Source organism: Streptomyces sp. 63XJN7_1_ISO-PGPR-S23-121, from assembly GCF_056173025.1.
Map to the genome: position 1 here is coordinate 1,070,537 of NZ_CM149653.1, position 226,804 is coordinate 1,297,340.

At 72.3% G+C, this 226,804-nt stretch carries 203 protein-coding genes, 2 tRNA genes, 2 pseudogenes and 1 riboswitch (2 of these 208 cut by a window edge); of the genes and pseudogenes, 116 read left to right on the plus strand and 91 right to left on the minus strand.

From position 1 onward, the window contains the following. Positions 1 to 1,243, plus strand: the 3' portion of a protein-coding gene (locus tag AC0VYN_RS05035; RefSeq protein WP_475534955.1) for an MFS transporter. It extends 380 nt beyond the left edge of the window; only the last 1,243 of its 1,623 coding nucleotides appear in the window; the start codon falls outside the window, past its left edge; the stop codon is at positions 1,241 to 1,243. Between the two features lie 177 nt (positions 1,244 to 1,420). Here the strand turns inward: AC0VYN_RS05035 and AC0VYN_RS05040 are convergent, their stop codons facing one another. Beyond that, complete coding sequence (locus AC0VYN_RS05040) at positions 1,421 to 2,326, minus strand: LysR family transcriptional regulator (RefSeq protein ID WP_475534956.1); 906 nt, start codon at positions 2,324 to 2,326, stop codon at positions 1,421 to 1,423. A 93-nt stretch (positions 2,327 to 2,419) separates the two neighbouring features. Here AC0VYN_RS05040 and AC0VYN_RS05045 point away from each other — a divergent pair, with 93 nt between their 5' ends. From AC0VYN_RS05045 to AC0VYN_RS05080, 8 genes are all read left to right on the plus strand, one after another. After that, complete coding sequence (locus AC0VYN_RS05045; protein WP_475534957.1) at positions 2,420 to 3,250, plus strand: oxidoreductase; 831 nt, start codon at positions 2,420 to 2,422, stop codon at positions 3,248 to 3,250. A 171-nt stretch (positions 3,251 to 3,421) separates the two neighbouring features. Continuing rightward, complete coding sequence (locus AC0VYN_RS05050; protein ID WP_475534958.1) at positions 3,422 to 4,585, plus strand: DUF4190 domain-containing protein; 1,164 nt, start codon at positions 3,422 to 3,424, stop codon at positions 4,583 to 4,585. Between the two features lie 147 nt (positions 4,586 to 4,732). Continuing rightward, positions 4,733 to 5,485 (plus strand): GntR family transcriptional regulator, encoded by a 753-nt coding sequence (locus AC0VYN_RS05055; RefSeq protein WP_475534959.1) that lies wholly within the window; start codon positions 4,733 to 4,735, stop codon positions 5,483 to 5,485. 388 nt (positions 5,486 to 5,873) lie between these two features. After that, positions 5,874 to 6,065 carry an SPOR domain-containing protein gene (locus AC0VYN_RS05060; protein ID WP_475534960.1) on the plus strand — a complete coding sequence of 64 codons (192 nt, stop codon included), beginning with the start codon at positions 5,874 to 5,876 and terminating at the stop codon, positions 6,063 to 6,065. A gap of 74 nt (positions 6,066 to 6,139) precedes the next feature. Beyond that, on the plus strand, positions 6,140 to 6,562 hold the full coding sequence (locus AC0VYN_RS05065; protein ID WP_385470254.1) for a (deoxy)nucleoside triphosphate pyrophosphohydrolase: 423 nt from the start codon (positions 6,140 to 6,142) through the stop codon (positions 6,560 to 6,562). A gap of 132 nt (positions 6,563 to 6,694) precedes the next feature. Beyond that, a complete protein-coding gene (locus AC0VYN_RS05070; protein ID WP_385470256.1) occupies positions 6,695 to 7,126 on the plus strand; it encodes an ATP-binding protein in 432 nt (143 codons plus the stop codon). Between the two features lie 269 nt (positions 7,127 to 7,395). Then, positions 7,396 to 10,056, plus strand: coding sequence for a SpoIIE family protein phosphatase (locus tag AC0VYN_RS05075; protein WP_475534961.1), 2,661 nt, complete (start codon positions 7,396 to 7,398; stop codon positions 10,054 to 10,056). 241 nt (positions 10,057 to 10,297) lie between these two features. Continuing rightward, entirely contained in the window at positions 10,298 to 11,485 is a 1,188-nt protein-coding gene (locus AC0VYN_RS05080) for a glycoside hydrolase family 18 protein (RefSeq protein WP_475534962.1), read from the plus strand. A 15-nt stretch (positions 11,486 to 11,500) separates the two neighbouring features. Here AC0VYN_RS05080 and AC0VYN_RS05085 read toward each other — a convergent pair whose 3' ends face one another. The 4 genes from AC0VYN_RS05085 to AC0VYN_RS05100 are packed head-to-tail and all read right to left on the minus strand — an operon-like array spanning position 11,501 to position 15,373. Next, a complete protein-coding gene (locus tag AC0VYN_RS05085; RefSeq protein WP_475534963.1) occupies positions 11,501 to 12,268 on the minus strand; it encodes a succinate dehydrogenase/fumarate reductase iron-sulfur subunit in 768 nt (255 codons plus the stop codon). Next, positions 12,265 to 14,202, minus strand: a complete 1,938-nt coding sequence (locus AC0VYN_RS05090) for a fumarate reductase/succinate dehydrogenase flavoprotein subunit (RefSeq protein WP_475534964.1) — start codon at positions 14,200 to 14,202, stop codon at positions 12,265 to 12,267. The genes AC0VYN_RS05085 and AC0VYN_RS05090 overlap by 4 nt, the downstream gene beginning before the upstream one ends. Before the next feature lie 26 nt (positions 14,203 to 14,228). Then, positions 14,229 to 15,062: a hypothetical protein gene (locus AC0VYN_RS05095; protein ID WP_475534965.1), complete on the minus strand. Its 834-nt coding sequence runs from the start codon at positions 15,060 to 15,062 to the stop codon at positions 14,229 to 14,231. A 20-nt stretch (positions 15,063 to 15,082) separates the two neighbouring features. After that, positions 15,083 to 15,373, minus strand: coding sequence for a hypothetical protein (locus AC0VYN_RS05100; protein WP_385470267.1), 291 nt, complete (start codon positions 15,371 to 15,373; stop codon positions 15,083 to 15,085). A 322-nt stretch (positions 15,374 to 15,695) separates the two neighbouring features. Between AC0VYN_RS05100 and AC0VYN_RS05105 the strand changes: the two genes are divergently transcribed. The 12 genes from AC0VYN_RS05105 (at position 15,696) to AC0VYN_RS05160 (ending at position 33,182) form a co-directional block, all read left to right on the plus strand. Continuing rightward, on the plus strand, positions 15,696 to 17,960 hold the full coding sequence (locus AC0VYN_RS05105) for an ABC transporter family substrate-binding protein (protein WP_475534966.1): 2,265 nt from the start codon (positions 15,696 to 15,698) through the stop codon (positions 17,958 to 17,960). A gap of 154 nt (positions 17,961 to 18,114) precedes the next feature. Beyond that, a complete protein-coding gene (gene typA, locus AC0VYN_RS05110) occupies positions 18,115 to 20,031 on the plus strand; it encodes a translational GTPase TypA (RefSeq protein ID WP_475534967.1) in 1,917 nt (638 codons plus the stop codon). A 942-nt stretch (positions 20,032 to 20,973) separates the two neighbouring features. Continuing rightward, positions 20,974 to 22,008, plus strand: a complete 1,035-nt coding sequence (locus AC0VYN_RS05115) for an ABC transporter permease (protein WP_475534968.1) — start codon at positions 20,974 to 20,976, stop codon at positions 22,006 to 22,008. 111 nt (positions 22,009 to 22,119) lie between these two features. After that, complete coding sequence (locus AC0VYN_RS05120; protein WP_475534969.1) at positions 22,120 to 23,922, plus strand: ABC transporter substrate-binding protein; 1,803 nt, start codon at positions 22,120 to 22,122, stop codon at positions 23,920 to 23,922. Positions 23,923 to 24,035: 113 nt separating this feature from the next. Then, a complete protein-coding gene (locus AC0VYN_RS05125) occupies positions 24,036 to 25,013 on the plus strand; it encodes an ABC transporter permease (RefSeq protein WP_385472980.1) in 978 nt (325 codons plus the stop codon). Positions 25,014 to 25,023: 10 nt separating this feature from the next. After that, entirely contained in the window at positions 25,024 to 26,085 is a 1,062-nt protein-coding gene (locus tag AC0VYN_RS05130) for an ABC transporter ATP-binding protein (RefSeq protein WP_475534970.1), read from the plus strand. 27 nt (positions 26,086 to 26,112) lie between these two features. After that, positions 26,113 to 27,258: an ABC transporter ATP-binding protein gene (locus tag AC0VYN_RS05135; protein WP_475534971.1), complete on the plus strand. Its 1,146-nt coding sequence runs from the start codon at positions 26,113 to 26,115 to the stop codon at positions 27,256 to 27,258. Between the two features lie 267 nt (positions 27,259 to 27,525). Continuing rightward, entirely contained in the window at positions 27,526 to 29,163 is a 1,638-nt protein-coding gene (locus AC0VYN_RS05140) for a peptide ABC transporter substrate-binding protein (protein ID WP_475534972.1), read from the plus strand. A gap of 9 nt (positions 29,164 to 29,172) precedes the next feature. Continuing rightward, positions 29,173 to 30,096, plus strand: coding sequence for an ABC transporter permease (locus tag AC0VYN_RS05145; protein WP_475534973.1), 924 nt, complete (start codon positions 29,173 to 29,175; stop codon positions 30,094 to 30,096). After that, on the plus strand, positions 30,089 to 31,072 hold the full coding sequence (locus AC0VYN_RS05150) for an ABC transporter permease (protein WP_475534974.1): 984 nt from the start codon (positions 30,089 to 30,091) through the stop codon (positions 31,070 to 31,072). Before AC0VYN_RS05145 ends, AC0VYN_RS05150 begins: the two co-directional genes overlap by 8 nt. A 9-nt stretch (positions 31,073 to 31,081) precedes the next feature. Beyond that, positions 31,082 to 32,074 (plus strand): ABC transporter ATP-binding protein, encoded by a 993-nt coding sequence (locus AC0VYN_RS05155; protein ID WP_475534975.1) that lies wholly within the window; start codon positions 31,082 to 31,084, stop codon positions 32,072 to 32,074. Further along, a complete protein-coding gene (locus AC0VYN_RS05160) occupies positions 32,067 to 33,182 on the plus strand; it encodes an ABC transporter ATP-binding protein (RefSeq protein ID WP_475534976.1) in 1,116 nt (371 codons plus the stop codon). The genes AC0VYN_RS05155 and AC0VYN_RS05160 overlap by 8 nt, the downstream gene beginning before the upstream one ends. 133 nt (positions 33,183 to 33,315) lie before the next feature. Here the strand turns inward: AC0VYN_RS05160 and AC0VYN_RS05165 are convergent, their stop codons facing one another. Then, positions 33,316 to 35,430 (minus strand): prolyl oligopeptidase family serine peptidase, encoded by a 2,115-nt coding sequence (locus AC0VYN_RS05165; protein ID WP_475534977.1) that lies wholly within the window; start codon positions 35,428 to 35,430, stop codon positions 33,316 to 33,318. Positions 35,431 to 35,636: 206 nt separating this feature from the next. Here AC0VYN_RS05165 and AC0VYN_RS05170 point away from each other — a divergent pair, with 206 nt between their 5' ends. After that, positions 35,637 to 35,831 carry a hypothetical protein gene (locus tag AC0VYN_RS05170; protein WP_475534978.1) on the plus strand — a complete coding sequence of 65 codons (195 nt, stop codon included), beginning with the start codon at positions 35,637 to 35,639 and terminating at the stop codon, positions 35,829 to 35,831. 194 nt (positions 35,832 to 36,025) lie between these two features. Continuing rightward, positions 36,026 to 37,459, plus strand: coding sequence for an amidase (locus tag AC0VYN_RS05175; RefSeq protein ID WP_475534979.1), 1,434 nt, complete (start codon positions 36,026 to 36,028; stop codon positions 37,457 to 37,459). 11 nt (positions 37,460 to 37,470) lie between these two features. Here the strand turns inward: AC0VYN_RS05175 and AC0VYN_RS05180 are convergent, their stop codons facing one another. Together AC0VYN_RS05180 and AC0VYN_RS05185 are read right to left on the minus strand one after the other, a co-directional pair. Then, positions 37,471 to 37,680 carry a DUF397 domain-containing protein gene (locus AC0VYN_RS05180; protein ID WP_475534980.1) on the minus strand — a complete coding sequence of 70 codons (210 nt, stop codon included), beginning with the start codon at positions 37,678 to 37,680 and terminating at the stop codon, positions 37,471 to 37,473. Then, positions 37,677 to 38,561, minus strand: a complete 885-nt coding sequence (locus tag AC0VYN_RS05185; protein ID WP_475534981.1) for a helix-turn-helix domain-containing protein — start codon at positions 38,559 to 38,561, stop codon at positions 37,677 to 37,679. The genes AC0VYN_RS05180 and AC0VYN_RS05185 overlap by 4 nt, the downstream gene beginning before the upstream one ends. A gap of 330 nt (positions 38,562 to 38,891) precedes the next feature. Between AC0VYN_RS05185 and mshB the strand changes: the two genes are divergently transcribed. From mshB to AC0VYN_RS05220, 7 genes are all read left to right on the plus strand, one after another. Continuing rightward, entirely contained in the window at positions 38,892 to 39,767 is an 876-nt protein-coding gene (gene mshB, locus AC0VYN_RS05190) for an N-acetyl-1-D-myo-inositol-2-amino-2-deoxy-alpha-D-glucopyranoside deacetylase (RefSeq protein ID WP_475534982.1), read from the plus strand. Next, positions 39,764 to 40,186: a DUF6113 family protein gene (locus AC0VYN_RS05195; RefSeq protein ID WP_385470823.1), complete on the plus strand. Its 423-nt coding sequence runs from the start codon at positions 39,764 to 39,766 to the stop codon at positions 40,184 to 40,186. Before mshB ends, AC0VYN_RS05195 begins: the two co-directional genes overlap by 4 nt. A 156-nt stretch (positions 40,187 to 40,342) precedes the next feature. Beyond that, a complete protein-coding gene (locus tag AC0VYN_RS05200; RefSeq protein ID WP_475534983.1) occupies positions 40,343 to 42,601 on the plus strand; it encodes a hypothetical protein in 2,259 nt (752 codons plus the stop codon). A 158-nt stretch (positions 42,602 to 42,759) separates the two neighbouring features. Further along, positions 42,760 to 43,668: an ABC transporter ATP-binding protein gene (locus AC0VYN_RS05205; RefSeq protein ID WP_475534984.1), complete on the plus strand. Its 909-nt coding sequence runs from the start codon at positions 42,760 to 42,762 to the stop codon at positions 43,666 to 43,668. Beyond that, on the plus strand, positions 43,665 to 44,405 hold the full coding sequence (locus tag AC0VYN_RS05210) for an ABC transporter permease (RefSeq protein WP_475534985.1): 741 nt from the start codon (positions 43,665 to 43,667) through the stop codon (positions 44,403 to 44,405). The genes AC0VYN_RS05205 and AC0VYN_RS05210 overlap by 4 nt, the downstream gene beginning before the upstream one ends. Further along, on the plus strand, positions 44,402 to 45,568 hold the full coding sequence (locus tag AC0VYN_RS05215; RefSeq protein ID WP_475534986.1) for a sensor histidine kinase: 1,167 nt from the start codon (positions 44,402 to 44,404) through the stop codon (positions 45,566 to 45,568). The genes AC0VYN_RS05210 and AC0VYN_RS05215 overlap by 4 nt, the downstream gene beginning before the upstream one ends. Beyond that, positions 45,565 to 46,179, plus strand: coding sequence for a response regulator (locus AC0VYN_RS05220; protein ID WP_475534987.1), 615 nt, complete (start codon positions 45,565 to 45,567; stop codon positions 46,177 to 46,179). Before AC0VYN_RS05215 ends, AC0VYN_RS05220 begins: the two co-directional genes overlap by 4 nt. A gap of 151 nt (positions 46,180 to 46,330) precedes the next feature. Here AC0VYN_RS05220 and AC0VYN_RS05225 read toward each other — a convergent pair whose 3' ends face one another. Together AC0VYN_RS05225 and AC0VYN_RS05230 are read right to left on the minus strand one after the other, a co-directional pair. Continuing rightward, positions 46,331 to 47,185 carry a transglutaminase-like and tetratricopeptide repeat-containing protein gene (locus AC0VYN_RS05225; protein ID WP_475534988.1) on the minus strand — a complete coding sequence of 285 codons (855 nt, stop codon included), beginning with the start codon at positions 47,183 to 47,185 and terminating at the stop codon, positions 46,331 to 46,333. 103 nt (positions 47,186 to 47,288) lie between these two features. Then, positions 47,289 to 48,302 (minus strand): GNAT family N-acetyltransferase, encoded by a 1,014-nt coding sequence (locus AC0VYN_RS05230; protein WP_475534989.1) that lies wholly within the window; start codon positions 48,300 to 48,302, stop codon positions 47,289 to 47,291. 140 nt (positions 48,303 to 48,442) lie between these two features. On the opposite strand from AC0VYN_RS05230, the gene fdxA reads away from it, so the two are divergent. Further along, positions 48,443 to 48,763 carry a ferredoxin gene (gene fdxA / locus AC0VYN_RS05235; RefSeq protein WP_003973842.1) on the plus strand — a complete coding sequence of 107 codons (321 nt, stop codon included), beginning with the start codon at positions 48,443 to 48,445 and terminating at the stop codon, positions 48,761 to 48,763. Between the two features lie 116 nt (positions 48,764 to 48,879). After that, on the plus strand, positions 48,880 to 49,995 hold the full coding sequence (locus AC0VYN_RS05240; protein ID WP_385472598.1) for a bifunctional succinyldiaminopimelate transaminase/glutamate-prephenate aminotransferase: 1,116 nt from the start codon (positions 48,880 to 48,882) through the stop codon (positions 49,993 to 49,995). Between the two features lie 314 nt (positions 49,996 to 50,309). Here AC0VYN_RS05240 and AC0VYN_RS05245 read toward each other — a convergent pair whose 3' ends face one another. Together AC0VYN_RS05245 and AC0VYN_RS05250 are read right to left on the minus strand one after the other, a co-directional pair. After that, entirely contained in the window at positions 50,310 to 50,696 is a 387-nt protein-coding gene (locus AC0VYN_RS05245) for an ATP-binding protein (protein ID WP_475534990.1), read from the minus strand. A 309-nt stretch (positions 50,697 to 51,005) separates the two neighbouring features. Next, positions 51,006 to 51,980 carry a heavy metal transporter gene (locus AC0VYN_RS05250; protein ID WP_475534991.1) on the minus strand — a complete coding sequence of 325 codons (975 nt, stop codon included), beginning with the start codon at positions 51,978 to 51,980 and terminating at the stop codon, positions 51,006 to 51,008. 94 nt (positions 51,981 to 52,074) lie between these two features. On the opposite strand from AC0VYN_RS05250, the gene dapE reads away from it, so the two are divergent. Both dapE and AC0VYN_RS05260 read left to right on the plus strand, forming a co-directional pair. Then, on the plus strand, positions 52,075 to 53,154 hold the full coding sequence (gene dapE / locus AC0VYN_RS05255) for a succinyl-diaminopimelate desuccinylase (protein ID WP_385469267.1): 1,080 nt from the start codon (positions 52,075 to 52,077) through the stop codon (positions 53,152 to 53,154). Between the two features lie 108 nt (positions 53,155 to 53,262). After that, complete coding sequence (locus AC0VYN_RS05260; RefSeq protein ID WP_475534992.1) at positions 53,263 to 54,021, plus strand: LOG family protein; 759 nt, start codon at positions 53,263 to 53,265, stop codon at positions 54,019 to 54,021. Between the two features lie 79 nt (positions 54,022 to 54,100). Here AC0VYN_RS05260 and folP read toward each other — a convergent pair whose 3' ends face one another. After that, positions 54,101 to 54,961, minus strand: coding sequence for a dihydropteroate synthase (gene folP, locus AC0VYN_RS05265; RefSeq protein ID WP_475536815.1), 861 nt, complete (start codon positions 54,959 to 54,961; stop codon positions 54,101 to 54,103). A 230-nt stretch (positions 54,962 to 55,191) separates the two neighbouring features. On the opposite strand from folP, the pseudogene AC0VYN_RS05270 reads away from it, so the two are divergent. Then, positions 55,192 to 55,540, plus strand: a pseudogene (locus tag AC0VYN_RS05270) (DivIVA domain-containing protein). Next, positions 55,537 to 56,121, plus strand: coding sequence for a DNA-3-methyladenine glycosylase I (locus tag AC0VYN_RS05275; protein WP_385469263.1), 585 nt, complete (start codon positions 55,537 to 55,539; stop codon positions 56,119 to 56,121). The pseudogene AC0VYN_RS05270 and the gene AC0VYN_RS05275 overlap by 4 nt, the downstream one beginning before the upstream one ends. Positions 56,122 to 56,161: 40 nt before the next feature. On the opposite strand, the gene chcB is transcribed toward AC0VYN_RS05275, so the two are convergent. Next, entirely contained in the window at positions 56,162 to 56,971 is an 810-nt protein-coding gene (chcB, locus tag AC0VYN_RS05280) for a 2-cyclohexenylcarbonyl CoA isomerase (RefSeq protein WP_475536816.1), read from the minus strand. A 341-nt stretch (positions 56,972 to 57,312) separates the two neighbouring features. Between chcB and AC0VYN_RS05285 the strand changes: the two genes are divergently transcribed. Further along, on the plus strand, positions 57,313 to 57,480 hold the full coding sequence (locus AC0VYN_RS05285) for a DUF3117 domain-containing protein (protein WP_003966491.1): 168 nt from the start codon (positions 57,313 to 57,315) through the stop codon (positions 57,478 to 57,480). Positions 57,481 to 57,626: 146 nt separating this feature from the next. Here the strand turns inward: AC0VYN_RS05285 and AC0VYN_RS05290 are convergent, their stop codons facing one another. Next, a complete protein-coding gene (locus tag AC0VYN_RS05290) occupies positions 57,627 to 58,325 on the minus strand; it encodes an O-methyltransferase (protein WP_308032459.1) in 699 nt (232 codons plus the stop codon). A 287-nt stretch (positions 58,326 to 58,612) separates the two neighbouring features. Here AC0VYN_RS05290 and sigE point away from each other — a divergent pair, with 287 nt between their 5' ends. The 5 genes from sigE (at position 58,613) to AC0VYN_RS05315 (ending at position 63,784) form a co-directional block, all read left to right on the plus strand. Then, entirely contained in the window at positions 58,613 to 59,284 is a 672-nt protein-coding gene (gene sigE / locus AC0VYN_RS05295) for an RNA polymerase sigma factor SigE (RefSeq protein ID WP_385469259.1), read from the plus strand. Beyond that, positions 59,281 to 60,258: an anti-sigma factor family protein gene (locus tag AC0VYN_RS05300; RefSeq protein WP_475534993.1), complete on the plus strand. Its 978-nt coding sequence runs from the start codon at positions 59,281 to 59,283 to the stop codon at positions 60,256 to 60,258. The genes sigE and AC0VYN_RS05300 overlap by 4 nt, the downstream gene beginning before the upstream one ends. A 94-nt stretch (positions 60,259 to 60,352) precedes the next feature. After that, positions 60,353 to 62,257, plus strand: coding sequence for a S1C family serine protease (locus tag AC0VYN_RS05305; RefSeq protein ID WP_475534994.1), 1,905 nt, complete (start codon positions 60,353 to 60,355; stop codon positions 62,255 to 62,257). Positions 62,258 to 62,412: 155 nt separating this feature from the next. Further along, entirely contained in the window at positions 62,413 to 62,862 is a 450-nt protein-coding gene (locus tag AC0VYN_RS05310; protein ID WP_475534995.1) for a sec-independent translocase, read from the plus strand. A gap of 247 nt (positions 62,863 to 63,109) precedes the next feature. Next, entirely contained in the window at positions 63,110 to 63,784 is a 675-nt protein-coding gene (locus AC0VYN_RS05315; protein ID WP_385469251.1) for a hypothetical protein, read from the plus strand. Positions 63,785 to 63,851: 67 nt separating this feature from the next. Here the strand turns inward: AC0VYN_RS05315 and AC0VYN_RS05320 are convergent, their stop codons facing one another. From AC0VYN_RS05320 to AC0VYN_RS05330, 3 genes are read right to left on the minus strand one after another with little or no spacing between them, the layout of a single operon-like run. After that, positions 63,852 to 64,985, minus strand: coding sequence for an Mrp/NBP35 family ATP-binding protein (locus AC0VYN_RS05320; RefSeq protein WP_385469249.1), 1,134 nt, complete (start codon positions 64,983 to 64,985; stop codon positions 63,852 to 63,854). Between the two features lie 44 nt (positions 64,986 to 65,029). Continuing rightward, positions 65,030 to 65,632 carry a DUF1003 domain-containing protein gene (locus AC0VYN_RS05325; RefSeq protein ID WP_475534996.1) on the minus strand — a complete coding sequence of 201 codons (603 nt, stop codon included), beginning with the start codon at positions 65,630 to 65,632 and terminating at the stop codon, positions 65,030 to 65,032. Then, on the minus strand, positions 65,622 to 66,920 hold the full coding sequence (locus AC0VYN_RS05330) for a magnesium transporter MgtE N-terminal domain-containing protein (RefSeq protein ID WP_475534997.1): 1,299 nt from the start codon (positions 66,918 to 66,920) through the stop codon (positions 65,622 to 65,624). Before AC0VYN_RS05330 ends, AC0VYN_RS05325 begins: the two co-directional genes overlap by 11 nt. A 212-nt stretch (positions 66,921 to 67,132) precedes the next feature. Here AC0VYN_RS05330 and AC0VYN_RS05335 point away from each other — a divergent pair, with 212 nt between their 5' ends. Further along, entirely contained in the window at positions 67,133 to 67,870 is a 738-nt protein-coding gene (locus AC0VYN_RS05335) for a hypothetical protein (RefSeq protein WP_386922815.1), read from the plus strand. Here the strand turns inward: AC0VYN_RS05335 and AC0VYN_RS05340 are convergent. Both AC0VYN_RS05340 and AC0VYN_RS05345 read right to left on the minus strand, forming a co-directional pair. Beyond that, on the minus strand, positions 67,867 to 68,388 hold the full coding sequence (locus tag AC0VYN_RS05340; protein WP_475534998.1) for a hypothetical protein: 522 nt from the start codon (positions 68,386 to 68,388) through the stop codon (positions 67,867 to 67,869). The genes AC0VYN_RS05335 and AC0VYN_RS05340 overlap by 4 nt on opposite strands. A 33-nt stretch (positions 68,389 to 68,421) precedes the next feature. Next, positions 68,422 to 69,537: a magnesium and cobalt transport protein CorA gene (locus AC0VYN_RS05345; protein WP_385469239.1), complete on the minus strand. Its 1,116-nt coding sequence runs from the start codon at positions 69,535 to 69,537 to the stop codon at positions 68,422 to 68,424. A 537-nt stretch (positions 69,538 to 70,074) separates the two neighbouring features. Here AC0VYN_RS05345 and AC0VYN_RS05350 point away from each other — a divergent pair. Further along, on the plus strand, positions 70,075 to 70,671 hold the full coding sequence (locus AC0VYN_RS05350) for a suppressor of fused domain protein (protein WP_475534999.1): 597 nt from the start codon (positions 70,075 to 70,077) through the stop codon (positions 70,669 to 70,671). A 30-nt stretch (positions 70,672 to 70,701) separates the two neighbouring features. Here AC0VYN_RS05350 and AC0VYN_RS05355 read toward each other — a convergent pair whose 3' ends face one another. After that, complete coding sequence (locus AC0VYN_RS05355) at positions 70,702 to 71,925, minus strand: MFS transporter (RefSeq protein ID WP_475535000.1); 1,224 nt, start codon at positions 71,923 to 71,925, stop codon at positions 70,702 to 70,704. 159 nt (positions 71,926 to 72,084) lie between these two features. Here AC0VYN_RS05355 and AC0VYN_RS05360 point away from each other — a divergent pair, with 159 nt between their 5' ends. From AC0VYN_RS05360 to AC0VYN_RS05370, 3 genes are all read left to right on the plus strand, one after another. Next, positions 72,085 to 72,726, plus strand: a complete 642-nt coding sequence (locus AC0VYN_RS05360; RefSeq protein ID WP_475535001.1) for a DUF6758 family protein — start codon at positions 72,085 to 72,087, stop codon at positions 72,724 to 72,726. A gap of 157 nt (positions 72,727 to 72,883) precedes the next feature. Next, on the plus strand, positions 72,884 to 73,741 hold the full coding sequence (locus AC0VYN_RS05365) for a PHP domain-containing protein (RefSeq protein WP_475535002.1): 858 nt from the start codon (positions 72,884 to 72,886) through the stop codon (positions 73,739 to 73,741). A gap of 71 nt (positions 73,742 to 73,812) precedes the next feature. Continuing rightward, complete coding sequence (locus AC0VYN_RS05370; RefSeq protein WP_475535003.1) at positions 73,813 to 74,418, plus strand: MarC family protein; 606 nt, start codon at positions 73,813 to 73,815, stop codon at positions 74,416 to 74,418. A 78-nt stretch (positions 74,419 to 74,496) separates the two neighbouring features. On the opposite strand, the gene AC0VYN_RS05375 is transcribed toward AC0VYN_RS05370, so the two are convergent. Beyond that, positions 74,497 to 74,649: a hypothetical protein gene (locus tag AC0VYN_RS05375; protein ID WP_385473596.1), complete on the minus strand. Its 153-nt coding sequence runs from the start codon at positions 74,647 to 74,649 to the stop codon at positions 74,497 to 74,499. A gap of 245 nt (positions 74,650 to 74,894) precedes the next feature. On the opposite strand from AC0VYN_RS05375, the gene AC0VYN_RS05380 reads away from it, so the two are divergent. Continuing rightward, positions 74,895 to 75,791 carry an NYN domain-containing protein gene (locus AC0VYN_RS05380; RefSeq protein WP_385473594.1) on the plus strand — a complete coding sequence of 299 codons (897 nt, stop codon included), beginning with the start codon at positions 74,895 to 74,897 and terminating at the stop codon, positions 75,789 to 75,791. Here AC0VYN_RS05380 and AC0VYN_RS05385 read toward each other — a convergent pair. Together AC0VYN_RS05385 and AC0VYN_RS05390 are read right to left on the minus strand one after the other, a co-directional pair. Continuing rightward, complete coding sequence (locus AC0VYN_RS05385; protein ID WP_475535004.1) at positions 75,788 to 76,705, minus strand: alpha/beta fold hydrolase; 918 nt, start codon at positions 76,703 to 76,705, stop codon at positions 75,788 to 75,790. The genes AC0VYN_RS05380 and AC0VYN_RS05385 overlap by 4 nt on opposite strands. 174 nt (positions 76,706 to 76,879) lie before the next feature. After that, positions 76,880 to 79,372, minus strand: coding sequence for a DEAD/DEAH box helicase (locus AC0VYN_RS05390; protein ID WP_475536817.1), 2,493 nt, complete (start codon positions 79,370 to 79,372; stop codon positions 76,880 to 76,882). A 498-nt stretch (positions 79,373 to 79,870) separates the two neighbouring features. Between AC0VYN_RS05390 and AC0VYN_RS05395 the strand changes: the two genes are divergently transcribed. After that, positions 79,871 to 80,635, plus strand: coding sequence for a ferritin-like domain-containing protein (locus AC0VYN_RS05395; protein WP_475535005.1), 765 nt, complete (start codon positions 79,871 to 79,873; stop codon positions 80,633 to 80,635). Between the two features lie 46 nt (positions 80,636 to 80,681). Here AC0VYN_RS05395 and AC0VYN_RS05400 read toward each other — a convergent pair whose 3' ends face one another. From AC0VYN_RS05400 to AC0VYN_RS05415, 4 genes are all read right to left on the minus strand, one after another. Beyond that, positions 80,682 to 80,951 carry a hypothetical protein gene (locus AC0VYN_RS05400; protein WP_385467411.1) on the minus strand — a complete coding sequence of 90 codons (270 nt, stop codon included), beginning with the start codon at positions 80,949 to 80,951 and terminating at the stop codon, positions 80,682 to 80,684. Positions 80,952 to 81,120: 169 nt separating this feature from the next. Further along, on the minus strand, positions 81,121 to 81,348 hold the full coding sequence (locus tag AC0VYN_RS05405; RefSeq protein ID WP_161168724.1) for a DUF3107 domain-containing protein: 228 nt from the start codon (positions 81,346 to 81,348) through the stop codon (positions 81,121 to 81,123). A gap of 154 nt (positions 81,349 to 81,502) precedes the next feature. After that, positions 81,503 to 82,144 carry a TetR/AcrR family transcriptional regulator gene (locus AC0VYN_RS05410; protein ID WP_475535006.1) on the minus strand — a complete coding sequence of 214 codons (642 nt, stop codon included), beginning with the start codon at positions 82,142 to 82,144 and terminating at the stop codon, positions 81,503 to 81,505. Between the two features lie 187 nt (positions 82,145 to 82,331). Continuing rightward, positions 82,332 to 82,553, minus strand: a complete 222-nt coding sequence (locus AC0VYN_RS05415) for a hypothetical protein (protein ID WP_386926623.1) — start codon at positions 82,551 to 82,553, stop codon at positions 82,332 to 82,334. A gap of 185 nt (positions 82,554 to 82,738) precedes the next feature. Between AC0VYN_RS05415 and AC0VYN_RS05420 the strand changes: the two genes are divergently transcribed. The 7 genes from AC0VYN_RS05420 to moeZ all read left to right on the plus strand — a co-directional run bounded on the left by AC0VYN_RS05420 (position 82,739) and on the right by moeZ (position 91,715). After that, the gene (locus tag AC0VYN_RS05420) at positions 82,739 to 83,761 is read left to right on the plus strand and encodes an alpha/beta fold hydrolase (RefSeq protein ID WP_475535007.1); all 1,023 of its coding nucleotides are present in this window, start codon (positions 82,739 to 82,741) and stop codon (positions 83,759 to 83,761) included. A 7-nt stretch (positions 83,762 to 83,768) separates the two neighbouring features. Beyond that, positions 83,769 to 85,325 (plus strand): DUF3152 domain-containing protein, encoded by a 1,557-nt coding sequence (locus AC0VYN_RS05425; protein WP_475535008.1) that lies wholly within the window; start codon positions 83,769 to 83,771, stop codon positions 85,323 to 85,325. A 215-nt stretch (positions 85,326 to 85,540) separates the two neighbouring features. Then, on the plus strand, positions 85,541 to 87,319 hold the full coding sequence (locus tag AC0VYN_RS05430; RefSeq protein ID WP_475535009.1) for a DUF3492 domain-containing protein: 1,779 nt from the start codon (positions 85,541 to 85,543) through the stop codon (positions 87,317 to 87,319). Then, positions 87,316 to 88,572, plus strand: coding sequence for a hypothetical protein (locus tag AC0VYN_RS05435; RefSeq protein WP_475535010.1), 1,257 nt, complete (start codon positions 87,316 to 87,318; stop codon positions 88,570 to 88,572). Before AC0VYN_RS05430 ends, AC0VYN_RS05435 begins: the two co-directional genes overlap by 4 nt. A gap of 105 nt (positions 88,573 to 88,677) precedes the next feature. Beyond that, on the plus strand, positions 88,678 to 89,736 hold the full coding sequence (locus tag AC0VYN_RS05440) for an NAD-dependent epimerase/dehydratase family protein (protein WP_475535011.1): 1,059 nt from the start codon (positions 88,678 to 88,680) through the stop codon (positions 89,734 to 89,736). Beyond that, the gene (locus tag AC0VYN_RS05445) at positions 89,724 to 90,473 is read left to right on the plus strand and encodes a spherulation-specific family 4 protein (RefSeq protein WP_475535012.1); all 750 of its coding nucleotides are present in this window, start codon (positions 89,724 to 89,726) and stop codon (positions 90,471 to 90,473) included. The genes AC0VYN_RS05440 and AC0VYN_RS05445 overlap by 13 nt, the downstream gene beginning before the upstream one ends. 63 nt (positions 90,474 to 90,536) lie before the next feature. Beyond that, positions 90,537 to 91,715 (plus strand): adenylyltransferase/sulfurtransferase MoeZ, encoded by a 1,179-nt coding sequence (gene moeZ, locus AC0VYN_RS05450; protein ID WP_386926634.1) that lies wholly within the window; start codon positions 90,537 to 90,539, stop codon positions 91,713 to 91,715. A gap of 95 nt (positions 91,716 to 91,810) precedes the next feature. On the opposite strand, the gene AC0VYN_RS05455 is transcribed toward moeZ, so the two are convergent. The 3 genes from AC0VYN_RS05455 to AC0VYN_RS05465 form a co-directional block, all read right to left on the minus strand. Next, the gene (locus AC0VYN_RS05455; RefSeq protein ID WP_475535013.1) at positions 91,811 to 93,352 is read right to left on the minus strand and encodes an alpha/beta hydrolase; all 1,542 of its coding nucleotides are present in this window, start codon (positions 93,350 to 93,352) and stop codon (positions 91,811 to 91,813) included. Positions 93,353 to 93,497: 145 nt separating this feature from the next. Further along, on the minus strand, positions 93,498 to 95,045 hold the full coding sequence (locus AC0VYN_RS05460) for an alpha/beta hydrolase (protein ID WP_475535014.1): 1,548 nt from the start codon (positions 95,043 to 95,045) through the stop codon (positions 93,498 to 93,500). An 87-nt stretch (positions 95,046 to 95,132) separates the two neighbouring features. After that, positions 95,133 to 97,919, minus strand: coding sequence for a lysylphosphatidylglycerol synthase domain-containing protein (locus AC0VYN_RS05465; RefSeq protein WP_475535015.1), 2,787 nt, complete (start codon positions 97,917 to 97,919; stop codon positions 95,133 to 95,135). 185 nt (positions 97,920 to 98,104) lie between these two features. Here AC0VYN_RS05465 and AC0VYN_RS05470 point away from each other — a divergent pair, with 185 nt between their 5' ends. The 5 genes from AC0VYN_RS05470 (at position 98,105) to nudC (ending at position 108,594) form a co-directional block, all read left to right on the plus strand. Further along, on the plus strand, positions 98,105 to 98,491 hold the full coding sequence (locus tag AC0VYN_RS05470; protein WP_475535016.1) for an MGMT family protein: 387 nt from the start codon (positions 98,105 to 98,107) through the stop codon (positions 98,489 to 98,491). Positions 98,492 to 98,757: 266 nt separating this feature from the next. Then, a complete protein-coding gene (locus AC0VYN_RS05475) occupies positions 98,758 to 102,390 on the plus strand; it encodes an ATP-dependent helicase (protein ID WP_475535017.1) in 3,633 nt (1,210 codons plus the stop codon). A gap of 135 nt (positions 102,391 to 102,525) precedes the next feature. Beyond that, the gene (locus AC0VYN_RS05480; RefSeq protein WP_475535018.1) at positions 102,526 to 106,062 is read left to right on the plus strand and encodes a UvrD-helicase domain-containing protein; all 3,537 of its coding nucleotides are present in this window, start codon (positions 102,526 to 102,528) and stop codon (positions 106,060 to 106,062) included. Between the two features lie 10 nt (positions 106,063 to 106,072). Further along, positions 106,073 to 107,485 (plus strand): dipeptidase, encoded by a 1,413-nt coding sequence (locus AC0VYN_RS05485; protein ID WP_475535019.1) that lies wholly within the window; start codon positions 106,073 to 106,075, stop codon positions 107,483 to 107,485. Between the two features lie 164 nt (positions 107,486 to 107,649). Continuing rightward, entirely contained in the window at positions 107,650 to 108,594 is a 945-nt protein-coding gene (gene nudC, locus AC0VYN_RS05490) for an NAD(+) diphosphatase (RefSeq protein WP_475535020.1), read from the plus strand. 456 nt (positions 108,595 to 109,050) lie between these two features. Here the strand turns inward: nudC and AC0VYN_RS05495 are convergent, their stop codons facing one another. After that, positions 109,051 to 109,308 (minus strand): mycoredoxin, encoded by a 258-nt coding sequence (locus AC0VYN_RS05495; RefSeq protein ID WP_109361253.1) that lies wholly within the window; start codon positions 109,306 to 109,308, stop codon positions 109,051 to 109,053. 166 nt (positions 109,309 to 109,474) lie between these two features. Here AC0VYN_RS05495 and AC0VYN_RS05500 point away from each other — a divergent pair, with 166 nt between their 5' ends. From AC0VYN_RS05500 to AC0VYN_RS05515, 4 genes are all read left to right on the plus strand, one after another. Next, positions 109,475 to 111,673 carry an ATP-dependent DNA helicase UvrD2 gene (locus AC0VYN_RS05500; RefSeq protein WP_475535021.1) on the plus strand — a complete coding sequence of 733 codons (2,199 nt, stop codon included), beginning with the start codon at positions 109,475 to 109,477 and terminating at the stop codon, positions 111,671 to 111,673. Positions 111,674 to 111,839: 166 nt separating this feature from the next. Then, complete coding sequence (locus AC0VYN_RS05505) at positions 111,840 to 112,172, plus strand: hypothetical protein (RefSeq protein WP_475535022.1); 333 nt, start codon at positions 111,840 to 111,842, stop codon at positions 112,170 to 112,172. A gap of 173 nt (positions 112,173 to 112,345) precedes the next feature. Further along, the gene (locus AC0VYN_RS05510; protein ID WP_385473134.1) at positions 112,346 to 112,714 is read left to right on the plus strand and encodes a WhiB family transcriptional regulator; all 369 of its coding nucleotides are present in this window, start codon (positions 112,346 to 112,348) and stop codon (positions 112,712 to 112,714) included. After that, the gene (locus AC0VYN_RS05515; protein ID WP_385473137.1) at positions 112,711 to 113,034 is read left to right on the plus strand and encodes a hypothetical protein; all 324 of its coding nucleotides are present in this window, start codon (positions 112,711 to 112,713) and stop codon (positions 113,032 to 113,034) included. Before AC0VYN_RS05510 ends, AC0VYN_RS05515 begins: the two co-directional genes overlap by 4 nt. Positions 113,035 to 113,131: 97 nt before the next feature. On the opposite strand, the gene AC0VYN_RS05520 is transcribed toward AC0VYN_RS05515, so the two are convergent. Together AC0VYN_RS05520 and AC0VYN_RS05525 are read right to left on the minus strand one after the other, a co-directional pair. Next, entirely contained in the window at positions 113,132 to 114,535 is a 1,404-nt protein-coding gene (locus AC0VYN_RS05520) for an ABC1 kinase family protein (protein WP_385473058.1), read from the minus strand. Continuing rightward, positions 114,528 to 115,742 carry a TOMM precursor leader peptide-binding protein gene (locus AC0VYN_RS05525; protein ID WP_475535023.1) on the minus strand — a complete coding sequence of 405 codons (1,215 nt, stop codon included), beginning with the start codon at positions 115,740 to 115,742 and terminating at the stop codon, positions 114,528 to 114,530. The genes AC0VYN_RS05520 and AC0VYN_RS05525 overlap by 8 nt, the downstream gene beginning before the upstream one ends. Before the next feature lie 234 nt (positions 115,743 to 115,976). Here AC0VYN_RS05525 and AC0VYN_RS05530 point away from each other — a divergent pair, with 234 nt between their 5' ends. From AC0VYN_RS05530 to AC0VYN_RS05545, 4 genes are all read left to right on the plus strand, one after another. Next, entirely contained in the window at positions 115,977 to 116,573 is a 597-nt protein-coding gene (locus AC0VYN_RS05530) for a M48 metallopeptidase family protein (protein ID WP_451690966.1), read from the plus strand. 133 nt (positions 116,574 to 116,706) lie between these two features. Then, positions 116,707 to 118,413, plus strand: a complete 1,707-nt coding sequence (locus tag AC0VYN_RS05535) for a TerD family protein (protein ID WP_475535024.1) — start codon at positions 116,707 to 116,709, stop codon at positions 118,411 to 118,413. 13 nt (positions 118,414 to 118,426) lie between these two features. Further along, entirely contained in the window at positions 118,427 to 119,107 is a 681-nt protein-coding gene (locus tag AC0VYN_RS05540; RefSeq protein WP_451690970.1) for an AIM24 family protein, read from the plus strand. A gap of 17 nt (positions 119,108 to 119,124) precedes the next feature. Continuing rightward, a complete protein-coding gene (locus tag AC0VYN_RS05545; protein ID WP_385473074.1) occupies positions 119,125 to 119,880 on the plus strand; it encodes an AIM24 family protein in 756 nt (251 codons plus the stop codon). A 73-nt stretch (positions 119,881 to 119,953) separates the two neighbouring features. Here AC0VYN_RS05545 and AC0VYN_RS05550 read toward each other — a convergent pair whose 3' ends face one another. Next, complete coding sequence (locus AC0VYN_RS05550) at positions 119,954 to 120,469, minus strand: NUDIX hydrolase (RefSeq protein ID WP_475535025.1); 516 nt, start codon at positions 120,467 to 120,469, stop codon at positions 119,954 to 119,956. Then, positions 120,466 to 121,911: a zinc-dependent metalloprotease gene (locus tag AC0VYN_RS05555; protein WP_475535026.1), complete on the minus strand. Its 1,446-nt coding sequence runs from the start codon at positions 121,909 to 121,911 to the stop codon at positions 120,466 to 120,468. The genes AC0VYN_RS05550 and AC0VYN_RS05555 overlap by 4 nt, the downstream gene beginning before the upstream one ends. Before the next feature lie 192 nt (positions 121,912 to 122,103). Between AC0VYN_RS05555 and AC0VYN_RS05560 the strand changes: the two genes are divergently transcribed. From AC0VYN_RS05560 to AC0VYN_RS05575, 4 genes are all read left to right on the plus strand, one after another. Beyond that, positions 122,104 to 123,225 (plus strand): SDR family oxidoreductase, encoded by a 1,122-nt coding sequence (locus AC0VYN_RS05560; RefSeq protein ID WP_385471945.1) that lies wholly within the window; start codon positions 122,104 to 122,106, stop codon positions 123,223 to 123,225. A gap of 98 nt (positions 123,226 to 123,323) precedes the next feature. Continuing rightward, positions 123,324 to 123,791: a molybdenum cofactor biosynthesis protein MoaE gene (locus AC0VYN_RS05565; RefSeq protein WP_475535027.1), complete on the plus strand. Its 468-nt coding sequence runs from the start codon at positions 123,324 to 123,326 to the stop codon at positions 123,789 to 123,791. A gap of 149 nt (positions 123,792 to 123,940) precedes the next feature. Next, positions 123,941 to 124,105, plus strand: a complete 165-nt coding sequence (locus AC0VYN_RS05570) for a hypothetical protein (RefSeq protein WP_385471940.1) — start codon at positions 123,941 to 123,943, stop codon at positions 124,103 to 124,105. A gap of 51 nt (positions 124,106 to 124,156) precedes the next feature. After that, positions 124,157 to 125,251, plus strand: coding sequence for a YlbL family protein (locus tag AC0VYN_RS05575; protein ID WP_475535028.1), 1,095 nt, complete (start codon positions 124,157 to 124,159; stop codon positions 125,249 to 125,251). 45 nt (positions 125,252 to 125,296) lie between these two features. Here the strand turns inward: AC0VYN_RS05575 and AC0VYN_RS05580 are convergent, their stop codons facing one another. Then, positions 125,297 to 125,839, minus strand: a complete 543-nt coding sequence (locus AC0VYN_RS05580) for a PPA1309 family protein (RefSeq protein ID WP_475535029.1) — start codon at positions 125,837 to 125,839, stop codon at positions 125,297 to 125,299. A 163-nt stretch (positions 125,840 to 126,002) separates the two neighbouring features. On the opposite strand from AC0VYN_RS05580, the gene AC0VYN_RS05585 reads away from it, so the two are divergent. The 4 genes and pseudogenes from AC0VYN_RS05585 (at position 126,003) to AC0VYN_RS05600 (ending at position 131,376) form a co-directional block, all read left to right on the plus strand. Beyond that, positions 126,003 to 128,966 (plus strand): UPF0182 family membrane protein, encoded by a 2,964-nt coding sequence (locus tag AC0VYN_RS05585; protein WP_475536818.1) that lies wholly within the window; start codon positions 126,003 to 126,005, stop codon positions 128,964 to 128,966. Positions 128,967 to 129,039: 73 nt separating this feature from the next. Next, positions 129,040 to 129,113, plus strand: a tRNA-Met gene (locus tag AC0VYN_RS05590). A 230-nt stretch (positions 129,114 to 129,343) separates the two neighbouring features. Next, positions 129,344 to 131,210: pseudogene (locus AC0VYN_RS05595) on the plus strand (tetratricopeptide repeat protein). Between the two features lie 92 nt (positions 131,211 to 131,302). Next, a tRNA-Met gene (locus AC0VYN_RS05600) sits at positions 131,303 to 131,376 on the plus strand. A gap of 126 nt (positions 131,377 to 131,502) precedes the next feature. Here AC0VYN_RS05600 and AC0VYN_RS05605 read toward each other — a convergent pair. Continuing rightward, positions 131,503 to 131,919: a Fur family transcriptional regulator gene (locus AC0VYN_RS05605; protein WP_385469474.1), complete on the minus strand. Its 417-nt coding sequence runs from the start codon at positions 131,917 to 131,919 to the stop codon at positions 131,503 to 131,505. A gap of 143 nt (positions 131,920 to 132,062) precedes the next feature. On the opposite strand from AC0VYN_RS05605, the gene AC0VYN_RS05610 reads away from it, so the two are divergent. After that, positions 132,063 to 133,514: a catalase gene (locus tag AC0VYN_RS05610; RefSeq protein WP_475535030.1), complete on the plus strand. Its 1,452-nt coding sequence runs from the start codon at positions 132,063 to 132,065 to the stop codon at positions 133,512 to 133,514. Between the two features lie 99 nt (positions 133,515 to 133,613). On the opposite strand, the gene AC0VYN_RS05615 is transcribed toward AC0VYN_RS05610, so the two are convergent. Both AC0VYN_RS05615 and hisN read right to left on the minus strand, forming a co-directional pair. Next, a complete protein-coding gene (locus AC0VYN_RS05615; protein ID WP_475535031.1) occupies positions 133,614 to 134,021 on the minus strand; it encodes a CBS domain-containing protein in 408 nt (135 codons plus the stop codon). A gap of 144 nt (positions 134,022 to 134,165) precedes the next feature. Next, positions 134,166 to 134,966, minus strand: a complete 801-nt coding sequence (gene hisN / locus AC0VYN_RS05620) for a histidinol-phosphatase (RefSeq protein WP_385469468.1) — start codon at positions 134,964 to 134,966, stop codon at positions 134,166 to 134,168. 248 nt (positions 134,967 to 135,214) lie between these two features. On the opposite strand from hisN, the gene AC0VYN_RS05625 reads away from it, so the two are divergent. Continuing rightward, entirely contained in the window at positions 135,215 to 135,823 is a 609-nt protein-coding gene (locus tag AC0VYN_RS05625; RefSeq protein ID WP_475535032.1) for a TetR/AcrR family transcriptional regulator, read from the plus strand. 12 nt (positions 135,824 to 135,835) lie between these two features. Here AC0VYN_RS05625 and AC0VYN_RS05630 read toward each other — a convergent pair whose 3' ends face one another. The 4 genes from AC0VYN_RS05630 to AC0VYN_RS05645 form a co-directional block, all read right to left on the minus strand. Further along, entirely contained in the window at positions 135,836 to 136,159 is a 324-nt protein-coding gene (locus AC0VYN_RS05630; RefSeq protein WP_087807323.1) for a DMT family transporter, read from the minus strand. A gap of 126 nt (positions 136,160 to 136,285) precedes the next feature. Further along, on the minus strand, positions 136,286 to 137,299 hold the full coding sequence (gene rsgA, locus AC0VYN_RS05635; RefSeq protein WP_475535033.1) for a ribosome small subunit-dependent GTPase A: 1,014 nt from the start codon (positions 137,297 to 137,299) through the stop codon (positions 136,286 to 136,288). Between the two features lie 12 nt (positions 137,300 to 137,311). Further along, positions 137,312 to 138,628: a 3-phosphoshikimate 1-carboxyvinyltransferase gene (aroA, locus tag AC0VYN_RS05640; protein WP_385469462.1), complete on the minus strand. Its 1,317-nt coding sequence runs from the start codon at positions 138,626 to 138,628 to the stop codon at positions 137,312 to 137,314. A gap of 141 nt (positions 138,629 to 138,769) precedes the next feature. After that, on the minus strand, positions 138,770 to 139,480 hold the full coding sequence (locus tag AC0VYN_RS05645; RefSeq protein ID WP_475535034.1) for a M50 family metallopeptidase: 711 nt from the start codon (positions 139,478 to 139,480) through the stop codon (positions 138,770 to 138,772). A 104-nt stretch (positions 139,481 to 139,584) separates the two neighbouring features. Between AC0VYN_RS05645 and AC0VYN_RS05650 the strand changes: the two genes are divergently transcribed. The 10 genes from AC0VYN_RS05650 to AC0VYN_RS05695 all read left to right on the plus strand — a co-directional run bounded on the left by AC0VYN_RS05650 (position 139,585) and on the right by AC0VYN_RS05695 (position 149,621). Further along, positions 139,585 to 140,400: an SOS response-associated peptidase gene (locus AC0VYN_RS05650; protein ID WP_475535035.1), complete on the plus strand. Its 816-nt coding sequence runs from the start codon at positions 139,585 to 139,587 to the stop codon at positions 140,398 to 140,400. A 1-nt stretch (position 140,401) separates the two neighbouring features. Beyond that, positions 140,402 to 141,031, plus strand: coding sequence for an alpha/beta hydrolase family protein (locus tag AC0VYN_RS05655; protein WP_475535036.1), 630 nt, complete (start codon positions 140,402 to 140,404; stop codon positions 141,029 to 141,031). A gap of 257 nt (positions 141,032 to 141,288) precedes the next feature. Continuing rightward, entirely contained in the window at positions 141,289 to 141,972 is a 684-nt protein-coding gene (gene sigR, locus AC0VYN_RS05660; protein WP_385469454.1) for an RNA polymerase sigma factor SigR, read from the plus strand. Continuing rightward, positions 141,969 to 142,280, plus strand: coding sequence for a mycothiol system anti-sigma-R factor (gene rsrA, locus AC0VYN_RS05665; RefSeq protein WP_385469452.1), 312 nt, complete (start codon positions 141,969 to 141,971; stop codon positions 142,278 to 142,280). The genes sigR and rsrA overlap by 4 nt, the downstream gene beginning before the upstream one ends. A 119-nt stretch (positions 142,281 to 142,399) precedes the next feature. Then, a complete protein-coding gene (locus AC0VYN_RS05670) occupies positions 142,400 to 143,725 on the plus strand; it encodes an HD-GYP domain-containing protein (protein WP_385469450.1) in 1,326 nt (441 codons plus the stop codon). Between the two features lie 125 nt (positions 143,726 to 143,850). After that, the gene (locus tag AC0VYN_RS05675) at positions 143,851 to 145,062 is read left to right on the plus strand and encodes an HD-GYP domain-containing protein (RefSeq protein ID WP_385469478.1); all 1,212 of its coding nucleotides are present in this window, start codon (positions 143,851 to 143,853) and stop codon (positions 145,060 to 145,062) included. Positions 145,063 to 145,176: 114 nt separating this feature from the next. Next, positions 145,177 to 146,157, plus strand: a complete 981-nt coding sequence (locus tag AC0VYN_RS05680; RefSeq protein WP_385469448.1) for a tetratricopeptide repeat protein — start codon at positions 145,177 to 145,179, stop codon at positions 146,155 to 146,157. A gap of 71 nt (positions 146,158 to 146,228) precedes the next feature. Beyond that, positions 146,229 to 146,879 (plus strand): peptide deformylase, encoded by a 651-nt coding sequence (gene def / locus AC0VYN_RS05685; RefSeq protein WP_451692012.1) that lies wholly within the window; start codon positions 146,229 to 146,231, stop codon positions 146,877 to 146,879. A 283-nt stretch (positions 146,880 to 147,162) separates the two neighbouring features. After that, positions 147,163 to 148,248 carry an epi-isozizaene synthase gene (gene cyc1 / locus AC0VYN_RS05690; RefSeq protein ID WP_475535037.1) on the plus strand — a complete coding sequence of 362 codons (1,086 nt, stop codon included), beginning with the start codon at positions 147,163 to 147,165 and terminating at the stop codon, positions 148,246 to 148,248. Then, the gene (locus AC0VYN_RS05695) at positions 148,245 to 149,621 is read left to right on the plus strand and encodes a bifunctional albaflavenone monooxygenase/terpene synthase (protein WP_475535038.1); all 1,377 of its coding nucleotides are present in this window, start codon (positions 148,245 to 148,247) and stop codon (positions 149,619 to 149,621) included. The genes cyc1 and AC0VYN_RS05695 overlap by 4 nt, the downstream gene beginning before the upstream one ends. 18 nt (positions 149,622 to 149,639) lie before the next feature. Here AC0VYN_RS05695 and AC0VYN_RS05700 read toward each other — a convergent pair whose 3' ends face one another. Then, positions 149,640 to 150,608 carry a helix-turn-helix domain-containing protein gene (locus AC0VYN_RS05700; protein WP_475535039.1) on the minus strand — a complete coding sequence of 323 codons (969 nt, stop codon included), beginning with the start codon at positions 150,606 to 150,608 and terminating at the stop codon, positions 149,640 to 149,642. A 92-nt stretch (positions 150,609 to 150,700) separates the two neighbouring features. Between AC0VYN_RS05700 and AC0VYN_RS05705 the strand changes: the two genes are divergently transcribed. Further along, positions 150,701 to 150,961 (plus strand): hypothetical protein, encoded by a 261-nt coding sequence (locus AC0VYN_RS05705; protein ID WP_475535040.1) that lies wholly within the window; start codon positions 150,701 to 150,703, stop codon positions 150,959 to 150,961. Here the strand turns inward: AC0VYN_RS05705 and AC0VYN_RS05710 are convergent. From AC0VYN_RS05710 to AC0VYN_RS05735, 6 genes are all read right to left on the minus strand, one after another. After that, positions 150,874 to 151,896, minus strand: a complete 1,023-nt coding sequence (locus tag AC0VYN_RS05710) for a ribonucleotide-diphosphate reductase subunit beta (RefSeq protein ID WP_385469438.1) — start codon at positions 151,894 to 151,896, stop codon at positions 150,874 to 150,876. The two genes, AC0VYN_RS05705 and AC0VYN_RS05710, sit on opposite strands and share 88 nt — an antisense overlap. After that, on the minus strand, positions 151,896 to 154,277 hold the full coding sequence (locus AC0VYN_RS05715; RefSeq protein WP_475535041.1) for a ribonucleoside-diphosphate reductase subunit alpha: 2,382 nt from the start codon (positions 154,275 to 154,277) through the stop codon (positions 151,896 to 151,898). The genes AC0VYN_RS05710 and AC0VYN_RS05715 overlap by 1 nt, the downstream gene beginning before the upstream one ends. Positions 154,278 to 154,401: 124 nt before the next feature. Beyond that, positions 154,402 to 154,541: riboswitch (cobalamin riboswitch) on the minus strand. Between the two features lie 52 nt (positions 154,542 to 154,593). Next, a complete protein-coding gene (locus AC0VYN_RS05720) occupies positions 154,594 to 155,100 on the minus strand; it encodes a GNAT family N-acetyltransferase (protein WP_475535042.1) in 507 nt (168 codons plus the stop codon). Positions 155,101 to 155,170: 70 nt separating this feature from the next. Beyond that, the gene (gene mctP, locus AC0VYN_RS05725; RefSeq protein ID WP_385473391.1) at positions 155,171 to 156,799 is read right to left on the minus strand and encodes a monocarboxylate uptake permease MctP; all 1,629 of its coding nucleotides are present in this window, start codon (positions 156,797 to 156,799) and stop codon (positions 155,171 to 155,173) included. Beyond that, positions 156,796 to 157,053, minus strand: a complete 258-nt coding sequence (locus AC0VYN_RS05730) for a DUF3311 domain-containing protein (protein ID WP_475535043.1) — start codon at positions 157,051 to 157,053, stop codon at positions 156,796 to 156,798. Before AC0VYN_RS05730 ends, mctP begins: the two co-directional genes overlap by 4 nt. 420 nt (positions 157,054 to 157,473) lie before the next feature. Further along, positions 157,474 to 158,238: a GntR family transcriptional regulator gene (locus tag AC0VYN_RS05735; protein ID WP_451692005.1), complete on the minus strand. Its 765-nt coding sequence runs from the start codon at positions 158,236 to 158,238 to the stop codon at positions 157,474 to 157,476. Positions 158,239 to 158,691: 453 nt separating this feature from the next. Between AC0VYN_RS05735 and AC0VYN_RS05740 the strand changes: the two genes are divergently transcribed. From AC0VYN_RS05740 to AC0VYN_RS05755, 4 genes are all read left to right on the plus strand, one after another. Beyond that, positions 158,692 to 159,972 (plus strand): extracellular solute-binding protein, encoded by a 1,281-nt coding sequence (locus AC0VYN_RS05740; protein WP_475535044.1) that lies wholly within the window; start codon positions 158,692 to 158,694, stop codon positions 159,970 to 159,972. Positions 159,973 to 160,060: 88 nt separating this feature from the next. After that, complete coding sequence (locus AC0VYN_RS05745; RefSeq protein ID WP_475535045.1) at positions 160,061 to 161,047, plus strand: carbohydrate ABC transporter permease; 987 nt, start codon at positions 160,061 to 160,063, stop codon at positions 161,045 to 161,047. Then, the gene (locus AC0VYN_RS05750; protein WP_451692001.1) at positions 161,044 to 161,874 is read left to right on the plus strand and encodes a carbohydrate ABC transporter permease; all 831 of its coding nucleotides are present in this window, start codon (positions 161,044 to 161,046) and stop codon (positions 161,872 to 161,874) included. Before AC0VYN_RS05745 ends, AC0VYN_RS05750 begins: the two co-directional genes overlap by 4 nt. A 9-nt stretch (positions 161,875 to 161,883) precedes the next feature. After that, positions 161,884 to 163,371 (plus strand): glycoside hydrolase family 3 protein, encoded by a 1,488-nt coding sequence (locus tag AC0VYN_RS05755; protein WP_475535046.1) that lies wholly within the window; start codon positions 161,884 to 161,886, stop codon positions 163,369 to 163,371. A 106-nt stretch (positions 163,372 to 163,477) separates the two neighbouring features. Here the strand turns inward: AC0VYN_RS05755 and nagB are convergent, their stop codons facing one another. After that, the gene (nagB, locus tag AC0VYN_RS05760; RefSeq protein ID WP_475535047.1) at positions 163,478 to 164,263 is read right to left on the minus strand and encodes a glucosamine-6-phosphate deaminase; all 786 of its coding nucleotides are present in this window, start codon (positions 164,261 to 164,263) and stop codon (positions 163,478 to 163,480) included. 576 nt (positions 164,264 to 164,839) lie between these two features. Between nagB and AC0VYN_RS05765 the strand changes: the two genes are divergently transcribed. Next, a complete protein-coding gene (locus AC0VYN_RS05765) occupies positions 164,840 to 166,315 on the plus strand; it encodes a sensor histidine kinase (protein WP_475535048.1) in 1,476 nt (491 codons plus the stop codon). A 201-nt stretch (positions 166,316 to 166,516) separates the two neighbouring features. Here the strand turns inward: AC0VYN_RS05765 and AC0VYN_RS05770 are convergent, their stop codons facing one another. Together AC0VYN_RS05770 and AC0VYN_RS05775 are read right to left on the minus strand one after the other, a co-directional pair. Continuing rightward, entirely contained in the window at positions 166,517 to 166,774 is a 258-nt protein-coding gene (locus AC0VYN_RS05770) for a WhiB family transcriptional regulator (RefSeq protein ID WP_003973730.1), read from the minus strand. 319 nt (positions 166,775 to 167,093) lie between these two features. After that, a complete protein-coding gene (locus tag AC0VYN_RS05775) occupies positions 167,094 to 168,062 on the minus strand; it encodes a diacylglycerol/lipid kinase family protein (protein ID WP_385459563.1) in 969 nt (322 codons plus the stop codon). Between the two features lie 115 nt (positions 168,063 to 168,177). Here AC0VYN_RS05775 and AC0VYN_RS05780 point away from each other — a divergent pair, with 115 nt between their 5' ends. After that, on the plus strand, positions 168,178 to 168,624 hold the full coding sequence (locus tag AC0VYN_RS05780) for a hypothetical protein (RefSeq protein WP_475535049.1): 447 nt from the start codon (positions 168,178 to 168,180) through the stop codon (positions 168,622 to 168,624). Positions 168,625 to 168,675: 51 nt separating this feature from the next. On the opposite strand, the gene AC0VYN_RS05785 is transcribed toward AC0VYN_RS05780, so the two are convergent. From AC0VYN_RS05785 to AC0VYN_RS05795, 3 genes are all read right to left on the minus strand, one after another. Beyond that, complete coding sequence (locus AC0VYN_RS05785) at positions 168,676 to 169,782, minus strand: RNA polymerase sigma factor SigF (RefSeq protein ID WP_475535050.1); 1,107 nt, start codon at positions 169,780 to 169,782, stop codon at positions 168,676 to 168,678. Further along, complete coding sequence (locus tag AC0VYN_RS05790) at positions 169,779 to 170,192, minus strand: ATP-binding protein (protein WP_003973726.1); 414 nt, start codon at positions 170,190 to 170,192, stop codon at positions 169,779 to 169,781. Before AC0VYN_RS05790 ends, AC0VYN_RS05785 begins: the two co-directional genes overlap by 4 nt. A gap of 260 nt (positions 170,193 to 170,452) precedes the next feature. Next, entirely contained in the window at positions 170,453 to 170,713 is a 261-nt protein-coding gene (locus AC0VYN_RS05795) for a UBP-type zinc finger domain-containing protein (RefSeq protein ID WP_385459559.1), read from the minus strand. Positions 170,714 to 170,774: 61 nt separating this feature from the next. Between AC0VYN_RS05795 and AC0VYN_RS05800 the strand changes: the two genes are divergently transcribed. After that, on the plus strand, positions 170,775 to 172,370 hold the full coding sequence (locus AC0VYN_RS05800; RefSeq protein ID WP_475535051.1) for a Na+/H+ antiporter: 1,596 nt from the start codon (positions 170,775 to 170,777) through the stop codon (positions 172,368 to 172,370). Between the two features lie 25 nt (positions 172,371 to 172,395). Here the strand turns inward: AC0VYN_RS05800 and AC0VYN_RS05805 are convergent, their stop codons facing one another. Together AC0VYN_RS05805 and AC0VYN_RS05810 are read right to left on the minus strand one after the other, a co-directional pair. Further along, on the minus strand, positions 172,396 to 173,304 hold the full coding sequence (locus tag AC0VYN_RS05805; protein WP_475535052.1) for a 1-aminocyclopropane-1-carboxylate deaminase/D-cysteine desulfhydrase: 909 nt from the start codon (positions 173,302 to 173,304) through the stop codon (positions 172,396 to 172,398). 39 nt (positions 173,305 to 173,343) lie between these two features. After that, positions 173,344 to 173,934, minus strand: a complete 591-nt coding sequence (locus AC0VYN_RS05810) for an N-acetylmuramoyl-L-alanine amidase (RefSeq protein WP_475535053.1) — start codon at positions 173,932 to 173,934, stop codon at positions 173,344 to 173,346. Positions 173,935 to 174,249: 315 nt separating this feature from the next. On the opposite strand from AC0VYN_RS05810, the gene AC0VYN_RS05815 reads away from it, so the two are divergent. From AC0VYN_RS05815 to AC0VYN_RS05825, 3 genes are all read left to right on the plus strand, one after another. Continuing rightward, positions 174,250 to 175,656, plus strand: coding sequence for a family 2B encapsulin nanocompartment shell protein (locus tag AC0VYN_RS05815; RefSeq protein ID WP_475535054.1), 1,407 nt, complete (start codon positions 174,250 to 174,252; stop codon positions 175,654 to 175,656). Positions 175,657 to 175,744: 88 nt separating this feature from the next. Continuing rightward, positions 175,745 to 176,887 carry a family 2 encapsulin nanocompartment cargo protein polyprenyl transferase gene (locus AC0VYN_RS05820; protein WP_475535055.1) on the plus strand — a complete coding sequence of 381 codons (1,143 nt, stop codon included), beginning with the start codon at positions 175,745 to 175,747 and terminating at the stop codon, positions 176,885 to 176,887. A gap of 234 nt (positions 176,888 to 177,121) precedes the next feature. Beyond that, positions 177,122 to 177,736 (plus strand): GNAT family N-acetyltransferase, encoded by a 615-nt coding sequence (locus tag AC0VYN_RS05825; RefSeq protein WP_475535056.1) that lies wholly within the window; start codon positions 177,122 to 177,124, stop codon positions 177,734 to 177,736. Here AC0VYN_RS05825 and AC0VYN_RS05830 read toward each other — a convergent pair. Continuing rightward, positions 177,733 to 178,323, minus strand: coding sequence for a TetR/AcrR family transcriptional regulator (locus tag AC0VYN_RS05830; RefSeq protein ID WP_451691983.1), 591 nt, complete (start codon positions 178,321 to 178,323; stop codon positions 177,733 to 177,735). The genes AC0VYN_RS05825 and AC0VYN_RS05830 overlap by 4 nt on opposite strands. Before the next feature lie 127 nt (positions 178,324 to 178,450). On the opposite strand from AC0VYN_RS05830, the gene AC0VYN_RS05835 reads away from it, so the two are divergent. Further along, entirely contained in the window at positions 178,451 to 179,035 is a 585-nt protein-coding gene (locus AC0VYN_RS05835) for a dihydrofolate reductase family protein (protein ID WP_475535057.1), read from the plus strand. A gap of 127 nt (positions 179,036 to 179,162) precedes the next feature. Here the strand turns inward: AC0VYN_RS05835 and sodN are convergent, their stop codons facing one another. Further along, positions 179,163 to 179,558, minus strand: coding sequence for a superoxide dismutase, Ni (gene sodN, locus AC0VYN_RS05840; RefSeq protein WP_385459541.1), 396 nt, complete (start codon positions 179,556 to 179,558; stop codon positions 179,163 to 179,165). 144 nt (positions 179,559 to 179,702) lie between these two features. On the opposite strand from sodN, the gene sodX reads away from it, so the two are divergent. Further along, positions 179,703 to 180,137: a nickel-type superoxide dismutase maturation protease gene (sodX, locus tag AC0VYN_RS05845; RefSeq protein ID WP_385459539.1), complete on the plus strand. Its 435-nt coding sequence runs from the start codon at positions 179,703 to 179,705 to the stop codon at positions 180,135 to 180,137. On the opposite strand, the gene AC0VYN_RS05850 is transcribed toward sodX, so the two are convergent. Next, positions 180,041 to 180,670, minus strand: coding sequence for a CGNR zinc finger domain-containing protein (locus AC0VYN_RS05850; protein WP_385459537.1), 630 nt, complete (start codon positions 180,668 to 180,670; stop codon positions 180,041 to 180,043). The two genes, sodX and AC0VYN_RS05850, sit on opposite strands and share 97 nt — an antisense overlap. Positions 180,671 to 180,769: 99 nt before the next feature. Here AC0VYN_RS05850 and AC0VYN_RS05855 point away from each other — a divergent pair, with 99 nt between their 5' ends. Continuing rightward, complete coding sequence (locus tag AC0VYN_RS05855; RefSeq protein ID WP_475535058.1) at positions 180,770 to 181,540, plus strand: class I SAM-dependent methyltransferase; 771 nt, start codon at positions 180,770 to 180,772, stop codon at positions 181,538 to 181,540. 59 nt (positions 181,541 to 181,599) lie between these two features. Here the strand turns inward: AC0VYN_RS05855 and AC0VYN_RS05860 are convergent, their stop codons facing one another. From AC0VYN_RS05860 to AC0VYN_RS05870, 3 genes are read right to left on the minus strand one after another with little or no spacing between them, the layout of a single operon-like run. Further along, positions 181,600 to 182,373 carry an amino acid ABC transporter ATP-binding protein gene (locus AC0VYN_RS05860; RefSeq protein WP_475535059.1) on the minus strand — a complete coding sequence of 258 codons (774 nt, stop codon included), beginning with the start codon at positions 182,371 to 182,373 and terminating at the stop codon, positions 181,600 to 181,602. Next, positions 182,370 to 183,308 carry an amino acid ABC transporter permease gene (locus tag AC0VYN_RS05865; protein ID WP_475535060.1) on the minus strand — a complete coding sequence of 313 codons (939 nt, stop codon included), beginning with the start codon at positions 183,306 to 183,308 and terminating at the stop codon, positions 182,370 to 182,372. Before AC0VYN_RS05865 ends, AC0VYN_RS05860 begins: the two co-directional genes overlap by 4 nt. Positions 183,309 to 183,345: 37 nt before the next feature. Next, positions 183,346 to 184,311: an ABC transporter substrate-binding protein gene (locus tag AC0VYN_RS05870; protein ID WP_475535061.1), complete on the minus strand. Its 966-nt coding sequence runs from the start codon at positions 184,309 to 184,311 to the stop codon at positions 183,346 to 183,348. A 621-nt stretch (positions 184,312 to 184,932) separates the two neighbouring features. Between AC0VYN_RS05870 and AC0VYN_RS05875 the strand changes: the two genes are divergently transcribed. From AC0VYN_RS05875 to AC0VYN_RS05890, 4 genes are all read left to right on the plus strand, one after another. Next, positions 184,933 to 186,162 carry an NAD(P)-dependent malic enzyme gene (locus AC0VYN_RS05875; RefSeq protein ID WP_475535062.1) on the plus strand — a complete coding sequence of 410 codons (1,230 nt, stop codon included), beginning with the start codon at positions 184,933 to 184,935 and terminating at the stop codon, positions 186,160 to 186,162. Between the two features lie 132 nt (positions 186,163 to 186,294). Then, positions 186,295 to 187,260 (plus strand): zinc-binding dehydrogenase, encoded by a 966-nt coding sequence (locus AC0VYN_RS05880; RefSeq protein ID WP_475535063.1) that lies wholly within the window; start codon positions 186,295 to 186,297, stop codon positions 187,258 to 187,260. Between the two features lie 129 nt (positions 187,261 to 187,389). Next, positions 187,390 to 187,599, plus strand: coding sequence for a helix-turn-helix domain-containing protein (locus tag AC0VYN_RS05885; RefSeq protein ID WP_055417899.1), 210 nt, complete (start codon positions 187,390 to 187,392; stop codon positions 187,597 to 187,599). Then, on the plus strand, positions 187,599 to 188,156 hold the full coding sequence (locus AC0VYN_RS05890) for a Clp protease N-terminal domain-containing protein (RefSeq protein ID WP_475535064.1): 558 nt from the start codon (positions 187,599 to 187,601) through the stop codon (positions 188,154 to 188,156). The genes AC0VYN_RS05885 and AC0VYN_RS05890 overlap by 1 nt, the downstream gene beginning before the upstream one ends. Positions 188,157 to 188,186: 30 nt before the next feature. On the opposite strand, the gene AC0VYN_RS05895 is transcribed toward AC0VYN_RS05890, so the two are convergent. From AC0VYN_RS05895 to AC0VYN_RS05925, 7 genes are all read right to left on the minus strand, one after another. After that, positions 188,187 to 189,254: a PadR family transcriptional regulator gene (locus tag AC0VYN_RS05895; protein ID WP_475535065.1), complete on the minus strand. Its 1,068-nt coding sequence runs from the start codon at positions 189,252 to 189,254 to the stop codon at positions 188,187 to 188,189. Position 189,255: 1 nt separating this feature from the next. Further along, entirely contained in the window at positions 189,256 to 190,203 is a 948-nt protein-coding gene (locus tag AC0VYN_RS05900; RefSeq protein ID WP_475535066.1) for a DUF4097 family beta strand repeat-containing protein, read from the minus strand. A 202-nt stretch (positions 190,204 to 190,405) separates the two neighbouring features. Next, positions 190,406 to 190,588 (minus strand): DUF6104 family protein, encoded by a 183-nt coding sequence (locus tag AC0VYN_RS05905; RefSeq protein WP_019075209.1) that lies wholly within the window; start codon positions 190,586 to 190,588, stop codon positions 190,406 to 190,408. Between the two features lie 150 nt (positions 190,589 to 190,738). Then, positions 190,739 to 194,563 carry a multifunctional oxoglutarate decarboxylase/oxoglutarate dehydrogenase thiamine pyrophosphate-binding subunit/dihydrolipoyllysine-residue succinyltransferase subunit gene (locus AC0VYN_RS05910; RefSeq protein ID WP_475535067.1) on the minus strand — a complete coding sequence of 1,275 codons (3,825 nt, stop codon included), beginning with the start codon at positions 194,561 to 194,563 and terminating at the stop codon, positions 190,739 to 190,741. A gap of 281 nt (positions 194,564 to 194,844) precedes the next feature. Next, positions 194,845 to 195,954 (minus strand): sensor histidine kinase, encoded by a 1,110-nt coding sequence (locus tag AC0VYN_RS05915; RefSeq protein WP_385459514.1) that lies wholly within the window; start codon positions 195,952 to 195,954, stop codon positions 194,845 to 194,847. Continuing rightward, positions 195,951 to 196,691, minus strand: coding sequence for a response regulator transcription factor (locus AC0VYN_RS05920; RefSeq protein WP_475535068.1), 741 nt, complete (start codon positions 196,689 to 196,691; stop codon positions 195,951 to 195,953). Before AC0VYN_RS05920 ends, AC0VYN_RS05915 begins: the two co-directional genes overlap by 4 nt. A 113-nt stretch (positions 196,692 to 196,804) precedes the next feature. Next, positions 196,805 to 197,494, minus strand: a complete 690-nt coding sequence (locus AC0VYN_RS05925) for a spermine/spermidine synthase domain-containing protein (RefSeq protein WP_475535069.1) — start codon at positions 197,492 to 197,494, stop codon at positions 196,805 to 196,807. Positions 197,495 to 197,677: 183 nt separating this feature from the next. Here AC0VYN_RS05925 and lon point away from each other — a divergent pair, with 183 nt between their 5' ends. Continuing rightward, positions 197,678 to 200,101 (plus strand): endopeptidase La, encoded by a 2,424-nt coding sequence (gene lon / locus AC0VYN_RS05930; protein WP_475535070.1) that lies wholly within the window; start codon positions 197,678 to 197,680, stop codon positions 200,099 to 200,101. Between the two features lie 401 nt (positions 200,102 to 200,502). Here lon and AC0VYN_RS05935 read toward each other — a convergent pair whose 3' ends face one another. After that, positions 200,503 to 201,321: a lysozyme gene (locus AC0VYN_RS05935; protein WP_385459506.1), complete on the minus strand. Its 819-nt coding sequence runs from the start codon at positions 201,319 to 201,321 to the stop codon at positions 200,503 to 200,505. Positions 201,322 to 201,561: 240 nt separating this feature from the next. On the opposite strand from AC0VYN_RS05935, the gene AC0VYN_RS05940 reads away from it, so the two are divergent. Further along, positions 201,562 to 202,056: a MarR family winged helix-turn-helix transcriptional regulator gene (locus AC0VYN_RS05940; RefSeq protein WP_475535071.1), complete on the plus strand. Its 495-nt coding sequence runs from the start codon at positions 201,562 to 201,564 to the stop codon at positions 202,054 to 202,056. An 88-nt stretch (positions 202,057 to 202,144) separates the two neighbouring features. On the opposite strand, the gene AC0VYN_RS05945 is transcribed toward AC0VYN_RS05940, so the two are convergent. Beyond that, complete coding sequence (locus tag AC0VYN_RS05945) at positions 202,145 to 202,936, minus strand: protein phosphatase 2C domain-containing protein (protein ID WP_475535072.1); 792 nt, start codon at positions 202,934 to 202,936, stop codon at positions 202,145 to 202,147. A 441-nt stretch (positions 202,937 to 203,377) separates the two neighbouring features. Here AC0VYN_RS05945 and AC0VYN_RS05950 point away from each other — a divergent pair, with 441 nt between their 5' ends. Genes AC0VYN_RS05950 through AC0VYN_RS05970 form a run of 5 tightly spaced genes read left to right on the plus strand, consistent with a single transcriptional unit; the run spans position 203,378 to position 209,523 of the window. Next, positions 203,378 to 206,659, plus strand: a complete 3,282-nt coding sequence (locus AC0VYN_RS05950) for a sensor histidine kinase (RefSeq protein ID WP_475535073.1) — start codon at positions 203,378 to 203,380, stop codon at positions 206,657 to 206,659. Further along, on the plus strand, positions 206,656 to 207,159 hold the full coding sequence (locus tag AC0VYN_RS05955; RefSeq protein WP_475535074.1) for a roadblock/LC7 domain-containing protein: 504 nt from the start codon (positions 206,656 to 206,658) through the stop codon (positions 207,157 to 207,159). Before AC0VYN_RS05950 ends, AC0VYN_RS05955 begins: the two co-directional genes overlap by 4 nt. Continuing rightward, positions 207,156 to 207,605 carry a DUF742 domain-containing protein gene (locus tag AC0VYN_RS05960; protein ID WP_451693530.1) on the plus strand — a complete coding sequence of 150 codons (450 nt, stop codon included), beginning with the start codon at positions 207,156 to 207,158 and terminating at the stop codon, positions 207,603 to 207,605. Before AC0VYN_RS05955 ends, AC0VYN_RS05960 begins: the two co-directional genes overlap by 4 nt. Continuing rightward, entirely contained in the window at positions 207,586 to 208,227 is a 642-nt protein-coding gene (locus tag AC0VYN_RS05965; RefSeq protein ID WP_385459494.1) for a GTP-binding protein, read from the plus strand. Before AC0VYN_RS05960 ends, AC0VYN_RS05965 begins: the two co-directional genes overlap by 20 nt. 33 nt (positions 208,228 to 208,260) lie before the next feature. Beyond that, complete coding sequence (locus tag AC0VYN_RS05970) at positions 208,261 to 209,523, plus strand: styrene monooxygenase/indole monooxygenase family protein (protein ID WP_475535075.1); 1,263 nt, start codon at positions 208,261 to 208,263, stop codon at positions 209,521 to 209,523. On the opposite strand, the gene AC0VYN_RS05975 is transcribed toward AC0VYN_RS05970, so the two are convergent. The 9 genes from AC0VYN_RS05975 to AC0VYN_RS06015 all read right to left on the minus strand — a co-directional run bounded on the left by AC0VYN_RS05975 (position 209,487) and on the right by AC0VYN_RS06015 (position 218,815). Next, positions 209,487 to 210,644: a C40 family peptidase gene (locus tag AC0VYN_RS05975; protein WP_475535076.1), complete on the minus strand. Its 1,158-nt coding sequence runs from the start codon at positions 210,642 to 210,644 to the stop codon at positions 209,487 to 209,489. The two genes, AC0VYN_RS05970 and AC0VYN_RS05975, sit on opposite strands and share 37 nt — an antisense overlap. A 105-nt stretch (positions 210,645 to 210,749) precedes the next feature. Beyond that, the gene (locus AC0VYN_RS05980) at positions 210,750 to 211,049 is read right to left on the minus strand and encodes a hypothetical protein (RefSeq protein ID WP_475535077.1); all 300 of its coding nucleotides are present in this window, start codon (positions 211,047 to 211,049) and stop codon (positions 210,750 to 210,752) included. Positions 211,050 to 211,059: 10 nt separating this feature from the next. Next, complete coding sequence (locus AC0VYN_RS05985; protein ID WP_475535078.1) at positions 211,060 to 211,713, minus strand: TetR/AcrR family transcriptional regulator; 654 nt, start codon at positions 211,711 to 211,713, stop codon at positions 211,060 to 211,062. A gap of 276 nt (positions 211,714 to 211,989) precedes the next feature. Next, complete coding sequence (locus tag AC0VYN_RS05990; protein ID WP_475535079.1) at positions 211,990 to 212,928, minus strand: AurF N-oxygenase family protein; 939 nt, start codon at positions 212,926 to 212,928, stop codon at positions 211,990 to 211,992. Between the two features lie 128 nt (positions 212,929 to 213,056). After that, the gene (locus AC0VYN_RS05995) at positions 213,057 to 214,514 is read right to left on the minus strand and encodes a penicillin-binding transpeptidase domain-containing protein (RefSeq protein ID WP_475535080.1); all 1,458 of its coding nucleotides are present in this window, start codon (positions 214,512 to 214,514) and stop codon (positions 213,057 to 213,059) included. A gap of 16 nt (positions 214,515 to 214,530) precedes the next feature. Further along, positions 214,531 to 215,904 carry an FtsW/RodA/SpoVE family cell cycle protein gene (locus AC0VYN_RS06000; RefSeq protein WP_386925562.1) on the minus strand — a complete coding sequence of 458 codons (1,374 nt, stop codon included), beginning with the start codon at positions 215,902 to 215,904 and terminating at the stop codon, positions 214,531 to 214,533. Between the two features lie 303 nt (positions 215,905 to 216,207). Continuing rightward, positions 216,208 to 217,452 (minus strand): ATP-binding protein, encoded by a 1,245-nt coding sequence (locus AC0VYN_RS06005; protein WP_475535081.1) that lies wholly within the window; start codon positions 217,450 to 217,452, stop codon positions 216,208 to 216,210. Beyond that, positions 217,449 to 218,204 carry a hypothetical protein gene (locus AC0VYN_RS06010; RefSeq protein WP_475535082.1) on the minus strand — a complete coding sequence of 252 codons (756 nt, stop codon included), beginning with the start codon at positions 218,202 to 218,204 and terminating at the stop codon, positions 217,449 to 217,451. Before AC0VYN_RS06010 ends, AC0VYN_RS06005 begins: the two co-directional genes overlap by 4 nt. 104 nt (positions 218,205 to 218,308) lie before the next feature. Continuing rightward, positions 218,309 to 218,815 carry a protein-tyrosine phosphatase family protein gene (locus AC0VYN_RS06015; protein ID WP_385459474.1) on the minus strand — a complete coding sequence of 169 codons (507 nt, stop codon included), beginning with the start codon at positions 218,813 to 218,815 and terminating at the stop codon, positions 218,309 to 218,311. Positions 218,816 to 218,921: 106 nt separating this feature from the next. On the opposite strand from AC0VYN_RS06015, the gene AC0VYN_RS06020 reads away from it, so the two are divergent. After that, complete coding sequence (locus AC0VYN_RS06020) at positions 218,922 to 219,725, plus strand: nuclease-related domain-containing protein (RefSeq protein ID WP_475535083.1); 804 nt, start codon at positions 218,922 to 218,924, stop codon at positions 219,723 to 219,725. Between the two features lie 94 nt (positions 219,726 to 219,819). On the opposite strand, the gene ligD is transcribed toward AC0VYN_RS06020, so the two are convergent. Further along, complete coding sequence (gene ligD / locus AC0VYN_RS06025; RefSeq protein ID WP_475535084.1) at positions 219,820 to 220,701, minus strand: non-homologous end-joining DNA ligase; 882 nt, start codon at positions 220,699 to 220,701, stop codon at positions 219,820 to 219,822. 67 nt (positions 220,702 to 220,768) lie between these two features. Between ligD and ku the strand changes: the two genes are divergently transcribed. Beyond that, positions 220,769 to 221,824 carry a non-homologous end joining protein Ku gene (gene ku / locus AC0VYN_RS06030; RefSeq protein WP_475535085.1) on the plus strand — a complete coding sequence of 352 codons (1,056 nt, stop codon included), beginning with the start codon at positions 220,769 to 220,771 and terminating at the stop codon, positions 221,822 to 221,824. Between the two features lie 172 nt (positions 221,825 to 221,996). Here ku and AC0VYN_RS06035 read toward each other — a convergent pair whose 3' ends face one another. The 7 genes from AC0VYN_RS06035 to AC0VYN_RS06065 all read right to left on the minus strand — a co-directional run. Next, on the minus strand, positions 221,997 to 222,743 hold the full coding sequence (locus AC0VYN_RS06035) for a DUF4142 domain-containing protein (protein WP_475535086.1): 747 nt from the start codon (positions 222,741 to 222,743) through the stop codon (positions 221,997 to 221,999). Positions 222,744 to 222,849: 106 nt separating this feature from the next. Beyond that, positions 222,850 to 223,290 carry a PPOX class F420-dependent oxidoreductase gene (locus AC0VYN_RS06040; RefSeq protein ID WP_475535087.1) on the minus strand — a complete coding sequence of 147 codons (441 nt, stop codon included), beginning with the start codon at positions 223,288 to 223,290 and terminating at the stop codon, positions 222,850 to 222,852. Positions 223,291 to 223,448: 158 nt separating this feature from the next. Continuing rightward, complete coding sequence (locus tag AC0VYN_RS06045; protein WP_475535088.1) at positions 223,449 to 223,784, minus strand: TcmI family type II polyketide cyclase; 336 nt, start codon at positions 223,782 to 223,784, stop codon at positions 223,449 to 223,451. Between the two features lie 48 nt (positions 223,785 to 223,832). Continuing rightward, a complete protein-coding gene (locus AC0VYN_RS06050; RefSeq protein WP_385459460.1) occupies positions 223,833 to 224,312 on the minus strand; it encodes an SRPBCC family protein in 480 nt (159 codons plus the stop codon). A 1-nt stretch (position 224,313) separates the two neighbouring features. After that, positions 224,314 to 224,583 carry an acyl carrier protein gene (locus tag AC0VYN_RS06055; RefSeq protein ID WP_475535089.1) on the minus strand — a complete coding sequence of 90 codons (270 nt, stop codon included), beginning with the start codon at positions 224,581 to 224,583 and terminating at the stop codon, positions 224,314 to 224,316. A gap of 98 nt (positions 224,584 to 224,681) precedes the next feature. Further along, positions 224,682 to 225,935, minus strand: coding sequence for a ketosynthase chain-length factor (locus AC0VYN_RS06060; RefSeq protein WP_475535090.1), 1,254 nt, complete (start codon positions 225,933 to 225,935; stop codon positions 224,682 to 224,684). Next, positions 225,932 to 226,804, minus strand: the 3' portion of a protein-coding gene (locus AC0VYN_RS06065; protein WP_475535091.1) for a beta-ketoacyl-[acyl-carrier-protein] synthase family protein. It continues 417 nt past the right edge of the window; the window shows 873 of its 1,290 coding nt (coding positions 418–1,290); the start codon falls outside the window, past its right edge; it ends in the stop codon at positions 225,932 to 225,934. The genes AC0VYN_RS06060 and AC0VYN_RS06065 overlap by 4 nt, the downstream gene beginning before the upstream one ends.

Sequence of the window (226,804 nt, forward strand, 5' to 3'; positions counted from 1 at the left end):
CCAGGGACTGTGCGGCGGCATCCTGATGCCCAACACCCTGGGCATCCTGCGTGCCGTTTTCCCGCCGAGGAAGTTCCCGCTCGCGGTGGGCATCTGGGGCATGGTCTCGGCCGTCTCGACATCGCTGGGGCCCATCATCGGCGGCCTGCTCGTCGAGCACGTCGACTGGACGTGGGTCTTCTACCTGAACGCGCCGATCGGCGTCGTCGCCCTGCTGTTCAGCATGTCGGTCCTCGCCGAGTCCAGAAACTCCACCGGCCGCCACCGCTTCGACGTCGCCGGTGTCGTCCTGCTCGCCGCGGGGCTGCTCGCGCTCGTCCTCGGCATCGTCAAGGCCGAGACGTGGGGCTGGACGTCCGCCGGCACCCTCGGCACCATCGCCCTCGGCCTGGTGCTCCTGGTCCTCTTCGGCTGGTACGAGACCCGTCAGGAGCACCCGCTGCTGCCGATGCGCCTGTTCCGCAACCGTTCGCTGACCACCGGCGCGGTGATGACCCTGCTGAACTTCTTCGTGATGCTCGGCGGCATCTTCTTCATCATGCTGTACCTGCAGAACGTGCGCGGCTACACGCCGGTCGAGGCCGGCATCAGCACGCTGCCGATGTCGATCGCCTCGCTGTTCGCCTCCCCGGTCGGCTCCCAGCTCACCACGCGCTTCGGGCCCCGTGTCACGATCCCGCTCGGTCTGGTCCTCTCGGCCGCGGCCATGTTCGGCATGCTCACCTGGACCGTCGACTCCTCCTACGCGACCATGTGGCCGCCGTTCATCGCGATGGGCCTCGGCGTCGGCATCGTGCTGCCCGCCACCGCCGCGGCGATCATCGGCAGCGCGCCGGTCCGGGACGGCGGTGTGGCCTCCGGCCTGCAGTCCACCATGCTGCAGATCGGCGGCGCCCTCGGCACCTCCGTGCTGGTCTCAGTGATCGCCGGCAAGGTCGGTTCCTCGCTGTTCGGCGAGCTCACCGGCGCGGGCGTCCCGGTACCCCTGGCCCACGGGCTCGAGAAGGCCGAGGACGCCGTCGCGATGGGCATCGCACCGGTCTCCTCCGACATGCCGGCGCAGATCAGGGCCGCGGTCGTCGAGGGCAGTGGCCAGGCGTTCGTCAACGGTCTGCACTCCGCCGTCACCGTGACCGGGATCCTGTGCCTGATCGGTGCGGTGGCCGCGGTCGCCGGCATCAGGAGCCGCGCCGAGGAGACGGCGGACGGCACCGAGGACGTGGGGGCCGTCGCCGCTCACTGAGGACACCGGCGCACGGGGGAGTGCCGCCGCCGGGCCGCGGGGGCCCCGGCGGCGCCGCTCCGTCCGGTGGGCCGCGGCCGGCCCGGCCGGCCCGCCGGGCTCAGCCCCGCAGTGCGCTCTTCCGCCGCGGTGACCTCGGCGACGGTGAGGCAGCGGTCCGGGATCTCCGCGTGCGTGTCACCCACGGGCGACCACCTGCCGGCACGCCTCCACGTATCCCCGCACCAGCGTCCGTTCCTCGTCCTCCTGCCGCCAGGCGAGCACGTAGCGGCTCGGGCTCAGCCCGCGCACCGGGCGGGTGGTGACGCCGCCCAGGGTGATCAGCGGGGCGTTGCCCAAGGCCACGAGACAGATGCCGAGGCCGGCCACGAGGGCCTCGTACGTCTCCTCCGTGCCGGCGATCTCCGCGCCGACGCGCGGCGGGCGGACGCCCAGGTCACGCCGTTCGTCCAGCGCCAGCCAGAAGTCGCGCAGGACGCCCGCCTCCGGCGGCAGGGCGAGGAACGGCTCGTCGGCCAGGTCCGCGAAGTCGACCTCGGGCACGGCCGCGAGCGGATGGGTGTCGGGGAGGGCGACCAGGCGCGGTTCCTCGGCGACCGTGGTCCACGCGTAGCGGCCCGCGTCGGGCAGCGGCAGCCACACGTGGGCGACGTCGGCCGTGCCGTCGGCCAGGCCCGCGGTCGGGTCGTGCCAGCTCGACTGCCGCAGCCGCGGCCGCACCTGAGGATGGGCCGCCGTGAAGCGGGAGCGGATCGCCGGCAGCAGACCACCGCGCCCGGGGCTGGTGCTCATGCCGACCACCAGGGTGCCGTGCCGCGCCGCCCGCACCGCCGCCGCGCCCTCGGCCCAGTCGGCCAGCACCCGCCGGGCGTACGGCAGCAGGGCCGTGCCTGCCTCGGTGAGCGTCACCCCGCTCGGCTCGCGCCGGAACAGCTCGGTGCCCAACTGCCGCTCCAGCGCCCGGATCTGTTTGCTCAGCGCCGGCTGGGACACATAGAGCCGTTCGGCCGCCCGCGTGAAGTGCAGTTCCTCGGCCACCGCCGCGAAGTAGCGCAGCTCCCGCACATGCACGTCCGTCGTCATGACCGTTGGCTATCACCGTGGGTCTTGGACGGGCAACCGGCTTTCCCGGCAGGGTGGTTGGCAGTTGCGGAGAACGAATGGCGAGGAGCCGGAATGAACAAGGTGTGGCTGATCACGGGTGCGAGCAGCGGCTTCGGGCGGGCGATCGCCGAGGCCGCCCTCGCCCAGGGCGATGTGGTCGTCGGCGCGGCACGGCGGCCCGAGGGGCTCGACGACCTGGTGGCCGCGCACCCCGACCAGATGGAGGCGCTGCGCCTGGACGTCGCCGACACGGCCGCCGCCGGGGCAGCCGTGCGGGACGTGGTCGAGCGGCACGGGCGGATCGACGTCCTGGTCAACAACGCGGGCCGCACGCACGTCGGCGCCTTCGAGGAGACCCGCGAGGACGAGCTGCGTGCCCTGTTCGACGTGCACGTCTTCGGGCCGGCCGCACTGACGCGGGCCGTGCTCCCGCACATGCGGGAACGGCGGACGGGCGCGATCGTGCAGATGAGCAGCATGGGCGGGCAGATGTCCTTCGCGGGCTTCTCGGCGTACAGCGCCACCAAGTTCGCCCTGGAGGGCATGAGCGAGGGGCTCGCCGACGAGGTGCGGGAGTTCGGCATCAAGGTGCTGATCGTGGAGCCGGGCGCCTTCCGCACCGGCCTGTTCGCGAGCGGCGCGGCCGGGCTCAGCGCGGACAGCGGTGTGTACGCCAAGGTGAGCGAGACCCGCGGGCTCGTCACCGGCGGCGACGGCGGCCAGCCCGGTGACCCGGCCAAGGCGGCGGCCCTCGTCCTCGACGCGCTGGCGGCCGACGACACCCCGCTGCGACTGCCGCTCGGCGACGACGGCGTCGGCGCGGTCCTCGGTCACCTGGAGCAGGTCCGGGCGGACGTGACGGCCTGGGAGAAGCGCACCCGGGCCACGGGCTTCGACGACTGAGGCGCACACCGGCCGGGGACCGTCCCTCCGGGCCGCCGTACCCGGTCCTCGCGTACCGCACCGCCCGGCGCGCGCATACCATGCGCTCAGTCACGCGGCCGTGCGTACCGGGCGGCCGCTCCCGCCCCGGCGGGCCTTCGCGCCGCCGCACGGATCAGGAGCAGGGCACCCGTGTCCATACCGCCGCCCCCTGGGCCCCAGGGACCGTACTCCCCGGGTCCGTACCCCCAGGGGCCGTACGCCCCGCAGCCGCCCCAGCCGGTCTGGGGCGGCCCCTACGGGCCGTACCCGCGGCAGGCGCCCGTCAACGGCGTCGCCATCGCGGCGTTCGTGCTCGGCGTGCTCTGCTTCGTACCGGCGGCCGGGCTCGTGCTGGGGCTGATCGCCCTGCGCCGGATCAGGAGGCGGGGCGAGCGGGGCAAGGGGTTCGCCGTGGCCGGTTCCGTGCTGTCCTCCGTGGGGCTCGCCCTGTGGGCGGTGTCGCTCTCCACGGGTGCCGCCGCCGACTTCTGGCACGGCTTCAGGGACGCCGCGCGGGGCGAGGGCACCGCGTACGCGCTCTCCGAGGGCCAGTGCTTCACCACGCCCAGCGGGTCCCTGCAGGGGGTCACCTACGACGTCGACGTGGTGCCCTGCGCCCAGGAGCACGACGGCGAGGTGTTCGCCGCCTTCGACCTGCCCGGCGGTGCCTACCCCGGTGACGACGAGGTCGCCCGCTCCGCCGACGACCGGTGCTACGCGCTGCGGGACACCTACGCCATGGACCGCTGGGCCCTGCCCGCGGACGTCGACGTGTACTACCTGACGCCGACCCGGCCGAGCTGGCGGGCGGGCGACCGGGAGATCACCTGCCTGTTCGGCAACACGGACGAGGAGGGAACGCTCACCGGCTCGCTGCGCAACGACGGCACGCGGCTCGACCCCGACCAGCACACGTATTTGTCGGCGGAGTTCCAGCTCAACCTGGCCATGGACGCGGTCCCGGAGGCGGAGACCGTCGAGGACGACCTCGCGGGCTACCGGTCCTGGGCGGTACGGATGTCGACGGCGCTCGACCGGGAGACCCGGATGCTGCGCGGGCACGGCTGGTCCGCGGGCGCCGAGCAGCCGGTCGCCGACCTGGTCCGCGACCTGGAGGCGGCGCAGGAGGAATGGGACCTGGCTTCCGAGGCCGCCGACGCCGACACGTACTACGAGCACCTCGACAAGGCCTTCGCGCTCGTCGAGGCCGACTCGACGGTCACGGCCCGCAAGGCTCTGGGCCTGGCGACGACGCCGCCGGCCTACGACGAGGACGGCGGCGACGGGGGAGCCGGCTCCGGTATCGAGGTGTGAGGGCGTCCACAGCGGGGAGAAAGTGCCTGCGTGAAGCCTCCCGGAGGCACACGTCATCACTTCGAGTGATTCTCTGGCCTTCGCTTGCCTGGCACAACGTACGGTTGCGACGCTGTTGCTGTCTGTACAAGCTGATGGGAGCGGCCAGTGACATTCGGTGAGCAGCCGGCGTACCTGCGTGTCGCGGGTGATCTCCGCAAGAAGATCGTCGACGGCCTGCTGGCCCCGCACACCCGCCTCCCCTCCCAGGCCAGGATCCGCGAGGAGTACGGCGTCTCGGACACCGTCGCCCTGGAGGCGCGCAAGGTGCTCATGGCGGAGGGACTGGTCGAGGGGCGCTCGGGCTCCGGCACCTATGTGCGCGAGCGGCCCGAGCCCCGGCGCATCGCCCGCTCCGGATACCGGCCGACGGGGGGTGCCACGCCCTTCCGGCAGGAGCAGGCCGATGTCGGGTCGCGCGGCACCTGGGAGTCCCGCAGCGAGCAGACCGAGGCGAGCGGTGCCGTCGCCGAGCGGCTCGGGATCAAGCCCGGGGACCGGGTGATGTGCACGCGGTACGTCTTCCGGGAGGGCGGCGAGGCGATGATGCTCTCCACCTCCTGGGAGCCGCTCGGCCTCACCGGGCGCACCCCCGTGATGCTGCCCGAGGAGGGCCCGCTCGGCGGCATGGGCGTCGTCGAGCGGATGGCCGCCATCGACGTCGTCGTGGACAACGTCACCGAGGAGGTCGGCGCCCGCCCCGGCCTCGCCGAGGAGCTGCTCGCCCTCGGCGGCGTCCCCGGGCACGTGGTGCTGGTCGTCCGGCGCACCTTCTACGCCTCGGGCCGCGCGGTCGAGACGGCCGACGTGGTCGTCCCGGCCGACCGGTACCAGGTGGCCTACCACCTGCCCGTGAAGTAGGGCCGCGGGCCCGTCGACGGCGGCCGTCCGCCGCCAACCGGGCCCGCCGCGCTGTGAGATGGCGCACGCCGCCGCGCGCCTCTCGCGCCCCTCGCCCGCGTCGGCGCCGCGCCGAAGCGTCCCGCATCCCTGCCCCGCACCGCGGTCTTCCGGTCGTTCTCGCAGGTCGCCTCCGTACCCCGCACATACCCCTGACCGGAAGCATCGGTGTCCCTGGACGGCGCGTTGGGTATCGTGCGCCCCCTGCGTTATGGCTGGTTGCGTACCTCTTCGTGAAAAGCCGTATTCGGTGCGTGAAGGTTAGGCGTAGGCTCGGGCATATGCGGAGTGCGGTTTCCTCGGCGGGCGGGGCGTCGCGAGGACCGCGGGTGGGAAGCGGAGGGGCGCGATGAACGACAGCACGGTCACTCTTCCCTGGCTGGTCTTCCGCCAGGACGACAACGGCAATCGCTATCGCGTGGGCAGGTACGCGACCCGGGCCGAGGCCCAGAAGATCGCGGACACCCTCGACGGGCGCGGTCACAAGCAGCTCTACTGGGTCGAGAAGCTCGGCCCGGACACCACCGGCCCGGCCGGCTGAACCGGCGCACGACCGCGCCACCGCACACCGCCCGGCTCCGCCGGGCAACCAGTGCCGGCACTAGGCTCCGTTCCATGACGGAACGGATCGTGGTGGCCGCCGCGCTGGTCGACGGCGGGCGTCTGCTCGCCGCGCGGCGCAGCGCGCCGGCCGAGCTGGCCGGACGCTGGGAGCTGCCCGGCGGCAAGGTCGAGGCGGGCGAGACGCCCGAGGCCGCCCTCGTGCGCGAACTGCGCGAGGAGCTCGGCGTGACGGCCGGGACCGGCGAGCGCGTTCCCGGCCAGTGGCCGCTCCGGCCCCCGTACGTCCTCCAGGTGTGGACCGCCCGCCTGCTGCCCGGCTCCGCCGCCCCCGAACCCCTCCAGGACCACGACGTCCTGCGCTGGCTCACCCCGGCCGAGATCTGGGACGTGCCCTGGCTCGACCAGGACGTGCCGGCCGTCGAACGGGCGCTCGCGCACCTGACCCCGGCGGACAGCGACGCGCGGGGCGCGTAGGGGAAGCGGACGCGACCGCCCCCGTACGCCGCCGGTGCTTCCATGCGCCCGTAGGGCCCCGGGTCTCTTTTCGGACGGTACCGGGCAGCGGATATCGGGTATGGGCCACTTAACCCCACGAAACCGGACAGGGTGGGGTGGCCGGCCGGGGAAGTGAGCGGCGTGACCGAGACCGAGGACGACTGCGTCGAGTGGGTCTTTCCGGGGGAGCCGGGTGCCGTGCGGACCGCGCGCTCCCTCGTCCGCGACCGGCTGCGCGGCTGGGGCCTCGACAGCGTCGGCGACATCGCCGCCCTGCTGGTCAGCGAGCTGGTCACCAACGCCCTGCGGCACGCCACCGGTCCCATAGGGGTCCGCCTCGTGCTCTGCCCCGACGGCCTGGACGGCGTCCTCCTCGTGGAGGTCTCCGACCCACTCCCGGATCCGCCCCGTGAACGTGCCGCCCGCCCCGAGGACGAGAGCGGCCGGGGCCTGCAACTGGTGGCCTCCTCCGCCCGCCGCTGGGGCACCCGCCCGGGAGGGGCCGGCAAGACGGTCTGGTTCGAGCTCGTGGTGCCCGAATGACGCGCGGGGGCCGTGCCGACATGTCCCGACATGCGGTACCGGCCCACCGGCCGACCGGTTCCGGCCAGTGGCAGTTGTCGACGTACGTGATTCGATGCCGTGTCCGCTGGTTAGAAGACTGGAAGTGTTGTCACGGTCCGGACCGAAAAGCGTCGGGACCGTGCTGTGATCGTGAACACCGTGTCGTGCGGCGCCGTAGTGCTGGATACTGCGGGCAGCCGCCCCCGGTGACCGGTGCCGGGTGCGGTGAGCTGGAGGGGACGGTTCGCGTGAGCGAGATACCAGCGAGGGCCACGGGGTCCGAGGGTCCGTCGGACGATGCCAGGAACGGCGCCGCGGGCGCCGCCGGCGCTGCGACGGGCACCGGATTCGGCGGCGGCCCGTCCGGTGACGTGCCGTCCGGTGACGCCGTGTGGCAGAGCAGCCCTCCCGGCTCCATGTACGACTACATCAAGGTCGCGTCCTTCTCCATCGGTGCCGACGGCCTCGTCGACCAGTGGAGCCTGCGCGCCGAGCAGCTGCTCGGCATCCCGGCCGAGCACGCCGTCGGCACCGACCCCATCGAGACCTTCATCGACCCCGACCTGCGGGAACGGGGTCAGCGCAAGATGGCCGAAATCCTCGACGGACGGGAGTGGACCGGCGTGGTCCCCTTCCGGGCACCGGCCGTCGGCACCGGGGAGGACGGGCGGGAGCGCCGCGGGCCGCGCGGGCTCGCCGAGGTCTACGTCATGCCTACTCGCACGGAGGAGGGCGAGAAGGCCGCCGTCTGCATCGTCGTCGACGTCCGCACCCTGCGCAGCATCGAGACCGACCTCGCCGCCTCACAGGCCATATTCGGCCAGTCGCCGTTCGGGTTCCTGCTGATCGACCCCGAGCTGAGGGTGCGCCGCGCCAACCAGCGGTTCGCCTCCATCTTCGGCGGCACGCCCGACACCCACCGGGGCAAGGGCGTCCACGACTACCTGCCGCGCGCCGAGGCCGACCGGGTCTCCGCCACCCTGCGCCGGGTGCTGGAGATCGGCGAGTCCATCACCGACATGCACGTCACGGGCTATGTGCCCGGCTCCGACGAGCGCCGCCACTGGTCCGTCAACCTGTACCGCGTCCACAGCGGTTCGGGCCGGCCCATCGGCATCGCCTGGCTCGGCACCGACATCACCGCCCGCCGCGCCGCCGCCCGCGAGGCCGCCGCCGCCCGGCGCAACCTCGCCCTCCTCAACGACGCCGGTGCCCGCATCGGCAACTCGCTCGACCTGGAGACCACCGCCCGCGAACTCCTCGACGTCGTCGTCCCCGGCTTCTGCGACCTGGCCACCGTCGACCTCTACCAGGGCCTCCTGGCCGGCGACGAGACCCCGCCCGGCCTCGCCGACGGCAGCGCCGAACTGCGCCGGGTCGCCTTCTCCAGCGCCGTCTCCGACGCTCCCTTCCACGGCGCCGGCGAGCGGGTCAAGCTCGGCGCCGTCCACCACTACCCGTTCAACTCGCCCTGCGCGGACGCCCTGCGCACGGCCCGCCCGCGCGCCGTGCCCGCCGAGGACGGCGGTCTCGTGCAGTCCACCCTCGCCGTCCCGATGGTCGCCCACGACACGGTCGTCGGACTCGCGCAGTTCGCGCGGACCAAGGGCAGCGAGCCGTTCGGGGACCGCGACCGCGACCTCGCCGTGGAACTGGCCGCGCGGGCCGCCGTCTGCATCGACAACGCCCGCCTGTACCGGCGCGAGCACGAACGCGCGCTGATCCTCCAGCGCTCCCTGCTCCCGCCCGGCGACCCGGAGGCGTCCGGCCTCGACATCGCCTGCCGCTATTTGCCCGGCAACGCGGCCACCGGCCGGCCCAGCGAGGTCGGCGGCGACTGGTTCGACGTCATCGAACTCCCCGGTCACCGCACCGCCCTGGTCGTCGGCGACGTCATGGGACGCGGACTGCGCGCCGCCGTCGCGATGGGCGAACTGCGCACCGCCGTACGGACGCTGGCGCAGCTCGACCTCGAACCGGCCGAGGTGCTCTCCCACCTGGACGAGATCGCCCGCGGACTCGGCGCCCCCGGAGGCGTGCAGCAGGCGACGCGGGCCGCCCGCCGGCCCCGCGAGGCCGACCTGTCCGAGGTCTATCTGGCGACCTGCGTGTACGCCGTGTACGACTCGGTGACCCGGCGCTGCACCTTCGCCAACGCGGGCCATCTGCCGCCCGTCCTGGTGGAGCCCGGCGAGTCCGCGCTGATGCTGGACGTGCCGCCGGGCCTGCCGCTCGGTGTCGGCGGGGAGCCTTTCGAGGAAGTGGAGGTCGAGCTGCCCGAGGGCGCCCTGCTCGCGCTGTACACGGACGGGCTGGTCGAGAGCCGCGACCACCCCCTCGACGAGGGTCTGCAGGCCTTCGTCGGCGCGCTCACCGACCCCACGCGTCCCCTGGAGGACGTGTGCGACCAGGTCCTCAACACCCTGGGCAGCCACCACGGCGAGGACGACATCGCGCTGCTGATGGCCCGCGTCCAGGGTCTGCCCGCCGAGTCCGTCGGCGACTGGACCCTGCCGCGCGAACCGCGCAGTGTGGGCCGGGCCCGAGAGTACGCCCGCGCGCAGCTCCTCAGCTGGGACATGGAGCCCCTGGTCGACACCGCGGAGCTGCTGGTCAGCGAGCTGGTCACCAACGCGCTGCGGTACGGCGAGGGCGAGATCAGGCTCCGTCTGCTGCTCGACCGCACCCTGGTCTGCGAGGTCTGGGACTCCGGCCTGGTCCAGCCCCGCCGGCGCCGCGCCCGCGACACCGACGAGGGCGGCCGCGGCCTGCAACTGGTCGGCCTGCTCAGCGCGGCCTGGGGCTCACGCCGTACGCCGCACGGGAAGACGGTGTGGTTCGAACTGCCGCTGCCGGGCGAGGACACCCGGCTGACCGACCCGGCGGAGGCTCTGCTGAGCCTCTTCTGACGCGCCCCGGTGTCGTACGGGTCCGGGCGCGCCGGGTGCGGCGTGCCCGGGCGCATCCGGCCAGCGCCAGGGCCGCCCCGGCCGCCACCAGGGGCGGCACCAGGTCCGCGGTGATCATCACGTGACACCCCTGACCGCAACCGGAACACCGGTTCGAGTCGTCCCCGCTGGCAACACGCTCGGAGCGTATGCGCCGGATCCGGCCACCGCGACCGGGGACGGCCACAGGGAGGGGAACGCCGTGGAGCGCACGGAGCCGCACACCGACCCGGGAAGCACGGCCCCGGGCAGCACGGACCCGAAATCCACCGACCCCGAACCCACCGCCCCCGCGGGCGCCGGCGGTGAGGACGGCACGCAGGGACCGCCCGGGGGCGGCGGCGAGGGTCGCGCGGCTGGCGCGGGGGCGCACCCGAAGAGGAGCCGGCGGCTGCGCCGCCTCCGCCGGACGGTCCTCGCCGTCCTCCTCGTCCTGATCGTCCCGCTCCTCACCGCCGGGACGGCCCTGCGGGTGAACTACATGGGCGACCCCGCCGACGGCACGTACACCCGGAACCGCGACGCGATCTGGCTCGGCCACGCCTGGGTCGACGGCCGCAAGGACGACGCGGACCTCACCGCCCTCGCCCGCCGGCTGAGGACGACCGGCATCCGCGACCTGTACGTCCACACCGGCCCGATGGAGCACGACGGCACCCTGCCGAAGTCGCTGTACCCCAGGGCACGCTGGCTGACCGACGCCGTGCACCGGGAGATGCCCGGCGTCCGCGTCCAGGCCTTCCTCGGCGACGTCCTCGCCACCGAGAGCCCCGACGGCATGCGGCTGGAGAAGCCCGCCACCCGGGCCGCGGTCGTCGGCTCGGCCCGGCAGGTCCTGGACGTGGGGTACGACGGCGTCCACCTCGACCTGGAGCCGCTCCACTCCGGAGACCGGAACTACCTGTCCCTCCTGGACGACCTGCGCGCCGTGACCCGGGCCGAGGGCGCACAGCTCTCGGTGGCCGCCCACCAGATCGACCCGCTCCCCGGCTTCCACTCCTTCTGGGGCACGGTCGCCGGGCACCCCAAGTGGTGGTCGCAGGAGTTCTTCGGCCAGGTCGCCCGCCGCGTCGACCAGATCGCCGTCATGTCGTACGACACCATGCAGCCCCTGGAGAGCCTCTACGGCGGCTACGTCGCCCAGCAGACCTCCCTCGCCCTGGAGGTCACGCCGCCGACCACCCACCTGCTGATGGGCCTGCCCTTCTACCACGAGAACCGCTTCGGCCACTGGGCTCACGCCGAGACCGTCAGCGCCGCCGTGCGCGGCGTCCGGCTGGGCCTGTCCCGCACGGATGCCGACCGAGCCCGCTTCGGTGTCGCCGCGTACATCGACTTCGCGGCGACGGAGGAGGACTGGACGGCGTACCGCGAGGGCTGGGTCCGCTGAGCGGGCCGCGGACCGCTACGAGCGGCGCCTGATCCTCGACCCCAGCCACACCAGCGGGTCGTACTTGCGGTCCACGGCCCGCTCCTTCAGCGGGATCAGCGCGTTGTCCGTGATCCTGATGCCCTCGGGGCAGACCTCCGTGCAGCACTTGGTGATGTTGCAGTAGCCGAGGCCGTGCTCGTCCTGGGCCGTGCGCCCGCGGTCCAGGCCGGCCTCCGGGGCCGCGTCCAGCGGGTGCATGTCCAGCTCGGCGACGCGCATCAGGAAACGCGGACCGGCGAAGGCCGGCTTGTTCTCCTCGTGGTCGCGGACGACGTGGCATGTGTCCTGGCACAGGAAGCACTCGATGCACTTGCGGAACTCCTGCGAGCGGTCCACGTCCTCCTGCGCCATCCGGTACTCGCCCGGCCCGAGATCGGCGGGCGGGACGAACGCCGGGATCTTCCGGGCCTTGGTGTAGTTGAAGCCGACGTCCGTCACCAGGTCGCGGACGACCGGGAAGGCCCGCAGCGGGGTGACGGTGACCGTCTCCTCGGGGCCGAAGACCGACATGCGGGTCATGCACATCAGCCGCGGGCGCCCGTTGATCTCCGCGGAGCACGAACCGCACTTGCCGGCCTTGCAGTTCCAGCGCACGGCCAGATCGGGGGCTTGGGTCGCCTGGATGCGGTGGATGATGTCCAGGACCACCTCGCCCTCGTTCACCTCGACGCGGAAGTCCTCGAGGCCACCGCCCTCCGCGTCGCCCCGCCACACCCTGAAGCCGGCCTCGTAGCCGCTCATTCGGACAACTCCTCCTCGGCGAGGTACTTGACCAGCTCCTCCTTCTCGAAGAGGGCCAGCAGGTCGGGGCGGACGGGCTCGGTGGGCTGCCGCTCCAGGCTGATCCGGCCGCGCTCCGGGTCCGTCGCCGCCAGGCCGCCCGTCGGGTCGGCCAGGGAACACAGCAGGTTGACCGGACGCCACCGGCGGTCCATCGACGGATGGTCCTCGCGGGTGTGCCCGCCTCGCGATTCGGTGCGTTCCAGCGCGGCCCGCGCCACGCACTCGCTGACCAGCAGCATGTTGCGCAGGTCCAGGGCGAGGTGCCAGCCCGGGTTGAACTGCCGGTGCCCCTCGACACCGGCCCGGCGGGCCCGTACCCGCAGCTCGGCCAGCTTCTCCAGGGCCTGCTTCATCTCCGGCTCCCGGCGGATGATGCCGACCAGGTCGTTCATCGTCTGCTGGAGTTCCTGGTGGAGGGTGTACGGGTTCTCCGGCGGCCCGTCGTCGGGCCCCTCCGTCTCGGCGGAGAACGGCCGCAGCGCCTCCGCGGCGGCGGCGTCGACCTGGCCGTCGTCCACCCGGGGCCGCGCACCGGCCTCCTGGCCCGCCGCGTACTCGGCTGCGTGCCGGCCCGCCCGGCGCCCGAACACCAGCAGGTCGGAAAGGGAGTTGCCGCCGAGCCGGTTGGAGCCGTGCATGCCGCCGGCCACCTCACCGGCCGCGTACAGTCCCGGCACCCCGCGCGCGGCGGCCGTGTCGGAGTCGACGGCGACACCGCCCATCACGTAGTGGCAGGTGGGCCCGACCTCCATCGGCTCGGCCGTGATGTCGACGTCGGCCAGCTCCTTGAACTGGTGGTACATCGACGGCAGCCGCCGCCTGATCACCTCGGCCGGCATCCGGGTCGACACGTCCAGGAAGACCCCGCCGTGCGGGGAGCCCCGGCCCTCCTTCACCTCGGCGTTGATCGCCCGCGCCACCTCGTCGCGGGGGAGGAGTTCGGGCGGGCGCCGGTTGTGGTCCGGGTCGTCGTACCAGCGGTCGCCCTCCTCCTCCGACTCGGCGTACTTCTCCTTGAACACGTCGGGGACGTAGTCGAACATGAAGCGCCTGCCGTCCGAGTTCCGGAGCACCCCGCCGTCGCCGCGCACCGACTCGGTGACGAGGATGCCCTTGACCGACGGCGGCCAGACCATGCCCGTCGGGTGGAACTGCACGAACTCCATGTTCAGCAGCGGCGCACCGGCGAGCAGCGCCAGGGCGTGCCCGTCGCCGGTGTACTCCCACGAGTTCGACGTCACCTTGAAGGACTTGCCGATGCCGCCCGTGGCGATCACCACCGAGGGCGCCTCCAGGACGAGGAAGCGTCCCGACTCGCGCTCGTAGCCGAAGACCCCGGAGACCCGGTTGCCGTCCTTGAGCACCCGCGTGACCGTGCACTCCTGGAAGACCCTCAGGTGGGACTCGTAGTCCCCGGTCTCCGCGAAGTCCTCCTGCTGGAGGGAGACGATCTTCTGCTGGAGCGTGCGGATCAGCTCCAGGCCGGTGCGGTCGCCGACGTGGGCGAGGCGCGGGTACTCGTGGCCGCCGAAGTTGCGCTGCGAGATCCGGCCGTCCCGGGTCCGGTCGAACAGCGCGCCCCAGGTCTCCAGCTCCCACACCCGCTGCGGGGCCTCCTGGGCGTGCAGCTCGGCCATCCGCCACTGGTTGAGGAACTTGCCGCCGCGCATGGTGTCGCGGAAGTGGACCTGCCAGTTGTCGCCGGAGTTGACGTTGCCCATGGCCGCGGCGATTCCGCCCTCGGCCATCACGGTGTGCGCCTTGCCGAACAGCGACTTGCAGATCACGGCCGTACGGGCGCCCCGCTCGCGGGCCTCGATCGCGGCGCGCAGTCCGGCGCCGCCCGCGCCCACCACGACGACGTCCCACTCCTGCCGGTCGACCACGGACATCAGAAGGCCTCACTCATCGGAACTCATCAGAAGAAGCGCGGATCGTCGAAGACGCCGGACGCGACGAGGTACACGTAGAAGTCGGCGAGCGCCACGCTCAGCAGCGACGCCCAGGCGAGGGCCATGTGGTGGGCGTTGAGCCGCCCCACCAGCCGCCACATCCGGTAGCGCACCGGGTGCCGGGAGAAGTGCCTGAGCTTGCCGCCGACGATGTGCCGGCACGAGTGGCAGGACAGGGTGTACGCCCAGATCAGCCCGATGTTCGCCAGGAACACCAGGGTGCCCAGGCCCATGTGGCCCCAGGCGTAGTGCTCGTCGCGGAAGGCGAGCACGGTGTCGTAGGTGAGGATGCCCGCGACCAGGAGCGCCGCGTAGAAGAAGTACCGGTGGGCGTTCTGCAGGACGAGCGGGAAGCGGGTCTCGCCGGTGTACTTCCTGTGCGGCTCGGCCACCGCGCAGGCCGGCGGGGACGCCCAGAAGCCCCGGTAGTAGGCCTTGCGGTAGTAGTAGCAGGTCAGGCGGAAGCCGAGCGGGAAGATCAGGATGATGACCGCGGGGGAGATGCCCCACCAGGTGCCGAGGAGCCCCCAGTTCGGGCCGGCCCGCATCGGCTCGCAGTTCTCCGCCAGGCAGGGCGAGTAGAAGGGCGAGACGTACGGGGCCGCGTAGTAGTCGGCGTTCGCGAAGGCCCGCCAGGTCGAGTAGACGACGAAGGCGAGCAGTCCCGCGGCGGTCGCGGCCGGCGCCAGCCACCAGCGGTCGGTGCGCAGGTGCGGGGCGCCGATGGCGGCGCGCGTCGGGGAGTGGACGCCGCCGCGGGGGCGGGGTTCCGTTCCGGGTGGTTCGGTTCCAGTGGCCACGGGTCGGCTCCGGGTCGGGGTCAGGGGGCGCGGCGGTCGCGGGCGCCGAGGCCCTCGTCGTCCGAGTCCGTCCACAGGGAGCCGTCGTACGGCGTGTCCGGGATCGGGACGAGGTCGGACCGCTCGGCCGCGACGGGGGAGGCGGCCGTCGCGCGCAGCAGCGCCACGCTCTCCCGCAGATGGTCGGCGTCGGTGCGGACCCGGCGCATCTCCAGGCCGTCGCCGCCGAGCTGCTGTGCCAGTCGGCTCACGGACCGGGACAGGTCGTCGAGGCAGCGCTGGAGGGATGACAGGTCGTCGTGCACGGACATGACGTGACCTCACTTCCGTTGGGCACGGCACCCGGCCGGCCCTGGACGGCGACGTTCATGCGCCTGAGAGTGTCGCGCGTCACACCCGCCGCTGGGAAGGGACGTGCACCGATTGGCCGGGGCGTACGGGTGCGCGAGGCGGTGCGTTGCGCCGCACGGGTGGGCTTGCGCACCGCCACCGCCGTGTCTCCCCGCGCAGCCGAACCGTTTCCTCTTCAGTGGCCGCATACCGCACGGATACAAATGATCAACCTCATATACCGCTAGAAGCGATCACTACGGACGTGATCACCATCCCCGCGGCCTTCCGGAGGTAGCACAGATGTCCCACGTCGGCGTCGGACCTCGCGCGGTCACGCGCTCGGTCGTCTTCCTCACCGCGGGTGTGCTCACGCTCCCCGCGCTGGCCGGCTGCAGCTCCGAGGACCCCTCCGGGAAGCCGCTCGCCGGGCAGGACATCGCCCGGGCGGACCGCGCCCGGATCGCCGACGGCGGCACCCTGCACTGGGCCGTGGACTCCGTGCCGGAGACCCTGAACACCTTCCAGTCGGACGCCGACGCCACCACGGCCCGCGTCGCGCAGGCCGTGCTGCCCTCGATGTACCGGACGGACGCGACCGGCCGCCCGGTGCGCAACGCCGACTACCTGGAGTCCGCGAAGGTCGTCGACACCGAGCCCAAGCAGGTCGTCCTGTACAAGCTCGACCAGCAGGCCGTCTGGAGCGACGGCCGGGAGATCGGCGCGGCCGACTTCGCCGCCCAGTGGCGCGCCCTGTCCGGCAGGGACAGCGCCTACTGGACCGCCCGCAACGCCGGCTACGACCGCATCCAGAAGATCGAGCGCGGTGCCGACGACCTGGAGGTCAAGGTCACCTTCAGTCGGCCCTACGCGGACTGGAAGTCGTTGTTCACCCCGCTGTACCCGAAGGACGTCATGGGCACCCCGGACTCCTTCAACGACGGAGCCCGGCGCAAGCTCAAGGTCACCGCCGGGCCCTTCGCCGTCAAGAAGGTCGACACCAAGGACGACGAGATCGTCCTCACCCGCAACCCCCGCTGGTGGGGCGACCAGCCCAAGCTCTCCGAGATCGTGCTGAGCGCCGTCCCGCGCGACGAGCGGGTCTCCGCACTGGCCGCCGGCGAGGTGGACCTGGCCGAGCTCGACCCGGACACCGCCGGTGAGGTCGCGCTGGCCGCCGGACCCCGGGACGCGGGCACCGGGAGCCCCGTCATGGGCGCGAGCGGCAGCCCCGCCGCGGGACCGGGCGGTACGCCGGCGTCCGGCCAGGACGGCAAGCGGTCCGCCGCGGACGACCTGCGCTCCTGGGCCGTCGCCAACGGCTCCGACGAGGAGGCCGCCGACGAGGAGACCGTCGCCCGCGAGGAGCGCCGCGAGGCGGCGGAGAAGTCCGAGCGCCGGCAGCAGGCCCTGCGCGGATTCGAGCTCCGCAAGTCGCTGGAGCCCGCCTACACCCAGCTCGCCCTCAACGGCGCCGACGGCCCCCTCGCCGACGAGCGCGTCCGCCGTGCCGTCGCCCGCGCCCTGGACCGCGGCGCACTGGCCAGGGCGGTCCTGGGCCCGCTGGGCCTGCCCGCCGAGCCCGTGGGCAGCCACCTCGCCCTGTCCGGCCAGCCCGTGTACGCCGACAACAGCGGAGCGCTCGGCGACCAGGACGCCAAGGAGGCCCGCGCCCTCCTCGCCGACGCCGGGTGGGTGCCCGGCGGGCCCGTGGACGAGGAGGAGAAGGGGGAGAAGGCGGCCGGCGCCGAGGGCGAGAAGTCGAAGAGCGACAAGAGCGACGAGAGCGACAAGGACGGCAAGGGCGACAAGGGCGAGGAGTCCGAGGGCGGCGACGACGGCACCTACATCGTCGGCGAGGACAACAAGAACGACGACACCGACGAGGAGAGCGGCGAGAAGCACCGGAACGAGAAGAACACCGCCCAGGGCGGCGCCCCCGGCGCCTACGCCCCCAAGGGCACCGCCGCCCCGGCGGGTCCGGCGGTGAAGCCGATGGCCAAGGACGGCAAGGCCCTCACCCTGCGCTTCGTGCTCCCCTCCGGCCCCGGCTCCGACGCGCTGCGCACGGTGGCCGACCGCATCTCCGGCATGCTGAAGAAGGTCGGCATCACCACCGACGTCACCAAGGTCTCCGACGAGAGCTACTTCAAGGACCACATCGCCTCCGGCGAGTACGACCTGGCCCTCTACTCCTGGCCGACCACCGCCTTCCCCGCCACCGACGCCCGCCCCATCTACGCCAAGCCCGTACCGGCCGCCGACGGCTCCCTGAACGTCGCGCAGAACTACACCCGGGTCGGCACCGACCAGGTCGACCAGCTCTTCGACCAGGCCCTGGCGACGCTGGACGAGAGCGAGGCCCGCGACCTGCTGCGCAAGGCGGACTCGCGGATCTGGGCGGCGGCGGGCTCCATTCCCCTCTACCAGCGGCCCCAGCTGACCGCCGCCCGCAGGAACCTCGTCAACGCGGGAGCCTTCGGTTTCGGGACCCCGGTGTACGAGGACATGGGCTTCCTGAAGAAGGGCGCCGAGGGCGCGCCGCGGTCGGCGGGCCCGTCGTCCTGAGCGGGCGGGGAGGCCCCCCGCACACGGCCCGGCAAGCTCCAGCCCTCGCGGCCCCGTACCATTGGGTGAGGCCGTGGCATGTATCGCCCGGCAGGCCCGCGTGACACGGACGTCCGCGAGGGCCGTCCTCACACCCTCCGGGAGTACGCCACACATGGCTGTGTCTGTTACGCGTCACAACATCCGCAACGTCGCCATCGTCGCCCACGTCGACCACGGCAAGACCACCATCGTCGACGGGATGCTCAAGCAGGCCGGTGCCTTCGCCGCGCACCAGCTCGACTCCGTCGACGACCGCATGATGGACTCGAACGACCTGGAGCGTGAGAAGGGCATCACGATCCTGGCCAAGAACACGGCGGTGAAGTACCACCCGAAGGATGGCGGCGACGTCATCACCATCAACATCATCGACACCCCGGGCCACGCCGACTTCGGCGGCGAGGTCGAGCGCGGTCTGTCGATGGTCGACGGCGTCGTCCTCCTCGTGGACGCCTCCGAGGGCCCGCTGCCGCAGACCCGCTTCGTGCTCCGCAAGGCGCTCCAGCAGCGCCTGCCGATCATCCTCTGCATCAACAAGACGGACCGCCCGGACTCCCGGATCGACGAGGTCGTCAACGAGACGTACGACCTCTTCCTCGACCTGGACGCCGACGAGGAGCAGATCGAGTTCCCGATCGTCTACGCCTGCGGCCGCGACGGCGTCGCCTCCCTCACCAAGCCCGAGGACGGCACCGTCCCGAGCGACTCCACGAGCCTGGAGCCGTTCTTCTCGACGATCCTGGAGTACATCCCGGCGCCCACCTACGAGGAGGAGGCCCCGCTCCAGGCCCACGTCACCAACCTGGACGCCGACAACTTCCTCGGCCGCATCGCGCTGCTGCGCGTGCACCAGGGCGAGCTGAAGAAGGGCCAGACCGTCGCCTGGATGAAGCGCGACGGTTCCGTGCAGAACGTGCGGATCTCCGAGCTGATGATGACCGAGGCGCTCACGCGCAAGCCCGCCGAGAAGGCCGGCCCCGGTGACATCTGCGCCGTCGCGGGCATCCCGGAGATCATGATCGGCGAGACGCTGGCCGACCCGGAGAACCCGGTCCCGCTGCCGCTGATCACGGTGGACGAGCCGGCGATCTCCATGACCATCGGCACCAACACCTCCCCGCTGGTCGGCCGCGGCGCCACCGGCAAGGGCGCGGACAACAAGGCGGTCGTCAAGGACCGCAAGGTCACCGCGCGCCAGGTCAAGGACCGTCTGGACCGCGAGCTGATCGGCAACGTCTCGCTGCGCGTCCTGGACACCGAGCGTCCGGACGCCTGGGAGGTGCAGGGCCGCGGTGAGCTGGCGCTGGCCATCCTGGTCGAGCAGATGCGCCGCGAGGGCTTCGAGCTGACCATCGGCAAGCCGCAGGTCGTCACCAAGGAGGTCGACGGCAAGACCTACGAGCCCGTCGAGCGCATGACGATCGACGTGCCCGAGGAGCACATGGGCGCGGTCACGCAGCTCATGGGCGTGCGCAAGGGCCGGATGGACAACATGTCCAACCACGGCTCGGGCTGGGTGCGCATGGAGTTCGTCGTGCCCTCCCGCGGTCTGATCGGCTTCCGTACCGAGTTCCTGACCCAGACCCGCGGCACCGGCATCGCCCACTCCATCCACGAGGGCCACGAGCCCTGGTTCGGCACCCTGACGACCCGCAACAACGGCTCGCTGGTCGCCGACCGCTCGGGTGCGGTCACCGCGTTCGCGATGACCAACCTCCAGGAGCGCGGCGTGCTCTTCACGGAGCCCGGCACCGAGGTGTACGAGGGCATGATCGTCGGCGAGAACTCCCGCGCCGACGACATGGACGTCAACATCACCAAGGAGAAGAAGCTCACCAACATGCGGTCGTCCTCGGCCGATTCGTTCGAGGCGATCGTCCCGCCGCGCAAGCTCTCGCTGGAGCAGTCGCTGGAGTTCTGCCGCGACGACGAGTGCGTCGAGGTGACCCCCGAGGCCGTCCGCATCCGCAAGGTGAACCTGGACGCCCGTGAGCGCGCCCGCGCCGCGAGCCGCGCCAAGCACGGCTGATCCCACCCCCCGGACGGCACCGGGCACCCCTCTCCGGGGGTGTCCGGTGCCGTTTTCGTGGCCGGGGTGCGATCCTCCGGAGAGGGGACCGCTCCGGAGAGGGGATCACGAGAGCGTAGGGAAAACCCTCGATTTCGTGCGGGAATGCCGTCCGGGGGGCCGGCTCGCACTACCCTGCCCGGAAGTCACGCGCCCGGAGGGGCCGGTGGCGCGGGGACCGGTGTCACCGTGGCCGACGTCCGTGCACACGGAGCGTGGCGGGCGCGGGGCACACCTGGGGCACCCTGCACGGCGGGCACGTTACTCGCAATCTCTTTTCCTGACACGGGCGTCCGCTATGCGGGCACCCGTTCCCGATAGATGTGTAACAAGTCCGTTTCGCAGTGATCTCTCACCAAACCCTTTGTCCGGATTTTGGAAGATCTAGCCCCTATCTGTGATCGAACCGAGACCTCGAGAGTGTGGTTCGGTCCCTGGCGGATGGCAGATAGTTAGGCGCGTAGAGCTCGTATGAACGGGTCACGCGCTGACGGCGCAGACTCGCGAGCGCGGGGGCACTTGGCGGATTCCAGGCACCGGTGACGGGGCCGGGAGTTGGCGTGTGCTCCTCTTTGCGGTGAACCAGCGGATTCATGAGGAGGAACCCATGCGAGGTGCCACAAGCGCCATATGGGTCGCGTCGTCCCCGGTGGCAGGTGCAGGTCCCGTGGGTGGGTTCAGTTCCGTTGCCGTCGCCGCCGTGGCGATCCGGTGGCGCGGACTTCCTTGACGGCTCGTTCCCGCGGCCGGTCGACGCCGGCCGCGAGCCAGGGTTCCCCAAGGGCGGGTTCGCCCGCCAGTCGTTGTTCCCCTCGCGCGCTTCGAATGACATACGCCGTGCGAAGGCCGTCGGACCACTCGTGCACCTCCGGCGGTCTCCAACACCTGTGAAATGGACGAATCATGACGAGTCCAATCGAGATTGAGGGTGCTGAAGCCTCTTCCGTCTTGGACAAAGAGAGCGCACCGCAGGGTGACGCCCAGGAGTCGAACAAGTCTTCCGAGGGGCGCAGCCCCGGGCAGTTGATGTGGAGTCGCTTCAAGCGCGACCGGGCCGGTGTCGTCTCCGCATTCGTCGTCCTGTTCTTCTTCGTGGTCGCGGCAGCGGCGCCACTGATCGCGAAGGTGTACGGCAAGAACCCGTATACGCTCTACGGCCAGGACAACCCCGACCTCCTGGACATGTTCACCATGCCGGCTAAGCCGGCCGGCGGCATCGACGGCGAGTTCTGGTTCGGCATCGAACCGGGTCTGGGCCGCGATGTCTTCACCCAGCTGCTGTACGGCATGCGGACCTCGATCGCCACAGCGCTGGCCGCGACGCTCATCATGACGATCGTGGGTGTGCTGATCGGCCTCGCCGGAGGCTACTTCGGCGGCAAGACCGACTACTGGCTCGGCCGGGTGACCGACTTCTTCATGGCCCTGCCCAGCCAGCTGTTCTTCGTCGCCGCGATGCCCGTGATCACCACGGTGTTCGTCGCCCCGGACGAGGAGACGCCCACCTACGTGCGCACCTGCGCCATCATCATCGTGATGGCCTTCCTGGGCTGGATGAGCATGGCGCGGATCGTCCGGGCCGCCACGCTGTCCCTGCGTGACCGGGAGTTCGTCGAGGCGGCGCGCATCTCCGGCGCCTCGTCCTGGCGGATCATCCGCAAGGAACTCCTTCCCAACATCGTCACGCCCACGCTCGTGCAGGCGACCCTCACGCTGCCGAGCACCATCCTGAGCATCGCCTTCCTCTCCTTCGTGGGTGTGGGATACGTCGAACCCACGCCGGACTGGGGCCGCATGTTCGCCATCGGCGCGAACATCGTGGAGCAGGACCCCTACTACATGCTCTTCCCCGGCATCGCCATGGTGATCTTCGTCGTGGCCTTCAACCTCCTCGGCGACTCGGTGCGGGACGCTTTCGATCCCAAGACGGGCCGCTGAGCCCCCACGGGGACTCCTCGCTCTGCCCCAGGTCGGGCTCGGTGCCACACAGCCCGTCTCCGGCCACGTACCAGCAGTGCTCACTACTCACAGGCAGGTGGATTCGACTCCATGAGCATCTTCCGAAACCGCACCGCTACGGCCGCGCTCGTCGCGGTGGCGGCGGGCGCCCTGACCCTCACCGCCTGCGGCGGCGGCGACAGCGGCAACTCGTCCAAGGACAACAGCAAGAGCAAGCAGGACGCCGCGTCGCAGTCCAAGCCGGTGCAGATCGGTGACGCCCAGGCGTCCACCGGTCCCGCGGCCGAGGTTCCCGGCGCCAAGCCCGGCGGTGTCGCGACCGTGTACCAGGAGGACGACTTCTCCCACCTGGACCCGGGCCAGATCTACGTCTCGGACGGCAAGCTGCTCAGCCGCCTCATCTACCGCGGCCTGACCCAGTACTCCGAGGACGACAAGGGCAACCTGACCGTCGTGGGCGACCTCGCCACCGACGCCGGCAAGGTGTCCGACGGGGGCAAGACCTGGACGTACACCCTCAAGGACAACCTCAAGGACGAGAACGGCAACCCGATCAACTCGGCGGACATCCGCCACACGGTCGAGCGCCTGTACGCCTCGTACATCACCGACGGTCCGGTCTACCTGCAGCAGTGGCTGTCCGGTGCCGGCACCACGTACCGCAAGGCCTACGAGGGTCCGGACAAGGGCAAGCACCTGCCCGACAACGTCCTGGCGACGCCGGACGACAAGACGATCGTCTTCCACTTCAAGGACGCGCAGCCCGACCTCCCGCAGATGCTGACCATGCCCGGTTACAGCGTCGTCCCGGAGGAGACGGACACCAAGGAGAAGTACGACACCGACCCGGTCGCCTCCGGTCCGTACAAGATCTCGGACTTCAAGCCGGGCAAGTCGATGACGCTGGTCAAGAACACCCAGTGGGACCCGAAGTCCGACTCGGTGCGCCACCAGTACGTGGACGGCTTCAACATCGAGATGAACCACGATGACGAAGACCAGACCAAGACCCTGCTCGCCGACCAGGGCGAGGCCAAGAACGCGATGATGTTCACGGGCCAGGTCGCCACCACGCAGCTGCAGAAGGTCGTCAGCGACAAGAACGCCATGGCCAACCGCACGATCCAGGGCTACGCGCCCTACGTGTGGCAGCTCAACTTCAACATGGACCGCGTCAAGGACAAGAAGCTCCGTGACGCCATCGCCCTGGCCCTGCCGGCCACCTCGGTCTTCAAGGCCGACGGCGGCGCCTACGGCGGTGAGGTCGCCAACTCGCTGATGTCGCCCACCACCCCGGGCTACGACGAGTCCTACGACCCGTTCAACCGCGCCAAGAAGCCCAACGGCGACATCGAGGCCGCCAAGAAGCTGATCAAGGAAGGCGGCTTCGAGGGCAAGAAGCTCGTCTACGCCTACGGCAACACGCCGACCCGTCAGCAGCAGGCCGTCCTGATCGCCGACGCCCTGGGCAAGATCGGCCTCGACATCCAGAAGAAGGAGATCGACGCCGCGACCTGGTACGAGCAGGTCGGCAAGGTCAAGAACGGTCTGGACCTGTACATGACCGGCTGGGGCCAGGACTGGCCGTCCGCGTCCACGGTCTTCCCGCCCGTGTACGACGGCACGCAGATCCAGGACGGCGCGTCGAACTACTCGCACATCAACGACCCGCACGTCAACTCGGAGATCGCCCGCATCCAGAAGATCACCGACACCGCCGAGGCCACCAAGGCGTGGGGTGAGCTGAGCACCTACATCACCGAGAAGATCAACCCGGCCGCGCCGATCTACTACACCAAGGTCTTCCAGATCTTCGGTTCGAACATCGGCGGCATCCGCTACAGCTCCGACTCGAGCTACGTGGACGTCACCCGGGTCTTCCTCAAGAAGTAACCCGCCCTGTCGGGAAACCGGTGGTGGGCGCGCGGCGGAGCGCCCACCACCGGGGCCCGGATCCCTTCAGACCTCCCAACCGATTGCCGCCGTCCTGAGAGCAGCTGCCTGCCATGCTTCAATTCCTCATTCGCCGGACGTTCGGCGCGGCGCTGATTCTGCTGTTGATCAGTGCGTTCACGTTCTTCATGTTCTTCGCGATCCCGCAGGACCCGGCCATGCTGGCCTGTGGCAAGAACTGCACCCCGGACGCGCTGGCGATCATCCACAAGAACCTCGGCCTCGACTCGCCGGTCCCCGTTCAGTACTGGAACTTCATCGTCGGCATCTTCGCCGGCCGTGACTTCGCCGTCGGTCACTGCGCCGCGCCTTGCTTCGGTGTCTCCTTCGCGAACAACCAGAACGTCTGGGACACGATCGTCGACCGCTTCCCGCTGACGCTCTCGCTGACCGTCGGCAGCCTCCTGGTCTTCCTCATCGTCGGTCTCGGCGCCGGCATGCTGGCCGCGAAGAACCGCGGTACCTGGCTGGACAAGACGTTCAGCTCGGGTTCCCTGGTGATCAGCTCCATGCAGATCTACTTCCTCGGCCCGCTGGTCCTGCTGCTCTTCGTCTACAACACCGGCTGGCTGGACAAGCCGAAGTACGTGCCGTTCTCCGACGACCTCGGCGGCTGGTTCATGGGGCTGCTGATCCCCTGGCTCGTCATGGCGACGATCTTCACCGCCAACTACACCCGTATGAGCCGGTCGTCGATGATCGAGCAGCTCCAGGAAGAGCATGTGAAGGCGGCCCGCGCCAAGGGCATGTCGGGCAACTACGTCTTCTTCCGCTACGCCTGGCGCGGCTCCCTCATCCCCATCGTCACCATCCTCGGTATCGACCTGTCCTCGCTGCTGTCCGGCGGCATGGTGACCGAGCTGACGTTCGGCCTGGCCGGTCTCGGCCGGCTGGCGCTCGACTCCGTCACCAACAAGGACCTGCCGATGCTGATGGGCGTCATGCTGGTCAGCGCCGCGCTCATCATCGTCTTCAACCTGATCGTGGACGCCCTGTACGCCGTCATCGACCCGCGCGTGCGCCTGTCCTAGGAGAACCACCGTGACCACTCAGACCAAGCCCGAAGAGGCCGCGGCCGCCGCCGCGGGGGACGCCTTCCTGTCGGTGCGCGACCTCAAGGTCCACTTCTCCACCGAGGGCGGCATCGTCAAGGCGGTGGACGGGCTCTCCTTCGATCTTGAGCGCGGCAGGACGCTCGGCATCGTGGGCGAGTCCGGCTCCGGCAAGTCGGTGACCAACCTGGCCGTCCTCGGCCTGCACAACCGCAAGAAGACCGCCATCGACGGGTCGATCACACTGGACGGTCAGGAGCTGACCGACGCCAGTGAGAAGCAGATGGAAAAGCTGCGCGGCAACAAGATGGCGATGATCTTCCAGGACGCCCTCACCGCGCTGTCGCCGTACTACACGATCGGCCGTCAGATCGGCGAGCCGTTCATGAAGCACACCGGCGCCTCCAAGAAGGACGCCCGGGTGCGCGCCATCGACCTGCTGGAGAAGGTGGGCATCCCGCACCCGCAGCAGCGGGTCGACGACTACCCCCACCAGTTCTCCGGCGGTATGCGGCAGCGCGCCATGATCGCCATGGCGCTCGCGTGCGACCCGGACCTGCTGATCGCCGACGAGCCGACCACCGCGCTCGACGTGACGGTGCAGGCGCAGATCCTCGACCTGCTCAAGGACCTGCAGCAGGAGTTCGGCTCCGCGATCATCATGATCACCCACGACCTGGGCGTGGTCGCCAACATGGCCGACGACATCATGGTGATGTACGCCGGGCGTGCCGTCGAGCGCGGCACGGTGCGCGAGGTGCTCAAGTCGCCTCAGCACCCGTACACCTGGGGCCTGCTGGGGTCGATGCCGAGGCTCGCCTCCGACGTCGACGAGCCGCTGATGCCGATCCCCGGATCGCCGCCCTCGCTGCTGAACCCGCCCTCGGGATGCGCGTTCCACCCGCGGTGCGCGTTCACCGACAAGGTGTCCGGCGAGCGCTGCTCGCTGGAGCGTCCGGAGCTCGGCGTGGGTCGCGCGGCCGCCTGTCACATGACGGGGGACCAGCGGCAGCAGGTGTTCATCGAGACGATTCAGCCCCGGCTGGGCTGAGCGGAAACCGGCGACTGGGGCATCACCATGAGCGACAACAGCAAGACGAACACGGCGGTCGCCGACTCGATCCCGCAGCAGCGGGACGGTGACGGCGCACCCCTCATGCGGGTCAAGGGCCTGAAGAAGCACTTCCCGATCAAGGGCGGCTTCCCGATCCGGCGCACCGTCGGCGCGGTCAAGGCCGTCGACGGCATCGACTTCGAGGTCTTCGCGGGGGAGAGCCTCGGCCTCGTCGGCGAGTCCGGCTGCGGCAAGTCGACGACCGGCCGGCTGATCACCCGTCTGTACGAGCCCACCGAGGGCACCATCGAGTACAACGGGCAGGACATCACCAAGGCGAGCCGGGCGCAGCTCGCGCCGATCAGGTCCGAGATCCAGATGATCTTCCAGGACCCGTACGCGTCGCTGAACCCGCGGCAGACCGTGGGCACGATCATCTCGGGCCCGATGGAGATCAACGGGATCAACCCGCCCGGCGGCCGCGAGAAGCGGGTCCGGGAGCTCCTGGAGATCGTGGGTCTCAACCCGGAGCACTACAACCGCTTCCCGCACGAGTTCTCCGGCGGTCAGCGCCAGCGCATCGGCGTCGCGCGCGCCGTCGCGCTCCAGCCGAAGCTGATCATCGCCGACGAGCCGGTCTCGGCCCTCGACGTGTCGATCCAGGCCCAGGTGGTGAACCTGCTGCAGGAGGTGCAGCGGGAGATGGGGATCGCGTTCGTCTTCATCGCCCACGACCTGTCGATCGTGCGGCACTTCTCACAGCGCGTCGCGGTGATGTACCTGGGCAAGATCGTGGAGATCGCGGACCGCGACTCCCTGTACGAGCGGCCCCGCCACCCGTACACGCACGCGCTGCTGTCGGCCGTGCCGGACGCGGACATCGACGCGGTGAAGAAGGAGCGCATCCGCCTCCAGGGCGACGTGCCCTCGCCGATCGCCCCGCCGTCCGGCTGCCGCTTCCGTACGCGGTGCTGGAAGGCGCAGGACAAGTGCGCGACCGAGGAGCCGCCGCTCGTCCGCATCGAGGGCAGCAAGGCCGGCCACCTGACGGCCTGCCACTTCCCGGAGGAGCCGACCGTCGAGGCGCGCGCCGAGGACATCGTCCTCGACCCGGCCCTCGCGGCCCTGGAGGACGGCCCCGCGGGCGAGGCCGACGTCTCGAAGAGCTGACCCGGCGGGGTCCGGCCCCGGCAGGGGCCGGCCACTCGACGGCCCGAGGACCGGGGGCGGGAGGACGACTCTCCCGCCCCCGGTCCTTCGCGTGCCGCCGGGCACGTCGGCCGGCCACCCGATCGCCGTGCCGGTGCCCCGTTCGCCGTACGTCCGTCCGGAGGACGCCCCGAACCCGTACGGACCGGACGAATGTGCGCCGGGTGTCCCGCCCCCCGATGCTGGCCGGAACGGACAGCGGACGAGTCGGGCACTGGGAGGCAGGCCATGCGCGGAGCCACGCACGCCAAAGGGGCCGCTTGTGCGGTGGCGGTCGCCCTAACGGTGACGGCCTGCGGGGGCGGGGGCGGGGGCGGGGGCGGCGGCTCGGACAGCGGAGCCGTGCTCAGTTCCTCCTGGGGCGACCCCCAGAACCCGCTGGAGCCGGCCAACACCAACGAGGTGCAGGGCGGCAAGGTCCTCGACATGATCTTCCGGGGGCTGAAGAAGTACGACCCGAAGACCGGCGAGGCGAAGGACATGCTCGCCGAGAAGATCGACACCTCCGACTCGCAGAACTACACCATCACGGTCAAGGACGGCTGGACCTTCAGCAACGGCGAGAAGGTGACCGCACAGTCCTTCGTGGACGCCTGGAACTACGGCGCGAGCCTGCGGAACAACCAGCGCAACGCCTACTTCTTCGCCTACATCGACGGCTACGACAAGGTGCACCCCGAGGACGGGAGCGGGCAGAGCGCCGACACGCTCTCCGGGCTGAAGGTCACCGGCCCCCGCACCTTCACGGTCAAGCTCAGCCAGAAGTTCTCGACCTTCCCCGACACCCTCGGCTACCCCGCCTTCGCCCCGCTGCCCACCGCGTTCTTCGACGACCACGACGCCTGGGTGAAGAAGCCGGTCGGGAACGGGCCCTACCAGGTCGACAACTACACCCGGGGCTCCCAGATGTCCCTGCGGACGTGGGACCGGTACCCCGGCCCGGACAAGGCCGTCAACGGCGGCGTCGACCTGAAGGTCTACACCGACAACAACACCGCCTACACCGACCTGATGGCAGGCAACCTCGACCTCGCCGACGACATCCCCGCCGCCCAGCTGAAGAACGTCAGGAGCGACCTCGGCGACCGCTACATCAACACCCCCGCCGGCATCATCCAGACCCTCGCCTTCCCGTACTACGACAAGAACTGGAACAAGCCCGGCTCGGACAAGGTCCGCACGGGCCTGTCCATGGCGATCGACCGCAAGCAGATCACCGACACGATCTTCCAGCAGACCCGCACCCCGGCCACCGACTGGACCTCGCCCGTCCTCGGCGCGGACGGCGGCTACAAGGCCGGCCTGTGCGGGGACGCCTGCTCGTACGACCCCGCCCAGGCCAAGAAGCTGATCAAGGAAGGCGGCGGTCTGCCCGGCGGCCAGGTCAAGATCACATACAACGCCGACACCGGTTCCCACGGGCAGTGGGTCGACGCCGTCTGCAACTCCATCAACAACGCCCTGGACAACGACCGCGCCTGTGTCGGGAACCCGGTCGGCACCTTCGCCGACTTCCGCAACCAGATCACCGACCGGAAGATGAGCGGTCCCTTCCGCGCCGGCTGGCAGATGGACTACCCGCTCATCCAGAACTTCCTCCAGCCGCTCTACTACACCAACGCCTCCTCCAACGACGGCAAGTGGTCGGACAAGAAGTTCGACGGCCTCGTCGACCGGGCGAACGGCGAGTCCGACACCGCCAAGGCCGTCCAGACCTTCCAGCAGGCCGAGGAGGTCGTCCGGGACAACATGGCCGCCATCCCGCTCTGGTACCAGAACGGCAGCGCCGGCTACTCGCAGCGGCTGTCCAACGTCGAGCTCAACCCCTTCAGCGTCCCCGTCTACAACGAGATCAAGGTCGGCTGAGGAGGCGCCATGGGACGGTACGTCGTCCGGCGGCTGCTCCAGATGATCCCGGTATTCATCGGGGCCACGCTGCTGATCTTCCTGATGGTCAACGTGATGGGCGACCCCATCGCGGGCCTGTGCGGGGACCGGGAGTGCGACCCGGCGACCGCGGCCCGGCTGAGGAAGGAGTTCGGCCTCGACAAGCCCGTGTGGCAGCAATACCTCACCTACATGGGCAACGTCTTCACCGGCGACTTCGGCACCGCCTTCAACGGCCAGCCGGTGACCGAGCTGATGGGCACCGCGTTCCCGGTGACCATCCGGCTGACCATCGTCGCCATCCTCTTCGAGATCGTCGTCGGCATCGTGCTCGGCGTCGTCACCGGCCTGCGCCGCGGACGCCCCGTCGACACCGGGGCGCTGCTGCTCACCCTCGTCGTCATCTCGGTCCCCACCTTCGTCACCGGCCTGCTGCTCCAGCTCCTCCTCGGCGTCAAGTGGGGCTGGATCGATCCGGCGGTCTCCACGGCGGCCCCCTTCGACGAGCTGATCGTCCCCGGCCTGGTCCTCGCCTCCGTGTCCCTCGCGTACGTCACCCGGCTCACCCGCACCTCCATCGCGGAGAACCGGCGCTCCGACTACGTCCGCACGGCCATCGCCAAGGGCCTGCCCCGCCACCGGGTCATCACCCGGCACCTGCTGCGCAACTCCCTCATCCCGGTCGTCACCTTCATCGGCACCGACATCGGCGCCCTGATGGGCGGCGCCATCGTCACCGAGCGGATCTTCAACATCCACGGCGTCGGCTTCCAGCTCTACCAGGGCATCCTGCGCCAGAACACGCAGACCGTCGTCGGCTTCGTCACCGTCCTGGTCCTCGTCTTCCTGGTCGCCAACCTCGTCGTCGACCTCCTGTACGCCGTACTCGACCCGAGGATCCGCTATGCCTGAGCAGGAGCCCTACGAGCCCGAACGCGCGATCGCCGGGACCGGGATGGGCGGCACGATGGACCTCGGCACCAGCGAGGCCATCACCCTGGAGAGGCCCCCGGAGAGCCCCGACGGCTCCGGGCCCCGGGACAAGCCCCGCAGCCTCTGGTCCGACGCCTGGCACGACCTGCGCCGCAACCCCGTCTTCATCGTCTCGGGCCTGGTGATCCTCTTCCTGATCGTCATCTCCGTCTGGCCGTCCCTGATCACCTCCGGCAACCCCCTCCAGTGCGACCTGGCCAAGGCCCAGGAGGGCTCCCAGCCCGGCCACCCCTTCGGCTACAACGGCCAGGGCTGCGACGTCTACACCCGCACCGTCTACGGTGCCCGCACGTCGGTGGAGGTCGGCGTCCTCGCCACGCTCGGGGTCGCCCTCCTCGGCAGCGTGCTCGGCGGGCTCGCCGGCTTCTTCGGCGGTGGGGGCGACGCGGTCCTGTCCCGGATCACCGACGTCTTCTTCGCGATCCCGGTCGTCCTCGGCGGGCTGGTGCTGCTCTCCGTGATCACCAGCAACACCGTCTGGCCGGTCATCGGCTTCATCGTGCTGCTCGGCTGGCCCCAGATCTCCCGCATCGCCCGCGGCTCCGTCATCACCGCCAAGCAGAACGACTACGTCCAGGCCGCCCGCGCGCTCGGCGCCTCCAACTCCCGGCTGCTGCTGCGGCACATCGCGCCCAACGCCGTCGCCCCGGTCATCGTCGTGGCGACCATCGCGCTCGGCACCTACATCTCCCTGGAGGCGACCCTGTCCTTCCTCGGCGTCGGCCTGAAGCCGCCCAGCGTCTCCTGGGGCATCGACATCTCCGCCGCCGCCCCCTACGTCCGCAACGCCCCGCACGCGCTGCTCTGGCCCTCCGGAGCCCTGGCCGTCACCGTCCTCGCGTTCATCATGCTCGGCGACGCGGTGCGCGACGCCCTCGACCCGAAGCTGAGGTGAGCCGCCGCCATGCTGCTCGAAGTGCGCGACCTGCACGTGGAGTTCCACACCCGGGACGGCGTCGCCAGGGCCGTCAACGGCGTCAGCTACGGCGTCGACGCGGGCGAGACCCTGGCCGTCCTCGGCGAGTCCGGCTCCGGCAAGTCCGTCACCGCCCAGACGATCATGGGCATCCTCGACGTCCCGCCCGGCCGGGTCACCGGGGGTGAGGTCCTCTTCGAGGGCCGGGACCTGCTGAAGCTGAAGGAGCAGGAGCGCCGGAAGGTCCGCGGCGCCGGGATGGCGATGATCTTCCAGGACGCGCTGTCCTCCCTCAACCCGGTCCTCACCGTCGGCGACCAGCTCGGCGAGATGTTCACCGTGCACCGGGGCATGTCCCGCAAGGACGCCCGCGCCAAGGCCGTCGAGCTGATGGACCGGGTGCGCATCCCGGCCGCGAGGGAGCGGGTGAGGCAGTACCCGCACCAGTTCTCCGGCGGCATGCGCCAGCGCATCATGATCGCGATGGCGATGGCCCTCGAACCCAAGCTGATCATCGCCGACGAGCCGACCACCGCCCTCGACGTCACCGTCCAGGCCCAGGTCATGGAGCTGCTCGCGGAACTCCGGCGCGAGCTGCACATGGGCCTGATCCTCATCACCCACGACCTGGGCGTGGTCGCCGACGTCGCCGACAGGATCGCGGTGATGTACGCCGGCCGGATCGTGGAGACGGCCCCCGTCCACGACATCTACAAGGCCCCGGCGCACCCGTACACCCGCGGCCTGCTGGAGTCGATCCCGCGCCTGGACCAGAAGGGCCGGGAGCTCTACGCCATCAAGGGCCTGCCGCCCAACCTCAGCCGCATCCCACCCGGCTGCGCCTTCCACCCCCGCTGCCCGATGGCCCGGGACGTCTGCCGCACCGACGTACCGCCGCTGTACGGGGTGACGCCCCCGGAGTGGACCGGCACGGAACGCGGGAGCGCCTGCCACTTCTGGAGGGAGTGCCTGCATGGCTGAGGCCACCGCACCGATCCTCGAGGTCCGCGGCCTCGTCAAGCACTACCCGCTGACCTCCGGCATCCTCTTCAGGAAGCACGTCGGCGCGGTCAAGGCGGTCGACGGCGTGGACTTCGAGCTCGGGCGCGGCGAGACCCTGGGCATCGTCGGCGAGTCCGGCTGCGGCAAGTCCACGGTCGCCAGGATGCTGGTGAACCTGGAGCGGCCGACGGCGGGGGAGATCCGCTACAAGGGCGAGGACATCACCCGCCTGTCGGGCAGGGCCCTCAAGGCCGTGCGCCGCAACATCCAGATGGTCTTCCAGGACCCCTACACCTCCCTCAACCCCCGGATGACGGTGGGCGACATCATCGGGGAGGCCTACGACATCCACCCGGAGGTGGCCCCGAAGGGCGACCGGCGCAGGCGGGTGCAGCACCTGCTGGACGTGGTCGGCCTGAACCCGGAGTACATCAACCGCTATCCGCACCAGTTCTCCGGGGGACAGCGCCAGCGCATCGGCATCGCGCGCGGGCTCGCCCTGCGCCCGGAGATCATCGTCGCGGACGAGCCGGTCTCCGCCCTCGACGTCTCCGTCCAGGCGCAGGTCATCAACCTGATGGGCCGGCTCCAGGAGGAGTTCGAGCTGTCGTACATCTTCATCGCCCACGACCTGTCGATCGTCCGGCACATCTCGGACCGGGTCGGTGTGATGTACCTCGGCCGCATCGTGGAGACCGGCCGCGACGCCGAGATCTACGACCACCCCACGCACCCCTACACCCAGGCACTGCTGTCCGCCGTGCCGGTGCCCGACCCGGACGCCCGGGAGCACCGCGAGCGGATCATCCTGGCCGGTGACGTACCCTCCCCGACCGACATCCCCTCCGGCTGCCGCTTCCGCACCCGCTGCTGGAAGGCGCGGGAGCGGTGCGCCCTGGAGGTGCCGGCGCTTGCGGTGCCCGCCGGGTTCCGGGGCGTCTCCGGCCCCGCCGCGCACGACTCGGCGTGCCACTTCGCGGAGGAGAAGCAGGTGGTCCCGCCGGAGGAGACCGCCCCTCGGCACCCGCACGGGGCGCACCGGGAGGACGCCGAGGACCCGGGCGAGCACGGCGGCGGGCCGGGGTGACAAGGTCCCCCCCCGGCCCGCCTACGGCACCCGCACGGCCGTACGACGTTCAGTGTCGCGCGTCCGTATATCGGTGCCGCTTCGGCGAAGTTGCCCGCGTGTTAAAGCGGTTGGTGCCCTCGTGGCCGCGGCCTCAGGCGAGGGACCGCTTGAGGAAGTCCACCTGGAGAAGCAGCAGATTCTCGGCCACCGCCTCCTGCGGGGTCATGTGCGTGACGCCGGACAGCGGGAGCACCTCGTGCGGGCGTCCGGCCGCCAGCAGGGCCGAGGACAGGCGCAGGGAGTGCGCCACCACCACGTTGTCGTCCGCCAGCCCGTGGATGATCATCATCGGGCGGTGCGGCTCGGCGGCGTCGACGAGGCCGTCGTCGTCGATCACCGAGTTGCGGCGGTAGACCTCCGGCTGCTCGTCCGGGTGGCCGATGTAACGCTCCTGATAGTGGGTGTCGTAGAGCCGCAGGTCCGTCACCGGGGCGCCCACGACCGCCGCGTGGAAGACGTCCGGCCGGCGCAGTGCCGCCAGCGCCGCCAGATAGCCGCCGAAGGACCAGCCGCGGATGGCCACCCGGTCCAGGTCGAGCGGGAAGTCGGCGGCGAGGGCCTGGAGCGCGTCGACCTGGTCCTGGAGGACGACGGCGGCCACGTCGTCCTTGACGGCCTTCTCCCAGGCGGGCGAGCGCCCCGGCGTGCCCCGCCCGTCGGCGACGACCACCGCGAATCCCTGGTCGGCGAACCACTGGGAGGTCAGGTGGGCGTTGTGCGCGGCCACCACCCGCTGGCCGTGCGGGCCACCGTACGGGTCCAGGAGGACGGGGAGGAGGGTGTCACCGTGGTAGTCCGTTGGCATAAGCACGGCGCACGGGACACGGCGTGCGCCCCCCTGGGTGAGCGTCACGCGCGGGGACAAACCGGGGTGTTCCGCGTACGAGGCGACGGTGGCCGCGACCTTCCCGTCCCGCAGCACCTGGGCCCGGGCCCCCGGCCGGTCCAGGGTCGCGGAGACGAGTACGGTCACGCCCCCGGCACGCACCGCCGAGTGCACGCCCGGCTCCTGCGAGACGCGCTCCACGCCGAGCTCGTTCACCCGGTACACGTGCACCTCGCCGGTCTCCGGGGCGGCCGCCTCCTCGCCCGCCGACGCGGAGACCAGCACGTCCTCGTCGGAGACGTCCAGCACCGCCCGCAGGTGCAACTGAGCACCGGTGAGCGGACGTTCGCCGACCGCCAGCACCCGCGCCCCGCCCTCGTCGGCGATCCGGACGAGCTGCCCGGACGGGCTCCAGCAGGGCACGCCGGGGAACAGTTCAAGCCAAACTGGATCTTCGTCCGCGTGCACCATCCGGGTCGTCCCGGACGCGAGGTCCACGGCCAGGAACAGCTGGCTGCGCTGGTCGCGCGCCTGTACGAGGAGCAGCGGCGCGCCCGCCGCTGACCAGTGCACTCGGGCCAGATACGGGTACCGCGCCCGGTCCCAGAGAACCTCGGTGCGCCCGCCGTCCAGGCCGATCGCGAACAGCCGCACGTCCGCGTTGGCGGTGCCCGCCGCCGGATACGGGACGTGTTGTGGATCACGTTCGGGGTGGGCCGGGTCGGAGATCCACCACCGCCTGACCGGCGTGTCGTCCACCCGCGCGACCAGCAGCCGGTCGGACTCCGGGCCCCACCAGAAGCCCCGCGTCCGGCTCATCTCCTCGGCGGCGATGAACTCGGCGAGCCCGTAGGAGACGCCCTCGGCGTCCGGCTCGGCCAGCGCCCTGTCCCCGTCGCCCTCGGCGCCCACGACCCGCAGGGCGCCCCGGGCGACGTACGCGACGTGCCGTCCGTCGGGGGAGGGACGCGGGTCGATCACCGGGCCGGGGACGGGCAGTTCGCGGGCCGTGCCCGCGCGCAGCTCGGCCGTGAAGAGGCGCCCCGACAGGGCGAAGGAGGCCAGCTCGACGGCCGCGTCGGTGGCGTACCCGACGATGCCGGCGCCGCCCTCGCGGCTGCGTTCGCGCCGTGCCCTCTCCTCGGGCGACAGGCGCTCCTCGGCGCCGCCCAGGAGGGCGCGCGGGTCGGCGGCGACGCGCTCCCCGCCGTCCCCGACGTCGAGGACCCACAGGGCGTTGGCCCGGTCCGTGCCGGAGCCGGAGCGCAGGAAGGCGACCCGTGAACCGTCGGGTGCCACGGTGAACGAACGCGGCGCGCCGAGCGTGAACCGCTGGGTGCGGGCGTGCCGTTTGGGGAAGGAGTCGGACTCGGTCGTCATGCCCTGACCATATTGGCCATGCGCCCCCTTGTGCGGCCGTGCGCCGATCGATGCGCGCGTACGGATAGTTATGATCACTAGCGCACAGTGGGTATCAACTGGGTGCCTGCTGCGTGGATTTATCTGCTCGTGCGTTCCACAGTGTTCCGATAGTCCGACCGCGTCCGACCTTCCCATGTCCCTGGGTTCTTTGGAGGTGATCCGCCGTGGCACTCTCGATTTCGGCGGTGGTGCTGCTGGCGATCGTCGTCTTCCTGCTGGTCAAGAAGTCAGGACTGAAGGCCGGGCACGCAGTCGTCTGCATGCTGCTCGGCTTCTACCTGGCCTCTTCGACCGTCGCCCCCACGATCAATGAGGTGACGACGAACATCGCGGGGATGATCGGAAGCATCAACTTCTGAACACCGTCTCCCGGCCGGGACCCGTGGCACGTCCCGGGACCCGGCCGGAGTCCACGTCCCGTCCGTGAGCCGGCCGCCGACGACGGCCGGAACGGGTGATCGTTCCGACGCGCGTCCACCGGCCCCTCGCGTGTTACCCGCCGGTAGGCAATGATGGCGGGGCCATCATCCACGCGCGCAGGGCGGAGCCGACGGTGACGACTTCCGAGGAACAGGGCGAGGAACGCGACGGGTCGCGGACGAGGGTGCACGCCTTCCGGGACGACGCCCTCGGCGACCACGACGCGGTCGGCCTGGCCCGCGCGATCCGCCGGGGCGAGGTCGGCGCCGCCGAGGCCGCCCGCGACGCCAGGGCCCGGGTCAGGGCCGTCGAGTCCCGGCTGAACGCCGTCCAGGTACGCCTCGACCTCCCGGCCCACGCCTCCGCGCCCGACGGCGCCTTCGCCGGGGTGCCGACCTTCGTCAAGGACAACACCGACTACCGGGGCCTGCCCACCGGCCACGGCAGCGCCGCCTTCGCGCCCCGGACGGCCCGGCGGCACGCCCCGTTCACCCGCCAGTTCCTGAGCACCGGTGTCACGGTGCTCGGCAAGACCCGGCTGCCCGAGTTCGGGTTCAGCCCCTCCACGGAGTTCGAGGGGGCCGAGCCCGTCCGCAACCCGTGGCACACGGGCCACTCGGCGGGCGGTTCCTCGGGCGGCAGCGCGGCCCTGGTCGCCGCCGGTGCCGTGCCGATCGCCCACGCCAATGACGGCGGCGGCTCGATCCGCATCCCCGCCGCCGCGTGCGGACTCGTCGGCCTGAAGCCGAGCCGTGGCCGGGTGGTGGCGAACGCGCAGGGCCGCAGGCTCCCCATCGACCTCGTCGCCGACGGCGTCGTGAGCCGCTCGGTGCGCGACAGCGCGGCGTTCCTGGCCGCCGCGGAGCAGCACTGGCGGAACCCGGGGCTGCCGCCCGTGGGCCTTGTCGAGGGCCCCTCGGACCGCCGCCTGCGCATCGGCCTCCTGGTGGACTCCCCGAACGGCGTCCGGGCCGACGCCGGCACCCGGGCGGCCGTCACGGAGACGGCCGAGCGCCTCGAGCGGCTCGGTCACACCGTGGAACCGGTGGAGCTGCCCCTCGACCCGCACTTCACCGACGACTTCCTCACCTACTGGGGCATGCTGTCGTTCCTGCTCGGCGTCAGCGGCAGAACGCTGGGCGCGGACTTCGACCGGAGCCGCATGGACGGCCTGAGCCGGGGCCTGCGCGAGACGTACGTGCGGAAGTGGAGGCGGACGCCGGGCGTCGTGCGCAGACTGAAGCGCACGCGGGAGGCGTACGCGGCGGGCTTCCGGGGCCTCGACGTGATCCTCTCCCCGGTCCTGGCCCACACCACCCCGCCGATCGGCCACCTCAGCCCGGCCGTCCCCTACGCCACGCTGATCGAACGGATCCTCGCCTACGTGGCGTTCACCCCGGTCGACAACGTCGTGGGCACCCCGTCGATGTCGGTACCGGCCGCGAGCGCGACGGCGGACGGGCTGCCGATCGGCGTCATGCTCTCGGGCCGCCCGGGCGCCGAACGGACTCTGCTGGAACTGGCGTTCGAGCTGGAGGCGGACCGGCCGTTCCGGCGGCTCCAGTAGGAGTCGCCGGCTCAGCCCTCGACGGCGTACGGCACGAAGCCGGTCCAGGCGGCGGGGGCGAAGGCCAGGCGGGGGCCTTCGACGTCCTTCGAGTCACGGACGTGAACGATGCCGGATTCGGTGGCGACCTCGACGCAGGAGTCGGTCTCGGCACCGCTGCTGTAGCTGCTCTTGAACCACGCCAGGTCGCAGGCGTCCCCGGACGAGGTCTTGTGCATCATGTCTCCCCCAGCAGTTGGTCGATGAAGGCAGTCGACTCACGCGGTGTGAGGGCCTGCGCCCGGATGATGCCATACCGAAGTTCCAGGATACGGAGCTGCCTTGGATCGGTAACCGGTCGTCCGTTGGCGACTCCCGGCGACCGCCCCACCGCCGTCCCGTCGTCGAACTTCAGCACCTCGATCCCACCGTCCGCCCCGGCGTGCTCCTCGCGGTCCATCGGCATGACCTGGATCTCGACGTTGGGCAACTGCCCGACCGCCAGCAGGTGTTCGAGCTGCCGACGCACCACCTCCGTCCCCCCGAGGCGCCGCCGGAGCGACCACTCGTCCTGGACGAAGCTGAGTTCGGGCGCCGAAGCCCGGTCGAAGACCGTCTTACGGGCCATGCGAGCAGCCACACCCCGCTCGACCTCCTCGTCGGCGTACCGAGGCCGACGCATCCGGAACAGCGCTTGCGCGTACTCCGGTGTCTGCAGGAGACCATGGATGTTGACGGGGTCGTAGAGCTGAAGCTCGACCGCCCGTGCCTCCAACTGCGCCAGATCCCGCACCTTCTTCGGGTACCGGACCTTCTTCACGTCCTCCTGCATCGCCGCGACGAGACCACCGGCGCGCAGTACCTCGTCGGCCATGAGCAGGTACTCGGGCCGGGGGATCCGCTTGCCGGTCTCGATCTTGTAGACGAGGTCCTCGCCGTATCCGACGGCCACCGCGAACTCGCCGACCCGCAGCCCCGCCGCTTCCCGCCGGAGCCTCAACTGGCGTCCCACCGTGGCGACCACGGCGAGCGCCCAGTCGTCGTCCGGGTCCACCTCCCAGCCCGGCTCGTCCGTCCGGTCCGTCTCGGCCCCGACCCGCACCCGCTCACCGTTCACCGACATGCGCGCCCCTCCGCAGTGCTGCCACGTACTGTCCCGCTCCGCTCGCAGGCACGAACCGTGGCTCTGCGTAACAGGGCGATCACTCATCACGGTACGTTCGGTCGGCCACGCTCGGTGACGTGAATCAGTAATTCGCCGAGCGCATCGGACGATGGCGCGGTGCAGGACGGCCCGGCGGGGCGGGGCCGGTGAGCGTACCCGGCGACGGAGGGCCCGGACGGGGGCATGCGCCGAGACCCGCCTCGGCCACGGTGGGCCGCGACGCCCGCGAGGGACGTGATCCACAGCGCCGGGCCCGCGGACCGGCCGGGCGCCTCATAGGCTGGCCCCATGACGGAACTGCCCCCCTCCCGCTCCGGCCGGCGTCTGCTGCTGGTGCACGCTCACCCGGACGACGAGTCGATCAACAACGGCGCGACCATGGCCCGGTACGCCGCCGAAGGCGCACATGTGACGCTGGTCACCTGCACGCTCGGTGAGCGGGGCGAGGTCATCCCGCCCGAGCTGGGGCACCTGAGCGGGGCCGCCCTCGGCGGGCACCGGCTCGGGGAGCTGAAGGAGGCGATGCGCGCGCTCGGCGTCGAGGACTTCCGGCTGCTCGGCGGGGCCGGGCGGTACAGCGACTCCGGGATGATGGGGCTGCCCGACAACGACGACCCCGGCTGCTTCTGGCAGGCCGACGTCGACCGGGCCGCGGGGCTGCTCGCCGAGGTGATCCTCGAGATCCGCCCCCAGGTCGTCGTCACCTACGACGACGACGGCGGCTACGGCCACCCCGACCACATCCAGGCCCACCGCGTCGCCATGCGCGCCGTCGAGCTGGCCGCGGAACAGGGCTGGGACGTCCCCAAGGTCTACTGGAACCGCGTGCCCCGGTCCGTCGCCGAGGAGTCCTTCGCCCGCCTCGAGCGCGACCTGCCCGGCCTGCCCTTCGAGAAGGCGGCCGCCGTCGGTGACGTACCGGGTGTCGTCGCCGACGAGCAGATCACCACCGAGATCGACGGCACCCCGTACGCCACCGCCAAGGCCGCGGCGATGCGGGCGCACGCCACGCAGATCACGGTGGCCGAACCGTACTTCGTTCTCTCCAACGAACTCGCGCAGCCGCTCTTCACCACCGAGTACTACGAGTTGGTGCGCGGCGAGCGCCCCGCGCGGCGCGAGAGCGACCTGTTCGCCGGGACCGGGACCGGGGGAGCGTCGTGAGCGGGCGTACCGAGCCGCCGGCCTCCGCCCTGGCCCGGCCGCTGCGACCGCCGTCCCCCGGGCGGGCCGCCGTCTACCTCGGGCTGCTCGTCCTCGGCGCGCTGACCGGCGTGGCGGGCGCGCTCGTGCAGGGCGCCTGGTTCCCCGGCGGGCTGCTGCTCGCGCTGGCCGCCGAGGCCGGCCTGTGCCTCGGCGCCGGACGTGCCCTGGGCCGCCGCGGCGGGGCCGTGGCGCCCGCCGTCGGCTGGGCGGTCGCCGTCGTGCTGCTCACCACCAGCCGCCCGGAGGGGGACTTCGTCTTCGCCGCGGGCAGCGGATCCTATCTCTTCCTCCTCGGCGGTATCGCCGTGGCTGTGATGTGCGCCACCCTCGCGCCGGTACGGCAACCGGACGGCGGCGGCGCCCGACTTGGGAAATGACGTACTACTTCGCCGTGGCGCGGGCGTGCGAGTCCGGTGTGGGTTTCCCAGGCAGTCATGGGATACGCGTGAGAAGTGGCCAGTATGGTGGTGCGCGCCGCCGGGCCGCCCGCTTTCTGGTGTGCCGGGCGGCGGAGCCAACCGGGAGAACCTGCCTTGAGTCGTGAAACTGACAGTCCGTCCTCCGGGCCCCACGGGCGCGGTGGAGCCGCGTACCCGTCGGGCACCCCGCCCTACGGGACCCCCGTGCTCCCCGGAGCCGGCGCGGACGCGGGCCGTTCGGCCGCGCGGCCGGAGGAGCGCAAGACCGAGACGACGCTGACGACCCGGATCCGGATCAACATCCCCGGGTCGCGGCCCATTCCGCCGGTCGTCGTGCGCAAGCCCGTCGCGGACGCCGACGGCGACGCCGCGGACACGGAGACGGCCGAGCACTCCGGGCCGGGCGCCACCGCGCCCACGGGCACCGTCGAGACTCCCGCCGATCCCGCCCAGCAGGCCGAGGACAAGCCGACCAGCGACTGGTTCGCGCCCCGCAAGTCCACCCCGGGCAAGGGCGGTCAGGGCGGTGGCTCCACCAACGGTGCCGGTCTGCCCGGTGGTTCCGCCGCCGGCATCCCCGGCGCGGGCACCGGCCCGGCTCCGGCGGCCCCGGGCGCCGGCGCGTCCGGCGGTGCGCGACCGGGCGGCGGGAGTGGCCGGCCCGGTGGCGTGGTCGGCTCGATGAGCGCCCCCGGCGGACCCCGTCCCGGCTCCACCAACGGCGCCGGCCTGCCCGGCGCGACCGGTGGCCCCGTGGCGCCCGGACACGGCGGCGGCACCGGTTCCTTCGACGTGACCGAGGCGCTGGCCGCGGGACCGCTCGGCGGCAACGGGACGCGCCCCGGCGGCAACGGCACCACCGAACCCGGCCGTCCCTTCCCCTCCAAGGACGGACGCGACCGGAACACGCCCGACGGCCCCGGCGAGCAGAGCGGCCCGGTCCGCGACGGACAGCTCGTCTTCGGCGGCCCGAAGACGCCCACCGGCCCGACGACCGGCCCGGTCACCGGGGACGGCCCGCGGGTCCCGCCCGCCGCCGGCGGACCGGGCGCGCCGGGACGGCCCGACGGACAGCGCGGCCCCGCCGGCCCGCGCGGCCCCGGCGGCCTCGCCGTACCCGGCGTTCCCACCGGACCCCAGGGACCCGGCCAGGGCCCAGGCACCGCCCGTCCCGGCCCCGGCGGCGGGCTGAGCGACGACACCGCGATCCTCACCCCGCAGCGGCCCGCCCCCGAACCGCCGGGCGGCGCCCGTTACGGCAACCCGGACAACGTCTCCGGGAACACCGTCACCAGCGGCATCCCCGTCGTACCGGGCGGGCGCGACACCCCGTTCCCCGGAGCGTCCCCCGACGGACCGCGCCCGCACACGCCCCCCAAGGCGCCCGCACCGGCGACCGCGCCGGCGAGCTCCGCCAAGCCGGCCAAGAAGAAGGGGCGGAAGAAGCTCCCGCTGCTCGTCGGCGTCCTGATCGTCGTCGTCGGCGGCGCCTACGGCGCCGGCCTGCTGATGAACCACTCCGACGTGCCCAAGGGCACCACAGTGCTCGGCGTGGACATCGGCGGCGGCACCCGCGACGACGCCGTCGAGAAGCTGGACAGCGCCCTCGGTGCCCGGGTGAACAAGCCCCTCAAGCTCACGGTGGGCGGCGACAGCGTCTCCCTGAAGCCGGACCAGGCGGGGCTCCAGTTCGACACCCAGGCCACGGCCAGTGACGCGGCGCAGAGCGACTACAACCCGGTCTCCGTGATCGGCTCGCTCTTCGGCAACCACCGTGTCGTCGACCCGGTCATGCCCGTCGACGAGGAGAAGCTGCACGCCGCCCTGAAGGACGCGGCGGGCGGCGCCGGCGGGGTGACCGAGGGCACGATCACGTTCCAGTCCGGCAAGGCCGTCCCGGTGTACGGCAAGGCGGGCAAGGGCATCGACGTCGCCAAGTCCACCGAGGCGGTGGAGGCGGCATACCGCAGCCAGGTGGAGACGGGCACCTCCACCGCGGTGAACGTGCCGACCACCGAACGGCAGCCGACGGTCTCCAACGCCGAGGTCGACCGGATGATGAAGGAGTTCGCCGAGCCGGCGATGTCGGGCCTGGTCACGGTCCGGACCGACGCCGCGCACTCGGTCTCCTTCAGCCCCGGCAAGTCGCTGTGGAAGTTCCTCGCCGTCAAGCCGCAGAACGGCAAGCTGGTCGAGTACTACGACCAGGCCGCCCTGAAGGAGCTGTACGGCGACACCTTCGACGGCGTGCTCATCACCCGCGCCACCGGCCAGAAAACCCCGGTCACCGTCCAGGACGTGATCGGCGCGCTGCGCCCGGCGCTGACGAGCGAAAGCAACCGCGTCGGGGTCATCGACACCGACCCCAGCTGACACCCGGTACGGCGAGGGGGCGCCCGGCGGACACCGGGCGCCCCCTCGCCGTACCGGCGCCGCCCCCCTGCGGGCCGGTGCCGCATGACATCCGTCATCCGTCACCCGGGACCGGCGACACTGCCGCCCACCCGGCCGCGGCGGCCACGATGGCTGCCATGACGACGACAGAGGCGGTCGGGTTCGACCGGGTCACCAAGAGCTACGGGGACGTCCGCGCCGTCGACGGCCTGACGCTCACCCTGCGCCCCGGGGAGACCGTGGCCCTGCTGGGACCGAACGGGGCGGGCAAGTCGACCACGCTCGACCTGATGCTCGGCCTCAGAAGGCCCGACAGCGGCACCGTCCGGGTCCTCGGCACCGGCCCGCGCGAGGCCGTCGTCGCCGGGCGGGTGGGCGCGATGCTCCAGAGCGGCGGGCTGATGGACGGGATCACCGTCGCCGAGCTCGTCCGGCTCGGCTGCGCGCTGCACCCGAGGCCCCACCCGGTCGCCGACGTCCTGACGCGGGCCGGCCTCACGAAGATCGCCGACCGCAAGGTCGACAAGCTCTCCGGCGGCCAGGCCCAGCGCGTCCGCTTCGCGCTCGCCACCGCGGGCGACAGCGACCTGATCGTCCTGGACGAACCCACCACCGGCATGGACGTCACCGCCCGCCAGGCCTTCTGGGCCACCCTGCGCGAACAGGCCGACCGGGGACGCACGGTCCTGTTCGCCACGCACTACCTGGAGGAGGCCGACGCCGTCGCCGACCGGGTGCTCGTCCTGCACCGGGGCCGGCTGCTGGCCGACGGCACCGCCGCCGGGATCAAGGCCAGGGCCGGGACCCGCAGGATCTCCTTCGACCTCGAGGGCACGATCGACGAACAGGCGCTGCGCGGCCTGCCCTTCCTCACCTCGCTCGCCGTCTCCGGCCGGACCGTCCGCATCCAGTCCTCCGACGCCGACGCCACCGTCCACGCCGCGTACGGCCTCGGCCTGTACCCCCGCAACCTCGAAGTCGCCGGCCTCGCACCGGAGCGGGCCTTCCTCGCCGTCACCGCCGCCGAGGAGGCCAGACAGCCGTGAACGGTCTCATCAAGCTGGAGCTCACCCGCGCCCTGCGCAACCGCAAGTTCCTGTTCTTCTCGGTGATCTACCCGTCGGCCCTGTTCCTGCTCGTCGCGGGCAGCGCCGACGCCACCACCGAGGTCGACGGCACCGGCCTGACCCCGCCGGCCCTCTTCATGGTCTCCATGGCCTCCTTCGGCGCCCTGACCGCCGTACTGATGGGCAACAGCGAACGCATCGCCAAGGAGCGCGAGAGCGGCTGGGTACGGCAGCTGCGGCTGACCACGCTCCCGGGCCGCGGCTACGTCCTCGCCAAGACCGCGAGCGCCGCCGTCGTCAGCCTGCCCTCCATCGTGATCGTCTTCGTGGTGGCCGCGGCCGTGAAGGACGTACGCCTGGACGCCTGGCAGTGGCTCGCCCTGACCGGCGCGATCTGGGCGGGCAGCCTGGTCTTCGCCGCCCTCGGCGTCGCCATCGGTCACCTGGCGTCGGGTGACGCCGTCCGCCCGGTCACGATGATCGTGTACTTCGGCCTGTCCGTGCTCGGCGGCCTGTGGATGCCCACGACCACCTTCCCCGGCCGGCTCCAGGACATCGCCGAGTGGCTGCCCACCCACGCGTACGCTGCCCTGGGGCATGCGATCGAACAGAGTCACGCCCCGCACCCACAGGATCTCGCCGTCCTCGCCGTCTCGTTCGTGCTCTTCACCGGCGGCGCGGCATGGCTCTACCGGAAGGACACGCTGAAGGCGTGAGCGGCGTCGGCATCGGGCAACGCCCGGAGAACCGCAGGCAGAAGGTCATCAAGTCACTGTGGGCCGGCATCTGGCTGGTCTACCTGAGCGCTCCCGTCGTCGACCTGCTGAACGGGGGCCACGGCACGGCCGCGCGCATCCTGGGCTGGGCCGGCCTCGTCGTCTTCGTCGTCTGGTACATGCTGTTGCTCTTCCGCACCGGACGCGGCGACGGAACCGACGCGGTCCTCGTCTCCCTCGCCGTCCTGGCGGCCGAGTCGACGCTCCTCGCCCTCACGCTGGGCCGGGAGTGGCTGGTCCTGTTCGTGTACGTCTCCATCGCCTCCGGCGCCACCCTGCCGCTGCGCCAGGCCCGCTGGACGATTCCCGGCGCGTCCGCGCTGATGACGGCCCTGGCGTTCGTCGTGCCGGACGCGAGGAGCTTCCTCGGCGGCCTGCTCATACCGGCGCTGCTGGGCGGCTTCGCCATGACCGGCGTACGCGAGCTGATCCGGACGACGATCGCCCTGCGCGAGGCCCGCGCCACCGTCGCCCACCTCGCCGCAAACGAGGAGCGGCTGCGGCTCGCCCGCGACCTGCACGACCTGCTCGGCCACTCGCTGTCCCTGATCACGCTGAAGAGCGAACTGGCCGGCCGCATGCTCCCCGGCCACCCGGACAAGGCCGCCCAGCAGGTCGCCGACATCGAGCAGGTCAGCCGGCAGGCCCTCGTCGACGTCCGGGAGGCCGTCACCGGCTACCGGCGCGCCCGGCTGAACGCCGAACTCGCGGGTGCGCAGCTGGCGTTGACGGCCGCCGGGGTGGTCCCCGAGCTGCCCGCCGAACCCGACCTCGCCGGGGTTCCCGAGGAGTCCGAGTCGGCCCTCGCCTGGGCCCTGCGCGAGGCGGTCACCAACGTCGTACGGCACAGCGGCGCCCGGCGCTGCACGGTGGAGCTCCTCGGGCGCCAGACCCTGGACGGGCGGGTGCTCGAACTGTCGGTGGAGGACGACGGCTCCGGCGGCCCCGGATCCGCGGCCGCCCCCGGCAACGGCCTGACCGGACTCACCGAGCGCCTCGGCAAGGCGGGCGGCGAGCTGGAGGCCGGCCGGACCCGGCGCGGATTCCGGCTGGTCGCCCGCGTGCCGGCCGGCGCCGCGGCGGACGTAGGATCCGGGGCATGAGCCGAACGATCAAGGTCCTGCTGGCGGAGGACCAGGCGATGGTCCGCGAGGCACTGGCCGCCCTGCTCGGCCTGGAGGAGGACATCGAGGTCGTCGCCCAGGTGGCGCGCGGCGACGAGGTACTGGGGGCCGCCCGCGCACACGGCGTGGACGTGGCGCTGATGGACATCGAGATGCCCGGCGCGACCGGCATCGAGGCGGCGGCCCTGCTGCACCGCGAACTCCCGGCGGTGAAGCTGATCGTCCTCACCACCTTCGGCCGGCCCGGCTACCTGCGCAGCGCCATGGAGTCCGGCGCGGACGCCTTCCTGGTCAAGGACGCCCCGGCGGCCCAACTCGCGCAGGCCGTGCGGAAGGTGCTGGCGGGCGAGCGGGTCATCGACCCGACCCTCGCGGCGGCCGCCCTCGCCGAGGGCGCCAACCCCCTCACCGACCGCGAACGCGAGATCCTGCGCGCCGCGTCCGACGGCTCCACCAACGCGGAACTCGCCAAGGCCCTCCACCTCTCCAAGGGCACGGTCCGCAACTACCTCTCCACGGCCATCCAGAAACTGGCCGCCCGCAACAGGGCGGAAGCGGTCCGCATAGCAAGAGAAAAGGGCTGGCTCTAGCACCCCGCCCACCCAGCCTGCGGGCAGTCGTGCCGCTGGGGCGATGGGGGTCCCCCCGCTCGAGCGAAGCCGGGAGTGGGGGAGGGTGGGCGCAGGCGGCACCCGGCAGCGCGGGGCCGCGCACCCCACCCGCCGCTCACCGCACCGGCGTTCAGTTCAGCAACGCCCGAGCCGCCCGCGCCTCCCCCCGCACCTGCTCGGCCGCCCCCTCGTCCACCGCTCCGACCACGTCGGCGTACGCGTCCAGCTCCTCCGCCCCCGCCACGAACTCCCCGCGCTGGACCAGCAACTGCGCCCGCTCGTACCGCAACCGCGCCGCGTGCGACGGCAACAGCAGCGCCAGATCGATCGCCCACAGCCCCACGTCCGACCGCTCCGGCCGAGCCGCCGCCCACACCCGGACGTTGTTGAGAATTCGCGCCACCACGTCCAGCGGCTCCGCGGGCTCCAGCATCGAGGGATGCAGCCCCGCCCCCGTCGCGCCCGACACCAGCACCTCCGCGTCGTCCCCGCTGAGCACCCGCCCCCCGTCGAACGGGTCGGCGAGCACCCGCTCCCCCTCCGGCCCGAACCCGACCACGAAGTGCCCCGGCAGCCCGACCCCGTACACCGGCGCCCCCGCACGCCGGGCCACCTCCAGCCACACCACCGACAGCAGGATCGGCAGCCCTCGCCGGCGCCGCAGCACCTCGTGCAGCAACGACGACTCCAGGCGCCGGTAGTCCGCCGCGGCCCCGTGGAACCCGTACCGCTCGCCGAGCAGGTCCCGCAGCGCGACCGCCCAGGCCCGGGGCGAACCGGGCCGGAACGGCACCTGCCCGGCCAGCCGGTCGAGTTCCATCTGGGCGGCGTCCATGCCCGCCTCGTCCAGCGCCCCGTCCGCCTCGGCGCCCACCAGGAAGCACAGCGTCGACAGGTCGGGGCGCTCGGACCGCGCCTCTTCGGCGAACCGGCGTCGCACCTCGGCGGAACGCCCGGGCGGCGGCGGGTGGGGGAGGTGACGCATATCAGGCTCGTGCCCTCTCACGGCGATCGGCGAACGATGAAGAATGACCGGCGACCGGCGACCGGCGACCGGCGACCGGCGACCGGCGCGGCGGCGCCCGTGCTCAGACCCGCCCCGCCCCGTCGGCACCGTCGGGCGCGCGGTAGTGGTGGTACGCGTGATGCGCCGAGAACCCCGTCCCGGCGTACAGCGCCCGCGCCCCCGCGTTGTCCGCCTCGACCTGGAGCCAGGCCGCCGAGGCGCCCTCGTCGAGCGCCCGCCGGGCCAGCGCGGCCATGACGGCGGTGGCGAGCCCCCGCCGCCGCTGCCCGGGATCGACCTCGACGGCCGCGAAGGAGGCCCACCGCCCGTCCACGACACACCGGCCGATCGCGGCCGGCGCCCCGGAGCCGGGCACCGTCGCGAACCACACCGACGGTCCGCTGTGCAGCACCCGCAGCGCCACGTCGCTCGCGCCCTTGCGCCCGTACCGTGCCAGCCACGCCTCGTCGGCCTCCCGGGACAGCACCACCCCGGCCCCCTCGGCCCGGTCGGCGACCGGTGCGAGCCCGCCGGTCCACAGCTCGGCCGTCACCTCCCGCACCCAGCCCCGCCGCTCCAGCTCCGCGCACAGCGGCTCCTGCGTGCCCTCGGCCCCGGTGGCGGTCTGGACGTACGCGGGCAGTCCCCGCGCGCCGTACCAGCGGCGTACGGCGGTCAGCGCCTCGTCGAGCGGCATCCCCGGATCGCCGAGCGGCAGCACGGAGTTGGCCCGGCGGGTGAACCCGGACGCCGCCCGCAGCTCCCATGCGCCGAGCCGCTCGCTCTCCACCGGCCGCCAGGCCCGCGCGGCGACCCGCGCCAGCTCCTCGTAGGACGTGGCGGGGCCGCGGCGACGCGCAGGGGCGGCCGGCACGAGCTTGCCCGCGACCAGCGTGGACTCCGCGATCCGGACCGACTCGCCGCCCCTCCGTGTGATCTGGAGCACACCGTTGTCCCATGATGTGAGAACGCCGACCGTGTCGGTGAACTTCTCACCTGCGACACCAGGTTCGCTCAAGCGCCGGACGGATACTCGTTTGCCCACGTCAGCGGCCGTGATGCGGACCTCCAGTCGGCCGGCGGCAGAGATTTCCACGGGTCGGTCCACCCCTCCTGTTCGGATCATGCCCAAGAACGGAGATACTAGGGGCGGGCATCGACGACGCCGCGCTCCCGCGCGCCAGGCGGCGGAGCCTGAGGAGGCCCGCCAGCGCCCAATCGAGGAGGAACGACAGCGTGACCTACGTCATCGCGCAGCCTTGTGTCGACGTGAAGGACAAGGCGTGCATCGAGGAGTGCCCGGTCGACTGCATCTACGAGGGCCAGCGGTCCTTGTACATCCACCCGGACGAATGCGTCGACTGTGGTGCCTGTGAGCCGGTCTGCCCGGTCGAGGCGATCTTCTACGAGGACGACACTCCGGAGGAGTGGAAGGACTACTACAAGGCGAACGTCGAGTTCTTCGACGAGCTCGGCTCGCCCGGCGGCGCCAGCAAGCTGGGTCTGATCGAGCGCGACCACCCCTTCGTCGCCGCGCTGCCGCCGCAGAACCAGTAACGGCGGCCCGCACGCGCGCCGCCTCGGTCCCGTACGGCCCGGTCACCCCGATCGGCGCCGCACGGGACCGAGGCGTTTGCCGTACCGGGCGGCCACGACGAAAGTGAGCCAGTAACGTGTCCGCAGTCTCCGACCGCCTGCCCACCTTCCCCTGGGACAAGCTGGAGCCGTACAAGAAGACGGCCGCCGCGCACCCGGACGGCATCGTCGACCTCTCCGTCGGCACCCCGGTCGACCCGGTCCCCGAGCTGATCCAGAAGGCCCTGATCGACGCGGCGGACTCCCCGGGCTACCCCACCGTCTGGGGCACCCCGGCACTGCGCGACGCGATCACCGGCTGGGTCGAGCGGCGTCTCGGCGCCCGCGACGTCACCCACCGCCACGTCCTGCCGATCGTCGGCTCCAAGGAACTCGTCGCCTGGCTCCCGACCCAGCTCGGCCTCGGCCCCGGCGACCGGGTGGCCTTCCCGCGCCTCGCCTACCCGACGTACGAGGTCGGCGCGCGCCTGGCCCGGGCCGAGTACGAGGCGTACACGCTGACACCGGGCGCCGACGCGCCGGGCCCGACCGACCTGGACCCGGCGGGCTTGAAGCTCCTCTGGCTCAACTCCCCGTCCAACCCGACCGGCCAGGTCCTCTCGAAGGGCGACCTGACGCGGATCGTCGCCTGGGCGCGCGAGCACGGCGTCCTGGTCGTCTCCGACGAGTGCTATCTCGAGCTGGGCTGGGAGGCCGACCCGGTCTCGGTCCTGCACCCGGACGTCAACGGCGGCTCCTACGACGGCCTCGTCGCCGTCCACTCCCTCTCCAAGCGGTCCAACCTCGCGGGCTACCGCGCGGCCTTCCTGGCCGGCGACCCGGCCGTCCTGGGCCCGCTCCTGGAGATCCGCAAGCACGGCGGCATGATGACGTCGGCGCCCACGCAGGCGGCCGTGGTGGCGGCCCTCGGCGACGACGAGCACGTGCGCGTCCAGCGCGAGCGGTACGCGGCCCGCCGCGCGGCCCTGCGCGAGGCACTCCTCGGCCACGGCTTCCGCATCGAGCACAGCGAGGCCAGCCTCTACCTGTGGGCCACCCGCGACGAGTCCTGCTGGGACACGGTCGCCCACCTGGCCGAACGCGGCATCCTCGTGGCCCCCGGCGACTTCTACGGCCCGGCGGGAGAGAACCACGTCCGAGTCGCCTTCACGGCAACGGACGCCCGCGTGGCAGCAGCAGTAGCCCGCCTGTAACCCCCGCCGCCCCGACAACCACGCCCGCTCCCACCGGGGCGGGCGCGGCGCTCCTACTCCCGCTCCCGCCGGGGCGGGTATGCGGTGCCGCTCCCGCTCCCGCTCCCGCCGGGGCGGGCGTGCGCCCCCGCTCCTGCTGTGGGCAGTCGTTCCGCAGGGCGGAACGGGTGGGCACAGCCACCGGCGCCGGGCACGGATCGACGGACGCCCGCCGCACGGACGCAGGCACCGGCACACGCACCGGCACAGCAAAACGACGGGGTCCGGGGGTCACCCCCGGACCCCGTCGCCGTACAGCCGGCGGCATCCGACCGTCAGCGCAGCGGCAGCCCACCCTTCGTGGCCGTCGCCGCCGTGTCACCCACGAGCCCCGTAGCCGAGTCCGCCGCGTTCCCGGTGGCCTTCTGCGCCGCCGGCGTGGCCTTCCTGACGACCGAGCCGCCGGCCCTGCCCGCGGCGGGCACCGTCTCCTTGAGGGCCCCGCTGCCGGCGCCTCCCGCGACCGCGGTGACGCTCCGGGCGGCACCGTCGACGGACGCGCCGACGTTCGCCGCGTCCAGCGCGGTCAGCCCGCCGAGGTTCGGGGTGGCCGGGAGCTCGGGAGCCGCACTGGCGGAGCCGGCCGCACCGACCCCGGCAGCCGCTCCCGCAGCGACGAGCAGCGCGGCACGGGCGATCCGGCGGGTCAGGGGGAGGGACATGATGCTCCTTCGACGCAAGACAACGATGAGGTTCCGGCCCGTCCCGGCGGGTGATCGCCGGGCTCGGACGCAGTGACTACCGCTCGAGGGCGTCGAAGGTTGCGGCGCGCCGACGTAAAGAGTTGGCAATACGTCGCATTATCGGTTGCCCGGAAAAGCGGGCAAAAGGTCGCCGGCCCAAAAGCCCTCGCAGCCCTCACGGCCCTTGGCTCTCCCGGGTTCCGGGGCATCCGGCGACGACGACGCGACACCCCCGCACCCGGTCGCCGCACACCGGCCAGGGTCACCCCTCACGGGTGACGGCTCGCACTACCGCGCGGTCGTGATCCGGACCGGCCCCGTGCCCTGTCCCGCACCGTGGGCGCCGGCCCCCGTCGCGTGCCACTTGCTGTCGGTGTTCCCGGCGGTCCACTGCCGCCCGGCGTAGTCGACCCGCTCGATGCGCAGCGCGGAGGCGTTGGCCACCGCCCAGTGCGCCAGCTGCCAGCCGCGCCGCGCGGCGTTCCGGTCCGCGCCCGGGCCGGAGCCGGCGCCCACGGGCAGGGTGACGGTCCGCCCGTCGGAGCCGCCGGCGCCCGGGGACGCGGACGGAGCCGGCCGCGTCGACGCGCCCACCTCCGCGCCGGCCGGCTGGAGCACGTCGCGTCCGAAGTCCCGCACCAGCGCCGCGCGTACCGCGTCCGGTCCCTCGGCCCGGTGCGCGCCGGGACGCCCCTGGCAGGTCAGTGTCGCCGCGGACCGCCCGGTCAGGGCCGCCGCCAGCAGCTCGGCGTCCGGCTCGTGCTTGGCGTACGCGTCGGGGAAGCCGCTGCGCTGCACGCGCTGCGCGGCGACCGTGAGGGGCAGCCGCGGGTAGTCGGGCACCTTGACCAGGTGGTCGTAGAACATGCCCGCCGAGTACGCCGGGTCCATGATCTCCTTCGTGGTTCCCCAGCCCTGCGAGGGCCGCTGCTGGAACAGGCCGAGCGAGTCGCGGTCGCCGTAGTCGATGTTGCGCAGCGCGGACTCCTGCAACGCGGTCGCCAGGGCGATCGTCACCGCCCGTTCGGGCAGCTCGCGCGCGGTGCCCACGGCGGTGATCGTCGCCGCGTTCACCGCCTGTTCCGGCGTGAACTCGTAGGCCGTGCGGCCGTCCTCGCCCGAGACGACCTTGCAGCCCGGCGCGGTGCCGCCGGTGACGTACTGGACCGTGAGGTAACCGGCGACCGCGAGCAGGACCGCGGAGGCGGCCCCGGCACGGAGGAGGCGGCCGCGGCGTTTGCGGAGGGGGGACGGCTCAGGCACGCGTACAAGGTACTGGAGAGTAGGACTCCTGGGGCGGCTGGTGCCGATGATGTGCGAGAAGGCCGCGGACGACCCGGCGGGTAGGGTCGAGGGCATGGCCGATACCCCGCTTGACCTCACGCTGGACGCCGCGGAGCTCACCGCGCGGCTCGTCGACTTCCCCTCCGAGAGCGGCTCCGAGAAGCCGCTGGCGGACGCGATCGAGCACGCGCTGCGCGCCCTGCCGCACCTGACGGTCGACCGGTACGGCAACAACGTCGTGGCCCGCACGGACCTGGGCCGGACGGAACGCGTGATCCTCGCCGGCCACATCGACACCGTGCCGATCGCCGGCAACGTCCCCTCCCGGCTGGACGAGGACGGCGTCCTGTGGGGCTGCGGCACCTGCGACATGAAGGCGGGCGTCGCCGTGCAGCTGCGCATCGCGGCCACGGTGCCGGCCCCCAACCGCGACCTGACGTTCGTCTTCTACGACAACGAGGAGGTCGCCGCCGACCTCAACGGCCTCAAGCACGTCGCCGAGGCCCACCCCGAGTGGCTGGAGGGCGACTTCGCGGTGCTCCTGGAGCCGTCGGACGGCCAGGTGGAGGGCGGCTGCCAGGGCACCCTTCGGGTCCTTCTGAAGACCACGGGGGAGCGTGCGCACTCCGCCCGCGGCTGGATGGGCTCCAACGCCGTCCACGCCGCCGCCCCGATCCTCGCGCGCCTGGCGGCGTACGAGCCGCGCTACCCCGTGATCGACGGTCTGGAGTACCGCGAGGGCCTCAACGCGGTCGGCATCACCGGCGGTGTGGCCGGCAACGTCATCCCCGACGAGTGCGTGGTCACCGTCAACTTCCGCTACGCCCCGGACCGCAGCCCCGAGGAGGCCCTCGCCCACGTGCGCGAGGTCTTCGCGGACTGCGGGGTGGCCGAGTTCGTGGTCGACGACCACAGCGGCGCGGCCCTGCCGGGCCTGTCCCATCCGGCCGCAGCGGCCTTCATCGAGGCGGTCGGCGGCACCCCGCAGCCCAAGTACGGCTGGACGGACGTCTCGCGCTTCTCCGCGCTCGGCGTCCCCGCGGTCAACTACGGCCCGGGCAATCCGCACTTGGCGCACAAGCGGGACGAGCGGGTCGAGACGGCGAAGGTCCTCGCGGGCGAGGAGCGGCTGCGGTCCTGGCTGACGGCATGATCCCGCCCGGGTTTACGCCGCTGCGTGCCGGACATGCTGAGGTCCCCCGTACGTAACCCGCGTAGATCTACGCTGAGGTGGAACCACCAGCAAACGGAGGGAGCGCACATGGCCACCGGCAACCCCGAGGGCAAGAAGCGGCCACCGGAGGAGCAGCGCCTGGGCCCGGTCCTCCGGCGGCGGGACCAGGTCCAGGGGAGCACCACGGACCAGCGTCTGCTGGACGAGCGCGCCCCGACGGACTGGGTCCACACCGACCCCTGGCGCGTCCTGCGGATCCAGTCGGAGTTCATCGAGGGCTTCGGCACGCTCGCCGAACTCCCGCCCGCGATCAGCGTCTTCGGCTCGGCGCGCACGCCGGTCGACACGCCGGAGTACGACGCGGGCGTCCAGCTGGGCCGCGGCCTGGTCGAGGCGGGCTTCGCGGTCATCACCGGCGGCGGCCCGGGGGCGATGGAGGCGGCCAACAAGGGCGCCCTGGAGGCGAAGGGCATCTCGGTCGGCCTCGGCATCGAACTGCCCTTCGAGCAGGGCCTCAACCCGTACGTCGACATCGGGCTGAACTTCCGTTACTTCTTCGTCCGCAAGATGATGTTCGTGAAGTACGCCCAGGGCTTCGTGGTCCTGCCCGGCGGCCTCGGCACCCTGGACGAGCTCTTCGAGGCGCTCACCCTGGTGCAGACCCAGAAGGTCACCCGGTTCCCCATCGTCCTGTTCGGCTCCGATTACTGGGGCGGCCTGGTCGACTGGCTGCGCAACACCCTGGTCGCCCAGGGCAAGGCCGCGGAGAAGGACCTGCTCCTGTTCCACGTCACGGACGACGTGGACGAGGCCGTGGCGCTGGTCTCCAAGGAGGCCGGCCGCTAGGACCCGGCGGCAGCGGGAGACGAGTGGGCAGGGGCGGCGGGGGCGTCGGCGTCCGACGCGCCGCCCACGCCCCGGCTCCCTACGCCAGCCCCCGCCGGGCGACCGCGGGCTCCCGGTGCCCGGCGATCGTCGCCACCATGTCCAGCACCTGCCGCGTCTCCGCGACCTCGTGCACCCGGTACACCCGCGCGCCCAGCCACGCCGACACCGCGGTCGTCGCCAGCGTCCCCAGCACCCGTTCCTTCACCGGCCGGTCCAGCGTCTCCCCGACGAAGTCCTTGTTGGACAGGGACACCAGCACCGGCCATCCCGTAGCCGTCATCTCCCCGAGCCGCCGCGTCGCCTCCAGGCTGTGCCGCGTGTTCTTCCCGAAGTCGTGCCCGGGATCGATCAGCACCGCCTCCCGCGGCACGCCCAACGCCACCGCCCGCTCGGCCAGCCCCACCGTCACGTCGAGGATGTCCGCCATGACGTCGTCGTACGTCACCCGGTGCGGCCGCGTCCGCGGCTCCGCGCCGCCGGCGTGCGTGCACACCAGCCCCACCCCGTACCGCGCCGCGACCTCCGCGAGCTTCGGGTCGACACCGCCCCACGCATCGTTCAGCAGGTCCGCGCCCGCCTCGCACACGGCCTCGCCGACCTCGTGCCGCCAGGTGTCCACGCTGATCACGACGTCCGGGAACCGCCGCCGCACCTCCGCGACGAACCCCACGGTCCGCCGCGCCTCCTCCTCGGCCGACACCTCGTCCCCGGGCCCGGCCTTCACCCCGCCGATGTCGATGATCGCGGCCCCCTCGGCCACGGCCCGCTCCACGCGGGCGAGCGCCGGCTCGTCGCGGAAGGTGGCGCCCTGGTCGTAGAAGGAGTCCGGGGTCCGGTTCACGATCGCCATGATCACCGGCTCGTGCGCCGCGAACTCACGCCTGCCCAGCCTGAGCATCCCCTGTGACATCTCCTCGCCCATTTCGTCCCTCACGTCCCGCTCCGGCTCCGACGTCCCGCCCTTCGGCGTCCGCCCGGGTGCCTCGACCGCCTGCGATCCCGACTGTCAGACTCGCATGGCACGATCGGACCCGACACAACGACTCCGATCCAACCAGCCGACGCGACCCATCGATGGACAATGGGATCGCAGCGCTCGATCCGACCATGGGGGCCCCAGCGGTGGTCATGTTCCTCTTCCTCGTCGTCGCGCTCGCCGTCGTGGTCGCCGCGGTGACGCTCGCCGTGGTGAGCGGCGGCGACAGCGGGCCGTTGCCCGAGGCCGCCCCCGAGCAGCTGCGGGACTCGCTGCCCCCGGACCGCCCGGTGGCCCGCGCGGACGTGGAGCGGCTCCGCTTCCCGCTCGTCGTCCGCGGCTACCGCATGGCGGACGTCGACGACGCCCTCGGCCGGCTCGGCGCCGAGCTTCTCCGAGCGCGACGCCCGCATCGCCGACCTGGAGTCCGCGCTGGCGGGCGCCCGGGCCGCCGCCCACCACGTCTCCATGGAGAAGCCGGCCCCGGAGGAGCGGCAGTGAGCGCCGGCGAGGCCGTCGCCGGCCCGGACGGCGTGCCGCGCTGCCCCTGGGCCCTGTCCACCGCGGACTACGTGACGTACCACGACGAGGAGTGGGGGCGCCCGGTCCACGGCGACGACGCCCTGTTCGAGCGGCTCAGCCTGGAAGCCTTCCAGTCCGGCCTGTCCTGGATCACCATCCTGCGCCGCCGCCCCGGCTTCCGTGCCGCCTTCGCGGACTTCGAGATCGCCGAGGTCGCCCGGTTCACCGACGAGGACCGCGAACGGCTGCTCGCCGACCCGGGCATCATCCGCAACCGCGCCAAGGTCGACGCGACCCTCGCCAACGCGCGCGTGCTCACCGGGTGGGCCCCCGGCGAGCTGGACGAGCTCATCTGGTCCCACGCCCCCGACCCGGACGGGCGCCCGGTGCCGAAGACCCTCGCCGACGTCCCGGCCGTCACACCGGAGTCGACGGCCCTGTCGAAGGCCCTGAAGAAGCGCGGCCTGCGCTTCGTCGGCCCCACGACGGCGTACGCCCTGATGCAGGCGTGCGGACTGGTCGACGACCACCTGGCGGCCTGCGCGGCCCGGCGGGCGTGAGCGGCGCGGACCACGCCCGCACCGCCCGCCCGCACCGGACTCAGCGCCCCAGGTACACCGGCTTCTCCTTGTCGACGAACGCCCGCACCGCGATCCCGTGGTCCTCCGAGGAGCCCGCCCGCGTCTGCAGCTCGTCCTCCTTCTCCAGCGTCTCGGAGAGCGAGTGCGTCAGCCCGTACGCCATCGACTCCTTCAGCGCCGCGTAGGCCACCGTCGGCCCCTCGGCCAGGGCCCGTGCCGTCCGCTCGGCCTCGGCGCGCAGCTCGGCGGCCGGGACGACCCGGCTCGCGATGCCGAGCTCGTACGCCTCCTGGGCGCCGATGCTCCGCGGGAACAGCAGCAGGTCGGCGGCGCGCCCGGGGCCGACGACCCGCGGCAGCGTCCAGGAGATGCCCGAGTCGGCCGTGAGAGCCACGCCCGCGAAGGACGTGTTGAACGCCGCCGTCTCCGCGACGACCCGGTAGTCCGCGGCGAGCGCGAACCCGAAGCCGGCCCCGGCCGCCACCCCGTTCACGGCGGCGACCACCGGCTTCGGCGCCTCGGCAAGCGCCCGCACGATCGGGTTGTAGTGCTCGCGGACCGTGCTCATGGTCCGGCCCTCGCCCGTCTCGCGGTCGGAGGCCAGCAGCCCGATGTGCTCCTTGAGGTCCTGGCCCACGCAGAACGCCCGTTCCCCGGCCGCCGTCAGCAGCACGGCCCGTACGGCTTCGTCCGCCGCGGCGGACCGCACCACGTCCCGGAGCGCGACCTTGGTCTCGATGTTCAGCGCGTTCATCGCCTCGGGGCGGTTCAGCGTGATCGTCGCGAGCCCGTCGCTCACCTCGTAGAGCACGGTGTCGGCCATGGATATCCCCTCCGCGTCGCGGCTTGTGTCTGCAGGACAGCATGACGGAGATCACCGGCCGCGGACCGCCGCGGGGATGTGACCTGCGTCAAAGAATTCCGGTCCGTATCCATTCGGTGGGAGTGGGGCGGGGCGCGCAGTATCGCAGCCACATCGCCGAATTGAGTGGTTTTGCTCGCGCGCGTTGCCCAAGCGATGCCGACTGATGTTGGTCATCGGGTCCTGGGATGCGGGATAATGGCCGGGAAGCAATGTGTTCGATGCCGGTGTCGCGCGGTGCCGGACTGCGCGTGCCCTCACGGGCCGTCGGCGGTGACGGTGAGCTGGTATCAGGAAGGGGAACGAGCATGGCGGCCATGAAGCCGCGGACGGGCGATGGCCCGCTCGAGGTGACCAAGGAGGGGCGGGGCATCGTCATGCGCGTTCCGCTCGAAGGCGGCGGTCGACTCGTCGTCGAGCTGACCCCCGACGAGGCCGACGCGCTCGGCGACGCCCTCAAGAAGGTCGTCGGCTGACGCGCAAGCGACCATACCCGTTCAGTCGCCCCGGTGCCGTACCTGGTGCCGGGGCGATTGTTTTCCCCGGTTTCCGCGGTTCTCCGGCATTCCCCGGACCGGTCCGCCGGGTTTTCCCGTACCCGGCGGCGGCTTCTCCGGGCCGGCTACCGCTTCACCGCGCACAGCAGCCCGTCGCCCACCGGCAGCAGCGACGGCACCAGTTCCTGGCTCTCCCGCACCGCGCGCAGCACCTCCCGCAGTCGCAGCACCTCGGTGGGCTGAGGTCCGGAGTCGATCGTCCTGCCGGTGCCGAAGACGCCCTCGAAGGCGACGAGACCCCCCGGACGCAGCAGGCGCAACGATTCGGCGAGGTAGTCCAGGTACTCCAGCCGGTCGCCGTCGCAGAACACGAGGTCGTAGCCGGCGTCCGCCAGCCGGGGCAGGACGTCCAGGGCCCGGCCCGGGATGAAACGGGCCCGGTTGCTGGCGAAGCCCGCGGCCCGGAAGGCCTGCCGGGCGAACTGCTGGTGCTCCGGCTCCGGGTCGACGGTGGTCAGGACCCCGTCCGGCCGCATCCCCTGCAGCAGATGGATCCCCGACACGCCGCAGCCGGTACCGATCTCCGCGACCGCCTTGGCGTCCACGGCGGCGGCGAGCAACCCGAGCGCCGACCCCGTGCCGGGCGTCACCGAGCGCAGGCCCGCCTCGCAGGCCCGGTCGCGCGCCCAGCGCAGCGCGTCGTCCTCGGCGACATAGGCGTCGGCGAACGCCCAGCTCGTCTGCCGGTTGCCGGTAATGACCCTCTCCTGTCCCCGTCGTTGCCTCGGCGTGACTGTATCCGTTGGCGTCGGGAACCCGCAGATGGGACCGGTCGTTTAAAGGGATACGGGAAGACACGACGGAGCGAACGGCACTGCGGAGGGGGCGGCGGATGGGCCAGGGCACCGAGCAAGTGCTGACGCAGCCGTACGAGCGGTGCGAGCGCAGATCAAATTCTCGTAAAACCGCTTATCCGGAGCTAACGGGCGAGGTGGCTATGGTAGGGGCTCCACTGGACACCACCAGAGCCGACAGGGGAGGTGCGGCCGCACCTGTGGATCGGGGAGGAGTGCTGCGGCGCTTTCTCGGATCGGCGGGCAGGCCCAAATCCGTGAACGACACCGCTGCTGACCACAGCCACGCCACCGGTCCTGCCTCAGGACCCACCCAGACCGCGACCTTCACCAGCGACGCGGACGGGCAGGCGTGGACTCCGCCCACCTGGGAGGAGATCGTCAGCACGCACAGCGGCCGGGTCTACCGCCTCGCCTACCGGCTCACCGGTAACCAGCACGACGCCGAGGACCTCACCCAGGAGGTCTTCGTCCGCGTCTTCCGGTCCCTGTCGACCTACACCCCCGGCACCTTCGAGGGCTGGCTGCACCGCATCACCACGAACCTGTTCCTGGACATGGTGCGCCGCAAGCAGCGCATCCGTTTCGACGCGCTCGGCGACGACGCGGCCGAGCGGCTGCCCAGCAAGGAGCCCACCCCGCAGCAGCTCTTCCACGACGCCCACTTCGACGCGGACGTCCAGCAGGCGCTGGACACGCTCGCCCCCGAGTTCCGCGCCGCCGTAGTCCTGTGCGACATCGAGGGACTGTCGTACGAGGAGATCGCCGCGACCCTCGGCGTCAAGCTCGGCACCGTCCGCTCGCGGATCCACCGCGGCCGCTCCCAGCTGCGCAAGGCCCTCGCGCACCGTTCCCCGCAGGCCCGCGCGGAGCGCCGCTCCTTCGTGGCCCGCGTTCCCGCACTGGGAGGAGGGGGCACGAGCGCGTGAGTGGGTCACGGCCGAAACCGGAGGGACACCTCGCGGAGCAGCACCTGGGAGACCGACTCTCCGCCCTGGTGGACGGAGAGCTCGGTCATGACGCGCGTGAGCGCGTGCTGGCGCACGTGGCGACCTGCCCGAAGTGCAAGGCGGAGGTCGACGCGCAGCGCCGCCTGAAGAACGTCTTCGCGGCGGCCGCCCCGCCGGCCCCGTCCGAGAGCTTCCTGGCCCGCCTCCAGGGGCTTCCGGGCGGCGGTGACACGGACGGCCGCGACTCGCCGCTGACCGGCGGGGACTTCTCCGACCCGATGCCCGGCATGCCCGGGAGGTTCGAGTTCGGCTACGTCACCGCCCGCCCGCACTCCTCTCTGCTGCCCTCCTCGTCGGCGGACCGGGGCTTCCGGATCCACGACGTGAGCCGGCACGAGTCGGAGCGCTCCGCCTCGCGTGGGATGCGCTTCGCGTTCGTCGCCGCGGGAGCGGTGTCGCTGGCCGCGATCGCGCTGGGCGGTGTCACCCTCGGCACGCCCGACACGGCGACGGAGGCCCGGGGCTCGGGCGCCGGCAGCAATGTGACGCCGCTGGGCACCCAGGGCACGGGAGCGGCCAAGAACCCGGAGAACCAGCGCCGCCGCTCGGCCGGGCCACTGCTCGGGCAGACCCAGGGCCACCGGACGCCCGGGGAGACCCCCGTGGCCCCGACCGAGGTGACCGCGCCGCTGCTGCCCGGCCTGCCGGCCCCCTCGGCCGCCGACCCGCGGCACCGGTCCGTGCGTGCGCTGACCACGCCGGTGACGGTCGGCGCGGTCGCGGTGTCCCCGCTGATACGGCCGCTGAACGCGGTCCCGCCGCTCGCCCTGGCCGCCTGGCCGTCGCCGCCCGTGGCCGAGCCCCCGGGCCTCTTCTCCGCACCCGCCCCCGACCCGGTCTCCTCCCCGCGGGCCACGGCGCTGCCCGCCGTGCCCCACCGTCCCCTCCCCTGACAAGGATCTGCGCGCCGGGTCGCGGACCTGATTGAATCCGGGATGGCGCCAGAGCCCTTGGAGCCGACGATTCGCGGCCAGGTGCGGGGAGAGCATGAACGAGGGGAAACCCACGAAGGCGAAGTGGTGGAGCCGTCCTCGACCGTCCGGGGACGGCTCCGACGGAGACTTCGAACTGGCACGTCCTCGCGCCGCCCACGGCAGCGGCGACGACGAGCGCGACTGGGGCGACTTCCGGCTGGAGCGCCCCGCGGCACCCCTGGGGGACGACGAGCGGCGGCACGACGGCGACTACGAGCTGGACGGCCCCGCGCCCCGCTCCCAGGCACCGGCGACGCACCCCGACGCCGCCCCGGACAGCCCCGCCACCGTCCCGGAACCCCGCCCCGCCACGACGGACGCGCCGGACGCCGCCGAGCGTCCCCGGCCGCTGCACGATCCCGACCCGTACAGCACCCCGCCGTACGGCGAGCCCGGCCCCTGGGCCCCCGCCCCGCCGGTCCAGCATCCGGCCACCACGCCACCCCACGGCACCACCACACCGCCCCACGGCACCACCACGCCACCCCACGGCACCACCACACCGCCCCACGGCCCGACGGCGCCCCCGGCACCCGCGCCGCCCCCCGGCACCCCGGTACCCGACCCCGCCTACGCGGACGCCCCGCCCCCCGCCCCGCCGCTCCAGCACCCGGCACCCCTGGCGCCCATCGCCGGCACGCCCGCCACGGGCACGCCCACCGCACCCGCCGCGTCCCCGCACCCCGGCGGCACCCCGCCCCCGGGCGCCCCCGTGCCCGACCCCTGGCGGCGCTACGACCCGTGGGCCGCCGCCGGCCCGCTCCAGCACACCGGCGGCGCCGTCGGCACGCCGGAGCGGCCGCGCAAGCGGACCCGGCGCACGCTCGCCGTCGGCATCGTGCTGGTGGCCCTCGTCTCCGGCGGCATCGGCGGCGCCGTGGGGACCTATCTGGAGCGCAACGGCGGCGTGGGGACCGTGGAGCTGCCCCAGGCCGGCAGGGAACCGGCCGACCGGGCGGCGGACAGCGTCGCCGGGATCGCCGCGAGGGCCCTGCCCAGCGTGGTGACGCTGCACGTGAGCGGCAGCGACGCGGCGGGCACCGGCACCGGCTTCGTCCTCGACGGGCGCGGCCACGTCCTCACCAACAACCACGTCGTCGAGCCCGCGGGGAACGGCGGCGAGATAACCGTGACCTTCAACAGCGGCGACACCGCCGAGGCCACGGTCGTCGGCCGCGACAGCGGATACGACCTCGCCGTGGTGAAGGTGAAGGGCGTCGACGGACTCACCCCCCTGCCCCTCGGCAACTCCGACAACGTGCAGGTGGGCGACCCCGTCGTCGCCATCGGCGCCCCCTTCGACCTGGCCGGCACGGTCACCTCCGGCATCATCAGCGCCAGGGAGCGGCCCATCACCGCGGGCGGCGAGGAGAGCGACGGCAGCGACGTGTCGTACGTCGACGCGCTGCAGACCGACGCGCCCATCAACCCCGGCAACTCCGGCGGCCCCCTCCTCGACTCCCGGGGCCGCGCCATCGGCATCAACTCCGCCATCCGGTCCGCCGACGCCGGCGGCACCGAGTCCGGCGGCGGCCAGGCCGGCTCCATAGGACTGGGCTTCGCCATCCCCATCAACCAGGGCAAGCGCGTCGCCGAGGAGCTGATCAACACGGGCCGGGCGACGCACCCGGTCATCGGCATCACCCTCGACATGAGCTACGCCGGCGACGGCGCCCGCGTGGGCACGCGGGGCGGCGACGGAGGTTCCCCGGTCACCCCGGGCGGACCTGGCGCCGACGCCGGCCTCAGGGCCGGCGACGTGATCACGGAGGTCGACGGCCGGCGCGTGCACTCCGGTGAGGAACTCATCGTCAGGACCCGCGCCCACCGCCCCGGCGACCGCCTGGAGCTGACCGTGGAGCGCGAGGGCAGGGAGACGAATGTCTCGTTGGTGCTCGGCTCCTCCGGCGGAGGCTGAGACGGACGGACCGGAGCGAGGCCGGGAGAGGGGCCCGGAAGGCAAACAATCGGGAAAGCGCTCGCATACGCACAGTCGACGGTCACGGGACGGTACCGGCCGGGCAGGATCGGCGGGTACCGTGGTTGCGGCCCGGACATCGCAAGGAGCTTCAGGTGTTCAATGACATAGGCGCACTCGAGCTGGTGACGCTCGTCGTCCTCGCCGTGCTCGTGTTCGGACCGGACAAGCTCCCCAAGGTCATCCAGGACGTGACGCGGACCATCCGGAAGATCCGGGAGTTCTCGGACAGCGCCAAGCGGGACATCCGGGAGGAGCTGGGTCCCGAGTTCAAGGACTTCGAGTTCGAGGACCTCAACCCCAAGACGTTCATCCGCAAGCAGCTCGACAACGACGAGCTGGGTCTCAAGGAGATCCGCAACACCTTCGACCTGAAGAAGGAGATGGCCGAGGTCACCGACGCGGTCCACGGCCGCGAGTCGGAGGCGTCGCCGTCCACCTCCTCCGGCGGGGCCATCGACATGACCAAGAAGATCGACATGGCCAAGAAGCCCGAGGCCCCCGCCCGGGACGACCGCCCGCCGTTCGACGCCGACGCCACCTGAGCCCGGCACGCCTCCCGCCGTGCGGGGGGAAGGGCACCCGCCCCACCGCCGAACGTGACGCGTCTCATACTCCGAACCGGTCGCGTGCGGCCTGATCACGGTGCCGGTGCGCCCCACGCGCCGGGCGCTTTCCCGGCTGTCCGCAATCGTGTGGCTATGCTGCCGAGTTGTTGTGCGGAGCGGACGAGTGCGCCCGAAGGGGGGTGGGCCGATCCGCTCCGACGAGAGCGAGGAGGCGTCCGGGCACATGGAGACGACGAACGCGGCGGTCGCGCAGGCGCCGGCCGCGGAGGACGGACCACCGGTCCCCTCCGCCCGGCGTACGGTCGACGGCTATCTGCGGGCGCACTTCCCGTGGTACGGCCTCGACGAGGCGTTCACGGGCCGGCGGTGGCTGATGCAGGTCGGCACCGCGGCCGACGGGGCCGTGGAACACGGCTCCATCGGGCACGGCGACGAACCGTCGGTGCGCAACGAGCACGTGGCGGGCGACGAGCAGGACGCCAGGGAGAAGTTCGCGGTGGTCGTGACGGTGGCCGCCAACCCCGACCGGCACAGCGCCGACGGCACGGGGCTGCTGGAGGCCACCTCGGTGTCCTCGGCGGCGTGGCTCGCCGGTGTGGGGCTGCTGTCCTTCACCTGGCCCGGCCAGATGGACCACTCCCTGCGGGACAACTGGCTGGAGCAGCAGACCGAGACCGCGTGGGTGCTGGCCGACGACCTCGACGGGGAGGACTGGACGACGCTGTCCCTGCCCGTGGACGGCGTGCCGACGTCCTTCCACTACCGGGAGTCCGAGTTCGGCTGGGTGCTCGCCGGCTCCACCGACCGGGGCGTCCACCTCGGGGCGTACGGCCGGGGCATGAGCGCCTACGGGCTCGCCTTCTCCGTGGTCAAGGACATCACCGCCTACGACGCCTGACCGGCGGCCGGGCGTACGACACGGGGCGCCGTCCCTCAGGACAGCGCCCCCAGGTCCGTACGGGACGTCAGAACTTGTTCCTGGGCGTGATCCCCAGCGACAGCCCCGACAGGCCGCGCTGACGGCCGCCCAGCTTGCCCGCGATCGACCGCAGGGCCGCGCCCGCCGGGGACTCCGGGTCGGACAGGACCACGGGCCTGCCCTCGTCGCCGCCCTCGCGCAGACGGACGTCGATCGGGATGGAGCCGAGGACCGGGACCGAGGCGCCGGTCGTGCGGGTCAGGCCGTCGGCGACCGCCTGGCCGCCGCCCGTGCCGAACACGTCGACCATCTCGCCGCAGTGCGGGCAGGGCAGGCCGGACATGTTCTCGACCACGCCGACGATCTTCTGGTGGGTCTGCACGGCGATCGCGCCGGCCCGCTCCGCCACCTCGGCGGCGGCCTGCTGAGGGGTCGTCACGACGAGGATCTCGGCGTTCGGGACGAGCTGCGCGACGGAGATCGCAATGTCACCGGTGCCGGGCGGCAGGTCGAGCAGCAGGACGTCCAGGTCGCCCCAGTACACGTCCGCCAGGAACTGCTGGAGCGCGCGGTGCAGCATCGGGCCGCGCCAGACGACCGGCGCGTTGCCCGGGGTGAACATGCCGATCGAGATGACCTTCACGCCGTTGGCCGACGGCGGCATGATCATGTTCTCGACCTGGGTGGGCCGCCCGTCGGCGCCCAGCATGCGCGGCACGGAGTGACCGTAGATGTCGGCGTCGACCACACCGACCTTCAGGCCGTCGGCCGCCATCGCCGCCGCCAGGTTCACCGTCACGGACGACTTGCCGACGCCGCCCTTGCCGGAGGCGACCGCGTACACCCGGGTCAGGCTGCCCGGCTTGGCGAAGGGCACCTCGCGCTCGGTCTGGCCGCCGCGCAGCGCGGAGGCCAGCTCACGGCGCTGCTCGTCGCTCATCACGTCCAGCTCGACGTCGACCCGCGTGACGCCCTCGACCCGCGAGACGGCGTCGGTCACCCGCTGCGTGATGGTGTCCCGCATGGGACACCCGGAGACCGTCAGGTACACCGCGACCGCGACCGCTCCGTCCGCGCCGATCTCCACCGACTTGACCATGCCGAGCTCGGTGATGGGCCGGTTGATCTCGGGGTCGTTCACCGTCGCCAGTGCCTCGCGCACCGCGTCTTCCGTAGCCATAGACACGATGGTACGGCGCCGCCAGGGGGACGCGGAAAGCCCCGTCAGCGGTCGTGTACGTCACGCCCGGTGGACCGGTCCGCCGGGAATACCCCGTCCCGGTGGCGGTGGCCGTCCTGCCGCTCCTCCATCTCCTTGATCAGATCCTGGAGCTCGGAGCGGATCCAGTCCCGGGTGGCGACCTCGCCGAGCCCGATGCGCAGGGCCGCGATCTCCCGGGTCAGGTACTCGGTGTCGGCGATCGACCGCTCGTTCTGCTTGCGGTCCTGCTCCAGATTGACCCGGTCCCGGTCGTCCTGCCGGTTCTGGGCGAGCAGGATCAGCGGGGCCGCGTAGGAGGCCTGGAGGGACAGGGCCAGCGTCAGGAAGATGAACGGGTACTCGTCGAACCGCAGACTGCCCGGCACGGACACGTTCCACAGCACCCAGACGATGATGGCGACCGTCATCCAGACGATGAACCGCCCGGTGCCCAGGAAGCGCGCGATGCGCTCCGACAGCCGCCCGAAGGCCTCCGGGTCCCACTCGGGCAGGAGCCGGCGCCGGGGCGGCCGGGGCTGATCCAGACGGGCACCGCGGGGCCGGGAGGCCGCCGTGGCCCCCGACACCGCGCGCTCACGGGCCGCCGTCTCGCGCTCAGGCGCCATCGGCACCCACCTCCCTTCCCTCGTCCGTCTCCTCGAGGTGGTACTCGGTCTCCCGCCAGTCCTCGGGCAGCATGTGGTCCAGTACGTCGTCCACGGTGATCGCGCCGAGCAGCGACCCGGAGTCGTCGACGACGGGCGCCGCCACCATGTCGTAGGTGGCGAAGAAGCCGGCCACCACGGGCAGCGCGGCGTCCGGTTCCAGGGGCTGGAGGTCGTCGTCGAGCATCGACCCGACCAGCGTGTACGGGGGGTCGCGCAGCAGGCGCTGGAAGTGGACCGTGCCCAGGTACTTGCCGGTCGGCGTCTCCTCGGGCGGACGGCACACGTAGACCTGGGCGGCGTGCGCCGGCGACAGGTCCGGGTTGCGGATGCGGGCCAGGGCGTCGGCGACGGTGGCGTCGGGACGCAGCACGATCGGCTCGGTCGTCATCAGGCCGCCGGCCGTGTGCTCCTCGTAGGCCATCAGGCGCCGCATGTCGGCCGCGTCGGAGGGCTGCATCAGGCTCAGCAGGCGTTCCTTGTCCGCCTCCGGCAGCTCGCCGAGCAGGTCGGCCGCGTCGTCCGGGTCCATCGCCTCCAGCACGTCGGCGGCGCGCTCCTCCTTGAGCTTGCCGAGGATCTCGATCTGGTCGTCCTCGGGCAGCTCCTCCAGCACGTCGGCCAGGCGGTCGTCGTCGAGGGCGGCGGCGACCTCGGCGCGGCGCTTGGCGGACAGGTGGTGCAGCACGTTGGCAAGGTCGGCGGGGTGCAGCTGCTCGAAGGTGGCGAGGAGGTTCTCGGCGCCCTGGCCCTGCTCCTCCAGGGAGAAGCCGGTGACGCCGGACCACTCGACGGTCAGCGTCTCGCCCTTGTTGCGCCGGAAGGCGCTGCTCTTGCGGCCCTTGCGGACGAACACCTTGTCGATCTCCCAGTCCCGGCGGGCCGGGAGCTGCTGCACCGACAGGTCCAGGACCGTGGCCTCCTCGCCGTCCTCGACGAGCGTCACCCGCCGGTCGAGGAGCTCGCCGAAGACGAGGCGCTCGGTGGGCCGCTGCTCGAAGCGCCGCACGTTGAGCACCCCGGTCGTGATGACCTGCCCGGACTCGATCCCGGTGACCCGGGTCATCGGCAGGAAGATGCGGCGGCGGGTGGACAGTTCGACGACCAGACCCAGCACCCGCGGGGGCTTGCGGCCGACGCGGAGCATGACGACCAGGTCGCGCACCCGTCCCACCTGGTCGCCGGCCGGGTCGAAGACGGCGATGCCGGAGAGGTGCGAGACGAAGATCCGGGGGGCGCCCGCTGCCATGGCCGCGGCTCCTTTTCGTCAGTCAGTCCGTGAGAGGTGTTTCGTACTGTGTCTCTTTTCCGAATTGCCCACTCGGACGGCCTTCAGGCTAGCCCGTCCCGAAGAGGTCCGCCCTGGCGGCCGGTCCGGACGGACTGGCTCCGATCATGGTGCCAGGCCCCGGTACGCTGCCGTACGCCGCTTGGACCCCCGTCAGAAAGGCAGCCCCACCCGTGACCGTGACTCCCCGGCGCCGAATCCGCAGGGCCGCCTGGCTGGGCGCGGTGTGCGCCCTGGCCGTGACGGGGGCGGGGCTGACGGGATGCAGCAGCGAGGACCCCGACGCGGGCACCAACGGGGTGGGCAAGCTCCCGGCCGCGAAGATCCACGCCAAGACGCGCGCGGCCGCCTCGTCCGCCCGCGCGGTCCGGCTGCACGGGACGGTGGCCGCCGGCGGCGCCACGTACACCCTCGACATGCGCCTGAAGTCCGACGGCGGCACCGGGTCGGTCGCCGCCGAGGGGACGACCTTCCGGCTGCTGCGCGTCGGCGACCAGCTCTTCCTCAAGGCCGACGCCGGGTTCTGGACCCACGACGGCGGCGACGCCGCGGCCGCCGACAAGCTCGCCGGCAAGTACGTGAAGGTGCCGGAGGGCGACCCCGCGTACCAGAAGTTCAGCGGCTTCACGGACAAGGACGTCCTCCTCGACGGCCTGCTGACCCTGCACGGCACGGTGGAGACCGACGGGCGGCACGAGCAGGCGGGCGTCCGCACGGTCCGCGTCACCGGCGACGAGGGCTCGGGCGGCTCGCTGGACGTCTCCCTGGAGGGCGCGCCCTATCCGCTGCGCCTGGTGCGGGCGGGCAGCGCGGGCACGCTCAGCTTCTCCGACTGGAACAAGGACTTCGCGCTCACGGCGCCGGCCAAGGACGACACCCTGGACTACGGCAAGCAGCTGCCGACGTCCTAGTGCCGCCGGCTCTTACCGCGACGCTTCAGCAGCAGGCGCGGCAGGCCCTCCGGGAGCGGTTCACGCGTCGTCGCCGGGCTCGGCAGCGGCGCCTCGGCCAGCGAACCGTCGGGCAGCGGCGCGAGCGTCCCCGTCGGCTCCAGACGCAGCACCCGGCACTCACGGGCCCAGCGGCCGGTCATCGCCTCGCCGTCCGGGGCGTTCAGCCGCTTGCCCTTGAGGTCGGCGACCGCGGCCTGCCACGCCTCGGAGCCGGACGGCAGCTCCACGACCCTCGCCGCCCAGGAGACCAGCCGGCCCCCCTTGTCCTTGCTGCGCACCGTCACCTCGGCCACCGCCCCGTCGGCCAGGCCCGGCAGCGGCTGCTCACCGGGTCCGTCGCCGACGACGCAGGCCGCGCCCTCGTGCCAGACGTGCCACAGCGCACGGGCGGGCACCCCGGGGCCCTTGACCCAGATAAGGCCGGACTTCTTCGTGGCCTCCTCGACGAGGGCCTGGTCGAGCAGCTCGCGTGTCATGCGGTCAGCCTATCCACGAGCCCGCGGGCCGGTTCAGAGCCAGCCGTTGCGCTTGAGCGTGCGGTGGATGCCGAGGCAGATGCCGACCGTGATCGACAGGACCAGCGGATAGCCGAACTTCCAGTGCGTCTCCGGCATGTAGTCGAAGTTCATGCCGTACACCCCGCACACCATCGTCGGCACGGCGATGATCGCCGCCCACGAGGTGATCTTGCGCATGTCCTCGTTCTGCGCGACTGACGCCTGGGCGAGGTTGGCCTGGAGGATGGAGTTCAGCAGCTCGTCGAAGCCGATGACCTGCTCCTGCACCCGCGCCACGTGGTCGGCGACGTCCCGGAAGTACTTCTGGATCTCCGGGTCGATCAGCCGCATGGGACGCTCGCTGAGCAGCTGCATGGGCCGCAGCAGCGGCGCCACGGCCCGCTTGAACTCCAGTACCTCGCGCTTGAGTTGGTAGATCCGGCTGGCGTCGGTGCCGCGCGGGCTGCCCTTGCGGCCCGGCGAGAACACCTCGGTCTCGACCTCGTCGATGTCGTCCTGCACCGCGTCGGCGACCGCGATGTAGCCGTCGACGACGTGGTCGGCGATGGCGTGCAGCACCGCGGAGGGGCCCTTGAGCAGCAGCTCGGGCTCGTCCTGCAGCCGGCACCGCAGTGCCCGCAGCGAGCCCTGCCCGCCGTGCCGGACGGTGATGAAGAAGTCCCGTCCGGTGAAGCACATGACCTCGCCGGTCTCGACGACCTCGCTGTTCGCGGTGAGCTCGTCGTGGTCGACGTAGTGGATCGTCTTGAAGACCGTGAACAGGGAGTCGTCGTAGCGCTCCAGCTTGGGCCGCTGGTGGGCCTGGACGGCGTCCTCCACGGCCAGCGGGTGCAGCCCGAACTCCCGGGCGATACCGGCGAATTCGTCCTCGGTGGGCTCGTGCAGACCGATCCACACGAACCCGCCGTCGCGGCGCACCTGCCGCATCGCCTGGTGCGGGCTCAGCGGTGCGTCGGTCACGACGCGCGTGCCGTCGCGGTAGACGGCGCAGTCGACGACGGCGGAGGCGGTCCCCGGGTCGCGGGTGGTGTCGTAGACGCCGTTGTCCTTGCGCAGCGAGACGCGGGACGGGCGGACCGCGGCGCGCAGGTCACGGATCATCGACATGGCAGGCTCCTTCGCGACGGGCAGCGAGCGTGCCGGCGAGGGGTGGAACCACCCGGAATGAGGACGTCCAGATCACGCGTGCTCGGCGCGTCCACAAAGCGGGGGGCACCGCACCGTCGCGGTGGCCGACTTCACTGCTGATGCAGCACTGCTGTTGCAGGCAGGCAGATCAGGCAAAACGAGACGAAGTGCTCTTCCGAGGAGAGGCGCGCGAGCAGGAAGCGGCGGCGGGAAGAACCGGAGCAGCTGCGTCAGCGTCCGGAAGAGCGAGTGGTACTGCACGGTCGACTTCGGTCCATGCCGCCCACCTCCTCCGGCCGGTCCCTCGTGAGGGACGATCCACACCCCGTTTGAAGGGGTTCCCCGTAGGGGAGTGTTCATAGCGTCGGGGTCATGATCACGCCTCCGCCAGTGCCTGGAGGGCCAGGGAGGTGCCCCCAGCTGCGTGCTGCCCCAAAACCGCTGGCCCAGAGTATCAGTGACTCGACGTGTCAAGGTGCCGCTTTGCCGCGTACTGACGAGTTCTATGCTCGCCGCATGGCTGATGTTCTTCCTCTGGTCGAAGCCCGGTTGCGTACGGCACTGGGCGACCCGGACGCGCGCGCGGCGGTCACCTTCCTCGGCGCCGACCGCATCGAGGTGCTGCGCTTCCCCGGCGGAGGTCCGGAGGGCGACATCGTCCGCTACGCCACGCTCGGCATGTCCGCGCAGCCCATGGCGGACCCCACGGCCGTGCTCGCCGATCCGGTGAAGGGCCCGCGCGCCGAGCTGGTCCTCTCCGTCCGGGCGGGCCGCGCCGACACCGGCAAGGTGCTCCGCCCGCTGGCCGTGCTGGGCGCGTCCCCGCAGGTGGAGGGCGTCGTCGTGGCGCCCGGCGCCTCCCTGGACGTCGGTGAGCCGCTGTGGCCCGGCGCCCCCTTCACCTCGGTGCTGGTGGCCGAGCCGGGCGGTCTGGTGGAGGACCTGGAGCTGGACGCGCCGCTGGACCCCGTACGGTTCCTGCCGCTGCTGCCGATGACACCGAACGAGGCCGCCTGGAAGCGGGTGCACGGCGCCCAGGCCCTCCAGGAGCGCTGGCTGACGCACGGGACGGACCTGCGGGATCCGTCCCGCAGGTCCGTCCCGCTGGAGTGACCGAAGTCACCAACGCCCCTCGGGCGTGGGTCAATTGGCGAAGACGGTGACCCCGTCCTCGGTCGCGTGCCTCGGCTCCTGCTCCTCGGCTTCGTGGGTGAGGGCGCGGCGGCGTACGACGACGACGCCCGCGCCCAGCACGGCGGTGACCGCGGCCACCACGAACGGGATGTGGATGTCGGTCCACTCCTCGATCTTCGGCGCGAAGTACGGGGCGGCGGCCGCCGCGAACCAGCGCACGAAGTTGTAACCGGCGCTCGCCACCGGGCGCGGCGCGTCCGACACGCCGAGGGCCAGCTCGGTGTACACGGTGTTGTTCACGCCGATGAAGGCGCCGGACAGGATGGTGCAGACGATCGCCGCGGTGTGGTTGCCGTACCCGAGGACCAGGACGTCGGCCGCGAGCAGCACCAGCGAGCCGCCGAGCACCTTCAGCGAGCCGAACCGCCTCTGCATGCGCGGCGCCACGAGGACCGAGAAGACCGCGAGCAGCACGCCCCACGCGAAGAACACCGCACCGGACTTGTACGGCGTCATGTTCAGCACGAACGGCGTGAAGGCCAGCACGGTGAAGAACGTGTAGTTGTAGAAGAAGGCCGAGACCGCGGCGGAGGCGAGGCCGCCGTGGCCCAGCGCCCTGATCGGGTCCAGCAGCGAGGTCTTGCGGGCCGGCCTCGGCTGCTCCTTCAGGAACACCGTGATGCACAGGAAGCCGATCGCCATCAGGAACGCGGTGCCGAAGAACGGGTAGCGCCAACTGGCGTCACCCAGCAGCGCGCCCAGCAGCGGGCCGCAGGCCATGCCGAGGCCGAGGGCGGACTCGTACAGCAGGATCGCCGCGGCGCTGCCGCCGGCCGCCGCGCCGACGATGACCGCGAGGGCCGTCGAGACGAACAGGGCGTTGCCGAGGCCCCAGCCCGCCCGGTAGCCGACGAGCTGGCCGACGCTGTCGGAGGTGCCCGCGAGGCCGGCGAAGACCACGACGAAGGCGAGCCCGAGCAGCAGGGTCTTCCGGCCGCCGATGCGGCTGGAGACGAAGCCGGTGACCAGCATCGCGACGGCCGTGATCAGGAAGTACGAGGTGAACAGCAGGGAGACCTGGCTGGCGCTCGCGTCCAGGCCCTTGGCGATGGACGGCAGGATCGGGTCGACGAGCCCGATGCCCATGAAGGCGACGACGGACGCGCCGGCGGTCGCCCACACGGCCTTGGGCTGGCGCAGGATGCCGCCCGCACCCGCGTCGAAGGGGTCCATGGTTGCTCCAATGCCGACAGGAGATGGTTGGTGTTTGCACATAGTAAGTTAGCGCGGCTAATTAATGCAATGCACATCTACTTTCCCCTGGTCAGGCCCGCGGTCCGGATGGGTGATCGTCCTTGACGTGGGGGAGCGAGGGTAGGACCGTGGGGCCGTATGAGGGGCGAACCCAGTTGCCCGAAGTGTGGTGGCCGGGTCAGGGCTCCCGGTCTCTTCGCCGATTCATGGCAGTGCGACGTGCACGGGCCGGTGCACCCGCTGCAGCCCGTGATACCGCCCAGCGTCGAGGCGCTCGGCGTCGTGGTGCACCGCACCCAGGTGCCGCTGTGGATGCCGTGGCCGCTCCCGGTGGGCTGGCTGTTCACCGGCGTGGCCTGCGCGGGCGACGACCGCAGCGGCGGCCGGGCCACCGCCGTGGCCTGCTCGGGACCCGGCCCGCTCGGAGGCGCCGGCGAGCTGATCCTGGTGGCCGAGGAACTGGGTGTCGGACTCGGCGCCTGGTACGCGGGGATCGACGCACCGGACCCCGGCCCCTACCTGGACGTCGAGAAGCCGCCCCAGGCCAAGGTCCTCGCCGCCGGCCGGCCGGCCCCGCTCTGGCACGTCTCCGGCGCCCCGGTCGATCGGGCCGTGTTCGCCGGAGAGGCCCTCGGGGTGTGGCTGTGGGCCGTGCTCTGGCCCGAGCAGTCGGGGCTGCTCATGTACGACGAGCTGGTGCTGACCGATCTCCGGGACGCCGGTGCCGAGGTGGACCTGGTGCCGTGCGGCGCCCTGTCGCCGCGGCTCCTCCAGCCGTAGGCCCGGCTCGGAGGCCGCGGCACGCACCGCGTCCGCGGGCCGGTGGGCGCGCTGTGCGTAGGGGGCGCGAGCCCACTTCGGGTGTGACACCGGAAGGCGGAACGCCGGTTATCCTTGAGCGTCCCCCTCCGTCCCGTCACCGCCTGGAGTCAGCGTCGTGCGCATCGATCTGCACACCCACTCCACCGCGTCCGACGGCACGGACACCCCGGCCGAGCTGGTGCGCAACGCCGCGAAGGCCGGACTGGACGTCGTCGCGCTGACCGACCACGACACCACCCGCGGCCACGCCGAGGCCGTCGCCGCGCTGCCCGAGGGGCTGACGCTGGTCACCGGCGCCGAACTCTCCTGCCGCCTCGACGGCGTCAGCATGCACATGCTGGCCTACCTCTTCGACCCCGAGGAGCCCGCCCTGCTCGCCGAGCGTGAGCTGGTCCGGGACGACCGGGTGCCGCGGGCGCGGGGCATGGTCGCCAAGCTCAACGAGCTGGGCGTCCCCGTCACCTGGGAGCAGGTCGCGCGGATCGCCGGAGACGGCTCCGTCGGGCGCCCGCACGTGGCCTCCGCGCTCGTGGAGCTCGGCGTCGTGCCGACCGTGAGCGACGCCTTCACCGAGGACTGGCTGGCCGACGGCGGCCGGGCCCACGTGGCGAAGCACGAGACCGACCCCTTCGAGGCGATCCGGCTGATCAAGGGCGCCGGTGGCGTCGCGGTGTTCGCCCACCCGGCCGCCGCCAAGCGGGGACGTACGGTACCGGAGGCCGCCATCGCCGAGCTGGCCGCCGCCGGGCTGGACGGCATCGAGGTCGACCACATGGACCACGACGCGCCGACGCGGGCGCGGCTGCGCGGACTCGCTGCCGAGCTCGGCCTCCTGGTGACCGGCTCCAGCGACTACCACGGCAGCCGCAAGACCTGCGAGCTGGGCGAGTACACCACCGACCCCGAGGTCTACGGGGAGATCACGCGGCGGGCGTTCGGGGCGTTCCCCGTGCCGGGCGCCGGCGGAGCCTGAGGCCCGCGCGGCCGCTCCCGCCTCACATCCCCGTTCGTTGTTCCTGTTCAGCGCAAGGCTTTGTCACGCTCATGTTCGACCTCGCCGTCTTCGGCTCCCTCTTCCTGACCCTTTTTGTCATCATGGATCCCCCCGGGATCACCCCGATATTCCTCGCGCTGACCGCCGGCCGGCCCGCCAAGGTGCAGAAGCGGATGGCCTTCCAGGCCGTCTGCGTGGCCGGCGGTGTGATCGCGGTGTTCGGACTGCTCGGGCACCAGATCCTTAACTACCTGCACGTGTCCGTGCCCGCACTGATGATCGCCGGCGGACTGCTGCTCCTGCTGATCGCGCTCGACCTGCTCACCGGCAAGACGGACGAGCCCAAGCAGACCAAGGACGTCAACGTCGCGCTGGTGCCCCTGGGCATGCCGCTGCTGGCGGGACCCGGTGCCATCGTGTCGGTCATCCTGGCGGTGCAGAAGGCCGGCAGCGTGACCTCGCAGGTGTCGGTCTGGTCTGCGATCCTCGCCATCCATATGGTGCTGTGGCTGGTGATGCGGTACTCGCTGCTGATCATCCGCGTCATCAAGGACGGCGGTGTCGTCCTGGTCACCCGCCTCGCGGGCATGATGCTCTCCGCGATCGCCGTGCAGCAGATCATCAACGGCGTGACGCAGGTGATCCAGGGCGCGTGAGCGCCGGGGACGACAGAGCCCCCGCACGGCACCGGTGACGGTGCCGCACGGGGGCTCGCGGCGTACGAACGGTCCGCGTTACAAGGCCGAGGTGTCGGCAGGGCGGATCCACAGGCGCTGCCCGATGGCGGCGGCCTGCTGAACGATGCGGTTCACGGAGGCGGCGTCCACGACGGTGGTGTCGACGGGCGTTCCGTCGTTGTCGTCGAGTCGCATGACTTCAAAGCGCATGGGCCTCTCCCTTGATCTGGTCATCCTCCTGAGGAGAACTACTGGTGTGGGCCCCGGGTCGTCGGTGCCCGGGCGTCCATACGAGTCAACCGGCTGGGTGTTACGAACATTCCCTACGCTAAGGAAATTTTTCGAACAACTAATTACTGACACGTAAGAAGCTCGGGTCCGGGCGGTCCGTGTACGGCACAAGACTGACCGGGACCGGTTGTGTTCGCAGCGTGACCGCCGGGACAATGGAGGTGATGAACGACGACCTCGCGGCCCTGAACGCCCGCATCGACCGCACCAACGAGCTGCTGCAGCGCATGCTCGTCGAGGTGGCGAAGACGCCCTCCACCCACGCGATCTTCGTCGACGCCGGCTACCTGTACGCGGCGGCGGGCCGGCTGGTCGCCGGCACCGAGGACCGCAGGGCCTTCGACCTGGACGCCGAGGGGCTGATCGAGGCACTCATCGACACGGCCCGCACGATCTTCGCGGACAGCCGCCTGCTCCGGGTCTACTGGTACGACGGCGCGCGGCGCCGCATCCACACCGCCGAGCAGCAGTCCATCGCCGAGCTGCCCGACGTCAAGGTCCGCCTGGGCAACCTCAACGCCAACAACCAGCAGAAGGGCGTCGACTCCCTCATCCGCTCCGACCTGGAGTCCCTCGCCCGGCACCGCGCCATCAGCGACGCGGCGCTGCTCGGCGGCGACGAGGACCTGGTGTCGGCGGTCGAGGCCGCCCAGGGGTACGGCGCCCGCGTCCACCTGTGGGGCATCGAGGCCCCCGAGGGCCGCAACCAGGCCGACCCGCTGCTCTGGGAGGTCGACAGCCAGCGCACCTTCGAGCTGGACTTCTTCAAGCCGTACGTCTCCCGGCGCACGGCCCACGCCTACGAAGCGGCCGGCACGGTCCGGCCGGCCCGCGAGGACGTCCGCTTCGTGGGCGCCCAGATCGCGGCGAAATGGCTGGCGGCCCGGGGCCGCGACACGCTGCTGGAGCTGCTCCCCGGCCACCCCTACCTCCCCGGCTCGGTCGACCAGGACCTGCTGGTGGAGGCCGAGGGGCTGCTGCAGTACTCACTGCGCGGCCAGGCCGACCTGCGCCGGGCGCTGCGGGACGGCTTCTGGGAGCACCTCCGCTCGCAGTACTAGGACAGGCCCCCGGACCGGTCCGGCCCGCCGTCCCGGCGTGTCGCGGGGACGGCGTCCCAGAAGTCGGCCAGGGCCCGGGCGGTCGGCAGCGGCTGGTCCGTGTTGGGGGAGTGCTCGGCCCCCGGGACGACCGTCCGGCGCGCGTCCAGCCGTACGGCCATCTCGTCCAGGAGGGGGACGGGCCAGGTGTCGTCGTAGGCGCCCGACAGCACGTGGAACGGCAGCGGCACGGCGGCGAGCTCGGCGACACGGTCCGGCTCGGTGCACAACTGGCGCCCCGTGGCCAGCAGTTGGGCGGGCCTGGTGCCCAGCCAGCGCTCGCGCAGCCGTTCCGGGCCGTCCGGGCCGCGCGCGGGGACCGGGGCACCGGCCTCCTCGGGCGGCCCCATCGCCTGCATCACCTCCCAGACCTGCGCCATCGTCATGGTGTCGAGCGCGTCCCGCAGGAGCTTCACGCGCTGCTGCTGCGAGACGGAGATCCGCGCCGGACCCGACGACATCAGCGTCAGGGAGACGAAGGGGGAGTGGTCGAGCAGCACGGCGGCACGGGCGATCTGGCCGCCGAGCGAGTGCCCGAGGAGGTGCACGGGCGTTCCGAGCGCAGCGACCTGTGCGTGGACGTCCCGGGCCAGCTCGGGCTGCGCGTAGCCGTACTCGTCGTGCTCGGGGCCGTCGGACTCGTACTGCCCCCGCCCGTCCACGGCGACCGTGCGGTACCCGCGGGCGGCGAGCGGCTCGTGGAGCAGGGTGAAGTCCTCCTTGCTGCCCGTGAACCCGGGCAGCATCAGCACGACGCCCCTCGGCACGCCGTCGCCCGCCGCGGGCGAATCGACGACGGCGAACTCACCGCGCGCGGTACGCAGCCGGTACGTGCGGGCGGCGGGCGGCGGGGTGAAGCGGGCGTTCGTGCTCACGCCCAGAGACTATCCGCGCCCCCGACCCCGCCCACCCCACCGGCCCAGCCTGCGGGCAGTCGCGCGCTGCCGTGCCCACCCACCCCACCGCACGCCTGCATACCGGCGCGGACACGCCGTCGGCCCGGCCCCGCCGAGTGGCGGGACCGGGCCGACGGATCGGGACGCGGCGGGTCAGCTCTCGGCCGACTCCGCGGGCTGCGTCGCGACCGCCTTGCGCGTACGACGAGCCTTCGGCTTCGTCTCGGCGGCCTCGACGGGGGCCGCCGCGGCCTTGCGGGTCCGGCGCCGCGGTGCGGCCTCCGGCTCCTGCCAGGCCTGAGCCGGGATCTCGGCGGTGGCCTCGGCCGGTTCGGCGGCCTTGCGGGTGCGGCGGCGCGGCTTGGCCTCGACGGTCTCAGCGGCCTCGGTGACCTCCGGAGCGGCGGCGGCCTTGCGGGTCCGGCGCGGCTTGGCCTCCGTGGCCTCGGCCGTGTCGACCGCGGTCTCCGCCTTGGCGGCTGCCGCCTTGCGGGTACGGCGCGGCTTGGCCGTCTCGGCCGCCTCCGGCTCCTGCGCCGACTGGGCAGGGATCTCGGCGGTGGCCCCGGCCGGTTCGGCGGCCTTGCGGGTGCGGCGGCGCGGCTTGGCCTCCGTGGCCTCGGCCGTGTCGACGGCGGCTTCCGCCTTGGCGGCCGCGGTCTTGCGGGTCCGGCGCGGCTTGGCCTCGACGGTCTCCGCGGTCTCGGCGACCTCGACGGCCTCCGGAGCGGCGGCGGCCTTGCGGGTCCGGCGCGGCTTCGACTCCGCCGTCTCGGTGGTCTCCGCGGTCTCCGCCGGTGCCGCCGCCTTCTTGCGCGTACGGCGCGGCTTCGACTCCGCCGGTTCGGCCACGGGCTCGGCCACCGCCTCGGCCGTGTCGACCGCCTTCTCGGCGGCGGTGGCCTTGCGGGTGCGCCGACGCGGCTTCTCGACGGGCGTCTCGACCGCGGACACCTCGGTCACCGGGGCCTCGACCACGGCGGCCTCGACCACGGCGGCCTCGACCACGGCGGCCTCGGCCACCGGGGCGGCCTCGAGCGGCGCGGCCGGCGCCTCCGCCGACTTGCGGGTGCGGCGACGACGCGGCTTCGCCGGGGCCTCGACGCTCTCCGAAGCCTCCGCGGCCGTGCCCTCCGCCGTCGCGACGGCGGTCTCCGGTGCCGACGCCTCGACCGCGGCGGCCGCCACCGGCTGCTGGGCCGGCTCGCCGCCGCGGGTGCGACGACGCCGGCGCAGCGTACGAGGGCCCTGGGCGGCGGCGTCCGTGTCCGTGGCGCCGTCCGCGCCGCCGGTCACGGCCTCGGGCGCGGCGGTCCCGGCGGCCGGCGCGTCCACCTGCGACCCGCCGCGCGTACGGCGACGGCGACGCGGCGCACGGGAGGAACGCTCGTGGTCGGCGGAACGGGACTCGTCCCGGCCACCACGGCCACCGCGGGCACGGCCACCCCGGCCGCCCGGCTCACCCAGGTCCTCGAGCTCCTCCGCGTCCAGCCCGGCGCGCGTGCGCTCCGAGCGCGGCAGGACGCCCTTGGTGCCCTCGGGGATGCCGAGGTCGGAGTAGAAGTGCGGGGAGGTGGAGTACGTCTCCGGCGGGTCGTTGAAGCCCAGGTCCAGCGCCTTGTTGATCAGCTGCCAGCGCGGGATGTCGTCCCAGTCGACCAGCGTGATCGCCGTACCCTTGGCGCCCGCGCGGCCGGTGCGGCCGATGCGGTGCAGGTACGTCTTCTCCTCTTCCGGCGACTGGTAGTTGATGACGTGCGTCACGCCTTCGACGTCGATGCCGCGGGCGGCGACGTCGGTGCAGACGAGCACGTCCACCTTGCCGTTGCGGAAGGCGCGCAGGGCCTGCTCGCGGGCGCCCTGGCCGAGGTCGCCGTGGACCGCGCCGGAGGCGAAGCCGCGCTGCTTGAGCTGGTCGGCCAGGTCGGCCGCGGTGCGCTTGGTGCGGCAGAAGACCATGGCCAGTCCCCGGCCGTCGGCCTGCAGTATGCGCGCCACCATCTCGGGCTTGTCCATGTTGTGCGCGCGGTAGATGAACTGCTTCGTGTTCGCGACCGTCGCGCCCGCGTCGTCCGGCGAGGTGGCGGAGATGTGCGTGGGCTGCGACATGTAGCGGCGGGCCAGTCCGATGACGGCGCCCGGCATGGTGGCCGAGAACAGCATCGTCTGGCGCTTGGCCGGCAGCATGTTGATGATCTTCTCGACGTCGGGCAGGAAGCCCAGGTCGAGCATCTCGTCGGCCTCGTCGAGGACCAGGCTCTTGATGTGCTTCAGGCTCAGCTTCTTCTGGCCCGCGAGGTCCAGCAGACGGCCCGGGGTGCCGACGATCACGTCGACGCCCTTCTTCAGGGCCTCCACCTGCGGTTCGTAGGCCCGGCCGCCGTAGATCGCGAGGACGCGCACGTTGCGGACCTTGCCGGCGGTCAGCAGGTCGTTGGTGACCTGCTGGCACAGCTCGCGCGTCGGGACGACGACGAGGGCCTGCGGGGCGTCGGTCAGGGACTCGGGCGCCGCCCGGCCCGCCTCGACGTCTGCGGGGACGGTGACGCGCTCGAGGAGCGGGAGGCCGAAGCCCAGCGTCTTGCCGGTGCCGGTCTTGGCCTGGCCGATGACGTCCGTGCCCGACAGGGCCACGGGGAGCGTCAGCTCCTGGATGGGGAAGGGGTTGATGATGCCGACGGCCTCGAGGGCTTCGGCGGTCTCGGGGAGGATCCCGAGGGATCGGAACGTCGTAGTCAGGGTGCTGCCTCTTCTGTGTGCGTGGTGCGAGGCGAGCGCGCGGGTCGTGCCGGACCGTGTCGGGGACGTCGGCTGCCTTACGGGTGAGCCGTAGGACACGGGACACGGGACCTCTGTCGACGCTCCAGCGCTCGTACCACTGAGGGTCCCCCTCCGGGGTCCGTACGCACTGTGGCGTACGGAGGGAGGGCTGTCGGGTCGGAGCCGATCGGGCCACCGACCGGGCATCCTCATGCGTGCGGCCCGACGAAGACGTCACGTACCCGTACGTCACATACTCGGCAGGCGCATTACCACCATACCCCGGATTCGCGCACACGCGATGGCCGATTCGGTCACGTAGTCGTCGTCACAGTGACTGACCAGGCCCGTACCGTCCACGTTCGGCGGGCTATTGTGCGCTGCATGACGAGCTCTGACAAGCCTGGCAACGCCACGGACGCCCCCGCCGAAACCACCGGAGCCACCGGAGCCACCGGAGTCGCCGCCCGGGACTGGGCGACGGCCGCCGCCGACCCGCAGTACCGTGCCGCGGTCGTGGACCTGCTCGGCGCGCTCGCGTACGGCGAGCTGGCGGCGTTCGAGCGGCTCGCGGAGGACGCCAAGCTGGCACCCACGCTGGCGGACAAGGCGGAACTGGCGAAGATGGCGTCGGCGGAGTTCCACCACTTCGAGCGACTGCGCGACCGGCTCGCGGGGATCGGCGAGGAGCCGACGGCGGCCATGGAGCCGTTCGTGGCCGCCTACGACGGCTTCCACAAGCAGACCGACCCCTCGGACTGGCTGGAGGGCCTGGTCAAGGCCTACGTCGGCGACTCCATCGCCAGCGACTTCTACCGTGAGGTCGCCGCCCGGCTCGACGCCGACACCCGGGATCTGGTGCTGGCCGTGCTGGACGACACCGGGCACGCGAGCTTCGCCGTGGAGAAGGTGCGCGCGGCGATCGACGCGGACCCGCGGGTGGGCGGCCGGCTGGCGCTGTGGGCGCGGCGGCTGATGGGCGAGGCGCTGTCGCAGTCGCAGCGGGTCGTCGCCGACCGGGACGCGCTGTCGACGATGCTCGTGGGCGGGGTGGCGGACGGCTTCGACCTCGCCGAGGTGGGCCGGATGTTCTCGCGGATCACCGAGGCGCACACCAAGCGGATGGCGGCCCTGGGGCTGGCGGCCTAGGCACCGCCCGGCCGGACCTCACCGCCGGTGCCCCACCGGCGGCCGGTCAGGCGGTCGCCGAGCGGCGCCGCAGTCGTCGCGCGGGGCGCAGCAGCAGCGACAGCGAGGCCGCCGAGACGGCTGCCGCGCCGACGAGGACCGGCACGAGGCCGCCGGCGCCCAGCGCGGTGTGCGTGACGAACGCCCCGAAGAGGGCCCCGGCGACTCCCGTCGGCAGGACCAGGACACGGTCGGGGAGGCGGTGCGGCAGGCGGTGGGCGGCGGCCCAGGCCAGGGCGAGGCCGAGGATCGAGGCGCTGAGCGCTTCCAGGAGCATGTCGGGGTCCCTCCCACGTGGCCGGCCTGCCCGAAACGGTCTTACCCGACTTACCCCTGACCTGCGGAATGCAATCCTCCTCCTGTGGGTGAGCTGTGCCCCCAGGGGGGAAACGGAAAAGGCCCGGCGGTTCGTGGCCGCCGGGCCCTTCGCGTGCTGCCTGTGTCGGCTACAGCGCGCCGAATCCCACCTTGCGCGGGCTCGGCTCGCCGAGCTCGACGTAGGCGAGGCGGTCCGCCGGGACCAGGACCTTGCGGCCGTGCTCGTCCACGAGGCTCAGCAGCTGCGACTTGCCGGCCAGTGCCTCGGCCACCACGCGCTCTACCTCCTCGGCACTCTGACCGCTCTCCAGAACGATCTCGCGGGGCGCGTGCTGCACGCCGATCTTGACCTCCACGGCTATGTCCCTCCGACGGTCAGTGAAGTGCGCGATCTTACGCGCCGTACCCAGCACACATTAGCCCGGTGAGGGGACGTACACGCTCCGCCCGAGAACGCCAGGAGCGAACAGCCCGGGGAGCGGACGACGCCGTACGCCGAACGTGCGACGGTCAGGGTTGCTCGCTGCCGTGCATCGGGAAACCGGCGATGCCCCGCCAGGCCAGTGACGTCAGCAGCTGGACCGCCTGGTCGCGCGGCACGCTGCGGTCGCTGTGCAGCCAGGCGCGGGCCACCACCTGGGCGAGGCCGCCCAGACCGGAGGCCAGCAGCGTCGACTCGGCCCGCGAGAGGCCGGTGTCCTCGGCGATCACGTCGCAGATCGCCTCGGCGCACTCGTTCGTCACCTTGTCGACGCGCTCGCGCACGGCGGGCTCGTTGGTCAGGTCCGACTCGAAGACCAGACGGAAGGCACCGCCGTCGTCCTCCACGTACGCGAAGTAGGCGTCCATCGTCGCCCGGACGCGCTGCTTGTTGTCGGTCGTCGACGCGAGCGCGTTCCGCACGGACTGGATCAGCGCCTCGCAGTGCTGGTCCAGCAGGGCGAGGTAGAGGTCGAGCTTGCCGGGGAAGTGCTGGTAGAGCACAGGCTTGCTGACGCCGGCGCGCTCGGCGATGTCGTCCATCGCGGCGGCGTGGTAGCCCTGTGCCACGAACACTTCCTGGGCGGCGCCCAGCAGCTGGTTGCGTCGGGCACGGCGGGGAAGGCGTGTGCCCCGCGGGCGTACCGCCTCTGTCTGCTCGATGGCTGTCACGCCGCCTCCCATAGTCGTCCACGTGCGGTGTGCGCCGCGTCGCCATCGTACTTTTCGGTAACCGTGGTGCGCGCGGTGCGAGCGCAGAATTTCACGGACCGGACGGAGGCGAAAGCCGCACAACAGGTTTCAAAAGGTCCCAGGCCGGGCAAAGATCGGCCTCCCTCTCGTTCGGCGGCCCCCCGCCTCAGCGGTAGTCGTCCTCGTCCTGCGCGACCACCCGGGCCTGTTCGGCCAGGTCCGCCTCGTTGGCGCGATCCGGTTCCACGTCGGTGAGCGGGTCGTCGCGGTCGGGGGTGATGTCCGCGTTCTGCTCGGCCGCGTCGGCGTCGGGGGCCTCGACGCCGAGTTCCTGCGGTTCCCGGTCCTCGTTGTCGAAGGTCTCCGGGTCGGTGGGGTCGACGGTCATGCTGGGCTCCCTTCCTACGGACGTCCCTGGGGATGCAGGGGCCACATGCGGGTGCCCTTTCCATGAGCCTAGGAGACACCCGATTCGGCCGCCAGACGTCACCGTGCGCCCACCGCCGATACCGCACCCGCCCTTGTGACGGCGAACACATGAACCAGTGCGTGATCGTCTCGTAACATTGGCCCATGTCTTCGACCGAGCAGCCGTCCGCGCCGCCCGCCAACGTGCTGCCCAGGGTGGCGGCCGTCAGGGTCGTCGAGGGCGAGCGGCTCGGCTCGGTCCACCTGCCCGGAATCACCCTCACGGTGCGCTCCCGGCGCCCCGCGCGCGAGGGCCTCCCGCCCGCGCTGTACATCCACGGCCTCGGCGGCTCCTCGCGGAACTGGTCGGCGCTGATGCCGCTGCTGGACGACGTCGTCGACAGCGAGGCCGTCGACCTGCCCGGCTTCGGCGACTCGCCGCCACCGGACGACGGCGACTACTCCGTCACGGGGCACGCGCGCGCAGTCATCCGTCACCTGGACGCGGCCGGACGCGGTCCCGTGCACCTCTTCGGCAACTCGCTCGGCGGCGCGGTCGCCACGCGCGTCGCCGCCGTGCGGCCCGACCTCGTGCGCACGCTGACCCTCGTGTCGCCCGCGCTGCCCGAGATCCGCGTCCAGCGCAGCGCGGTGCCGACGGGGCTGCTGGCGCTGCCGGGAGTGGTGGCGCTGTTCACCCGGCTCACCAGGGAATGGACCGCGGAGCAGCGGGTCCGCGGGGTGACGGCCCTCTGCTACGGCGACCCGGCGAGGGTGTCGCCGGACGGCTTCCGCAACGCCGTCGAGGAGATGGAGCGCCGGCTGCGACTGCCGTACTTCTGGGACGCGATGGCGCGTTCGGCGCGTGGGATCGTCAACGCGTACACCCTGGGCGGCCAGCACGGACTCTGGCGGCAGGCCGGACGGGTTCTCGCGCCGACGCTGCTGGTCTACGGTGGACGGGACCAACTCGTCGGCTACCGCATGGCCCAGCGGGCGGCCCGTGCCTTCCGCGACTCCCGGCTGCTGACCCTGCCGGACGCGGGTCACGTGGCGATGATGGAATATCCGGAGACCGTGGCCACGGCGTTCCGCGAACTTCTCGCGGACACCGATGGACGGGCGGTCGGCCGGAGCACCGACGGGGCCGTCGACGACGAGCCCGCCAACCAGACAACAGGAGGCTGAGGCGCGAGTGGGACGCCACAGCCGCCGCGGACCCGCCCCCAAGGGCGGCACCGCGGACGCCCCCGCGGCAGCGCGGGAGGCCCGGGCCGAAGGCACCGGCCGACGACGCATGCCCGGCCCGCCGGCGGGGGAGCGGACGCCGCCGGCGAACGGAACGCCGGGCCCGCAGCAGGCTTTCACCCCGGGCGACACCCGGGGCCACGCGGCCCCACGGCCCCCGGACGGGACACCGGCGCACGGTTTCCCCCGGCTCCCCGACGGCACGCCCGCGCAGGGCTTCCCGCGAGTCCCCGACGGCACGCCCGCCCGGGGCTTCCCGCGAGTCAAGGGCGGCACTCCGGCGCAGAACATCCCGCAGGGTCAGGGCTTCCCGCGGGGGCAGGGCGGCACGCCCGCGCGGGGTGTGCCGCGGGTCCGCGGTGGGCATCCCGAGCAGCGCGAACCGGGCGGCGGCTGGGGCACGTCGGACGGACGGGCCGGTGCCGGAAACGGCACGCAGGCCGGACCGCGCCCCGGCGTGTCCGTTCCCCTCCCGCGGCAGCGGCAGGCGCCCCCGGACGGGCCGCGGCCGGACTACCTGGACGCCTTCGGCGAGCAGGACGACGACGTCTTCTCGGCCCGCCCCCGGCGCCGTACCGCCGTCCCCGCTCAGGCGCCCGACCCGTACGCCTCCGTCACCGGCTGGTCGGCCGGCGACGGCCCCGGGGATCCCGGCGCCGACGAAGCGGCGCCCACCGGCGAACCCGCGCCGGCCAGGGGCGGCAAGGGGCGGACCTTCACCGGCATCGCCGCCGCCGCCGTCACCACCGTGCTCGCGGTCGTCGTGGCCGGACAGGTCGCCGACGGCCAGGACGCCGAGGGTGCGCGCGCCCCGTCCGCGACCGACCAGGCCCGTGACGTCCGCGACCCCGCGTCCCGCACGGACGGACGGCCGGACCCGGCCGCGCCCGGTGCCGCGGCGCCGCTGACGTACGAGCAGAAGATGGCCACGACCTACCCCCTCGGCGCCGACGACAAGGGCTCGGGCAAGTTCGAGGCCGTCCCCGGCTTCGACAAGGCGCCGGGGACGGGGCAGAAGTACACCTACCGCGTGGACGTGGAGCAGGGGCTCGGCCTCGACGGCACGCTCTTCGCGCAGGCCGTGCAGAAGACCCTCAACGACAACCGGAGCTGGGCGCACAACGGCGCCCGCACCTTCGAACGCATCCACTCCGGGAAGCCCGACTTCGTGATCACGCTCGCCAGCCCCGGCACCACGGCCGACTGGTGCGCCAAGTCCGGCCTGGACACCACCGAGGACAACGTCTCCTGCGACTCGGCCGCCACCGAACGCGTGATGATCAACGCCTACCGGTGGGCGCAGGGCGCCGAGCCCTACGGCGACCAGATCCACGCCTACCGGCAGATGCTGATCAACCACGAGGTGGGCCACCGCATCGGCTACAACCACGTCTCCTGCGACAAGGACGGCGAGCTCGCCCCGGTCATGCAGCAGCAGACCAAGTTCGTGGACCACGACGGCGTCGACTGCCGCCCCAACGCCTGGGCCTACCCCAACGGCTGACCCGCCAGGCCTGGTCAGTGCGTCGCGCAAGGTAATCGAATGATCTCTTAGCGCGACCGAACGCGTCCCGTGCGGGAAAGTTACGACCGTTCACCCCTTTTGGTGGCGCGATGGACAACCGTCCATCGCGCCACGGCCTTGTCCGCATACGTTCGTCCCGCTGTGAGCCGCCGGACCAACGGCGGCTCCCCGGACGGGAGATCGGGGGTGCGCGCGTGCGCATCGGACTGCTTACGGAGGGTGGTTATCCGTATGTGAGCGGTGAGGCCGGACTCTGGTGCGACCGGCTCGTGCGAGGGCTCGGGCAGCACGAGTTCGACGTCTACGCGCTCAGCCGCAGCGAACGTCAGGAGGGCAGGGGGTGCGTCCCGCTGCCGTCGCAGGTCGTCCGCGTGCGCACCGCCCCGCTGTGGGACGCCGACGACTCCGGCCGGGTGATTCGCGACGGCCGCCGGGCGTACGGGCGGCGCGCGCGCCGACGCTTCGCCGAGTGCTACGGCGAGCTGGCCGCCACCCTGTGCACGCCCGCTCCGCAGGACCCGTCCGGTGCGTCGACGGAGGCGTCGGCCCTTGAGGCGGACCGTTTCGCCAACGCGCTGTACGGCCTCGCGCAACTCGCCCGGGACGAGGACGGACTGGCGGACTCCCTCCGCTCGGAGACCGCCGTACGCGCCCTCGAACGCGCCTGTCGCGCGCCCGGCGCCCCCAGCACCGTCCGCACGGCGCGCGTCCCCGAACTGCTGACCGTCGCCGCACGCCTCGAACGCGCCCTGCGCCCCCTGTCACTCGACTGGTACGACGCCGACGGGCTCGGCGCGGTCGACCTGTGCCACGCGGCCTCCGGCGGTACGGCCGCCCTGCCCGGCCTGCTCGCCCGGCACTTCCACGACGTCCCCCTGCTGGTGACGGAGTACGGCGTGCGGCTGCGGACGCACTACCTCGCGGACCCCGGCTCGCCGCCCGCCATACGGTCCCTGCTGGCCGCCTTCCACGGCCGGCTGGCCGCCGAGACCTACCGGCGCGCGGCCCTGATCACGCCCGGCAACGCGCACGCCCGCCGCTGGCAGGAACGCTGCGGGGCCGACCGCGCCAAGCTCCGCACGGTCCCCCCGGGCATGAACGCGACGCCCTTCGCCGAGGCGGGGGAGTCGCCGGAGTGCGCCGACCCGCACACCCTCGTCTGGGTCGGCCGCGTCGAGCCCGCCAAGGACCTGGTCTCGCTGCTGCACGCCTTCGCGGAGATCCGCACCGTGGAGCCCGCGGCGCGGCTGAGGATCGTCGGCGCCCCCGTGGGTTCCGAGGGCGCGGCCTACCTCACCCACTGCCGGGCCCTGGCCGCGCAGCTCTTCCCCGACGAGGCCACCGGTCCGCACGCCGTCGGCGACAACCCGGTGTCCTTCGAGGAGACCGGCGGACCGGAACTGCCCTCCCGCGCCGACGCGTACGCCGCCGGTGCCCTCGTCGTCCTCTCCAGCGTCGTCGAGGGGTTCCCGGCCGGCCTGGTCGAGGCGATGTTCTGCGGCCGGGCGACGGTGTCCACGGACGTCGGCGCCGTGGTGGAGGCCATCGGCGGCACCGGACTCGTCGTCCCCCCCCGCAATCCCCGGGCGCTCGCCGGGGCGTGCGTCGCCCTGCTGCGCGACCCCGAGCGCCGTGAGCGCCTGGGTGCCGCGGCGCGCGCCCGTGCGCTGGAGCTCTTCACCGTCGAACAGAACGTCGCGGCATTTCACGGCATTTACCTGGAGATCCTCTCGCGCGCGCCCGTCCGCCGTGTCGTCCTCGACGAGGCGGGGGACCCCCTGCCGTTCGCCGTGCCCGCCGAGGCGCGGGTCACCGGCTGCTGGACCGCCCCCGCCGGCCGCGTCGTGGCCCGGGGCGGCCCCGGCTGGGCGACGGACACCCCCGTCCGCGCGACGTCCCCGGCCGTCACGACCGCGCCCGTCGCACCCCCCGCCGTCACGGCCTCGCCCGTCCCGACCGAGGGGGCGCGATGAGCGGCCTGGGCGAACTGGACCGCCCCGAGACCCCGAGCAGCCCGGGCGCCTGGCACGAACGCTCGCAGGAGTGCCTGGACCAGGAGGCACCCGGTACGGGAGCCCCCGCCGGGGGACGTCCGGACGCCGCGCGCGCCGACGGAGCGCCCCCGGCCGGCACGCGGCCGACCCGCGCCGCCCGCCGCGCGACCGACCCCGTCAAGGCCCTGATGCACCGCCACCGCGACCTGTGCGAACGGGCCGTGGACCCCCTGGAGATCGCGGCGGGGCTGGAGGCGCACGGCGTCACCGACCGCACCGCGGCCCGCTTCCGCCACCGGGACGTCTTCTCCCTCGCCGAGGAGATGTTCGCCCGCGTCCCGCGCGACGGTGACGCACCCGCGCGCCCCACCGCACCGCCGGCGCCCCGCACGCGAGGCACCTGGATCGTCCTGGCCCTGCTGCCCGGGGTGCTGTGCGCCGCCGCCGTGGCCGGGCTGCGTCTCACCGACGGACGGCCGCGCCCGGCCGTGGTCGTCGCCGCCGTCCTCGCGGTGGCCCTGGCCCTGCGCGCCGCACTGCGCCGGGGCCCGCTGAGCGCCGGCGGCCACACCGGCTTCACCGCGCCCTGCTGGCTCGTCGGCTACGCCCTCCTCGGCGACGGCCTGCTGAGCGCCGCCCTCGCCGGCGGCCCCGACGGCCTGCCCGACGGCGCCGCGGACGGGCCCTGGCCCGTCACCGCCGCACCCGTCGTGGCCCTCGCCCTCGCCTGCGCGCCCGCCGCCGCCGGCGCCCACCTCTTCGCCCGGGGGGCCCGCCGGGGACTGGCCGCCAGCCGCGGACTGACCGACTTCTCGGCCTCCGTACGGCCCCTGCTGCTCGGCACCTTCGCCCTGTTCCTGGGCGCCCTGACCGCCCTGCTCGCGCTGACGGGCGCGGTCCTCGACGAACCCGCCGGGTACCCCCAGGCGCTCGCCCTCGGCGCACTCCTGCTGCCGGCCCGCCTCCTCGCCGTCCACGGCTTCACCCACGCCGCCAGGCTCGTCCTCAACGCCACGGCAGCGGCCGAGGCGACCGCCCTCGCCACGCTCTTCGCCGGCCGCCTCCCCGGCTGCGGCCCCCTGGCCGCTCCCGTCGAGGCCCTCGTGGCCGCCTGGGGCCCGGCCGGTGTCCCCGCGACGGCCTGCGGCACCGGTGCCCTGGTCCTCCTCGTCCACGCGACCCGCCGCCTCACCAGGGCGTCCGCCCACGCACCCGCGGAGCAGCCGCGATGACCGCGCGCTCCGGGCAACCCCCCACACACGTCCCGCTCCACCCCTCGAAGGAGAACCCCAGATGACCACCTCCCGACCGGACGCCTCGGCCCGGGGAGCCGCGCGATGAGAGTCCTGCTGATCGGGGCCAACGGTTACATCGGCCGGTTCGTCGCCGACCGTCTGCTCGCCGACCCGGCCGTCCAGCTCACCGCCCTCGGCCGGGGCGACGACGCCGACGTCCGCTTCGACCTCGCGACCGGCAGCCCGGGAGCCCTCACCCGCTTCCTCGACGCGGTCCACCCGGGCGTCGTCGTCAACTGCGCCGGCGCCACCCGGGGCGGCGCCCGCGACCTCACCCGCCACAACACCGTCGCCGTCGCCACCGTCTGCGAGGCCCTGCGCCGCAGCAGCTGCGGAGCCCGCCTGGTGCAGATCGGCTGCAGTTCCGAATACGGACCCAGCCAGCCCGGCTCCTCCACCGCGGAGGACGCCGTGCCCCGCCCCGGCGGCCCCTACGGCGTCAGCAAACTCGCCGCCACCGAACTGGTCCTCGGCTCCGGTCTCGACGCCGTCGTCCTGCGCGTCTTCTCGCCCGCCGGCCCCGGCACCCCCGCCGGCTCCCCGCTCGGACGCCTCGCCGAGGCCATGCGCCGCGCCATGCAGTCCGGCGACGGCGAGCTCAGGCTCGGCGGCCTCGGTGTCCAGCGCGACTTCGTCGACGTCCGCGACGTCGCCCGCGCCGTCCACGCCGCCTCGCTCTCCGCCGCTCAGGGCGTCATCAACATCGGCTCCGGCCGCGCCGTCCGGCTGCGCGACGCCGCCGCCACCCTCGCCCGCGTGGCCGGCTACGGCGGCGCCCTGAACGAACTCGACGCGCCGCCCGGCGGACTGCGGCCGCTCATCGGCCACCCCCGCACCGAGTCCCTCGGCCACCGCGTCGACTCCCTGGCCCACCGCGCCGAGTCCCTCGGCCACCACCGCCCGGACGCCCCGGGGCACCGCGGCGACCACCGTGCCGACGCCGAGCACACGGCGCCGGTCACCCACCCCTACCCCGACGGCTGCGGCGGCTGGCAGCAGGCCGACGTACGCACCGCGCGCGACCGGCTCGGCTGGCGGCCCCGGATCAACCTGGAGGAGTCCCTCGCCGACATCTGGATGGAGGCGGCATGCCGTATCTGACGCGTGCGCAGGCGGGCACCGCGCACACCGGCGTCCGCACCGGTCTCGGCGTCCCCGGCCTGGCCCACCCCCTCGTCGCACCCGACGAGTGGTCCGGTCTCACCCGCCCCGGCACCCCCCTGCACTGGGTCGTCCTCGACGTCGCAGGCGGCCCCGGCGCCCAGCCCGACCCCCGCTGCCTGGAGGCCTCCGGCCGGCTGCGCAACGCGGGCGTCCGCGTCCTCGGGTACCTCGATGCCGCGTACGGGGCCCGCGGCTTCGGGGAGCTGATCTCCGACGCCCACCGGTATCTCGACTGGTACCGGACCGACGGCTTCCTCCTGGACCGCTGCCCGTCCGAACGCGCCGCGCTCCCCGAGGTCCGCCGCACCGTCGGCACGCTCCGTATCGTCCGGGACGACGCCCACATCGTCCTCGGCCACGGCACCCACCCGTATCCCGGATACGCCGAGACCGCCGACCAGCTCGTCACCTTCTCGGGCGGCTGGAGCGACTACCGCTGGTCCCAGGCGGCCGAGTGGACCGCCGACCACCCGCCCGAGCGCTTCTGCCACTTCGTCCACGGCGTCCCCCGCGGCCATCTGGAGGAGGCACTGCGCATCGCCCGCTGGCAGGGCGCGGCGACGATCTACTTCACCGACCGCACCAGCCGGGCCGGCCGAGTGGACCCCTGGGAGAACATGCCCGGCTACTGGGACAAAATCGTCTCGCGTGTCGGGACGGGTGTCTCGGAATGAAAAAGGCCGTGGCAGTGTTACGGGAAGACCCACCGTAATGATTGACCGACCAACGGAGTCCCCGTGTCGCTGCCACCCCTGGTCGAGCCGGCCGCCGAGCTCACCGTAGACGAGGTCCGCAGGTACTCCCGCCACCTGATCATCCCCGATGTCGGGATGGACGGGCAGAAGCGGCTGAAGAACGCCAAGGTGCTCGCCGTGGGCGCGGGCGGCCTCGGCTCGCCGACCCTGATGTACCTGGCGGCAGCCGGTGTCGGCACGCTCGGCATCGTGGAGTTCGACGAGGTCGACGAGTCGAACCTGCAGCGTCAGGTCATCCACAGCCAGGCCGACATCGGCCGCTCCAAGGCCGAGTCCGCCCGCGACACCATCAAGGGCATCAACCCGTACGTGGACGTGGTCCTTCACCAGGAGCGGCTCGAGGCCGACAACGTGATGGACATCTTCAGCCAGTACGACCTGATCGTCGACGGTACGGACAACTTCGCGACCCGCTACCTGGTCAACGACGCCTGTGTGCTGCTGAACAAGCCCTACGTCTGGGGCTCGATCTACCGCTTCGACGGCCAGGCGTCCGTCTTCTGGTCCGAGCACGGTCCCTGCTACCGCTGCCTCTACCCGGAGCCCCCGCCCCCCGGCATGGTCCCCTCCTGCGCTGAGGGCGGCGTCCTGGGCGTGCTGTGCGCGTCCATCGGCTCCATCCAGACCAACGAGGCCATCAAGCTCCTCGCGGGCATCGGCGAGCCGCTGGTCGGCCGGCTGATGATCTACGACGCCCTGGAGATGCAGTACCGCCAGGTCAAGGTCCGCAAGGACCCGAACTGCGCGGTCTGCGGCGAGAACCCGACCGTCACCGAGCTCATCGACTACGAGGCCTTCTGCGGCGTCGTGTCCGAGGAGGCCCAGGCGGCGGCCGCCGACTCCACGATCACTCCCAAGCAGCTCAAGGAGTGGATCGACGACGGCGAGAACATCGAGCTCATCGACGTCCGCGAGCCGAACGAGTTCGAGATCGTGTCCATCCCGGGCGCCCGGCTGATCCCGAAGAACGAGTTCCTCATGGGCTCCGCCCTGGAGAGCCTCCCCCAGGACAAGAAGATCGTCCTGAACTGCAAGACGGGTGTCCGCAGTGCGGAAGTCCTGGCGGTCCTGAAGTCCGCGGGCTTCGCGGACGCCGTCCACGTCGGCGGCGGCGTCATCGGCTGGGTCAACCAGATCGAGCCGGAGAAGCCGGTCTACTGACCCGGCGTCGGCTCGGGAATTACGGGCTTCGCTCGTCCCGGTTCCCGTATGGCGGGGGTTCCGCGCACCCTTGGTGCCCGGAGCCCCCGCCGGCGTCATGAGCAGACCTTGCCGTCCTCCGGCACGGTGCCCTTCAGGAGGTAGGCGTCGACCGTCACGTCGACGCAGTCGCTCCCGCTCCCGTACGCCCCGTGGCCCTCGCCCTTCCAGGTGAGCACCACACCGACGTCCTCGCCCAGCTCGTCCGCCATCCTGCGGGCGCCCTCGTAGGGCGTGGCCGGGTCGCCGGTGTTGCCGACCACGAGGATCGGCGCCGCGCCGGGGGCGCTCACCTCCGGGGTGTAGTGCTGTCCGGGCACCGGCCAGTCGTGGCACCAGCCGGCCGTGTCCCAGCCGAGGAAGGGGCCGAAGACCGGGGAGAGCTTCTCGAACTCCGGCAGCCGCTTCCTCGTCTCCTCCGCGGTCGGCCGCTGCCTGCCGTCCAGGCACGATATGACCCGCTGCGAGTGGGTCGTCGTGCCGTAGTGGCCGGAGTCGTCGCGCTCGTTGTAGCCGTCGGCGAGGGCCAGCAGCTCCGAGCCGTCGCCGTCACGGGCGGCCGCCAGCGCGCTCGTCAGGCTCGGCCAGCCGTCCTTGCTGTAGAGCGGCAGCACGATGCCGGTGATCGCGAGCGTCTGCGTCAGCTTCCGCCCAGACGACGACGTCGGCAGCGGTTCGGCGTCGATCCGCTCCAGCAGGCCGGCGATCTCCCGCGTGCCCCGCTCGGGGTCCTGCCCCGTGGACTTCAGGTATTCGTCCAGCGCCCGCTGGAAGCCACGCGTCTGGTTCTCCGCGTGACCCATGGTGTCCGCGCTCGGGTCCACGACCGCGTCGAGGACGATCCGGCCCACGTTCCTCGGGAACAGGCGGGCGTAGACGCCGCCGAGCTCGGTGCCGTAGGAGATGCCGAAGTAGTGCATCTTCTCGTCGCCCAGCACATACCGCATCAGGTCCATGTCCCGGGCGGTGTCCGTGGTCGAGACGTGCGCCATCAGCTCGCCGACGGCCTTCTCGCAGCCCTTTCCGAAGTCGGCGGCGTCCTGGAGGAACGCCCGCTCCTCGGCCGGGGTGTCGGGCGTCGCGTCCACCGACTCGGCGTCCTCGATCGCCTCGTCGCCGCGGCAGCGGATGCCCTCGCTGGCGGCCACCCCGCGCGGGTCCCAGCTCACCAGGTCGTAGCGCTCGTGCAGTTCGGAGACGGTGTCGGCGTAGGACGGCATCATGGACACGCCCGAGCCGCCGGGTCCGCCGAAGTTGAACAGCAGGGAGCCGGCGCGCCGTTTGCCGCTCGCCTTGGACCTGATCAGGGCGAGCCCGATCGTCTCGCCGTCCGGGTCGGCCCAGTCGAGCGGCGCCTCGAGCGTGGCGCACTGCCAGTCGCCGCCCGGCGCGGGAGCGTCCGCGGTGCCCTTGCAGCGGCCCCAGTCGAGCGACTGGGACGCCAGCGACGCGGGCACCCCGGAGGGCGCCGCCGCGGACGGCCGCGCACCGCTCATGTCCCCGTCGCCCTCGTCGCCGCCGGACGAGCCTCCGCCGCAGCCCGCGCTGAGCAGTGCGGCGGCGACGGTCAGAGCCGTCCACCGTACGAGACGTGCCATGGGCCGTTCCCCCCTCGCTGGCCGTCCGCGCCGTGCGGCGGATGGCGGTCGTGCCATGGTAGGCGGAGGCGGCGACGCCCGCCGAGGCCTGTGGAAAACCCTGTGACCTGGGGTTTCTGGCACGGGAGGTGGCGCGGGACGGGGATCAGGAGCAGACGGTGCCGGCCGCCGGTGTCTTCCCGTCGAGCAGATAGCCGTGCACCGCGTCCTGCACGCACCTGTTCTTGCTGTCGTAGGCCCCGTGCCCCTGCCCCTTGTAGGTGAGTTCCACCCCGACGCCCTTGCCCAGCGCGTCCACCATCCTCCCCGCGCCCTCGTAGGGCGTGGCCGGGTCGCCGGTGTTGCCGATGACCAGGATCGGGGCCGCCCCGGGCGCGCTGACGTCGGGGTGGTCGGCCGCGCCGGCCACCGGCCAGTCGGTGCAGCTGACCATGCCCCAGGCGAGGTAGTCGCCGAACAGCGGGGAGGCCTTGCGGAACTCGGGCAGCTTCCCCTCCACGTACGCGGCGTCGTACCGGGGCTTGTCATCGGCGCAGTTGATGGAGACGTTCGCCGCGGTGATGTTGCTGTACTCGCCGTTCTCGCTGCGGCCGTTCAGCGAGTCCGACAGCACCATGAGGATCCTGCCGTCACCGTCGTAGGCCTGCTCCAGGCCCTCGGTGAGGTACTGCCAGAAGTCCTTCGAGTACAGCGCCTGGGCGATGCCGCCGGTCGCGGCGGTCTGGGTGAGGTCGCGGGGGAAGACGCCGGGGATCGGTTTGCGGTCGAGGTCCTTCAGCAGCCGCGCGATGCGGTTCTGGACGTCCTGGACGCTGTCGCCGACGGGGCAGTCCTCCACCTGGGACACGCAGTCCTCGGCGTAGTTGTCGAGGGCGAGCTGGAAGCCCTTGGCCTGCCCCAGCGAGCTCTGCTCGGCGTTCTGCGTCGGGTCGACGACCGCGTCGAAGACGGCCCGGCCCACATGCTTGGGGAACAGGTGAGCGTAGACGCCGCCGAGTTCGGTGCCGTAGGAGATGCCGAAGTAGTACAGCCTGTCGTCACCGAGGACCTGGCGCATCAGGTCCATGTCGCGGGCCGCGTCGGTGGTGGCCACGTGCGGCAGCATCCTCTTCGAGTGCTTCTCGCAGGCGGCGTTGAAGCCCTCGGTGTTGTCCAGCAGCGCTTCGCGCTCGGCCGCGTCGTCGGGGGTGGCGTCCTGCTGGAAGTACGCGTCGAGCTGCTTGTCGTCCAGGCACTCCACCGGGACGCTGCGGCCGACGCCGCGCGGGTCGAAGCTGACCAGGTCGTAGCGGGTGCGCAGGGTCGCGTAGTCCTCGCCGAAGGCGGGCAGGGTCGTGACGCCGGAGCCGCCCGGGCCGCCGAAGTTGAAGACCAGCGAGCCGATCCGCCGGTCCGCCGCGCCGCCGGCCCGCGCCCGGATCAGCGCGAGGCCGATCGTGTCGCCCTTCGGATCGTTCCAGTCGAGCGGGGCCTTCATGGTGGAGCACTGCCACTCGGCGCCGTCCGGCAGCGGGGAGGGCGCAGGGCCGCCCCCCTCGGCCTCGGACGGTGCCGGGCAGTCCTTCCAGGCGAGCTTCTGCTCCGTCAGGTCCCCGTCGTTCCGCGAACCGTCCCCGCAGCCCGCCAGGAGGGCGGACATCAGCACGGCGGTGGCGGTGAGGGCGGCGGCGCGCAGCCGGGCTGGTTTCGGCATGTCCCCATCGTGCGGCCGGGCGGGTCCGCGCGCCCCGGGGCACGAGCCGTACGAGGTACGGCGCGGCGCGGGGGCCCGTGCGGGCTCCTACAGGGCTTCCTTGCGGGAGAGGTGGTTGAAGGCGAGCCAGCCCGGCAGCACCGGCAGCCACAGGGTGAGCAGCCGGAACAGCAGGACCGCGGGTGCGGCGACCTCCTTGGGCAGGCCGACGGCGATCAGGCCGACCGTCAGGGTCGCCTCCACCGCGCCGACACCGCCGGGCGTCGGTGCCGCGGACCCCAGTGCGTTGCCCGCGAGGAAGACGACGGCGACGCTGGCCACGCTGATGGACGACGAGTCGTCGCCGAAGGCCCGGATCGAGGCGTCCAGGCACATCACGAAGCAGGCGGTGAGCAGCAGCATGCCGCCGATGCCGGTGACCAGCTTCTGCGGCCGCTGGAGCACGTCGAGCATGCGCGGCACGACGCCGGCGAAGAGCGACCGCACGCGCGTGACGACGAACTTCCGCAGGAACGGCACCGACGTCACCACCAGCACCAGCACCGCCACCGTCAGCAGACCGGCGATGACGGTACGGGAGGGTGACAGCGAGGGCGTCTTCTCGGTGCCGGTCAGGTAGCCGAAGGACAGCAGCATCAGGATGTGGCAGCCGAGCCCGAAGAGCTGCGACGCGCCGACGCTCGCCACCGCGAGCCCCGGCCGCACCCCCGCACGCTGGAGGAACCGGGTGTTCAGCGCGACGCCACCGACCGCCGCCGGGGCGACGATCTTGACGAACGATCCCGCCACCTGTGCGGCCACCGTCCGGACGAAGGGCACCCGCTCGGGCACGAAGCCGAGCAGGGCCATCGCCGCGGCGACGTAGCTCGCCGCCGAGAACAGCACGGCTGCGGCCACCCAGCCCCACTGGGCGTTCGCGATCAGCGGTCCGAACTCGATGTGCGTGAGCTGCGTCAGCAGGAAGTAGGCGCCGATCGCTCCCGCGATGAAGCTGATCAGTGTGCGGGGGCGCACCCGCTCGAGCCGGGCCGGTTCGACGGGGGCCTGCGGCCTGATGCGCAGCACCTCGTGCCGGATCTGCGTGAGCAGGTCCTCCTCGCGGGCCTCCTCCAGCGCGTCGTCCAGGGCCCGTTTCTCGGCCCGCTGCTCCGCGCGCGCGGCCTTCTTGTCGGGCTTCCCGGGCACGGCGGCCTCGTCCGCGCCGGCCGCCTCGGAGCGGGCCTGCTTGGCCTGGCGGGACGCCTCGAGGACCGCCTCCCGCTCGCGCTCGGCCCGCTCCCGGGCCAACTTGCGCAGGGTCGCGCGGGTGGAGCGGCTGAGCGCGATGGGCTGGAGCATCGGCAGGCAGTCCGCCACGGCGTCGGGACCGAGGACGCCCACGGCCGAGGCGACCGCGCGTTCGGCGCCCACCCGCAGGCCGAGCGTCACCAGGAGCTGGGAGATGTCCATGCGCAGCAGCAGGTCGCCGGCGGCGATCTCGCCGATGCGCAGCTCGGTGAGGATCACGGTGCCGGAACGATCCACCAGGATCGCGTCGCCCACCAGCCGGCGGTGGGCGATGCGGCGGGACTGCAGGGCGCGGACCTGCTCCCAGGCCTCGCGCAGCAGGCCGTCGGTGATCTCCTCGTCCGGCAGCGAGTCGAGGGTGCGGCCGCCGGTGTGCTCGTAGACGAGCATCACGGCGTCGGGGCCGAGCTCGGACGTCGCGATCAGCTTCGGCGCGTTGGCTCCGGCCGCGATCGCCGCGTAGGCGAGCAGGGCCTCCTGCTCCAGCGCCTGCCGCAGCGAGGGGAGGCTGCTTCGGGTGGCGAAGCCGCGCAGCGTCAGGTTGCGCCACGCCCGGTAGAAGAAGCCCTGCGCCTGCTGCTCGCGGTCCACCACCGTCACGTCCAGCGGCCGGCCGTCCTCAAGGGTGACGAAGTAGCGCCGGCCCCGGTCGCCGGTCTCCGCGTTCTCCTGCGACGCCTCCTCGCGGACGGCGGTCACGGGGCGGAAGCCGACGGTCCGCAGGCCCGCCATCAGCGTCCGGCCGGTGGGGCGGGCGTTGGGCGAGCCGACCGCGTACAGCGTCCCGTAGGCCACGGTCCAGCCGATGAGGACGGTCAGGATGATCGAGAACGGCGTCGTGTAGCCGGTGACGAGCATGGAGAAGGCGTCGAGGAGCAGCACGATCCACAGCACCGCGCGCCAGCGCGGTCTGCGGGACATCCCGACGGCCGTCATGTAGGCGATGACCGGTGCGAGGTAGCCGTGCACCGGGTCGGTGAGCGCGTGGACGTCGCCCGGCGAGGGCTGGGTGAGCGCCTCCTGGATGGAACCGGGAGCCGCCTTGGCCACCCACAGGTCGGTGGCGAGGGTCACCCCGTGCGCGAGGACCGCCGCGAGTACGCCGTCGGCGATCCGCAGCCCGTCCCGTTTGATCAGCCGCTCGACGGCGAACGCGACCGGCACCAGGAGGATCGCGATGCTGGAGGCCAGGCCCGCGACCTTGATCAGCAGGTCGGGGGCCTGTCCGGTGCCCTTGTTGATGTCCTGCTCGAGACCCGAGGTGGTGCCGTGCGCGAAGGCGGCGACGCCGAGCAGCAGGACGACCGCGAGCACGCCCACCAGGAGCCGCATCAGGTCGGACGGGCGGTGCACGCGCGCGGGGAGCAGCGGTTCGTCGCCCTCCACCTCGCCGATGTGTGCGACGTCACTGGGGTCGGCGGCCGTCGCCGCCGGGCCGTCGGCCGTGCTCTCGGCCGACTTCCCGCCGTCGTCGGTGGACTTCTCGTCGCTTCCGGCGGACTTCTCGCCGTCGGCGGCCGTGTCCGGGCGCGAGGAAGAATCAGAGGTGCCCTCGGCGTCCTCGGGGTGCACACCCTGCTGCTTCATCGCCTCTTCTTGCTCTCGTATCACTGGTCACCGACCGCACGATGGTGGCATGCCGGACCGACAGCCGGGGGCATCAGGGTGCCCGTGCGGGCGGCACAGTCTGCCGGAAGCGCCGCTCGCGGGCGAGGGACGCGCACCGCCGCGAGCGCGTCTCGTTGTCGGTGGGGTGGGGCAGGATGGGACGGATGAGCGAGCAGAGCCTTCCGGACGAAGCTCCTCCGGAGTACGCGGACGCGCTGCCCGAGTACGCGGAGAGAGTCCTCGACGTCGCCGAACTGATCCCGCCGGGCCGCGTCATGACGTACGGGGACGTCGCCGAGTACCTGGAGGCGGGGGGACCGCGCCAGGTCGGCCGGGTGATGTCCCTCTACGGGGGAGGCGTCTGCTGGTGGCGGGTCGTACGCGCCGACGGGGTCCTGCTCGCCGGGCACGAACTGGAGGCGCTCGGCCACTACCGGGCGGAGGGCACGCCCCTGAAGGAGGCGAGCAGGGCCGCCGAGGGACATCTGCCGCGCATCGATCTGGGACGAGCCCGGTGGGACGGCGGCGAACGCGCGCTGGGTCACACCTGACAGCTTCCGCCATCGGACGGGCCGGTGTGTGACCAGTGATCCGTATGAGGGAAGCAGGACACATCGGACACCTTTGTGGCATGACGTACGTTCGAGGGGCGGGAGACACGCGCGCCGCGAGTGACACGAGAGAAGAAGGGGAAGCCCTGCTTCCACCTCGTTCGCCGGCGTAGCGTCTGCCGCGCGCGTCCTCCTCATGCGGCGGCCACCGCCGTCCCCGCAGGACGGACAGCCCACCAGCACACCCACCAGGACCGGCGAACCACGTGAGCTCCTCATCCTCCACCGGACGCCCGTCGCACCCCCAAGTGCGACGGGGGAGCGCCGGCGCCTACCGACTGGTGCGTACCCCGCCGACGCGGGTGGCTCCCCCTCGTCTGGACGCGGCACAGCGTGCCGTGGTTGACCACGGGGCCGGGCCGCTGCTCGTCCTCGCCGGCCCGGGCACCGGCAAGACCACCACCCTGGTCGAGTCCGTGGCCGACCGGATCGCCCGCGGCGGCGACCCGGAACGGATCCTGGTCCTCACCTTCAGCCGCAAGGCGGCCGTGGAGCTGCGCGACCGGATGGCATTGCGCATCGGCGCCGCGCGCGCCCCCCGGGCGACGACCTTTCACTCCTTCGGCTACGCCCTGGTCCGCGCCCACCAGGACAGCGAACTGTTCGTGGAGCCGCTGCGGCTGCTGTCCGGCCCGGAACAGGACGTGGCGGTACGCGGGCTGCTGGCCGGACAGGCCGACCTGGAGCGGCTCGGTCTCGCGCACGTGCGCTGGCCCGACGAGCTGCGCGCCTGCCTGACCACCCGCGGTTTCGCCGACGAGGTCCGCGCGGTCCTCGCCCGCAGCCGTGAGCTGGGCCTCGGCCCGGACGCCCTGGAGGCGTTCGCCCGCCGCATCGGCCGGCCCGACTGGCGTGCCGCCGCCGCCTTCCTCGCCGAGTACCTCGACGTCCTCGACCTGCAGGGTGTCCTCGACTACGCGGAACTCGTCCACCGTGCGGTACTGCTCGCCCGCCGTCCCGAGGTCGCCGCACGGCTGGCCGCGCGGTACGACGCCGTGTATGTCGACGAGTACCAGGACACCGATCCGGCCCAGATCCGGCTGCTGCACGCCTTGGCGGGCGGCGGACGCACCCTCGTCGCCTTCGGCGACCCCGACCAGTCGATCTACGCCTTCCGGGGCGCGGACGTGAACGGCATCCTCGACTTCCCGCACGCCTTCCCGCGCGCGGACGGCCGCCCGGCGCCGGTGGAGGTGCTGCGGACCTCGCGCCGTTCCGGGGCCGCCCTGCTGGCCGCCACCCGGCTGCTGACCCAGCGCATGCCGCTGACCCGGCTGCCGGCCGGCAAGGTACGCGCCCACCGCGAGCTCGCCTCCGTACGGGACGGGGGGCGCGTCGAGGTGTACACGTACCCGACCTCCGGCACCGAGCTCGACAACATCGCCGACATCCTGCGCCGGGCCCATCTCGAGGACGGTGTCCCGTGGGGCGACATGGCCGTCCTCGTGCGCGCGGGCTCACGCACCATCCCGGCGGTCCGCCGTGCCCTCACCTCGGCCGGCGTCCCGCTGGACGTCGAAGGCGACGACCTGCCCCTGCGGCACGAACCGGCGGTGGCACCGCTGCTGACGGCCCTGCGCGCGGTGGCGACGGCGGCGGATGAACGGTCCGGCGCCCGCGCGGATGACGTGACGGAAGCGGCGGCCGGTTCCGGGGGTGCCTCCGGGGCGGGGCCCGGCGCAGACGGCGTACCGGCGGTCGTGTCCGGTCCCGACGGCGTGCCCCGTGCCGGGGCCGGCTCCGACGAGGTACCCGCCGGGCCCGCCGCCGACGGCGTACCGGCAGCCGCGCCTGATCCCGACCGCGTGCCCCGTGCCGGGGCCGGTTCCGACGAGGTACCCGCCGGGCCCGCCGCCGACGGCGTACCGGCAGCCGCGCCCGGTCCCGACGGCGTGCCCCATGACGCGCCCGGATACGACGGTGGGCCCGGAGCCGGGGCGTCGGCGGACGCAGCCTGTTGGCTGAGTACCGAGACCGCCCTCACCCTGCTCACCTCCCCCCTCGCCGGCATGGACGCCGCCGACCTGCGCCGCCTAGGACGCGCCCTGCGCGACGAGGAGCGGGCCGCCGGCAACCCGCTGCCGCCCCCCTCGGACGAACTGCTCGCCCGCGCCCTGGCCGAGCCCGAGCGCCTCGCGGTGCACGACCCGGCGTACGCGCGCGGCGCCCAGCGCCTCGGCGCGCTGCTCCGCAGGGCCCGCGAGCGCCTCGCCGGCGGCGGCAGCGCCGAGGAGACACTGTGGGACCTGTGGGAGGGCACACCGTGGCCCGCCCGCCTGGAACGGTCGGCCAGGCGCGGTGGCGCCGCCGGCCGCAACGCCGACCGCGACCTGGACGCCGTGTGCGCCCTCTTCGCGACCGCCGCGCGCGCGGAGGAGCGCACGGGCGGGCGCGGCGCGCTGAACTTCCTGGAGGAGATCGACGCCGAGGACATCGCCGCGGACACCCTCACGCGGCGTGCCGTACGCCCCGACGCCGTCCGCCTGATGACCGCGCACCGCTCCAAGGGCCTCGAGTGGCGGCTGGTCGTCGTCGCGGGCGTCCAGGAGGGCCTGTGGCCGGACCTGCGCCGCCGCGGCTCCCTGCTGGAGGCGGACCGGATCGGCCGCGACGGACTCGCCGAGCCCCTCACACCGGGCGCGCTGCTCGCCGAGGAGCGCCGCCTGTTCTACGTGGCCGCCACGCGCGCGCGTGAACGCCTCGTCGTGACCGCCGTCAAGGCGCCGGCCGACGACGGCGACCAGCCCTCCCGCTTCCTGACCGAACTCGGCGTCGAGCCCTCCGACGTCACGGGCCGCCCCCGCCGGCCCCTGGCCGTCGCGGCCCTCGTCGCCGAGCTGCGCGCCACCACCGTCGACCCGCGCGTCTCCGCCCCCCTGCGCGAGGCCGCCGCCCACCGCCTGGCCCGCCTCGCCGCCCTGGCCGACGAGGACGGCCGCCCGCTGGTGCCGTCCGCCCACCCCTACCGCTGGTGGGGCATGTGGGACCCGACCGAGAGCAAGGTGCCGCTGCGCGACCGCGACCAGCCCGTCACCCTCTCCGGCAGCGCCCTGGACCAGCTCGCCAACACCTGCGCGCTCCAGTGGTTCCTCGGCCGGGAGGTGAAGGCGGACGCGCCCGCCACCGCCGCCCAGGGCTTCGGCAACGTGGTGCACGTCCTCGCCGACGAGGTCGCCTCCGGGCACTCCCCGGCCGACCTCGACGTCCTCATGGAGCGCCTGGACTCGGTGTGGAACGCGCTCGCCTTCGACGCGCCGTGGAAGTCGGCCCAGGAGAAGGCCACCGCGCGCGTGGCGCTCGAACGCTTCCTCCAGTGGCACGTCATGGACCGCGCCGGGCGCACGCCGGTCGCCAGCGAGCACGACTTCGACGTGACCCTGGAGGCGGGCGACTACGAGGTCCGCATCCGCGGCCAGATGGACCGCGTCGAGACCGACGGCGAGGGCCGTGCCTACGTCGTCGACTTCAAGACCGGCAAACAGGCGCCGACCTCCGCCGAGGTGGCCCGCCACCCCCAGCTCGCCGTCTACCAGCTCGCCGTACGCGAGGGCGCCGTCGACGAGGCCTTCGGCGGGGTGCGCCCCGAGCCGGGCGGCGCCGAACTCGTCCAGCTCCGCCAGGGCGCGGCCAAGCGCGACGGCGGGGACGCGCTGCCCAAGGTGCAGGCGCAGGACTCCCTGGCGGGCCCCGAGGGGGAGTGGGTCGGGGACCTGCTGGCCACGGCCGCCGGCAAGGTCCTCGACGAACGGTTCACCCCCACCCCGGGCCAGCACTGCACGCACTGCGCCTTCCGCGCGTCGTGCACCGCGCGACCCGAGGGACGCCACGTCGTGGAGTAGAGCGGTCCGCGGTGGGACCCCGGGGGCCGGGGGACCGGTGTGACCAGTCGCACCAGGCGTGCTGACCTGCGCTTCTGCCCACCCCCGGGGTGCACCGGGCCTCCACTGTCAGTGGCCGCCGCTAGCCTCTTCGACGTGCCCGCCCGTATCACCGATCCCGAGCAGCTCAAGGAGCTCCTCGGCATCCCCTTCACCCCGGAGCAGACGGCCTGCATCGTCGCGCCGCCCGCCCCGCAGGTGATCGTGGCCGGAGCCGGGTCGGGCAAGACGACGGTGATGGCGGCGCGCGTCGTGTGGCTGGTCGGCACCGGCCAGGTGGCCCCCGAGCAGGTCCTCGGCCTCACCTTCACCAACAAGGCGGCCGGCGAACTCGCGGAACGCGTCCGCAAGGCACTCGTCCGGGCCGGCGTCACGGACCCCGACGTCATCGACCCGGACAATCCGCCGGGCGAACCCGTGATCTCCACGTACCACGCCTTCGCGGGCCGCCTGCTGACCGACCACGGCCTGCGTCTCGGGCTGGAGCCGACGTCCCGCCTGCTCGCCGACGCCACCCGCTACCAGCTGGCCGCGCGCGTACTGCGCGAGGCCCCCGGCCCGTACCCGGCGCTCACCCGCTCCTTCGCCGACCTGGTCGGCGACCTCCTCGCCCTGGACGCCGAGCTCTCCGAACACCTCGTGCGCCCCGAGGAGCTGCGCACCTGGGACGCGGACCTCCTCGGCACCCTCGAGGGCGCCAAGCTCACCAACGCCGACCTGCGCAAGGTCCCCGAGGCCGCTGCCACCCGCCGGGAACTCGCCGATCTGGTGATCCGCTACCGGGCCGCCAAACGCGAGCGCGACCTCCTCGACTTCGGCGACCAGATCGCCCTGTCCGCCCAGCTGGCCGGGCTCCCCGAGGTGGGCCGCGTCCTGCGCGACGAGTTCCGGGTCGTGCTGCTCGACGAGTACCAGGACACCTCGGTGGCCCAGCGCATCCTGCTCGCGGGCCTCTTCGGCGGCGGCACCGGCCACCCCGTGACCGCCGTCGGCGACCCCTGCCAGGCGATCTACGGCTGGCGCGGCGCCTCCGTCGCCAACCTCGACGACTTCCCGGAGCACTTCGCGCACGCCGACGGCCGGCCCGCCGCCCGCCAGGCGCTCAGCGAGAACCGCCGCAGCGGCGGCCGCCTCCTCGACCTCGCCAACGGCCTCGCCGAACCCCTGCGCGCCATGCACGCGGGCGTGGCGGCCCTGCGCCCCGCCCCCGGCGCCGAACGCGACGGCACGGTCCGCTGCGCCCTGCTGCGCACGCACGCCGAGGAGATCGACTGGATCGCCGACTCCGTCGCCCACCTGGTCCGCACCGGCAAGGCGCCCGGGGAGATCGCCGTGCTGTGCCGCACGGCGACCGACTTCGCCGAGATCCAGGGCGCGTTGGTGGCCCGCGACGTCCCCGTCGAGGTCGTGGGCCTGTCCGGCCTGCTGCACCTGCCCGAGGTGGCCGACCTGGTCGCCGTCTGCGAGGTCCTCCAGGACCCCGGCGCCAACGCGTCCCTGGTCCGCCTGCTCACCGGTCCGCGCTGGCGCATCGGCCCCCGCGACCTCGCCCTCCTGGGACGCCGGGCCCGGCTGCTCGTGAGCCACGCGCGCGTGGACGGCGACGACGACCCCGACCGGCGGCTCGCCGAGGCCGTCGAGGGCGTCGACCCGTCCGAGGTGATCTCCCTCGCGGACGCCCTCGACACGTTCCTGGAGACGCCGCTGGACGGCACCGGTGACGACGACGGGCTGCCCTTCTCGCCGGACGCGCGCGTGCGCTTCGCCCGCCTGGCCACCGAGCTGCGCGACCTGCGCCGCGCCCTGTCCGACCCCCTGATGGACGTCCTGCACCGCGTCCTCGCCACCACCGGTCTGGAGGTCGAGCTGTCGGCGTCCCCGCACGCCCTGGCCGCCCGCCGCCGCGAGACCCTGTCGAACTTCCTGGACGTCGCCGCCTCCTTCGCCGCCGGCGACGGCGAGGCCACCCTCCTCGCCTTCCTCGGCTTCCTGCGCACCGCCGCCCAGTACGAGAAGGGTCTCGACAACGCCCTGCCCGGCGGTGAGAACACCGTCAAGGTGCTCACGGCGCACAAGTCCAAGGGCCTGGAGTGGGACGTGGTCGCCGTCCCCGGCCTGGTCACCGGCACCTTCCCCAGCGGCCAGGGCCGCGAGAAGTGGACCGCCCAGGGCAAGGTGCTGCCGCACGGACTGCGCGGCGACGCCGACACCCTGCCCGACGTCGCGTCCTGGGACGCGCGGGGGCTGAAGGCCTTCCACGAGGCCATGAAGGAACATCAGCACACCGAGGAACTGCGCCTCGGCTACGTCACCTTCACCCGCCCCCGCTCCCTGCTCCTGGGCTCCGGCCACTGGTGGGGCCCCAGCCAGAAGAAGCCGCGCGGACCGTCCGGCTTCCTCCAGGCCCTCTACGACCACTGCGCCGCCGGGTACGGCGAGATCGAGGCCTGGGCGGACGAACCCGCCGAGGACGAGGAGAACCCGGCCCTGATCCGCGCCACCGCCGACCAGGCCTGGCCCCTGCCCCTGGACGACACGGCCCTCGCCCTGCGCCGGTCGGCCGCCGAGACCGTCCTCGCCCACCTCGACCGCCTCGCCTCCCGGCACGATGGCCGGCCCGCCGCCACGCACGACCCGGACACCTACGACGACCCGGACTGGCCGCCGCCCCCCGAGGACGAGGCCCCCCTCACCGAGGACGACGCGCCCTTCCCCGACGACGAGGACCCCGGCCGTCCGGAGGACTCCGCCGGCTGGGACTCCTGGACGACCGACCGCCCCGCCGCGCGGCCGACGGTCCCGCGCCAGGCGCCACCGCCGCCGCGGCCCGCCGGCGCCGCCGTCCCCCGGCCCCAGGCGCCGCCGCCGGAACCCGCCCCCCGGGACACCACCGCGTCCCGCCTCACACCCGAGGAGGCCCGCACCGTCGCCTCCTGGGACCGCGACCTGGACGCCCTCACCGGCGAGCTGCTGCGCGCCCGCGAGAGCGTCACCGAGGTGCACCTCCCGGCATCACTGACCGCCTCCCAGCTGCTGCGCCTGGCCGCCGACCCCGACGGCTTCGCCCAGGAGCTGGCCCGGCCCATGCCCCGCCCGCCCCAGCCCGCCGCCCGCCGCGGCACCCGCTTCCACGCCTGGATCGAGTCCCGCTTCGAAGCGCTGACGCTGCCGATGCTGGAGCCGGAGGAGCTGCCCGGCAGCGAGGCCGAGATCGCCGACGAACGCGACCTGGAGTTCCTCAAGGACGCCTTCGAACGCACCGGCTACGCGCACCGCACCCCGTACCGCGTCGAGGCGCCCTTCCAGCTCACGCTCGCCGGACGCGTCGTGCGCGGCCGGATCGACGCCGTCTACCGGCAGGGCGAGGGCCCCGCGGCGACCTATGAGATCGTCGACTGGAAGACCGGCCGCGACGGCACCGCCGACCCGCTCCAGCTCGCCGTGTACCGCCTCGCCTGGGCCGAGCAGCAGCGCGTGCCGCTGGAATCGGTGACGGCCACCTTCCTGTACGTACGCAGCGGCGAGGCCGTACGGCCCGACGGCCTGCCGGACCGTGCCGCACTGGAACGCCTGCTGCTCGGCGAACCGGTCGGTGACGAACCGCACGGTCGGGGTGTCCGCGCGGGCCGATAGGCTCGTGAGTATGAGCCACCCCGTTGACAACGCCGTCAGCGCCGTCCGTACGTACATCGAGCGGCACCGCGCCGCCTTCCTCGACGACCTCGCCGAGTGGCTGCGCATCCCGTCCGTGTCGGCCCAGCCCGACCACGCGACCGACGTACGCCGCAGCGCCGACTGGCTCGCCGCCAAGCTGAAGGAGACCGGCTTCCCGACCGCCGAGGTCTGGCCCACCGCGGGCGCCCCGGCCGTCTTCGCCGAATGGCCCTCCGGCGACCCCGCGGCACCGACGGTCCTCGTCTACGGCCACCACGACGTACAGCCCGCGGCCCGCGAGGACGGCTGGCACAGCGACCCCTTCGAGCCCGTCGTCCGCGACAACCGCCTCTACGCGCGCGGGGCGGCCGACGACAAGGGCCAGGTGTTCTTCCACACACTCGGCGTCCGCGCCCACCTCGCCGCCACCGGCCGCACCGCACCGGCGGTGAACCTCAAACTGCTGATCGAGGGCGAGGAGGAGTCCGGCTCCCCGCACTTCCGCGCGCTGGTGGAGGAGCACACCGAGCGGCTCGCCGCCGACGCGGTGATCGTCTCCGACACCGGCATGTGGTCCGAGGACACCCCCACCGTGTGCACCGGCATGCGCGGCCTCGCCGAGTGCGAGATCCGGCTGCACGGACCCGACCAGGACATCCACTCGGGCTCCTTCGGCGGTGCGGTCCCCAACCCGGCCACGGCCGCCGCCCGCCTGGTGGCAGCCCTGCACGACGAGCACGCGCGCGTGGCGGTCCCCGGCTTCTACGACGGCGTCGTCGAACTCACCGAGCGCGAACGCGACCTCTTCGCCGAGCTGCCCTTCGACGAGCGGCAGTGGCTGCGCACGGCCAAGTCCTACGCCGCCCACGGCGAGGCCGGCCACACCACCCTGGAGCGCATCTGGGCCCGCCCCACCGCCGAGGTCAACGGCATCGGCGGCGGCTACCAGGGCCCGGGCAGCAAGACGATCATCCCGTCCTCCGCCATGGTGAAGCTCTCCTTCCGCCTGGTCGCGGGCCAGGACCCCGACCACGTCGAGAAGGCCGTCCGCGCGTGGGCCGCCGAGCAGGTGCCGGACGGCATCCGCTGGGAGATCACCTTCGGCTCGGCCACGCGCCCCTGCCTGACGCCGCTGGACCACCCGGCACTGCAATCCGTGGTCCGCGCCATGGGCCGGGCCTTCGGGAAACCGGTCCGCTTCACCCGCGAAGGCGGCTCCGGGCCGGCCGCCGACCTCCAGGAGGTCCTCGGCGCACCGGTGCTCTTCCTCGGCATCTCCGTCCCCTCCGACGGCTGGCACGCCCCCGACGAGAAGGTCGAGCTCGACCTGCTCCTCAAGGGTGTCGAGACATCCGCCCACCTGTGGGGCGACCTGGCGGAGCACTGGCGCCACGCGCCCTGAGCCCCCGCCCCGACCGGCGCGGGTCCGGACCGGCATCGCGTGCGGGCGGCACCGACAGGGCCGCCCGCACCGCCGGTCCCACCGGACCCGCTCGCCACGCGCCGTACCACCCGCTGAACCGCCTGCCGAACCACACCCGCCCACCGGGGGAGTTGGAAGCACCCGTGACCACCTGGACCGACCACACCGCCGACCGTCCCATCTCGCTCACCGCCCCGAGCGGCGTCGACCGAGCCGCCCACCACCGGCTCGACGAGGCCTGGCTCGCGGCGGCGTGGAGCCACCCCTCGACGCGCTGCTTCGTGGTCTCCGGCGGTCAGGTCCTCATCGACGAGGTGCCCGACGGACGCACCGAAATCGTCATGACCCCCTCCTTCGAGGCGCCGCTCACCGAGGCGCACCGGTACTTCCTGGGCACCGACGAGGACGGCGTCAGCTACTTCGCCCTCCAGAAGGACTCTCTGCCCGGCCGCATGGACCAGTCCGCGCGCCCGGCCGGGCTGCGCGAGGCGGGCCTGCTCCTGTCGCCCCGCGACGCGGGTCTGATGGTCCACGCCGTCGCCCTGGAGAACTGGCAGCGCCTGCACCGGTTCTGCTCCCGCTGCGGCGAGCGCACCGTCATCGCCGCGGCCGGCCACATCCGCCGCTGCCCCGCCTGCGGCGCCGAGCACTACCCGCGGACCGACCCCGCCGTGATCATGGCGGTCACCGACGCGGACGACCGCATCCTGCTCGGCCGCCAGATGCACTGGCCCGAGGGCCGCTTCTCGACGCTCGCCGGTTTCGTGGAGCCCGGCGAGTCCATCGAGCAGTCGGTGCGCCGCGAGGTCCACGAGGAGGTCGGCATCGCCGTCGGCCCCGTCGAGTACGTCGCCAGCCAGCCCTGGCCCTTCCCGTCCAGCCTCATGCTGGGCTTCATGGCCCGCGCCACCTCGACGGAGATCGACGTCGACGGCGACGAGATCCACGAGGCCCGCTGGTTCTCCCGCGACGAGCTGGGCGCCGCCTTCGAGTCCGGCGAGGTGCTCCCGCCCTACGGCATCTCGATCGCGGCCCGCCTGATCGAGCTCTGGTACGGCAAGCCGCTGCCGACCCGCGGCCTCGTCTGAGGCGGCACCGCGGCACAGGTGTGAGGGGCGGGCCCTCCCCACGCGGGCGGGCCCGCCCCTCACCCATGTACCGGTCGCTCGGCCGGGGCTTCAACGCTGAATGGTGAGCTCGTCGACCTGGATCGATGCCTCTGGGGGCCGTGTACCGTTCGATCGTGCTGCCGTACTCGAACAGGCCGTCCGCCGAGGCCATTCTCGCCGCAGTCCCCGCTCTCGCTCCCTACGCCCGGCCCGCGGTCGTCCTCCATCCGACGCCGGGGACAATTCTGTCGGTGACGGCCACCAGGTGGAACGCTCAGTCTCTCTGCGCCCTGTGCAGGGAGCGTTCAGGAGACGGCCTCGCATCTACAGCGGTGGTTGCCGGGGGCGGGCCTTGGTCCTGCCGCTACGGTCTCCCCGGGGCGCACAAAACCCCCGATCGGCGTCAGGCCGGTCGGGGGCTGCGTCTCGCAAGGGTCAGACGCCGAGTGCCTGCTTCACCTGGGCAAGGCTCGGGTTCGTCATCACGACCTCAGTGCCACCACTGGAGGGAACTACCTGAACGGTCGGAACCGTCTGGTTTCCGCCATTCGCCTTCTCCACGAACGCGGCGGAATCCGGGTCCTGCTCGATGTTGATCTCGGTGTACGCGATGCCCTCGCGGTCCATCTGGCTCTTCAGCCGGCGGCAGTAGCCGCACCACGTGGTGCTGTACATCGTCACAGTGCCCGGCATGTCTCTCGCGCTCCTTCGGCGGCTCGGGGATGAGGTCGCAGAGGGTGAACGTCCGTGGTCGCCCCGCCATTCCCGGCGCGTGACGCCGGTCGCATCAGTACGACTGTCGGTGCGTGCCTGTGGACGGCCGACGCACCCGTCCCGCCCGACCTGGCAGCATGGCGTTGTGACAGCAGCAACGCACTCCACCCTTTTCCCGCAGGTACCGGACTCGGCCGACGCGGTGCTCGAAGGGCTCGACCCCGAGCAGCGCGAGGTGGCCACCGCCCTGCGCGGTCCGGTGTGCGTGCTGGCCGGCGCCGGGACCGGCAAGACCCGGGCGATCACCCACCGCATCGCCTACGGGGTGCGCGCCGGGATCCTCCAGCCGTCCAGCGTGCTCGCCGTCACCTTCACCAACCGCGCCGCCGGGGAGATGCGCGGCCGGCTCCGTCAGCTCGGCGCGGCCGGCGTCCAGGCCCGCACCTTCCACTCGGCGGCGCTGCGGCAGCTCCAGTACTTCTGGCCGAAAGCGATCGGTGGTTCCCTGCCCCGGCTCGTCGACCGCAAGATCCAGCTCGTCGCCGACGCGGCCGCCGCCTGCCACCTCCGGCTCGACCGGGGTGAGCTGCGCGACGTCACCGCCGAGATCGAGTGGGCGAAGGTCACCCAGACCGTCCCCGCCGACTACGCCCCGGCCGCGGCCAAGGCCGGCCGCGAGGCGCCTCGCGACGCCGCGGAGATCGCCCAGTTGTACTCCGCGTACGAGGACCTCAAGCGGGGGCGCGGCGTCATCGACTTCGAGGACGTGCTGCTGCTCACGGTGGCCGTCCTGCAGGACCGGCACGACGTCGCCGAGCAGGTCCGCGCCCAGTACCAGCACTTCGTGGTCGACGAGTACCAGGACGTCAGCCCCCTCCAGCAGCGCCTGCTGGAGCTGTGGCTCGGCGACCGCGACGACGTGTGCGTGGTCGGTGACGCCAGCCAGACGATCTACTCGTTCACGGGAGCAACCCCCGACCATCTGCTCGACTTCCGCAGCCGGCACCCCCACGCCACCGTCGTCAAGCTGGTCCGCGACTACCGCTCCACCCCCCAGGTGGTCCACCTCGCCAACGGACTGCTCGCCCAGGCCCGCGGCCGGGCCGCCGACCACCGCCTGGAGCTGGTCTCCCAGCGCCCCGCGGGCCCCGAGCCCGTCTACGCCGAGTACACCGACGAACCGGCCGAGGCCGAGGGAGCCGCCCGCCGCATCCGCGAACTCATCGACTCGGGCGTCCCCGCCGCCGAGATCGCGGTGCTGTTCCGTACGAACTCGCAGTCCGAGACCTACGAACAGGCCCTCGCCGACGCCGGAGTCCCCTACCAGCTGCGCGGGGCGGAGCGCTTCTTCGACCGTCCCGAGGTGCGCAGGGCCGGCAGCGCCCTGCGGGCCGCCGCACGCTTCGGCGGCAACGACCGTCTCCTCGACGACGCCGTCGACCTGCCGTCCCAGGTGCGTGCCGTGCTGTCGGGGGAGGGCTGGACGCCCCAGCCCCCGGCGGGGTCCGGCGCCGTCCGGGAGAGCTGGGAGTCGCTGGCGGCCCTGGTCTCCCTGGCCCACGACTTCGCCGCCGCCCGGACGGGTGCCACCCTGGGCGACCTCGTCGCGGAACTGGACGAGCGGGCGGGTGCCCAGCACCCGCCGACGGTGCAGGGCGTCACCCTCGCCTCGCTGCACTCGGCCAAGGGCCTGGAGTGGGACGCCGTCTTCCTGGTGGGCGTCGCCGAGGGCATGATGCCGATCACCTACGCAAAGACCGACGAGCAGATCGAGGAGGAACGCCGCCTCCTCTACGTCGGCGTCACCCGCGCGCGGGAGCGCCTGCACGTCTCCTGGGCGCTCGCCCGCTCGCCCGGCGGCCGCCCGAACCGCCGCCCCAGCCGCTTCCTCAAGGGGCTGAGGTCCGGCTCGGCCCCGGCCGGCGCCCGCACGTCCGCCGGCGGCCCGGGCGGTGTGGAGCGCGGCGCCGGGCGCGGCACCACGGTCGTGGCGCCGCGGCGGACCCAGCGGACCCCGGCCCGCTGCCGGGTCTGCGGGCGCACGCTCACCGAGGCCGGCGAGATGAAGTTGATGCGCTGCGAGGACTGCCCGTCCGACATGGACGAGGGCGTCTACGAGCGGCTGCGCGAGTGGCGGGAGGTCCAGGCGGGGCGCAGCGGACAGCCCGCGTTCTGCGTCTTCACCGACAAGACGCTGATGGCGATCGCCGAGTCCGTGCCGGAGGACGAGCACGAGCTGGCGAGGATCCCGGGCGTCGGGGTACGCAAGTTCAACCGCTACGGAGCCGACGTTCTGGCCATCTGCGCAGGCCGGGAGGTCGCCGGGCTTGACGGCGGAGACTGATTTCAACTCGTCGAAAAAAAAGTTTGCGCATGCCCCGGGAATCCCCATAGGTTCTTGGTCACGGAGAACAGCGGCCTTCCCGGAGGCCCTGGGTCCGTGTTGTACTTGCATATCCGTGGACCGGGTCACACCGGTCCCCCCGAGACGCCGAGAGGAGGCGAGTCCAGTGATCAGCATCAACATCAGCACCACCGCCGGTTCCACCGCCAAACTGACCGATCGCTCGGCCGTCTCCCTGCGCATGCTCGGCGTTTCCAACCCGGGCACCGGTCTGTCCGGCATTCGTGCCGTGCGTCCGGCGTCCGCCTCCGTCGCCCCCGCGGGCCTTCCCGTCCGTGAGCGCGATGAGCGACCGACCGAGGCACTGGAAGCAGCAGTAGCGGCACAGGCTCAGGCCTATGCCTTTACGGCGGCCGGTGCCGGATTCCGGAAGCAGACGACGCAGCACCACCTGATGTGGGCCTTCCGTGGGCCAGAACCCTGGAGTGATCCAGCCTGATCTTCGATCAGGCCGGCGCCTTCAGGGCCGCGGAACCCCACCCGGGATCCGCGGCCCTTCTGTTTTCCCCGAACGGGGAAGACAGCGCGAAGGCGCCTCGGGACAAGAAAAGAACCCGGTACCAAGCCGCAACCGGCCGACCGGCCGGAACGATCAGACGAGGAAGACCACCCGTGCAACTCGAAGCGCACGCCCCGTCCGTACCGCCTTCCGACACGATCCCCAAGCCCGGCTCCACGGAGGACCCCACCTTGATCCCGCTCACCGCGCTCACCGCGCTCGACGACGCCATCGAGAACCTCGGCGTACCCGTCCCCTGCCGTTCCTTCGACCCGGAGGTCTTCTTCGCGGAGTCGCCGGCGGACGTCGAGTACGCCAAGTCCCTCTGCCGTACCTGCCCGCTGGTCGAGGCCTGCCTCGCCGGTGCCAAGGAGCGGCGTGAGCCCTGGGGCGTCTGGGGTGGCGAGCTGTTCGTCCAGGGGGTCGTCGTCGCCCGGAAGCGGCCGCGTGGTCGCCCGCGCAAGAACCCGGTCACGGCATGAACATCACCGGAACGATCGATCGCCCCCTCACGCACGACCCCAAGAAGCAGGCCCCGATGAAGCCGTCCACCGACGAGATCGCAGGCACCGCGCCTGAAGACTTCACCACCAGTGACGCGAAGGACTCGCGTCAGAACAGGACCCGCGAAATGCAACTCATCCCAGAAGCCCTGGCGCGTGCGCATATGCACGAGCGCCTGCATGAGGCCGAGCGGGAACGCCGGGCCATGCGTCTGGCGACCGCCCGCCGGATGCACCGCCGGGCCGAGCGCGCCTCGATGCGCGCCCGGCGCGCGCTCGCCATGGCGGTCATGCAGTAACCGACCACACCCGAAGCGGTGGCCTCCGTCCTGGAGGCGAAGCCTTCCCCGTGGGGGGCCGGTCCGTCCGACGGACCGGCCCCCCACGGGCGTCGGCTCACGCCTCCGCCGCGGCCTCCTCGATCTCGTCCCCGGAGTCGTCATACACGGCGTCGTCCGCGACCTCGTCCTCGGGGACGAAGCCCGCCAGCCACTCCTCCAGCTCCGCACGCAGGCGCACCGTCGCGCCCAGCTGGCACAGCACGCCGATGGTGCTCAGCGTCACGCGGTGGATCAGCAGATAGGCCGGGGGCAGATTGAGCTGCTTGGCCAGCTGGTAGGCGGGGGAGCGGGGGTCGGCGATCCGGGCCGCCTGGCTGCGCATCCAGCCGCGGGTGAAGGTGAACTCGTCGACCCGGGCCGGCTCGATGATCGGCAGGAGATAGTCGAGGACGGCGTCGGGATCCAGCTCTATCGACTCCTTGACGAAGCCCTCCGCGCGGAGCATCTCGTAGACGGCCTCCGCCGAGCCGTCCAGCGTCATCCGCAGCGCCTCGCCGATGGGCTCCGGCAGTCCGCCCGGGAGGCGGTCGACCGTGCCGAAGTCCAGCACACCCAGCCGCCAGTCGTCCTCGCCCTCCGGCCCGCCGGGCAGCAACCGGAAGTTGCCCGGGTGCGGGTCGGCGTGCAGCAGACCGGTGCGGGCCGGACCCGAGAACAGGAAGTGGGCCAGGAGCTGGCCGGCCCGGTTCCGCTGCTCCGGCGTGCCGTCCGCGATGACCTCCGACAGCGGGATGCCGTCGATCCACTCGGTGATCAGGACCTGCTCGCACTCGTGGACCACGTCCGGCACCACGATGTCCGGGTCGTCCGCGAACTCCTCGGCGTGGGCGCGCTGCGCCTGCGCCTCCAGGTCGTAGTCCAGCTCCTCCGAGACCCGGTCCTTCAACTCCGTGATCAGTGGCTTGATGTCCATGCCCGGCACGAGCGGGCCCAGGAGGCGGGCGAAGCGGCTGAGCTGGTTCAGGTCGGACAGCAGGGCCTCGCCGGCGCCCGGGTACTGCACCTTGACGGCCACCTCACGGCCGTCGTGCCACACCGCCCGGTGCACCTGGCCGATCGAGGCCGCCGCGGCGGGCTTGTCCTCGAACTCCAGGAACAGGCCGGGCCAGTCCTCGCCGAGCCGCTGCGCGAGCACGGAGTGCACCGTGCGCGTCGGCATCGGGGGCGCGGCCTCCTGGAGCTTGGTCAGCGCGGCCCGGTAGGGACCGGCGACCTCCTCCGGCAGCGCCGACTCGAAGACGGACAGGGCCTGCCCGAACTTCATCGCCCCGCCCTTCAGCTCGCCGAGCACCTTGAACAGCTGCTCCGCGGTGCGCTGCTGGAGCTGCTGTCCGACGATCTCCGCGGACTCACCCACGATCCGCTTGCCCAGTCCCCACGTCGCCCGCCCGGCGAAGCCGAGCGGGAGCGCGGCGAGCTTGGCGGTCCGGGTGACCGCCTTCCGGGGAAGATCAGACATGCGCCCTCCAAGTCCCAGCCGGCCGCGCCGCCTCTGCCTCACGGCGTACTTCGACTGACGGCCATTGCCCAGCCATTGTCGCGCGCCGGCCCCCGTTCCCGAAGGTGTGTTCCTGCTTACCTTTCCGGGCGGCCCCGCACGGGCACGCGGGGTGCGGCCGCACCGGCCGCGCGCGCCACCGCAGCGCGGGCAGCGAGACCTCCCACCGCGCGCCGGCACTGGAGGGCGTGCGGCCGTCGAGAAAGGCGAGGGTGTGGGCCGCCGCCAGTCCGGCGACGGTAGTGGCCAGCGTCAGGTCGCAGGGCGGCACCTGGCGCTGCCGGCCGGAGCGCCACTGGGCGACCAGCCGCGGCCAGGTGGCGTCGCGGTCGGTGCGGTCCGCGTGCAGACAGCCGGCGCAGCCCGTCTCGCCGGGCAGGACGAGGGGGCCGACGACGCCGGTCCCCTCCACGACCCCGGCGTACAGGTGGGGTGTGCCCGATGCCATGAGGGACTCGGCGTGGGCCGGGTCGGGCGTGTGCGACGCAACGTCGTCGCGCGGGGCGAGGACCACCAGGGAGAAGCCCGGACCGCCGTCCTCCGGCGGAGCCGCCGGGACGCGGCGCGGCGGCCGGTCCGGCGCGGCCCGGCGCACGGCCCGGCGGGACGCCTCGTCCCGGCGGTCGCCGACGGCCTCGGCGGGCAGCCCGCCCGGGGCGACGTCCCAGGGCTCGACGTGTCCGGTGTCCCGCACGTCGACCTCGCCGACGCCGGAGCCCGACAGCAGGCAGGCCAGCACGGCGCCCACCCGGCCCGCGCCCCGCACCCGCACCCGCATCGCGCGCCGGGCGGCCAGGTGCCGGATCGCGTCCCCCGGCCGGGAGGTTGTCAGGGACAGGGACGCGAGGTCGGGGCGGAGCCGGTCGAGGACCTCCTTCTTCTCCCGCAGGGCGTCGGCGGCCGGCCCGCCGCCCCGGGAGTCGTCGAGGAGCCCGGCCCCTGCCAGCCGCTCCACCAGCCGGTCGACATGGCCGTCCGGCAGGTCCATGCGGCGCCCCTCCTCGCGCAGGAGCGCCGGTCCGCGGGTGCCGTTGAGCAGCTCGAGGAAGCTGCCCGTCGCCGTGTCCACCGGGCGAAGCGTCAGCGCGTGCGCCGGCGTCATCCCGAACTGCACGGTGTTGAGATCGCGCCAGCCGCGCCTGAGCGCGGGCTTCACCATCGGATGCATGACCGAACCCCCGTTACTCCTCGAACGTCCCCGTGCGCCGGCGGTGACGGGCCGTGTGGTGGCTGTGGGCCCGGTCACACGTCCGCCGGCGACTGCCAGCATGCACAAAATCGCCGCGGGGCGTCGAAAGTTGTCCACAGGCGGTGGGTGTTCGTCGTACAAGCGGTCGAGCGGATCGGCGCGGAACCGTCCCGGAGCCGGGACTTCCCCGTGCGCAGCGGGTAACGTCGGGGCGTGTCCGCCGACCCACTGCACCGCGCCGGAGCGCCCCAGCGCACGCCGACGAGTCCGCCGCCGAGCGGCACGGGGGCTGGCGCGATCGAGGTGCGCAGGAGCACCCGTCGACGCCGGACGGTCTCCGCGTACCGCGAGGGCGACCGCACCGTCGTGCTGATCCCCGCCCGGATGTCCGAGGCGGAGGAGCGGCGCTGGGTGGGCGTCATGCTGGACAAGCTGGCCGCGCAGGAGAGCAAGCGCGTCCTCGGCGACACCGAGCTGGCCGAGCGCGCCCGTCGGCTGTCGGACCAGTACTTCGACGGCCGGGCCCGGCCCGACTCGGTGCGCTGGGTCACCAACCAGAACACGCGCTGGGGCTCCTGCACCCCGGCCGAGGGCAGCATCCGCCTGTCGCACCGCCTCCAGGGCATGCCCGAGTACGTCGTCGACTACGTACTCCTGCACGAGCTGGCCCATCTGCTCGTCCCCGGGCACGGCCCCCGTTTCTGGCGGCTGCTGGAGGCGTACCCGCGGACCGAGCGGGCCCGGGGCTACCTCGAGGGCGTGGTCGCCGCCGACCGGCTGCCGCACGTGCCCGGCGCCAGGAGCGAGTGACAGGCCCTGCAAGGGGTCCGGTACGGGCGGGCGCGGGTTCTGTACCGGGTGTGTACCGGCATCGTCCGGTGTCAGGGTTTGCCGTTAGCCTGACGCGACGCACTCGCATCCGGATGGGGGACGGTCGTAACGCATGGCCAGGGAATTCCAACGCGGCCACAAGGCCAGGATCAGTGACCTCACCGCGGGCACGGATCTGTACGTAGGCGTGCAGATCTCCGGCCCCGGGCTGAGCTTCGACATCAGCTGCTTCGGACTCGACGCCGACGAACGGCTCTCCGACGACCGGTACTTCGTGTTCTTCAACCAGCCGAAGACCCCCGAGGAGGCCGTCCAGCTCCTGGGTGCGCAGGCGGGCGACACCGAGTCCTTCCGGGTCACCCTGGACAGGATCCCGTCGCACATCCAGAAGCTGTCCTTCACGGCGACGATCGACGGCGCCGGGCAGATGTCGCAGGTCGGCCCCGGATACATCCGGATCGTGGCGGGCGGCGAGGAGGTCGCCCGGTACCCGTTCAGCGGGTCGGAGTTCTCCACCGAGCGTGCGGTGATGCTGGGCGACTTCTACCTGAAGGACGTGTGGCGCTTCGCCGCCGTGGGGCAGGGCTTCGACGGCGGTCTCGAGGCCCTGCTGAGAAACTTCGGCGGCGAGGTGGCCGAGGACGAGGCTCCCGCGCCGCAGCAGCCGCAGCAGCCGCAGGCCGGGGGCGCCGCTCCCGGCTTCGCCCCACCCGCCCAGGCCTCGGCGCCCCCGGCCTTCGGCGCCCCCGCGTCCGCCCCCGCCCCCGCTCCGGCCCCGGCCCCGGCGCCCGCCTCCGCGCCGCAGGGCTTCGCCCCGCCGTCCGGAGCCACGCCGCCCCCGGCGCCCGCGCCCAACGTGCACGCCGCGCCGACCATCGTCGCGCCCCTGCACACCCCGTCCGGCGGCTCCCCGGTGCCGCCCCCGGCCCCGGCGCCCGCGCCGTACGGCCAGCCCGGCCACCAGCAGCCGTACGGCCAGGTCCCCGGCCAGACCGCCCCGCCGCCCCCCGGTTACGGGCAGCCCCCGGCCCCCCAGGCCCCGCCCCCGCCGCCCGGCTACGGCCAGCAGCCTCCGCCGCCCCCCGGCTACGGGCAGCAGGCACCCTACGGCGCCCCCCAGGGCGCGCCGCAGGCCATGCCCCAGGGCGCCCCGCAGGGCCGCGGTGTGGCCGCCGCGCTCCAGCAGTACCGGGAGACGGCGACCGGGCAGCGCTGGACCCAGCAGAACAAGAAGCTGGTCCGCGTGGACCTCGGCGCCGAAGGGCAGCCCGTCCTGGCCCGGCAGGGCAGCATGGTGCTCTACCAGGGCAAGGTCGACTTCAGCTACAAGGGCGCCGGATTCGCCGGCCGGATCGTGGGCAACGCGACCGGCCAGGAGATGCAGCTGATGCGCTGCTCGGGCAAGGGACAGGTGTTCCTCGCCGACAACTCCGCGATGCTCCACCCCATCGAGCTCCAGGGCGACGCCGTGTGCGTCTCCGCCGAGAACGTGCTCGCCTTCGACGAGAGCCTCCAGTACGAGGTCCGTCGCATCGAGGGGCACGGCATCCCCGGCGGCGCGCTGTTCACGATGCAGTTCCAGGGCACCGGCACGATCGTCGTCAAGACCCACGGAGTGCCCGTGGTGCTGCCGGTCACGCCCACGACGTTCGCCGACTGCAACGCCGTGGTCGCCTGGTCGGCCGCCGCCCAGGTCGTCGTCTCCAGCCAGGTGCGGATGCGCCGCAACGCCTACGCCGGTGACACGGGCGAGAGCGTCAACCTGCAGTTCCGGGCGGCCCCCGGCAACTTCGTCGTCGTCCAGCCGTACGAGATCTGAGGGAGAGCCCGACATGAACCAGCCGCTCGCGGGCTACGCCCCGGCACCGGTCACCGCCCGCATGGAGAACCACGGCAACCACATGCTGAAGGTCGCCATGCAGACCGGGCACGACCTCTTCGCGCGCGTGGGCTCGATGGTCGCCTACGAGGGCTTCGTCCAGTACGAACCCAACCCGCCGGCCGTGCGCCAGATCGCCAAGGACTGGATGACCGGCGAGGGCGCGCCCCTGATGAAGTGCTCCGGCGACGGACTGCTCTACCTCGCCGACTACGGCGCGAACGTCGTCGTGATCAACCTCAACGGCGACGGGATCAGCGTCAACGCCACGAACCTGCTCGCCTTCGACGCCCACCTCACCTGGGGCGTCGAGCGGGTCAAGGGACTGGCGAAGTTCGCCGGGCAGGGCCTGTGGAACACGAAGATCTCCGGCCAGGGCTGGGTCGCGCTGACCTCCCGGGGCAAGCCGATCGTCGTCGACTGCGGCGGCGGCGAGGACGAGACGTACGTCGACCCCGACGCGCTCGTCGCCTGGTCCCCGAACCTCAAGGTGAAGGGCAAGCGCAGCTTCAAGGCGCAGTCGCTGATCGGCCGCGGCAGCGGCGAGGCCTACCAGATGGCCTTCTCCGGTCAGGGCATCGTCGTCGTCCAGCCCAGCGAGGACAGCACCGACCGCCTCCGGGTCCGGGGCTGAGGGGGAGCCAGAACATCATGCAGAGCCCGCTTTTCGCGTACAACGACCAGCAGACCCAGGAACGCTGGAGCCTGCAGAACAAGCACATGCTCCGCGTCGCCCTGGACGGCCACGACGACGTGCTCGCCCGGAAGGGCACGATGGTCGCCTACCAGGGCCTCGTCGAGTTCGACGCCGAGTACCAGAGCAACAGCCAGTCACGCGCGCGTGCGCACACCGGTGAGGGCCTGGACCTGATGCGCTGCCACGGGCAGGGCACGGTCTACTTCGCCAACCTCGCCCAGTACATCCATGTGATGGAGGTCGAGCAGGACGGTCTCACCGTGGACAGCAGCTACGTCCTGGCCATGGACTCCTCCCTGCACCACGAGGTCATCGCCGTCGACAGCCTGTACGGCATCTCCGGCTCGGGGAAGTACCAGCTCAACATCACCGGGCGGGGCAGGGTCGCCCTGATGACCTCGGGCGCCCCGCTGCTGATGCAGGTGACGCCCGACAAGTACGTCAACTGCGACGCGGACGCCATCGTCGCCTGGTCGACGGCACTGCGCGTGCAGATGCAGGCGCAGACGCACTCCTCCGGGGTGTGGCGGCGCCGCGGCACCACCGGCGAGGGGTGGGAGCTCAGCTTCATGGGCAGCGGCTTCGCGCTCGTGCAGCCCAGCGAGCTGCTGCCGCCGCAGAACGCCCAGATCGGATCGGGTCTGGCCGCGCAGTACGGCATGGGGCAGCAGGGTGCCCGGGGCCAGAACCAGGGCAACGTCTGGAGCTGACCGGGTGACCCGGCGGTACGGCGAGGGGCGACCGCCCGGGCGGTCGCCCCTCGCCGTACCGCCGCCCGGCGTCTCAGAGCCGCGCGCGGGCGGACCTCACCAGGCGCACGACCGACTCGTCGGCCACGTCCGCGACCTCCCGGTACGGGAACCAGCGCAAGTCGAGCGACTCGTCGCTGATGACCTCCAGGGACCCCTCCGGAGCCACCGCCGCGTACTGCACGTCCAGGTGCCAGGCACAGGGCGTGTGGTGGCGGTCCAGCCGCACGGGACCGCCGGGCAGCAGGGTCAGGCCGGCGATGCCCGACTCCTCCGTGCCCTCGCGCAGGGCGGCGAGCGCCAGCGTCTCGTCGGCCGGCTCGCAGTGGCCGCCCATCTGCAGCCACATGCGCAACTTCCTGTGGAGGGTGAGCAGCACCCGCCCGCGCGACGGGTCGATCACCAGAGCGCTCGCCGTGACGTGCCCGTCGGCGCAGGACTTCCACAGGCCGTCCGGATGTGCCGCGAGATGGTCCAGGTAGACCTGACGCAGCTCGTCCTGGCCCTCGTGGCCCTTGAGGACCAGGACCGCGTCGTCGTGGAGGCTCACTCGGCGTCGTCGCCCTTTCCGTCGGCCTCGTCCTGGTCCTTCTCGTCCTTCTTCGTCGGATCGGTCTTCCCCGCGGCCTCACCGAGCATCTTGTCCAGCTCGGAGAAGTCCAGGTGCTCGCGGTGCACGAAGCCGTCCGGGTCGTCCAGGTCGGTGGCCGTCGGCAGCATGTCCGGGTGGGCCCACAGGGCGTCCCGGCCGTCCACACCGCGCGCGTCCGTCACGGACGCCCACAGACGCGAGGCGTCCCGCAGACGGCGCGGGCGCAGCTCCAGGCCGATCAGCGTGGCGAACGTCTGCTCCGCCGGACCGCCCGAGGCGCGACGGCGGCGCAGCGTCTCGCGCAGCGCGTCCGCGGAGGACAGGCGCGGCTTGGCGGCGGCGTGCACCACCGCGTCCACCCAGCCCTCGACGAGCGCCAGAGCCGTCTCCAGGCGGGCCAGGGCGGCCTTCTGCTCCGGGGTGTCCTCCGGCTGGAACATGCCCTGCTGGAGTGCTTCCTGCAGCTGCTCGGGGTTCTGCGGGTCGAACTGCCCGACCACGTCCTCGAGCTTGGCCGTGTCGACCTTGATCCCGCGGGCGTAGCCGTCGACCGCGCCGAACAGGTGCGAGCGCAGCCACGGCACGTGCGCGAACAGACGCTGGTGGGCGGCCTCGCGCAGGGCGAGGTACAGCCGCACCTCCTCCTGGGGGACGCCCAGGTCCTTGCCGAACGCCTCGACGTTCGCCGGCAGCAGCGCGGCCTTGCCGGCCGGGCCGAGCGGCAGGCCGACGTCGGTGGAGCCGACGACCTCGCCGGCGAGCACACCGACGGCCTGCCCGATCTGGGTGCCGAACATGGCACCGCCCATGGAGCGCATCATGCCGATCAGCGGGCCGGCCATGGCCTGCATCTCCTCCGGCAGCACGTCGCCCATGGCGGTCCCGACACGCTCCGCGACCGGGTCGACGAGCTCGCGCCATGCGGGGAGGGTCGCCTCGACCCACTCCGCGCGGCTCCAGGCCACCGCGGAGCCCGAGCCCGAGGGCAGGGCGGTCGCGTCGTCCAGCCACAGGTCGGCCAGGCGGACGGCCTCCTGGACGGCGCTGCGCTCGGTGGGGCCGACGCTCGCGTCCTTCGTGCCGTCCGGGGTGCCCTGGGCGACCGTCTGGCGGGCGATCTGCTTGGCCATGTCCCAGTTCACCGGGCCGCCCTCGTAGGAGAGCATCTGGCCCAGTTGCTGGAAGGCGGCGCCCAGGTCGGTGGGGTTCATGGAACCGAACATGGCAGCGAACGGGTTGTCCGCACCGGGGCCTCCCAGGCCACCGGCTCCGGACAGCCCGAAACCGAACGGGTTGGCCGGTCCCTGACCACCACCGCTCTGCTGGTCCTTCTTCTTGCCTTCGTCGCCGTCGTCCGGCTCCTCCGGCGGAAGGCCGAATCCGAATGGGGTGTCACTCACGGGGTTCCTCGGCTGGTAGGGCCACCGGTTCTTTCCGGCGGCACGGCTGCCCGACATCACCACCCAGCGTAGACACCCGCGGCGGTTCGGGCCTCGGTGCTTCGCCGGCTGACGGCCTGCGGCAGGATGGATGCCACCTGGTACGTACGCGTCACCCGCGCCCGTACTGAAGACAACCACTGGAGACGCCCGGTGAGTTCCCCAGATCCGCAGGTTCGCGCAGCGCGAAACCAGTCAACCAGTTCCGCCGCGCCCGGCGCGCGCGGGCCCGTCGTCGCGGTCACCGGCGCCGCTTCCGGCATCGGTGCCCTGCTCACGGCGCGGCTGGCCGCGTCCGACGAGGTCAGACAGGTCGTGGCCATCGACGAGCGGCGCGGCGAGTGCGCGGAGGCGCACTGGCACACCCTGGACGTGCGGGACCCGGCCATCGCCGAGAAACTGCGAGGCGCGGACGTCGTGGTGCATCTCGCGCTGGACCTCGATCTGGAGACCGACGCGGCCGCCCGGACGGCTTACAACGTCCGGGGGACGCAGACCGTCCTGACCGCCGCCGCGGCGGCCGGTGTGCACCGCGTCGTGCTGTGCACCTCGGCGATGGTCTACGGCGCGCTGCCGGACAACGAGCTGCCGCTGTCCGAGGACGCCGAGCTGCGGGCCACGGCGGAGGCCACCGGGGTCGGGGACCTGCTGGAGATCGAGCGCCTCGCGCGCCGCGCACCGCGCGCCCATCCGGGCCTGAACGTGACCGTCGTCCGTCCCGCGGTGCTGGTCGGGGGCATGGACACCGCGCTGACCAGGTACTTCGAGTCGCCCCGGCTGCTCGTGGTGGCCGGGTCCCGGCCCGCCTGGCAGTTCTGCCACGTCGACGACCTGTGCAGTGCCCTCGAGTACGCCGTCCTGGAGAAGGCCGACGGGGAGCTGGCCGTCGGCTGCGACGGCTGGCTGGAGCAGGAGGAGGTCGAGGAGCTCAGCGGGATCCGGCGGATGGAGTTGCCGTCGGCCGTCGCACTGGGCGCGGCGGCCCGCCTGCACCGGATCGGACTGACACCCTCCCCGGCCGGGGACCTGGCGTACACGATGTACCCCTGGGTGGTGAGCGGCAGCCGCCTGCACGACGCCGGGTGGCGGCCGAAGTACACCAACGAGGAGGTCCTCGCGGAGCTGCTGGAGGAGGTCGCGGGACGGCACACGGTCGCCGGCCGGCGCCTCGGACGCAAGGACGCGACGGCGGCCGGGGCCGCGGGTGCGACGGTCGCCCTGCTGGGCGCGGCGGCCGTGGTGCGGCGGGCGCGGAAGGCGCGGCGGCGGATCTGACGTGGGCGCCGGCCTGTAGGAGGCTCCAAGGCGCGACGCGCGCGTACCGGGCGATGAGGCTATTCCGTGCTGCGCGCACCGTGGGGCACGATGGGCACATGGCATCCGCATCCACGAGCGACCACCCCGGCGAGCAGGCCGCACCGGACCCCGTCAAGCTGATCGGCATCCGGGACACGCCCCTGTCCGTGGACGAGGTCTTCCGGGCGGTCGGGGACGACGCGGCCGGGGGAACCGTGCTGTTCGTGGGGACCGTGCGCGACCACGACGGGGGCACCGACGTCGACCGGCTCGGATACTCCTGCCATCCCAGCGCCGAGGCCGAGATGCGGCGGATCGCCGAGAAGGTCGTGGCCGACTACCCCGTACGGGCGCTCGCCGCCGTCCACCGTGTGGGGGACCTGGAGGTCGGTGACCTCGCCGTGGTCGTCGCCGTCTCCTGCCCGCACCGGGGCGAGGCCTTCGAGGCCTGCCGCAGGCTCATCGACGACCTCAAGCACGAGGTGCCCATCTGGAAGCACCAGACGTTCTCCGACGGAACCGAGGAATGGGTCGGCGCCTGCTGAGCCGACCGGGCGTCCGCGGACTCGTCGCCACCCTCCGTGCACCCCGTGACTCCGGTTGCGTAACCGGCCCCCCGGCGTGAGCGTTGTCACGGCGGATGGTTAATCTGCTGATCAGTCAGTCGCGGAGCTCGTGGGGTTGGGAGGTCGGCATGGGGGCGCTCGCCTGGTTGCTGATTCCGCTGGTGGCTGCGGTAGGCGCGGGTCTGTGGGGAAGCTGGGCCAACCGGACCCGCAAGATCCGGAGCGACGGTCCGGAGCTCGACGGCTATGCCCGGTTCCGCGAGGCGATGGAGAAGTCCCGCACCGGAGCCTGACGGGTGCCGCCCTGACGGTGCTCCGACAGTCGCGTCCCGTAATGTCGTCCCATGCCACGCCGCACCGCGACGATGCTCGCCTCCACCCTGATGCTGATCGCGCTCCTGTGCGCGGGTGTGTTCATCCCCGTGCCCTACTCGGAGATGTCCCCGGGGCCGACGGTGAACACGCTCGGGGACCACGACGGCGAGCCGGTGCTGCGGATCTCCGGCCACAGGACGTACGACACGAGCGGTCACCTGAACATGACCACCGTCCGGGTCACCAGTGCCGACTACCGGATGAACCTCGTGGAGGCCGTCTACGGATGGTTCGCGCACGACAACCGCGTGGTGCCGCACGACACGCTCTACCCGGACGGCAAGACCGAGGAGGAGGCCACCCAGGAGAACGCCGAGGAGTTCAGCCAGTCCCAGGAGAGCGCCAAGGTCGCAGCCCTGGAGGCACTGGACATCCCGGTGAAGTCCTGGGTGATCGTCTCCACGGTGGTCAAGGGGTCCCCGGCGCAGGGCAGGCTGCACGCCGGTGACGTGATCCGGGCCGTGGACGGCACGGCCGTCGAGGAGCCCGGTGACGTCGCCGACCTGGTGACGAAGCACAAACCCGGCCAGGACGTCGTCTTCACCATCGTGCCCGCCAAGGAGCAGGCCGCCGCGGAGAAGCAGAACCGGACGCCGACGAGGACCGAGAAGGTCACGATCACCACCGCGGCCTCGGACGACGCCGGCGAGAAGCGCGCCATCGTCGGGATCAGCGCGGGAACGGACCACACGTTCCCGTTCTCCGTCGACATCAAGCTCGCCGACGTCGGCGGGCCCAGCGCCGGCCTGATGTTCGCGCTCGGCATCTACGACAAGCTCACGCCGGGCAGCCTCACCGGGGGCGCGTTCGTCGCCGGCACCGGGACGATCGACGACGCCGGCAAGGTCGGCCCGATCGGCGGCATCGGGATGAAGACCATCGGCGCGCGGGAGAAGGGCGCCCGGTACTTCCTGACGCCCGCCGACAACTGCAAGGCCGCCGCCGAGGACACCCCCGGCGGGCTGACCCTCGTGAAGGTCGGCACCATCGACGACGCCATCGGCGCCCTCGACGACATCCGCGCCGGGAAGACCGCCGACCTGCCGAAGTGCACGACCGGATAGACGGTGCCCCGGGCAGCCGCACGGGCCGCCCGGGACCGGCCCGGACTACTCCTCGAAGGTGGCCGTCAGCGCCTGGGCCAGACCGGGCACCAGATCCGCACCCGTGAGGACCTCGGTGGCGGCGTCCTTCTCCCGCAGCCGCAGGGCGGATTCGCGGGCGCCGTCACGCAGCACCGCGACCGTCATACGGACCTCCTGGCGGTCGGGGTGCTCCGCCACCCACCGCGTCAGCTTCTCCCCGTCCAGGTCCGCCGGCACCTGGGCCTCTGCGGACGGCGGCAGCATCAGGCGTTCCACGGCCAGGGCGCAGCCGACCACGGCGTCGGGCCAGGCGATGGTTCCGAGGAAGTCGTCCAGCGGCCGGTCCGCCGGAATCTCGTCCTGCTCGATCGGGGTGAGGCCGGAGCTCTCCGTTTCCTCCTGCAGACCGAGCCGGTCCGCGAGCGTGGGCTGGTCGGCCCGCAGACGTGCGGTGTCGACAAGGGCGAAGAGGCGTGCGGGCTGGTCCCAGCCGAGGCCGGAGACGTACTCGTCGATCTCGAGCACGGCCCGGGTGAGGGGGCTCGCTGCCATGGGGGTGTTGGACATGGTCACAATCCTGCCTCGTTCCTGGGCCGAATCGGGAACCGAGTAAACGATGAGTAAGTTGCATAGGTGTGGGCCCACGATGACGGGGGCGCACGGGGGGCCCGCGAACCCGAGGGCCTGACGGATCAACAGCGACTTCGAGGTGCGCACCTTGGCTTTCCAGATGCCGGACCGAGGCGGAGGCCCGACGGGGCCACGGATCAGAGTGGGTCGCCCGTCCCGGCGTGTCCGCACCCTGCTGATGACGCTCGGTGTCCTCGCCGTGCTCGGCATGGCGTTCACCATGTTCGCGGGCTTCTGGACGGACTGGCTGTGGTACCGGTCGGTCCACTACTCCTCGGTCTTCACGACCACGCTGTGGACCAAGATCGGTCTCTTCTTCGTCTTCGGCCTGCTCATGGCGCTGGCGGTTGGGCTCAACATCTGGCTGGCCCACCGGCTCCGCCCGCCGCTGAGCGCCATGTCGATGGAGCAGCAGAACCTCGACTGCTACCGGATGGGCATCACCCCGTACAAGAAGTGGCTGCTGCTCGGCATCACCGCCCTGGTGGGCCTGATCGCCGGCGCCTCGGCGTCCGGCCAGTGGCGGACCTGGCTGATGTGGGTCAACGGCGTGCCCTTCCACCAGAAGGACCCCCAGTTCAAGCTGGACGTCTCCTTCTACGCCTTCGACCTCCCCTGGTACCGGTTCCTGCTCGGCTTCGGCTTCGCGACCGTGATCATCTCGGTGATCGCCGCGGCGCTCACCCACTACCTCTACGGCGGACTGCGCGTCACCAGCCCGGGCGCGCGCGCCACGGCGGCGGCCACCGGCCACCTGTCGGTGCTCATCGGCGTCTTCGTCGCCCTCAAGGCGGTCGCGTACTGGCTCGACCGGTACGGACTGGCGGTGAAGTCCAGCGACTTCAAGGCCACCGACAACTGGACGGGCCTCAGGTACGTCGACGCCAACGCCTACCTGCCGGCCAAGACGATCCTGTTCTGCATCGCCGTCATCTGCGCGCTGCTGTTCTTCGCCACCCTGTGGCGGCGCACCTGGCAGCTGCCGGTGATCGGCTTCGGCCTCATGGTGCTGTCGGCGATCCTCATCGGCGGTCTGTACCCGGCGCTGGTCCAGAAGTTCCAGGTGCAGCCCAACGAGCAGGCCAAGGAGGCGCCGTACGTCGAGAAGAACCTCGACGCGACGCGCAAGGCCTACGACATCGAGGGCACCCAGGTCACCGAGTACGCCGGCGTGAGCAAGACCGACGACAAGACCCGGCTCCGTGACGACGTCGACGCCACGGCGTCGATCCGCATCATGGACCCGAACGTCATCTCGCCGACGTTCCAGCAGCTCCAGCAGATGCGGAACTACTACGCGTTCCCGAACAACCTGGACGTCGACCGCTACTCCAAGGACGGCAAGGACCAGGACACGGTCATCGGTCTGCGCGAGCTGAACCTGGCCGGCATCCCGAAGAAGAACTGGATCAACAACCACTTCCGCTACACCCACGGCTTCGGAGTGGTCGCCGCCAAGGGCACCCAGGTCGACTCCGAGGGGCGCCCCGTTTTCACCGAGTCCGACCTGCCGTCCAAGGGCGACCTCGGGACGTACGAACAGCGGGTCTACTACGGGGAGAAGACCACCACGTACTCCATCGTCGGCGGTCCCCAGAAGGAGATCGACTACTCCGACGACAGTGGTGAGAAGACCACCAGCTACAAGGGCGACGGCGGGGTGGACCTGTCCAGCCCGATCAACCGGGCCGCGTACGCGGTGGCGTTCAGCGAACCGCAGATCCTCTACTCGGGGGCCATCGGCGAGGGTTCGAAGATCCTCTACAACCGCACGCCGAAGGAGCGCGTCGAGGCGGTCGCCCCGTGGCTGACCATCGACGGCGACGCCTACCCGGCGGTGGTGGACGGCCGCATCCAGTGGATCGTGGACGCCTACACGACGACGAACGGCTACCCGTACGCCTCGCGCACGACGCTCGGCGACACGACCGCCGACTCGCTGACCGCGCGCAACGACTCGCGCGCCGTGGTGGCCCAGCAGAACCAGGTCAACTACATCCGCAACTCGGTGAAGGCGACCGTCGACGCCTACACGGGCGACGTCAAGCTGTACCAGTGGGACACCGAGGACCCGGTCCTGAAGACCTGGATGAAGGCGTTCCCGAACACGGTCAAGGCCAAGAGCGAGATCTCCGACGCGCTGATGGCCCACCTGCGGTACCCGCAGGACCTGTTCAAGGTGCAGCGCGAGCTGCTCACCCGCTACCACGTGAAGGACGCCACGACGTTCCTCAGCGGCAGCGAGGTGTGGCAGGTGCCGGACGACCCGACCAACAAGTCGGGCGACGCGGTGCCGCCGTACTACCTGAGCATGAAGATGCCCGACCAGAAGCAGCAGGCGTTCTCGCTGACGACGACGTTCACGCCCATCGGACGTGACAACCTCAGCGCGTTCATGGCGGTCGACGCGGAAGCGGGCACCAAGGACTACGGCAAGATCAGAGTCCTGAAGCTGCAGACGAGCACGACCGTGAACGGGCCGAAACAGGTCCAGAGCCAGTTCAACTCCGAACAGGACATCGCCGAGTCCATCAGGCTGCTGAGAGGCGGCGACTCGGAGGTCGAGTACGGCAACCTCCTGACGGTGCCGCTCGACGGCGGGCTGCTCTACGTGGAACCGGTCTACGTGCGCGGTGGCGACCTCAAGTACCCGCTGCTGCGGAAGGTGCTGGTGTCCTACGGCGGCAACACCGCCTTCGAGGACACGCTCGACGAAGCCCTGAACAAGGTCTTCGGCGCGAAGGCCTCGGCCACCGAGCCGCCGGACCAGGGCGACGGCACCACCACACCGCCGCCGACGTCCGCCAACCCCACGGTCCAGGACGCGCTGAACGACGCCCAGAAGGCCTTCGAGGCCGGTCAGGAAGCCCTCAAGCAGAACGACTGGACGGCGTACGGCAAGGCGCAGAAGGACCTGGAGGACGCCCTCAAGAAGGCCGAGGACGCGCAGGCGAAGGCCGGGAGCGGCGGAGACAAGAACACCGGCGACAAGAACCAGGGCGGCGCGGCGAGTCCGAGCCCGACACCGGCCGGCAGTGCCGGCGCCGGGTCGGGCGGCGGCTGACCCCACCCGGCGGAGCCCGTCCGAGCTGGTCAAATGCCCGTCCCGCGCCGTGATACGGTTGTGAACACAACGGCGCGGGGTGGAGCAGCTCGGTAGCTCGCTGGGCTCATAACCCAGAGGTCGCAGGTTCAAATCCTGTCCCCGCTACTGAAGTCGTGAGCTACGTGCGAACGACAGCGAAGGCCCGGATCCCGACAGGGATCCGGGCCTTTGTGATGTGCGAACGCATGTGCCGACGGTGGCTACGGCCGCGCCGGTGGGGGGAGTTGGGGTGATCCGTGTTTGACTTGTCTCCCTGTGGGCATGTCGACAAAACGCTGAAGTGACCTCAATGGCTGCGGTATACCAGGTGTACCCGGGTTGCGGGTGGTGCGACGATGGACGTTATGGGGGAGATGGCAGATCTGTTCGAGACGGGGCGTTTTGCGCGGTCGTCCGGCCGGGAGGAAGCCGGGGACGAGGCCCAGGAAGCCGCCGACGAAGCCGCCGAGGAGGTACGCCGGCGGATCGCCGCCGAGGCCGGTGACGTCGAGGCGATGAGCGTGCTCGGGGCCATGCTGCTGCGCCGTGGTGATCTCGACGGAGCCGAGTCCCACCTGCGTGCCGCCACCGCCGCCGGGGACCGCGCCGCCGCCAACAACCTCGGCGTCCTGCTGCACCAGCGCGGCTACGCCGACGAGGCCGCCGGATGGTGGCGGATCGCCGCCGTGGCCGGGTCCTGCCCGGCCGCCCACGCGCTGGGGCGGCACTTCCGCGAGCGCGGCGACGAACCCGCCGCCGAGTACTGGCTCCGCCAGTCCGCCGAACAGGGACACGTGCTGGGCGCCTACGCGCTCGCCGACCTGCTGGAGCACCGCGGCGACGGCTCGGGCGCCGAGCGGTGGATGCGGGCCGCGGCCGAGCGGGGGCACCGCGAGGCCGCGTACCGGCTGGCCCGGACGCTGGACCGGCGTGCGGGCCGGGACCTCGACGACGACGGTCCCGGCGTCGTGCGCTCCGTGACCGAGCGCGGCGTCCGCGGCGACCGGGCCGAGGGCAGCGAGGAGGCCGAGCAGTGGTACCGGCAGGCCGCCGCGCGAGGGCACCGCCGGGCCGCGCTGCACCTCGGGGCGATCCTGGAGAAGCGGGGCGAAGCTCCGGGAGGCCGGGCGCTGGTACCTGACGTCCGCCAAGGACGGCGAGGCGCGCGCGGCCTGCGCGCTGGGCTTCCTGCTGCGCGACGCTGGCGACACCGAGAGCGCCGCCGTGTGGTGGCTGCGGGCCGCGCAGGACGGCGACGGCAACGCGGCCAACGCGCTGGGCGCGCTGCACGCCGAGCGCGGCGAGCCGCAGACCGCCGAGCGGTGGTACCGGGCCGCGCTGGACGCCGGGGACGACAACGGCGCCTACAACCTGGGCCTGCTCTGCGCCGAGCAGGGCCGCACCGCGCAGGCCGAGCAGTGGTACCGGCGCGCCGCGTACGCCGGGCACCGGGAGGCCGCGAACGCGCTGGCCATCCTGCTGCTCCGGGGCGGGGACGCTGCGGGTGCCGAGCCGTGGTTCTCCAAGGCCGCCGAGGTGGGCAGCGTGGACGCCGCCTTCAACCTCGGCATCCTGCACGCCGGACGGGGCGAGGACGTCGCCGCGCTGCGCTGGTACGAGAGGGCCGCCGCCGCCGGACACACGGAGGCGGCGCTGCAGGTCGGGATGGCGCGGCTGCGGGACGGTGACGAGCCGGAGGCGGAGCGGTTCCTGCGGTGCGCGGCGGGGGGTGGCAGCCCGGAGGCCGCGTACCGCCTGGCCACGCTGCTCGACGCGCGCCGGCCGCCGGCACCCGCGCACGAGCTGGGCGAGCCGGCGCAGGAGAAGACCGAGTGCGAGGAGTGGTACGAGCGGGCGGCCTCGCAGGGCCACCGCCGGGCCCAGGTGCGCGTCGGCATGCTGGCCGCGGCCCGGGGCGACGTGGTGGAGGCGGCGCGGTGGTACCGGGAGGCGGCCGAGGCCGGCTCCCGCAACGGTGCCTTCAACCTGGGGCTGCTGCTGGCCCGCGAGGGCAGCGAGCCGGAGGCCGTCGTGTGGTGGCGCCGGGCGGCCGACGCCGGGCACGGACGGGCCGCACTGCGGCTCGCGCTGGTGTGCGCCCGGCGTGGGGAGCTGGACGAGGGGCAGCGCTGGGCCGACCGGGCGGTGTCGCTGGGACCGCGGGAGGTGGCGGAGCGGGCGGCGCGGCTGCGGGACGCGTTGCGGCAGGAACTGTCGGCGTGACGCACGGCGCCGCGCCGAGGGGCGCCGCTGGGCCGCCGGCCGGGGGCGATTTGCTTCTGGTCGCGGGCTTGACGTAGTGTTCCATTCATCGCCGCGGGGTGGAGCAGCTCGGTAGCTCGCTGGGCTCATAACCCAGAGGTCGCAGGTTCAAATCCTGTCCCCGCTACTGAAGGCCGAGGGCCGGAATCCGAAAGGGTTCCGGCCCTCGGTGCGTTCGGCGACGCGTGCGGCGTACACGCGAGAGCCCCGGCACCCATGGGTGCCGGGGCTCTCGTACGAGCGCGGGACCGGACTACGCCGCGGCGCAGTTCGGGCAGGTGCCGCGGTACGTCACCTCGACGTCGGAGACCGTGAAGCCGAAGCGCTCCGTGTCGGGGAGGTCGGCCAGCGGATTGCCGGTCGGGTGGACGTCGCGGATCGCGCCGCACTGCGCGCAGACCAGGTGGTGGTGCGGCCGGTGCGCGTTCGGGTCGTACCGCTTCGCGCGCTTGTCCGTCGCGACCTCCAGCACCTCGCCGAGCGAGACCAGCTCGCCCAGGGTGTTGTAGACGGTCGCCCGGGAGATCTCCGGCAGCTTGGTGACGGCCCTGGCGTGCACCTCGTCGGCGGTCATGTGGACGTGCTCGCCGTCAAGGACCTCGGCCACGACGCGTCGCTGCGCGGTCATGCGCCATCCGCGACCACGCAGCCGTTCCAGAAGGTCACTCATACAGACCAGCCTAACAGCAAGGGGGACCAGGTCCCGAACGGGTGTGACTTTGGAGTCTTACTTGACTTAGACATTGTCCATTGTAGGATCGGGATCGGCATTAGCCAAGGGACAGGTTTGCAGGATTGGCGCAGGAGGCGTACGTGACTCAGGGACCGCTTACTACGGAAGCCGGTACTCCGGTGGCCGACAACCAGAACAGCGAGACCGCGGGCGTCGGCGGCCCCGTGCTCGTCCAGGACCAGCTCCTCCTCGAGAAGCTGGCCCACTTCAACCGTGAGCGCATCCCGGAGCGCGTCGTGCACGCCCGTGGTGCCGGCGCCTACGGCACCTTCACGGTCACCGCCGACGTCACCAAGTACACGCGCGCCGCCTTTCTCTCCGCGGTCGGCAAGGAGACGGAGACCTTCCTCCGCTTCTCGACCGTGGCCGGCAACCTGGGCGCGGCGGACGCCGTCCGCGACCCGCGTGGTTTCGCGCTGAAGTTCTACACCGAAGAGGGCAACTACGACCTCGTCGGCAACAACACCCCGGTGTTCTTCATCAAGGACGCCATCAAGTTCCCGGACTTCATCCACACCCAGAAGCGCGACCCGTACACCGGCTCGCAGGAGGCGGACAACGTCTGGGACTTCTGGAGTCTGTCTCCCGAGTCCACGCACCAGGTGACCTGGCTGCACGGCGACCGCGGCATCCCGGCCTCCTACCGGCACATGGACGGCTTCGGCTCGCACACGTACCAGTGGAGCAACGAGGCCGGCGAGGCCTTCTGGGTGAAGTACCACTTCAAGACCGACCAGGGCATCAAGAACCTGACGGCCGAGGAGGCCGAGGTCCTCGCGGGCAAGGACCCCGACTCGCACCAGCGCGACCTGCGCGAGGCCATCGAGCGCGGCGACTTCCCGTCCTGGACGGTCGGTGTGCAGATCATGCCGGTGGCGGAGGCGGCGACCTACCGCTTCAACCCGTTCGACCTCACCAAGGTGTGGCCGCACGCGGACTATCCGATCGTCTGGTTCGGCAAGCTGGAGCTCAACCGCAACCCGGAAAACATCTTCGCCGAGGTCGAGCAGTCGATCTTCTCCCCGGCGCACTTCGTGCCCGGCATCGGCCCGTCCCCGGACAAGATGCTCCAGGGCCGCCTCTTCGCCTATGGCGACGCCCACCGCTACCGCGTCGGCATCAACGCCGACCACCTGCCGGTGAACCGTCCGCACGCCACCGAGGCGCGCACCCACTCCCGTGACGGCTACCTGTACGACGGCCGCCACAAGGGCGCGAAGAACTACGAGCCCAACAGCTTCGGCGGCCCGTTCCAGACGGACCGCGCGCTGTGGCAGCCCGTCGCGGTCACCGGTGTCACCGGTGAGACGCAGGCCCCGGTGCACGCCGAGGACAACGACTTCGTGCAGGCGGGCAACCTCTACCGCCTGATGACGGAGGAGGAGAAGGAGCGCCTGATCAACAACCTGGCCGGCGGCATCTCCCAGGTCTCGCGCGAGGACATCGCCGAGCGCGCGATCAACAACTTCCGTCAGGCCGACGGTGACTTCGGCAAGCGGCTGGAGGCCGCGGTCCAGGCCCTGCGCGGCTGACGTCCAGCATTGGACCGCTTGTCGTAGCGGTGGGCCGGATCCCCGGGGACGGGGGTCCGGCCCTTCGTCGTGCCGCCACTACGCCGGCCGGCAGCGGCGTCAGGCGATCGCCGCCGGTGTCTCGCGCTGCCGTCGCTCCGGCGCCCAGCGGCGGATGATGTCGCGGACCGAGACGATGCCCACGGGCTCGTCGCGTTCCAGCACGATGAGGTGGCGGAAGCCGCCGTGCGCCATCGCCCCGGCCGCCTCCTCCACGGTCCAGGACGGCGCGGCGAACACGACGTCGGTGGTGGTGTGGGCGTGCACGCGTTCGGCGTCCGGGTCCTGGCCCCGGCCGACGGAGTTGAGGACGTCGCGTTCGGTGAGGATGCCGATGCCGCCGGCGTCGGGGTCGTACACCACGGCCGCGCCGACGCGGCGGGCGGACATCAGCGCGGCGGCCTGGCGCAGGGTGTGGTCGGGACCGATGGTGAGGACGACCGAGCTCATGGCTTCGCGGACGAGCATGGGTGGAGCCACCTCCTGCCGGTGATCCATGAGTTAGTTCATGGATTCACAAGTTCACAAGTGGGGGACTCTCAGAGTGGCAGGCGAACGGGGGGTCAACAAGGGGGCGCGGAGGGCGAGTCGGCGGGCGTACGGGGGGCGTGCTCAGTACCGCTGGTTGAGATAGCCGAGCAGTTCGTCGTGGAGCCGGCCGTTGGACGCCGCCGCGTTGCCGCTGTGCGGGCCGGGGCGGCCGTCCAGCCCCGTGAAGGTGCCGCCCGCCTCCGTGACGATGATGGCGTTGGCGGCCATGTCCCAGAGGGAGAGCTCGGGTTCGGCGCACAGGTCGACCGATCCCTCGGCCACCATCATGTACGGCCAGAAGTCGCCGTACGCGCGCGTGCGCCACACCTCGCGGGTCAGGTCCAGGAAGCCGTCCAGCCTGCCCTGCTCCTCCCAGCCGCTGAGCGAGGAGTACGCGAAGGACGCGTCGGACAGTGCGGAGACCTGGGACACCTGGAGCCGGGACGCCGAGGTCAGACTGCGGCCGGTGAACGCGCCGTGGTCCTTCACGGCCCACCAGCGGCGGCCGAGGGCCGGCGCGGAGACGAGGCCGACGACGGGATGGTAGCCGCCCTCACCCGCCTCCATGAGGGCGATGAGAGTGGCCCAGACGGGGACGCCGCGGACGTAGTTCTTGGTGCCGTCGATCGGGTCGACGACCCAGCGGCGGGGGCCGGTGCCCTCCGTGCCGTACTCCTCGCCGAGGACGGAGTCCCGGGGGCGGGCGCGGGCGAGGTGACCGCGGATCAGTTCCTCGGCGGCCTTGTCCGCCTCGCTCACCGGAGTCATGTCCGGCTTCGTCTCGACCTTCAGGTCGAGGGCCTTGAAGCGGTCCATCGTCGTGGCGTCGGCGGCGTCCGCGAGGACGTGGGCGAGGCGCAGGTCGTCGAGGTAGTCCGGCATGCGGCCACGGTATCCGGCGGGGGCGGTGCGGGGCCACCAGGGGCCGGCGGGCACGGACGCGTCCGGGGCGTGAGGGCGGGGCAGGGCGCCGGTTCGGCCGGCGTGGAGCGCGGGCGTGTCAGCACGCTCCGGGGACGGGTCGCGCACCCGGCACCGCCCTCACGGCGCGGGCGGGACGCGAGGACCCTTGACAGGCACGGCGGGCCCGTCAAATCTGGGCGACGAGTCGCTTTCGGCCCAGGGAGGCGATGATGCCCGCAGCCCGGGAGTCCCTGCTCGACGCCGCCAGCACGGCGTTGGCGCGCCGGCCGTGGGCCGCCGTGCGGATGGTGGACGTGGCGTCGGCGGCCGGGGTGTCGCGGCAGACGCTGTACAACGAGTTCGGCAGCAAGGAGGGCCTCGGCCGGGCGCTCGTCCGGCGGGAGGCGGACGGGTACCTCGCCGGTGTGGAGCGTGCGCTCTCCGCGCTCGGCGACCCGCGCGAGCGGCTCACCGCGACGGCCGAGTGGACGACCGCGGCCGCCGGGGAGAACGCGCTGGTGCGCGCCATGCTCACCGGCTGCTGGGGTGCGTGGCTGCCCGCTCCGGCACCGGGGGCCGTACCGTCGTCCTCCGTCGTGCCGGCCCAGCGCCGGGCCGACGGCCCGCTGCCCACGCCCGGCGACTTCGTGGCCCTCGTGTGCGACCGCGCCGTCGCCGCCCTGTCCGGGCCCGGCGTCGCCCGGGCGGAGGCCGCCGACCTCGCCCGAACCTGCGAACTCACCGTCCGGCTCGCCCTGTCCTGCGTCGCGGCCCCGCCGGAGGGCGGCGTGTCGGAACTCGTCCGCGCCGTTCTGCCACGGAAGTTGACGGCGTGACGGCCGGACGCCTCAGTGCGCCGAGCCCGACAGCTGGAGCCCGATCACGCCGATGATGACGAAGCTGATCGAGACGATCTTCAGCGTGGAGACTAGGTCGCCCAGGAACACCATGCCGTAGATGGCGGTGCCAGCCGCCCCGATGCCGGTCCACACGGCGTACGCCGGGCCGACGTCGAGCTTCTTCAGCGACATGGTCAGCAGGCCGAAACTGCCCAGCGCGAAGGCACAGAAGGCGACCGTCGGCCAGAGCCGGGTGAAGCCGTGCGACAGCTTCAGACACACGGCGAAGCCGGTCTCGAGCACCCCGGCCACAATGACCAGCAGCCACGCCATGTGTCGTCCTTCCGTGGTCCCGTACCGTGACCGCTTCGTCGATTCACCGGCTTTTGCCGAGGCTTGTCTCCAGCTTGGTGCGATTATGCACTTGCCGGTCGCCGGGCACCGCAAACAACGCGAAGGTCAGTCGCCCTCGGTCCGCTCCCGCGTCGCCAGCAGCCGGCGCAGCGAGTACAGCCGGGCCTGATCGGCGTGGCCCTCGGCGACCCACGCGTCCAGCGCGCAGTCGGGCTCGTCGTGGCTGCACGCGCGCGGGCAGCCCTCCGTGCCCGGCTCCAGGTCCGGGAAGGCGTGGATCACGCGGGACGGGTCGATGTGGGCGAGCCCGAACGACCGTACGCCGGGGGTGTCGACGACCCAGCCGCCCAGGTCCGAGGACAGCGGCAGGGCGAGCGCGGAGGTCGTCGTGTGCCGGCCGCGTCCCGTCACCGCGTTGACGTGCCCCGTCGTACGGCGCCGGTCCTTCGGGACCAGCGCGTTGACCAGCGTCGTCTTGCCGACGCCCGAGTGGCCGACGAACGCCGTCACCTTGCCGTCCAGGTGCTCGCGCACACGGTCGGCGGCGTCGCCGTTCTCCAGCTCCTCGCGGCTGGTGACGACGAAGGGGATGTCCAACGCGCCGTACAGGCCGAGCAGTTCGTCGGGCGGGGCGAGGTCCGACTTGGTCATCACCAGCAGCGGGGTGAGGCCGCCGTCGAACGCCGCGACCAGGCAGCGGTCGATGAGCCGCGGGCGCGGCTCGGGGTCGGCGAGGGCGGTGACGATGGCGAGCTGGTCGGCGTTGGCGACGACCACCCGCTCGTAGGGGTCGTCGTCGTCCGCGGTGCGGCGCAGCACCGAGGTGCGCCCCTCGATGCGGACGATCCGGGCCAGCGTGTCCTTCGTGCCCGACAGGTCGCCGACCAGCGCGACCCGGTCGCCGACGACCGCCGCCTTGCGGCCCAGTTCGCGCGCCTTCATGGCCATGACGACCCGGTCCTCGACGAGGCAGGTCAGCCGGCCCCGGTCCACGGTGAGGACCAGGCCCCCGGCGGCGTCCTCGTGCTTGGGCCGGATGTGGGTCCGCGGCCGGTTGCCCTTGCGGTTGGGGCGGGAGCGGATGTCGTCCTCGTCGGTGTGCTTGCCGTAGCGGCGCATGGCGAACGGTCCCTACGCCCCGAGCATCCCGGTCCACAGGTCGGGGAAGTCGGGCAGCGTCTTGGCGGTCGTCGCCACGTTCTCGATCTCCACGCCCTCGACCGCGAGGCCGATGATCGCGCCGGCGGTGGCCATGCGGTGGTCCTCGTAGGTGTGGAAGACCCCGCCGTGCAGGCGGCGCGGCCGGATGTGCAGCCCGTCCGCGGTCTCGGTGACGTCGCCGCCCAGTTCGTTGATCTCCTTGGTGAGCGCGGCCAGCCGGTCCGTCTCGTGCAGGCGCAGGTGCGCCACCCCGCGCAGGGTCGAGGGGGAGTCGGCGAGGGCCGCGACGGCCGCGATGCCGGGGGTGAGCTCCCCGACCTCCCCGAGGTCCACGTCGATGCCGTGCACGGCGCCCGACCCGGTGAACACGAGACCGTACTCGGTCAGTTCGCAGTCTCCGCCCATCTCGGTGAAGATCTCGCGCAGCCGGTCGCCGGGCTGGGTGGTGCGGGCCGGCCAGTCCGGAACGACCACCCTGCCGCCGGTCACCAGCGCCGCCGCCAGGAACGGCTGGGCGTTGGACAGGTCCGGCTCGACCGTCAGGTCGCGGCCGAGCAGCGCGCCCGGCGTGACCCGCCACACGTTCGGCTCGCCGCCGGACTCCGGGGTGTCCACCTGGGCACCGACCGAGCGGAGCATGTCGACGGTCATGCGGATGTGCGGCATGGACGGCAGCGCGGAGCCGGTGTGGCGGACCTCGACGCCCTGGTTGAAGCGCGGGCCGGACAGTAGCAGGGCACTGACGAACTGCGAGGACGACGACGCGTCGATCTCGACCGGGCCGCCCTCCAGGGCGCCGCCGCCGTGCACGGTCATCGGCAGCGCGCCGCGCCCGTCGTCGTCGACGCGGGCGCCGAGCGCGCGCAGCGCGTCGATCACCCCGTGCAGCGGACGCTCGTAGGAACGGGGGTCGCCGTCAAACCGGACGGGGCCGTCGGCGAGCGTGGCGACCGGCGGGAGGAAACGCATGACCGTGCCGGCGTTCCCGACGTCGACCGTGGCGGGGCCGTGCAGCCCGGCCGGGATGACGCGCCAGAACTCACCGGTTCCGTCGGGACCGACGCCCTCCTCGATCTCGACGCCCATGGCCCGCAGCGCCCCGGCCATCAGCAGGGTGTCGCGGGAGCGCAGCGGGCGGCGCAGCCACCCGGGCTCGGAGGCGAGCGCGGCCAGCACCAGGGCGCGGTTGGTGACCGACTTGGACCCCGGCACATGGACGGTCGCGTCGACGGCCCCGCTCGCGTGCGGGGCGGGCCAGAGGGCGGTGTGCGCGGAATTCACGGTCATGGGCCCCACTTTAATGGCTGAAGCCGATCGGAGATCTTGATCAAAGGCGGCGAAATCCGACCGAAACCGTGACAGGGGAATTGCCGCGCATATATGCGGCGGATCCCGCACGGACGGCGCCGCCGACCTCGGTGCCCCCGCTCACAGCCCCAGCAGCCAGCGGCCCCCGCCGATCAGCGAGCACAGAGAGACCGCGTGGAACAGGAAGAACCACACGGCGGCCGGCGCGTGGGACAGCCGGGCCAGCTGGTCCGCGTCCGAGTCGCCGGCCCCGCCCCGCGCCCGCTTGGCCTGCAGCTCGAACGCCGGCCGCACCCCGCCCAGCAGCAGGAACCACACCGCCGCGTAGGCGAACGCCGCCTGCACCTCCGCGTCGGCCAGCCAGGACGCCAGGAGGAACGCGGCGCCGGTCAGCACGACCGTCAGCACGCCGTACGCGTTGCGGATCATCACGAGCAACGCGACCAGCAGCGCCGTCGCCACCCACAGCAGCAGCGTGATGCGCCCGGAGGCCAGCAGCGCGGCCCCGCCGAGGCCCAGCAGCGGCGGGGCCGTGTAGCCGGCGACCGCGGTGAGGACCATGCCGAGTCCGTGCGGCCTGCCCCGGCTCACGGTCAGGCCGCTGGTGTCCGAGTGGAGGGTGATCCCGACCAGCGTGCGGCCGGTGAGCAGCGCCACGAGACCGTGACCGCCCTCGTGGGCGATGGTGATCGCGTTCCGCGCTATTCGCCACAGGCCGTGCGGCACGACGACGGCGAGCGCGGCGACCAGCGTCCCGATCACCACCCACAGGCCGGGATCGGGCTGGGTGCCGGAGACCTCGTCCCAGAGGGAGGCGAGCGAGTAATCCATGTTCGGTGCGGGCTCCTCGTGTGCGCGGTCGGGCGGGTGCGGCGCGAAGCGCCTCGGTGCCGGGTGGTGGCCCGGAGACGGGCGGGCCTGGCAGTGTGGCACGTATGTGCGGACGGTATGCGGCGAGTCGTCGACCCGAGGATCTCGCAGGAATCTTCGAGATCGACAAGTGGGAGCCCGAGGAGACCCTGGAGCCCGACTACAACGTGGCCCCCACCAAGGAGGTCTACGCCGTCCTGGACCGTCCCCTGAAGGACGCCCATGACCCGAGGCCGGTTCGCCAGCTGCGGAAACTGAAGTGGGGGCTCGTCCCCTCCTGGTCCAAGACGCCCGAGGGCGGCGCCCGGATGATCAACGCCCGCGCGGAGACCGTCCACGAGAAGCCGTCCTACCGCCGTGCCTTCGCCACCCGGCGCTGCATCCTGCCCGCCGACGGCTACTACGAGTGGGTCACCGGCAAGCAGGAGCGGGACCTGGAGGTCGAGGGGCGCAGGAAGCGGCCCCGCAAGCAGCCGTACTTCGTGACCCCCGCCGATGGCTCCGTCTTCGCCATGGCGGGACTGTACGAGTTCTGGCGGGACCGGATGCTGCCGGACGACCACCCGGGGGCCTGGTGGGTGACCTGCTCGGTGATCACGACCGAGGCGGAGACCACGCCGCTGGCCGTCGCCCCGGCCGAGGGCCCGGACGTCCTGGCCGACATCCACCCCCGGATGCCGCTGATGCTGACACCGGACCGGTGGGACGCCTGGCTGGACCCGGCGCGCACCGACCCCGACGAGCTGACCTCCCTGCTCACGCCGCCGCCCGCCGGGCTGATGCGGGCGTACCCCGTCGCCACGGCCGTCAGCAACGTCCGCAACAACGGTCCGGAGCTGCTGAAGGAGCTGGCGGCGCCGGAGGAGGGCACACTCTTCTGACGTGAAGACCGAGATCATCGACACGGAGGCCGGCGCCGCCCGCATCACCTGGCACCAGGCCGCACGACCCCGCCTGGTCCTCGCCGTCGGCCACGGCGCCGGCGGCGGCATCGAGGCGCGCGACCTCACGGCACTGGCGGCGGAACTGCCCGCGCGGGGCGTGACCGTCGCCCTGGTCGAGCAGCCCTGGCGGGTGGCCGGCAAGAAGCTGGCGCCCGCGCCGAAGACCCTGGACACCGGCTGGCGGGGCGTCTGGCCCGCGCTGAACGGACCCGGCCTGCCGGTGGTCTCCGGCGGCCGCAGCGCCGGCGCCCGCGTCGCCTGCCGCACCGCGACCGAGTTGGGCGCCCGGGCCGTCCTCGCCCTGAGCTTCCCGCTGCACCCGCCGGGCAAGCCGGAGAAGTCCCGCGCCGCGGAACTGCTCGGGGCCGGGGTGCCCACCCTCGTCGTCCAGGGCGGCAACGATCCGTTCGGCAGGCCCGGGGAGTTCCCCGACGGGAGCTACGACCTGACCCCGGTGCCGTACGGCGACCACGGCTTCGCCGTGCCCAAGCGGGCCGGGATCACGCAGGACGAAGCCCTGGAGCTGATCACCGACGGCGTCGCGGAGTGGACCCGCTCACTCGGCTGAGGGCCCGGGAATGACCGGCGGGCGACCGCTGTTGTGCCGGTCGTACGTTGCTGAGTATCAGCACCGACGCCGTAGGAGAGGAAGTCTGCCGCATGGGTTCGACCTTCTGCCCGAGTCGTAGCAGCCGATCCGACCTGGACTGGACGGTGCTGCACGCGGCGAAGACCGCCCCTGTTCGGGCGGCGAGCGGGCCGGATCGTCGTCTATCCTCCGATTCGAGCGGGACCGGTTTCGGCTCCGCGACATCACTGGAGGAGGTGGGTCCGGTCACTGGGACCGACGCAGGGACCGAACACGGCCAGGCGGAGCAGCCCGAGGGCCGGGGCACGGGCGCGGAGTCGACCGCGGAGCGCAGTGCGCGCTTCGAGCGGGACGCGCTCGAGTTCCTCGACCAGATGTACTCGGCAGCGCTGCGCATGACCCGCAACCCGGCCGATGCCGAGGATCTGGTGCAGGAGACCTACGCCAAGGCGTACGCGTCCTTCCATCAGTTCCGTGAGGGCACCAACCTCAAGGCGTGGCTGTACCGCATCCTCACCAACACCTTCATCAACAGCTACCGCAAGAAGCAGCGGGAGCCCCAGCGCAGCGCCGCCGAGGAGATCGAGGACTGGCAGCTCGCGCGCGCCGAGTCGCACATGTCGACCGGTCTGCGCTCCGCCGAGTCGCAGGCGCTCGACCACCTGCCCGACTCGGACGTGAAGAAGGCGCTCCAGGCGATCCCCGAGGAATTCCGCATCGCCGTCTATCTGGCCGATGTAGAGGGCTTTGCCTACAAGGAGATCGCGGACATCATGGGGACACCCATCGGTACGGTGATGTCCCGGCTGCACCGGGGCCGCCGTCAGCTGCGCGGCATGCTGGAGGACTACGCCCGCGACCGTGGTCTGGTCCCGGCCGGCGCCGGAGAGTCGAACGAAGCGAAAGGCTCGGGGTCATGAGCTGCGGAGAGCCGCACGAGACGGATTGCAGCGAAATCCTCGACCATCTCTACGAGTTCCTCGACCGGGAGATGCCGGACTCGGACTGCGTGAAGTTCGAGCACCACTTCGAGGAGTGCTCGCCCTGCCTGGAGAAGTACGGGCTGGAGCAGGCCGTGAAGAAGCTGGTCAAGCGGTGCTGCGGACACGACGACGTACCGGGTGACCTGCGCTCCAAGGTCATGGGCCGGATCGACCTGATCCGCTCGGGCCAGTCGGTGCCCGAGCACGACGTGACGTCGGCGCCGTCCACGCCCCAGGAGTCCTGAGCCCGGCAAGCTCCGCGTGACCGTCACTCGTACGTGCTAACCCGCGGGGCATCCGCCCGCCTCCCCCTGCCGCCGTCCTAGGCTCGCGAGCCTGACAGGCATGGCCGGGGGAGGTGCTCATGGACGCGGTACCGGCGCGGGCGCGCGCGTATGTCGCCGGTGTCGTCCTCGCCGCCCTGCTCTGTCTGCGCCCGCTGCCCCAGGCGCCCACGCCCTGGTGGGCCGTACTGCTGCTCGCCGGACTGTACGCGGGCTGCGAGCAGGTCGCCCGGTCCCGTTTCGTCGGTACCTGCTACCCCGTGCTGCTCGCCGGGGCCTTCCTGCTCCCGCCGGCCGCCGCCGCGCTCGTGGCACTGCCGGGGACCCTGCTGTCCCCGGTGGCGCAGCGGCCGGCCGCCCTGCGACGGACCTGGCGGGCCGCGCAGCTGACCCTCGCCCCGTGGGCCGCGGCCCACGTGCACGCGGAGTGCGGCGGGCGGGACGCGGTCGCGGCCCCCGACTTCCCCTACGCGCTCGCGCCGGCCGGGGCCGCGGTGCTGGCCTTCTGCCTGGTGCTGACCCTGCTGGACGGCGGCATCCTGGCGCTGGCCGACCGGGTGCCGGTGCGGCGGGCGTGGCGGGGGCTGTTCCTCCGGTCGCTCGCCCCGATCGCCGTGCACGGGCTCGCCGGTCTGATGATGGCCGTCCTGTGGCGCAGCCCCTACGGCCCGGTCGCCGCGCTGCTCGTGCTCCTGCCGATGTGCGTGGCCTGGTGGGCGTTCGCCCAGTACCACCGGGAGCGAGCCGCGCACCAGGCGACCATCCGCGCCCTCGTGCAGGCCGTCGACATCAAGGACGGCTACACGCGCGGGCACAGCGAGCGGGTCGGCCACGCCTCGATGCTGATCGCCCGGGAGTTGGGTCTGGACGACGAGCGCGTGGAGACGCTGCGCTTCGCCGGGATCCTGCACGACGTGGGCAAGCTCGGCGTGCCCACCCGGCTGCTGCGCAAGGACGGGCCGCTGACGCCCGAGGAACGGCGCGTGATCGAGCTGCACCCCGAGTACGGACACGAGATGGTGCGCGGCATCCGCTTCCTCGGCGAGGCCCGCGCCGCCGTACTGCACCATCACGAACGGCTGGACGGCAGCGGATACCCCTACGGACTGGCCGGCGGCCAGATTCCCGAGTCGGCCCGGGTGGTCGCCGTCGCCGACGCCTTCGACGCGATGACGTCCACCCGGTCGTACAGCAGGGCGCGGCCCGTCGCGAAGGCCGTGGAGGAGCTCCGGCGGTGCGCCGGGACCCACTTCGACCCCCGGATGGTCGGGGCCCTGGTGCGGGCGCTGGATCACCACGGCTGGCACCCGGCCGTGACCTCCGACGGCGCGCACGCCCACCCGTCCCGTCCGGCCGACGGCCACGGCGAGGACGCGCGCGGCAGCGTGACGAGGGGGGCTTCGTGACGCCGCCGGGGGCGGCGGGGGCGGCGGGCGGCCTCCGCCCCGCCCGCACCGGACGCGGCCTGTCCGGACCGTGGCCGCGACGGGAGCGGGCCGTGACGGCGCCACGGACCCCGGCGGTGCTCCTGATGCACACCGGCGCCGCCCTCGTCGCGCTCGTGTGCCTCGCCTCCGTGCTGTGGACCGGTGTCGTCGAGCGTCCCGTCGCGCTCGCCTTCGGGGTCCTCGTCGCGCTCGGCGAGCTGACCCGGCGCACCGGGGGCGAGGGCCGGGAGACCGCGCCGCTCGGGACCGCCGGGGCGCTGGCGTACGCCCTGCTCGGGGAGAACGCCGGACGGCCCGTGCACCACGGGGCCGCCCAGACCGTCACCGTGGTGCTCGTCGCCTCCCTGCTCGGCAGCGTCCCGCACATCGCGCGCGGACACGGACCCGTGCTCGACCACCTGGCGCGGCGCCTGCTCACCGTCGCCTTCGCCGCCGTGTGCTTCCAGCCGCCGGCCGCCCGGGGCACCTTCCACGACTGGGGCGGCCCCGCCCACGCGCTGCTGCTGATCGCGCTGCTCGCCCTGACCGCACTGTGCGACGCCGTGCTCGCCGCGGCGCCGGCCCACGCGCGTACGGGGTGGCCCTTCGGCCCGCTGCTGCGCGAGGAACTGCGCGCCATGGTCGGCGTCACCTCCGCGGTGTGCGCGACGGGGGCGGTGATGGCACTCGCGGTGGCCGTCGCGGGACTGTGGGCACTGCCCGTCTTCTGCGTGCCGCTGCTGCTCACGCAGCTGTCCTACCGGCGGTACGCCGCCGTCCGGGCCACCTACCGGCAGACCATCGCCTCCCTGGCCCGGGCCACCGAGATCGCCGGGTACACCCCCGCCGGGCACGCCCGCCGCGTCGCCGAGCTCAGCGCGGCCGTCGGACGCGACCTGGGGCTGTCCGGGCCCGAGCTGACGGTGCTGGAGTACGCGGCCCTCATGCACGACATCGGACAGCTGAGCCTCGTAGACCCGGTCCCGGCGGGAGCCACGGCCGGCCTGCCCGTGGCCGAACAGCGGCGGATCGCGCTGCTCGGCGGGGCCGTCGTCCGCCAGACCGGGGTCGACGCCGCGGTCGCAGTGGTGGTGGAGCGGCAGGCCGACCCCTGCCACGACCAGCCGGTCGCGGCGCGGATCGTGCGCGCGGTGAACGCCTACGAGGAGAAGGCGCGGGACGCCGGCCCCGGCGGCGACCTCTCCGCGCTGGAGGAGCTGCGCCTCGCCACCGCGGGCGACTACGCTCCCGACGTCGTGGAGGCACTGGCCCGAGTGCTCTCCCGAGGCAGCCTTACCTCGCCCTCGGCTGGGTAACCCATGGGTAATGAGCGCCCCGCAGGCCGTACATGGTTTGATGCGCAGGAGAGGGTGTCCGGGGGCGCGAAAAGGCACAGCCAGCCCACAGAACGGAACTGGCAGGCGGGAATCGTGAGGATCTTCGGCAAGGGACGGCACCGGCCCTCCGCCTCCTGGCGGCAGGCCACCGACCGTGCGTTCACGCTGATCGGCGACGGTCGCTACGAGGACGCGGGCGCGCTGCTGACGCGGGCCGCCGACCTGGAACCCTGGCTGTCGGAGTCGTGGTTCAACCTCGCCCTGCTGCACAAGTTCCGGCACGACTGGGAGCAGGCCAGAGCTGCGGGCCTGCGGGCCGTGGCGCTGCTCGACCGGGACAGCGGGGCGCCCGACTGGTGGAACGTGGGCATCGCCGCGACCGCTCTGCAGGACTGGCCCCTGGCCCGCCGCGCGTGGCAGGCCTACGGGCTGAAGACGCCCGGCGACGCGACGGACGCCGGCGAACCCCTCGGCATGGACCTCGGCAGCGCGGCCGTACGGCTGTCTCCCGAGGGTGAGGCCGAGGTGGTGTGGGGGCGGCGGCTCGACCCCGCCCGCATCGAGGTGCTGTCCATTCCGCTGCCGTCCTCCGGGCGGCGCTGGGGCGAGGTCGTGCTGCACGACGGCGTCCCGCACGGGGAGCGGACCACGGCCGCCGGACACGCCTACCCGGTCTTCGACGAGATCGAGCTGTGGGCGCCGTCGCCCGTGCCCACCTGGGTGGTCCTCCTGGAGGCCGCCACCGAGGCGGACCGGGACGCGCTGGAGCAGCTCGCCGCCGACGCCGGGTTCGCCGCCGAGGACTGGTCGTCCTCCGTGCGGCTGCTGTGCCGGACGTGCTCGGAGTCCCGGATGCCGTCCGACGAGGGCGACGGCGAGCATCTCGACCCGCACGACCAGAGCGAGCCGGGGCACCCGGGGCCGCTCGGGCACCGGACCGACGGGCAGCTGTGGGTGCCGGAGCGGGAGTGCGGTGTGGCCGCGCCGGCCTCCCTGGTGCGGGGGCTGCTGGACGGGTGGGTGGCGGACAGCCCGGATTCCCGGGACTGGCGGGATCTCGAAGAGGTCTGCTGAGGCCGTCGTCCCTTTCCCCGTACCCTGTATCAGGCATCACCCGGGTTTCATGAGGAAGGCGTACGTCGGTCATGGCGCAGCAGGACACCGATCAGCAGCACACGGGCGTGCTCCCCGTGGACGACGAGGGCTTCGTCGTGGACACCGAGGACTGCGAGGAGCGCGAGACGGCCTGGCGTGAGCGCGGTACCTCGCGGCCGATCACGGTGGTCGGCAATCCGGTGCTGCACAAGGAGTGCCAGGACGTCACCGACTTCGGCGAGGACCTCCAGCAGCTGGTCGCGGACATGTTCGCCAGCCAGCGCACCGCCGAGGGCGTGGGCCTGGCCGCCAACCAGATCGGCGTCGACAAGAAGGTCTTCGTCTACGACTGCCCCGACGACGAGGGCGTCCGCCACGTCGGCGTGGTCTGCAACCCGCGGCTCGTCGAGCTGCCCGCCGACCGGCGCCGCCTCGACGACAGCAACGAGGGCTGCCTGTCGGTGCCGACCGCCTACGCGCCGCTCGCCCGCCCCGACTACGCCGAGGTGACCGGGCAGGACGAGAAGGGCGACCCGATCAAGGTGCGCGGCACCGGCTACTTCGCACGGTGTCTGCAGCACGAGACCGACCACCTCTACGGGTACCTCTACATCGACCGGCTCTCCAAGCGCGAACGCAAGGACGCGCTGCGGCAGATGGCCGAGAACGAGCCGCGCTACCCCGTGGTCGCGAACGACTGAGCCTCACCTCCGCCTCACAAGCCCCAGACGCACGGCGCCCGTTCGGTCCCACCCGAGCGGGCGCCGTTCGTGTGTCCGCGACTCGTTTCTTCCCTGCTGCTCGCCCGGAGATCCCGAAGCCGACACACAACAGGAGGATTCAGGCGCCGTGGGGTAGTGAATGGAGCAAATCCGTTCCCAGGACGGTCAGTTGTGGTGCTGAATGGTTGAGCGGGGATACGCAACGGCGCACGCCCCGCTCAGCGAGAGGTGTGCGCCACCGGCGGCTGAGAGGGGTTTGTTCGTGCATGCTTTCCCACACGGCAACACAGCGACACCGACCGCGATCGCAGTTCCACCGCAGCTCTCACTCCCGGTGATCGAGGCGGAATTCACCCGGCGACTGCACCCGTATTGGCCGAAGCTCCAGGAGAAGACCCGCACGTGGCTGCTCGAAAAGCGGCTCATGCCGGCGGACAAGGTCGAGGAATATGCCGATGGCCTGTGCTACACCGACCTCATGGCCGGGTACTACCTCGGCGCCCCCGACGAGGTCCTCCAGGCGATAGCCGACTACAGCGCGTGGTTCTTCGTCTGGGACGACCGGCACGACCGTGACATCGTCCACGGCCGGCCGGCCGCCTGGCGGCAGCTGCGGGACCGGCTGCACACGGCCCTGGACTCGCCCGCGGACCACCTGCACCACGAGGACGCGCTGGTCGCCGGTTTCGCCGACAGTGTGCTGCGGCTGTACGCCTTCCTGCCGCCGACGTGGAACGCCCGGTTCGCCCGGCACTTCCACGCGGTGATCGAGGCGTACGACCGGGAATTCCGCAACCGCACCCACGGAGTCGTGCCCGGAGTCGAGGAGTACCTGGCACTGCGCCGGCTCACCTTCGCGCACTGGATCTGGACCGACCTGCTGGAGCCGAGCGCCGGGTGCGAACTCCCGGATGCCGTCCGAAAACACCCCGCATACCGGCGGGCGGCACTGCTGAGCCAGGAATTCGCCGCCTGGTACAACGACCTCTGCTCGCTGCCGAAGGAACTAGCGGGCGACGAGGTCCACAATCTCGGAATCAGTCTCATCACCCATCACCAACTGACCCTGGAAGAATCGATAGAGGAAGTCCGGCGGCGCGTCGAGGAATGTGTCACGGAATTCCTCGTCGCCGAACAGGACGCCTTGCGGTTCGCCGACTGGCTCGCCGACGGGACCGTGCGCGGAAAGGAACTGAGCGGCGCCGTGCGGGCCTGCGTCGGCAATATGCGGAACTGGTTCAGTTCCGTCTACTGGTTCCATCACGAGTCCGGCCGTTACATGGTCGACAGCTGGGACGACCGGTCCACGCCCCCGTACGTCAACAACGAAGCGGCAGGTGAGAAATGACCGTCGATTCGGTCAACCCCGGGACCCGGACCGACGACGCGGCGGAGCTGCGCGAGCCGCCCGTCGCGGGCGGCGGCGTCCCGCTCCTCGGGCACGGCTGGAGGCTGGCCCGCGACCCGCTGGCCTTCATGGCCCAGCTGCGCGACCACGGCGACGTCGTACGCATCCGGCTCGGCCCGAAGACCGTGTACGCGGTCACCACTCCGGCGCTCACCGGCGCCCTCGCGCTGAGCCCCGACTACCACATCGCCGGCCCGCTGTGGGAGTCGCTGGAGGGCCTGCTCGGCAAGGAGGGCGTGGCGACCGCCAACGGCCCGCTGCACCGGCGCCAGCGGCGCACCATCCAGCCCGCCTTCAAACTGGACGCGATCCCCGCCTACGGGCCGATCATGGAGGAGGAGGCGCACGCGCTCACCGAGCGCTGGCGGCCGGGGGAGACCGTCGACGCCACCTCCGAGTCCTTCCGCGTCGCCGTGCGCGTCGCGGCCCGGTGCCTGCTGCGCGGCCAGTACATGGACGAGCGCGCCGAGCGCCTGTGCGTAGCCCTCGCCACCGTCTTCCGCGGCATGTACCGGCGGATGGTCGTCCCGCTGGGGCCGCTGTACCGGCTGCCGCTGCCGGCCAATCGCGAATTCAACAATGCGCTGGCCGATCTGCACCTCGTGGTGGACGAGATCATCGCCGAGCGTCGCGCGTCCGGCCAAAAGCCGGACGATTTGCTGACGGCTTTGCTGGAGGCCGAGGACGACAATGGCGACCCGATCGGGGAACAGGAGATCCACGACCAGGTCGTCGCGATCCTCACCCCCGGCAGCGAAACCATCGCCTCCACGATCATGTGGTTGCTCCGGGCACTTGCCGAACACCCGGAACATGCCGACCGCATACGCGACGAGGTGGAAGAGGTGACCGGTGGACGTCCTGTGGCATTCGAGGACGTTCGCCGGCTCACGCACACCGGCAATGTCATCGTGGAGGCCATGCGTTTGCGCCCCGCGGTATGGGTATTGACGCGGCGCGCGGTGGTCGAGACGGAACTCGGTGGCTATCGCATTCCGGCCGGGGCGGACATCATCTACAGTCCGTACGCAATCCAGCGCGATCCGAAGTCGTACGCCCGCAACCTGGAGTTCGACCCGGACCGATGGCTTCCGGAGCGCGTGACGGAACTGCCGAAATACGCCATGCGGCCGTTCAGCGTGGGCAATCGCAAGTGCCCGAGCGACCACTTCTCGATGGCGCAGCTGACGCTGATCACGGCGGCGCTCGCCGCCAGGTACCGCTTCGAGCAGGTGCCGGGCTCGAACGACGCGGTGCGCGTCGGCATCACACTGCGTCCGCACGACCTGCTGGTCAGGCCCGTAGCGAGGTGAGTGCCGCGGCGGCGCGGCTCAGGCGGCGGCCTCGGAGCCCCGGAAGGTGCGCCGGTAGGCGTGCGGGGTGGTGCCGAGAGCCCTGACGAACTGGTGCCTCAGGGCCGCCGCCGTACCGAAGCCGGTGCGCCGGGCCACCGTGTCCATCGTCTCGTCCGTCGCTTCCAGCAGCCGCTGGGCCAGCAGCACGCGCTGGCGCAGGATCCAGCGGTAGGGCGTCGTGCCCGTCTCCTGCTGGAAGCGGCGGGCGAAGGTGCGCGGGGACATGAGCGCCCGGGCCGCGAGCTGCTCGACGGCGACCTCCTGGTCGAGGTGCTGCTCCATCCATGCCAGCACCTCGCCTACGGTGTCGCAGGAGGAGCGCGGCAGCGGCCGCTCGATGTACTGCGCCTGACCGCCGTCCCGGTGCGGCGGTACGACCATGCGCCGGGCGATCTTGTTGGCGACCTCCGGCCCCTGCTCCTTGCGCACGATGTGCAGACAGGCGTCGATCCCGGCGGCCGTGCCGGCGGAGGTGATCACCGGGTCCTCGTCGACGTAGAGCACGTCCGCCTCGACCCGTGCCCCCGGGTGCCGCCGGGCCAGCTCGTCGGCGTGGTGCCAGTGCACCGCGCACCGCCGCCCCTCCAGCAGCCCCGCGGCACCGAGCACGAAGACCCCCGAGCACACGCTCAGCACCCGCGTCCCCCGGTCCACGGCCCGCCGCAGGGCGTCCAGCAGCGCGGGCGGATACTCCCGGCGCGTGAAGTCGCTCCCGGCCGGCACGGTGATCAGGTCCGCCTCGTCCAGCCGGTCGAGCCCGTACGGCGTCGACACGGTGAGCCCTCCGACGTGGGTGCGCAGCGTCGGGCCCTCCGCGGACACCACCGCGAAGTCGTACCGGGGAAGCCCGTCGTCGCTGCGGTCGATGCCGAACACCTCGCACACGACGCCGAGTTCGAAGGGATGCGCGCCGTCCAGCAGAACGGCGGCCACGTTCTTCAGCATGCTGACAGTGTGCCCCGGAAGTGGCAGGAAATCGAGGCCCTGCGGCAGTCCTGCCACTCCCGGTAAGGAGTCCGAGGCGTGACAGTAGTGACATGACCGCAGACCAGACAGAAGCCCTGATCGGAATGCTCGCGACCTTCGGACTCCTGGTCCTCATGGTCCTCCCCTCGGTGTTCGGCATCGTGCGCGACCGGCGCGTCGACCGTCAGCTCAGGGAGGCCCGGAGGGACCAGGAGACCCGGGAGACCATCCGGAAGGAGACGCCTCAGAAGTCCTCGGACAGGTCGACGGTGCCCTCCACCGCCACCTGGTACGCCGAGGGGCGCCGCTCGAAGAAGTTGGTCAGCTCCTGAACCCCCTGGAGCTCCATGAAGGAGAAGGGGTTCTCGGAGCCGTACACCGGGGCGAAGCCGAGGCGCGTCAGGCGCTGGTCGGCCACGCACTCCAGGTACTGCCGCATCGAGTCGGTGTTCATGCCCGGGAGGCCGTCACCGCACAGGTCGCGCGCGAACTGCAGCTCGGCCTCGACGGCCTCCCGCAGCATGTCGGTGACCTGCCGGCGCAGCTCGTCGTCGAAGAGGTCCGGCTCCTCCTTGCGGACGGTGTCGACCACGTCGAAGGCGAAGGACATGTGCATCGTCTCGTCGCGGAACACCCAGTTGGTGCCGGTGGCCAGGCCGTGCAGCAGGCCCCGGCTGCGGAACCAGTACACGTAGGCGAAGGCGCCGTAGAAGAACAGGCCCTCGATGCACGCGGCGAAGCAGATGAGGTTGAGCAGGAAGCGGCGGCGGTCGGCCCTGGTCTCCAGGCGGTCGATCGACTCGACCGAGTCCATCCACCGGAAGCAGAACTCGGCCTTCTCGCGGATCGAGGGGATGTTCTCCACGGCCGCGAAGGCGGCGGCACGGTCGTCCGGGTCGGGCAGATAGGTGTCCAGCAGCGTCAGGTAGAACTGGACGTGGACGGCCTCCTCGAAGAGCTGCCGGCTCAGGTACAGCCGCGCCTCGGGGGAGTTGATGTGCTTGTAGAGGGTCAGCACCAGGTTGTTAGCGACGATGGAGTCGCCCGTCGCGAAGAAGGCCACCAGCCGTCCGATGAGGTGCTGCTCCTCGGGGCTGAGCTTCGCGAGGTCGGCGACGTCCGAGTGGAGGTCGACCTCCTCGACGTGCCAGGTGTTCTTGATGGCGTCGCGGTAGCGCTCGTAGAAGTCCGGGTAGCGCATGGGGCGCAGGGTCAGTTCGAAGCCCGGGTCGAGCAGGTTCTTCACGGCGGGGGTCTCGGTGGTCATTACTGGCAGGCCTCGCAGGACTCGGGGTTTTCCAGGGAGCAGGCGACCGCTTCGGGGTCCGGGGCGGCCTGCACGGGCACGGTGGCCCGGCCGGCGGCGCGCGCGATCCGGGTCGCCGGGCGGGAACGCAGGTAGTACGTGGTCTTCAGGCCCTGCTTCCAGGCGTAGGCGTACATCGAGGACAGCTTCCCGATGGTCGGCGTCTCCAGGAACAGGTTCAGCGACTGGGCCTGGTCGAGGTACGGGGTACGGGCGGCGGCCATGTCGATGAGGGCGCGCTGCGGGATCTCCCACGCGGTGCGGTACAGCGCGCGCACGTCCTCGGGGATCCACGCGAAGCCCTGCACCGAGCCGTTCGCCTCGCGCAGCGCCTCGCGGGTGCGGGCGTCCCACACGCCGAGCCGCTTGAGGTCGTCGACCAGGTACGAGTTGACCTGCAGGAACTCCCCGGACAGCGTCTCGCGCTTGAACAGGTTGGACACCTGCGGCTCGATGCACTCGTAGACGCCCGCGATGGAGGCGATCGTGGCGGTCGGCGCGATGGCGAGGAGCAGCGAGTTGCGCAGCCCGGTCGTCGCGATACGCGTCCGCAGCGCCGCCCAGCGCTCCGGCCAGGCCGTCCGCACGTCGTAGTGGTCGGGGTGCAGCACGCCCCGGGCGGTGCGGGTCTTCTCCCAGGCCGGCAGCGGGCCGTTGCGCTCGGCGAGGTCGGCGGACGTCTCGTACGCGGCGAGCATGATCCGCTCGGCGATGCGCGTGGACAGGGCCCTGGCCTCGGCGGAGTCGAAGGGCAGGCGCAGCCGGAAGAAGACGTCCTGCAGGCCCATCGCGCCGAGGCCGACCGGGCGCCAGCGGGCGTTGGAGCGGCCCGCCTGCTCGGTCGGGTAGAAGTTGATGTCGACAACCCGGTCCAGGAAGGTGACCGCGGTGCGGACGGTGGCGTCCAGCCGCTCCCAGTCGATGTCGCCGCCGGTCACGAAGGCGCCGAGGTTGACCGACCCGAGGTTGCAGACCGCCGTCTCCCCGTCGTCCGTGACCTCCAGGATCTCCGTGCAGAGGTTGGAGGAGTGCACGACGTGGCCCGGCTCGGCGGTCTGGTTGGCGGTGCGGTTGGCGGTGTCCTTGAAGGTCATCCAGCCGTTGCCGGTCTGTGCGAGGGTGCGCATCATGCGGCCGTACAGCTCGCGGGCCGGGAGGGTCTTCCTGGCCAGGCCCTTCGCCTCGGCCTCCCGGTAGGCCGCGTCGAACTCCGCGCCCCACAGGTCGGCCAGCTCCGGCACGTCCGAGGGCGAGAACAGCGACCACGGCCCGTCCGCGTCCACCCGGCGCATGAACTCGTCCGGGATCCAGTGCGCGAGGTTCAGGTTGTGCGTGCGCCGGGCGTCCTCGCCGGTGTTGTCCCGCAGCTCCAGGAACTCCTCGATGTCGGCGTGCCAGGTCTCCAGGTAGACCGCCGCCGCGCCCTTGCGCCGGCCGCCCTGGTTCACCGCGGCGACCGAGGCGTCCAGCGTCTTCAGGAACGGGACGATGCCGTTGGAGTGCCCGTTGGTGCCGCGGATCAGTGAACCCCGGGCGCGGACGCGGGAGTAGGCGATGCCGATGCCGCCGGCGTGCTTGGACAGGCGCGCGACCTGGTGGAGGCGGTCGTAGAGGGAGTCCAGCTCGTCCAGGGGGGAGTCGAGGAGGTAGCAGGACGACATCTGGGCGTGCCGGGTGCCGGAGTTGAAGAGGGTGGGGGAGGAGGGCAGGTAGTCCAGGCGGCTCATCAGCCCGTACAGCGCGGCGACCTCGTCCACCGACCGGTCGGTGTCGTCCTCGGCGAGTCCGGCGGCCACGCGCAGCAGGAAGTGCTGGGGCGTCTCGACGACCTTGCGGGTGAGCGGGTGCCGGAGCAGATAGCGGCTGTACAGCGTGCGCAGCCCGAAGTAGCCGAAGCGGTCGTCGGCGGCCGGGTCGGTCAGCGCGTCCAGGCGGGCCGCGTGCAGCCGGACGAACCCGGCCGTGCGGTCGGCGATCAGGCCCTCGCGGTGGCCGGTCGCGACGGACTCGGTGAAGGAGGTGACGCCCTGGGAGGCGGCCTCGGCGCGGATGCCGAGGGTCAGCAGCCGGGCGGCCAGCCGGGAGTAGACCGGGTCCTCCGAGATCAGACCGGCCGCGGCCTCCGTGGCGAGCTCCCGCAGTTCCGCCTCGTCGGCCCGCGCGGACCGGCCGCGCAGTGCGGCGGCGGCGACCCGGCCGGGGTCGGCGTCGGGGAGGTCGGCGGTGAGGCCGGTCAGGGTCCGCAGCAGGGCGGCACCGGGTCCGTCGGGTTCCTCGGTCACGGGGATCGCAGAAGCCGTCGCAGCGGACACTGAGGCCGGGTCGGCTGGCGCGATGGTCACGTGGGGCACTCCCTCGCTCGGCACGGGGCCAGGCGGAGGGCAGGGGGCAGCTCACGAGCGCGCGCGGCGTCGCGTCCACCGGCCCATTCCGCGAGGCCCGGACGTCATGGCACCCGGACCGGGACGGCCGGGCGCACTGTCGGCAGGTCCTCGGACTCGAGCCCGTGGCGCTCACGCGGATACGCGAACACACACGAGTACACCGTTGCGGGACAGTTCCGGATTCACACCGGATTCCCCTGCGGCGACAGCGAGCATGAGCATACATCTTGTGCCGGGTTCCGCGAGCACCCCCAGATGTTGTGCCGCGCCGGTGTCAGAGCGTCAGTTGGTAGGTGAGCAGCGTGATGTCGTCGAGCCCCGGCACGGGGTTCCAGTCCCGCTCGGGCGTGCGGACGAAGCCCAGGCGTTCGTAGAGCCGGTGGGCGGTGCGCATCGTCCGCTGCGTCGACAGCACGACGCGTGCGCAGCCCCCGACGGCCCGGGCGCGGTCGACGCACGACCGCACGAGGGCCTCGCCGACGCCGCGTCCCCGCGCCTCGTGGTGGACGGCGAGCATGCGTATCTCGGCCTCGCCGGGCCGGGCGATGTCGGCCATGGGGCCGCCGGACGGCACGAAGGTCACGCCGCCGAGGATCCGCCCGTCCGCTGCGGCGGCGAGCACCTGGGCCGCCGCGGCCCGCTTGGCGACGTCCCGCAGCTCGCCGAGGTAGGAATCGCTCTCCCCGAAGTCGAGCAGTCCGTCGTCGAGATAGGCGCGGGCGGTGATGTCGCCGAGGGCCCGGTACTCGTCGGGTGACGCCTGTCTGATCACGAAGTCCATGGGCCGAGTGTGCCCCACGGGTACGACGACGGGCCGCCGGATTTCTCCGGCGGCCCGTCGGATCGGGGGATCAGTGCGAGGTGCCCGCGGTGGCCGGGGGCAGCTCCGTCTGGACGCCCGGGTCGCCCGCGTCCGCCGTGTAGTCGCCCGGCCGGGTCTCGTCGACGCCCTCGGGTGCCTTGACGGCCTTCAGGACGAAGGTCAGGACCACGGTGACCAGGACGTTCAGCACGAAGGCGGTGAGGCCGATGTAGCCGATCTCGCCGATGCCCGGGATCTCCTTCGAGGACCCGCCGAAGTGCGCCTGCGTCGGCGAGGCGACCCCGTAGGCGGCGGCCGTGCCGTAGACCATGCCGACCGCCCAGCCGCCGAGCAGGGCCCAGCGGTGGAACCAGCGGGTGAACAGACCGCCCACCAGGGCCGGGAAGGTCTGCAGGATCCAGATGCCGCCGAGCAGCTGGAAGTTGATCGCGACGGTCTTGTCCATGCCGAGGACGAAGATCAGCGCGCCCACCTTCACCAGCAGCGACACCAGCTTGGAGACCTTCGTCTCCTGTTCCGGGGTGGCGTCGGGCTTGATGAAGTCCTTGTAGATGTTGCGGGTGAAGAGGTTCGCGGCCGCGATCGACATGATCGCCGCCGGCACCAGGGCGCCGATGCCGATCGCCGCGAAGGCCACGCCCGCGAACCAGTCCGGGAACATGTCCTCGAACAGCTGCGGGATCGCCAGCTGGCCGTTGTCCACCTTGACGCCGGCCGCGATCGCCATGAAGCCCAGCAGCGCGAGCAGGCCGAGCATCAGGGAGTACAGCGGCAGGATCGTGGTGTTGCGGCGGATCACCTCACGGCTGCGGGAGGACAGCGTCGCGGTGATCGAGTGCGGGTACATGAAGAGCGCGAGCGCCGAGCCGAGCGCCAGCGTGGCGTACGTCCACTGGCTCGCCTCGCCCGGCACCACCGCGCCGCGCGGCTTCCCGGTGGCCTCGTTGGTCTGGCCGAACGCCTCGCCCGCCTTGGCGAAGATGTCGTCGAAGCCGCCGAGCTTGATCGGGATGTAGATGATCGCCACGGCGATCACGATGTAGATCAGCGTGTCCTTCACGAACGCGATCAGCGCGGGGGCGCGCAGACCCGACGAGTAGGTGTACGCCGCCAGCACACCGAAGGCGATCAGCAGCGGCAGGTCCTTGACGAACCAGTTGGTGTCCTCCCCGCCGCCGACGCCCATCACGTCGAGCACGGCCTGGATGCCGACCAGCTGGAGCGCGATGTACGGCATCGTGGCGAGGATGCCGGTGACGGCGACCGCCAGCGACAGGCCCTTCGAACCGAACCGGCCGCGCACGAAGTCCGAGGTCGTCACGTACCCGTGCTTGTGGGAGACCGACCACAGGCGGGGCAGGAAGGTGAAGATCAGCGGGTAGACCAGGATCGTGTACGGCACCGCGAAGAAGCCGGACGCGCCGGCCGCGTAGATCGCCGCCGGGACGGCCACGAAGGTGTACGCCGTGTAGAGGTCGCCGCCCAGCAGGAACCAGGTGACCCAGGTGCCGAACGAGCGGCCGCCGAGGCCCCACTCGTCGAGGCTGTGCTCGTTCTCGGCCTTGCGCCAGCGGGCGGCCAGGAAGCCCATCGCGGTGACGAGCACGAAGAAGAGGATGAAGACGGCGAGTGCGACGCCGTTCACGCCGTCGTTCACTTGGTCCCGCCTTCCCGGCGGGCGCGCTGGTCACGCTGCCAGAGCTTGTACGCCGTCACCGTGAGCAGGGTGGAGATCAGCACCCATGCCATCTGGTACCAGTAGAAGAACGGGATGCCGATGAGGGCGGGGTCCGTCTTGGCGTACGACCCGACCCACAGCATGGCGACGAACGGTGCGACAAGACAGAGGCCGATGACGACGCGCACCGGCGTCACCGTCGGCCCTCTGTTCACTTCCGGGGCTTGCGACATGCGGTGGCTCCGTCCCCTCGCTGATCACCTGGTGCAGTGCGCACGAAAATGTAGGTGACGGCGTCTGGAAAGCGGAAGACCTCGTCCGTATATCGGTCCTCAACCGCAACGTCGCACGCCACGCGGCCGGGGCGGCTCCTGGAGCCTGTCGTCCGGATCACGCCGGCGTCGCGGGGCGTGGCACGCCCGGGACGCACCGGCTCTCTCAGCCGGCCTGACCCGAACGACGGACCCCAGGGGGTGTCGTTCGGATCTTGCCGGGGTCGCGGGGTCCGGCACGCGCATCTGCGGCGTTGTCGTCGGTTGCCAGGGCTCCGCCCTGGCGCCCTCCTCCGCCTTGCATCTGCACGCACCAGACCCCGCTCGGGTCGGTCTGCAAGGCACCGTTGCCTGGAGTCGTCCTGATCCAAACGACACCCCCTAGTCCTGGGGGCGCTTCAGCCTGGCCACGAACTTGTAGCGGTCGCCGCGGTAGACCGACCGCACCCACTCCACCGGCTGGCCCGTGCGGTCCAGCGAGTGCCGGGAGAGCATCAGCATCGGCAGGCCGACGTCGGTGCCGAGCAGGCCGGCCTCGCGCGGGGTGGCCAGCGAGGTCTCGATGGTCTCCTCGGCCTCGGCGAGATGGACGTCGTACACCTCGGCGAGGGCGGTGTAGAGGGAGGTGTACTTCACCAGCGACCTGCGCAGGGCGGGGAAGCGCTTCGCCGACAGATGGGTCGTCTCGATGGCCATGGGCTCGGCGTTGGCCATGCGCAGCCGCTCGATGCGCAGCACCCGCCCGCCCGCCGTGATGTCCAGCAGCCCGGCGAGGCGTTCGTCGGCGGTGATGTAGCCGATGTCCAGCAGCTGCGAGGTGGGTTCGAGGCCCTGGGCCCGCATGTCCTCGGTGTACGAGGTGAGTTGCAACGCCTGCGACACCTTGGGCTTGGCGACGAAGGTGCCCTTGCCCTGGATGCGCTCGAGGCGGCCCTCGACGACCAGCTCCTGCAGGGCCTGGCGCACGGTCGTGCGCGAGGTGTCGAACTCGGCGGCCAGCGTGCGCTCGGGCGGGACCGGCGTGCCCGGCGCCTGCGTCCGGGTCATGTCGAGCAGGTGCTTCTTCAGTCGGTAGTACTTGGGCACGCGCGCGGTACGGACGGTCGCCCCACCCTCGTTCTCCGCACTGCTGACCTCGGTGCTCATGCTCTGCCTTCCCGGCTCCGGGTGCCGAAGCGACCGACATCCCCTGTCGGCCACGGCTCACATCGTGGCACGGGTTCGTGCCGGGAGGATCCCGCACGCTCCGTGATCCCTTCTGTATACCTCCGAGGTTCCCGTTGGTCTAGTCCACCGCGCCGTCCGAGGCGGCTGGTACGCGCCGCCGGGCCGGTGGCGGCACCTCTTCCGGCGGCGGTGGTACACCCGGCGCCGGTCCGTCCGATGTGTCGCTTGCGCAATGAAAGGTCCCTGCATATCTCGGTCGCATCACGGACGCCCGGAGGGCGCTTGAACACCCTTGACAGCCCTATTGGTCTGGGCCAAGCTCCCCCTACTGGTCTACACCATTGGTCCAGGTCCCGGCCCCATGGGCGGTCCGCGTCGACGAGCAACCGCGGGGAGGCAGGGGGGTTTTGTGGCATCCCTGAGGAGGGTGGCGTGAAGCGCAAGCTGATAGCCGCGATCGGTATCGCGGGCATGATGGTCTCGATCGCGGCGTGCGGGGGCGACGACGGCGGCGACGACGGCAAGAAGGCCGGGGCGGACGGCTACGCCGGCCAGACGCTGACCGTGTGGGTGATGGACGGCTCCTCGCCCGACCAGTGGCAGGCGGACCTCGCCAAGGAGTTCGAGGCGAAGACCAAGGCCAAGGTCAAGTTCGAGATCCAGAAGTGGAACGGTATCCAGCAGAAGCTGACCACCGCCCTCTCCGAGGAGAACCCGCCCGACGTCTTCGAGATCGGCAACACCCAGACCCCGGCCTACGCCAAGACCGGCGGCCTGGCGGACCTGGGCGACCTCAAGAGCGGGCTCGGCGCCGACTGGTCCGAGTCCCTCAACGAGTCCGCGGTCTTCGACGGCAAGCAGTACGCCGCCCCGTGGTTCGTGGTCAACCGCGTGGTCGTCTACAACAAGAAGATCTGGGCGGACGCGGGCATCAAGGACACGCCCAAGACCCGCGACGAGTTCTACGACGACCTCAAGACGATCGGCGAGAAGACCGACGCCGAGCCGATCTACCTGCCCGGCCAGAACTGGTACCACTTCGTGGGCCTGGCCGTCGGTGAGGGCGCCGAGCTGGTCAAGAAGGACGGCGACAAGTACGTCTCCAACCTGGCCGACCCGAAGATCGCCGCGGCCACCGAGACCTACAAGAAGTTCCAGGCCCTCTCCAAGGCCCCCAAGGACAAGGACGAGGCCACCCCGCAGCAGGGCGAGATCTTCGCCAAGGGCAAGACCGGCGCCTTCATCGGCATGGGCTGGGAGGCCGGCACGGCGATCACCGCCAACCCGGCGATCGAGAAGGACCTCGGCTACTTCACCATCCCGGGTGCCACGGCCGGCAAGCCCGAGGGCGTCTTCCTCGGCGGCTCCAACCTGGCCGTCGCCGCGGGCAGCAAGAAGCAGGAGCTGGCCAAGGAGTTCCTGAAGCTGGCGCTCTCCGACAAGTACGAGGGTGCGCTGGCCAAGGCCAACGGCGTCATCCCGAACAAGGAGTCGCTGCAGAGCAACCTCCAGGGCAACGCCGCCGCCGAGGCCGCCGCGCCGGCCGCCGCGGGCGGTGGCACCACCCCGCTGATCCCGGAGTGGGCCGCGGTCGAGAACGACCCCAACCCGATCAAGACCTATCTGACGGCCGTGCTGAAGGGCAAGTCCCCGGCGGAGGCCGCCAAGCAGGTCGAAGGTGAGTTCAACAAGCGCCTGGCGCAGCAGCAGTAACACCGGGTGAGCCGGGGCGGGGGCCGCTGCACGAGGGCCCCCGCCCCGGCTCGAGTGGGACAGGTCGAGAAGAAGAGAGACCGCGAGCATGACCGTGCAGACCGAACGGCCGCCCCGAGGCCCGTCGGACGTCCGCAAGGCGGACGGCGGGAACACCGGCCAGGCGAAACCGAGAGCCGCGTCGCGCGCCGGCGCGCTCGTCCCGTACCTGTTGCTGCTGCCGGCCTGCGCGGCCACGGTGCTGCTGCTCGGGTGGCCGCTGCTGAAGGACGGCCTGCTGTCCTTCCAGAACCTCAACATGGCGCAGCTGATCCAGCACGTCACCGAGTGGACCGGCGTCGACAACTACAAGGAGGTCCTCACCGGCGAGGACTTCTGGCGGGTCACCCTCCGCTCGATCCTGTTCACGGCGGTCAACGTCGTCCTCACCATGGTGCTGGGCGGCCTGATCGGCCTGCTGCTCGCCCGCCTCGGCAGGGTGATGCGGCTCGTACTGCTGATCGGCCTGGTGCTGGCGTGGGCGATGCCGGTGGTCGCCGCGACCACCGTCTACCAGTGGCTCTTCGCCCAGCGCTTCGGCGTCGTCAACTGGGTCCTGGACAAGCTCGGCTGGCACTCCATGGCCGACTTCAGCTGGACCGGCAGCCAGTTCTCGACCTTCTTCGTCGTCACCGTGCTGATCGTGTGGATGTCCGTCCCGTTCGTCGCGATCAACCTGTACGCGGCGACCACCACCATCCCGGGCGAGCTGTACGAGGCCGCCTCCCTCGACGGAGCCGGCGCCTGGCGCAGCTTCACCACGGTCACCCTGCCGTTCCTGCGGCCGTTCCTCTACGCGACGACCTTCCTGGAGATCATCTGGATCTTCAAGGCGTTCGTCCAGGTCTACACCTTCAACGGCGGCGGCCCCGACCGTCTCACCGAGATCCTGCCCGTCTACGCCTACATCGAGGGCGTCGGCAACCAGCACTACGGCATGGGCGCCGCGATCGCGGTCCTGACCATCCTGATTCTGCTCGGCCTGACCGCCTACTACCTCAGGATCGTGCTCAAGCAAGAGGAGGACGAGCTGTGAAGCGCTCACTCTTCGGCCGCCTGTGGCCCAACGTCACGGCCGTCGTCCTGTTCATCGGCCTCGTCTTCCCCGTCTACTGGATGTTCGCCACGGCCTTCAAGCCGGCCGGCGACATCATCTCGGAGGACCCGGTCTGGTTCCCGACCGACATCACCCTCGAGCACTTCAGGACCGCGGTCGACGCCGACCACTTCTGGACGTACGTCACCAACTCGCTCGTCGTCACCGTCTGCGCGGTCGTCTTCTCGCTGATCATCGCGCTGGCCGGGGCCTTCGCCCTGGCGCGGATGCGGTTCAAGGGCCGGCGCGGCTTCATCGTCGGCTTCATGCTCGCCCAGATGGCGCCCTGGGAAGTCATGGTCATCGCCATCTACATGATCGTGCGCGACGCGTCGATGCTGAACAGCCTCGTACCGCTCACGCTCTTCTACATGATGATGATCCTGCCCTTCACCATCCTGACGCTGCGCGGCTTCGTCGCCGCCGTGCCGAAGGAGCTGGAGGAGTCCGCGATGGTCGACGGCTGCACCCGCGCCCAGTCGTTCCGCCTGGTCATCCTGCCGCTGCTGGCCCCGGGCCTGATGTCCACCTCGATGTTCGGCTTCATCACCGCCTGGAACGAGCTCCCCCTCGTCCTGGTCGTCAACAAGGAGGCGGAGTCCCAGACCCTGCCGCTGTGGCTGACCAGCTTCCAGACCGTCTTCGGCGACAACTGGGGTGCGACCATGGCGGCCTCGTCCCTCTTCGCCATCCCGATCCTGATCCTCTTCGTCTTCCTGCAGCGCAAGGCGGTCAGCGGCCTGACCGACGGCGCCGTGAAGGGATAACGCCATCCGATGACGACAATCGCCAGCGGTACCGACACGCTCACGCGCGACGCGCTGACCGTCCTCCAGCCCGGTTTCACCGGCACCACCGCCCCCGACTGGGTGCTGCGCCGCCTCGGCGAGGGGCTGGCCTCCGTCGGCCTGTTCGGGCGCAACATCGCCTCGGACGAACAGTTGGCCGCCCTCACCGCCCAGTTGCGCGCCGAGCGCGAGGACGTGCTGGTCGCCATCGACGAGGAGGGCGGCGACGTCACCCGCCTCGAGGTGCGCGCCGGCTCGTCCTTCCCCGGCAACCTCGCCCTCGGCGCGGTGGACGACGAGGTGCTCACCCGCCAGGTCGCCGCGGAACTGGGCCGCCGCCTCGCCGCCTGCGGGGTGAACCTCAACTGGGCCCCGTCCGCCGACGTCAACTCCAACCCCGGCAACCCGGTCATCGGCGTGCGCTCCTTCGGCGCGGACACCGGTCTGGTCGCCCGGCACACCGCGGCCTACGTCACCGGACTGCAGTCCGCGGGCGTGGCCGCCTGCACCAAGCACTTCCCGGGCCACGGCGACACCGCCGTCGACTCCCACCACGCCCTGCCGCGCATCGACGTGGACGCCGATGTGCTGGCCGAGCGCGACCTGGCGCCGTTCCGCGCGGCCATCGCCGCCGGCAGCCGCGCCGTGATGAGCGCCCACATCCTGGTCCCGGCCCTCGATCCGGACCGTCCCGCGACGCTGTCCCGCCGCATCCTCACCGGCCTGCTCCGGGGCGAGCTGGGCTACGACGGCCTGATCGTCACCGACGGCATGGAGATGCGGGCCATCGCGGGCACCTACGGCATCGAACGCGGCAGCGTGCTGGCCGTCGCGGCCGGCGCCGACGCGATCTGCGTGGGCGGCGGCCTGGCCGACGAGGAGACGGTACGGCGACTGCGCGACGCCCTGGTGGAGGCGGTCCGCACGGGCGAGCTGCCCGAGGAACGCCTGGCCGACGCGGCGGAGCGGGTGCGCGCCCTGGCCCGCTGGACGGCGGCCCGGGCGGACGCCGCGCGGGCCGTGCCCGCCGACGGCGAGGTGGGCCTGCGCGCGGCCCGCCGCGCCCTGCGCGTCACGGGCGCCGAGGGCTTCACCCCCCTCACCGAACCGCCGTACGTCGCCGCGCTCACCCCGGTCGCCAACATCGCGGTCGGCGACGAGACCCCCTGGGGCGTCGCCGCCGAACTCCGCCGCCTGCTCCCCGGCACCGAGACCGGCAGCTTCGCCGGACCGGACGCCGGCGACGAGGTGCTGGCGGCGGCCGGCCCGCGCCGCGTCGTGGCGGTCGTCCGCGACGAGCACCGCCACCCCTGGATGGCGGCGGCCCTCGACACCCTGCTGGCGGCCCGCCCCGACACGGTCGTGGTCGAGATGGGCGTGCCCGGGGCCGAACCCCGCGGCGCGCTGCACGTGGCCACCCACGGCGCGGCCCGCGTCTGCGGCCTGGCCGCGGCGGAGGTCGTCGCGGGCGCCTGACCCGGGTGCCCGCCGGTCCGTCACGACGAAGGCGCCGCACTCCCGGTCGGGGAGCGCGGCGCCTTCGTCGTGACGGACCCGCCGGACGTGTCCGCGGACCTGCCGGTCAGATGCCCTGCCAGTCGGGCTTGTGGGCGTAGGTGTGCCGGAAGTAGCCGGCGAGCTTCAGCTTGCCCGCGGCGGCCTCGTCGACGACGACCGTGGCGTGCGGGTGCAGTTGCAGCGCCGACGCCGGGCACACGGCCGCGACGGGGCCCTCCACGCTGGCGGCGACGGCGTCGGCCTTGCCCTCGCCGGTGGCCAGCAGCACCAGGTGCCGGGCCTCCAGGATGGTGCCGATGCCCTGCGTGATCACGTGGTGCGGCACCTGCTCGATGTCGCCGTCGAAGAACCGCGCGTTGTCGACGCGGGTCTGCTCGGTGAGCGTCTTGATCCGGGTGCGCGAGGCGAGCGAGGAGCACGGCTCGTTGAACCCGATGTGTCCGTCGGTCCCGATCCCCAGCAGCTGGAGGTCCACGCCGCCCGCCTCGCCGAGCGCGCGGTCGTAGGCCTCGCAGGCCGCCTGCACGTCCGCGGCCGTGCCGTCCGGGCCCATGAACGCGTCCATGGTGATCCCGAGCGGTTCGAGCACCTCGCGCCGCAGCACCGACCGGTACGACTCCGGGTGCTCCGCCGGCAGCCCCACGTACTCGTCGAGCTGGGCGATCCGGGCCCGCGCGGTGTCGACGGAGCCCGAACGCACCTGGGCCGCCAGCGCCTCGTAGACGGGCAGCGGCGTCGAGCCGGTGGCGACCCCGAGCAGGGCGTCGGGCTTGCGCCGCAGCAGCTGCGCCATGGCCTCGGCAATGAGCTCGCCGCCCGCCTTGGCGTCGGGAACGATGACAACTTCCACGCTTGCCTGCCGTTTCGAAGAGAAGGACTCACCGGGACCCTGAACTGGGCATGTGGTTTAGACCAATCTAACAGAGGAGTGCCCTCGTGGGGGCGCCGAAACGGCGTCCGGCCGGGTATGTGCGCAGCCGCGCGCGCGGGAAATTGTCCGGCGGTCCGGCCCCGCTCGTGGGCCAACGGGGTTAGGCTTCAGGCGACCGCCCGGACGCCCGGGCGACCGCGGAACACGACAACTGCAAAGACCGTCCACCGCATGGACACGGCTAGTGGTCTAGTCCACAATGGACACCGACGCACCGGCCGCGAGACGCGCGCCGGACGGACATCGGACTTCCGCCTTCCCCGCACAGGAGGGCGGACCGAGGAACCGGAGCTCTCTGCCCTGACTGCCCCGGCTCCTCATCCTTCGGCCGACCGGGACCGCACACCCCACGGCCGATGTTGCTCCGGGCTGCGGTGCCGGGAGGGTTGAGGGTCCCTCCCAGGCGCCGCGGCCCGCGGGTGTCTCCGGGCCCCCGGCGCCGCGGAACATGGCCGATTCCGATCGCTGTCCGAACCGCCAGGTACGCTCGGCCACGTGCCCTCCATGAACGAACTCGTACGCCAGCACACCGCCCTCGACGACTCCGACCTCGAGTGGCTCCACCTGCTGGTCTCGGAGTGGCAGCTCCTCTCCGACCTCTCCTTCGCCGACCTGGTCCTGTGGGTCCCCACCCGCGACGGCACCCGGTACGTGTCCGTCGCCCAGATGCGGCCCAACACCGGACCGACCTCCTACCAGGACGACATGGTCGGCCACCTCGTCCCGCGCGGCCGGCGGCCCATGCTGGACATCGCCCTGGACGAGGGCCGGATCGTGCGCGAGGGCGACCCGGAGTGGCGCGAGGAGGTCCCGGTCCGGGTCGAGTCCATCCCCGTACGGCGCCAGGGCCGCGTCCTCGGCGTCATCGCCCGCAACACCAACCTCCTCACCGTGCGCACGCCGAGCCGGCTGGAGCTCACCTACCTGCAGAGCGCCTCGGACCTCGCGCAGATGATCGCCGCCGGGGCCTTCCCGTTCGAGAACCAGCAGGTCGACATGGACGCCTCCCCCCGCGTCGGCGACGGCCTGATCCGCGTCGACGGGGACGGCATCGTCCAATACGCCTCCCCGAACGCGCTGTCGGCCTACCACCGGATGGGCCTCGCCGCCGACCTGGTCGGCCACCACCTGGGCCGGACCACGGCCGAACTCGCCCCGTCCCGCGGCCCGGTGGACGAGGCACTCGCCAAGGTGGCCAGCGGCTGGGCGCCGCGCGAGTTCGAGATCGAGGCGCACGACGGGGTGATCCAGTTCCGCGCCATCCCGCTCAAGCCCAAGGGCACGCGCATCGGTTCACTGGTGCTGCTGCGGGACGTCACGGAACTGCGCCGCCGTGAGCGAGAGTTGATCACCAAGGACGCCACCATCCGGGAGATCCACCACCGGGTGAAGAACAACCTCCAGACGGTGGCGGCCCTGCTCCGGCTCCAGGCCCGGCGCATCGAGTCCGAACGCGGCCGCGAAGCGCTCGAGGAGGCGGTACGCCGGGTCGGATCGATCGCGATCGTGCATGAGACGCTGTCTCAGAACCTGGACGAGCGCGTGGAGTTCGACGAGATCGCCGACCGAGTGCTGGCCATGGTCGCCGAGATCTCGCCCGGCAAGGTGACCGGCCGGCGGACGGGCCGCTTCGGCATCCTGGACGCCGAGGTGGCCACCCCGCTGTCGATGGTGCTGACCGAGGTGCTGCAGAACGCGCTGGAGCACGGCTTCCGCGAGGGCGACACCGGCACGGTCGAGGTCACCGCGGTCCGCGGGGGCACGACGAAGGAGGCGCGGCTGCTGGTCACCGTCCAGGACGACGGCGTCGGCCTGCCCGAGGACTTCGACCCGCACCGTTCCGGCAATCTCGGGCTGCAGATCGTCCGCACCCTGGTCGAGGGTGAGCTGGGCGGTGCCTTCGACATGGTCCCGGCCCCCGGGCGCGGCACCCGGGTCCTCCTCGACATCCCGGTGCCGGCGGAGAAGTAGGGCAGGGGGCCGGCCGGGGCGACGCGGGCGGCAGGGAAGCGGGGCCGGGGACAGCAAAAAGCCCCGGACCGGTGAAGGTCCGAGGCTAGTGCTCATGTGATGCGGGGGAGCATCGGGGTACTGCGCGCTGCGGCTCGGGGGCGGGAGTTGCGTACGCGCTGTACGCGCCGCCAAGCTCAGGCTGTCAGCAGGGGTGACTGATCAGGCGGAGGCCTGACGAGCCCGGTTGCGGGCGGCACGGCGCTTCATTGCGCGGCGCTCGTCCTCGCTGAGACCACCCCAGACGCCGGAGTCCTGACCGGACTCGAGCGCCCACTGCAGGCACTGCTCCATGACAGGGCAGCGACGGCAGACGGCCTTGGCTTCCTCGATCTGCAGCAGCGCGGGACCGGTGTTGCCGATGGGGAAGAAGAGCTCGGGGTCTTCCTCGCGGCAAACGGCGCGGTGACGCCAGTCCATGGCTGCTACCTCTCCTTGGTATGACTGTGCAGGGTGCTTGTGAATGTGAACGCTTTCACGAATCCCTCAACAAGGGAAGGGCCTACCGCCGGGTTCCCGGTGTGGTCCTTGGGTTTGAAGAGGGGTTCCGGTGATCTGTGGAGGCCGATGTTGCGGGCCGTCCCGATCGCCAAGAAGAGACTCGCAAACCTCGGCGGTGGATACAACCCCTTCCGGAAAGTTTTTTTTGATTCTTCGGTGTCGACTAGGTCACAGCCGTACTTCTATGGGGTGGACCCTGGTCTAAACGTTCGAGTGAAAGGACTTTTGCCGGTTCTGCTCACACAATCACACGCAGTGCACGGCGTACGCCTGTGAACGTCACGCTCGTCCGCAGCCCCAGGTGGTCACCGTCCATCTGGAGGGGCAGGGGCACCTTCGAATGCAAGGTGAAGTCACTCAGGTCGTGCAGGGAGACCGCGTGCCTGCCGCGGGGGCCGCGCTCGGGGGACGAAGTGAGCAACTGGGTGCCATACCGGGCGACGGCGGCCGTCGACAGCCGGCTGAGTCCGAACACGTCCAGGCCGGTGTCGAACGACGCCTCGGGCGACGCGTAGATCGGGCGGTTGCCGAGGAACGTCCACGGGCAGGTGTTCGAGACTATGGACAGCACCAGATCGGTGACCGGGTCCTCGCCGGCGCGCTCCAGCGTGATGGTGCCGCTGCGGCGGTGCGGCTCCCCGATGAGCTGGCGCACCACCTGGCGGACGTAGAGGGCGTGGGTGGACTTCTTGCCCTGCTCGCGGTGCTGCTCGACCCGTCCGACCACACCGGCGTCGAAGCCCAGCCCGGCGTTGAAGGTGAACCAGCGGGCCGGCACGGACTCGTCCTCCGAGCCCGGCGTGCCGGAGGCCAGGCCCAGTCCGACGGTCCGCTCCCTGCCCTCGCGAAGCGCGTCCAGCAGGGCGCCGGTGGCCTCCACCGCGTGGTTGGGCAGGCCGAGGGCGCGGGCGAAGACGTTGGTGGACCCGCCGGGGACGACCGCGAGACCGGGCAGGTGCTCCGGGGCGGGGCCCGCGTGCAGCAGGCCGTTGACGACCTCGTTCACCGTGCCGTCGCCGCCGAGGGCCACCACGAGCTCTATCTCGTCGCTCAGCGCGGCCTGCCGGCCGAGGTCGCGCGCGTGACCCCGGTACTCGGTGGTGACCGCCTCCAGCTTCATCTCGCTCGCGAGCGCGTGGATCAGCACGTCGCGCGTGCGCGCGCTCGTGGTGGTTGCCGCCGGATTGACCACGAGAAGTGCACGCATGGTGTGCAGGGTACCTACTGGGCGGTACCCCGGCCCAGGCCGAGGTGGGATCGGGCGGGGGACCGGCGCGGTACCGGCCCGCGGCCACCGGCGTCCCGCGGGCTACCCTTCTGGGGTGAGCAGTGAGCAGAACCCCACCCCCGAAGCCGCCGAAGAGACGGGCCCTCGTCCCGGCCGGCTGACCGCCGCGGCCGCGCTCGCCGCGCTGGAGGGGCTGGCGCTCGTCGCCGGCGGCGTCTGGATGCTCGTGGAGGGGCTCACGGGTCACCCCGACGACCGCACCTCGGCCGTCACCGGCGGGGTCACCCTCGTCGTCCTCGCGCTGCTGCCGCTGCTCGCCGCCCGCGGGCTGCTCGGCCGGCGCGGCTGGAGCCGTGGGCCCGCGGTCATCACGCAGATCATGGCGCTGCCGGTGGCCTACAACCTGCTCCAGGCCGACAGCGTGGCCATCCCGGCGGGGATCGTGCTGGCCGTCGTGTCCGTCGCGGCGCTGGTCCTGCTCCTGAACCCGACGACCACCCGGGCCCTCGGCATCCGGGGGCCCGGCCGCGCCGAGAAGTAGCCGGGCGGTAGCGGCCGCCCGGCGGTACGCGGACGCGACCGGCGTCGGCGGCTACTCCTCGACCAGCAGCTTCTCCCGCAGCTGCGCGAGCGTGCGCGCCAGCAGCCGCGACACGTGCATCTGGGAGATCCCGACCTCCTGGGCGATCTGCGACTGGGTCATGTTGCCGAAGAAGCGCAGCAGCAGGATCCGCTTCTCCCGCGGCGGCAGGTCCTCCAGCAGGGGCTTGAGCGACTCCCGGTACTCGACGCCCTCCAGCGCCTCGTCCTCGGCCCCGAGGGTGTCCGCGACCGCCGGCGACTCGTCGTCGGTGTCCGGGACGTCCAGGGACAGCGTGGAGTACGCGTTGGCGGACTCCAGGCCCTCCAGGACCTCCTCCTCCGAGATCGACAGCTTCTCGGCGAGCTCGTGGACCGTGGGGGAGCGGCCGTGCAGCTGCGAGAGCTCCGCCGTGGCCGTCGTCAGGGCCAGCCGCAGCTCCTGGAGCCGGCGCGGGACGCGCACCGCCCAGCCCTTGTCCCGGAAGTGCCGCTTGATCTCGCCGACGACCGTCGGCGTCGCGTACGTGGAGAACTCCACCCCGCGGTCCGGGTCGAAACGGTCGACGGACTTGATCAGGCCGATGGTGGCGACCTGCGTGAGGTCGTCCAGGGGCTCGCCGCGGTTGCGGAAGCGGCGGGCGAGGTGTTCGACGAGCGGCAGGTGCATGCGGACCAGCCGGTTGCGCAGTTCCGCGTACTCGGGGGTGTCCTTCGTCAGCGTGCGCAGCTCGAGGAACAGGGCGCGCGCCCCGCTGCGGTCCTGCGGGTCGTGCCGCGTGCCCTGCGTGCCGCGCGCGCCCTGTGCCCGGTCCTCGGAGTGTCGCTCGTGCTCGCTCATCGTCCCGCCCGTAACCCTTTCCCGAGCCCTCGCCTCCGCTCGGCCGGGCCGGGCGGGCGTGCCCCCGGGCCGCCCGCCCGCGGGCGCACCCGGCACGGCACCGCCCCCGCTCCCGGCCCCCGCGGGGGCGTCGTCCTCCGGGTGTGGGCGGGCCTGCTCGGGGATGCCGTCGATGCCGTCCGCCATGTGTGGGGCCCCGTTCTCAGCACGTGCGGCGTCGGCCGACAGCTCCCGTGTGCCGCGTTCTTCGTCCCGCACCGGCCCGTCCCCGTCCCTCACGTCGGCCCGGGTCCCGCGCCGCGCTGTTTGTAGAGGCTGATCGAAACGGTTTTGTCCTCGTCCACGGCGGAGGAGACCTTGCCCGCGAGAGCGGACAGGACGGTCCAGGCGAAGGTGTCCCGCGAGGGGGCGTGACCGTCCGTGGTCGGCGCCGAGACAGTGACTTCGAGCGAGTCGTCGACGAGGCGGAAGACGCAACTGAGCACCGAGCCGGGCACGGCCTGCTGCAGCAGGATCGCGCAGGCCTCGTCGACTGCGATGCGCAGGTCCTCGATCTCGTCGAGGGTGAAGTCCAAGCGGGCTGCGAGGCCGGCCGTCGCCGTACGCAGCACCGACAGGTAGGCACCCGCGGCCGGCAGCCGGACTTCCACGAAGTCCTGGGTCGCGGGCTCGCCTGCGATCTGGGACACCCTCACCTCCAAGGTGGTACAAGCGTTACAGGGTCGAGGGTCGCCCCTCGGGGTAACGCGACACGTGGTTCAGCGGTGACGTTATCGCGCGGCGAACTTTCCTGTCCCCGAGACCCCGGCCCCTTGCTGTCACTCATAGTAAACACCTGAACACGCACAGTGGCTAGGGGTTCGGCGGGCCCAAATCGGGAGAGCGCGCGCCGGGTTGACGTACCCAGGCTCCGGACGGTCGAACCGTCCCCGGGTGCGGTCGTGCCGGGTTACACGAGCACGTGGTCGACGAAGCACCATCGCCAGGTCTCTCCCGGCTCGAAGGTCCGCATCACGGGGTGGCCGGTCTCCTTGTGGTGCGCCGTCGCGTGCTGCCTCGGCGAGGAGTCGCAGCAGCCGACGTGACCGCAGGTGAGACACAGCCGCAGCTGCACCGGATCCGTGCCTTCGGCCAGACATTCCGGACAGGTGGCGCCCAGCGGCCTCGGCTCCGGGTGCGGCAGCCCGTCGGCGTGCGTGCACTGTTTCATGATTGCCAGGTTACGACGGGCGTGCGGGTGGTCGCGCGGAGAAAAAGGGTGGGCGAGAACCATGGACGTGATGCCGCTGCTGTTGCTGGTGGCGGGCAGCGCCGCGATCGCCGCGGCGGGTCGGCGCATCCCGGTGCCGGTGCCGCTGCTACTGGTCGCGGCCGGTCTGGCGGTCAGTTACGTGCCCGGGGTGCCCGACTACACCCTGGACCCGCACATCGTCCTGCCCCTGCTGCTCCCGCCGCTGCTGTACACGGCGGCCACCGACAGCTCCTACCTCGACCTGCGGGCCCAGCTGAGGCCGGTGGCGTTGCTGTCCGTGGGCTACGTGCTCTTCGCGACGTTCGTGGTCGGCTGCGCCGCCTACCTGATCGTGCCGGGGCTGCCGCTGACCGCCGCGCTCGTGTTCGGCGCGGTCGTGGCCCCGCCGGACGCCGTCGCGGCCACGGCGGTCGCCCGCCGGGTGGGACTGCCGTCAAGCATCACCACCATCCTCCAGGGCGAGTCCCTGGTGAACGACGCCACCGCGATCACCGCCTACAAGGTGGCTCTCGCGGCGGCGGTCGGCGAGGGTGCCACCTGGGCCGGCGGGATCGGCGAGTTCCTGATCGCCGCCTTCGGCGGTGTCGGCGTCGGCCTGGTGCTCATGGTGCCCATCCACTGGCTGCGCACGCACGTGAAGGAGGCGCTGCTGCAGAACACGCTCTCCCTGCTGATCCCGTTCGTCGCGTACGCGGCCGCCGAGCAGGTGCACGCCTCCGGAGTGCTGGCGGTGGTGGTCGTCGCGCTCTACCTCGGCCACCGCGCGTGGGAGGTCGACTTCGCCACCCGGCTCCAGGAGGAGGCGGTGTGGAAGATGGTCGCCTTCGTCCTGGAGTCCGCCGTGTTCGCCCTGATCGGCCTGCAGCTGCCGGTGGTCCTCAAGGGTCTCGGCGCCTACGAGGGCGCCGACGCCGCCTGGTACGCGATCGCCCTCTTCCTGGTCGTCGCCGCGGCCCGCTTCGTGTGGGTGTACCCGGCGACCTACCTGCCGCGGATGCTGTCCGCACGCGTCCGCGCGCGCGAGGAGGACCCCGGCTGGAAACAGCCGTTCGTGATCGGCTGGGCCGGGATGCGGGGCGTGGTCTCGCTGGCCGTCGCCTTCTCCATCCCGCTCACCGTGCACGGCGGCGCACCCTTCCCCGAGCGCAACCTCGTCCTCTTCCTGACCTTCACCACGGTCATCGGCACACTGGTCGTGCAGGGCGTGACCCTGCCGCCCCTGATCCGGCTGCTGAAGTTCCCGTCCCGGGACGTGCAGGCCGAGACGCTCGCCGAGGCCAACGCCCAGGCGCAGGCCTCCCGGGTCGCCGAACAGCGCCTCGACGACCTGCTCGCCGACGAGCGCAACGCCCTGCCGGCGCCCCTCGCCGAGCGCCTGCGCACGGTCCTGGAGCGCCGCCGCAACGCCGTCTGGGAACGCCTCGGGCAGGCCAACCCCGTCACCGGCGAGACCGTCGACGACACCTACCGGCGGTTGTCCCGGGAGGTGATCAGCTCGGAGCGCGAGGTGTTCGTCCGGCTGCGGGACGGCCGGTACATCGACGACGAGATGCTGCGGACGCTGCTGCGCCGCCTGGACCTGGAGGAGGCGGCGGCGTACCGGGAGGCCGCGTAGGGCGGCCTCGGGGCCTCCGGGGGCATCAGGGGAACGGGCGGCCGGTGACGACCGCCGCGAGGGTCGTCCCCCGCGGGAAGGCGCCCTCCTCGGTCAGCGCGAGCAGGCCGTACAGCATCTTGGCGACGTAGACGCGCTCCACGGGCAGCCCGTGGCGCCGTTCGAAGTCCGCGGCGAACGAGTCGAGCTCGGGCGTGACGCGGGCGTAGCCGCCGCAGTGGAAGCGGTCGTCGAGGCTCCAGGTGCCGCGGATACCGCCGAAGGCCCGCTGCTGGAGTTCCCGTACCTCGTCGGCCAGGAACCCGCCCTTGAGTACGGGTATCCCGAGTGCCCGCCGGCCCCGGGGGAGGCCGGCCGCCAGCCCGGCGAGCGTGCCTCCGGTGCCGCAGGCGAGCGCGACGACGTCGGCGTGCCCGGCCAGCTCCTCGCCGAGCGCCCGGCAGCCTCGGACGGCCGCGGCGTTGCTGCCGCCCTCGGGGACGACGACCGCGTCCTCGGCGCCCGCGGCCCGCAGCAGGGCCGCCAGGGTCCCGGGTTCGCCCTTGCGGCGGTACGTCGAGCGGTCGGTGAAGTGCAGCCGCATGCCGTCGGCCGCGCACCGGGCCAGGGAGGGGTTCAGGGGGCGGCCGGCCAGCTCCTGGCCGCGCACCACGCCGACCGTGGACAGCCCGAGCAGCCGGCCCGCCGCGGCCGTGGCACGCAGGTGGTTGGAGTACGCGCCCCCGAAGGTGACGACGGTACGGCCGTGCGCCGTGGCCAGATTCGGCGCGAGTTTGCGCCACTTGTTGCCGACCAGGTCCGGATGGATCAGGTCGTCGCGCTTCAGCAGCAGCCGCACCCCGCGCCGCTCGAACCGCTCGTCCGCGGCCTCCCGCAACGGCGACGGCAGCCGGGGACGCAGGGCGGCGAGGTCGGGCGGGTCGGTGCTGGTCACCCCGCCATTGTCACGCCACCCCGCGCGCGGTGTGAGCGGTCACCGGAGCCGGTCCCGGATGCGCGCCCGCATCGACGCCATGGTGAACCCCCTCGGGTCCACCTTGCCCGGCTGCCACTCGAGGTGACCGATGACGGAACGTTCCGTCCACCCGTGGTGGCGGCAGACCGCGGCGGCGACCCGCTCGACTGCCTCCAGCTGCGCCGCCGGCCAGGGGTCCTCGCCGTCGCCCAGGTTCTCGCACTCGAAGCCGTAGAAGTGCCGGTTGCCGTCGGTGTTCGCCTCGTTGTCCCGGGGCAGCGCCCTCTCCGCGATCACCGCGCGCAGGACGTCGTCGTCGCCGAGCCCGGCGTGGTTGGCGCGGCCGTAGCCGACCAGGTGGGCCCTGCCGTCCTTGGTGACGACACCGTGGCACAGCGGCCCCGGCAGACCCTCGTAGCCCTTGCGGCAGATGTCGACGGTCCGCGCGCTGCCCCTGGTGACCGTGTGGTGGATCATCACGCCGTGCACGGGGCCCCACGGGCCCTTGTGGTTGCGGTTGTGGTGCCGCCAGTCGCCGACCTCGACGACGGTGACGCCCTCCGCCTTCAGGGCCTTGAGGAAACCGCCCGCGGACATGGGTGAGGCCATGGCCGACTCCTTCGCTGCGCGACGACCGCCGGGCGCGACCGCCTCGTAAGGGGCTTGTACCGAAACAAAGCCGTCCGTATGACTTGTTCGGGCCGTGTGCGAGCCGATCCGGACAGTCCCCGCCGGGAGTACGGCCGGGCCGTCGGCGAGGAGCCGGACGCGGCCGGCGGTGCGAGCCCCTCTTCATGCCCCGGGCGCCGGAGATCCAGTCCCGCTCTTTCGGGTAATAGCACCGGCACGCTCCGTGAGGAAGGCTGGTCCACGCACATCGATGCCGGGCGCAGGCGTCCGGCATGACCGGGAGGGCAATTCCTTATGTCGGTAGGCGAAGAGGTCCGCACCGAGCAGACCAGGCCGCAGCAGAGCCTCGGCACGGCGGCCGCGCGGAACCTGGCCACCACGACCAAGTCCGTACCCCAGATGCAGGAGATCAGCTCGCGCTGGCTGCTGCGCACGCTTCCCTGGGTGGACATCCAGGGCGGCACGTACCGGGTGAACCGGCGCATGACCTTCGCCGTCGGCGACGGCCGGGTGACGTTCGTGAAGACGGGCGGCCGCGTCGAGGTCATCCCCGCGGAGCTGGGCGAGCTGCCGGCCCTGCGCTCGTACGAGGACGACGAGGTCCTGTCGGAACTCGCCCAGCGCTGCGAGCAGCGGGAGTTCGGCCCGGGCGAGGTGATCGCCTCCTTCGGCGGCCAGGCCGACGAGGTGTACCTGCTGGCGCACGGCAAGGTCGAGAAGATCGGCACCGGCCCCTACGGCGACGAAGCGGTGCTCGGCGTCCTCGCCGACGGCGCCTACTTCGGCGACCACGCACTGCTCGACGGCGACGCCATCTGGGAGTACACCGCCCGCACGGTCACCGCCTGCACGGTCCTGGTGCTGCCCCGCCAGGAGGTGGAGCGGGTCGCGGAGCGCGCGGACTCCCTGCGCGAGCACCTCCGGCAGCGGCGCTCGATCCCCGAGCAGCGCACCAACAAGCACGGGGAGAAGGCCATCGACCTCGCCGCCGGCCACAGCGGCGAGCCGGACATCCCGCACACCTTCGTGGACTACGAGGCGCGGCCCCGCGAGTACGAACTGAGCGTCGCCCAGACCGTGCTGCGCATCCACTCGCGCGTGGCCGACCTCTACAACCAGCCGATGAACCAGACGGAGCAGCAGATCCGGCTCACGGTCGAGGCGCTGAAGGAGCGCCAGGAGCACGAGCTCATCAACAACCGGGAGTTCGGCCTGCTGCACAACTGCGAGTACGACCAGCGGATCCAGCCGCACGACGGCGTGCCCGGCCCGGACGACCTGGACGAGCTGCTCAGCCGCCGGCGCGGCACCAAGCTGCTCCTCGCCCACCCGCGGGCGATCGCCGCCATCGGACGCGAGCTCAACAAGCGCGGGCTGGTCCCCGAGACGATCGACATCGCCGGCAACCGCATCCCCACCTGGCGCGGTGTGCCGATCTACCCCTGCAACAAGATCCCGGTCACCGAGGCCCGCACGTCCTCGATCATCGCGATGCGTACCGGCGAGGCGGACCAGGGCGTCATCGGCCTGCGGGCCACGGGCATCCCGGACGAGATCGAGCCGAGTCTGTCGGTGCGGTTCATGGGCATCAACGAGCAGGCCATCATCAAGTACCTGGTCACGGCCTACTACTCGGCCGCGGTCCTCGTGCCCGACGCGCTCGGCGTCCTGGAGAACGTCGAGATCGGCCGCTGGCGGTGACGCCTGTCTCCCGCACGCCGTGTACCCCGCCCGTCCGGGCGGGTGCACCCCGGGGGCACGGAGGCGGACGCATGGGGGAGGTGAACCGATGACGGAGGCCGGGCACGGCGGCGCCGAGGCGCCCCGCCCCACCGGCACCCTGGAAAGACAAGGGACCGTCGGTGTGCAGCGCGACCGGGAGCGCGGGGCGGTCCCCGTGTCCGACGGGCTCGAGGCGGCGGAGCTCCTGCGCAGCTCCCGGGCCTCGGTCGATCCCGAGCTGCGGTCCGCCGTCGCACTGCTGCCCGCCGCGATGCGCCGCGTCGCGCTCTACCACTTCGGCTGGCAGCACGCGGACGGCACGCCCGCCTCCGGGAACGCGGGCAAGGCGATCCGTCCCGCCCTCGTCCTGGCCTCGGCCGCCGCGCTCGGCGGGCCCGGGGCCCGGGCGGCGGCGGTGCGCGCGGCGGCGGCGGTGGAGCTGGTCCACAACTTCACGCTGCTGCACGACGACGTGATGGACCGGGACGCCACCCGCCGTCACCGGCCGACCGCCTGGGCCGTGTTCGGCGACGCCGACGCGATCCTCGCGGGCGACGCCCTCCAGGCGCTGGCCGTCCGGCTGCTCGCGACGGACCCGCATCCGGCGTCCGCCGCGGCGGCCGCCCGGCTGGCGGACTGCGTCATGGAGCTGTGCGAGGGGCAGCAGGTGGACACCGCGATGGAACGGCGGGCCCCGGACGAGGTCACCCTCGGCGAGACGCTCGTGATGGCCGAGGCCAAGACCGGCGCCCTGCTGGGCTGCGCCTGCGCGGTCGGCGCGCTGTACGCCGGCGCGGCCGACGAGGACGTCCGGGCGCTGGACGCCTTCGGCCGCGAGGCCGGACTGGCCTTCCAGCTCATCGACGACGTGATCGGCATATGGGGCGACCCGGGGCACACCGGGAAACCGGCCGGAGCGGACCTGGCCGCCCGGAAGAAGTCGCTGCCGGTGGTCGCCGCGCTCGCGGCGGGCACCCCGGAGGCCGCCGCGCTCGCCGAGCTGTACGCGGCACCGTACGCGGGAGACGAGGAGGAGCTGGAGCGCACGGCACTCGCCGTGGAGCGGGCGGGCGGCCGGGACTGGGCGCAGGCCCAGGCGGCCGACCGGATGGCGCGGGCGATGCAGGAGCTCGCCCGCGCGGTGCCCGAGCCGGAGGCGGCGGGCGGTCTGCTCGCACTGGCCGAGTTCGTGACCCGGCGCAGCACCTGACGGCCACGGCCGCGCACGACCCCGGAGCCCTAGAGGGCCGTTCGGCGCCCGGCCGCCGTACGACCGCACCGCCGAGGGGCTCCGGTCCGGCGGGTCCCGCACGCCCCCGCGGTGTGCGGGACCCGCCACCATGGGCGTGCCGGACGGAAGGCCGCTCCCGCCCCGCCGGAGCCTGCGGCTAGGCTCAACCGCCGTACGGAAGAGCACTGTTGAGGCGGAGAGGGCGGTCGGGGCATGGGTGTGGCGATCCGGACGGCGGGGGAGGGCGACCGGGAGCGGGTGGTGCGGTTGCTGGACGAGGCGTTCCAGGACGACCCGGTGAGCGGCTGGGTCTTCCCCGGCGACGAGTACCGCCGCCGGACCCATCACCGGCTCATGGCCGCCTTCACCGACGCCGTGCTCGCGGACGGGTGGATCGACATCACCGAGGACGGCGCGGCGTGCGCGCTGTGGCTGTCCGTGCCCGAGGGCGGGCACGACGGCGAGGACGCCGGGGCCGGCGACGGACCCGCCCGGGTGCGCGAGGCGGTCGACCCGGACAACGAGCGCGTCGAGCGGATAGCCAGGCTGACGGAGACCATCCACCCCTCCGGCCGTGCCCACGCGTACCTGTGGATGGTCGGCGTGGCGCCGGGACGGCAGGGCGAGGGCCTGGGCACCGCGCTGATCGAGTCGGTCCTCGACCGCTGCGACCGCGAGCGGCTGCCGGCCTATCTGGAGGCGAGCAGCGCCCGCAGCCGGGGCCTGTACGAGCGCCTCGGCTTCGAGTTCACCGGCCGCGCCCTGGACCTGCCGGACGGTCCCCGGATGTGGCCCATGTGGCGCGAGCCGCGGAAGGGGGCCCGTTAGGCCTCCGGCACCACCGTCGCCACGATCCGCTCCACCAGGCCGTCCGGGACGTCCGTCGTGGGCAGTACGCCCGTCAGGACGTCCGGCAGGGTCAGGTGCTCCAGGATCAGCCCGAGCATCGCGAGGTAGAGCACGACGACGGTCTCGTCCCCGCCGGGCAGGCCCGCCGCGCGGTGGAACTCCATGCCCTCCTCCAGGTCGCCCCGCACCGACCGGGTGTACGAGGCGAGCAGGCCGGGGCGCCGGGTGGCCTCCAGCCGCATCTCCAGCAGGGCCAGATAGCCGGTGCGGTCACGGGTCGCCCGGTCCGTCAGGTCGCGCATGAAGGCGGTGACCAGGGAGCGGTCCTTCGGCCTCGTCAGCAGGTCCGCCACCACCTCGGGATCGGGCGCGAGCCGCTGGTGCAGCCGGGTGTCGATCTGGCGCAGCAGGTCGTCGCGGCCGGTGAAGTAGTTGGACGCGGTGCCCACGGGCACGCCCGCCTCGGTGTCCACCGCGCGGAACGTCAGTCCGCGTGCGCCCTCGCGGGCGAGCACCTCGACACCTGCGTCGACCAGGGCGGCACGCCGCTCCGGGTTGCTGGCCATGCGGAACCCTCTCTCCCACTTGGTTTCTTCGTCCGTGCGTCGCGGTAATCCCTTGCAACCACTACATGCGAAGTACTATAACTGAAGTGGTTGTTGGTCCACGCTGCTTCCCACGGAAAGAGACCACTTGCGCAAGCTCACGTACTTCATCGCCTGCTCGATCGACGGCTTCATCGGCGGCCCGGACGGCGACGCGTCGTTCATGCTCCCGTACGTGGACGAGGAGTTCCTCGCGTTCCTGGCAGCGGAGTATCCGGAGACGATGGCGACGCACGGCCGCCGGGCCCTCGGTCTCGACGACCTGCCGAACAAGCGGTTCGACACGGTCGTCCAGGGGCGGGCCAGCTACGACCTGGCCCTGAAGGAGGGCATCACCAGCCCCTACGCCCATCTGCGCGAGTACGTCGCCTCGCGCACGCTCGGCCCGTCGCCCGACCCGAACGTCGAGATCATCTCGGCGGACCTGGTCGGCAGGGTCCGTGCGCTGAAGGCGGAGGACAGCCCCCTGGGCATCTACCTGTGCGGTGGTTCCGCCGTCGCCGGTGAGCTGATCGACGAGGTCGACGAGCTGGTCATCAAGACGTACCCGGTGGTGCTGGGCACGGGCATGCCGATGTTCGGCTCCGGCTTCGAGGTCTCCGCGTTCGTGCCGGACTCGGTACGGACGTTCGGCAACGGCGTCGTGGTGCGGACGTACGACCGCAAGCGCTGAGCCGCCGCCCTGGGGGACGGCGGCTCATGTCGAAGGGGCCCGGCCGCATGGGCGGCGGGGCCCCTTCGGGCTGTCCGCAGGCCCGCGATGGTGCACCGATCGCGGCGTGCGGAGCGACTGACCGGGGTCAGGCCTTCTTGGTCTCCCAGAAGATCTTGTCGATCTGGGCGATGTAGTCCAGCGCCTTCTGGCCGGTGGCCGGGTCGGTCGACGCCTTGGCGGCCGACAGGGCCTTCAGGGTGTCGTTGACCAGCTGGTGCAGCTCCGGGTACTTCTCGAAGTGCGGGGGCTTGAAGTAGTCGCTCCACAGCACGGAGACGTGGTGCTTCGCGAGCTCGGCACGCTGCTCCTTGATGACCGTGGCACGCGTCTGGTAGTGCGGGTCGTCGTTGCCGGCCATCTTCTCCTGGACGGCCTTCACCGACTCCGCCTCGATGCGGGCCTGGGCCGGGTCGTACACGCCGCAGGGCAGGTCGCAGTGGGCGCTGACCGTGACCTTGGGGGCAAACAGGCGGGAAAGCATGGAGCGTTCCTTCCTCGTGATCGTCTTCTCAGGGGGGACATTACTCCCTGGGAAGCCCGATTTCGCGAGTGCCCCCGTGGGCTTAGGACAAAAGTCCGGGGTGAGACTGAGACTGGTGGAGGAAAGACGGGGAGGTGCCGGGTGATGCCGGAGCTGTCGCAGGAGACCGAGCGGGCGAGAGGGCCGCTGCCGTTCGGGCCGGCCGAGGTGACCGGGCCGTCGATGGTGCCCACGCTGCACCACGGGGACGTGCTCCTCGTGCACTGGGGGGCCAGGGTCCGCCCCGGTGACGTGGTCGTGCTGCGGCATCCCTTCCAGCAGGACCTGCTGGTCGTCAAGCGGGCGGCGGAGCGGCGCGGGGCGGGCTGGTGGGTGCTCGGGGACAACGCCTTCGCCGGCGGCGACAGCACCGACTACGGGACGGTCCCCGAGGACCTCGTGCTGGGCAGGGTGCGGTTCCGCTACCGGCCCCGGCGGCCCGGTCAGCGCTCGCCGCTCGCCGTGGTCCGCTGGGCCGTCTCGGCGCTCAGGCCGGTGCTGTCGGACCGGTCCGCCTCCAGGCGCTTGCGGGCGCGGTAGGCCGCCACGTTGGCGCGGGTGGCGCAGCGGTCGGAGCAGTAGCGCCGGGAGCGGTTGGTGGAGGTGTCCAGGTAGGCGTTGCGGCAGGGGGCCGCCTCGCACAGGCCCAGGCGGTCCACGCCGTACTCCGTGAGGTGGAAGGCCAGGCCCATCGCGGCGATGGCGGCGAATCCGGCGGTGGCGTTGGACGGGTGGTCCGCCAGGTGCATGTGCCACAGGGGGCTGCCGTCGTCGTCGCGCTGGTCGTGGCCGGAGATCTGCGGGCTCACCGGGAACTCCAGGAGCAGGGAGTTGAGGAGGTCGACGGCGAGCGTCTCGTCCCCCTCGTCGGCGGCCTCGAAGACCGCCCGCAGCCGTCCGCGCACCGAGCGGAACCGGGTCACGTCCGAGTCCGTGGCCCGCCGGGCCGCCGACTGGTTGGCACCGAAGAGCTCCCGGACGGCCTCGACCGAGGTCAGGGAGTCCTGCCCGCGCGCCGGTTCCTCGGTGTTGACGAGGCGTACGGCGTAATCCGAGTAATAGGCCAGTTCCACTTGTAGTCCTTACGAAGGGGCTCTATGGTCGTGCCTGCGGCCAGGTAACAGCTGACCGTGCCTACAGGGTATTACGTAGCGACGTGACGGAGGGGCTCGATGACGGACGCGCGGACCACCACGACCGGTACCGACTGGAACGCCTGGCAGGAGAGCTGGGACCGGCAGCAGGAGTGGTACATGCCGGACCGCGAGGAACGCTTCCGGATCATGCTCGACATGGTCGAGGCCCTGACCGGCCCGGCACCGCGCGTGCTCGACCTCGCCTGCGGCACCGGCACCATCACCGCGCGGCTGCTCGCCCGCTTCCCGGACGCCGTCAGCACCGGGGTGGACCTCGACCCCGCGCTCCTCGCCATCGCCGAGGGCACCTTCGCGGGCGACGACCGGGCCTCCTTCGTCGCCGCCGACCTCAAGGACCCCCACTGGCCGGCGAAGCTGCCGTACGACTCCTACGACGCCGTCCTGACCGCGACGGCCCTGCACTGGCTCCACGCCGAACCCCTCGCAGCCCTCTACGGCCGGGTCGCGGAGCTGGTCCGCGACGGTGGTGTCTTCATGAACGCGGACCACATGATCGACGACACCACGCCCCGGATCAACGCCGCCGAGCGCGCGCGGCGGCACGCGCGCATGGAGGACGCCCGGCGGGACGGCGCCCTCGACTGGGCCGAATGGTGGCGGCTCGCCGCCGCGGACCCCGTCCTCGCGGAGCCCACGGCCCGGCGCTTCGGGATCTACGGCGAGCACGCCGACGGCGACATGCCCTCGGCGGCCTGGCACGCGCGCGTGCTGCGCGAGAAGGGCTTCGGCGAGGTGCGGCCGGTGTGGTGCTCCCCGTCGGACACGCTGCTGCTCGCGCTGAAGTAGGACCACGCGCCGAGGGGCGGTACGGAGATCCGTACCGCCCCTCGGCGCGCGCGTGTGCTTCAGAGGACCTTGGACAGGAACGACTTGGTCCGCTCGTGCTGCGGGTCGGTCAGCACGTCGCGCGGGTTGCCCGACTCGACCACCACGCCGCCGTCCATGAAGACCAGGCTGTCGCCCACCTCGCGGGCGAAGCCCATCTCGTGGGTGACCACGACCATCGTCATGCCGGACTCGGCCAGGTCGCGCATGACGTCGAGGACGTCACCGACCAGCTCCGGGTCCAGGGCCGAGGTCGGCTCGTCGAACAGCATCAGCTTCGGGTCCATCGCCAGGGCCCGCGCGATCGCGACCCGCTGCTGCTGGCCGCCGGAGAGCTGCGAGGGGTAGTTGCCCGCCTTGTCGCCCAGGCCCACGCGGTCCAGGAGCTGCATCGCGCGCTCCCTGGCCTGCGCCCGGCTGACGCCCTTGACCTGGACCGGTGCCTCCATGACGTTCTCGACGGCCGTCATGTGCGGGAACAGGTTGAAGCGCTGGAAGACCATGCCGATGTCCCGGCGCTTGAGGGCGACCTCGCTGTCCTTCAGCTCGTAGAGCTTGTCGCCCTTCTGGCGGTAGCCGACCAGGTCCCCGTCGACGTAGAGGCGGCCGGCGTTGATCTTCTCCAGGTGGTTGATGCACCGCAGGAAGGTCGACTTGCCGGAGCCGGAGGGGCCGATGAGGCAGAACACCTCGCCCTGCTTCACCTCCAGGTCGATGCCCTTGAGGACCTCCACGGGACCGAAGGACTTGTGGACGCCCTCGGCCTTGACCATGGCGTGGGAGGACTGGTTCATGCCGCGACTCCCTTCGGACGGCGCGTGGGCAGCACCGCGGCCCGGAAGCGCTGCAGCGGCGTCGGCGGCAGGGACCGGCTCGAACCGCGGGCGTAGTACCGCTCGACGTAGTACTGGCCGACGCTCAGGATCGAGGTCATGATCAGGTACCAGGCGGCGGCGAGGAAGTACATCTCCACCGGGGAGCCCGAGCTCTGACCGATGTCCTTGGCCTGCTGGAAGAGTTCGGCGTACTGCACCGCCGAGACGAGCGAGGTCGTCTTCAGCATGTTGATGACTTCGTTGCCGGTGGGCGGCACGATCACCCGCATCGCCTGCGGAACGACGATCCGGCGGAGCGTCTTCGTGTGGCTCATGCCCAGGGCGTGCGACGCCTCGGTCTGTCCCTCGTCGACCGAGAGCAGACCGGCACGGCAGATCTCGGCCATGTAGGCGGCCTCGTTGAGACCCAGGCCGAGCAGCGCCGTCAGCAGCGGCGTCATGAAGGACGACCAGTAGTCCTTGTAGATCGGACCCAGGTTGATGTACTCGAAGACCAGGCCCAGGTTGAACCAGACGAAGAGCTGGACCAGGACCGGGGTGCCGCGGAAGAACCAGATGTAGAACCAGGCGATGGACGAGGTCACCGGGTTCTTCGACAGGCGCATCACGGCGAGCAGGATGCCGCCGGCGATGCCGATCACCATCGACAGCACGGTGAGCTGGAGTGTGCTCCAGACACCGTCGAGGATGCGGTCGTCGAAGAAGTAGTCGGGGATCGCGCCCCAGTTGATCTTGCCTTGCGCGAAGGCGTAGACGACCGCGCCCAGGAGGGCGAGCGCGACGACCGCGGACACGTACCGTCCCGGGTGCCGGACCGGAATGGCCTTGACGGCCTCCGGCCCGGCGGGGGGCCTCGCGTCGGGACCGGTCGTCTTGTTGACGTCAACAGTCACGGATGGAGCCTTTCAGAGCCGCGTCGAACGGGACGGGTCAGGAGCCGCCGTTGATCTTGGCCTCGGTGACCGCGCCGTCCGCGACGCCCCACTTCTCGATGATCTTCTTGTAATCGCCGCTGTCGATGACGGCCTGCACGGCCGCCTGGAGCGCGTCGCGCAGTTCGGTGTTGTCCTTGGCGACGGCGATGCCGTACGGGCCCGCCTCGACCTGGTCGCCGACGATCTCGAAGTACTTGCCGCCGCCGGAGTTCTTCACGGAGTAGGCGGCGATCGGGAAGTCGGCGGAGACGACGTTCGCGCCCTTGGAGCGCATCCGGGTCTCGGCCTCGGGGTTGGTGTCGAACTCCTCGACCTTCAGCGTCTGCTTGCCGGCCTTTTCGCACTTCTGCGCCTGCTCCTTGGCGAGGTCGTGCGAGAACGTGTTGCGCTGGACCGCCATGGTCTTCCCGCACAGGTCGTCCCAGGTCTTGATGCCCTGGCTGTCGCCCTTGTTGGTGTAGAGCGAGACGCCCGCGGTGAAGTAGTCGACGAAGTCGACGCCGGCGCCGACCTTCTTGCCGGTGTCGCCGTCGATGCCCTCCTGCCGGTCCTTGGTGTCGGTCATGGCCGACATGGCGATGTCGTAGCGCTTGGACGCGAGACCGCCGACGAGGGTGTCGAACGTGGCGTTCTGGAACTCGAACCTCACGCCGAGCTGCTTGCCCAGGGCGTCGGCGAGATCCGGGTCGATGCCGACCGTCTTGCCGGAGTCGTCCTTGAACTCGACCGGAGCGTAGGCGATGTCGGATCCGACCCGGATGACGCCCTTGTCGCGTATCGCCTGCGGCAGCTTTTCGGCCAGCGGGGCGCCCGAGGCGGACTTGCCCTCGCCACCTTCGTCGTTCTTCTTGGTCTGGTCGCCGCATCCGGTGAGCAGCAGGGCGCCTGCGACCGCGATCGCACCGACCGCTGCTAGCCGGGTCTGCGCGGCGGTCGGACGACGGGTGAAGCTTGCGGTCATGGTGGTTCCTCCGGCGGATGGTGGAGTTGCCGATGGGACGGGACGCCGGACGGGGGACCGGCCGGCGCCGTGGGACGACGAGGGCACATGCATTCGAGAGCCGCGACCTCGTGTGATTACGGCATCTTGCCATTCGGACTCGGCCATTCAGGGGAGCCGTCATGTCAAAATCGGATAACGGGTGACCCCCCGAATCCCATCAGGTCGGTACATCACGACCGAACCTTTGCGGGAATCAACCCTTCCGGCCGGAAGATCTTCGGTATTTCTCGTTATACGGCCATGGTTCGCTCGCGCGTTCCCTCGTCGAGGCGCTGTTCTCCGGGACTGTCAAGAGGTATCGGGAAGTTGACCGGATGCCTGGCTATGAGTCATGTCACCGGCATGTGGCCTGCCGCGTCCGACATGTGAGCTTGCACTTATCGGACTCGCCGCGGGAGGCGTGCGTCGGGTAGGAAGGTTCTTTACACCCCTCATCAGGGGCTCAGGGCGCGTGTGCGGCGCGCCCGTCGCGCAGGGACCCGTGCGCATCAACGTGCCATGTCCCTGGGCGGTGCCCGCCCACCCCTCACCAGGAGTGGACAAACCCTCAAACCATGAACACTTAAGGGGTAAGACAAAGTGGCAGCGGAGATCGTCAATCCTCGCAGCGACAGCGACGTCAGTGCGGACCAGGAGGCCGGGGCGGAGCACCTCGACTCCTTCGACCCGGCGTTCGCGCTGCACCGCGGCGGCAAGATGGCCGTGCAGGCCACCGTGCCGATCCGCGACAAGGACGACCTGTCCCTGGCGTACACGCCCGGCGTCGCGAAAGTGTGCAGCGCGATCGCCGAGCAGCCCGACCTGGTGCACGACTACACGTGGAAGTCGTCGGTCGTGGCGGTCGTGACGGACGGTACGGCGGTTCTGGGACTCGGGGACATCGGCCCCGAGGCCTCCCTTCCGGTGATGGAAGGCAAAGCGATCCTCTTCAAGCAGTTCGGCGGTGTGGACGCGGTCCCGATCGCGCTGGACTGCACGGACGCCGACGAGATCGTCGAGACGGTGGTGCGCCTCGCGCCCTCGTTCGGCGGAGTCAACCTGGAGGACATCTCGGCGCCGCGGTGCTTCGAGATCGAGCGCAAGCTCCAGGAGCGGCTGGACATCCCGATCTTCCACGACGACCAGCACGGTACGGCGGTCGTGACGCTGGCGGCGCTCAGGAACGCGGCGCGGCTGAGCGGGCGGACGCTGGGTGAGCTGCGGGCGGTGATCTCGGGCGCGGGCGCGGCCGGTGTCGCCATCGCCAGGATGCTGGTCGAGGCCGGCATCGGCGACGTCGCGGTCGCCGACCGCAAGGGCGTCGTCTCGGCCGACCGGGACGACCTGACGCCGGTGAAGCAGGAGCTGGCCTCCTTCACCAACAAGGCCGGGCTGTCCGGCCCGCTGGAGGCGGCCCTCGCGGGCGCCGACGTCTTCATCGGCGTCTCCGGCGGCACGGTGCCGGAGCCGGCGGTGGCCTCGATGGCCGAGGGCGCGTTCGTCTTCGCCATGGCCAACCCGAACCCCGAGGTGCATCCCGAGGTCGCGCACAAGTACGCGGCGGTCGTGGCGACCGGACGCTCGGACTTCCCCAACCAGATCAACAACGTGCTGGCGTTCCCGGGCATCTTCGCGGGCGCGCTCCAGGTGCGGGCGTCGCGGATCACCGAGGGCATGAAGCTCGCGGCGGCCGAGGCGCTGGCCTCCGTGGTGGGCGACGACCTCGCGGCGGACTACGTCATCCCGTCCCCGTTCGACGAGCGCGTCGCGCCGGCCGTCACGGCGGCGGTGGCGGCGGCGGCCCGCGCGGAGGGCGTCGCGCGCCGGTGACGGTGTGACGCGTGTGCGGTGAACGGCCTCGTCCCGGGTGGGCGGGGCCGTTCGCTTTGCCGGTGGCAAGAGGGCGTGTCTCACAGGCGTTTGTGGTTCCGGATGACGGGGTCGGAACCTATCGTCAAGGTCATGTTCGCTGCCTACGCCGCCCGAATCGACCGCGACCAGCCGCTGAACGGTCTGGAGCTGGGGGAGCGTCCGGCCCCCGAGGCCCGTCCCGGCTGGAGTGTCGTCGATGTCCGTGCCGCCTCCCTCAACCACCACGACCTGTGGTCCCTGCGCGGTGTCGGCCTCCCGGAGGACCGGCTGCCGATGATCCTCGGCTGCGACGCCGCCGGTGTCGACGCCGACGGCAACGAAGTCGTCCTGCACTCCGTCATCGGCCAGACCGGCCACGGGGTCGGAGCGAAGGAGCCCCGCTCCATCCTCACCGAGCGCTACCCGGGGACGTTCGCCGAGCAGGTCGCCGTGCCGACCTGGAACATCCTGCCGAAGCCGAAGGAGCTGTCCTTCGAGGAGGCCGCCTGTCTGCCGACCGCCTGGCTGACGGCCTACCGGATGCTGTTCACCAACGCCGGGGTGCGTCCCGGCGACTCGGTGCTGGTGCAGGGCGCGGGCGGCGGGGTCGCCACGGCCGCCATCGTGCTCGGCAGGGCCGCGGGGCTGCGGGTCTTCGCCACCAGCCGTGACGAGGCCAAGCGGAAGCGGGCCCTGGAGCTGGGCGCGGTGGAGGCCGTCGAGTCCGGCGCCCGGCTGCCGCAGCGGGTCGACGCCGTCATCGAGACCGTGGGTGCCGCGACCTGGTCCCACTCGGTGAAGTCGCTGCGGCCCGGGGGAACGCTCGTCATCTCCGGCGCCACCAGCGGCGACCGGCCCTCCCACGCCGAACTGACCCGGATCTTCTTCCTGGAGCTCAAGGTCGTCGGTTCCACCATGGGCACCAAGGACGAGCTGGAGGACCTCCTCTCCTTCTGCGCCGCGACCGGCGTGCGTCCCGTCATCGACGAGGTGCTTCCGCTGGACCGGGCCCGGGAGGGCTTCGAGCGGATGGCGTCCGGCGAGCTGTTCGGCAAGATCGTGCTCAGCGGGTCCTGACCCGCTTCCTTCCCCCTTCCGTTCCGTGCGGCGGGCCCGGTCCTCCGGGCCCGCCGTTCGCGTTCCCGCCCGCGCCGGAGCATGTCAATGGTGGTTGACAGATGCGTCATGTCAACCTAAGTTGACTGCATGAGTGAAGCAACGGATCTCGCCGCACGTGCGGGTGATCGCGACCCTCGGGTCGGGCTGCGTGCCGTCGCCGCACTGCGCAGGCTGCTGGAGCAGCTGGAGGCGGTGCAGGTGCGCAGCGCGCGCAACCAGGGCTGGTCGTGGCAGGAGATCGCCACGGAACTCGGGGTCAGCAGGCAGGCCGTGCACAAGAAGTACGGGAGGCATTGATGTTCGAACGGTTCACGAAGGATGCCCGTGCCGTGGTCCAGGGGGCCTTCGAGCACGCGGGCAGGGCGCAGGCGGGGACCGTCGGTGCCGAGCACCTGCTCCTCGCCCTGCTGGACCGGGAGGGCAGCCGCGCCTCGTTCGCGCTGACGGCGCTCGGCTCCGGCGGGGGCAGGGAGTCGGTACGGCGCGCCCTGGAGGAGGCGCGACGGCGCGCCGGTCTGTCGCAGGCCGAGACCGAGGCGCTCGCCGGCCTCGGGATCGACGTCTCGCAGATCGTCGCCCGGGTGGAGGAGGCTCATGGCACCGGCGCGATGTCCGGCGACCGGGAGGGCAGGCGCTCGTGGTCCGGGCGCCCCGGCTTCGGCCGGGACGCCAAAGAGGTCCTGCAGAACGCCCTGCGGGCGGCCGTCGCCCGGCGTGACCGGCACATCGGCGACGAGCATCTCCTCCTCGCCCTCACCGTGCGCCCCGGTGTGCCCGCCGAGGTGCTCGCCGATCACGGGGTGACCCACGAGTCGCTGACGAGAGTGCTCGGCGGGGGAGCGGCCTGCGCCTGACCCGGCCGGACCCCTCCCGCGCCCGCGTACTCAGGCCTTCGGCGTCCGCAGCATCGCCCCGATGCGGGCCGCCGCGGTCGACAGCTCGCGACGGGCGTCACGGAGCTGGCCGTCCGTGACGCCGTGGTCGCGGGCCGCGTCGCGGATGTCGTCCCGGAAGCGGTCCAGCAGTCGGTCCAGGTCACGGGCCGGGTCGCCGGTGGAGTCGGCGGTGTCCTCGTGGGCCCAGGACGGTGCGTATTCCGCCGGGAAGTCCTCGGTGGTGCGGGTGTACTCCGGCCGGGAGGCGGACGCGCCGGCGTCGGTGCGCCCGAAGCCCCAGTCCCGGCCGAGGTCCTTCCCGAAGTCCTTGCCGAACTCGCCGACCTCCTTGACCAGCTCGCCCAGGCCCTCACGCAGTCCCGTCGGCCAGTCGCCCCTCGCGAAGTGGTCCTGCACCTGCTCCTGCACCCGCTGGGCGATGCGCCGTACCTCCTCCTGCGCCTGGGCGCGGGCCCGCTCCTGCGCCTCCTCGGCCTGGCGCCGGGCCCGCTGGGCCTCGTCACGGGCGCGGCGGCTCTCGTCCTTGGCGCGGCGCGCCTGCTCCTTCCACTCCTGCTTGACCCGGCGCATCTCCTCCTTGGCGGCGCGCCAGGCCTCCTTGTCCCCGATGTCCGCGCCGTCGCCGGAGCCGCCGGCGCCCTCGGTCCGGGGGCCCGGTCCGGTGCCGCGGCGGGCCGCACCGGCCGCCGCCCGCATCTCCCGGCGCAGATCACCGGCCGCGCCGCGCACATCGGCCCGGATCTCGGCCGCCAGCTCGGCGACCGAGTCGCGGATCTCCAGCTCCAGGTCGGCCAGCTCGCCGCTGCGGTCGGCCAGCTCGGCGCGGCCCGCGTCGGTGATGGCGTACACCTTGCGGCCGCCCTCGGTGGTGTGGGTGACGAGGCCCTCCGCCTCCAGCTTGGCCAGGCGCGGGTACACGGTGCCCGCCGACGGCGCGTAGAGGCCCTGGAAGCGCTCCTCGAGGAGCCGGATCACCTCGTAGCCGTGGCGCGGGGCCTCGTCGAGCAGCTTCAGCAGGTACAGGCGGAGGCGGCCGTGGGCGAAGACGGGGGGCATGTCAGAGCACCTTCTTGTCGGTCGTGCCGTCGGCCGGGGCGCCGGGGGCGCCGCCGTCCCGGCCGGAAGCGGAATTGTCCCCCGAGTCGCTCTCCGTGCCCTTCACCGGCCCGGTGTCCTCCGGCTCCCACGGTGTGTCCTCCTCCGCCGGCGGGCGGCGCAGCAGGGCGATCGAGCCGGAGACCGTCGTGGCCTTCAGCCGGCCGTTGCCCGCGCCGAGCCGGCCGGTGATCCGCTTGGCGCCCCACTGGCCGGTCACCCGGAGGTCCTCGAAGGCGCTGGAGACCGTGCCGCTCGCGGTGTTGGCCTCCACCTCGGCGTCGGCCGGCTGGGGCAGCCGGATGGCGATCTCGCCCGAGACGCTGGTGAGGCCGATGTCGGTGGGTCCGTCGGCCGCGTCGAGGTCGACGATCATCGAACCGCTCACCGAGTCGGCCTTGACGGACGAGCCGGCCTCCACCACGGTCAGGTCCCCGGAGACGGAGTTGAACCGGAGGTCGCCGGCGAGCGCTTGGGCCTCCACGTTCCCGGCGACCGTGTCGGCGCGGACCCGGCCCGCGAGGCGGACCAGGGTGGTGTCCCCTGAGACGCCCTTCACCTCGGTGCCGCCGTCGATGCCGGAGACCACGGCAGCGGCGCCGACGACGCCCACCTCCACGCGGGTGCGGGCGGGGACGGCCAGGGAGACCACCGCGCTGCGGCGCCAGCCCCGGCGGTCCAGCCACTTCAGGAAGCCCTTCCAGGGCAGGTCCTCGTAGGCCACCGTGAGCGTGCCGCCCTGCTGGGTGACGATCAGGGGCGGGCCCTCGATCTCGGAGACCTCGAGTCTGGCGGAACCCTCGTCCGTGCCCACGACGTTGACCGTTCCGTTGACGATGCGGACGTGGAGCTCGCTCACGGACTCGTCGAAGGTGAGCCTCACGGGCTCCGCGACGGACCACTCGGGCATGGTGCAGACCTCCTGACCGAACGCGCCATATCGCGTCCACCGCTATTCACGATATATCGCGGAGGTGGAAAGTCAAGACACCCGTTCCGGTGGCCGACGTGTCCGGCCGACGGCACGGCCCCGGACATGCGAAACGGGGTGCCGTGACCGGCACCCCGTGGGTAATCGTCGGAGAAGCAGTCGTCCCCTGCTCGCTCGTCGTCTATTCGTCGTCGTCCTCGTCGTCCAGCCGCGCCAGCCAGGTGGCCAGGCGCTCCACCGGCACCTCGAAGTCCGGATTCAGGTCGACGAAGGTCCGCAGCTGCTCGGCGAGCCACTCGAAGGTGACCTCCTCCTCGCCGCGCCGCTTCTCCAGTTCCTCGATGCCGCGGTCGGTGAAGTACAAGGGGCTCTCCGTCGGGAATGGGGGTGTGTACACCGCCAGGTTATCGGGTGCGTGGTCCCGCCCGGCGAGGGGCGGAACGCCGACGGCCCGTCCCCCGGGGCGGGGGGACGGGCCGTCGGTCAGGCGCCGGAGCCGGGCTGCCGCGAGGGATCAGGCCTCGAAGACCTCACGCACCAGCTGCTCCTGCTCGGCCTGGTGCCGCTTGGCGGAGCCGACGGCCGGGGACGAGCCGTGCGGCCGCGAGATACGGCGCAGGCGCTCACCGTGCGGGACGTCGGCGCCGACCGCCAGGTCCAGGTGGTCGATCAGGTTGAGCGCGATGAACGGCCAGGCACCCTGGTTCGCCGGCTCCTCCTGGGCCCACAGGTACTTCTCGGCGTTCGGGTACTTGGCGATCTCCGCCTGGAGCTCGGCACCCGGCAGCGGGTACAGGCGCTCGATGCGGATGATGGCCGTGTCCGTGAGGCCGCGCTTCTTCCGCTCGGCCTCGAGGTCGTAGTAGACCTTGCCGGCGGTGAAGACGACCTTCTTGACGGCGGCCGCGTCGACCGAGTCGTCGCCGATGACCGGCTGGAAGCGGCCCGTCGTGAACTCCTCCGCCTTCGAGGCCGCCGCCTTCAGGCGCAGCATCGACTTCGGGGTGAAGACGACCAGCGGCTTGTGGTGCGGGTTGTGCACCTGCCACCGCAGGAGGTGGAAGTAGTTCGCCGGGGAGGTCGGCATCGCGACCGTCATGTTGTTCTGCGCGCACAGCTGGAGGAAGCGCTCGGGACGGGCCGAGGAGTGGTCCGGGCCCTGGCCCTCGTAGCCGTGCGGGAGGAGCAGGACCACACCGGAGGTCTGGTTCCACTTCTGCTCCGCCGACGAGATGAACTCGTCCACGACCGTCTGCGCGCCGTTGACGAAGTCGCCGAACTGCGCCTCCCACAGCACGAGCGCGTCGGGACGGGCCAGCGAGTAGCCGTACTCGAAGCCCATCGCCGCGTACTCGGACAGCAGGGAGTTGTAGACGTTGTACCGGGCCTGCTCGTCGGCCAGGTACAGCAGCGGCGTGAACTCGTCGCCGGTCTCGCGGTCGATGATGACCGCGTGACGCTGGCCGAAGGTGCCGCGCTGCGAGTCCTGGCCCGCCAGGCGCACCGGCACGCCCTCCAGCAGGAGGGAGCCGACGGCGAGGGTCTCGCCCATGCCCCAGTCGATCGTGCCGTCCTCGACCATCGCCGCCCGGCGCTGGAGCTGCGGCAGCAGGCGCGGGTGGACGGTGACGTGGTCGGGGATGTTGACCTGGGACTCGGCGATCCGCTTGACGACCTCGTCGGTGACCGCGGTGTTCACGGAGACCGGGAACTCGGCCTGCGGGTCGGTGGACTCGGCGGCCGAGGGCTGCGAGGTGGCCTCGCGGACCTCGGTGAAGACCTTCTCCAGCTGGCCCTGGTAGTCCTGGAGCGCCTGCTCGGCCTCTTCCAGGGTGATGTCGCCGCGGCCGATCAGGGACTCGGTGTACAGCTTGCGCACCGAGCGCTTGCGGTCGATCAGGTCGTACATCAGCGGCTGGGTGAAGGCCGGGTTGTCGGACTCGTTGTGGCCGCGGCGGCGGTAGCAGATGAGGTCGATCACCACGTCCTTGTTGAACGCCTGGCGGAACTCGAAGGCCAGGCGCGCGACGCGCACGACGGCCTCCGGGTCGTCGCCGTTCACGTGGAAGATCGGGGCCTCGATCATGCGGGCCACGTCCGTCGCGTACATGGAGGAACGCGAGGACTCGGGGGCCGCGGTGAAGCCGACCTGGTTGTTGATGACGATGTGGACCGTGCCGCCGGTGCGGTAGCCCCGCAGCTGCGACATGTTCAGGGTCTCGGCCACCACGCCCTGGCCCGCGAAGGCCGCGTCGCCGTGGATCGCCACCGGCAGGACGGTGAAGTCCGTGCCGCCCTTGTTGATGATGTCCTGCTTGGCGCGCGCGACGCCCTCCAGGACCGGGTCCACCGCCTCCAGGTGCGAGGGGTTGGCCACCAGCGAGACGCGGATCTGGTCGCCGTCCAGGCCGGTGAAGGTGCCCTCGGCGCCCAGGTGGTACTTCACGTCGCCGGAGCCGTGCATCGACTTCGGGTCGAGGTTGCCCTCGAACTCGCGGAAGATCTGCGCGTACGACTTGCCGACCACGTTGGCCAGCACGTTCAGCCGGCCGCGGTGGGCCATGCCGATGACGACCTCGTCGAGGCGGGACTCGGCGGCCGAGTCCAGCACGGCGTCCAGCAGCGGGATGACGGACTCGCCGCCCTCCAGGGAGAACCGCTTCTGGCCGACGTACTTGGTCTGGAGGAAGGTCTCGAAGGCCTCCGCCGCGTTCAGCCGGCGCAGGATGCGCAGCTGCTCCTCGCGCTCCAGCTTGGAGTGGGCGCGCTCCACGCGGTCCTGGATCCACTTGCGCTGCTTCGGGTCCTGGATGTGCATGAACTCGATGCCGGTGGTGCGGCAGTACGAGTCGCGCAGCACGCCGAGGATGTCGCGCAGCTTCATCATCGACTTGCCGGCGAAGCCGCCGACGGCGAACTCGCGCTCCAGGTCCCACAGGGTGAGCCCGTGCTCGGTGATGTCCAGGTCGGGGTGCTTGCGCTGCTGGTACTCCAGCGGGTCGGTGTCGGCCATGACGTGGCCGCGGACCCGGTAGGAGTGGATCAGCTCGAAGACGCGGGCGGCCTTGGTGACGTCGTCGTCGTGGGACGCGTCGATGTCCTTGAGCCAGCGGACCGGCTCGTAGGGGATGCGCAGCGCCTCGAAGATCTCGTCGTAGAAGCCGTTCTCGCCGAGGAGCAGGTTGGCGACCTGGCGCAGGAACTCGCCGGAGGCGGCGCCCTGGATGACCCGGTGGTCGTAGGTCGACGTGAGCGTCATGACCTTCGAGATGCCGAGCTTGTTCAGGGTGTCCTGGCTGGTGCCCTGGAACTCCGCCGGGTAGTCCATGGAGCCGACGCCCATGATCACCGACTGGCCGGGCATCAGTCGCGGCACCGAGTGGACGGTGCCGAGGCCGCCGGGGTTGGTCAGCGAGACGGTGACGCCGGTGAAGTCGTCCATCGTCAGCTTGCCCTCGCGGGCGCGGCGGACGATGTCCTCGTAGGCCTGCCAGAACTCGAAGAAGTTCAGCGTCTCGGCCTTCTTGATGGCGGCCACGACGAGCTGGCGGTCGCCGTTGGGCTTCACCAGGTCGATGGCCAGGCCGAGGTTGACGTGCGCCGGCTTGATGAGCGTCGGCTTGCCGTCCTTCTCGCCGAACGCGTGATTCATCGACGGCATGGCCTTGATGGCCTGCACCATCGCGTAGCCGATCAGGTGCGTGAAGGAGATCTTCCCGCCCCGGGCGCGCTTGAGGTGGTTGTTGATGACGATGCGGTTGTCGAACAGCAGCTTCACCGGGACCGCGCGCACGGACGTCGCCGTGGGCAGCTCCAGCGAGGCGTTCATGTTCTTGACGACCGCGGCGGCCGGGCCGCGCAGCGTCACCGTCTCGGGTCCCGCCGTGGACGCAGCGGCCTCCTTGGCGGGCTCGGCCTTCGACTGCGGCTTCGCGGCCTGCTTGGCGGCGGGCTTCGCGGCCGGAGCCGCGGCGGCGGGCTTCGCGGGGGCCGCGGCCGGCTTGGCGGGTGCGGCGGCCTGCTGAGGAGCCGCCGGCGCCTGGGCCGGGGCGGGCTGTGCCGGAGCGGGGGCCTGCGCCTGGGGCGCCGGGGCGGCCTGCGGCGTGCTCGTGCCCGTGGTCGTCGCGGAGCCGGACGCCGCCTGGGCGGCGGCCGCACCGGGCTTGTAGTCGGCGAAGAAGTCCCACCAGGCTCGGTCCACGGAGTGCGGGTCCTGGAGGTACTGCTGATAGATCTCGTCGACGAGCCACTCGTTGGCACCGAACGCCGCCGCGGGGTTCTTGCCCGCTTGGTCGGTGTCGGTCGAGATGCTCGAGTTACTGGGGGACTGTGGCGACACGGCGAGAACCGCCCTCTTCCGCTTCACAAGGTGGTGGACAGCGGGAATCAAGGCTACGCCTCCCCGGACCGGAAGGTCAGACCGGGCCCGTTCAACGTCGCGTAAGTCACATTGCAGACCGCGTTTCGGCGCTGGAAATGGCGGGAAACAAGCGAGGTTCTGTTGCGCGTGGGAAGGGGAGACCGGGGCCCGGCGCGGGGAAGTCGCGGGCCTGTGCCTGATCACACGTGTCCGTCAGCGCGAACGCCCGTGGATCTTGGTGCTCCGTTTCGAACCCTACGTCAACTCGACGCCGAGGGCAGGCCCGGAAGAGTGATGAGAATCCGGCACCCCCGCTCGGATTCGGCCACACCGATTCGGCCGCCGTGCAGATCCACCGCCCAGCGGGCGATCGCCAGGCCGAGTCCGGTGCCGCCGTCGCTGCCCGGACCGTGCGGCCGGGACACCGAACCCCGGTTGAACCGCTCGAACACGCGTCGCCATTCTGACCGCGGGATCCCGGGCCCCTCGTCCATGACCTCGAGCTCCAGGGACTCCGGCTGGGCCCCGCACCGCGCCCGGACCGTCACCCGGCCGTGCGGCGGGCTGTGCTTGACCGCGTTGTCGATGAGGTTGGCCACCACCTGGTGGATGCGCTCGGGATCGGCGTGGGCGGTCAGGTCGGACGGGAACACGTCGAGGGCGAGATGCACGTCGGTACGCGTGTGGCTGCCGGATCCGCTGGCGATGGCCGCGCGCGCCGAGGCGACCATGTTGGCCTCCTTCAGCACGCCCGACAGATAGGGCCACACCTCGAAGCGCCGCTTGCGCAGCGGTACGACGCCGTTGTCCAGGCGGGAGAGGTCCAGCAGCGTCTCCACCAGCCGGCCGAGCCGCTCCGTCTGCCGCAGCGCGGTCCGCATGGTCTCCGGGTCGGCCTCGGTGACGCCGTCGACGATGTTCTCCAGCACCGCGCGCAGGCCCGCGATGGGGGTGCGCAGCTCGTGCGAGACGTTCGCCACCAGCTCCTTGCGCTGGAGGTCCTGTGCCTCCAGGTCGTCGGCCATGCGGTTGATCGTGACGGCCAGGTCGCCCAGCTCGTCGCGGCGGTTCTCGCGCACCCGGCGCGTGTAGTCGCCGTGTGAGATGGACCGGGCCACGGCGTTCATCTCGTCCAGCGGCGCGGTCAGCGAGTGGGCCACGAACTGCGTGATCAGCAGCGTGGCGATCATCGAGAAGACCGTGATGAAGCGCAGCTCCGTCTTGGTGTGCACCGCGATCACCGACAGGCCGGTGGTGATCAGCACCGACGTGACGACCAGCGCACCCAGCTTGGTCTTGATCGAGAACGGGCGTACGCCGCCCCAGGGCTCCCCGGGGCTCCTCCGTGCGCCTTCCCGTCCTGAGCTCATGGCGTCGGCGTCTCCAGCGCGTAGCCCACGCCGTGCACGGTGCGGATGCGCTCGGCCCCGATCTTGCGGCGCAGCGCCTTGATGTGGCTGTCGACGGTCCGGGTGCCGGAGGCGTCCGCCCAGTCCCACACCTCGGCCAGCAGTTGCTCCCGCGAGAGCACCGCGCGCGGGGTGTTCGCCAGGCACACGAGCAGGTCGAACTCGGTGGGCGTCAGGTGGACGTCCTCGCTGCGCACCCGCACCCGGCGCTGGGCGTGGTCGATCTCCAGTTCGCCGAGGCGCAGGATGCCGCTGCGCGGCGTCGAGGCGGCCACGACGGCCCGCTCCACCCGGCGCAGCAGCACGTGCACGCGTGCGGCCAGCTCGCGCATCGAGAACGGCTTGGTCATGTAGTCGTCGGCGCCCACGCCGAGGCCGACCAGCATGTCCGTCTCGTCGTCGCGCGCGGTGAGCATCAGCACCGGCACCGGCCGCTGGGCCTGCACGCGGCGGCAGACCTCCAGGCCGTCGAAGCCGGGCAGCATGATGTCGAGGATGAGCAGGTCGGGCTGCCAGGCTTCGGCCGTGTCCACGGCCGCCGGGCCGTCACTCGCCGTTTGCACCAGGAACCCCTCGGCACGCAGGCGGGTGGCGATGGCCTCCATGATCGTCTGGTCGTCCTCGACCACCAGCACCCGGCGCTGTGCGCCCTGGGTGGCCGTCGCCGTGCCGTTGTGGGAGGTCTGTGTCTGCTCCATCGCCCGCCCCTGAGGTGTGCTTTCCGGAATCCGTGGGGTGATCCCATGACTGCGCTTGACGCTTGAATGATCCGCGTCAGGTCAGCAGCGTACGGGGAGGTGCCGCGCCTTTGCTATCCAGGCCCGATGCCGAGGTGGACGACGTCCGGAACGCCCCGGGCAACGGGGATCTCTTCGGTACGCACCTGCTGGAACCCGGCATTACGCAAGGTTTCTTCGAATTCCGGGGAGGGCTGGGCGGACCATACGGCGAGCACCCCGCCGGGTCTCAACACCCGTGCGCAGCCCGCCAGTCCGCCTGGTGAGTACAGCCCGTCGTTGCCCTCGGTGACGGTCCAGTCGGGGCCGTTGTCGATGTCGAGGCAGAGCGCGTCGTACGTGTCGGAAGTCTCATTGACGTAACCCACCAGGTCCGCCTCGACGATCGCCGTGCGCGGATCGGCCAGGGCCGTCGCCGACACCTCGGCCAGCGGTCCGGTGCGGTGCCAGTCGATGACGGCACGCTCGCGTTCGACGACCGCGATCCGGCCCCAGCGGGGGTCGGCGGCCGCGTGCACCAGTGAGAAGCCGACGCCGAGCCCGCCGATGAGGACGTGCGGTGCCGCCCGGCCGTCGAGCGCCTCGGCCGCCGCGTCCACGAGCCGGCGCTCCGAGCGCCCGTCGGAGGTGTCCATCAGGAAGCAGCCGTTCGCGATGATCTGCAGCAGCGCCCCGTGGCGGCGCAGGACGACCTCGCCGTACGGGCCCTCGCGACGGTCCAGAACTTCCGGGGTGTCGTGGGAGTCGTAAGAGGTGATGGGCATCGGCCCATCCTGGCATCACCGACCGGGGAATGACCGGTGCTCCGGGCGTGCTGAGGGGGCGTGAGGACGACTCGCGACGGGCGGCGTCCCTTGATCGCTCACAGCGAACAGCCCCCTGGGAACAATCGGCGGCTCCCGAGCATTGAGTCGGCATAACTCAACTTGACTGCCGAAGGGGAGATCATGGCTGCTGAGTCCGCTGCCTTCACACCGCTCACCCTGCCCGTGCTGCCGCTCGACGACGAGGTCGTGCTGCCGGGGATGGTCGTCCCCCTGGACCTGAGCGACTCCGACGTACGGGCCGCGGTGGAGGCCGCGCAGGCCGCCGCCAGGGACGAACCGGGCAAGCCCCGGGTCCTGCTGGTCCCGCGCATCGACGGCACCTACGCGAAGACCGGCGTCCTCGGCACGGTCGAGCAGGTCGGCCGCCTCGCCGACGGAGACCCGGGCGCGCTGATCCGCGGCCGGAGCCGGGTGAGCATCGGCGCCGGCACCACCGGCCCCGGCGCCGCGCTGTGGGTCGAGGGCACCCGTAGCGACGAGAGCGTGCCCGACCCGCTGCCCGGCCAGGTCGCCGAACTCGTCAAGGAGTACAAGGCCCTCGCCACCGCATGGCTGCGCAAGCGCGGCGCCTGGCAGGTCGTGGACCGGGTCCAGGCCATCGAGGACGTCTCCGCGCTCGCCGACAACTCCGGCTACTCGCCCTTCCTCACCACCGAGCAGAAGGTCGAGCTGCTGGAGACCACCGACCCGGTCGCCCGGCTGAAGCTCGCCACCCGGCAGCTGCGGGACCACCTCGCCGAGCAGGACGTGGCCGAGACGATCGCCAAGGACGTCCAGGAGGGCGTCGACAAGCAGCAGCGCGAGTTCCTGCTGCGCCGCCAGCTCGAAGCCGTCCGCAAGGAGCTGCGCGAGCTGAACGGGGAGCAGGAGGGTGAGGAGTCCGACGACTACCGCGCCCGCGTCGAGGCCGCCGACCTGCCGGAGAAGGTCCGCGAGGCCGCGCTGAAGGAGGTCGACAAGCTGGAGCGGTCCTCCGACCAGTCGCCCGAGGGCTCGTGGATCCGCACCTGGCTGGACACCGTCCTCGAGCTGCCGTGGAACGAGCGCACCGAGGACGCCTACGACATCCAGGGCGCCCAGGCCGTCCTGGACGCCGAGCACGCGGGCCTGCAGGACGTGAAGGAGCGGATCACCGAGTACCTGGCCGTGCGCAAGCGCCGCAGCGACCGCGGCCTCGGTGTCGTCGGCGGCCGGCGCGGCGGTGCCGTCCTGGCGCTGGTGGGCCCGCCCGGCGTGGGCAAGACGTCGCTCGGCGAGTCCGTCGCCCACGCGATGGGCCGCAAGTTCGTCCGCGTCGCCCTCGGCGGCGTCCGCGACGAGGCCGAGATCCGCGGCCACCGGCGCACGTACGTCGGGGCGCTGCCCGGCCGGATCGTGCGGGCGGTCAAGGAGGCCGGGTCCATGAACCCGGTCGTGCTCCTGGACGAGATCGACAAGGTGGGTTCCGACTTCCGGGGCGATCCGGCCGCGGCGCTGCTGGAGGTCCTCGACCCGGCCCAGAACCACACCTTCCGGGACCACTACCTGGAGGTCGAGCTCGACCTGTCCGACGTCGTCTTCCTCGCCACCGCCAACGTCCTGGAGGCCATCCCCGAGGCCCTGCTCGACCGCATGGAGCTGGTCCGCCTCGACGGGTACACCGAGGACGAGAAGGTCGTCATCGCCCGGGACCACCTGCTCCCGCGCCAGCTGGAGCGGGCCGGTCTGGACAAGGACGAGGTCACGATCGACGAGGGCGCGCTGCGCAGGCTGGCCGGCGAGTACACCCGCGAGGCGGGCGTGCGCACCCTGGAGCGGTCGATCGCGCGGCTGCTGCGCAAGGTGGCGGCCCAGCACGAGCTGGGGGAGCGGGAGCTGCCGTTCACCGTCGGCGACGGCGACCTGCGCGACCTCATCGGCCGGCCGCACCACGTGCCCGAGTCCGCCCAGGACCCGGCCGAGCGGCGCACCTCCGTGCCGGGCGTGGCCACCGGTCTCGCGGTCACCGGCGCGGGCGGCGACGTGCTGTACGTCGAGGCGTCGCTCGCCGACCCGAAGACGGGCGCGGCGGGTCTGACCCTGACCGGTCAGCTGGGCGACGTGATGAAGGAGTCCGCGCAGATCGCGCTGAGCTTCCTGCGCAGCCACGGCGCCGAGCTCGAACTGCCGGTGGCCGACCTGAAGGACCGGGGCGTGCACATCCACTTCCCGGCGGGCGCGGTCCCCAAGGACGGCCCGAGCGCCGGCGTCACGATGACCACGGCCCTCGCCTCGCTGCTGTCGGGCCGGCTGGTCCGCACCGACGTGGCGATGACCGGCGAGGTCTCGCTGACCGGCCGGGTCCTGCCGATCGGCGGGGTCAAGCAGAAGCTGCTCGCGGCGCACCGGGCGGGCGTCACCACGGTGATCATCCCCAAGCGCAACGAGCCCGACCTGGACGACGTCCCGGCGGAGGTGCTGGGCAAGCTCGACGTCCACACCGTCACCGACGTCCGCCAGGTCCTCGAACTGGCGCTGGCACCGGCCGTGAACGGTGCCGAGCCGGAGGTTCCGGTCGCGGCGTGACGGACGTGACCGGACGAGCGAGGGCCCGGGTACCCGCGAGGGAACCCGGGCCCCGCCCGTGAGCCGTCCGGCCGGCCGGGGGCGACCCCCGTGCCCCCGGCCGGGGGTGGTGTGGCGGTCAGCCGTTGGCGAGTGTCTGCACCCGGTCCAGGGCGCCGTTGCCGTGCTTGTCGGGGGCAACCCCCGTGCCCCCGGCCGGGGGTGGTGTGGCGGTCAGCCGTTGGCGAGTGTCTGCACCCGGTCCAGGGCGCCGTTGCCGTGCTTGTCGGGGGCAACCCCCGTGCCCCCGGCCGGGGTGGTGCGGCGGTCAGCCGTTGGCCAGTGCCTGCACCCGGTCCAGGGCGCCGTTGCCGTGCTTGTCGGGGGCAACCCCCGTGCCCCCGGCCGGGGTGGTGCGGCGGTCAGCCGTTGGCCAGTGCCTGCACCCGGTCCAGGGCGCCGTTGAACTTGTCGTGGTCCCCTACCGTCGGGCCGGACGAGGTGTACTGCCACATCGTGTAGTAGCCCCAGCCGGCCGGCAGCGTGCCCACCGAGGTGGCGTACCGGGCGATCCACAGCGGGTTGTTCGCGGCGAAGCCGCCGTAGTTGCCGGTGCACTGGGTCCACCAGCTCGTCGCCGTGTAGATGACGGCGTCCCGGCCGGTGCGGGCCTTGTACTGGTTCAGGAAGTCCCGGATCCAGGTCACCATCCCGCTCTGCGTCTTGCCGTAGCAGGCGGCCCCGTACGGGTTCCACTCGATGTCCAGCGCGCCCGGCAGCGTCTTGCCGTCCCGGGACCAGCCGCCGCCGTGGTCGACGAAGTAGTTGGCCTGGGTCGCGCCGCTCGTCGTGTCCGGGGTGGCGAAGTGGTACGAGCCGCGGATCATCCCGACGTTGTAGGAGCCGTTGTACTGCTGGGCGAAGTAGGGGTTCGTGTAGTACGTCCCTTCGGTCGCCTTGACGTAGGCCCACCTGACCCCGCTGTTCCACAGGGTCGACCAGGCGACGTTGCCCTGGTGTCCGGAGACGTCGACGCCCTCCGTCTGGGTGGCGTCGCCGGGGACGGGGGTGCCCTGTTGGCCGTCGTGGGCCAGGACGCCCATGCCCATGTGGGCGGAGCCGCGGGGCGGGACGTCGGCGGCCGACGAGGGCTGGGCGAGGAGGAGGGAGAGGGCGGCGAGCAGAATCCCGGTGGCGGCGAAACGCCGGCCGCGGGCCGATCCGGATCTGTGCACGAGCATGGACGTGCCTCCGATGGTTCGGTGGTGCTCGGTGGGGGACCGTGCGTGGGGAGAGACTCGTGAGTGGCGTGGGCATGCCATTCACGAGTCCGGTGAAGACGCTACGCACGTAGAACGGGGGGTGGGAAGAGGAGCCGGAAGCCGCCGTTGGTCTAAGCCTGCGAAATACTTGCCAAGCTGCGGCGATGGCGGCCCGTGGCGGAAACTTTCAGGAACGGGAAAATCGAGGCAGGGGCTGACGTGCACGAAGACGGAAACGGCGGCGGTCGCGAGGGCGAAGCCCGCCTGTCCGGAAGTGGTGTGAACCGGCCCCAGTTCCTGGCGCTGGAACGCGAACTGACCGTCCTGCTCCGGCGCGCCCGTGCCAACCAGGGCGAGATGGCCCGCGAGGTCCACCCCGACCTGGAGTCGTCCGCGTACGGCCTTCTCGTCCGGCTCGGCGAGTGCGGTGGGCAGCGCGCCACGGACCTGGCCGCCTACATCGGCGTGGGCAAGGCGACGATGTCCCGCCAACTGCGCGCCCTGGAGGAACTCGGCCTGGTCGCCCGTGAACCCGACCCCGCGGACGGCCGTGCCTGGCTGGTCACCCTGACCCCGGAGGGGCAGGAGCGGGTCGGCCGGGTGCGGGAGGCCCGCCGGGCGCGGTACGCCCGCCGCCTCGGCGACTGGGACCCGCGGGAAGTGGCCGAACTGGCCCGCCTGCTGCACGAACTGAACCGGGGGATGGAGAAGTAGCCCCCGCGGTCCGCCCCTTGGCGCCCCCTGGGGCCGGACCCTTCACGGGCTCGGGGCCTGCCCCTTCACGCGCCAGGGGTCGGACCCTTCACAACTCCGCGCACACCACCGTCGCGTCGTCGTGCGTCTTGCTGCGGCCGAGGAACTCCCGCGCCCCCGCCGCGTCCCCGCGCTCCAGCTCCCGCACCCGGTCCACCAGTGCCCGCCCGCCCTGCTTGCGCACCAGGGCGAGGCAGTCCGCCCAGTCGCCCTCCCGGAACGTCTCCACCCAGCGCGCGGCCCCGTCGGTCAGCGCCGCCAGCGTCCGCACCTCCTCGCGCGGCAGCGTCCCCGTCACCGCCCGCGCCGCCACCGCCGGGTCGGCCGCGGCCGTGAAGAACCCGCCCTCCCTGTTGCGGTAGTTCGCGTCCACGATCGCGTCCGTGGCCAGCGCCGAGCGCGGCAGGCGGGCCAGCCGGTCGTCCAGGAGCGCCGTGACCGTGCCGGCGGGCGTCTCCACCAGCAGGGCGGAGTCGGACAGCACCAGGTACTCGACCAGGTCGGGGGACCAGCGCGCCAGGACCACGGTTGCCTGCGGAGTGCGCGGGTGAGAAAGGTCACAGGTTCCCGCATGTGCCGCGGAGGTATGCGCGATGGCACGGGACAGGACGTCGGCGAGAGGAACATCCCCGAGTGAAACGGTCAGTTCGGTCAGCGCTCCGCCGAGCCGCGCGGTGAACCAGGGTACGGAATGCAGACACCCCGTCCCGGTCCTCGGCGGCGTCACGCCGTCCAGCACGACGAGCGCGCCGCCCTGTCCCGAGGCCGGTAGCGCGACGCTCGCGAAGTCCTCGTTGGGGCGGTCGGCGAGGCCAGGTTCCGAAACGAGTTCCGTACGCATCCGGCCAGTCTGCACGACCTCTTCACAGGGTCCGCAAAAGGCTGCCAACGTCCCCCGAAAACGACGCTGTCGCGCAGGTCAGCGGCCGGATTTGGGTTGGAATGCTGCACTCCGGGAACGCGTGGCGGCACATCCTGCCACCGTCCGTCGCAGACGTCCAACCGGCGCACTGTCCGAGCCCGCCGCACGAGCCGGCGGAACTTGCCCCTCAACTCCCGGTCGGGGTTCACTCCTTCGGGTGGCGGGTCAGGTGATGCACACCCACCGCCCACCGGCACTGGGATGGTCGGGAACCGGTGGGGGGCCTGCCCTGCTCACGCGGTCTCCCCGTCCGGCGCACGGTCGGCGGCGGGAGAGCAGCCCAGAGCTTGGGGAAGGGTGCACGCGCCGGCCGGCCAGTTGACGGAGCGCCACCCGGGCCCACGGGTACACGAGTCAGGAATGCGAGCACCGGTGCAGAAGACGCGGCCTCGTCGTACAGGCAAGCAGACGGCCCCCGCGGCAAGCGTGGAGCGAACCCCGGGCGCCCCCTCCACCCCGGCGGCCGAGGCGCCGCCCGTCGGCAAGGGCCGGCCCACCCACGTACGCAACCGGCTCATCGTCGCCGTGGCGGTCGTGGCCGCCGCCGTGGCCGCGGCCGGGGCCCCGTCGGTCGTGGCCGCCTCCGGACAACTGCACGACTCGCAGGACCTGGTGACGCTCGCCGAGCAGACGCAGGACGCGCTGGCCCTCGCCCACTCCCTCGCCGACGAGCGGGACGAGGTCACCCCCTACGTCGCCGCGGGCCGCCCCAAGTCCAAGGCCCCCTCCGAGCAGCGCAGCGCACGCGTCGACCGGCAGGTGGAGGAGCTGCTCGCCGACACCGACACGCCCGACTCCCTGCGCGAGGACCTCGACGCCATCGCCGCGCTGCGCCGTTCGGCGCTCACCGGCAAGAGCAGCGCCCTCCAGGCCCACGACGCCTACTCGGAGGCGATCGCCGGGCTGCACGCCCTGGCCGGGGAACTGGCCGAGCAGATGCCGCCCCGCGCGGGCGGCGGGGCCCACGCCCTCGCCGACCTGGACACCGCCGTCCAGCAGGCCGCCGCGACCCGGGGACTGCTGCTCGCGGCCCTCGGCGTGCCGAGCAGCACCGAGACCGTCATCGACCCGATCACCGGGCTGCCGACCGAGTCCGTCACCTCCTCGGACGCCGAGACCGAGCAGCGTGACGCCCTCAGCGCCGCCGCCCAGCAGGCCCGGGTGCGCTCCGACGCGGCCCTCGCCGACTTCCGCGAGGGGGCGCCCAAGGAGGCGCGGGACAGGTACGACGCCACGGTCACCGGGCCGGAGGTCAACTCCGCCGAGAAGTACCTCGCCGGCCTCACCGACCGGCCCACCCTCTCCGACGACGACCTCGGCACCTCCGTCAAGAAGCTGGACGCCGCGCTCTCCGCCCGCGTCGACGCCATGCGCGGGGCCGAGTCCGCCCTGTACGAGAAGCGCACCACGGCGCTTGAGCAGCTGCGCGACGACGACGTGACCGCGCTGGAGATCCGGATCGCCGCCCTCGGCGCCCTGATCCTGCTCGCCCTCGGCATCGCCACCGCCATGGCCCGCACCCTCACCCGCCCGCTCTCCGTGCTGCGCCGCGGCTCGGCCCGGCTCGCCGGCGCGGCGGACCCCACCGTCGAGGAGCCGGTCGCCTTCACCGGCCGCAACGACGAGTTCGCCCAGGTCGTCCGCTCGGTCAACGCCCTGCACGCGCACGCCGCCACGCTCGCCGAGCGCGTCAACACGCTGGAGGCCGACCGCAAGCACCTCGTCGGCCAGCGGCAGAAGATGGCCGACGCGCGTGAGGAACTGCGCGCCGAACTCGCCGAGTCCGCCGCCCAGCTCGACGTCGTCCGCAAGAGCATCGGCGGCACCTTCGTCAACCTCGCGCTGCGCACCCTCGGCCTGGTCGAGCGGCAACTCGCCGTCATCGAGAGCCTGGAGGACCGCGAGCAGGACCCGGACCGCCTCGCCACCCTGTTCAAGCTCGACCACTTCGCCACGGTGATGCGCCGGCACAGCGAGAACCTCCTCGTGCTCGCCGGCACCGAGCACATCCAGCACAGCGCCGGTCCGGTGCCGCTGGTCGACGTGGTCCGGGCCGCGGTCAGCGAGATCGAGCGGTACGAACGGGTCCGCATCGCCACGCTGCCGCCCCACGCGCACGTGGCCGGCTTCGCCGCCGACGACCTCTCCCACCTGCTCGCCGAGCTGATGGAGAACGCCACCTCCTTCTCGCCGCCGGACCTGCCCGTCGAGGTGTCCGGCTGGCTGCTGGAGAACGGCGAGGTGATGCTCTCCGTCCAGGACGAGGGCATCGGCATGGCCACCGAGCGCCTCCAGCGGCTCAACGCCCGCCTCACCGACTTCGACCCGGAGGCGCCCTACGACCAGGAGGGCGAGGACGGCCTCGGGCTCGGCCTGTACGTGGTGGCCCGGCTCGCCCACCGGCACGGGGCGCGTGTGCGGCTGCGGGAGCAGAAGCAGGGCGGCGTCGCGGCCGTCGTGGTGCTGCCGAGCACGCTGCTCGCGGCGGCGCCCCCGGCGGCCCTCGCCCCAGCCGCGCCGGTGGCCGACGGCACGGGCTCCTTCACCCTGCCGGGCGCGGGCGCGGAGGCCAACTCCAACGTCCTTTCCGGCCGCGCGGAGAAGAAGGCACGGCCGGACACCGACCCGCTCGTGGCCTCGGCGGAGGAGGCCGTACGCCGCGCCGAGGCGGAGGCCGCGGCGGAACCGGCGGCGGACGCCGCGGAGACCGCTGCACCTACGGAGCGGGGCCCCGCGGTGACCGAGCCGGCCCCGGCGTCGGGTACCCACCCGCAGGAGCGCGCCGACGAGACCCCGGAGAGCGGTGGGACCGCGGAGACCGGCCGGGCCGGCGAGACCGCGGAGTCCGGCGAGCAGCGGGAGCCTCTCGTGACGCCGGAGGTCCCCGAGACGCGGGAGACTCCCGAGACGCGGCAGGCCACCGAGTCGCCGGAGGCTTCCCGGACGCCGGAGACTCCCGGGACGCCGGAGGCCCCCGGGACGCCGGAGGCCCCCGTGGCCGAGGGCACGACCGGCGTCAGGGACTTCCCGGACGACACCACGATGGAACTCCTGCTCCCGGTCCAGGCCCAGGCCCCCGCGCCGACCCCGCCCCCGCCGCCGGCCCCCGCGCCGGACCCGCGGGAGGCATCCGCACCGGAGGGGACTTCCGCACCGCAGGAGACCCCCGCACCGCAGGCGGCTCCAGCGCCGGAGAGGACACCCGCCCCGCAGGAGCGCCCCGCCCCGGAGAGGACACCCGCCCCGGAGGCCCCTGCACCGCCGGAGGCCCCCGCACCGCAGGAGCGTCCCGCGCCGGAGCGCCCCGCTCCCGCCGATCCGTACGCCATCGGCCCCGACGTCCACGAACGCACCGCGGACGAGGGCGCCGAGCCGGACGGTGACCCCATCACCGCCAAGGGGCTGCCCAAGCGGACCCCGAAGCTCAGCACACCCGCCGCGGTCCCACGGCCGCGCACGGCGGGTTCCGTCGACGCCGAGGCGCTGCGCCGCCGTCTGGGAGGGTTCCGCCGGGGGGCGGAGGCCGGACGGCGCGACGTCGAGGCGGAGATCTCCGAACGGACGGAGCAGCACCAGGCGCCGACCGCCGCGGGGACAACAGAAGAAGCCACGGGGGGCACTGTCGAGGAGGCAAGCAGTTGACCGCTCCCAGTACCTACGGACTGAGTCGTGAGGCCCGTAACCTGCACTGGCTGCTGACCAACCTCGTCGAGGAGGTCCCCGGCATCGAGTCCGTCGCCGTGGTCTCCTCCGACGGCCTGCTCCTGCTCTCCTCCGACCAGGACAGGAACGAAGCGGCCCGGGTGGCACGGGGCGAGCGGCGCACCGGCCCGCGCGGCTCCGCCGCCGACCTCGCCACGGTCGTCTCCGGCGTGGGCAGCCTGACCATCGGCGCCGCCCGGCTGATGGACTTCGGCAACGTGAAGCACACGATGGTCGCCATGGACGAGGGCAGCCTGTTCGTGATGTCGATCAGCGACGGCTCGCTGCTCGGCGTGCACGGCGCCGCTGACTGCGACATGAGCGTCATCGCGTACCACATGGCGCTGTTCGTCGGCCGCGCCGGCCATGTCCTGACCCCCGAACTCCGCAGCGAACTGCGGCAGTCCCTGGAGTCCGAGTCGACGGAGAGCGTCCGATGAGCAGTGGCCCCGGCAGCAACCCGAGGCATCCGCAGGGCCTCCCCGTGCGCGGCGCGGACCGCAAGTCCGCCCGTGTACGCCCCTACTCGCTCACCGGCGGCCGGACCCGCTTCGGCCACGTCCTGCTCGTCGAGACGTTCGTCGGCGCCACCGCGGGCACCGCCGCGCTCGAAGCCGCCGAGGAGCGCAAGGAACTGACGAACGGCGGCCTCACCTCCCGCGTGATGCCGGAGATGAGGGCCATCGTCGAACTGTGCCGCCGCATGCGTACGGTGGCCGAGATCGCCGCGCTGCTGAAGATGCCGCTCGGCGTGGTCCGCGTGCTCATCAGCGACCTGGCGGACCAGGGAAAGATCCGTGTGTACGGCACCGGAACCGGCCACGGAACCGGCCGCCCGGACCGCGCTCTGCTCGAAAGGGTGCTCAGTGGACTCCGTCGTCTCTGACGCCGCCGCCTACGGCGTCTCCCCCCTCGTCGACCCGGACGAGAACGTACAGTCCTGGCAGACGGACCGCACCCGTGCGCCGATCGCCACGAAGATCGTCGTGGCGGGCGGCTTCGGCGTGGGCAAGACCACGCTGGTCACCGCCGTCTCGGAGATCACGCCCCTGCAGACCGAGGCGCTGATGACCCAGGCGAGCGAGGACACCGACGACCTCACCGCCACCCCGGACAAGCTCACCACCACCGTGGCCATGGACTTCGGCCGCATCACGCTCGACGACGACCTGGTGCTCTACCTGTTCGGCACGCCGGGCCAGCAGCGGTTCTGGTTCATGTGGGACGACCTGGTGCGCGGCGCGATCGGCGCCGTCGTCATGGCCGACACCCGCCGCCTGAGGGACTGCTTCCCGGCGCTGGACTACTTCGAGAGCTGCGGACTGCCGTACGTCGTCGCGGTGAACCACTTCGACGGCAGCGAGCGGTTCGACGCGGAGGACGTGCGGGAGGCGTTGACGATCCCGGCGCACATACCTGTAATGATCATGGATGCGCGCCGCCGGATCTCGGCCATCGAGACCCTCTTGTCCCTCGTGGGCCACGCGCTCGACGAAACCCCCGAGTAGTCCCCGAGCAGTCCCCTTAGGAGCGTCCCCCGCATGCGGAAGATACTCGTCGTCGGAGCCGGCCAGTCCGGCCTCCAACTCGCCCTCGGCCTCCAGTCGCACGGCTACGAGGTCACCCTGATGTCCAACCGGACCGCGGACGAGATCCGCAACGGCCGGGTCATGTCGACGCAGTGCATGTTCCACACGGCACTCCAGCACGAGCGCGATCTCCAGCTGAACTTCTGGGAGTCCCAGGCCCCGAAGATCGAGGGGCTCGGTGTCTCGGTGGCGGCGCCCGGCTCCTTCGACCCGGGCCCGTCCCAGCGGGCGATCGACTGGCTGGGCCGGCTCGACGGCTACGCGCAGTCCGTCGACCAGCGGGTGAAGATGGCCGGCTGGATGGAGACCTTCGCGCAGCGCGGCGGCCAGCTCGTCATCCACGGCGTGGCCGTCGGTGACCTGGACTACTTCTCCCGCGCCTACGACCTCGTCCTCGTCTCGGCCGGCAAGGGCGAGCTGGTGCAGATGTTCGGCCGGGACGCCTCCCGCTCCCCGTACACCGAGCCGCAGCGCGCCCTCGCCGTCGCCTACGTCCACGGACTGGGCCCGCGTCCGGAGCACCCGGACACGGAGGCCGTCCGCTGCAACCTGGTGCCGGGCGTCGGCGAGATGTTCATCATGCCGACCGTCACCACCTCCGGCCGCGCCGACATCCTGTTCTGGGAGGGCATACCCGGCGGTCCGCTCGACGCCTTCAAGGACGTGAAGGACCCCTCGGAGCACCTCTCCCTGACCCTGGAACTCATGGAGAAGTTCCTCCCCTGGGAGTACGCGCGGGCCACCAAGGTCGAACTGACCGACGCGGGCGGCACCCTCGCCGGCCGCTACGCCCCCACCGTCCGCAACCCCATCGGCCGTCTCCCCGGCGGCGGCGCGGTCCTCGGTGTCGCCGACGTGGTCGTCGCCAACGACCCGATCACCGGCCAGGGCTCCAACTCGGCCTCCAAGTGCGCCGCCTCCTACCTCGCCTCGATCCTGGAGCACGGGGACAAGGAGTTCGACGAGGTCTGGATGCGGCAGACCTTCGACCGCTACTGGGAGACGGCCCAGCACGTCACCAAGTGGACGAACGCCATGCTCGCCCCGCCGCCGGAGCACGTCCTGAACCTGATCGGCGCGGCCGGTCAGCTCCAGCCGGTCGCCGACCGCTTCGCCAACGGCTTCAACGACCCGGCGGACTTCGAGAACTTCTTCTTCGACCCGCAGAAGACGGAGGCCTACCTGATGGAGGTCTCCGGAGCGGCCGGCGCGTAGGCCGCGGCGTATCCCTCGTCGGATCCGGCCGTCGCCCCCTCGGGGAGCTCCGGAGGCGTGTACCGCCGCAGGGGCTCCCCGCCGGGGTCGGGCCGTACGGCGCCCAGCACCGGGTTGGCCGCGATCGGCGACACCTTGACCTCGGCACCGGGCCGCGGCGCCTGGACGACCATGCCGTCGCCGAGGTACATCGCCACATGGGTGGCCTCGGGGAAGTACACGACGAGGTCACCGGGCCGCAGCCCGTCCAGCGGGACGTGCTCCAGCCGCGCCCACTGCTCCTGGCTGGTCCGCGGGATCGGCGTTCCGGCCCGCTGCCAGGCCACGGAGGTCAGCCCCGAGCAGTCGTACGACGCCGGGCCCTCCGCGCCCCACTCGTACGGCTTCCCGAGCTGCTCCACCGCGAAGCGCACCGCCCGGTCGCCCTCCGCGGTCGGCCTGCCGTCGTCGCCGAGCGCACCGGACGCCATGAACCGTTCCTGGGCCTCGGCGATGCCGTCCTCCTCGACGGCGGCCAGCTCGGCCAGCTGTGCGGCGCTGAGCGAGGCGAGCAGTTCCTCGACTGCGTGGAGCCGGGTGCGTACGCCGTCCCGCTCCCTCTTCTGCCGGGCGGCGAGGGCGACCTGCTCGTCGAGGGCCTCGCGGGCCCGGCGCGCCAGGTCGTCGGTCTTCCTCTCGTGGCCGGCCAGGCGGCCCACCGTCTCGGCCCGATCCCGGGCCAGCTGCCCGATCACGTGCCCCTGGTCGAGGGCGTGCTGCGGATCGCGGGCCAGCAGCAGCCGCAGGTAGGGGGAGAGGTCACCGCCGTTCCGGTACTGCTGCCGGGCCAGCCGGCCCGCCGCGCCGCGGCCGTCGCGCAGGGACAGCCGAGCCCGGGCCAGCTCGGTCTCCAGCCGCTGCACCTTCGCGCGCTGCCGGGTCAGCTTCTCCTCGGTGCCGTTGAAGGCCTCCGTGGCCTTCTCGGCCTCCCGGTAAAGCCCCTGAAATTCCGTCAGCAGCTCGGCCACGGACGGCCGGCCGGGCGCGGGCGGCACGGGTTCCGCCACCGCGGGCACGGGCGCGAACACGATCCCCGCCGTCATCGCCGCCGTACAGGCCAGACGGAGAAACCTTCCTGACACGCTGTCACCTCCGGTGCGGCGGAACCTTCGTCCGCTCCGCACCGCGAGCATCGGGCCGGTTCCCGCGGCGCGCGCGCCGGATGTGCGCGGTTCGGCGCAATGCCGTCACCCGTCGGCGTCGTCCGGCTTGCCGCCCGGCGTGGCGTCCGGCCGGGACCACGGCCAGCGCCGGCGGGGACCCTTGTCGCCCTCGGGGTCGTAGGCGTACTTCCAGCGGGCGAAACCGATCGTCCGCCGGTCCGAGCGGGGCACGCGCCGGTACACGAGCACGGTGGGCGGCCCGCCGTCCGGGGCGGGGACGGGGATGCGGTACGTCTTCGGCGGGTGCCCGGTGGGGCCGACCAGCACGGGCAGCACCCGCCCGTCCATGGGGCCGCCCTCGAAGGGGGTGTCTTCGCTCTTCACGGCACCAGTGTCAGACATCCTCCGCCAGCGCCTCGACCAGCGCCGCGGTCTGCGGGTCGCGCCGCGCGGTGACCGACAGCATGGCCAGGAACTGCTCCACGAGCCAGTCCCGCAGCTCGTCGAGGGGCGGCTGCTTCTCCTCGTCCAGCCAGATCAGCGAGGCCGCCTCCACCGCGGTGATCCACATCCGCACGGTCATCCGCAGCCGGGGGCCGGGGTCGACGGCCTCGAGGTGGCTCATGATGTGCTCGGCGGCGGCCCGGCGCACGCCGTCCACGATGGCCGACGTCCGGGAGGTCTCGGCCACGCTGCCGCCCCGCAGCAGGGCGCTGAAGCCGGTGTCGTGCTGGTCGACGAAGGCCAGGTAGCGGTCCAGGGCGCGGGACAGCCGGGTCAGCAGGGGTCCCTCGCGGGGTTCGTCGAAGCACAGCCGCAGCTCGTCGGCGGCCGACCTGAGGGCGGCCTCGTAGAGCTGCTGCTTGCCGCCGGGGAAGTACCGGTACACCAGCGGGCGCGAGACCCCGGCCTGCTCCGCGACGTCGTCCAGGGACACCTCCTCCGGCGGCCGGTGCGCGAAGAGGGCGAGCGCGGCGTCGAGCAGCTGACCGCGGCGCTCCTCGACGCTGAGCCGGCGGTAGGCGGGGGTGGGGGCCTGCGGGGTCATGGACCGCAGCGTAATCGCTCCGCCGGGTGAGGCCGGGGGCGTTCGAACGGGGGCGTTCGAAAATGCGCCGTGGGCGCGGTGCACGGGTGGGTGACGCGGCCCCGCGTGACGGGGTGCCTCCCCCACTCTCGCCTTCGCTCGAGCGGGGGGACCCCCACCGCCCACCCGTGCCGCCCCTGGGGGTACCTCCCAGGCCGTTCAGGCCCTGGGGGAGGCACGACTGCCCGCGGCACGGGCGATGGACGGTGGCGGCACGACTGCCCGCGGCTGCTGAGGTCAGGCCAGGAGGCCCGAGGACTTCCACAGGCGGCGGCCCGTGCCGCGCAGGACGCCGATGTCGTCCAGGAAGTCGGTCAGGCGCTTCGCGCCGGTCTGCATGATCTCCCGGCGGTGGCCGCTGGCCTGGACCTGGGCCACGGCCTCCCGCTTGTCCAGGCCGACGTTCGTGTAGACCTCGGGGTTGACGAAGGCCTTGGAGAAGACGCGGGCGAACTCGCCGGAGGTGACCCGGGTGAACTCCTGCGACCACTTCGGGGCCGTCACCATCTGGCGGCGCAGCTCCTCACGGGCGTAGCGCACGTGGCGGGCCTCCTCCACGACGTGGATGCGCGTGACCCCGCGGATCAGCGGCTGGATCCGCTCGTCCGGGAAGGTCAGCCGCTGCATCCAGTCCAGGACCTCCTCGCCGAGCAGCGTGGCGGTGAAGGAGCCGGGCGTGGTGGAGATCGTCTTGAACAGGCGGCCCAGGTGCTGGTGGACCGGGCTGACCGGGTACCACGGGGTCTCACCGCGGGAGATCAGCCGGGCGAACATCTTGGAGTGCCGGCACTCGTCCTCGATCTCCGTCAGCGCGTAGCGCACGTGGGCGCTCGTCGCGGACTTGTCGTAGATGTGCCGCACCAGGAGCTGCATGAGGATCAGCTCGAACCAGATGCCCAGCGAGGCGAGCGCCGCGGACTCGTGCTGGGAGAGCAGGATGCGCTGCTCCTCGCTCATCCGCTTCCACATCGGGGTGTCGTACAGCGACACGAGCTCCGGGGGCCAGAACCACTTGCCCTCCTCGAAGGGCGCGTCCCAGTCCAGCTCCTTGTCCGGGTCGAAGGAGTGCTTGGCGGACGAGTCGAGGAGCCGTTCGGCCACCTGCTCCCGGTCCTTGAGCAGGCCGAGCGCGTCGCGCAGACCGTCGAGCGCGTCGGCTTCCGTCAGGGTCGTCATGGCTGTCCCACCTCATCGTGTTACCCGCGGTCACTCACTCGTCTTATGAGACTGCCTGTCAGCAAGCTCGTCAATCCCCTGGACGGGACTTGTTGACCGCGGGTAAAGAAATGAGGGGCGCCGGGGTCTCAGCCGTAGAGCACGGCCTCCATCACCGACCGGGCGATCGGCGCCGCCAGCCCGCCCCCGCTGATCTCCTCACGGCCGCCGGGGGTGCCCTCCACGACCACCGCCACCGCGACCTGCGGCTCCGGGTCCCCGTCGTCCTGCGCCCAGGAGACGAACCAGGCGTACGGAGTGCCCGAGTTGCCGACGCCGTGCTGGGCGGTGCCGGTCTTGCCGCCGACCGTGGCCCCCGGGATCGCCGCGTTCGCGCCGGTGCCGTCCTCCACCACGCCGGTCATCAGCTCCTTCAGCCGCCGGGCCGTAGACGGCCGCATCGCCTCCCGGGCGGGCCGCGACCCGGCCGTCGCCACCAGGCTGCCGCCGGCCCTCACCGTCCGCTCCACCAGGTACGGCGACCGCACCTGCCCGCCGTTGGCCACGGCCGCCGCCACCATCGCCATCTGGAGCGGGGTGGCCCGCGTGTTGTACTGGCCGATCGACGACAGCCCGAGCTGGGCCCGGTCCACCGAGGTGTCGAAGGTGCTCCGCGCCACCGAGAAGGGGACCCGCAGCCCGTCGTCGTTGAAACCGAACGCCTCCGCCGTGGCCGCCATGTCCGCCACGCCCACGTCCACGCCGAGCTTGGCGAACACCGTGTTGCAGGACCACTCGAAGGCCTCCCGCAGCGAGGCGTCCCGGCATCCCTCGCCCTCGTTCGTCAGCCGGGTCCGCGTTCCGGGCAGCGTGTAGGGGTCGGGGGAGCGGGTCGGCGCGTCCAGGTCCCGGACCACGCCCGCGTCCAGCGCCGCCGCCGCGGTGACCACCTTGAACGTCGAACCCGGCGGATAGGTCCGGCGCACCGCCCGGTTGAGCATCGGCTTGTCCGGGTCACCGTTCAGCCGCTCCCAGGTCCGGGTGGCGGCCGCGTTGTTGCCGGAGAGCAGCTGGGGGTCGTACGACGGGGTGGACACGAGCGCCAGGATCCGCCCGGTCGACGGCTCGACGGCGGCCACCGCCCCCTTGCGTCCGTCCAGCCCCTCGAACGCCGCCTGCTGCGCGGCCCCGTCGATCGTCGTCACCACGTCGCCGCCCGCGTTGCGGCCGCCCGTGACGTCGTTCCACAGCGGGAGCGGCGCGAGCATCGGGTCGGCGCCGGACAGCAGGCCGTCCTCGGCGTGCTCCAGCAGCGTCGTCCCGTACTCCTGGGAGGCGAAGCCGGTGATCGGGGCGTACATCGGCCCGTTGGCGTACGTCCGTTCGAAGCGCAGGTGCTCGCCGGTGTCCCGGGACCCGGTGACGGGCTCGCCGCCGACGAGGATGTCGCCGCGCGGCTGCTGGTAACGCGCGATGTCCGGGCGGCGGTTGGCCGGGTTGTCGTCGTACTCCGGCGCCTGGACGATCTGCACGCGGGCGGCGTTCACCACCAGCGCGACCAGCAGCAGGGCGCAGAAGGCGGCGGCGTGCCGGATGTGCCGGGTCACCGCGGCCCCTCCCCGCTCACGGCGCCGCCTGCCGGGGGCCCAGGCTGCGGGCCGCGTGACTGACCCGGATCAGCAGCGCCACGATCGCCCAGTTGGTGACCACCGACGAGCCGCCCTGGGCCAGGAACGGCATCGCCATGCCGGTCAGCGGGATCAGGCCGGTCACCCCGCCCGCGATGACGAACACCTGGAGCGCCACGATCGAGGAGAGGCCGACCGCGAGCAGCCGGCCGAACGGGTCGCGCGCGGCGAGGCCCGCCCGGAAACCGCGCTCCACCAGCAGCGCGTACAGCAGGAAGATCGCGGTCAGGCCGAGGAAGCCCAGCTCCTCCCCGGCCGTCGCCAGGATGAAGTCCGACTTGACGGCGAAACCGATCAGCACCGAGTGCCCGAGGCCGAGACCCGTGCCGGTCACCCCGCCCGCCGCGAAGGCGAACAGCGACTGGGCGAGCTGATTGGCACCCCCTCCGGCCTCGATCGAGGCGAAGGGGTGCAGCCAGTCCTCCACCCGGCTGTGCACGTGCGGCTCCAGCCAGCCCACGGCGACCGCGCCGAGCGAGGCCAGCAGCAGGCCGACGGCGATCCAGCCGGTGCGGCCGGTCGCGACGTAGAGCAGGACCACGAACAGGCCGAAGAACAGCAGCGAGGTCCCGAGGTCCCGCTCCAGGACCAGGACGCCGACGCTGACCAGCCACACGGCGACGATCGGCCCGAGCACCCGGCCGGTGGGCAGCTGGAGCCGCCACACGCGGCGGCCCGCGTACGCCAGGGCGCTGCGGTTGGCGGCCAGGTACGCGGCGAAGAACACGGCGAGGAGCACCTTCGCGAACTCGCCGGGCTGGATGGAGAACCCCTCGATCCGGATCCAGATGCGGGCGCCGTTCACGGCCGGGAACAGGATCGGCACGGTGAGCAGGACGAGCGCGGCGGCGACGCAGACGTAGGCGTAGCGCTGGAGGGCGCGGTGGTCGCGCAGGAGCAGGACGACGACGATGAACAGCGCGACGCCCAGCGTGGACCACACCAGCTGGGTCGGGGCCGCCCGGTCGCCCGGCGTCTCCAGGTCGAGCCGGTAGATCAGCACCAGACCGAGGCCGTTGAGCAGCACGCCGATGGGCAGCAGCAGCGGGTCGGCGCAGGGGGCGCGCAGCCGTACCGCCAGATGCGCGAACACCGCGAGCACTCCGAGTCCGGCGCCGTAGCCGGCGGCGCCGGGCGGCAGGGTGCCGTGCTGGGCGAGGCCGACGTTGCAGTAGCCGAACACCGACAGCAGGACGGCCATGACGATGAGGGCGAGTTCAATGCCACGGCGCCGGGGGAGGCGGGCGGCGGGAGCGGGGGTGTCCGCCTGGGCCACGGTGATTCCGGTCTCGGTTCCGGCCTTGGTCATGTCCGGAACTTACCGACATGGTGGGGTCTGCGATCCGTCGGCATCAGTACCAGCGCGGCGCGGGACCGGTGGTGCCGATGCGGCGGGCCGGGGAGGGACGAAGGTTCAGCAGCGACATGGGTACCTCCCGGGAGGCGGGAACGCCGACGCGGTCGAACGTGCCGAAGCGGTCTGAGGTGACTGAGCAGTCGAAGGTGACTAAGCGCCACATTAGGAGCGGCGGGTGAGGGCCGCCCGTCGCACTGCGCCATCGGGGACGGCGCGGGCCGTCACGGCCGGCCGTTCCGGTCAGGGCCGCTGAGGTCAAGGCCGCTGAGGCAGCGTCAGGGTGGCCAGCGCCCCGCCGCCGGGCGGATTCACGAACTCCAGCCGCGCGCCGAGCACCTCCGCCTGCCCCAGCGCGATCGTCAGCCCGAGCCCGTGCCCCTTCGTGCCGCTCTCGGTACGGAAACGCTGCGGGCCGTGCGCGAGGAGGTACTCCGGATAGCCGTCCCCGTGGTCGCGCACGGTGATCACCGGCCCGTCCACGGTGAGCACCACCGGCGCCCGCCCGTGCCGGCCGGCGTTCGCGACGAGGTTGCCGAGCACCCGCTCCAGCCGCCGCCGGTCGGTCTCCACCCGCGCGTCGCGCACCACGTCCACGCGCGCGCGTGTGCCGGAGCCCCGCACGACCCGCCGGGCCAGCGTGCCCAGCTCCTCCGGCTCCGTCTCCAGGCGCTCCCGTCCGGCGTCCAGCCGGGAGATCTCCAGCAGGTCCTCGGTGAGCGTGCGCAGGGCGGCCACCCGGTCCCGCACCAGCTCGGTCGGGCGGCCCGGCGGCAGCAGTTCGGCCGCCGCGTGCAGCCCGGTCAGCGGGGTGCGCAGCTCGTGCGCCACGTCCGCGGTGAACCGCTGCTCGGCGAGCAGCTTGCCCTGCAGCGACGCCGCCATGGAGTCCAGTGCGGCGGCGACCGAGGCCACCTCGTCCTGCGGCCGCGTCGGATCCCTCGTCCGGGGGTCGCCGACCCGCGCGTCGAGGTCGCCCGCGCTGATCCGCCGGGCCACCCGCGCCGTCGCGTGCAGCCGGCGCGTCACCCGGGTCACCGCGAACGCGCCCACCACCAGCGTCGCCCCGATCGCCAGCCCCGACGACCACACGATCGCCCGGTCCAGGCCCTCGATGGTGCGCTCGCCCTGGGAGTGGTCGACCCGCACCGCGAGGACCCGGCCGCCGTCGGCCGGGCCCGCCGCCCACATCGTGGGGCGCCCGTCCCGCTCGGCGAGCACGGTGCCGCGCCGGCCGGAGGCGGCCAGCTCCCGCAGCGACGGCGGCAGCCCCGGCTGATCGACGCCCGCGCCACGGCGCAGCGGGTCCCCCGCCTCGTACGCCGCCGTCGCCTCCCGCAGCCGGGCCAGGGCCGTCTCGCGGGCCCGCCCCACGGTCTGGTCGGTCACCGAGACGTGCACCAGGACGCCGAGCAGGGCGGCCAGCGCGCAGCACATCACCGTGATGAACACCGCGGCCTTCAGGGCCAGCGGGCCGGCCCACCGCGGCAGCACCGGCCTCACCGGGCGCCCGCCGACGGGGACGGGGCCGGGGAGACGGAGGGGCGTTTCCCGCCCGCCGCGTCACCGGTGCGCAGCATCTCGTCGCGGGTCAGGAGCATCGCGTCCTGGTCCGGGTCCCAGGTCCACTGGAGGCGGTACTCGTAGCCCGCCACCTCCGACGGCGACCGCACGATCACCGACCGCCCGGCCAGCTCGACCGCGCTCACGGCGTCCTCGTAGGACATCACCCGCACGAGCCGGCCCTTCTCCACGCCGTAGACGCGCACGGCGGTCATCCGCGCGGGCAGCAGCCGGAAACCCAGCGTCATCTCGGCGCGCCCGTCACCGGTCAGGTCCCGGTAGTACGGCCGCAGGACGGGGCACCGGGCGCTCCCGCCGGCCGCGCCGCAGTCGGCCATGCGGCGGGCCGTCTCGCGGTACGGCGCCTTGTCGCCCGCGTACTCGGCCGGGTGCGCGGCGATCTCGGCCCGCACGGCGGCCACCGGGTCGGCGCGGCGGATGTCGCCGCCCGGCACGGGAACGCCCCGGACGACCTCGTGGTCCACCTCGCCGATGTCGTACGCCGGACTGGAGGCAGGCGTCAGGTCCGGCCACAGCCGGGCGGGGCTAGCGGCGGTCGGCGTGGCGCCCGCGCTCCGCAGCCCGCCCGTGTCACCGCAGCCGGTCACCGTCACCGAGGCCGCCGCGGTCGCGAGCAGCAGCGCGCAGGCGGCGGGGACACGGGCCGGGCGCCCACGGCGGCTGGGGAGCACGGCACTCCTGGAGTTCGGTGATCGGCGAGTCGGCGATCGTCGTCTGCGGTCCCGCACCCTCGTTCGTACGGGGGGCCATTTTGCCTGCCCGGCCGCGCACCGGGCTACTCGGCCAGTTCCTCCAGCAGCCGGGCGGTGACCAGGCCGGCCCGCAGGTACTCCGCGAAGAGTTCGTTGTGCAGTGCCCACGGCGAGCGGCGGGCGCGGATCAGCCGCATCGCCTCCTCGGCGCCGCGGCCCCGGTGCATCAGGACATGGGCGACCACGAGGCCGGAGCGGTTGTACCCGTGGTAGCAGCGGACGAGGACCCTGCGACCCGCGTCCAGCGCCTCGCCCGCGGCCTGCGCCAGCCGGATCACCCCCGCGAGCTGCGTCCCGTCCAGCGGCCCGTCGGGGATCGGCCACACCTGGTGCTCGACGCCCGGGTCGGGGCCGTGGCCGGGCAGCCTGAGCAGGGTCTGCACCAGGTCGAACTCGTCCCGCACCACCGCGGACTCCAGCCGTCCGCCCGGCCGCCGGAACTCGTGCCCGCCCATCCACAGACCGGGCACGATCTCGTCCCACGGCCGGCCCGGGGCCGGTACGTCGGATCCCTTGCCACGGGTACGCAACGCGCCTCCCCATCCCGCCCGAGGACCTGCCCCACCGCCGTCAACGGTAGCCCGGTCTTGCCGCGGGAGCACCCCTCCTGGTCCCATGGTCGTGAGGTGATGAGGCATGAGCGGACTGCGCGTCATACCGACCCGGCGGCACGGCCGGGAGCGGCTCCAGGTCTGCCTCGCGGACGGCCGGAACATCGCCTGGTACGACCGTGACGCGGCCCGGGTGAGCCTGCTGAGCGACGAGCGCGAGGGGGAGGTGCTCGAGGCCCTGGGGCCCTTCCTCACCGGCCCGGTCACCGTCGGCCCGCCCCTGGTCCCCACCCCCGGCGAGCTGGCCCGGCTCTGCCTCCACCCGGACGACGACCTCGCCCCCAACCGGCCCGGCGAGGCGCTCCTGGTCGCCCTGGACCGCGACACCGGAGCGGCGCACCGGCTGCGCCCCGACCCGCGGCGCCGGGAGCTGGCGGCCGAGCAGCTGACCGGGCGGGTCCTCGACCGGCTCGACGGTGCCGGCCGGCACGTCCTGCACTCGGTCCCGCTGCCCGGTGGCGATCGCATCCACCACCTGCTGATCGGGCCCGGCGGCCTCTTCGCCGTCCACGTGCTGCCCGTCCGCAGGCAGCGGGTGCGGATCACCGACCCGCTGGTCGCGGTGGGGCGGCGCGCGCCGCGGCCCCTGCTGGAGCGGGTCCGCTCCGACGCCGCCCGCGCCTCCTGCGCCCTGACCGCCGAGGTCCGCCCCGTCCTGGCCCTGGCCGGTCCGGCCGGCGTGGAGGCCGCGGTCCCGCCGCGCGACGTCCGGGTCCTCACGGCCGAGCAGCTGCCCGGCCTGGTGCGCGCGGGCGGGGTGCTCAAGCCGGCGGACGTGGAGGCCCTGCACGCGGTGGCCCGGGACCGCACCGTGTGGACGCGGGCCTGACGGTCCGGCGCCGGAACCGGCCGGTGCCCCGTCAGGTCGGTGCCGGAACCGGCCGGGACGCGTCAGGGCAGCTCCGGGACCGGCCGGGAACCCGTCACGGCAGCTCCGCCGCCCGGCGCCGGTCGAACAGCGGTGCCAGCAGGTCGCCGTGGTCCTGGAGCCGCGGCCCGAGGTCGCCCGGCCGGAACACCAGCTGCTCCGCCCGCCGGCACGCGGCCACCTCCTCCCACGTCACCGGCGTGGAGACGGCCGGTTCGGCGCGGGCCCGCACCGTGTAGGGGGCGGCCGTCGTCTTGCGCGCGGCGTTCTGGCTCCAGTCCACGAACACCTTCCCCGGACGCAGGCTGCGCGTCATCCGGTGCACCACCAGCCGCGGCAGGGCCCGCTCCGCCTCCACGGCCAGCGCCTTCGCGTACTCAGACACCCGCTCGGACGACGCCCCCCGCACCCCCGCCAGCAGGTGCAGGCCCTTGGCCCCGGACGTCTTGGCGTGCACCTCCAGGCCGTCCGCCGCCAGCCGCTCCCGCAGCCACAGCGCGACCTCGCAGCACTGCACCACGGTCGCGGGCGGCCCGGGGTCGAGGTCGAACACCAGCCGGTCGGCCTCGCCGGGATCGTCCGCCGTCCACTGGTGCGTGTGGAACTCGGTCACCAGGTTGGCCGCCCACATCAGGCTCGCCAGGTCCTGCACCAGCACCATCCGGGCCGGCCCCTCCGACCGGGGCACCTCGGCGGTGGTGACCCAGTCGGGCGTACCCGGCGGCACGTTCTTGGTGAAGAACAGCTGGCCGCCGGGTCCGTCCGGGTAGCGCAGGAAGGACACCGGGCGGTCCCGTAGATGCGGCAGCAGCACCTCGGCGGTCGTCGCGTAGTAGTGCAGCAGCTCGCCCTTGGTGAGGCCGGTCGCCGGATACAGCACCTTGTCCAGGTTGCTGAGGGCCACCCGCCGCCCCTCCACCTCCGTGATAGGCGCCATACGATGAGAATCTCACGAAACACGGACAAATCGCCCAGGGTGGCAAGCGAACGGAAGGGTGCTGCACGTGCGATCCATCTGGAACGGCGCCATCTCCTTCGGCCTGGTCAGCATCCCGATCAAACTGGTGAACGCGACCGAGAGCCACGCGGTCTCCTTCCGCCAGATCCACACCGAGGACGGCGGCCGCATCCGCTACCGCAAGGTCTGCGAGCTGGAGGACCGCGAGGTCGCCCAGGACGAGATCGGCAAGGCCTACGAGGACGCCGACGGCTCGATGGTCCCGATCACCGACGACGACCTGTCCCAGCTCCCGATCCCGACCGCGCGGACGATCGAGATCGTGGCCTTCGTGCCCGAGGAGCGCATCGACCCGCTCCAGATGGGCGCCGCGTACTACCTGGCGGCGAGCGGCGCCCCCGCCGCCAAGCCGTACACCCTGCTGCGGGAGGCGCTCAAGCGCAGCAACCGGGTCGCCATCGCCAAGTACGCGCTGCGCGGCCGTGAACGCCTGGGCATGCTGAGGGTCGTCGGCGAGGCCATCGCGATGCACGGTCTGCTGTGGCCGGACGAGGTGCGCGCTCCCGAGGGCGTCGCCCCGGACACGAACGTGACGGTCCGCGACCAGGAGCTGGACCTCGCGGACGCGCTGATGGACACGCTCGGCGAGATCGACCTGGACGACCTGCACGACGAGTACCGCGAGGCCCTGGAGGAGGTCATCGCCGCGAAGGCCGCCGGCGAGGCGCCCCCGGAGAGCCCGGCCCCGGCGAGGTCCGGCAAGGTGCTGGACCTCATGGCCGCCCTGGAGAACAGCGTGCGGGCGGCCCGCGAGTCCCGGGGCGAGGAGGGGGAGGAGGAGGCCGGGGCCGAGGTCAGGTCCCTGCCGCGGGGCAGGACGGCGGCGCCCCGCACGCCGAAGGAGACCGGCGGCAAGAAGTCCACGTCGACGGCGGCGAAGAAGACGGCGGCGAAGAAGCCGGCCGCCGCCGCGAAGAAGCCGACGGCCGGCCGGTCCGGGAAGAAGGCGGCGGCCGGGACCGCGGCGAAGAAGGCGACGGGCAAGACCGCCTCCGGCAAGAGCAGCGCGAAGAAGACGGCCTCCCGCAGGCGCAGCGCCTGAACCCGAGGGGGTGTGCGCGCCGGCGCGGTAGCGAGGCGGGTGGCGAGTCCGCGGTCCCGGACGGCTCCGACCCGCATCCGCTGGGCTGGGCGGCGGACGTGGCGGCGGCCCCGACGCCCGATCAGCCCGCCCGATCAGCCCGCCTGATCCGCCCCCCGGTGCCGCGGCGCGGTCAGGGAGCCGCCGGGGACGGAGCCGGCGTCGGCGGGGCCGTGTTCACCTTCAGGTCGGGCCGCGGCCTGAGCACCAGCACCCGCTCGCCCGGCTGGGGCGGCGGCGGGGTGACCTGCTCCCTCGGGAGCTTCGCCGGGCCGGTCTGCTGGAAGGTGACCTGGTCGTACTCGACCAGTCCGGTCCGCTCCAGGACCGTGATGTGGTCCAGGACGGTGTCGTTGGCCAGGTCGGCGAGCTGCCGCACGAGGGTGTTCTTCGTGGTGGCCCGGATCTTGGCGATGGCCGGGAAGATCTGGCCGTGCGTCACCCGCATGATGTTGACCGCCGACGCGTCGAACTCCCTGCCGCTCTTGGCGTCGACGGTCGCCACGAATCCCTGCTGCTGCGGGGAGGGCTTGTTGGGCAGGGTGATGCCCAGTTCGGGGGCGATCTCGCGGCACATCGCGTCGAGACCGGCGTGCCCGACGACGAGGTGCTCGCCGGCCGTCCTCATCTCCTCGGTCGTCCCGCGCCGCATGGCCATCTCGCCCAGCGGGTACTCCCACAGCCCGGCGGCCCGGACCTTCACGACGAAGTCGCGGTCGGCCTCGGTGAGCGGCCCGTACTTCGTACTCGCGACGACGCGGTCCTGATTGCCGTCGGGCCTGTCCAGACCGAGCACGGCCGGGAAGGCCAGCGCGGTGAGGGTCAGGGTCATCGCACCGAACAGGACGACGACTCCGATCCTGCTGCGGGACAGCCGCATGATGCCTCCAGGGACGACGCGTGGGACTCGTACGCCAGGAGGTACGCAAACGGCGGGCGGATCGATCAGCGCTCCGGCACAAAAACCCGGACCGGTCCGTCGACCGTCACGATCGGCCGAGATCGGCCCCGTACACCCGGTCGACGGCGATCGTGACCAGCACCCGGCGGTCGGACACCATGACCGCCCGGTACTCGTCCCAGTCCGGGTGCTCCCCCGCGGCCGCCCGGTAGTACTCCACGAGCGCCTCGACCTCCGGGCCGTGCGGGTCGGTGCCCGGTCCGGTCAGGGTCGCCGTTCCCTCGGCGGTGGCCCAGGACCTGCCGTCGGGCGCGGTCACCTCCAGCGCGGCCCGCGGGTCCCGGCGCAGGTTGGCGGTCTTGGCCCGGCCCTCCTGGGTGGAGACGCGGACGAGGCCGGCCGCGGGGTCGTAGGAAGGGGTGACGGGGGAGAGCTGCGGGCGGCCGTCCGCCCTGAGCGTCGCGAGTACGCCGAGCCGGCTCGCCGCCAGCAGTGCGTGCGGGTCGAAGGAGGGTGTGGTGGTCATGGAGGGATCATCACCCCTCGCCCCGCCGCCCGTCCCGCGAACCGCCGCCGGCGGGGCCGGACGGTCAGGGGCACGCGGATCTCCCGTCCCGGCGCGCGCGTCGGGGCCGCCCGCGGAAGGCGGGCGGCCCCGAGGGTCCGGCGGGCGGCGGACCGGCGTCAGCCGGTGCCGGTCCGCTCCCAGGTGTAGAAGCGGCGCGCCATCGCGTCCTTCGGACCGCGCCAGGTCGCCGGGTCGTAGGCCGACACGTACGGCTCGAGCCGCTCGCTGACCCGACGGAACTCCGGATGCCCGGTCAGCCTGCCGATGGCGGGGGCCGGGTCGGTGTCGCTCTCGATGAGGTGCAGGTACACACCGTCGCCGAACTCGAAGAGACTGCGCCGGTTGACGCCCACCAGGTGGGGCAGCTCGCCGCGGTCGGACTCGGCGAACACCTTCGCGATGTCCGGTGCCGCGCCCGGGGCCATCCGGGCGACGATCAGGGTGTGGTGCATGGGGAGGTGCCCTTCGTCGGTGCCGGTCGGCACTGTGGTTCGACGGGATCAGTCGGCGAGCACCGAGGCGGTCCGCCGCTCACCCGCGGCCTGCTCGATGCGGTCCCGGATCAGCGCCATCTGCGTACGGGAGTTCCGGTTGATGTTCTCCGTCATCCCGGCGTCGTCGACGGGCGCCTCCGGCTTCATCGCGAAGTCCTGGATCCAGCGCATCCGGGTCCCCTCCGCGGTCTCGGTGTACTCCCAGACGATGTTCATGTACTGGAAGGGACCGGTCTCCACCCGGTGGGCGCGGACCGTGCGGGTCACCGGGTCGGCGACGCGCTCGGACACCCAGCTCCACACCCGCCCCTCCTCGTCCGGGTGCATGGTGAGCCGGAAGGTGACCCGGTCGCCGTCCCGTTCGAGGACCTCCAGGGAGGCGTACTCGCTGAACAGCCGGGGCCAGTTCTCGATGTCGTTGGTCATGTCCCAGACCAGCGTCATCGGCGCGGCGATGACGATCTCGTTGTCGGTGTGCCCGGCCATGTCACACTCCCGTCTTCAGGGCGCCGTTGACCAGCGCGAGGAAATCCGCGGGCGTCTTGCAGCGCTCGGCCTGCTCCGGCAGGCCCAGCCCGTACCGCTTCTCCAGCTCGGCCACGATGCCCAGCAGGCCGAGCGAGTCCAGGCCGAACGTGTCGAATCCGGCGTCGGCCCGCTGCTGGAGGGTGACCGGGTCGACGTGCACACCGGCGGTGCGTTTCATGAGCGCCGACAGTTCCTCGACGGTCACCTGGTAGTCCACTTGGTCGGTCATGCGGAGGTGCTCCTTCACTCGGATCGGCGCACGCCGGGAGGCGGCGCCCGCTCGGGATGGTGACGGCTCCGCCGGGGCGGGACCCGGCGGGCCGGTGCTCAGGCGGTGGGCGGCACCGTGCCCCGGCGCAGGACCAGAGCGGAGTTGCAGCCCATGAGTCCCCGGCCGAGGACCAGGGCCGTGCGCGGCTCGGCGGCACGGGCCCGGCCCGCCACCAGGTCCAGGTCGTGGCAGACGTCGAACACGTTCGGGGTGGGCGGGATCAGTCCGTGCTCCATGGCGAGCACCGCGGTCGCCACGTCCAGCACCGGTGCCGCGCAGTACGCCCGCCCGGTCCCGGTCTTGGGCGCGGTGACCGGCACCCGCCGTGCGTGCGGCCCGAGGGCGTCGGCGAGCGCGAGGGCCTCGGCCCGGTCGGCCTCCGGCACCCCGAGGGCGTCCGCGAACACCACGTCCACCTCCTCGGGCCGGCAGCCGGCCTCCGCCAGCGCGCCCTCGATCGCCCGCGCCAGCCCGGCCCGCGACTCCTCCCAGCGGGAGGCGCCGGTGAAGGTCGCCGCGTGCCCGGCCACCGTCGCCCGCGCGTCGGCCCCGCGCTCGCGCGCCGCGTTCTCCTCCTCCAGCAGCAGCACCGCCCCGCCCTCGGCCGGCGCGAAACCGCAGGCCGCCTGGGTGAACGGGCGGTAGGCGCGGTCCGGTTCGGTGGCCCGGCTCAGCTCGGGGTAGCCGAGCTGGCACACGATCGAGTACGGGGCGAGCGGTGCCTCCGTCGCGCCGCACACCACCGTGTCGGTGCCGCCCCGCACGACCAGCGCCGCGTGCGCGAGGGCGTCCAGTCCGCCCGCCTCGTCGGCGGCGACGACCCCGCAAGGGCCCTTGAAGTCGTTGCTGATGGAGATCTGGCCGGTGCTGGCCGCGTAGAACCAGGCGATCGACTGGTACGGGCCGACGTACCGCGAGCCCTGGCCCCACAGGTTCTGCAGCTCGCGCTGCCCGAACTCGCCGCCGCCCGAACCCGCCGCGGTCACCACGCCGACCGAGTACGGCGACTCGACGTCGGCGCGGCCGAACCGCGCGTCGGTGAGCGCGAGCTGCGCGGCGGTCATCGCGAAGTGCGTGAACCGGTCGGTCTGGACGAGGTACCGCTCCTCGGTCAGTTCCGACGGGTCGAAGCCGCGCACCTCGCCCGCCACCCGCAGCGGCAGCTTCTCGCAGCCCTCCCGGGTGACGGGCCCGAGGCTGCTGGTGCCGTCCGCGACTGCCTTCCAGTGGGCCTCGGCCCCGATGCCGTGGGGGGACACCACACCGAGGCCGGTGACCACCGCGCGCCGGGGCCGTTGTCGTCCGCTCATCGCGGCCCTCCTTCCGAACCGGAGCCAGCACCGGAACCGCTGAGTACGACGGCGGACTGGAAGCCGCCGAAGCCGCTGCCCACCGACAGCACGTGCCGCAGCGAACGCTCCCGGGCCTCGCGCGGCACGTAGTCCAGGTCGCACTCGGGGTCGGGGGTCGTGTAGTTCGCCGTGGGCGGCACCACCTGGTGGTGCATCGCCAGCACGCACGCGGCCAGCTCGATCGAGCCGATCGCGCCGAGCGAGTGGCCCACCATGGACTTGATCGAGCTCATCGGTGTGCCGTACGCGTGCTCGCCCAGCGACCGCTTGACGGCCGCGGTCTCGTGCCGGTCGTTCTGCTGGGTGCCGGACCCGTGCGCGTTGACGTAGTCGACGGCGGTGGGGTCCAGCCGGGCCATGTCCAGCGCGGTGTCGATCGCCCGCGCCATCTCCAGGCCCTCCTTGGTGAGCCCGGTCATGTGGTAGGCGTTGCCGAACGTGGCGTAGCCGGAGATCTCGCAGTACACGTCCGCGCCGCGGGCCCGGGCGTGCTCCAGGTCCTCCAGGACCAGCACCGCCGCGCCCTCGCCCATGACGAAGCCGTTGCGGTCGGCGTCGAAGGGCCGGGAGGCGTGCGCCGGGTCGTCGTTGTTCGGCGAGGTCGCCTTGATGGCGTCGAAGCAGGCCATGGTGATCGGCGAGATCGGCGAGTCGGCCGCGCCCGCCAGGCACACGTCGACGCGTCCCTCGGCGACGGCGTGGTAGGCGTACCCCACCGCGTCCAGACCGGACGTGCACCCGGTGGACACCGTTTGCACCGGCCCGTGCACTCCGAACTCCTCGGCCACGGCCGACGCGAGCGTCGCCGGGGTGAAGGCCCGCTCCAG

What these genes read in the sequence shown, in the direction of transcription:
- AC0VYN_RS05115 (WP_475534968.1), top strand. Translation starts at nt 20,974, where the DNA reads ATGACGAGTCCAATCGAGATTGAGGGTGCTGAAGCCTCTTCCGTCTTG.
- AC0VYN_RS05970 (WP_475535075.1), top strand. Translation starts at nt 208,261, where the DNA reads ATGCGGAAGATACTCGTCGTCGGAGCCGGCCAGTCCGGCCTCCAACTC.
- AC0VYN_RS05325 (WP_475534996.1), bottom strand. Translation starts at nt 65,632, where the DNA reads ATGGCGCCTGAGCGCGAGACGGCGGCCCGTGAGCGCGCGGTGTCGGGG.
- AC0VYN_RS05160 (WP_475534976.1), top strand. Translation starts at nt 32,067, where the DNA reads ATGGCTGAGGCCACCGCACCGATCCTCGAGGTCCGCGGCCTCGTCAAG.
- AC0VYN_RS05245 (WP_475534990.1), bottom strand. Translation starts at nt 50,696, where the DNA reads ATGTCCCTCCCCCTGACCCGCCGGATCGCCCGTGCCGCGCTGCTCGTC.
- rsgA (WP_475535033.1), bottom strand. Translation starts at nt 137,299, where the DNA reads ATGCGCCGCTACGGCAAGCACACCGACGAGGACGACATCCGCTCCCGC.
- AC0VYN_RS05860 (WP_475535059.1), bottom strand. Translation starts at nt 182,373, where the DNA reads ATGAACCAGTCCTCCCACGCCATGGTCAAGGCCGAGGGCGTCCACAAG.
- AC0VYN_RS05435 (WP_475535010.1), top strand. Translation starts at nt 87,316, where the DNA reads ATGAGCGGCCTGGGCGAACTGGACCGCCCCGAGACCCCGAGCAGCCCG.
- AC0VYN_RS05630 (WP_087807323.1), bottom strand. Translation starts at nt 136,159, where the DNA reads ATGGCGTGGCTGCTGGTCATTGTGGCCGGGGTGCTCGAGACCGGCTTC.
- sodN (WP_385459541.1), bottom strand. Translation starts at nt 179,558, where the DNA reads ATGCTTTCCCGCCTGTTTGCCCCCAAGGTCACGGTCAGCGCCCACTGC.
- AC0VYN_RS05535 (WP_475535024.1), top strand. Translation starts at nt 116,707, where the DNA reads ATGGCCAGGGAATTCCAACGCGGCCACAAGGCCAGGATCAGTGACCTC.
- AC0VYN_RS05650 (WP_475535035.1), top strand. Translation starts at nt 139,585, where the DNA reads ATGTGCGGACGGTATGCGGCGAGTCGTCGACCCGAGGATCTCGCAGGA.
- AC0VYN_RS05345 (WP_385469239.1), bottom strand. Translation starts at nt 69,537, where the DNA reads ATGTCGATGATCCGTGACCTGCGCGCCGCGGTCCGCCCGTCCCGCGTC.
- AC0VYN_RS05340 (WP_475534998.1), bottom strand. Translation starts at nt 68,388, where the DNA reads ATGACACGCGAGCTGCTCGACCAGGCCCTCGTCGAGGAGGCCACGAAG.
- AC0VYN_RS05105 (WP_475534966.1), top strand. Translation starts at nt 15,696, where the DNA reads ATGTCCCACGTCGGCGTCGGACCTCGCGCGGTCACGCGCTCGGTCGTC.
- AC0VYN_RS05525 (WP_475535023.1), bottom strand. Translation starts at nt 115,742, where the DNA reads ATGCATCCGATGGTGAAGCCCGCGCTCAGGCGCGGCTGGCGCGATCTC.
- AC0VYN_RS05520 (WP_385473058.1), bottom strand. Translation starts at nt 114,535, where the DNA reads ATGTCTGATCTTCCCCGGAAGGCGGTCACCCGGACCGCCAAGCTCGCC.
- AC0VYN_RS05915 (WP_385459514.1), bottom strand. Translation starts at nt 195,954, where the DNA reads ATGAGCTCAGGACGGGAAGGCGCACGGAGGAGCCCCGGGGAGCCCTGG.
- AC0VYN_RS05895 (WP_475535065.1), bottom strand. Translation starts at nt 189,254, where the DNA reads ATGCCCCCCGTCTTCGCCCACGGCCGCCTCCGCCTGTACCTGCTGAAG.
- AC0VYN_RS05925 (WP_475535069.1), bottom strand. Translation starts at nt 197,494, where the DNA reads ATGCCCATCACCTCTTACGACTCCCACGACACCCCGGAAGTTCTGGAC.
- AC0VYN_RS05460 (WP_475535014.1), bottom strand. Translation starts at nt 95,045, where the DNA reads ATGCCGAAACCAGCCCGGCTGCGCGCCGCCGCCCTCACCGCCACCGCC.
- AC0VYN_RS05040 (WP_475534956.1), bottom strand. Translation starts at nt 2,326, where the DNA reads ATGACGACGGACGTGCATGTGCGGGAGCTGCGCTACTTCGCGGCGGTG.
- AC0VYN_RS05165 (WP_475534977.1), bottom strand. Translation starts at nt 35,430, where the DNA reads ATGACGACCGAGTCCGACTCCTTCCCCAAACGGCACGCCCGCACCCAG.
- AC0VYN_RS05355 (WP_475535000.1), bottom strand. Translation starts at nt 71,925, where the DNA reads ATGGACCCCTTCGACGCGGGTGCGGGCGGCATCCTGCGCCAGCCCAAG.
- AC0VYN_RS05820 (WP_475535055.1), top strand. Translation starts at nt 175,745, where the DNA reads ATGACGGAGGCCGGGCACGGCGGCGCCGAGGCGCCCCGCCCCACCGGC.
- AC0VYN_RS05710 (WP_385469438.1), bottom strand. Translation starts at nt 151,896, where the DNA reads ATGACCACCGAGACCCCCGCCGTGAAGAACCTGCTCGACCCGGGCTTC.
- AC0VYN_RS05570 (WP_385471940.1), top strand. Translation starts at nt 123,941, where the DNA reads ATGGGGGCGCTCGCCTGGTTGCTGATTCCGCTGGTGGCTGCGGTAGGC.
- AC0VYN_RS05920 (WP_475535068.1), bottom strand. Translation starts at nt 196,691, where the DNA reads ATGGAGCAGACACAGACCTCCCACAACGGCACGGCGACGGCCACCCAG.
- AC0VYN_RS05855 (WP_475535058.1), top strand. Translation starts at nt 180,770, where the DNA reads ATGACGGACGCGCGGACCACCACGACCGGTACCGACTGGAACGCCTGG.
- AC0VYN_RS05755 (WP_475535046.1), top strand. Translation starts at nt 161,884, where the DNA reads ATGACGACAATCGCCAGCGGTACCGACACGCTCACGCGCGACGCGCTG.
- AC0VYN_RS05205 (WP_475534984.1), top strand. Translation starts at nt 42,760, where the DNA reads ATGACGACGACAGAGGCGGTCGGGTTCGACCGGGTCACCAAGAGCTAC.
- AC0VYN_RS05180 (WP_475534980.1), bottom strand. Translation starts at nt 37,680, where the DNA reads ATGATGCACAAGACCTCGTCCGGGGACGCCTGCGACCTGGCGTGGTTC.
- AC0VYN_RS05470 (WP_475535016.1), top strand. Translation starts at nt 98,105, where the DNA reads ATGAGCGAGCAGAGCCTTCCGGACGAAGCTCCTCCGGAGTACGCGGAC.
- AC0VYN_RS05880 (WP_475535063.1), top strand. Translation starts at nt 186,295, where the DNA reads ATGTTCGCTGCCTACGCCGCCCGAATCGACCGCGACCAGCCGCTGAAC.
- AC0VYN_RS05495 (WP_109361253.1), bottom strand. Translation starts at nt 109,308, where the DNA reads ATGCCGGGCACTGTGACGATGTACAGCACCACGTGGTGCGGCTACTGC.
- sodX (WP_385459539.1), top strand. Translation starts at nt 179,703, where the DNA reads ATGCCGGAGCTGTCGCAGGAGACCGAGCGGGCGAGAGGGCCGCTGCCG.
- AC0VYN_RS06060 (WP_475535090.1), bottom strand. Translation starts at nt 225,935, where the DNA reads ATGAGCGGACGACAACGGCCCCGGCGCGCGGTGGTCACCGGCCTCGGT.
- AC0VYN_RS05700 (WP_475535039.1), bottom strand. Translation starts at nt 150,608, where the DNA reads ATGCTGAAGAACGTGGCCGCCGTTCTGCTGGACGGCGCGCATCCCTTC.
- AC0VYN_RS05945 (WP_475535072.1), bottom strand. Translation starts at nt 202,936, where the DNA reads ATGCGTACGGAACTCGTTTCGGAACCTGGCCTCGCCGACCGCCCCAAC.
- AC0VYN_RS05140 (WP_475534972.1), top strand. Translation starts at nt 27,526, where the DNA reads ATGCGCGGAGCCACGCACGCCAAAGGGGCCGCTTGTGCGGTGGCGGTC.
- AC0VYN_RS05285 (WP_003966491.1), top strand. Translation starts at nt 57,313, where the DNA reads ATGGCGGCCATGAAGCCGCGGACGGGCGATGGCCCGCTCGAGGTGACC.
- AC0VYN_RS05185 (WP_475534981.1), bottom strand. Translation starts at nt 38,561, where the DNA reads ATGTCGGTGAACGGTGAGCGGGTGCGGGTCGGGGCCGAGACGGACCGG.
- AC0VYN_RS05225 (WP_475534988.1), bottom strand. Translation starts at nt 47,185, where the DNA reads ATGCGTCACCTCCCCCACCCGCCGCCGCCCGGGCGTTCCGCCGAGGTG.
- AC0VYN_RS05990 (WP_475535079.1), bottom strand. Translation starts at nt 212,928, where the DNA reads ATGACGACCCTGACGGAAGCCGACGCGCTCGACGGTCTGCGCGACGCG.
- AC0VYN_RS06045 (WP_475535088.1), bottom strand. Translation starts at nt 223,784, where the DNA reads ATGCACCACACCCTGATCGTCGCCCGGATGGCCCCGGGCGCGGCACCG.
- typA (WP_475534967.1), top strand. Translation starts at nt 18,115, where the DNA reads ATGGCTGTGTCTGTTACGCGTCACAACATCCGCAACGTCGCCATCGTC.
- rsrA (WP_385469452.1), top strand. Translation starts at nt 141,969, where the DNA reads ATGAGCTGCGGAGAGCCGCACGAGACGGATTGCAGCGAAATCCTCGAC.
- AC0VYN_RS05100 (WP_385470267.1), bottom strand. Translation starts at nt 15,373, where the DNA reads ATGTCCGTGCACGACGACCTGTCATCCCTCCAGCGCTGCCTCGACGAC.
- AC0VYN_RS05830 (WP_451691983.1), bottom strand. Translation starts at nt 178,323, where the DNA reads ATGGCCAGCAACCCGGAGCGGCGTGCCGCCCTGGTCGACGCAGGTGTC.
- AC0VYN_RS05315 (WP_385469251.1), top strand. Translation starts at nt 63,110, where the DNA reads ATGGAGACGACGAACGCGGCGGTCGCGCAGGCGCCGGCCGCGGAGGAC.
- AC0VYN_RS05800 (WP_475535051.1), top strand. Translation starts at nt 170,775, where the DNA reads ATGGACGTGATGCCGCTGCTGTTGCTGGTGGCGGGCAGCGCCGCGATC.
- folP (WP_475536815.1), bottom strand. Translation starts at nt 54,961, where the DNA reads ATGCTCAGGCTGGGCAGGCGTGAGTTCGCGGCGCACGAGCCGGTGATC.
- AC0VYN_RS05935 (WP_385459506.1), bottom strand. Translation starts at nt 201,321, where the DNA reads ATGCTCGTGCACAGATCCGGATCGGCCCGCGGCCGGCGTTTCGCCGCC.
- AC0VYN_RS05155 (WP_475534975.1), top strand. Translation starts at nt 31,082, where the DNA reads ATGCTGCTCGAAGTGCGCGACCTGCACGTGGAGTTCCACACCCGGGAC.
- AC0VYN_RS05135 (WP_475534971.1), top strand. Translation starts at nt 26,113, where the DNA reads ATGAGCGACAACAGCAAGACGAACACGGCGGTCGCCGACTCGATCCCG.
- hisN (WP_385469468.1), bottom strand. Translation starts at nt 134,966, where the DNA reads ATGCCGGACTACCTCGACGACCTGCGCCTCGCCCACGTCCTCGCGGAC.
- AC0VYN_RS05515 (WP_385473137.1), top strand. Translation starts at nt 112,711, where the DNA reads ATGAACATCACCGGAACGATCGATCGCCCCCTCACGCACGACCCCAAG.
- AC0VYN_RS05360 (WP_475535001.1), top strand. Translation starts at nt 72,085, where the DNA reads ATGAGGGGCGAACCCAGTTGCCCGAAGTGTGGTGGCCGGGTCAGGGCT.
- AC0VYN_RS05810 (WP_475535053.1), bottom strand. Translation starts at nt 173,934, where the DNA reads ATGGCCTCACCCATGTCCGCGGGCGGTTTCCTCAAGGCCCTGAAGGCG.
- AC0VYN_RS05085 (WP_475534963.1), bottom strand. Translation starts at nt 12,268, where the DNA reads ATGAGCGGCTACGAGGCCGGCTTCAGGGTGTGGCGGGGCGACGCGGAG.
- AC0VYN_RS05320 (WP_385469249.1), bottom strand. Translation starts at nt 64,985, where the DNA reads ATGGCTACGGAAGACGCGGTGCGCGAGGCACTGGCGACGGTGAACGAC.
- AC0VYN_RS06040 (WP_475535087.1), bottom strand. Translation starts at nt 223,290, where the DNA reads ATGACCACCACACCCTCCTTCGACCCGCACGCACTGCTGGCGGCGAGC.
- AC0VYN_RS05415 (WP_386926623.1), bottom strand. Translation starts at nt 82,553, where the DNA reads ATGACCGTCGACCCCACCGACCCGGAGACCTTCGACAACGAGGACCGG.
- AC0VYN_RS05540 (WP_451690970.1), top strand. Translation starts at nt 118,427, where the DNA reads ATGAACCAGCCGCTCGCGGGCTACGCCCCGGCACCGGTCACCGCCCGC.
- AC0VYN_RS05395 (WP_475535005.1), top strand. Translation starts at nt 79,871, where the DNA reads ATGACGAGCTCTGACAAGCCTGGCAACGCCACGGACGCCCCCGCCGAA.
- AC0VYN_RS05445 (WP_475535012.1), top strand. Translation starts at nt 89,724, where the DNA reads ATGCCGTATCTGACGCGTGCGCAGGCGGGCACCGCGCACACCGGCGTC.
- AC0VYN_RS05605 (WP_385469474.1), bottom strand. Translation starts at nt 131,919, where the DNA reads ATGAGTGACCTTCTGGAACGGCTGCGTGGTCGCGGATGGCGCATGACC.
- mshB (WP_475534982.1), top strand. Translation starts at nt 38,892, where the DNA reads ATGACGGAACTGCCCCCCTCCCGCTCCGGCCGGCGTCTGCTGCTGGTG.
- ligD (WP_475535084.1), bottom strand. Translation starts at nt 220,701, where the DNA reads ATGGCGCCTATCACGGAGGTGGAGGGGCGGCGGGTGGCCCTCAGCAAC.
- AC0VYN_RS05145 (WP_475534973.1), top strand. Translation starts at nt 29,173, where the DNA reads ATGGGACGGTACGTCGTCCGGCGGCTGCTCCAGATGATCCCGGTATTC.
- AC0VYN_RS05420 (WP_475535007.1), top strand. Translation starts at nt 82,739, where the DNA reads ATGTCTTCGACCGAGCAGCCGTCCGCGCCGCCCGCCAACGTGCTGCCC.
- AC0VYN_RS05735 (WP_451692005.1), bottom strand. Translation starts at nt 158,238, where the DNA reads ATGAGCACCGAGGTCAGCAGTGCGGAGAACGAGGGTGGGGCGACCGTC.
- AC0VYN_RS05045 (WP_475534957.1), top strand. Translation starts at nt 2,420, where the DNA reads ATGAACAAGGTGTGGCTGATCACGGGTGCGAGCAGCGGCTTCGGGCGG.
- AC0VYN_RS05580 (WP_475535029.1), bottom strand. Translation starts at nt 125,839, where the DNA reads ATGTCCAACACCCCCATGGCAGCGAGCCCCCTCACCCGGGCCGTGCTC.
- AC0VYN_RS05150 (WP_475534974.1), top strand. Translation starts at nt 30,089, where the DNA reads ATGCCTGAGCAGGAGCCCTACGAGCCCGAACGCGCGATCGCCGGGACC.
- AC0VYN_RS05720 (WP_475535042.1), bottom strand. Translation starts at nt 155,100, where the DNA reads ATGGACTTCGTGATCAGACAGGCGTCACCCGACGAGTACCGGGCCCTC.
- AC0VYN_RS05900 (WP_475535066.1), bottom strand. Translation starts at nt 190,203, where the DNA reads ATGCCCGAGTGGTCCGTCGCGGAGCCCGTGAGGCTCACCTTCGACGAG.
- AC0VYN_RS05730 (WP_475535043.1), bottom strand. Translation starts at nt 157,053, where the DNA reads ATGTCGCAAGCCCCGGAAGTGAACAGAGGGCCGACGGTGACGCCGGTG.
- AC0VYN_RS05815 (WP_475535054.1), top strand. Translation starts at nt 174,250, where the DNA reads ATGTCGGTAGGCGAAGAGGTCCGCACCGAGCAGACCAGGCCGCAGCAG.
- AC0VYN_RS05575 (WP_475535028.1), top strand. Translation starts at nt 124,157, where the DNA reads ATGCCACGCCGCACCGCGACGATGCTCGCCTCCACCCTGATGCTGATC.
- AC0VYN_RS05890 (WP_475535064.1), top strand. Translation starts at nt 187,599, where the DNA reads ATGTTCGAACGGTTCACGAAGGATGCCCGTGCCGTGGTCCAGGGGGCC.
- AC0VYN_RS06000 (WP_386925562.1), bottom strand. Translation starts at nt 215,904, where the DNA reads ATGACCAAGGCCGGAACCGAGACCGGAATCACCGTGGCCCAGGCGGAC.
- AC0VYN_RS05825 (WP_475535056.1), top strand. Translation starts at nt 177,122, where the DNA reads ATGGGTGTGGCGATCCGGACGGCGGGGGAGGGCGACCGGGAGCGGGTG.
- AC0VYN_RS05775 (WP_385459563.1), bottom strand. Translation starts at nt 168,062, where the DNA reads ATGCGTGCACTTCTCGTGGTCAATCCGGCGGCAACCACCACGAGCGCG.
- AC0VYN_RS05705 (WP_475535040.1), top strand. Translation starts at nt 150,701, where the DNA reads ATGACCGCAGACCAGACAGAAGCCCTGATCGGAATGCTCGCGACCTTC.
- AC0VYN_RS05120 (WP_475534969.1), top strand. Translation starts at nt 22,120, where the DNA reads ATGAGCATCTTCCGAAACCGCACCGCTACGGCCGCGCTCGTCGCGGTG.
- AC0VYN_RS05465 (WP_475535015.1), bottom strand. Translation starts at nt 97,919, where the DNA reads ATGAAGCAGCAGGGTGTGCACCCCGAGGACGCCGAGGGCACCTCTGAT.
- AC0VYN_RS06055 (WP_475535089.1), bottom strand. Translation starts at nt 224,583, where the DNA reads ATGACCGACCAAGTGGACTACCAGGTGACCGTCGAGGAACTGTCGGCG.
- AC0VYN_RS05060 (WP_475534960.1), top strand. Translation starts at nt 5,874, where the DNA reads ATGAACGACAGCACGGTCACTCTTCCCTGGCTGGTCTTCCGCCAGGAC.
- AC0VYN_RS05370 (WP_475535003.1), top strand. Translation starts at nt 73,813, where the DNA reads ATGTTCGACCTCGCCGTCTTCGGCTCCCTCTTCCTGACCCTTTTTGTC.
- AC0VYN_RS05770 (WP_003973730.1), bottom strand. Translation starts at nt 166,774, where the DNA reads ATGGACTGGCGTCACCGCGCCGTTTGCCGCGAGGAAGACCCCGAGCTC.
- AC0VYN_RS05745 (WP_475535045.1), top strand. Translation starts at nt 160,061, where the DNA reads ATGACCGTGCAGACCGAACGGCCGCCCCGAGGCCCGTCGGACGTCCGC.
- AC0VYN_RS05400 (WP_385467411.1), bottom strand. Translation starts at nt 80,951, where the DNA reads ATGCTCCTGGAAGCGCTCAGCGCCTCGATCCTCGGCCTCGCCCTGGCC.
- AC0VYN_RS05670 (WP_385469450.1), top strand. Translation starts at nt 142,400, where the DNA reads ATGGACGCGGTACCGGCGCGGGCGCGCGCGTATGTCGCCGGTGTCGTC.
- AC0VYN_RS05350 (WP_475534999.1), top strand. Translation starts at nt 70,075, where the DNA reads ATGGCTGATGTTCTTCCTCTGGTCGAAGCCCGGTTGCGTACGGCACTG.
- aroA (WP_385469462.1), bottom strand. Translation starts at nt 138,628, where the DNA reads ATGACCGTGAATTCCGCGCACACCGCCCTCTGGCCCGCCCCGCACGCG.
- AC0VYN_RS05440 (WP_475535011.1), top strand. Translation starts at nt 88,678, where the DNA reads ATGAGAGTCCTGCTGATCGGGGCCAACGGTTACATCGGCCGGTTCGTC.
- AC0VYN_RS05645 (WP_475535034.1), bottom strand. Translation starts at nt 139,480, where the DNA reads ATGGATTACTCGCTCGCCTCCCTCTGGGACGAGGTCTCCGGCACCCAG.
- AC0VYN_RS05260 (WP_475534992.1), top strand. Translation starts at nt 53,263, where the DNA reads ATGGCCACCGGCAACCCCGAGGGCAAGAAGCGGCCACCGGAGGAGCAG.
- AC0VYN_RS05565 (WP_475535027.1), top strand. Translation starts at nt 123,324, where the DNA reads ATGGCATCCGCATCCACGAGCGACCACCCCGGCGAGCAGGCCGCACCG.
- AC0VYN_RS05455 (WP_475535013.1), bottom strand. Translation starts at nt 93,352, where the DNA reads ATGGCACGTCTCGTACGGTGGACGGCTCTGACCGTCGCCGCCGCACTG.
- AC0VYN_RS06020 (WP_475535083.1), top strand. Translation starts at nt 218,922, where the DNA reads ATGAGCGGACTGCGCGTCATACCGACCCGGCGGCACGGCCGGGAGCGG.
- AC0VYN_RS05795 (WP_385459559.1), bottom strand. Translation starts at nt 170,713, where the DNA reads ATGAAACAGTGCACGCACGCCGACGGGCTGCCGCACCCGGAGCCGAGG.
- AC0VYN_RS05985 (WP_475535078.1), bottom strand. Translation starts at nt 211,713, where the DNA reads ATGACCCCGCAGGCCCCCACCCCCGCCTACCGCCGGCTCAGCGTCGAG.
- AC0VYN_RS05330 (WP_475534997.1), bottom strand. Translation starts at nt 66,920, where the DNA reads ATGGCAGCGGGCGCCCCCCGGATCTTCGTCTCGCACCTCTCCGGCATC.
- AC0VYN_RS05065 (WP_385470254.1), top strand. Translation starts at nt 6,140, where the DNA reads ATGACGGAACGGATCGTGGTGGCCGCCGCGCTGGTCGACGGCGGGCGT.
- AC0VYN_RS05695 (WP_475535038.1), top strand. Translation starts at nt 148,245, where the DNA reads ATGACCGTCGATTCGGTCAACCCCGGGACCCGGACCGACGACGCGGCG.
- AC0VYN_RS05960 (WP_451693530.1), top strand. Translation starts at nt 207,156, where the DNA reads ATGAGCAGTGGCCCCGGCAGCAACCCGAGGCATCCGCAGGGCCTCCCC.
- AC0VYN_RS05870 (WP_475535061.1), bottom strand. Translation starts at nt 184,311, where the DNA reads ATGACCGCAAGCTTCACCCGTCGTCCGACCGCCGCGCAGACCCGGCTA.
- AC0VYN_RS05125 (WP_385472980.1), top strand. Translation starts at nt 24,036, where the DNA reads ATGCTTCAATTCCTCATTCGCCGGACGTTCGGCGCGGCGCTGATTCTG.
- AC0VYN_RS05585 (WP_475536818.1), top strand. Translation starts at nt 126,003, where the DNA reads ATGCCGGACCGAGGCGGAGGCCCGACGGGGCCACGGATCAGAGTGGGT.
- AC0VYN_RS06035 (WP_475535086.1), bottom strand. Translation starts at nt 222,743, where the DNA reads ATGCGGCTGTCCCGCAGCAGGATCGGAGTCGTCGTCCTGTTCGGTGCG.
- AC0VYN_RS05380 (WP_385473594.1), top strand. Translation starts at nt 74,895, where the DNA reads ATGAACGACGACCTCGCGGCCCTGAACGCCCGCATCGACCGCACCAAC.
- AC0VYN_RS05220 (WP_475534987.1), top strand. Translation starts at nt 45,565, where the DNA reads ATGAGCCGAACGATCAAGGTCCTGCTGGCGGAGGACCAGGCGATGGTC.
- AC0VYN_RS05950 (WP_475535073.1), top strand. Translation starts at nt 203,378, where the DNA reads ATGCGAGCACCGGTGCAGAAGACGCGGCCTCGTCGTACAGGCAAGCAG.
- AC0VYN_RS06050 (WP_385459460.1), bottom strand. Translation starts at nt 224,312, where the DNA reads ATGGCCGGGCACACCGACAACGAGATCGTCATCGCCGCGCCGATGACG.
- AC0VYN_RS05375 (WP_385473596.1), bottom strand. Translation starts at nt 74,649, where the DNA reads ATGCGCTTTGAAGTCATGCGACTCGACGACAACGACGGAACGCCCGTC.
- AC0VYN_RS05615 (WP_475535031.1), bottom strand. Translation starts at nt 134,021, where the DNA reads ATGCTCGTCCGCGAAGCCATGAGCTCGGTCGTCCTCACCATCGGTCCC.
- AC0VYN_RS05675 (WP_385469478.1), top strand. Translation starts at nt 143,851, where the DNA reads ATGCACACCGGCGCCGCCCTCGTCGCGCTCGTGTGCCTCGCCTCCGTG.
- AC0VYN_RS05090 (WP_475534964.1), bottom strand. Translation starts at nt 14,202, where the DNA reads ATGTCCGTGGTCGACCGGCAGGAGTGGGACGTCGTCGTGGTGGGCGCG.
- AC0VYN_RS05485 (WP_475535019.1), top strand. Translation starts at nt 106,073, where the DNA reads ATGAGCCACCCCGTTGACAACGCCGTCAGCGCCGTCCGTACGTACATC.
- AC0VYN_RS05305 (WP_475534994.1), top strand. Translation starts at nt 60,353, where the DNA reads ATGAACGAGGGGAAACCCACGAAGGCGAAGTGGTGGAGCCGTCCTCGA.
- AC0VYN_RS05545 (WP_385473074.1), top strand. Translation starts at nt 119,125, where the DNA reads ATGCAGAGCCCGCTTTTCGCGTACAACGACCAGCAGACCCAGGAACGC.
- dapE (WP_385469267.1), top strand. Translation starts at nt 52,075, where the DNA reads ATGGCCGATACCCCGCTTGACCTCACGCTGGACGCCGCGGAGCTCACC.
- AC0VYN_RS05885 (WP_055417899.1), top strand. Translation starts at nt 187,390, where the DNA reads ATGAGTGAAGCAACGGATCTCGCCGCACGTGCGGGTGATCGCGACCCT.
- AC0VYN_RS05625 (WP_475535032.1), top strand. Translation starts at nt 135,215, where the DNA reads ATGATGCCCGCAGCCCGGGAGTCCCTGCTCGACGCCGCCAGCACGGCG.
- def (WP_451692012.1), top strand. Translation starts at nt 146,229, where the DNA reads ATGGCGCAGCAGGACACCGATCAGCAGCACACGGGCGTGCTCCCCGTG.
- lon (WP_475535070.1), top strand. Translation starts at nt 197,678, where the DNA reads ATGGCTGCTGAGTCCGCTGCCTTCACACCGCTCACCCTGCCCGTGCTG.